At 70.4% G+C, this 224,061-nt stretch carries 206 protein-coding genes and 3 pseudogenes (2 of these 209 running past the window's edge); 111 read left to right on the top strand and 98 right to left on the bottom strand.

Going from position 1 to position 224,061, the window contains the following annotated elements; all coding sequences use genetic code 11:
- Positions 1 to 663 carry the 3' portion of a YihY/virulence factor BrkB family protein gene (locus tag ACZ6SA_RS09010; RefSeq protein WP_465827319.1) on the top strand. The gene continues 276 nt to the left of window position 1, outside the view, so 663 of the gene's 939 nt are visible here — the last part of the coding sequence; the start codon falls outside the window, past its left edge; it ends in the stop codon at positions 661 to 663.
- On the opposite strand, the gene ACZ6SA_RS09005 is transcribed toward ACZ6SA_RS09010, so the two are convergent.
- Positions 652 to 1,749, bottom strand: coding sequence for a D-alanyl-D-alanine carboxypeptidase family protein (locus ACZ6SA_RS09005; RefSeq protein WP_347646639.1), 1,098 nt, complete (start codon positions 1,747 to 1,749; stop codon positions 652 to 654). The two genes, ACZ6SA_RS09010 and ACZ6SA_RS09005, sit on opposite strands and share 12 nt — an antisense overlap.
- Before the next feature lie 92 nt (positions 1,750 to 1,841).
- Between ACZ6SA_RS09005 and ACZ6SA_RS09000 the strand changes: the two genes are divergently transcribed.
- Complete coding sequence (locus ACZ6SA_RS09000; protein ID WP_347646640.1) at positions 1,842 to 2,081, top strand: SCO4848 family membrane protein; 240 nt, start codon at positions 1,842 to 1,844, stop codon at positions 2,079 to 2,081.
- Here the strand turns inward: ACZ6SA_RS09000 and ACZ6SA_RS08995 are convergent.
- Complete coding sequence (locus ACZ6SA_RS08995) at positions 2,053 to 3,405, bottom strand: peptide ligase PGM1-related protein (RefSeq protein WP_347646641.1); 1,353 nt, start codon at positions 3,403 to 3,405, stop codon at positions 2,053 to 2,055. The genes ACZ6SA_RS09000 and ACZ6SA_RS08995 overlap by 29 nt on opposite strands.
- 537 nt (positions 3,406 to 3,942) lie before the next feature.
- On the opposite strand from ACZ6SA_RS08995, the gene ACZ6SA_RS08990 reads away from it, so the two are divergent.
- Positions 3,943 to 5,166, top strand: coding sequence for a M20 family metallopeptidase (locus tag ACZ6SA_RS08990; protein ID WP_347646642.1), 1,224 nt, complete (start codon positions 3,943 to 3,945; stop codon positions 5,164 to 5,166).
- A 31-nt stretch (positions 5,167 to 5,197) separates the two neighbouring features.
- Here ACZ6SA_RS08990 and ACZ6SA_RS08985 read toward each other — a convergent pair whose 3' ends face one another.
- Entirely contained in the window at positions 5,198 to 7,078 is a 1,881-nt protein-coding gene (locus ACZ6SA_RS08985) for a Xaa-Pro dipeptidyl-peptidase (protein ID WP_465827317.1), read from the bottom strand.
- 287 nt (positions 7,079 to 7,365) lie between these two features.
- Between ACZ6SA_RS08985 and ACZ6SA_RS08980 the strand changes: the two genes are divergently transcribed.
- The 6 genes from ACZ6SA_RS08980 (at position 7,366) to ACZ6SA_RS08955 (ending at position 14,235) form a co-directional block, all read left to right on the top strand.
- Entirely contained in the window at positions 7,366 to 8,421 is a 1,056-nt protein-coding gene (locus ACZ6SA_RS08980) for a BMP family lipoprotein (RefSeq protein ID WP_443153034.1), read from the top strand.
- Positions 8,422 to 8,542: 121 nt separating this feature from the next.
- A complete protein-coding gene (locus tag ACZ6SA_RS08975; RefSeq protein WP_465827315.1) occupies positions 8,543 to 10,150 on the top strand; it encodes an ABC transporter ATP-binding protein in 1,608 nt (535 codons plus the stop codon).
- Positions 10,150 to 11,292: an ABC transporter permease gene (locus tag ACZ6SA_RS08970; RefSeq protein ID WP_465827314.1), complete on the top strand. Its 1,143-nt coding sequence runs from the start codon at positions 10,150 to 10,152 to the stop codon at positions 11,290 to 11,292. Before ACZ6SA_RS08975 ends, ACZ6SA_RS08970 begins: the two co-directional genes overlap by 1 nt.
- A complete protein-coding gene (locus ACZ6SA_RS08965) occupies positions 11,289 to 12,566 on the top strand; it encodes an ABC transporter permease (protein ID WP_465827313.1) in 1,278 nt (425 codons plus the stop codon). The genes ACZ6SA_RS08970 and ACZ6SA_RS08965 overlap by 4 nt, the downstream gene beginning before the upstream one ends.
- Positions 12,563 to 12,958 carry a cytidine deaminase gene (locus ACZ6SA_RS08960; protein ID WP_347616626.1) on the top strand — a complete coding sequence of 132 codons (396 nt, stop codon included), beginning with the start codon at positions 12,563 to 12,565 and terminating at the stop codon, positions 12,956 to 12,958. The genes ACZ6SA_RS08965 and ACZ6SA_RS08960 overlap by 4 nt, the downstream gene beginning before the upstream one ends.
- Entirely contained in the window at positions 12,958 to 14,235 is a 1,278-nt protein-coding gene (locus tag ACZ6SA_RS08955) for a thymidine phosphorylase (protein WP_465827311.1), read from the top strand. Before ACZ6SA_RS08960 ends, ACZ6SA_RS08955 begins: the two co-directional genes overlap by 1 nt.
- Here the strand turns inward: ACZ6SA_RS08955 and ACZ6SA_RS08950 are convergent.
- Complete coding sequence (locus ACZ6SA_RS08950) at positions 14,222 to 14,626, bottom strand: MarR family winged helix-turn-helix transcriptional regulator (protein ID WP_443153029.1); 405 nt, start codon at positions 14,624 to 14,626, stop codon at positions 14,222 to 14,224. The two genes, ACZ6SA_RS08955 and ACZ6SA_RS08950, sit on opposite strands and share 14 nt — an antisense overlap.
- 283 nt (positions 14,627 to 14,909) lie before the next feature.
- On the opposite strand from ACZ6SA_RS08950, the gene ACZ6SA_RS08945 reads away from it, so the two are divergent.
- Positions 14,910 to 15,512 (top strand): AMIN-like domain-containing (lipo)protein, encoded by a 603-nt coding sequence (locus ACZ6SA_RS08945; protein WP_465827310.1) that lies wholly within the window; start codon positions 14,910 to 14,912, stop codon positions 15,510 to 15,512.
- Positions 15,513 to 15,637: 125 nt separating this feature from the next.
- Here the strand turns inward: ACZ6SA_RS08945 and ACZ6SA_RS08940 are convergent, their stop codons facing one another.
- Positions 15,638 to 16,312 carry a hypothetical protein gene (locus ACZ6SA_RS08940; protein WP_465827308.1) on the bottom strand — a complete coding sequence of 225 codons (675 nt, stop codon included), beginning with the start codon at positions 16,310 to 16,312 and terminating at the stop codon, positions 15,638 to 15,640.
- Between the two features lie 471 nt (positions 16,313 to 16,783).
- Between ACZ6SA_RS08940 and ACZ6SA_RS08935 the strand changes: the two genes are divergently transcribed.
- From ACZ6SA_RS08935 to ACZ6SA_RS08925, 3 genes are read left to right on the top strand one after another with little or no spacing between them, the layout of a single operon-like run.
- A complete protein-coding gene (locus ACZ6SA_RS08935; protein ID WP_465827307.1) occupies positions 16,784 to 17,131 on the top strand; it encodes a cupin domain-containing protein in 348 nt (115 codons plus the stop codon).
- A 42-nt stretch (positions 17,132 to 17,173) separates the two neighbouring features.
- A complete protein-coding gene (locus tag ACZ6SA_RS08930) occupies positions 17,174 to 18,247 on the top strand; it encodes an adenosine deaminase (RefSeq protein ID WP_465827305.1) in 1,074 nt (357 codons plus the stop codon).
- Positions 18,244 to 18,855: a hypothetical protein gene (locus tag ACZ6SA_RS08925; protein ID WP_465827303.1), complete on the top strand. Its 612-nt coding sequence runs from the start codon at positions 18,244 to 18,246 to the stop codon at positions 18,853 to 18,855. The genes ACZ6SA_RS08930 and ACZ6SA_RS08925 overlap by 4 nt, the downstream gene beginning before the upstream one ends.
- A gap of 48 nt (positions 18,856 to 18,903) precedes the next feature.
- Here the strand turns inward: ACZ6SA_RS08925 and ACZ6SA_RS08920 are convergent, their stop codons facing one another.
- The 3 genes from ACZ6SA_RS08920 to ACZ6SA_RS08910 are packed head-to-tail and all read right to left on the bottom strand — an operon-like array spanning position 18,904 to position 21,789.
- Positions 18,904 to 19,659: an enoyl-CoA hydratase/isomerase family protein gene (locus ACZ6SA_RS08920; RefSeq protein WP_347646655.1), complete on the bottom strand. Its 756-nt coding sequence runs from the start codon at positions 19,657 to 19,659 to the stop codon at positions 18,904 to 18,906.
- Positions 19,656 to 21,131, bottom strand: coding sequence for a class I adenylate-forming enzyme family protein (locus tag ACZ6SA_RS08915; RefSeq protein WP_465827300.1), 1,476 nt, complete (start codon positions 21,129 to 21,131; stop codon positions 19,656 to 19,658). The genes ACZ6SA_RS08920 and ACZ6SA_RS08915 overlap by 4 nt, the downstream gene beginning before the upstream one ends.
- A complete protein-coding gene (locus ACZ6SA_RS08910; RefSeq protein WP_347646657.1) occupies positions 21,091 to 21,789 on the bottom strand; it encodes a TetR/AcrR family transcriptional regulator in 699 nt (232 codons plus the stop codon). Before ACZ6SA_RS08910 ends, ACZ6SA_RS08915 begins: the two co-directional genes overlap by 41 nt.
- Before the next feature lie 101 nt (positions 21,790 to 21,890).
- On the opposite strand from ACZ6SA_RS08910, the gene ACZ6SA_RS08905 reads away from it, so the two are divergent.
- The 3 genes from ACZ6SA_RS08905 to ACZ6SA_RS08895 are packed head-to-tail and all read left to right on the top strand — an operon-like array spanning position 21,891 to position 24,138.
- On the top strand, positions 21,891 to 22,709 hold the full coding sequence (locus ACZ6SA_RS08905; RefSeq protein ID WP_465827298.1) for a MerR family transcriptional regulator: 819 nt from the start codon (positions 21,891 to 21,893) through the stop codon (positions 22,707 to 22,709).
- Entirely contained in the window at positions 22,706 to 23,635 is a 930-nt protein-coding gene (locus tag ACZ6SA_RS08900; protein ID WP_347646659.1) for a sigma-70 family RNA polymerase sigma factor, read from the top strand. Before ACZ6SA_RS08905 ends, ACZ6SA_RS08900 begins: the two co-directional genes overlap by 4 nt.
- A gap of 17 nt (positions 23,636 to 23,652) precedes the next feature.
- Positions 23,653 to 24,138 carry a GyrI-like domain-containing protein gene (locus tag ACZ6SA_RS08895; protein WP_465827296.1) on the top strand — a complete coding sequence of 162 codons (486 nt, stop codon included), beginning with the start codon at positions 23,653 to 23,655 and terminating at the stop codon, positions 24,136 to 24,138.
- Between the two features lie 99 nt (positions 24,139 to 24,237).
- On the opposite strand, the gene ACZ6SA_RS08890 is transcribed toward ACZ6SA_RS08895, so the two are convergent.
- The 6 genes from ACZ6SA_RS08890 to ACZ6SA_RS08865 form a co-directional block, all read right to left on the bottom strand.
- The gene (locus tag ACZ6SA_RS08890) at positions 24,238 to 25,641 is read right to left on the bottom strand and encodes an ATP-binding protein (protein WP_465827294.1); all 1,404 of its coding nucleotides are present in this window, start codon (positions 25,639 to 25,641) and stop codon (positions 24,238 to 24,240) included.
- Positions 25,642 to 25,771: 130 nt separating this feature from the next.
- Positions 25,772 to 26,134 (bottom strand): hypothetical protein, encoded by a 363-nt coding sequence (locus tag ACZ6SA_RS08885; protein ID WP_465827292.1) that lies wholly within the window; start codon positions 26,132 to 26,134, stop codon positions 25,772 to 25,774.
- A gap of 889 nt (positions 26,135 to 27,023) precedes the next feature.
- On the bottom strand, positions 27,024 to 28,655 hold the full coding sequence (locus tag ACZ6SA_RS08880; protein ID WP_465827291.1) for a phospho-sugar mutase: 1,632 nt from the start codon (positions 28,653 to 28,655) through the stop codon (positions 27,024 to 27,026).
- Positions 28,652 to 29,455: a purine-nucleoside phosphorylase gene (locus tag ACZ6SA_RS08875; RefSeq protein ID WP_443153016.1), complete on the bottom strand. Its 804-nt coding sequence runs from the start codon at positions 29,453 to 29,455 to the stop codon at positions 28,652 to 28,654. Before ACZ6SA_RS08875 ends, ACZ6SA_RS08880 begins: the two co-directional genes overlap by 4 nt.
- 3 nt (positions 29,456 to 29,458) lie before the next feature.
- The gene (locus ACZ6SA_RS08870) at positions 29,459 to 30,763 is read right to left on the bottom strand and encodes a M20/M25/M40 family metallo-hydrolase (protein WP_347646665.1); all 1,305 of its coding nucleotides are present in this window, start codon (positions 30,761 to 30,763) and stop codon (positions 29,459 to 29,461) included.
- Positions 30,760 to 31,752, bottom strand: coding sequence for an Lrp/AsnC family transcriptional regulator (locus ACZ6SA_RS08865; protein ID WP_443153014.1), 993 nt, complete (start codon positions 31,750 to 31,752; stop codon positions 30,760 to 30,762). The genes ACZ6SA_RS08870 and ACZ6SA_RS08865 overlap by 4 nt, the downstream gene beginning before the upstream one ends.
- Before the next feature lie 110 nt (positions 31,753 to 31,862).
- Between ACZ6SA_RS08865 and ACZ6SA_RS08860 the strand changes: the two genes are divergently transcribed.
- Positions 31,863 to 33,167, top strand: a complete 1,305-nt coding sequence (locus ACZ6SA_RS08860; RefSeq protein ID WP_465827288.1) for an MFS transporter — start codon at positions 31,863 to 31,865, stop codon at positions 33,165 to 33,167.
- On the opposite strand, the gene ACZ6SA_RS08855 is transcribed toward ACZ6SA_RS08860, so the two are convergent.
- A complete protein-coding gene (locus ACZ6SA_RS08855; RefSeq protein ID WP_347646668.1) occupies positions 33,164 to 33,655 on the bottom strand; it encodes a gamma-glutamylcyclotransferase family protein in 492 nt (163 codons plus the stop codon). The genes ACZ6SA_RS08860 and ACZ6SA_RS08855 overlap by 4 nt on opposite strands.
- A gap of 142 nt (positions 33,656 to 33,797) precedes the next feature.
- Here ACZ6SA_RS08855 and ACZ6SA_RS08850 point away from each other — a divergent pair, with 142 nt between their 5' ends.
- From ACZ6SA_RS08850 to ACZ6SA_RS08810, 9 genes are all read left to right on the top strand, one after another.
- Entirely contained in the window at positions 33,798 to 35,186 is a 1,389-nt protein-coding gene (locus ACZ6SA_RS08850; protein ID WP_347646669.1) for an NAD(P)H-quinone dehydrogenase, read from the top strand.
- A 151-nt stretch (positions 35,187 to 35,337) separates the two neighbouring features.
- Positions 35,338 to 36,165: an alpha/beta fold hydrolase gene (locus ACZ6SA_RS08845; protein ID WP_347646670.1), complete on the top strand. Its 828-nt coding sequence runs from the start codon at positions 35,338 to 35,340 to the stop codon at positions 36,163 to 36,165.
- Between the two features lie 175 nt (positions 36,166 to 36,340).
- A complete protein-coding gene (locus ACZ6SA_RS08840; RefSeq protein WP_465827286.1) occupies positions 36,341 to 38,626 on the top strand; it encodes a TIM-barrel domain-containing protein in 2,286 nt (761 codons plus the stop codon).
- A 17-nt stretch (positions 38,627 to 38,643) separates the two neighbouring features.
- Entirely contained in the window at positions 38,644 to 39,948 is a 1,305-nt protein-coding gene (locus ACZ6SA_RS08835; RefSeq protein WP_347646672.1) for an ABC transporter substrate-binding protein, read from the top strand.
- Positions 39,949 to 40,812, top strand: a complete 864-nt coding sequence (locus ACZ6SA_RS08830; protein ID WP_465827283.1) for a carbohydrate ABC transporter permease — start codon at positions 39,949 to 39,951, stop codon at positions 40,810 to 40,812.
- A complete protein-coding gene (locus tag ACZ6SA_RS08825) occupies positions 40,809 to 41,630 on the top strand; it encodes a carbohydrate ABC transporter permease (RefSeq protein ID WP_465827281.1) in 822 nt (273 codons plus the stop codon). The genes ACZ6SA_RS08830 and ACZ6SA_RS08825 overlap by 4 nt, the downstream gene beginning before the upstream one ends.
- Positions 41,631 to 41,642: 12 nt before the next feature.
- Positions 41,643 to 44,519 (top strand): glycoside hydrolase family 3 protein, encoded by a 2,877-nt coding sequence (locus ACZ6SA_RS08820; RefSeq protein WP_465827279.1) that lies wholly within the window; start codon positions 41,643 to 41,645, stop codon positions 44,517 to 44,519.
- 70 nt (positions 44,520 to 44,589) lie between these two features.
- Positions 44,590 to 45,126: a DoxX family protein gene (locus ACZ6SA_RS08815; protein WP_465827277.1), complete on the top strand. Its 537-nt coding sequence runs from the start codon at positions 44,590 to 44,592 to the stop codon at positions 45,124 to 45,126.
- A gap of 171 nt (positions 45,127 to 45,297) precedes the next feature.
- Positions 45,298 to 47,955: a cellulose binding domain-containing protein gene (locus tag ACZ6SA_RS08810; protein WP_465827275.1), complete on the top strand. Its 2,658-nt coding sequence runs from the start codon at positions 45,298 to 45,300 to the stop codon at positions 47,953 to 47,955.
- Between the two features lie 57 nt (positions 47,956 to 48,012).
- On the opposite strand, the gene ACZ6SA_RS08805 is transcribed toward ACZ6SA_RS08810, so the two are convergent.
- From ACZ6SA_RS08805 to ACZ6SA_RS08795, 3 genes are all read right to left on the bottom strand, one after another.
- Positions 48,013 to 49,119, bottom strand: a complete 1,107-nt coding sequence (locus ACZ6SA_RS08805; RefSeq protein WP_347646678.1) for an NAD(P)/FAD-dependent oxidoreductase — start codon at positions 49,117 to 49,119, stop codon at positions 48,013 to 48,015.
- 73 nt (positions 49,120 to 49,192) lie between these two features.
- Complete coding sequence (sigJ, locus tag ACZ6SA_RS08800) at positions 49,193 to 50,098, bottom strand: RNA polymerase sigma factor SigJ (protein WP_347646679.1); 906 nt, start codon at positions 50,096 to 50,098, stop codon at positions 49,193 to 49,195.
- 63 nt (positions 50,099 to 50,161) lie between these two features.
- Positions 50,162 to 50,641 carry a GNAT family N-acetyltransferase gene (locus ACZ6SA_RS08795; protein ID WP_465827274.1) on the bottom strand — a complete coding sequence of 160 codons (480 nt, stop codon included), beginning with the start codon at positions 50,639 to 50,641 and terminating at the stop codon, positions 50,162 to 50,164.
- Positions 50,642 to 50,877: 236 nt separating this feature from the next.
- Between ACZ6SA_RS08795 and ACZ6SA_RS08790 the strand changes: the two genes are divergently transcribed.
- Entirely contained in the window at positions 50,878 to 51,453 is a 576-nt protein-coding gene (locus tag ACZ6SA_RS08790) for a DUF6506 family protein (RefSeq protein ID WP_465827272.1), read from the top strand.
- A 12-nt stretch (positions 51,454 to 51,465) separates the two neighbouring features.
- Here the strand turns inward: ACZ6SA_RS08790 and ACZ6SA_RS08785 are convergent, their stop codons facing one another.
- The 3 genes from ACZ6SA_RS08785 to ACZ6SA_RS08775 form a co-directional block, all read right to left on the bottom strand.
- Complete coding sequence (locus ACZ6SA_RS08785; RefSeq protein WP_347646682.1) at positions 51,466 to 52,470, bottom strand: LacI family DNA-binding transcriptional regulator; 1,005 nt, start codon at positions 52,468 to 52,470, stop codon at positions 51,466 to 51,468.
- On the bottom strand, positions 52,467 to 55,277 hold the full coding sequence (locus ACZ6SA_RS08780) for a glycoside hydrolase family 3 C-terminal domain-containing protein (protein WP_465827438.1): 2,811 nt from the start codon (positions 55,275 to 55,277) through the stop codon (positions 52,467 to 52,469). Before ACZ6SA_RS08780 ends, ACZ6SA_RS08785 begins: the two co-directional genes overlap by 4 nt.
- 104 nt (positions 55,278 to 55,381) lie before the next feature.
- A complete protein-coding gene (locus tag ACZ6SA_RS08775; RefSeq protein ID WP_465827271.1) occupies positions 55,382 to 56,593 on the bottom strand; it encodes an ROK family protein in 1,212 nt (403 codons plus the stop codon).
- A 223-nt stretch (positions 56,594 to 56,816) separates the two neighbouring features.
- Here ACZ6SA_RS08775 and ACZ6SA_RS08770 point away from each other — a divergent pair, with 223 nt between their 5' ends.
- The 4 genes from ACZ6SA_RS08770 to ACZ6SA_RS08755 are packed head-to-tail and all read left to right on the top strand — an operon-like array spanning position 56,817 to position 60,863.
- Positions 56,817 to 58,457, top strand: coding sequence for an extracellular solute-binding protein (locus ACZ6SA_RS08770; RefSeq protein ID WP_465827269.1), 1,641 nt, complete (start codon positions 56,817 to 56,819; stop codon positions 58,455 to 58,457).
- 25 nt (positions 58,458 to 58,482) lie between these two features.
- Complete coding sequence (locus ACZ6SA_RS08765; protein WP_347646685.1) at positions 58,483 to 59,469, top strand: ABC transporter permease; 987 nt, start codon at positions 58,483 to 58,485, stop codon at positions 59,467 to 59,469.
- A complete protein-coding gene (locus tag ACZ6SA_RS08760; protein WP_347646686.1) occupies positions 59,466 to 60,389 on the top strand; it encodes a carbohydrate ABC transporter permease in 924 nt (307 codons plus the stop codon). Before ACZ6SA_RS08765 ends, ACZ6SA_RS08760 begins: the two co-directional genes overlap by 4 nt.
- Before the next feature lie 21 nt (positions 60,390 to 60,410).
- A complete protein-coding gene (locus tag ACZ6SA_RS08755; RefSeq protein ID WP_347646687.1) occupies positions 60,411 to 60,863 on the top strand; it encodes a hypothetical protein in 453 nt (150 codons plus the stop codon).
- Here the strand turns inward: ACZ6SA_RS08755 and ACZ6SA_RS08750 are convergent.
- The 6 genes from ACZ6SA_RS08750 to ACZ6SA_RS08725 all read right to left on the bottom strand — a co-directional run bounded on the left by ACZ6SA_RS08750 (position 60,833) and on the right by ACZ6SA_RS08725 (position 66,937).
- On the bottom strand, positions 60,833 to 61,396 hold the full coding sequence (locus ACZ6SA_RS08750) for a GNAT family N-acetyltransferase (protein WP_347646688.1): 564 nt from the start codon (positions 61,394 to 61,396) through the stop codon (positions 60,833 to 60,835). The two genes, ACZ6SA_RS08755 and ACZ6SA_RS08750, sit on opposite strands and share 31 nt — an antisense overlap.
- An 81-nt stretch (positions 61,397 to 61,477) precedes the next feature.
- A complete protein-coding gene (locus ACZ6SA_RS08745) occupies positions 61,478 to 62,080 on the bottom strand; it encodes a histidine phosphatase family protein (protein ID WP_443152994.1) in 603 nt (200 codons plus the stop codon).
- A 45-nt stretch (positions 62,081 to 62,125) separates the two neighbouring features.
- Positions 62,126 to 62,635: a P-loop nucleotide/nucleoside kinase family protein gene (locus ACZ6SA_RS08740; protein WP_465827267.1), complete on the bottom strand. Its 510-nt coding sequence runs from the start codon at positions 62,633 to 62,635 to the stop codon at positions 62,126 to 62,128.
- Between the two features lie 253 nt (positions 62,636 to 62,888).
- Positions 62,889 to 64,142, bottom strand: coding sequence for a hypothetical protein (locus ACZ6SA_RS08735; RefSeq protein ID WP_465827266.1), 1,254 nt, complete (start codon positions 64,140 to 64,142; stop codon positions 62,889 to 62,891).
- Positions 64,143 to 64,431: 289 nt separating this feature from the next.
- Positions 64,432 to 66,183 carry an acetyl/propionyl/methylcrotonyl-CoA carboxylase subunit alpha gene (locus ACZ6SA_RS08730; protein ID WP_465827265.1) on the bottom strand — a complete coding sequence of 584 codons (1,752 nt, stop codon included), beginning with the start codon at positions 66,181 to 66,183 and terminating at the stop codon, positions 64,432 to 64,434.
- Between the two features lie 34 nt (positions 66,184 to 66,217).
- The gene (locus tag ACZ6SA_RS08725) at positions 66,218 to 66,937 is read right to left on the bottom strand and encodes an SDR family NAD(P)-dependent oxidoreductase (RefSeq protein ID WP_347646693.1); all 720 of its coding nucleotides are present in this window, start codon (positions 66,935 to 66,937) and stop codon (positions 66,218 to 66,220) included.
- Positions 66,938 to 67,066: 129 nt separating this feature from the next.
- On the opposite strand from ACZ6SA_RS08725, the gene ACZ6SA_RS08720 reads away from it, so the two are divergent.
- From ACZ6SA_RS08720 to ACZ6SA_RS08710, 3 genes are all read left to right on the top strand, one after another.
- Entirely contained in the window at positions 67,067 to 67,339 is a 273-nt protein-coding gene (locus ACZ6SA_RS08720) for a WXG100 family type VII secretion target (protein WP_165960088.1), read from the top strand.
- A gap of 163 nt (positions 67,340 to 67,502) precedes the next feature.
- A complete protein-coding gene (gene mycP, locus ACZ6SA_RS08715; protein WP_347646694.1) occupies positions 67,503 to 68,648 on the top strand; it encodes a type VII secretion-associated serine protease mycosin in 1,146 nt (381 codons plus the stop codon).
- Positions 68,649 to 68,743: 95 nt separating this feature from the next.
- Positions 68,744 to 70,891: a serine/threonine protein kinase gene (locus tag ACZ6SA_RS08710; protein ID WP_465827263.1), complete on the top strand. Its 2,148-nt coding sequence runs from the start codon at positions 68,744 to 68,746 to the stop codon at positions 70,889 to 70,891.
- Positions 70,892 to 70,933: 42 nt separating this feature from the next.
- Here the strand turns inward: ACZ6SA_RS08710 and ACZ6SA_RS08705 are convergent, their stop codons facing one another.
- Genes ACZ6SA_RS08705 through eccCa form a run of 3 tightly spaced genes read right to left on the bottom strand, consistent with a single transcriptional unit; the run spans position 70,934 to position 76,279 of the window.
- On the bottom strand, positions 70,934 to 72,010 hold the full coding sequence (locus ACZ6SA_RS08705) for a transglycosylase SLT domain-containing protein (protein WP_347646696.1): 1,077 nt from the start codon (positions 72,008 to 72,010) through the stop codon (positions 70,934 to 70,936).
- Entirely contained in the window at positions 72,007 to 72,291 is a 285-nt protein-coding gene (locus ACZ6SA_RS08700; RefSeq protein WP_347646697.1) for a hypothetical protein, read from the bottom strand. Before ACZ6SA_RS08700 ends, ACZ6SA_RS08705 begins: the two co-directional genes overlap by 4 nt.
- Position 72,292: 1 nt before the next feature.
- Positions 72,293 to 76,279 (bottom strand): type VII secretion protein EccCa, encoded by a 3,987-nt coding sequence (gene eccCa / locus ACZ6SA_RS08695; protein ID WP_465827261.1) that lies wholly within the window; start codon positions 76,277 to 76,279, stop codon positions 72,293 to 72,295.
- A gap of 103 nt (positions 76,280 to 76,382) precedes the next feature.
- Here eccCa and eccD point away from each other — a divergent pair, with 103 nt between their 5' ends.
- The 10 genes from eccD (at position 76,383) to ACZ6SA_RS08645 (ending at position 84,427) form a co-directional block, all read left to right on the top strand.
- Complete coding sequence (eccD, locus tag ACZ6SA_RS08690; RefSeq protein WP_465827259.1) at positions 76,383 to 77,819, top strand: type VII secretion integral membrane protein EccD; 1,437 nt, start codon at positions 76,383 to 76,385, stop codon at positions 77,817 to 77,819.
- A gap of 65 nt (positions 77,820 to 77,884) precedes the next feature.
- Positions 77,885 to 78,328 carry a YbaB/EbfC family nucleoid-associated protein gene (locus ACZ6SA_RS08685; RefSeq protein ID WP_465827257.1) on the top strand — a complete coding sequence of 148 codons (444 nt, stop codon included), beginning with the start codon at positions 77,885 to 77,887 and terminating at the stop codon, positions 78,326 to 78,328.
- Between the two features lie 110 nt (positions 78,329 to 78,438).
- Complete coding sequence (locus ACZ6SA_RS08680) at positions 78,439 to 78,765, top strand: WXG100 family type VII secretion target (protein ID WP_465827255.1); 327 nt, start codon at positions 78,439 to 78,441, stop codon at positions 78,763 to 78,765.
- Positions 78,766 to 78,769: 4 nt separating this feature from the next.
- Positions 78,770 to 79,084 carry a WXG100 family type VII secretion target gene (locus ACZ6SA_RS08675; protein ID WP_347646702.1) on the top strand — a complete coding sequence of 105 codons (315 nt, stop codon included), beginning with the start codon at positions 78,770 to 78,772 and terminating at the stop codon, positions 79,082 to 79,084.
- A gap of 65 nt (positions 79,085 to 79,149) precedes the next feature.
- The gene (locus ACZ6SA_RS08670) at positions 79,150 to 79,557 is read left to right on the top strand and encodes a hypothetical protein (RefSeq protein WP_465827253.1); all 408 of its coding nucleotides are present in this window, start codon (positions 79,150 to 79,152) and stop codon (positions 79,555 to 79,557) included.
- A 5-nt stretch (positions 79,558 to 79,562) separates the two neighbouring features.
- Positions 79,563 to 80,774 carry a WXG100 family type VII secretion target gene (locus tag ACZ6SA_RS08665; RefSeq protein WP_465827252.1) on the top strand — a complete coding sequence of 404 codons (1,212 nt, stop codon included), beginning with the start codon at positions 79,563 to 79,565 and terminating at the stop codon, positions 80,772 to 80,774.
- A 10-nt stretch (positions 80,775 to 80,784) separates the two neighbouring features.
- Positions 80,785 to 81,258 (top strand): hypothetical protein, encoded by a 474-nt coding sequence (locus ACZ6SA_RS08660; protein ID WP_465827251.1) that lies wholly within the window; start codon positions 80,785 to 80,787, stop codon positions 81,256 to 81,258.
- 15 nt (positions 81,259 to 81,273) lie between these two features.
- Positions 81,274 to 82,527 (top strand): hypothetical protein, encoded by a 1,254-nt coding sequence (locus tag ACZ6SA_RS08655; protein WP_465827250.1) that lies wholly within the window; start codon positions 81,274 to 81,276, stop codon positions 82,525 to 82,527.
- An 85-nt stretch (positions 82,528 to 82,612) separates the two neighbouring features.
- Entirely contained in the window at positions 82,613 to 83,620 is a 1,008-nt protein-coding gene (locus ACZ6SA_RS08650) for a hypothetical protein (RefSeq protein ID WP_465827248.1), read from the top strand.
- 18 nt (positions 83,621 to 83,638) lie between these two features.
- Positions 83,639 to 84,427, top strand: coding sequence for a hypothetical protein (locus ACZ6SA_RS08645; protein WP_465827247.1), 789 nt, complete (start codon positions 83,639 to 83,641; stop codon positions 84,425 to 84,427).
- Positions 84,428 to 84,436: 9 nt separating this feature from the next.
- On the opposite strand, the gene eccB is transcribed toward ACZ6SA_RS08645, so the two are convergent.
- Together eccB and ACZ6SA_RS08635 are read right to left on the bottom strand one after the other, a co-directional pair.
- Entirely contained in the window at positions 84,437 to 85,843 is a 1,407-nt protein-coding gene (gene eccB, locus ACZ6SA_RS08640; RefSeq protein WP_465827245.1) for a type VII secretion protein EccB, read from the bottom strand.
- Between the two features lie 445 nt (positions 85,844 to 86,288).
- Positions 86,289 to 86,507 (bottom strand): helix-turn-helix domain-containing protein, encoded by a 219-nt coding sequence (locus ACZ6SA_RS08635; RefSeq protein ID WP_465827244.1) that lies wholly within the window; start codon positions 86,505 to 86,507, stop codon positions 86,289 to 86,291.
- A gap of 407 nt (positions 86,508 to 86,914) precedes the next feature.
- On the opposite strand from ACZ6SA_RS08635, the gene ACZ6SA_RS08630 reads away from it, so the two are divergent.
- Entirely contained in the window at positions 86,915 to 87,538 is a 624-nt protein-coding gene (locus tag ACZ6SA_RS08630; RefSeq protein WP_465827243.1) for a hypothetical protein, read from the top strand.
- 331 nt (positions 87,539 to 87,869) lie between these two features.
- On the opposite strand, the gene ACZ6SA_RS08625 is transcribed toward ACZ6SA_RS08630, so the two are convergent.
- Positions 87,870 to 92,579, bottom strand: coding sequence for an FtsK/SpoIIIE domain-containing protein (locus ACZ6SA_RS08625; RefSeq protein ID WP_465827241.1), 4,710 nt, complete (start codon positions 92,577 to 92,579; stop codon positions 87,870 to 87,872).
- A gap of 335 nt (positions 92,580 to 92,914) precedes the next feature.
- Here ACZ6SA_RS08625 and ACZ6SA_RS08620 point away from each other — a divergent pair, with 335 nt between their 5' ends.
- The 10 genes from ACZ6SA_RS08620 (at position 92,915) to ACZ6SA_RS08575 (ending at position 101,672) form a co-directional block, all read left to right on the top strand.
- On the top strand, positions 92,915 to 93,583 hold the full coding sequence (locus tag ACZ6SA_RS08620) for an SAF domain-containing protein (protein WP_347646713.1): 669 nt from the start codon (positions 92,915 to 92,917) through the stop codon (positions 93,581 to 93,583).
- Between the two features lies 1 nt (position 93,584).
- Entirely contained in the window at positions 93,585 to 94,301 is a 717-nt protein-coding gene (locus tag ACZ6SA_RS08615; protein WP_443152973.1) for a CpaE/TadZ family protein, read from the top strand.
- The gene (locus tag ACZ6SA_RS08610) at positions 94,298 to 95,593 is read left to right on the top strand and encodes a CpaF family protein (RefSeq protein WP_465827239.1); all 1,296 of its coding nucleotides are present in this window, start codon (positions 94,298 to 94,300) and stop codon (positions 95,591 to 95,593) included. Before ACZ6SA_RS08615 ends, ACZ6SA_RS08610 begins: the two co-directional genes overlap by 4 nt.
- Before the next feature lie 2 nt (positions 95,594 to 95,595).
- Positions 95,596 to 96,447 carry a type II secretion system F family protein gene (locus tag ACZ6SA_RS08605; RefSeq protein ID WP_347646734.1) on the top strand — a complete coding sequence of 284 codons (852 nt, stop codon included), beginning with the start codon at positions 95,596 to 95,598 and terminating at the stop codon, positions 96,445 to 96,447.
- Entirely contained in the window at positions 96,440 to 97,360 is a 921-nt protein-coding gene (locus ACZ6SA_RS08600; RefSeq protein ID WP_465827238.1) for a type II secretion system F family protein, read from the top strand. Before ACZ6SA_RS08605 ends, ACZ6SA_RS08600 begins: the two co-directional genes overlap by 8 nt.
- Positions 97,357 to 97,593 (top strand): hypothetical protein, encoded by a 237-nt coding sequence (locus ACZ6SA_RS08595; protein WP_246083657.1) that lies wholly within the window; start codon positions 97,357 to 97,359, stop codon positions 97,591 to 97,593. The genes ACZ6SA_RS08600 and ACZ6SA_RS08595 overlap by 4 nt, the downstream gene beginning before the upstream one ends.
- Entirely contained in the window at positions 97,574 to 98,011 is a 438-nt protein-coding gene (locus ACZ6SA_RS08590; protein WP_347646717.1) for a TadE family protein, read from the top strand. Before ACZ6SA_RS08595 ends, ACZ6SA_RS08590 begins: the two co-directional genes overlap by 20 nt.
- Positions 98,008 to 98,400, top strand: coding sequence for a TadE/TadG family type IV pilus assembly protein (locus ACZ6SA_RS08585; RefSeq protein WP_443152969.1), 393 nt, complete (start codon positions 98,008 to 98,010; stop codon positions 98,398 to 98,400). Before ACZ6SA_RS08590 ends, ACZ6SA_RS08585 begins: the two co-directional genes overlap by 4 nt.
- Positions 98,397 to 98,813 (top strand): TadE/TadG family type IV pilus assembly protein, encoded by a 417-nt coding sequence (locus tag ACZ6SA_RS08580; RefSeq protein WP_347646719.1) that lies wholly within the window; start codon positions 98,397 to 98,399, stop codon positions 98,811 to 98,813. The genes ACZ6SA_RS08585 and ACZ6SA_RS08580 overlap by 4 nt, the downstream gene beginning before the upstream one ends.
- A 120-nt stretch (positions 98,814 to 98,933) precedes the next feature.
- Positions 98,934 to 101,672 (top strand): BTAD domain-containing putative transcriptional regulator, encoded by a 2,739-nt coding sequence (locus ACZ6SA_RS08575; RefSeq protein WP_465827236.1) that lies wholly within the window; start codon positions 98,934 to 98,936, stop codon positions 101,670 to 101,672.
- Between the two features lie 173 nt (positions 101,673 to 101,845).
- On the opposite strand, the pseudogene ACZ6SA_RS08570 reads toward ACZ6SA_RS08575, so the two are convergent.
- Positions 101,846 to 102,259 (bottom strand): annotated as a pseudogene (locus ACZ6SA_RS08570) (RNA-guided endonuclease InsQ/TnpB family protein); the annotation flags it as partial.
- Between the two features lie 116 nt (positions 102,260 to 102,375).
- Here ACZ6SA_RS08570 and ACZ6SA_RS08565 point away from each other — a divergent pair.
- Together ACZ6SA_RS08565 and ACZ6SA_RS08560 are read left to right on the top strand one after the other, a co-directional pair.
- Complete coding sequence (locus tag ACZ6SA_RS08565) at positions 102,376 to 103,011, top strand: hypothetical protein (protein ID WP_465827235.1); 636 nt, start codon at positions 102,376 to 102,378, stop codon at positions 103,009 to 103,011.
- Positions 103,008 to 103,949, top strand: a complete 942-nt coding sequence (locus ACZ6SA_RS08560) for a hypothetical protein (protein WP_465827234.1) — start codon at positions 103,008 to 103,010, stop codon at positions 103,947 to 103,949. The genes ACZ6SA_RS08565 and ACZ6SA_RS08560 overlap by 4 nt, the downstream gene beginning before the upstream one ends.
- Before the next feature lie 64 nt (positions 103,950 to 104,013).
- Here the strand turns inward: ACZ6SA_RS08560 and ACZ6SA_RS08555 are convergent, their stop codons facing one another.
- From ACZ6SA_RS08555 to ACZ6SA_RS08525, 7 genes are all read right to left on the bottom strand, one after another.
- Positions 104,014 to 104,241: a hypothetical protein gene (locus ACZ6SA_RS08555; RefSeq protein WP_465827232.1), complete on the bottom strand. Its 228-nt coding sequence runs from the start codon at positions 104,239 to 104,241 to the stop codon at positions 104,014 to 104,016.
- Positions 104,242 to 104,369: 128 nt separating this feature from the next.
- Positions 104,370 to 104,882: a methylated-DNA--[protein]-cysteine S-methyltransferase gene (locus tag ACZ6SA_RS08550; RefSeq protein ID WP_465827231.1), complete on the bottom strand. Its 513-nt coding sequence runs from the start codon at positions 104,880 to 104,882 to the stop codon at positions 104,370 to 104,372.
- On the bottom strand, positions 104,879 to 106,285 hold the full coding sequence (locus ACZ6SA_RS08545; protein ID WP_347646725.1) for an AlkA N-terminal domain-containing protein: 1,407 nt from the start codon (positions 106,283 to 106,285) through the stop codon (positions 104,879 to 104,881). The genes ACZ6SA_RS08550 and ACZ6SA_RS08545 overlap by 4 nt, the downstream gene beginning before the upstream one ends.
- Before the next feature lie 146 nt (positions 106,286 to 106,431).
- Positions 106,432 to 106,686 carry a hypothetical protein gene (locus ACZ6SA_RS08540; RefSeq protein WP_347646726.1) on the bottom strand — a complete coding sequence of 85 codons (255 nt, stop codon included), beginning with the start codon at positions 106,684 to 106,686 and terminating at the stop codon, positions 106,432 to 106,434.
- Between the two features lie 101 nt (positions 106,687 to 106,787).
- On the bottom strand, positions 106,788 to 107,732 hold the full coding sequence (locus ACZ6SA_RS08535; RefSeq protein ID WP_132591039.1) for an NYN domain-containing protein: 945 nt from the start codon (positions 107,730 to 107,732) through the stop codon (positions 106,788 to 106,790).
- Positions 107,733 to 107,840: 108 nt separating this feature from the next.
- Positions 107,841 to 108,041, bottom strand: a complete 201-nt coding sequence (locus tag ACZ6SA_RS08530; RefSeq protein WP_347646727.1) for an acyl-CoA carboxylase subunit epsilon — start codon at positions 108,039 to 108,041, stop codon at positions 107,841 to 107,843.
- Positions 108,038 to 109,627, bottom strand: coding sequence for an acyl-CoA carboxylase subunit beta (locus ACZ6SA_RS08525; protein WP_347646728.1), 1,590 nt, complete (start codon positions 109,625 to 109,627; stop codon positions 108,038 to 108,040). Before ACZ6SA_RS08525 ends, ACZ6SA_RS08530 begins: the two co-directional genes overlap by 4 nt.
- A 198-nt stretch (positions 109,628 to 109,825) precedes the next feature.
- Between ACZ6SA_RS08525 and ACZ6SA_RS08520 the strand changes: the two genes are divergently transcribed.
- The 3 genes from ACZ6SA_RS08520 (at position 109,826) to ACZ6SA_RS08510 (ending at position 113,464) form a co-directional block, all read left to right on the top strand.
- Positions 109,826 to 110,428 carry an RNA-guided endonuclease InsQ/TnpB family protein gene (locus ACZ6SA_RS08520; protein ID WP_465827228.1) on the top strand — a complete coding sequence of 201 codons (603 nt, stop codon included), beginning with the start codon at positions 109,826 to 109,828 and terminating at the stop codon, positions 110,426 to 110,428.
- Positions 110,429 to 110,523: 95 nt separating this feature from the next.
- On the top strand, positions 110,524 to 110,739 hold the full coding sequence (locus tag ACZ6SA_RS08515; protein WP_465827226.1) for a hypothetical protein: 216 nt from the start codon (positions 110,524 to 110,526) through the stop codon (positions 110,737 to 110,739).
- 79 nt (positions 110,740 to 110,818) lie between these two features.
- The gene (locus ACZ6SA_RS08510) at positions 110,819 to 113,464 is read left to right on the top strand and encodes a phosphoenolpyruvate carboxylase (protein WP_465827224.1); all 2,646 of its coding nucleotides are present in this window, start codon (positions 110,819 to 110,821) and stop codon (positions 113,462 to 113,464) included.
- On the opposite strand, the gene ACZ6SA_RS08505 is transcribed toward ACZ6SA_RS08510, so the two are convergent.
- Complete coding sequence (locus ACZ6SA_RS08505; RefSeq protein WP_465827222.1) at positions 113,427 to 114,545, bottom strand: epoxide hydrolase family protein; 1,119 nt, start codon at positions 114,543 to 114,545, stop codon at positions 113,427 to 113,429. The genes ACZ6SA_RS08510 and ACZ6SA_RS08505 overlap by 38 nt on opposite strands.
- A gap of 113 nt (positions 114,546 to 114,658) precedes the next feature.
- Between ACZ6SA_RS08505 and ACZ6SA_RS08500 the strand changes: the two genes are divergently transcribed.
- From ACZ6SA_RS08500 to bfr, 6 genes are all read left to right on the top strand, one after another.
- Positions 114,659 to 115,477 carry a biotin--[acetyl-CoA-carboxylase] ligase gene (locus ACZ6SA_RS08500; RefSeq protein ID WP_347643152.1) on the top strand — a complete coding sequence of 273 codons (819 nt, stop codon included), beginning with the start codon at positions 114,659 to 114,661 and terminating at the stop codon, positions 115,475 to 115,477.
- A gap of 68 nt (positions 115,478 to 115,545) precedes the next feature.
- A complete protein-coding gene (locus ACZ6SA_RS08495) occupies positions 115,546 to 116,058 on the top strand; it encodes a PH domain-containing protein (RefSeq protein WP_347643153.1) in 513 nt (170 codons plus the stop codon).
- A gap of 101 nt (positions 116,059 to 116,159) precedes the next feature.
- Positions 116,160 to 117,245 (top strand): S-(hydroxymethyl)mycothiol dehydrogenase, encoded by a 1,086-nt coding sequence (locus ACZ6SA_RS08490; RefSeq protein ID WP_347643154.1) that lies wholly within the window; start codon positions 116,160 to 116,162, stop codon positions 117,243 to 117,245.
- On the top strand, positions 117,245 to 117,865 hold the full coding sequence (locus ACZ6SA_RS08485; RefSeq protein ID WP_465827220.1) for an MBL fold metallo-hydrolase: 621 nt from the start codon (positions 117,245 to 117,247) through the stop codon (positions 117,863 to 117,865). The genes ACZ6SA_RS08490 and ACZ6SA_RS08485 overlap by 1 nt, the downstream gene beginning before the upstream one ends.
- Positions 117,866 to 117,998: 133 nt before the next feature.
- Positions 117,999 to 118,175, top strand: coding sequence for a (2Fe-2S)-binding protein (locus ACZ6SA_RS08480; RefSeq protein WP_132618226.1), 177 nt, complete (start codon positions 117,999 to 118,001; stop codon positions 118,173 to 118,175).
- Positions 118,176 to 118,199: 24 nt separating this feature from the next.
- A complete protein-coding gene (bfr, locus tag ACZ6SA_RS08475) occupies positions 118,200 to 118,682 on the top strand; it encodes a bacterioferritin (protein WP_132591014.1) in 483 nt (160 codons plus the stop codon).
- Here bfr and ACZ6SA_RS08470 read toward each other — a convergent pair.
- Both ACZ6SA_RS08470 and ACZ6SA_RS08465 read right to left on the bottom strand, forming a co-directional pair.
- Positions 118,655 to 121,000, bottom strand: a complete 2,346-nt coding sequence (locus ACZ6SA_RS08470) for a glycoside hydrolase family 95 protein (protein ID WP_465827218.1) — start codon at positions 120,998 to 121,000, stop codon at positions 118,655 to 118,657. The two genes, bfr and ACZ6SA_RS08470, sit on opposite strands and share 28 nt — an antisense overlap.
- Before the next feature lie 47 nt (positions 121,001 to 121,047).
- Positions 121,048 to 122,103 (bottom strand): SAM-dependent methyltransferase, encoded by a 1,056-nt coding sequence (locus ACZ6SA_RS08465; RefSeq protein ID WP_465827217.1) that lies wholly within the window; start codon positions 122,101 to 122,103, stop codon positions 121,048 to 121,050.
- Positions 122,104 to 122,433: 330 nt separating this feature from the next.
- Here ACZ6SA_RS08465 and ACZ6SA_RS08460 point away from each other — a divergent pair, with 330 nt between their 5' ends.
- Complete coding sequence (locus ACZ6SA_RS08460) at positions 122,434 to 123,102, top strand: response regulator transcription factor (protein ID WP_043620820.1); 669 nt, start codon at positions 122,434 to 122,436, stop codon at positions 123,100 to 123,102.
- 4 nt (positions 123,103 to 123,106) lie between these two features.
- Complete coding sequence (locus ACZ6SA_RS08455) at positions 123,107 to 124,384, top strand: ATP-binding protein (RefSeq protein ID WP_347616536.1); 1,278 nt, start codon at positions 123,107 to 123,109, stop codon at positions 124,382 to 124,384.
- On the opposite strand, the gene ACZ6SA_RS08450 is transcribed toward ACZ6SA_RS08455, so the two are convergent.
- Complete coding sequence (locus ACZ6SA_RS08450; protein ID WP_347643159.1) at positions 124,368 to 124,850, bottom strand: GtrA family protein; 483 nt, start codon at positions 124,848 to 124,850, stop codon at positions 124,368 to 124,370. The genes ACZ6SA_RS08455 and ACZ6SA_RS08450 overlap by 17 nt on opposite strands.
- A gap of 206 nt (positions 124,851 to 125,056) precedes the next feature.
- On the opposite strand from ACZ6SA_RS08450, the gene ACZ6SA_RS08445 reads away from it, so the two are divergent.
- From ACZ6SA_RS08445 to ACZ6SA_RS08435, 3 genes are all read left to right on the top strand, one after another.
- Complete coding sequence (locus ACZ6SA_RS08445) at positions 125,057 to 126,205, top strand: 5-(carboxyamino)imidazole ribonucleotide synthase (protein WP_465827215.1); 1,149 nt, start codon at positions 125,057 to 125,059, stop codon at positions 126,203 to 126,205.
- Entirely contained in the window at positions 126,202 to 126,711 is a 510-nt protein-coding gene (gene purE, locus ACZ6SA_RS08440) for a 5-(carboxyamino)imidazole ribonucleotide mutase (protein ID WP_465827214.1), read from the top strand. Before ACZ6SA_RS08445 ends, purE begins: the two co-directional genes overlap by 4 nt.
- 63 nt (positions 126,712 to 126,774) lie before the next feature.
- A complete protein-coding gene (locus ACZ6SA_RS08435) occupies positions 126,775 to 127,731 on the top strand; it encodes a GNAT family N-acetyltransferase (protein WP_465827212.1) in 957 nt (318 codons plus the stop codon).
- Between the two features lies 1 nt (position 127,732).
- Here the strand turns inward: ACZ6SA_RS08435 and ACZ6SA_RS08430 are convergent, their stop codons facing one another.
- Positions 127,733 to 129,046: a UDP-glucose dehydrogenase family protein gene (locus ACZ6SA_RS08430; protein ID WP_347643163.1), complete on the bottom strand. Its 1,314-nt coding sequence runs from the start codon at positions 129,044 to 129,046 to the stop codon at positions 127,733 to 127,735.
- A 125-nt stretch (positions 129,047 to 129,171) separates the two neighbouring features.
- On the opposite strand from ACZ6SA_RS08430, the gene ACZ6SA_RS08425 reads away from it, so the two are divergent.
- Entirely contained in the window at positions 129,172 to 130,335 is a 1,164-nt protein-coding gene (locus ACZ6SA_RS08425; RefSeq protein WP_443152949.1) for an acyl-CoA dehydrogenase family protein, read from the top strand.
- Between the two features lie 76 nt (positions 130,336 to 130,411).
- On the opposite strand, the gene ACZ6SA_RS08420 is transcribed toward ACZ6SA_RS08425, so the two are convergent.
- The 9 genes from ACZ6SA_RS08420 to ACZ6SA_RS08380 all read right to left on the bottom strand — a co-directional run bounded on the left by ACZ6SA_RS08420 (position 130,412) and on the right by ACZ6SA_RS08380 (position 136,295).
- Complete coding sequence (locus tag ACZ6SA_RS08420) at positions 130,412 to 131,671, bottom strand: tyrosine-type recombinase/integrase (RefSeq protein ID WP_465827211.1); 1,260 nt, start codon at positions 131,669 to 131,671, stop codon at positions 130,412 to 130,414.
- A gap of 3 nt (positions 131,672 to 131,674) precedes the next feature.
- On the bottom strand, positions 131,675 to 131,851 hold the full coding sequence (locus ACZ6SA_RS08415) for a helix-turn-helix transcriptional regulator (RefSeq protein WP_465827209.1): 177 nt from the start codon (positions 131,849 to 131,851) through the stop codon (positions 131,675 to 131,677).
- The gene (locus ACZ6SA_RS08410) at positions 131,848 to 133,167 is read right to left on the bottom strand and encodes a replication initiator (protein ID WP_465827436.1); all 1,320 of its coding nucleotides are present in this window, start codon (positions 133,165 to 133,167) and stop codon (positions 131,848 to 131,850) included. Before ACZ6SA_RS08410 ends, ACZ6SA_RS08415 begins: the two co-directional genes overlap by 4 nt.
- Before the next feature lie 133 nt (positions 133,168 to 133,300).
- Entirely contained in the window at positions 133,301 to 133,423 is a 123-nt protein-coding gene (locus tag ACZ6SA_RS08405; RefSeq protein ID WP_465827208.1) for a hypothetical protein, read from the bottom strand.
- Positions 133,424 to 133,426: 3 nt separating this feature from the next.
- Entirely contained in the window at positions 133,427 to 133,588 is a 162-nt protein-coding gene (locus ACZ6SA_RS08400) for a hypothetical protein (RefSeq protein ID WP_465827207.1), read from the bottom strand.
- A 15-nt stretch (positions 133,589 to 133,603) separates the two neighbouring features.
- Positions 133,604 to 133,945 carry a hypothetical protein gene (locus ACZ6SA_RS08395; protein WP_465827205.1) on the bottom strand — a complete coding sequence of 114 codons (342 nt, stop codon included), beginning with the start codon at positions 133,943 to 133,945 and terminating at the stop codon, positions 133,604 to 133,606.
- Positions 133,946 to 133,963: 18 nt separating this feature from the next.
- On the bottom strand, positions 133,964 to 134,626 hold the full coding sequence (locus ACZ6SA_RS08390; RefSeq protein ID WP_465827204.1) for a DUF2637 domain-containing protein: 663 nt from the start codon (positions 134,624 to 134,626) through the stop codon (positions 133,964 to 133,966).
- Between the two features lie 18 nt (positions 134,627 to 134,644).
- A complete protein-coding gene (locus ACZ6SA_RS08385; protein WP_465827203.1) occupies positions 134,645 to 135,973 on the bottom strand; it encodes an FtsK/SpoIIIE domain-containing protein in 1,329 nt (442 codons plus the stop codon).
- Positions 135,966 to 136,295, bottom strand: a complete 330-nt coding sequence (locus tag ACZ6SA_RS08380; protein ID WP_465827201.1) for an SCO3933 family regulatory protein — start codon at positions 136,293 to 136,295, stop codon at positions 135,966 to 135,968. The genes ACZ6SA_RS08385 and ACZ6SA_RS08380 overlap by 8 nt, the downstream gene beginning before the upstream one ends.
- 110 nt (positions 136,296 to 136,405) lie before the next feature.
- Here ACZ6SA_RS08380 and ACZ6SA_RS08375 point away from each other — a divergent pair, with 110 nt between their 5' ends.
- A complete protein-coding gene (locus ACZ6SA_RS08375) occupies positions 136,406 to 136,783 on the top strand; it encodes a GntR family transcriptional regulator (protein ID WP_465827200.1) in 378 nt (125 codons plus the stop codon).
- Here the strand turns inward: ACZ6SA_RS08375 and ACZ6SA_RS08370 are convergent.
- Both ACZ6SA_RS08370 and ACZ6SA_RS08365 read right to left on the bottom strand, forming a co-directional pair.
- Positions 136,743 to 136,934: a hypothetical protein gene (locus ACZ6SA_RS08370; protein ID WP_465827199.1), complete on the bottom strand. Its 192-nt coding sequence runs from the start codon at positions 136,932 to 136,934 to the stop codon at positions 136,743 to 136,745. The genes ACZ6SA_RS08375 and ACZ6SA_RS08370 overlap by 41 nt on opposite strands.
- Positions 136,931 to 137,146 carry a hypothetical protein gene (locus ACZ6SA_RS08365; protein ID WP_465827197.1) on the bottom strand — a complete coding sequence of 72 codons (216 nt, stop codon included), beginning with the start codon at positions 137,144 to 137,146 and terminating at the stop codon, positions 136,931 to 136,933. Before ACZ6SA_RS08365 ends, ACZ6SA_RS08370 begins: the two co-directional genes overlap by 4 nt.
- A 152-nt stretch (positions 137,147 to 137,298) precedes the next feature.
- Here ACZ6SA_RS08365 and ACZ6SA_RS08360 point away from each other — a divergent pair, with 152 nt between their 5' ends.
- Together ACZ6SA_RS08360 and ACZ6SA_RS08355 are read left to right on the top strand one after the other, a co-directional pair.
- Positions 137,299 to 138,039 (top strand): XRE family transcriptional regulator, encoded by a 741-nt coding sequence (locus ACZ6SA_RS08360; protein WP_465827196.1) that lies wholly within the window; start codon positions 137,299 to 137,301, stop codon positions 138,037 to 138,039.
- 3 nt (positions 138,040 to 138,042) lie between these two features.
- Entirely contained in the window at positions 138,043 to 138,519 is a 477-nt protein-coding gene (locus ACZ6SA_RS08355) for an NUDIX hydrolase (RefSeq protein WP_465827194.1), read from the top strand.
- Here ACZ6SA_RS08355 and ACZ6SA_RS08350 read toward each other — a convergent pair.
- The 3 genes from ACZ6SA_RS08350 to ACZ6SA_RS08340 form a co-directional block, all read right to left on the bottom strand.
- Entirely contained in the window at positions 138,487 to 139,053 is a 567-nt protein-coding gene (locus ACZ6SA_RS08350) for an HD domain-containing protein (RefSeq protein ID WP_465827193.1), read from the bottom strand. The two genes, ACZ6SA_RS08355 and ACZ6SA_RS08350, sit on opposite strands and share 33 nt — an antisense overlap.
- An 84-nt stretch (positions 139,054 to 139,137) precedes the next feature.
- The gene (locus ACZ6SA_RS08345) at positions 139,138 to 139,608 is read right to left on the bottom strand and encodes a GntR family transcriptional regulator (RefSeq protein WP_465827191.1); all 471 of its coding nucleotides are present in this window, start codon (positions 139,606 to 139,608) and stop codon (positions 139,138 to 139,140) included.
- Entirely contained in the window at positions 139,592 to 139,945 is a 354-nt protein-coding gene (locus ACZ6SA_RS08340; protein WP_465827190.1) for a hypothetical protein, read from the bottom strand. The genes ACZ6SA_RS08345 and ACZ6SA_RS08340 overlap by 17 nt, the downstream gene beginning before the upstream one ends.
- A 152-nt stretch (positions 139,946 to 140,097) precedes the next feature.
- On the opposite strand from ACZ6SA_RS08340, the gene ACZ6SA_RS08335 reads away from it, so the two are divergent.
- Positions 140,098 to 140,826, top strand: a complete 729-nt coding sequence (locus ACZ6SA_RS08335; RefSeq protein ID WP_465827188.1) for an XRE family transcriptional regulator — start codon at positions 140,098 to 140,100, stop codon at positions 140,824 to 140,826.
- 180 nt (positions 140,827 to 141,006) lie between these two features.
- On the opposite strand, the gene ACZ6SA_RS08330 is transcribed toward ACZ6SA_RS08335, so the two are convergent.
- From ACZ6SA_RS08330 to ACZ6SA_RS08310, 5 genes are all read right to left on the bottom strand, one after another.
- A complete protein-coding gene (locus tag ACZ6SA_RS08330) occupies positions 141,007 to 142,494 on the bottom strand; it encodes a DNA methyltransferase (RefSeq protein WP_465827187.1) in 1,488 nt (495 codons plus the stop codon).
- A complete protein-coding gene (locus ACZ6SA_RS08325; protein ID WP_465827186.1) occupies positions 142,487 to 143,716 on the bottom strand; it encodes a DNA methyltransferase in 1,230 nt (409 codons plus the stop codon). The genes ACZ6SA_RS08330 and ACZ6SA_RS08325 overlap by 8 nt, the downstream gene beginning before the upstream one ends.
- A 38-nt stretch (positions 143,717 to 143,754) precedes the next feature.
- Entirely contained in the window at positions 143,755 to 146,847 is a 3,093-nt protein-coding gene (locus ACZ6SA_RS08320) for a BPTD_3080 family restriction endonuclease (RefSeq protein WP_465827184.1), read from the bottom strand.
- Positions 146,840 to 147,997: a hypothetical protein gene (locus tag ACZ6SA_RS08315; protein ID WP_465827183.1), complete on the bottom strand. Its 1,158-nt coding sequence runs from the start codon at positions 147,995 to 147,997 to the stop codon at positions 146,840 to 146,842. Before ACZ6SA_RS08315 ends, ACZ6SA_RS08320 begins: the two co-directional genes overlap by 8 nt.
- A 690-nt stretch (positions 147,998 to 148,687) precedes the next feature.
- On the bottom strand, positions 148,688 to 149,632 hold the full coding sequence (locus ACZ6SA_RS08310; RefSeq protein ID WP_465827182.1) for an ADP-ribosylglycohydrolase family protein: 945 nt from the start codon (positions 149,630 to 149,632) through the stop codon (positions 148,688 to 148,690).
- Positions 149,633 to 150,113: 481 nt separating this feature from the next.
- Between ACZ6SA_RS08310 and ACZ6SA_RS08305 the strand changes: the two genes are divergently transcribed.
- A complete protein-coding gene (locus tag ACZ6SA_RS08305) occupies positions 150,114 to 150,968 on the top strand; it encodes a helix-turn-helix domain-containing protein (protein ID WP_465827180.1) in 855 nt (284 codons plus the stop codon).
- Between the two features lie 236 nt (positions 150,969 to 151,204).
- On the opposite strand, the gene ACZ6SA_RS08300 is transcribed toward ACZ6SA_RS08305, so the two are convergent.
- Positions 151,205 to 152,074 carry a sigma-70 family RNA polymerase sigma factor gene (locus ACZ6SA_RS08300; protein WP_465827179.1) on the bottom strand — a complete coding sequence of 290 codons (870 nt, stop codon included), beginning with the start codon at positions 152,072 to 152,074 and terminating at the stop codon, positions 151,205 to 151,207.
- Between the two features lie 396 nt (positions 152,075 to 152,470).
- Here ACZ6SA_RS08300 and ACZ6SA_RS08295 point away from each other — a divergent pair, with 396 nt between their 5' ends.
- A complete protein-coding gene (locus tag ACZ6SA_RS08295) occupies positions 152,471 to 152,863 on the top strand; it encodes a VOC family protein (protein ID WP_347643191.1) in 393 nt (130 codons plus the stop codon).
- An 11-nt stretch (positions 152,864 to 152,874) separates the two neighbouring features.
- Here ACZ6SA_RS08295 and ACZ6SA_RS08290 read toward each other — a convergent pair whose 3' ends face one another.
- The 9 genes from ACZ6SA_RS08290 to ACZ6SA_RS08250 all read right to left on the bottom strand — a co-directional run bounded on the left by ACZ6SA_RS08290 (position 152,875) and on the right by ACZ6SA_RS08250 (position 161,559).
- On the bottom strand, positions 152,875 to 153,414 hold the full coding sequence (locus ACZ6SA_RS08290; protein ID WP_347643192.1) for a flavin reductase family protein: 540 nt from the start codon (positions 153,412 to 153,414) through the stop codon (positions 152,875 to 152,877).
- Between the two features lies 1 nt (position 153,415).
- Positions 153,416 to 154,048: a DUF5825 family protein gene (locus tag ACZ6SA_RS08285; RefSeq protein WP_347643193.1), complete on the bottom strand. Its 633-nt coding sequence runs from the start codon at positions 154,046 to 154,048 to the stop codon at positions 153,416 to 153,418.
- Positions 154,045 to 155,880: a RiPP maturation radical SAM C-methyltransferase gene (locus ACZ6SA_RS08280; RefSeq protein WP_347643194.1), complete on the bottom strand. Its 1,836-nt coding sequence runs from the start codon at positions 155,878 to 155,880 to the stop codon at positions 154,045 to 154,047. Before ACZ6SA_RS08280 ends, ACZ6SA_RS08285 begins: the two co-directional genes overlap by 4 nt.
- Positions 155,881 to 155,891: 11 nt before the next feature.
- The gene (locus tag ACZ6SA_RS08275; protein WP_347643195.1) at positions 155,892 to 156,509 is read right to left on the bottom strand and encodes a hypothetical protein; all 618 of its coding nucleotides are present in this window, start codon (positions 156,507 to 156,509) and stop codon (positions 155,892 to 155,894) included.
- Positions 156,502 to 157,299, bottom strand: a complete 798-nt coding sequence (locus ACZ6SA_RS08270; protein ID WP_347643196.1) for a multinuclear nonheme iron-dependent oxidase — start codon at positions 157,297 to 157,299, stop codon at positions 156,502 to 156,504. Before ACZ6SA_RS08270 ends, ACZ6SA_RS08275 begins: the two co-directional genes overlap by 8 nt.
- The gene (locus ACZ6SA_RS08265; protein WP_347643197.1) at positions 157,296 to 158,522 is read right to left on the bottom strand and encodes an MFS transporter; all 1,227 of its coding nucleotides are present in this window, start codon (positions 158,520 to 158,522) and stop codon (positions 157,296 to 157,298) included. The genes ACZ6SA_RS08270 and ACZ6SA_RS08265 overlap by 4 nt, the downstream gene beginning before the upstream one ends.
- Positions 158,519 to 159,637: a hypothetical protein gene (locus tag ACZ6SA_RS08260; RefSeq protein WP_465827177.1), complete on the bottom strand. Its 1,119-nt coding sequence runs from the start codon at positions 159,635 to 159,637 to the stop codon at positions 158,519 to 158,521. The genes ACZ6SA_RS08265 and ACZ6SA_RS08260 overlap by 4 nt, the downstream gene beginning before the upstream one ends.
- Before the next feature lie 258 nt (positions 159,638 to 159,895).
- Entirely contained in the window at positions 159,896 to 160,702 is an 807-nt protein-coding gene (locus tag ACZ6SA_RS08255) for a PDZ domain-containing protein (RefSeq protein ID WP_347643199.1), read from the bottom strand.
- 239 nt (positions 160,703 to 160,941) lie between these two features.
- On the bottom strand, positions 160,942 to 161,559 hold the full coding sequence (locus tag ACZ6SA_RS08250) for a hypothetical protein (RefSeq protein WP_465827176.1): 618 nt from the start codon (positions 161,557 to 161,559) through the stop codon (positions 160,942 to 160,944).
- 202 nt (positions 161,560 to 161,761) lie between these two features.
- Between ACZ6SA_RS08250 and ACZ6SA_RS08245 the strand changes: the two genes are divergently transcribed.
- Positions 161,762 to 163,345 carry a nitrilase-related carbon-nitrogen hydrolase gene (locus ACZ6SA_RS08245; RefSeq protein ID WP_465827174.1) on the top strand — a complete coding sequence of 528 codons (1,584 nt, stop codon included), beginning with the start codon at positions 161,762 to 161,764 and terminating at the stop codon, positions 163,343 to 163,345.
- Here the strand turns inward: ACZ6SA_RS08245 and ACZ6SA_RS08240 are convergent.
- A complete protein-coding gene (locus tag ACZ6SA_RS08240; RefSeq protein WP_465827173.1) occupies positions 163,290 to 164,276 on the bottom strand; it encodes an AraC family transcriptional regulator in 987 nt (328 codons plus the stop codon). The genes ACZ6SA_RS08245 and ACZ6SA_RS08240 overlap by 56 nt on opposite strands.
- 178 nt (positions 164,277 to 164,454) lie before the next feature.
- Between ACZ6SA_RS08240 and ACZ6SA_RS08235 the strand changes: the two genes are divergently transcribed.
- From ACZ6SA_RS08235 to ACZ6SA_RS08220, 4 genes are all read left to right on the top strand, one after another.
- Positions 164,455 to 165,138: a C39 family peptidase gene (locus ACZ6SA_RS08235; RefSeq protein ID WP_465827171.1), complete on the top strand. Its 684-nt coding sequence runs from the start codon at positions 164,455 to 164,457 to the stop codon at positions 165,136 to 165,138.
- Positions 165,139 to 165,406: 268 nt separating this feature from the next.
- Positions 165,407 to 165,799 (top strand): VOC family protein, encoded by a 393-nt coding sequence (locus tag ACZ6SA_RS08230; protein ID WP_347643204.1) that lies wholly within the window; start codon positions 165,407 to 165,409, stop codon positions 165,797 to 165,799.
- A gap of 109 nt (positions 165,800 to 165,908) precedes the next feature.
- Positions 165,909 to 167,048, top strand: a complete 1,140-nt coding sequence (locus tag ACZ6SA_RS08225; RefSeq protein WP_347643205.1) for a hypothetical protein — start codon at positions 165,909 to 165,911, stop codon at positions 167,046 to 167,048.
- A 155-nt stretch (positions 167,049 to 167,203) separates the two neighbouring features.
- Positions 167,204 to 168,025, top strand: a complete 822-nt coding sequence (locus tag ACZ6SA_RS08220) for a hypothetical protein (RefSeq protein WP_347643206.1) — start codon at positions 167,204 to 167,206, stop codon at positions 168,023 to 168,025.
- A 7-nt stretch (positions 168,026 to 168,032) separates the two neighbouring features.
- Here ACZ6SA_RS08220 and ACZ6SA_RS08215 read toward each other — a convergent pair whose 3' ends face one another.
- From ACZ6SA_RS08215 to ACZ6SA_RS08195, 5 genes are all read right to left on the bottom strand, one after another.
- Entirely contained in the window at positions 168,033 to 168,764 is a 732-nt protein-coding gene (locus tag ACZ6SA_RS08215) for a DUF4097 family beta strand repeat-containing protein (protein ID WP_347643207.1), read from the bottom strand.
- A 127-nt stretch (positions 168,765 to 168,891) separates the two neighbouring features.
- Positions 168,892 to 169,731: an LLM class flavin-dependent oxidoreductase gene (locus ACZ6SA_RS08210; RefSeq protein WP_347643208.1), complete on the bottom strand. Its 840-nt coding sequence runs from the start codon at positions 169,729 to 169,731 to the stop codon at positions 168,892 to 168,894.
- Positions 169,728 to 170,573, bottom strand: a complete 846-nt coding sequence (locus ACZ6SA_RS08205; RefSeq protein WP_347643209.1) for a GNAT family N-acetyltransferase — start codon at positions 170,571 to 170,573, stop codon at positions 169,728 to 169,730. The genes ACZ6SA_RS08210 and ACZ6SA_RS08205 overlap by 4 nt, the downstream gene beginning before the upstream one ends.
- An 82-nt stretch (positions 170,574 to 170,655) precedes the next feature.
- Positions 170,656 to 171,003, bottom strand: a complete 348-nt coding sequence (locus ACZ6SA_RS08200; protein ID WP_347643210.1) for an STAS domain-containing protein — start codon at positions 171,001 to 171,003, stop codon at positions 170,656 to 170,658.
- 35 nt (positions 171,004 to 171,038) lie between these two features.
- Positions 171,039 to 172,472: an LCP family protein gene (locus ACZ6SA_RS08195; RefSeq protein ID WP_347643211.1), complete on the bottom strand. Its 1,434-nt coding sequence runs from the start codon at positions 172,470 to 172,472 to the stop codon at positions 171,039 to 171,041.
- A gap of 82 nt (positions 172,473 to 172,554) precedes the next feature.
- Between ACZ6SA_RS08195 and ACZ6SA_RS08190 the strand changes: the two genes are divergently transcribed.
- Entirely contained in the window at positions 172,555 to 173,571 is a 1,017-nt protein-coding gene (locus ACZ6SA_RS08190) for a glycosyltransferase family 2 protein (RefSeq protein WP_465827169.1), read from the top strand.
- Positions 173,572 to 173,577: 6 nt separating this feature from the next.
- On the opposite strand, the gene ACZ6SA_RS08185 is transcribed toward ACZ6SA_RS08190, so the two are convergent.
- Together ACZ6SA_RS08185 and ACZ6SA_RS08180 are read right to left on the bottom strand one after the other, a co-directional pair.
- Entirely contained in the window at positions 173,578 to 175,311 is a 1,734-nt protein-coding gene (locus ACZ6SA_RS08185; protein WP_465827168.1) for a CDP-glycerol glycerophosphotransferase family protein, read from the bottom strand.
- Positions 175,312 to 175,337: 26 nt separating this feature from the next.
- Positions 175,338 to 176,612, bottom strand: coding sequence for an SDR family oxidoreductase (locus ACZ6SA_RS08180; RefSeq protein ID WP_465827166.1), 1,275 nt, complete (start codon positions 176,610 to 176,612; stop codon positions 175,338 to 175,340).
- A gap of 112 nt (positions 176,613 to 176,724) precedes the next feature.
- Here ACZ6SA_RS08180 and ACZ6SA_RS08175 point away from each other — a divergent pair, with 112 nt between their 5' ends.
- From ACZ6SA_RS08175 to ACZ6SA_RS08150, 6 genes are all read left to right on the top strand, one after another.
- Entirely contained in the window at positions 176,725 to 178,149 is a 1,425-nt protein-coding gene (locus tag ACZ6SA_RS08175) for a CDP-alcohol phosphatidyltransferase family protein (protein WP_347643215.1), read from the top strand.
- 11 nt (positions 178,150 to 178,160) lie between these two features.
- Complete coding sequence (locus ACZ6SA_RS08170) at positions 178,161 to 178,769, top strand: DUF5941 domain-containing protein (RefSeq protein ID WP_465827164.1); 609 nt, start codon at positions 178,161 to 178,163, stop codon at positions 178,767 to 178,769.
- Between the two features lie 128 nt (positions 178,770 to 178,897).
- A complete protein-coding gene (locus tag ACZ6SA_RS08165) occupies positions 178,898 to 179,632 on the top strand; it encodes a phosphocholine cytidylyltransferase family protein (RefSeq protein ID WP_347643217.1) in 735 nt (244 codons plus the stop codon).
- 27 nt (positions 179,633 to 179,659) lie between these two features.
- Positions 179,660 to 180,700 (top strand): iron-containing alcohol dehydrogenase family protein, encoded by a 1,041-nt coding sequence (locus ACZ6SA_RS08160; protein WP_347643825.1) that lies wholly within the window; start codon positions 179,660 to 179,662, stop codon positions 180,698 to 180,700.
- Positions 180,678 to 181,445: a CDP-alcohol phosphatidyltransferase family protein gene (locus ACZ6SA_RS08155; RefSeq protein WP_347643218.1), complete on the top strand. Its 768-nt coding sequence runs from the start codon at positions 180,678 to 180,680 to the stop codon at positions 181,443 to 181,445. Before ACZ6SA_RS08160 ends, ACZ6SA_RS08155 begins: the two co-directional genes overlap by 23 nt.
- Before the next feature lie 187 nt (positions 181,446 to 181,632).
- Positions 181,633 to 182,517 carry a glycosyltransferase family 2 protein gene (locus ACZ6SA_RS08150; RefSeq protein WP_347643219.1) on the top strand — a complete coding sequence of 295 codons (885 nt, stop codon included), beginning with the start codon at positions 181,633 to 181,635 and terminating at the stop codon, positions 182,515 to 182,517.
- A 2-nt stretch (positions 182,518 to 182,519) separates the two neighbouring features.
- Here the strand turns inward: ACZ6SA_RS08150 and ACZ6SA_RS08145 are convergent, their stop codons facing one another.
- From ACZ6SA_RS08145 to ACZ6SA_RS08120, 6 genes are all read right to left on the bottom strand, one after another.
- Complete coding sequence (locus ACZ6SA_RS08145; RefSeq protein WP_347643220.1) at positions 182,520 to 183,233, bottom strand: acetoacetate decarboxylase family protein; 714 nt, start codon at positions 183,231 to 183,233, stop codon at positions 182,520 to 182,522.
- 160 nt (positions 183,234 to 183,393) lie between these two features.
- Positions 183,394 to 184,158: a dienelactone hydrolase family protein gene (locus ACZ6SA_RS08140; RefSeq protein ID WP_465827163.1), complete on the bottom strand. Its 765-nt coding sequence runs from the start codon at positions 184,156 to 184,158 to the stop codon at positions 183,394 to 183,396.
- A 174-nt stretch (positions 184,159 to 184,332) separates the two neighbouring features.
- A complete protein-coding gene (locus tag ACZ6SA_RS08135) occupies positions 184,333 to 185,322 on the bottom strand; it encodes a glycosyltransferase (protein WP_465827161.1) in 990 nt (329 codons plus the stop codon).
- 56 nt (positions 185,323 to 185,378) lie between these two features.
- Entirely contained in the window at positions 185,379 to 186,632 is a 1,254-nt protein-coding gene (locus ACZ6SA_RS08130; RefSeq protein ID WP_465827160.1) for an acyltransferase family protein, read from the bottom strand.
- A gap of 174 nt (positions 186,633 to 186,806) precedes the next feature.
- Positions 186,807 to 188,399, bottom strand: a complete 1,593-nt coding sequence (locus ACZ6SA_RS08125) for an LCP family protein (RefSeq protein ID WP_465827159.1) — start codon at positions 188,397 to 188,399, stop codon at positions 186,807 to 186,809.
- A 264-nt stretch (positions 188,400 to 188,663) separates the two neighbouring features.
- Positions 188,664 to 190,166: a hypothetical protein gene (locus tag ACZ6SA_RS08120; protein WP_465827157.1), complete on the bottom strand. Its 1,503-nt coding sequence runs from the start codon at positions 190,164 to 190,166 to the stop codon at positions 188,664 to 188,666.
- 189 nt (positions 190,167 to 190,355) lie between these two features.
- On the opposite strand from ACZ6SA_RS08120, the gene ACZ6SA_RS08115 reads away from it, so the two are divergent.
- From ACZ6SA_RS08115 to ACZ6SA_RS08105, 3 genes are all read left to right on the top strand, one after another.
- Positions 190,356 to 192,356: a glycosyltransferase family 39 protein gene (locus tag ACZ6SA_RS08115; RefSeq protein WP_465827156.1), complete on the top strand. Its 2,001-nt coding sequence runs from the start codon at positions 190,356 to 190,358 to the stop codon at positions 192,354 to 192,356.
- Positions 192,357 to 192,447: 91 nt separating this feature from the next.
- Positions 192,448 to 193,341 carry a glycosyltransferase family 2 protein gene (locus ACZ6SA_RS08110; RefSeq protein WP_465827155.1) on the top strand — a complete coding sequence of 298 codons (894 nt, stop codon included), beginning with the start codon at positions 192,448 to 192,450 and terminating at the stop codon, positions 193,339 to 193,341.
- A 3-nt stretch (positions 193,342 to 193,344) separates the two neighbouring features.
- Entirely contained in the window at positions 193,345 to 194,406 is a 1,062-nt protein-coding gene (locus ACZ6SA_RS08105) for a glycosyltransferase family 4 protein (RefSeq protein WP_465827153.1), read from the top strand.
- Here the strand turns inward: ACZ6SA_RS08105 and ACZ6SA_RS08100 are convergent.
- The 3 genes from ACZ6SA_RS08100 to ACZ6SA_RS08090 form a co-directional block, all read right to left on the bottom strand.
- Positions 194,307 to 195,266, bottom strand: a complete 960-nt coding sequence (locus ACZ6SA_RS08100; RefSeq protein ID WP_465827152.1) for a lysylphosphatidylglycerol synthase transmembrane domain-containing protein — start codon at positions 195,264 to 195,266, stop codon at positions 194,307 to 194,309. The two genes, ACZ6SA_RS08105 and ACZ6SA_RS08100, sit on opposite strands and share 100 nt — an antisense overlap.
- Positions 195,267 to 195,275: 9 nt before the next feature.
- Positions 195,276 to 196,349 carry a TFIIB-type zinc ribbon-containing protein gene (locus ACZ6SA_RS08095; RefSeq protein ID WP_465827150.1) on the bottom strand — a complete coding sequence of 358 codons (1,074 nt, stop codon included), beginning with the start codon at positions 196,347 to 196,349 and terminating at the stop codon, positions 195,276 to 195,278.
- A gap of 87 nt (positions 196,350 to 196,436) precedes the next feature.
- Positions 196,437 to 197,513: an SPFH domain-containing protein gene (locus tag ACZ6SA_RS08090; RefSeq protein ID WP_465827148.1), complete on the bottom strand. Its 1,077-nt coding sequence runs from the start codon at positions 197,511 to 197,513 to the stop codon at positions 196,437 to 196,439.
- Positions 197,514 to 197,605: 92 nt separating this feature from the next.
- On the opposite strand from ACZ6SA_RS08090, the gene ACZ6SA_RS08085 reads away from it, so the two are divergent.
- The 7 genes from ACZ6SA_RS08085 (at position 197,606) to ACZ6SA_RS08055 (ending at position 207,091) form a co-directional block, all read left to right on the top strand.
- On the top strand, positions 197,606 to 198,433 hold the full coding sequence (locus tag ACZ6SA_RS08085; protein ID WP_465827146.1) for a class I SAM-dependent methyltransferase: 828 nt from the start codon (positions 197,606 to 197,608) through the stop codon (positions 198,431 to 198,433).
- A gap of 38 nt (positions 198,434 to 198,471) precedes the next feature.
- Entirely contained in the window at positions 198,472 to 199,395 is a 924-nt protein-coding gene (locus ACZ6SA_RS08080; RefSeq protein WP_465827145.1) for a lysylphosphatidylglycerol synthase domain-containing protein, read from the top strand.
- A gap of 95 nt (positions 199,396 to 199,490) precedes the next feature.
- A complete protein-coding gene (locus ACZ6SA_RS08075; protein WP_347643234.1) occupies positions 199,491 to 200,606 on the top strand; it encodes a glycosyltransferase family 4 protein in 1,116 nt (371 codons plus the stop codon).
- A 17-nt stretch (positions 200,607 to 200,623) separates the two neighbouring features.
- Positions 200,624 to 201,718, top strand: coding sequence for a mannose-1-phosphate guanylyltransferase (manB, locus tag ACZ6SA_RS08070; RefSeq protein ID WP_465827143.1), 1,095 nt, complete (start codon positions 200,624 to 200,626; stop codon positions 201,716 to 201,718).
- A gap of 30 nt (positions 201,719 to 201,748) precedes the next feature.
- Complete coding sequence (locus ACZ6SA_RS08065; RefSeq protein ID WP_347643236.1) at positions 201,749 to 202,645, top strand: DNA-3-methyladenine glycosylase family protein; 897 nt, start codon at positions 201,749 to 201,751, stop codon at positions 202,643 to 202,645.
- A 48-nt stretch (positions 202,646 to 202,693) separates the two neighbouring features.
- Complete coding sequence (locus ACZ6SA_RS08060) at positions 202,694 to 205,267, top strand: bifunctional FO biosynthesis protein CofGH (protein WP_465827142.1); 2,574 nt, start codon at positions 202,694 to 202,696, stop codon at positions 205,265 to 205,267.
- A gap of 75 nt (positions 205,268 to 205,342) precedes the next feature.
- Positions 205,343 to 207,091 carry a substrate-binding domain-containing protein gene (locus tag ACZ6SA_RS08055; RefSeq protein WP_465827140.1) on the top strand — a complete coding sequence of 583 codons (1,749 nt, stop codon included), beginning with the start codon at positions 205,343 to 205,345 and terminating at the stop codon, positions 207,089 to 207,091.
- 41 nt (positions 207,092 to 207,132) lie between these two features.
- Here the strand turns inward: ACZ6SA_RS08055 and ACZ6SA_RS08050 are convergent, their stop codons facing one another.
- From ACZ6SA_RS08050 to cofD, 4 genes and pseudogenes are all read right to left on the bottom strand, one after another.
- Positions 207,133 to 207,861: a lytic polysaccharide monooxygenase gene (locus ACZ6SA_RS08050; protein WP_465827139.1), complete on the bottom strand. Its 729-nt coding sequence runs from the start codon at positions 207,859 to 207,861 to the stop codon at positions 207,133 to 207,135.
- 91 nt (positions 207,862 to 207,952) lie between these two features.
- A pseudogene (locus tag ACZ6SA_RS08045) lies at positions 207,953 to 208,441 on the bottom strand (nitroreductase family protein); the annotation flags it as partial.
- A 195-nt stretch (positions 208,442 to 208,636) separates the two neighbouring features.
- Positions 208,637 to 209,495 (bottom strand): annotated as a pseudogene (locus tag ACZ6SA_RS08040) (coenzyme F420-0:L-glutamate ligase); the annotation flags it as partial.
- Complete coding sequence (gene cofD / locus ACZ6SA_RS08035; RefSeq protein ID WP_347643241.1) at positions 209,492 to 210,430, bottom strand: 2-phospho-L-lactate transferase; 939 nt, start codon at positions 210,428 to 210,430, stop codon at positions 209,492 to 209,494. The pseudogene ACZ6SA_RS08040 and the gene cofD, both read right to left, overlap by 4 nt.
- A gap of 181 nt (positions 210,431 to 210,611) precedes the next feature.
- Between cofD and ACZ6SA_RS08030 the strand changes: the two genes are divergently transcribed.
- The 4 genes from ACZ6SA_RS08030 (at position 210,612) to ACZ6SA_RS08015 (ending at position 217,212) form a co-directional block, all read left to right on the top strand.
- Entirely contained in the window at positions 210,612 to 212,429 is a 1,818-nt protein-coding gene (locus ACZ6SA_RS08030; protein WP_465827137.1) for a hypothetical protein, read from the top strand.
- A gap of 319 nt (positions 212,430 to 212,748) precedes the next feature.
- Positions 212,749 to 213,009, top strand: a complete 261-nt coding sequence (locus ACZ6SA_RS08025) for a WhiB family transcriptional regulator (RefSeq protein WP_020546325.1) — start codon at positions 212,749 to 212,751, stop codon at positions 213,007 to 213,009.
- A 112-nt stretch (positions 213,010 to 213,121) separates the two neighbouring features.
- Positions 213,122 to 215,914 carry a glycosyltransferase gene (locus ACZ6SA_RS08020; protein ID WP_465827136.1) on the top strand — a complete coding sequence of 931 codons (2,793 nt, stop codon included), beginning with the start codon at positions 213,122 to 213,124 and terminating at the stop codon, positions 215,912 to 215,914.
- Complete coding sequence (locus ACZ6SA_RS08015) at positions 215,914 to 217,212, top strand: DUF5719 family protein (protein WP_347643244.1); 1,299 nt, start codon at positions 215,914 to 215,916, stop codon at positions 217,210 to 217,212. Before ACZ6SA_RS08020 ends, ACZ6SA_RS08015 begins: the two co-directional genes overlap by 1 nt.
- 24 nt (positions 217,213 to 217,236) lie before the next feature.
- Here ACZ6SA_RS08015 and ACZ6SA_RS08010 read toward each other — a convergent pair whose 3' ends face one another.
- Entirely contained in the window at positions 217,237 to 217,677 is a 441-nt protein-coding gene (locus tag ACZ6SA_RS08010; RefSeq protein ID WP_132605991.1) for a metallopeptidase family protein, read from the bottom strand.
- A gap of 224 nt (positions 217,678 to 217,901) precedes the next feature.
- On the opposite strand from ACZ6SA_RS08010, the gene ACZ6SA_RS08005 reads away from it, so the two are divergent.
- Genes ACZ6SA_RS08005 through ACZ6SA_RS07985 form a run of 5 tightly spaced genes read left to right on the top strand, consistent with a single transcriptional unit; the run spans position 217,902 to position 221,904 of the window.
- On the top strand, positions 217,902 to 218,270 hold the full coding sequence (locus tag ACZ6SA_RS08005; protein WP_106236645.1) for a DUF3499 domain-containing protein: 369 nt from the start codon (positions 217,902 to 217,904) through the stop codon (positions 218,268 to 218,270).
- A gap of 42 nt (positions 218,271 to 218,312) precedes the next feature.
- Positions 218,313 to 219,662 (top strand): phosphomannomutase/phosphoglucomutase, encoded by a 1,350-nt coding sequence (locus ACZ6SA_RS08000; RefSeq protein WP_465827134.1) that lies wholly within the window; start codon positions 218,313 to 218,315, stop codon positions 219,660 to 219,662.
- Positions 219,659 to 219,826 (top strand): Trm112 family protein, encoded by a 168-nt coding sequence (locus ACZ6SA_RS07995; RefSeq protein ID WP_347643246.1) that lies wholly within the window; start codon positions 219,659 to 219,661, stop codon positions 219,824 to 219,826. The genes ACZ6SA_RS08000 and ACZ6SA_RS07995 overlap by 4 nt, the downstream gene beginning before the upstream one ends.
- A complete protein-coding gene (locus ACZ6SA_RS07990) occupies positions 219,823 to 220,929 on the top strand; it encodes an SIS domain-containing protein (protein WP_443152899.1) in 1,107 nt (368 codons plus the stop codon). Before ACZ6SA_RS07995 ends, ACZ6SA_RS07990 begins: the two co-directional genes overlap by 4 nt.
- A gap of 48 nt (positions 220,930 to 220,977) precedes the next feature.
- Positions 220,978 to 221,904, top strand: a complete 927-nt coding sequence (locus tag ACZ6SA_RS07985) for a cation diffusion facilitator family transporter (protein WP_443152898.1) — start codon at positions 220,978 to 220,980, stop codon at positions 221,902 to 221,904.
- Here the strand turns inward: ACZ6SA_RS07985 and ACZ6SA_RS07980 are convergent.
- Positions 221,859 to 222,242 (bottom strand): MerR family transcriptional regulator, encoded by a 384-nt coding sequence (locus ACZ6SA_RS07980; protein ID WP_443152897.1) that lies wholly within the window; start codon positions 222,240 to 222,242, stop codon positions 221,859 to 221,861. The genes ACZ6SA_RS07985 and ACZ6SA_RS07980 overlap by 46 nt on opposite strands.
- Before the next feature lie 103 nt (positions 222,243 to 222,345).
- Between ACZ6SA_RS07980 and ahcY the strand changes: the two genes are divergently transcribed.
- Both ahcY and ACZ6SA_RS07970 read left to right on the top strand, forming a co-directional pair.
- Positions 222,346 to 223,773: an adenosylhomocysteinase gene (gene ahcY / locus ACZ6SA_RS07975; RefSeq protein ID WP_347643250.1), complete on the top strand. Its 1,428-nt coding sequence runs from the start codon at positions 222,346 to 222,348 to the stop codon at positions 223,771 to 223,773.
- A 241-nt stretch (positions 223,774 to 224,014) separates the two neighbouring features.
- Positions 224,015 to 224,061: the 5' end (the start) of an adenosylhomocysteinase gene (locus ACZ6SA_RS07970; RefSeq protein WP_443152896.1), read on the top strand. The gene runs 1,189 nt beyond the window's last position; the window shows 47 of its 1,236 coding nt (coding positions 1-47); the start codon lies at positions 224,015 to 224,017; the stop codon falls past the right edge of the window.

Below are 224,061 nucleotides of genomic sequence, written 5' to 3'. Positions count from 1 at the left end.
CCCGGTCTCGCCCCCCAGCTCGACCTCGAGGGCATCGCCCAGGCCAGGGAAACCGCCGGGATCATCGGCCTGCTCGGTCTCCTCTACGCCGGGCTCGGCGCTCTCGACGCGCTGCGCGAGGCGTTGCGCGAGATGTCGATGACGACCGCGCCGCCGCTCGGCTTCGTCGCCGGCAAGCTGCGCGACCTCGCCTCGCTCGTCATCGTCGGGGCGACGATGATCCTGTCCGTGCTGGTGGCCGGGTTCGCCACCACGGCCACGGACAAGGTGCTGCACGCGCTCTTCGGCGGCTCGTCCATGCTGGTGACGCTCGGGCTCAGGATCGCCGGAGTGGTGGCGAGCGTGGGCGCCGACTGGCTGCTGTTCGTGATCCTGCTCGGGTGGGTGGCCAAGGCCGGGCTGCCGTTCCGGGTGATCGCCAAGGGCGCGCTGCTCGGCGCCCTCGTGTTCGGGGTGCTCAAGCAGGCGGCGACCCTGCTGCTCGGGCACACGCTGAGCAACCCCGTCTACGGCGCGTTCGCGGTCATCGTCGGCCTGCTGGTCTGGATCAACATCTCGGCCAGGCTCGTGCTCTTCGTCGCCGCGTGGACGTCGACGGCGGGGTTCAGCCCGCCGCCGTCCCCGTCGCCGGTGCCCGCGCCGGGGACGTCGTCAGAGCCGTGACCTGCCGCGCTTGCGGCGGATCCCGTACGCGAGCCAGATCAGGCCGAACAGCAGCCCGCCGCCGATCACGAGCGCACCCACGGTCTTGGTGGAGTCGGTCTGCTTCGAGGCGGCCCTGTCCAGCAGCGCCGGCTGGGCGGCGGGCGTGACGGACGTGGAGGCCTCCGGCTTGGGCGCGGCGGCCCGCGGGTCGGGGAGCGGGTCGACGAGCTTCCCGACCGGTGTCGCCTTGCCGCGCACCGAGAAGCCCCAGTCGAGCAGCTTGGCGACCTCGTCCCAGAAGAAGCCCTCGTGCCGCATGATGCTCACCACGATCGTGTGGCCGCCACGGGTGGCCGCGCCGACGAAGCTGGCCCTCGCCTTCGAGGTCCAGCCGTTCTTGACGCCGATCATGCCCTTGTACCGCCAGAGCAGCTTGTTGTGGTTGCTGATCTGGTAGTGCTTGCCCTTGGGTGCGGGGAAGTTCGCGGTCTTCGTGCTGATGTAGCGCTTGAAGTCGGGGTTGGCCAGTCCGGCGCGGGCGATCAGCGCCAGGTCGTAGGCCGAGCTGCTCTGCCCCGGCTTGTCCAGGCCGCTGGGCGTCTTGGCCACCGTGTCGTTCGCCTGCAGCCGCTTGGCCTCGGCGTTCATGTCACGCATGGTCTTGTCCAGGCCGCCGTTCGTCTCGGCCAGGGCCATGGCGGCGTCGTTGCCCGACGACATCATCAGGCCCCTGAACAGGTCCTCGACCTTGTACTTCGCCTTGACGGACAGGCCGACCGCGCTGCCCTCCTGGTTGCAGGCGTTGCGGCTCGGCCGGATCTCGCGGTTCTTGTCGAGCTTGGGGATGAGCGTGAGCGCCGTCAGCGCCTTGAGTGTGCTGGCCGGCAGGTAACGTCCATGGGCGTCCTTCGCCGCGAGCACGTTCCCCGTGGTGAGGTCCGCGATGACGTACGACGTAGCCTTGCTCTTGGGAGGCTTCTTGACGCCGTCGGGCGACACCAGGCCACGGCGGCCCAGCGCCTCGCCGCCGACCGGTGTCGTCGGTGCGGCGTAGGCGGTCCCGCCGGTGAGCGAGACTGAGGCGATAAATGCCGCAATTGGCATGATTTTCGTCCACATGGCGGTCTCAGCGTAGCTCCGTGTGAATGCCCATGTGGCGACACATCCCCCGGAGATCCAGCTTCGATACTAGAGAGATGGGCATGTCGCGAAAGATCGCCGGATTCCTCATCATCCTCGGCGGATTCATGATCTTCGAGTGGATCAACCTGGGGTTTAACTTGGCCGACGGCCATCCGACCAGCTTCTACGTGGTGCACGGCATCCTCGTCGTGGTGAACGTCGTGCTCGCCGTCATCCTGGCGGTCATCGGCTGGCGCGGGCTGCGCGGCACGGGCCGTGGTTCCGTCACGGGCCGCAGTAGAGACGCCGGGTGAGCGCGTGCAGCTCGTCGGCCTCCTCCCGCGAGTTCCCGATCGAGGTGAAACCCAGCTTGCCGTGCTCGGGCACGGCACCGAGCAGGTGGAAGACGTTCCCGGTGCGCCGCTCGGGGTCGAACCCGACCCCGAGCCGCTCGGCGGTCCTGACGATCTCGCCGGGAGTGCGCCCGCGCAGGCAGACCGAAGCGCAATTGTCGGTCGCGGTGTAGAACTTCGGCTGACTTCCGGCCATGAGGAGACCGGTGGCCGCATCGTACGTGGCCCCGGTCGTCAGCATGGCGGCGCCGAACGGATGCGTGGTGCCGCCGATCCGCAGGTTGATCTCGCACAGCAGCGCCGCGTACCCGGCGTCGGCCTTGAGCGCGAAGAAGTCCATCCCGAACACGCCCACCACGCCCCGCTCGGCCAGCGCACGGGCGATCCCGCCGGCCGACGCGCCCACTTCGGAGCGGTACTCCTCCGCCGCCGGGAACGTGCAGCCCTGGTAGACCTGGCCGCTGTCGCCGCCGAGGATCTGGTCGTGCGTGGCCAGCACGCGCGCGTCCCCGCCCGGCGTGATGCAGGCCAGCGCGCTCGGGTAGTAGAGCGGCCGGTGCTCGATGTACTCCTCGACCACCGCGCCGCGCTCCTGGATCTTGGCGGTGTAGCTGGCCCAGGTCTCTCCCGCCGCGGAGAAGCGGGTCAGCGACCGGTCGGCCTTGTCGACGATCACGTTGCCGAGCCCGGAGTAACCGTCGTTCAGCTTGACGATCACCCGCTCGCCCGGCACCGCCTCCATCGCCTCCTCGATCTCGACCTCGGTCCGCAGGTCGCCGAAGCCGCGCGGCATCGGCACGCCCGCCTCGTGTCCCACCTCGCGGGCGCCGCTCTTGGAGCCGTAATAGGAAAGGGACGTGGCCGGACCGTAGAGGGGCACGTTGAGTGACGAGGCGAGCTCCTCCTCCAGCTCGCTCAGGACGAACGGCACCAGCCAGGCGTCGCCGTCGATCGCCGATCGCAGTTGCTCCATCACGTCGGGACGGGAGAGCAGGCTCCTGGTCAACGGCTGAGACCAGGGGTCGTCGAGGGTGATCAGCGTGAGGCGCTTGGCGGCGTCGTCAGGGTCGGGGAGGAAACTGAAGTAATAGTCGATGATGTCGGGATCGATGGGGGCGGAGGAGAGATAGATCACCTTGACCCCGGGCTCCCGCAGCGTGAGCAGCAGGAAGAGCAGGCGCTCCTCGTACGACCTGACTCCCGTGATGCGGCGGAGCTCGTCCTGCGGAAGCGAGAGCGAGGGCACGACCACCAGGGTCCCCTCGACCGGCTCGAAGATGCTCAACCCAGCATACTTCTCCCCGAACGGGATATTAGTGATCATATAGCGAGTGAAGCACGCATTCTTCCCAGAGGCAGCCATCGTCGAAGTGTGATGACCATGACGGAAGGTGACAGGATTCGGAATCGCTGACCACGTTTGGAACTGGCGACAACGGGTCACCATCTACTGATCCCTTGTGACTATTTCGGGATCACGCAACCCCTGACGCTGCGTGACCCACCCCAGGTTACGGGCATGCCATCGGCTAACTTTTGGTGTATCTGTCGCCGGGAAGCCGCGCGGGGACGATAAAGTCGAAGCATCGCCATCGGGCTCACGGCCGACCGCTGTGCTCCCGGGCCGCGGCGGCACTCGCGACCGACGAACGCAAGCCCGTGCTGACGATCTCGCGCACCTGACACCAGTGGGTGTGTTCTTGCGTCGCCGAGCGGTCGCCCGATCCGGGCGCCCCGCGGGGATGGACGAGTTTTCACAGCGCATCAGCCGCGTTGCCCGAGACGTTCGGGGCAGTGCGGCATTGGGACGGGACGGTGACATATGCGGGGACGTGAGCTTCGGGGAGAACTCGACGCGTTCCTGGCGGAGAGCGAGCAGGATCTCGTGGCGTTCCGCCGCGACCTCCACATGCACCCTGAGCTGGCCTTCGCCGAATACCGCACGACACAGCGCATCGCCGAACGGCTCACGGCCGCCGGCCTGGCCCCTTCGGTGCTGCCCCGCGGCACCGGCCTGATCTGCGACGTGGGCAGCGGCGACGGCCCGACCATCGCGCTGCGCGCCGACATCGACGCGCTGCCGCTGCAGGACGAGAAGGACGTCTCCTACCACTCGACCGTGGCCGGGGTCTGCCACGCCTGCGGCCACGACGTGCACACGACGATCCTGCTCGGCACCTCGCTCTTCCTCGCCCAGCAGGCCGCCGCCGGCCTGCTGCCCGGCCGCGTACGCCTGATCTTCCAGCCCGCCGAGGAGCTGCCGGGCGGCGCGCTCGAGGTCATGGCCCACGGCGGCATCAGCGGCGTCGACCGCATCTTCGGCCTCCACTGCGACCCGCGCGTCGACGTCGGCCAGCTCGGGCTCAGGAACGGCCCGATCACCTCCGCCTGCGACAAGCTGGCCATCAGGGTCTCGGGCCCCGGCGGCCACACCGCCCGCCCCCACCTGACCGCCGACCTCGTCTTCGCGCTGGCCAAGATCCTCACCGAGCTGCCCGCCGCGCTGTCGCGCCGCGTCGACCCGCGCTCGTCCCTCAGCCTGGTCTGGGGCAAGGTCGAGGCCGGCTCGGCCGCCAACGCGATCCCCGACGACGGCGTCGCCGAGGGCACGGTCCGCTGCCTCGACGAGAACGCCTGGCACGCCGCCCCCGACCTGATCAAGTCGCTGCTGGAGTCGGTGGCCGGCGCCTACGGCGTCGAGGCCACGATGGACTACACGCGCGGCGTGCCGCCGGTGGTCAACGACGAGGTCAGCGTCGAGATGCTGACCGAGGCCGCCGAGCGCGCGCTCGGCGCGGGCGCGGTCGTCCCGACGCAGCAGTCGCTCGGCGGCGAGGACTTCGCCTGGTATCTCGAGTCGATCCCCGGCGCGTTCGCCCGCCTCGGCACGCGCTCGCCCGACGGCTTCACCTACGACATCCACCAGGGCACGTTCGACGTCGACGAGAAGGCGATCTCGATGGGCGTGCGGGTGATGGCCACCACCGCGCTGACCGCGCTGTGGGAGGTCGGCCCGCTCGACTCGATCACCTCCGCCCTGGCGTGACGGCCCGCCGCGCGCGCGGCGGGCCTCCCCATCACGTCAGCCGGCCCCACACCACGGGCAGCCGCAGGGACGAGTGCCCCGGCGCGACCGTGATCCTGGTGCCCGGCGGATAGCGCAGGGTGTAGTCGACGTCGGTCGACATGATCACCAGGCCCAGCCGGTGTCCCTTCTTGAACACGTAGTCGGTCGGCTGGAAGTCCCAGGTGAAGCCATATTCCTTGCCGGGCCGCAGCGGCTCGGTCCGGTCCGGGCGGTGCCGGTTGCGCACGTCCAGCCAGCCCCGGGTGACGATCTTGTAGGGGGTTACGGCGGTGCCGAGCCTCCTCAGCGTCGTGCAGCCGGAGTCGTCGGGGACGCTCTCGCCATAGCAGTAGCTCTGGCCGGTCGAGACGAGGGTGCCGTTCGGGCGCTCGTCCGTGCCGTAGTCCACCAGCAACGCCGTCAGGTACGGCGACGCGCCGTCCTTCAGCGAGGCCCGCACCGAGATCGTGGGCGTGCCGGAGATGCGCACGTCGGTGGGGAGCGTGCCGGTCGTGTACGCCAGCCGGTTCGGATCGGACCCCGAGGCCTCCACGAGCTGCTCGGCCGTCCTGGACTTCTGGTCGGTGAACGACTCCTTGCGCGACAGCGGGCGCGGCAGCAGGCTCAGCTTCGCGCCCGAGCCCAGCCAGAGCGGCACCGTGGCCGTCCCCGGCAGCGGCCACGAGGCGTGCTGGGCCCACTGGCCGGCCGCGCTCTCCACGTCCGCCTGCGGCTCGCGCATGATGCCGGAGTCGATGCCGTGCAGCCAGTGGTCGAACCAGCCGTGCAGCTGCCGCAGCCACTCGGCGGTACGCAGGTTGAAGGGGCTCATGTGGGTGCCCTGGTGCAGCCAGATCTTGCGCGGCACGTCCCGCCTGGCCAGGGCGTACCACCACTGCGCGAACTGCTTGGTCTTGACGTTCCAGTCGTTGAGCCCGTGCACCAGGAAGACGCTCGCCCTGACCTTGCCGACGTCGTTCATGTAGTTGCGGGCGTCCCAGAGCGGGCTGTAGTCGCCGGTGATCCGGTCCTGCTCGGCGGTGAGCCGGTCCATCAGCCCACCGCAGAGCTCCTGGCCGTTCTCCCTGGTCAGCACGTATTTCGCGAGCACGTCCAGGTCCTCGCCCTGGAATCCGCCCGGCGCCAGGACGCCGCCGTTGGCGCGGTAGTAGTCGTACCAGCTGGAGATCGCGGCGATCGGGACGATCGTCTCCAGCCCCTTGACCCCGGTCGCGGCGACCGCGTTCGGCAGCGTGCCGTTGTACGAGACGCCGATCATGCCGACCTTGCCCGTGGACCAGGTGGCCTCGACGGGCTCGCCGCCGGCGTCGAAGCCCTTGGCGCGGCCGTTCAGCCAGTCGATCGCGGCCTTGGGTCCGGCCGTCTCGTTGCGGTCTCCGGAGGTCGGGCAGCCGGTGGCGCGTCCGCTGCCGAGGTTCTCCACCAGGGCGATGGCGTAGCCGCGGGGGACGAAGTAGTTGTCGTAGTAGCCGTCGAAGGGCTGGGGCACCGTCTTGGCCGCGTCGGCGCGCAGGCCGGGCAGCGGGTTGCCGTTCTCGTCGACGTCCACGGGGTGGTTGGAGACGTCGTTGCCGCCGGCGTAGTAGGGGCTGGCCTCCATGATCACGGGGACTTTGAGGCCCTCGTCGGTCTCCTTGGGCCGCAGGATGTCCACGGCGACGCGGTCCGGCTTGCCGTCGTTGTCGCTGTCGGTCCCCTCGACCTCGACGTACACGGTCTGCGCGATGGCGTCCGCCCTGGAGAAGATCGGCTGTGTGGCGCTGCCCTCGATCTTGATGGCGGGGGTGTCGGCTGTGGCGGGCGGGATGCCGGTCAAGGTCGCGACGAGTAACGCGACCAGGGGCACGGACAGGGCCTTGCAAGGATGCATACGGTGCTCCGATAGGAAATTTCCGCCGTCGCTGGGAATGTCCGCCATGATCTGCTCGGGGGCAAGGGCGATCGAGACCCAAACTTTGAGCAGAACTTTTCTCGAGCCTGACGCCCGCTTCAGGTCACGGACGCGCTTGATGTCGATAACGGAGCGGTTGCGACACTGTGTGCTGGTTTGGTCTGCCCTGGTCAACCAACTATCTTCCGTGCAGGTGCCGTACGCTCCTTGGCGCGCGCGACGAACTCGCAGCGGAGGAAGACGGCGGGGAAATGGAAGGAGTCGCCTTGCTCGGCAAGCGATTCAGCAGGATGGCGGTCGGCACGGTGGCCGGCGTCATGCTCATGGCAGCGGCCGCCTGCGGCGGCGACACTGGTGGGGGCACCACCGCGAGCGAGGCGCCGGCCGGCGAGTCCGAGGGCGCGCTCAAGGTCGGTCTCGCCTTCGACATCGGCGGGCGCGGCGACAAGTCGTTCAACGACGCGGCGTACGCGGGCCTGGAGAAGGCCAAGACGGAGCTCGGCGCCGAGATCAAGGAGCTGAGCCCGGCCTCCGACGGCTCCAACCGCGGCGACCTGCTGCGCCAGCTGGCCGACGCCGGCTACAACCCCATCATCGGAGTCGGCTTCGCCTACGGCGAGGACATCAAGAAGACCGCGGAGGAATACCCCGACATCCAGTTCGCGGTCGTCGACTCCGCCTCCAACGCGCCCAACGTGACCGGCCTGCTGTTCGCCGAGGAGCAGGGCTCCTACCTGGCGGGTGTCGCCGCCGCGACCAAGGCGGAAAGCGGCCACGTCGGCTTCGTCGGCGGCGTCGAGAACGACCTGATCAAGAAATTCGAGGCGGGCTTCGAGGCCGGCGTGAAGTCGGTCAAGTCGGACGCCAAGATCGACGTGAAGTACCTGACCCCTGACGGCGACTTCTCCGGGTTCAAGGCCCCCGACAAGGGCAAGGTCGCGGCCGAGAAGATGTTCCAGGACGGCGCCGACATCGTCTACCACGCCGCCGGCGACTCCGGCCTCGGCGTGTTCCAGGCGGCCGCCGCGGCCAAGAAGAAGGCCATCGGCGTCGACTCCGACCAGCGCCAGACGGTCAAGGAGAGCGACCTGCAGTCGGTCATCATGACCTCGATGCTCAAGCGCGTCGACGTCGGCGTGTTCGAGTTCGTCAAGGCCTTCCAGGGCGGCGCCAAGGGCGGCTCCAACATCACCTACGACCTCAAGGTCGACGGCGTCGGTCTGGCCACCACGGGCGGCGAGATCGACGACATCAAGGACAAGCTCGACGCGGCCAAGAAGGACATCGTCGAGGGCAAGATCACGGTCCCGGCCAAGCCGTAATCAGGCACATGACCACGCGAGGGCCCGGAGTCCGCAACTTCGGGCCTTCGCCCATGCCGCCCTGCCGCTAGGAGAGGCGAAGTGAGCCAGCACCGACCGACGACCTGGGAGCGGTGAGCACATGAGCTCGGACACCCTCGACACGGCGAGACCCGCCGTCGAGCTCGAGGGCATCACCAAGCGCTTCCCCGGCGTCGTCGCCAACCATGACATCCACATCTCCGTCCGGCAGGGCACGGTGCACGCGATCGTCGGGGAGAACGGCGCCGGCAAGTCGACGTTGATGAAGATCCTCTACGGAATGCAGAAGCCGGACGAGGGGACGATCAAGGTCGGCGGCCAGGACGTCAGCTTCCGCTCGCCGAGCGACGCCATCGGCGCCGGCATCGGCATGGTCCACCAGCACTTCATGCTGGCCGACAACTTCACCGTGCTGGAGAACATCATCCTCGGCGCCGAGCCGACGAAGGCCGGCAGGCTCGACGTCGGCGCGGCCACGAAGCGCATCACCGAGCTGGCCGCCACCCACGGTCTGCGCGTCGATCCCGGCAGGCTGGTGGAGGACCTCGGCGTCGGCGACCGCCAGCGCGTGGAGATCCTCAAGGTCCTCTACCGCGGCGCCCGCATCCTCATCCTCGACGAGCCGACCGCCGTGCTCGTCCCGCAGGAGGTCGACGAGCTCTTCCAGAACCTGCGCGAGCTCACGGCCGAAGGCCTGACGGTCATCTTCATCTCCCACAAGCTCGACGAGGTGCTCGACATCGCCGACGAGATCACCGTGATCCGGCGCGGCACCACCGTCGCGAGCGTCGATCCCCACGAGGTGACCGCCCGGCAGCTCGCCGAGCTGATGGTGGGAAGCGAGCTGCCCACGCCCGAGACGCGCGAGTCCACGGTGACCGACACGGTGATGCTGAAGGTGTCGCACCTCACCATGGAGGCCGACGGCCACCGCGCCGTGCCCAAGGGCATGCCGGTCGAGCGCTACGTCGACCTGCTGCGCGAGGAGGGCAGCCGGCTGCTGCTCGACGACGTGTCCTTCGAGATCCACAAGGGCGAGATCCTCGGCCTGGCCGGCGTCGAAGGCAACGGCCAGAGCGAGCTGATCGAGGCGATCATGGGCATCCGCCCGGCGCACGGCGGCATCGCGCTGGGCGAGCAGGACCTCAGCGGCTGGTCCACGCTGAGACGCCGGGAGGCCGGCATCGGCTACATCCCGGAAGACCGCCACCGCCAGGGCCTGCTGCTGGAGGCGTCGCTGTGGGAGAACCGCGTGCTCGGCCACCAGACCAGGAAACCCGCGCGCAGCGGCATCTGGATCAACCGGGGAGCCGCCAAGGCCGACACCTGGCGCATCGTCGAGGGCTACGACGTACGCACGCCCGGCGTCGACACGCTGGCCCTGGCGCTGTCCGGCGGCAACCAGCAGAAGCTGATCGTGGGCCGCGAGATGAGCGGCGAGCCCCGGTTCCTCATCGCCGCCCACCCCACCCGGGGCGTGGACGTCGGCGCCCAGGCCGCGATCTGGGACCACCTGCGCGAGGCCAGGGCGGCCGGTCTGGCCGTGCTGCTCATCTCCGCCGACCTCGACGAGCTGATCGGCCTGTCCGACTGCATCCAGGTGATCTACCGCGGCCGCCTCGTGGCCGCGCTCGACCCGTCCGACATCACGCCCGAGCGGCTGGGCGGCTACATGACCGGCGCCATCGCCGGCACTGAGGAGTCGTGATGCCCGCGGGGCTCAACCGGGCGCTGTTCACCGTCGTCGGCGCCGCCGTCGCCATCGTCCTGGCGATCGCGATCTGCAGTGTCGCCATCGTCGCCGCGGGCGCCGACCCGCTCGCCGCGTTCGCCGCCTTCTTCGACTTCGGCGCGAGCGCCCGGTCGCAGTCGAACGGCATCGCGGCCTTCCTCAACCGCGCGGTGCCGCTGTTCATCGCCGGTCTCGCGGTGGCCGTGGGCTTCCGCATGAACCTCTTCAACATCGGCGTGGAGGGCCAGTATCGCCTGGCGGCCATCTGCGCGGCCTACGTGGGCTCGACGTTCACGGCGCCCAAGCCGATCCAGATCGCGGTGATCATCCTGGTCGCCGCGGTCGTCGGCGGCCTCTACGCGCTGATCCCCGCGGTGATGAAGGTGACCAGGGGCGTGAACGAGGTCATCTCCACGATCATGCTGAACTACATCGCGCTCAGCCTGACCTCCTACCTCGTACGCGGCCCGTTCACGGGGGAGCGGGCCGAGGGCGAACTCACCACGACGACGCCGGACCTCCCCGAGTCGGCCATGTTCCCCAACCTGAACTTCTTCTTCGACTGGTTCGGCATGCTCCCGCCCACCCGGGGCGGCGGCGTGTGGGGATTCCTGCTCGTGGCGGTCGTGCTCGGCCTGGTGGTCTGGGTGGTGCTGGAGCGCACCCGGTTCGGCTTCGACGTCAAGGCCAGCGGGCTCAACGGCCCGGCGGCGCTCGCCTCCGGCGTCAACCCCAAGACGATGGTGATCGCGGCGATGGTGATGTCCGGCGCGATCGCCGGGCTCATCGGCCTGCCCGAGATCCTCGGCGACCGGGGCGCCTTCAACTCCAACTTCACCCCCGGGCTCGGCTTCCTCGGCATCGCGGTGGCCCTGCTCGGCAGGAACAAGCCCGTGGGCATCGCGATCGCCGCGCTGCTGTTCGCGTTCCTCGACCGGGCGCAGGGCGCGCTGCAGATCGCGGACGTGCCGCCGTCCGTCATCACGATCATGCAGGGCGTGATCGTGCTGCTGGTCGTCGTGGCCAACGAGGTGACCAACCGCCTCGCGCTCAGAGTCGAAGAACGCCGGGCCGCCCGGCAGCTCGGCGGGAACTCTCCGGTTGAGGTGGGAGCATGACCAGGGTCGGGAAATACCACGTGGCGCTCCTCGGCGTCGCCGTGCTCCTCCTGCTGCTGTCGCTGGTCCGGGTCGTGTCGGGCCACACCGACATCACCTCGTCCGGCACGTTCGCATCCGCGCTGCTGTTCGCGGTGCCGATCGGCCTGGCCGGCCTCGGCGGGTTGTGGGCCGAGCGGGCCGGCGTGGTCAACATCGGCCTCGAGGGCATGATGGTGCTCGGCACCTGGTTCGCCGGCTGGGCCGGATACCAGTGGGGCGCCGTGGCCGCGCTGGTCGCGGGCCTGCTCGGTGGCGCGCTCGGCGGGCTGCTGCACGCGATCGCCACCGTGTCGTTCGGCGTCGACCACATCATCAGCGGCGTCGCGATCAACCTGCTCGGCCCCGGCGTCACCCGCTTCCTGTCGGAGGTGCTCTACAAGGAGGGCACCCAGGCGGCGGACGCGGGCGCGGGCATCACCACCTCGCCCGCGATCACCTTGCCGCCGCGGGTCAGCCTGCCGGTGCTGTCGGACGGGCCCGACCTGCTCGGGAAGCTGGAGAGCACCCACTGGTTCCTGCTGTCCGACCTCGCCGGCATCCTGCGCGGGCTCACCCACGACGTCAACGTGCTGGCGGTCCTGGCCGTCCTCATGCTGCCGCTGACGTTCTTCGTGCTCTGGCGCACGGCCTTCGGCCTGCGGTTGCGCTCGGCGGGCGAGAACCCGTGGGCGGCCGAGTCGCTCGGCGTGAACGTCTACCTGATCAAGTACGTCGCCGTCGTCATCTCCGGCGCGTTCGCCGGGCTCGGCGGCGTGTTCCTCGTCTTCGTCTCCACGAAATACGTGGAGGGGCAGACGCTGGGTCGCGGCTTCATCGGCCTGGCCGCCATGATCTTCGGCAACTGGCGTCCCGGCGGGCTCGCCGGCGGCGCCGCGTTGTTCGGCTACGCCGACGGCCTGCAGCTGCGCAGCTCGGGGGCGGTCACCTCGTTCTTCCTGTTCGGCGCGGTGTTGCTGCTGATCTACCTCGGCCAGCAGGTACGCCGCCGGCTGGCGTCGGGCGAACCGGCCGAGATGGTGACCAGAGGCGCCAAGGAGTACACGATGATGGCCGCCGCCGCCGCGGGTATGGTCGTGCTGTTCTGGCTCTGGCTGACCGTCGACCAGCTGCCGAACGAGTTCGTCTACATCACGCCGCACGTGCTCACGCTGATCGTGCTGCTGGTCGCCTCGCAGCGGCTGCGCATGCCCAAGGCCGACGGCGTGAGCTACCGCAGGGGGGATCAACATTGAGCATCGACTGGGAGAGCCTGCGCGCCAGGGCCGCCGAGGCCATGCGCAACGCGTACGCGCCCTACTCCAAGTTCCCCGTGGGGGCGGCGGCGCTGGTCGACGACGGCCGGGTGGTCACCGGCTGCAACGTCGAGAACGCCTCCTACGGCGTCGGCCTGTGCGCCGAGTGCGGCCTGGTGTCGGCGCTGCACCAGTCGGGCGGCGGCCGGCTGGTGGCCTTCACCTGCGTCGACGGCCACGGCGAGCTGCTGATGCCGTGCGGGCGCTGCCGCCAGCTCCTCTACGAGTTCGGCGGTGACGACCTGCTGGTCGAGACCGTGGACGGGCCGAAGCCGATGCGTGAGATCCTGCCGTACGCGTTCGGCCCGCAGGACCTCAGCCGGAGCTCGTGATGGACGCGATCGAGGTCATCCGCGCCAAGCGCGACGGCGGCGAGCTGACCACCGCCCAGATCGACTGGGTGATCGACGCCTACACCGGCGGCGGCGTGGCCGACGAGCAGATGTCCGCGCTGGCCATGGCGATCCTGCTGAACGGAATGGACCGGCGCGAGATCGCCGCCTGGACCCAGGCGATGATCCGTTCGGGCGAGCGTATGGACTGGTCCGCGCTCGACCGCCCCACCGCCGACAAACACTCGACCGGCGGGGTCGGCGACAAGATCACGCTGCCGCTGGCGCCGCTCGTGGCGGCGTGCGGGGCGTACGTGCCGCAGCTGTCCGGCCGCGGCCTCGGCCACACCGGCGGCACGCTCGACAAGCTCGAGTCGATTCCCGGCTGGCGCGCCTCGCTCTCCAACGACGAGATGCTGCACGTCCTGCGCGAGGCCGGGGCGGTCGTCTGCGCCGCCGGTTCGGGCCTCGCGCCCGCAGACAAGAAGCTGTACGCCCTGCGCGACGTCACCGGCACCGTGGAGTCCATCCCGCTGATCGCCTCCTCGATCATGTCGAAGAAGATCGCCGAGGGCACCGGCTCGCTCGTCCTCGACGTGAAGGTCGGCTCGGGGGCGTTCATGAAGACCCCGGAGACGGCGAGGGAACTGGCCGAGACCATGGTCGCGCTCGGCACGGACGCGGGCGTGCGCACGGTCGCGCTGCTGACGGCCATGGACCGGCCGCTCGGGCGGGCCGTGGGCAACGCCCTGGAGGTCGAGGAGGCCGTCGAGGTCCTGGCCGGCGGAGGGCCCGCCGACGTGGTGGAGCTGACCGTACGCCTGGCGCGGGAGATGCTGGCCGCCGCCGGGGTGTCCGGCAAGGACCCGGCGAAGGCGCTGGCCGACGGCTCGGCGATGGACTCCTGGCGCCGCATGATCGCCGCCCAGGGCGGTGACCCCGGAGCCCCGCTGCCCAGGGCGGCCGAGACCACCACGGTGCGGGCGCCGGCGTCGGGCGTGCTGACCCGGCTCGACGCGTACGCCGTCGGGCTGGCCGCCTGGCGGCTCGGCGCGGGCCGGGCGCGCAAGGAGGACCCGGTCTCCGCGGGGGCGGGCATCACGCTGCACGCCAAGCCCGGTGACCCGGTGCGCGAGGGGCAGCCGCTGCTGACCCTCCACGCCGACGAGACGGCCCGCTTCGAGCGGGCGCTGGAGGCGCTGGACGGCGGCTACGCGGTGGGCCCCGCGGACGTGGCACGACCGCCACTGATCATCGAACGCGTCACCGCCCCGTGACCACGACCCCGCTCGGGGCGGGGGCGCCGGCGAAGATCTGGAGCAGGACGGCGCGCTGCGTGGGGAGGGCCTCGGCGTGCCGGGCCCGTCCCGCGTCGGTGATGGACACGTAGACGCCCCGCCGGTCGGCGTCGCACACGCCGCGCGAGACCAGCTCGCCCTTCTCCAGCCGCGCCACCACCCGTGACAGGGCGCTCTGGCTCAGGTGGACCTCGTCGCAGAGCTCCTGGATGCGCAGCTTCCTGTCGTGGTGGACGATCCGGTCGAGCACCTCGAACTCGCTGGGACCCAGGCCGTGCCTGTCGCCCAGCTCGCGCTCCAGGGCGCACATGGCCTTGGCGTGCTTGGCCAGGACGTAGTGCCAGGTGCCGACCACGAACTCCTCGTCCATGTCGCGGAGGGTACCACCTCGGTGAATGCAATTGCATACGTTCTTCCAGGACGGTTGGCTCGCCCGGCTCCGTCCCGGACGTGTCCGGGCCGGTACGGCGGGCGCCATGCACTGGACGGCCCGGCCTGGGCCCTTTCACGATGCCGTTCGCACGTTTCGCCCGGCCATGGGCCCCGCGCGATGCGGGACCGTTTGCGTGTTTCGCCCGGCTACCGGCCCGAAAGAGCGGCGCGATCTGCGGAAACGCGGCTTGCGGCGAGGCGGGGCGGGGCATCTACCGGGCATGCGCTCGCCATCCCCGCCCGGCCGCCGGTCGTCGCGCTCGCGCGCCCTGGCCTCGCTGGCCTGTCTCGCCGCGCTCACCGCCTGCGGCCCGGCCCAGCAGGCCGCCCTGCCCGGATCGCCCGGACCGACCAGGTCATCCGCCACGGCCCGCGACACTCCCGGCCGCAACGTCCCGACGAGCACCGCCGAGGTGGACGTCCGGCGCGACGGCATCGAGCCCGCCATCGTGACGGGCGTGCGGTACGCCGGGCACAGGACGTACGACCGCGTGGTCATCGACCTCGACGGCGAGATACCCGGCTACAACGTGCGATGGGTGGACGAGTTCGTGGAGGACGGCTCCGGCCGGCCGATCGACATCCGCGGCGGCGCGTACCTCCTCGTCACGCTCTTCCCCTCCCAGGCCCACGACGAGGACGGCACGCCCACGTGGGAGGGCGGCCCGATCTACCACGCCAAACTGCGCAACCTCGCCGACGTCGTCAGGACCGGCGACTTCGAGGGCCGCGTCGGCATCGGTCTGGTGCTCAAGCGGCGGGCCGCCTTCCAGATCCAGGAACAGGACGCGCCCAGCCGGCTGGTCATCGACGTGGCCCACTGAGCCCCTGCCCCTGAGCACCGGTTACTGGGCTTGGACGCGTGATGACGAGCAGTTCGCCCAGCCGGAGCGGGAGCGTGCCTTCTTCGGGGAGGTCGCACGGGCGGGTGTGTGACAGGCCAGGCCGTTCACTGGATCAGGTCGGTGTGTGGATGCTCGGGAGAGGCCGGGCAGACGTAGAGCTGCATGTTGTCCGTGCTGCCCACTTCGACCTTCGTCGGCTGCCTCTGGTCCTGGCCGGGGACGTGACCGGCAGCGTAGGCGGCTTGGTCTTCGTACGGCGCCCAGCCGCGCTGCCCACCGTCCCATTCGTAGGAGGCGATGGTCAGCAGCGGGGCCATCTGAGCGTCGCAGACAGTGCAGCGCCGGTAGTAGGGGTCGGTGCGGCCCCATGGCGGCCAGCCCCCGACCTTCCATCCGGGAGCGCCGGCCAGATTGCCGTCATAGAACTCCTCAGGAAAGTCCGCGTACGCACTGTCCACGCCCACGTCGGCCGTCTGCCACCTGCTCCAGTCGCCCACCGCCAGCCTCATCTCCGGGCTCAGCTCAAGGCTGTTGGGGTATTCGGTGATCGCTTCCGGTGCCAGCAGACAGGGCTCCGGCACATAGCCTGAGCTGTTCGCCTCATACGGTTCCGGTGGCGTGGCGAGGACATCGACGACCGAGGCGGCGGACCGCCAGAACACTGCGGTCGCGGGCTTCCAGTCCGGATCATGGTCGTAGGGACACCAGAGGACCTGGAGCAGATCGGCCTCTCCGGGCGGCCGTAACAGGGGGATGTCGCGCAGATAGAGCTGAGCCACGGGCACCATGGGGACCGGGCACTCCGCAGGCCAGGGAGGGCCCGCGTCGAGCCGCTTCGCGAGCCTCGCGGCATTCTGCTCCTTGGTCGCCTCCTCCTCGGTCGTGAACTCGGGACCGTGGGGATCAAGGTGGAGCCGGGCCAGCCTGCGCCTCTCCAGCCGTACCTCTGCCGGGGACTCGCGGAACCCGCTGTCCGGGTGCGCGCTTACGCAGTGTGGCCACGGCTCCTCAGCCGGCCACAGCAACGGCCCCCCGACCGAGCTTTCCCTCACGGAAGGGGACCCGGGACGAGGATGCAGCCGGATCGCAGGACGCGCCAGCGGGGCCAGCTCAGGAAAGATCGCGGTCACCTCGACGGGCCGCGGCGGAGTCGTACGTACGGAAACCATGCCGGTGATCCTGTCACCAGCCACCGACAGTTTCCTGCCGCCAAAGGCTTGCGCCACCTGACGTCCCAGTAGCCTGGGGTGGTGAGGAAGATCGAGGGGGCCGCACGCATTCCGGTGCCTGGCGGCAAGATCATTGACGAGCACGTGGGCCGGGTCGGCAGCGGCGACGAGACGATCTCCATCGCCCGCATGGTCGCGCCGGCCGGCTGGAGCGAGCCCGCCCAGACGCCGTCGTTCACCGAGTACACCGTGGTCCTGCGCGGCACGGTGATCGTGGAGCACGCGGAGGGCACGACCGAGGTCGAGGCGGGGCAGTCGGTGGTGACCTCGCCGGGGGAGAAGGTCAGATACAGCGCCGGTCCCGAAGGGGCCGAGTACATCGCCGTGTGCCTGCCCGCGTTCAGCCCGGAGTCGGCCGGTCGCGACTGAGCCGTAACCCGGAAAACCGGGCGGTGCTCATATCATGGCGAGATGAGCCCCACGCTTGACCAGATCCGGCGGGCTCCCAAGGTGTTGCTGCACGATCACCTCGACGGCGGGCTCCGCGCCGAGACGATCGTCGAGCTGGCCCGGGAGACCGACTACGGCCGGCTGCCCACCCACGACCCCGACAACCTGCGCCAGTGGTTCGAGGAGGCATCCGACTCGGGCTCGCTCGAGCGCTACCTCGAGACGTTCGACCACACGGTCGGGGTCATGCAGACGCGCGAGTCCCTGGTGCGCGTCGCCTCCGAGTGCGCCCAGGACCTGGCCGCCGACGGGGTGGTCTACGCCGAAGTGCGCTTCGCGCCGGAGCAGCACACCTCCAGAGGGCTGAGCCTCGACCAGGTGGTCGAGGCCGTGCTCGAGGGGTTCAGGCAGGGGTCGGAAGGGCGTGACATCCACGTCGGCACGCTGCTGACGGCCATGCGGCACCAGGCACGCTCCAGGGAGATCGCCGAGCTCTCCGTGCGCTACCGCGACGTGGGCGTCGTCGGCTTCGACATCGCGGGCGCCGAGGCGGGCTACCCGCCCACGCGGCACCTCGACGCGTTCGAATACCTGCAGCGGGAGAACGCCCACTTCACCATCCACGCGGGCGAGGCGTTCGGGCTGCCGTCGATCTGGCAGGCCATCCAGTGGTGCGGCGCCGACCGGCTCGGCCACGGCGTGCGCATCATCGACGACATCACCGTGGCCGGCGACGAGCCCGCCAAGCTGGGGCGCCTTGCCGCCTACGTGCGCGACAAGCGCATCCCGCTGGAGATGTGCCCGACCTCCAACCTGCAGACCGGCGCCGCCGCGTCGATCGCCGAGCACCCCATCGGGCTGCTGCGGCGGCTGCACTTCCGGGTCACGGTCAACACCGACAACCGGCTGATGAGCTCGACGAGCGTGTCGCGGGAGTTCCACAAGCTGGTCGAGGCGTTCGGCTACGGCTGGGACGACCTGCAGTGGTTCACGGTCAACGCGATGAAGTCGGCGTTCATCCCGTTCGACGAGCGGCTGGCGTTGATCAACGGCGTGATCAAGCCCGGGTTCGCGCAGATCAAGTGGCAGTCGTGAAAGAGTCCTACCGTTCCAAGACCGCGTTCGCGCTGGCGTGGGTGTGGCTGGCCTTCGTCGCGTTCAACGTGTGGGACCTCATCGCCCACTACACCGGCAAGTCGTCGCTGGTGGCGCTGGCCGTGCTGGGGGCGCTGACGGCGCTGGTCTACTCCATCGCGCTCAGGCCCGCCACCGTGTTCACGCAGGAGGGCCTGGTGGGGCGCAACCCGTTCCGCACGACGTTCCTGTCGTGGGCCTCCATCGACGACGTCACGGTCTCCCACTCCATCAACGTCCACCACGGCGACGAGCGGGTGCTGCGGTTGTGGACGCCGATGAGCAGCGCCAGAGAGCGGGCCAAGGCGCAGCGGCGCGGCGCCCCCAGGCGGCAACGCGGGCGTTTCACGACGGAGCCGACGCTCTCCAGGTCGGAGCAGGCGGCGGTCGAGGCGTTCGCGGGCAAGACCCACGCCGACTGGGTGGGCGACCAGATCCGCGAGCGCGCCGAGGCGGCCAGGCGCCGCGACGAGCAGGCGGCGCCGCCCCGGGTCACCTGGTCCTACGACTCCATCGCCGTGCTGGTGGCCGCGATCGCCCTGGTGGTCGCCGCGATCGTCGTCGCCTGACCACCACCGCGATGGCCGCCGGCCCGTCAGGAGCTCCGTGGCCGTTCCTCAGCCGGGAGAGTCCTGGCCAGGCCGGCGCCTGCGGTCGATGAACCTCGTCATGCCCGCCTGGGCGATGCCCGCCTCCTCCACGAGCCTGGCCGCCTCCGTCTCCGCCTCGAAGGCCCGCTCGACCTCGTGTGCCGGCGGCCGCAGCAGCCCGAGGTGCACGGCGGTGGCCGTGCCGGGCGCGGTCCAGTGGTGCACCCGGGCGATCGCCGCGTCGAGCAGCGCCTCCGGGGCGACGATCTCGTCCAGCAGGCCCGCGGCCAGGGCGTCCTGCGCGCTCATGCGGGTCGAGTCGAGTACCAGCCGCAGCGCCCGCGCGCCCGCCAGGCGGGGAAGCAGGTAGCTCGCGGCGTTCGAGATCGACAGGCCGATGTGGTTCTCGGGGAGGAAATACTCGGCCGACGGGGTGCCGATGCGCGTGTCGAAGCAGAGCGTCCACTCGGCGGCCCCGCCGACGGCCAGGCCGTTGACCGCCGCCACGACCGGCACGCGCGTCTCCAGCACGGCCCTGGTCATGTCGTGGAACGACGCCACCTCGTCGACCAGCGAACGGCCGGCGGCCTGGTGGATGTCCTCCCCGGCGGAGAACGCCCGGCCCGTGCCGGTGACCACGATGCCCCTGGCGCCCTTGCCGTCGCCGTGGTCGCGTACGGCCGCCGCGAGGTCCCCGCGCATGCCGGTGGTGAGGGCGTTGAGCTTGGCGGGTCGGGCGAGGGTGATCAGCGCCACCTCGTCGCGTTCGGTCACTTCGATCATGGTCTCTCCTTGCCGACGGGGATGGCGGGAGCGGCGCGCTGGTCGCGTTCGGGATGGAGCAGGTGGCGTTTCTCGATACGGGCCGACGGGGTGAGCGTGAACGACTCGACGAACTCCACGTACGCCGGGATCTTGAAGCGGGCCAGCCGGCCTCTGGCGTGCTCGATGACGTCCATGGCGGTACGCGCGTCGGCGGCGTGACCGGGGCGGAGCTGGAGGAACGCCTTGGGCAGCTCGCCCCACAGGTCGTCGGGGACGGGCACCAGGGCCGCCTGCAGGACCGCCGGGTGCTGGGCGAGCACGCGTTCGACCTCGGCGCAGGAGATGTTCTCGCCGCCCCTGCGCACCATGTCCTTCAGCCGCCCGGCGTGGTGGAGGTAGCCGTGGCCGTCGCGGACGCCCAGGTCGCCCGTGTGGTACCAGCCGCCTCTGAAGGCGTGCGCGGTCGCGTCGGGGTGGTTCCAGTAGCCCTTCATCATGGGCACGCCCCTGACCAGGATCTCGCCGTTGCCGTCGAGCTCGACCTCCTTGCCCGGGGGCGCGACGCCCATGGCGCCGGTGCCGACCGTGTCGTCCGCGTCGACGGCTGCCACCAGGTCGGGGCCGCTCTCCGTGGAGCCGTAGAGCTCGCGCCAGGGCGCGCCCCAGCGCTGCTCGAACGTGCGGTGCAGCTCGGGCGGGATGCCCGAGCAGAGCACGAGCCGCATGCGGTTGTCGCGGTCACGCGGGTGGGGCGGCTGCTTGTGCAGCAGCAGGGGCATGGTGCCGAGCACGTACGTGAGCGTCGCGCCGTGCTCCCTGGCCGAGTTCCAGAAGCCGGAGGCGGAGAAGCGGGGGAGCACCACGAGGGGGATGCCGCCGGCGAGGCAGAGCACGGTGACCCATTGGGGGTCCATGTACGAGTACGCCTGGGCGATGATCATGACGTCGTCGTCGCGTAGGCGTGCCTGGTCGGCGACGATCTGGGCGGTCCTGAGCCAGTAGTCGTGGGTGAGCATGCAGGCTTTGGGGAAGCCCGTGGTGCCCGACGTGTACTGGAAATTGGCAACATCGTCGGCTTCGACGGGGACCTGCGGGCTCCGGTCGCCCGCCTGCCGGATCAGGGTCCGCGGGTCGTGGCACGGACCCGGGTTGATCGCGGCCAGGCCGTCCGTGGTCAGTGTCAGCACCGCGCCCGAGTCGTCGAGGACGTGAGCCAGGTCGGCCGCCTGGTAGCGCACGTTCACCGGGACGGCGATCGCCCCGGCCTTCAGGACCGCGAGCCAGCTCAGCGGCCATTCGGGCACGTTGTCCAGCATGATCGCCACCCGGTCGCCCTGGCGCACGCCCTGGTCGGTCAGGGCGGCGGCCAGGCGGTCCGACCGGGCGTCCGCGGCGTCGAAGGTCAGCGAGGTGTCGGGGAAGCGGAGGAACTCGCGCGTGCCGTACGTTCTAGCGGCGTGCCTCATCAGGTCGGGGATCGTTGTGTGCATCCGGCGGCTCCCACGGAAAGTCGGGCAGCAGGGAGAAGTCAGGACTTGTCGTGACCTGGACGGGGGCGCGTACGGCGGCCAGGCCGATCGTGACGAACTCGGCGCACACCTGCTCCAGCGTGGAGTCCCCGTCGGGGCGGTACCACTCGCTGGTGCCGGTGCACATCGACATCAGGGCGAGGCGGGTGAGCTTCTGGTCGGCGACGCGGAAGGCGCCCCCGGCGACGCCGTCGGCCAGCGTGCGCTTCCAGTGGGCCTCGTACGCGTCGCGCAGGGCGATGATCTCGTCGTGGGCGGCCGAGCCCGGCGTCAGGGAGCGCAGCTCGCCGTCCATGACGCGGGTGGTCAGGGGGTTGAGGGCGTGGACGGCGGTGAGCGAGCCGATCAGCAGGGCCAGCCGATCGGCCGGGCCGCCGGCCGTGGCCAGCATGCCTTCCGTGGCGTCGTTCAGGCCCTGCTGGGCGACGCGCATGAGGTCGGCGAGCAGGGCCTCCTTGCTCGCCACGTGGTGATAGATCCCGGCGTTGGTCATGTTGACGGCCCGGCCGAGGTCCCTGATGCTCGTCGCGGCGTAGCCCTGCCGGGCGAACAGCAGCACCGCGGCCGTCCTGATCCGCTCGTGCGCATCGGTGTCAGGGTCCGTCAGGTTGACGATCATGGCTCCTACCGAACGTTCGGTCGCCTCGCAAACTACCCCAACTCACGAAAAATCTCCATAGTTGACTCTGACACCGTGTGAGGCCCTAGACCGGAGACGTCATGTTCACCATCGGAGAGTTCGCCAGGCTGGGGCTGGTGTCCGTACGCATGTTGCGGCACTACGACGCGATCGGGCTGCTGCGCCCCGCGCACGTGGACCAGGTCAACGGCTACCGCTCCTACCAGGCCGCGCAACTGTCCCGGCCCAACCGCATCGTCGCGATCAAGGACCTCGGCTTCACGCTGGAGCAGGTCAGGGCCATCCTCGACGAGAAGGTCAGCACGGAGGAGCTGCACGGCATGGTACGCATGCGCCGCGCCCAGCTCGAAGCCCGGATCAGCGCCGACCTGGCGAGGTTGCGCAGCGTCGAGGCACGCCTGCGGACGATCGAAACGGAGGGCCACATGGAGAGTGCGGAGGTCGTGCTGAAGCGCGTCGCCCCGGTCAGGGTCGCCGAGCTCAGCGCCAGAGCGGCCAGCTACGAAGGAGAGGACATCGGCCCGGTCATCCAGCCCCTCTTCGCCGAGCTCTGCCGCCGCGTGGAGGAGGCCGCGGTCAAGGTCGTGGGCCCGGGGGTCGCCTACTACGAGGAGGAGGACGACGGCTCGATCATGGTCCACGCCTGCCTGCCGGTGTCCGTGGCGCCCGGCGACCACGACCTCCAGGTGACCGACCTGCCCGCCATCGAGACGGCGGCCACGATCATCCACCACGGGTCGATGGAGGAGGTGGGGAAGACGTTCCAGACCCTGGCCCACTGGATCGAGGAGCACGGCTACCGTTCGCTCGCCCTGGCCAGGGAGGTCTCCCTGCACTGCCCGGATAACCTGGACGAATGGGTGACCGAGCTCCAGATCGCGGTGGTTCCGGCCGGATGACAGCCGTCGAGGAGGAGCTCGAACACCACCGGGTGGCGCTGACCGGCTACTGCTACCGCATGCTCGGCTCGGGCTTCGAAGCCGAGGACGCGGTGCAGGAGACGTTCGTCAGAGCCTGGCGGACGTACGACGCCGCTCGGGGCGGGCTGCGCGCGTGGCTGTTCCACCTGGCCACGAACGTCTGCTTCGACATGCTCAGGGGCCCGCAGCGCCGCGCCCGCGCCATGGACCTGGGGCCCGCCGCCACCCCAGGCGACGCCCTGGGCGCGCCGCTCCCGGAGAGCCGCTGGATCCAGCCCGTCCCGGACGTCCGGGTGCTCGACCCGGCCGAGCTCGCCGTCACGCGGGAGACGATCCGGCTGGCGTTCGTGGCGGCACTCCAGCACCTGCCGCCACGGCAGCGCGCCGTGCTCATCCTCCGCGACGTCCTCAGGTGGTCGGCCGCCGAGACGGCCGCCCTGCTGTCCACCACCGTCCCGTCGGTCAACAGCGCGCTCCAGCGCGCCCGCGCCAAGCTCCCCCCGGCCGAGGAGGCCGACGCGACGGTGGACGAGGGCCTGCTCGCCCGCTACGTGTCGGCGTTCGAACGGTACGACGTGGCCGCGCTGGTGTCGCTGCTGCACGAGGACGCGACGTCGTCGATGCCGCCGTTCGCGTGGTGGTTGCGCGGGCGCGAGCACATCCACACGGTCCTGACCGCGGCCGCCGCGAGCGGCCGGGCCCCGTGCGAGGGCTCCCGCCTGCTGCCGGTCAGGGCGAACGGCTCACCGGCCTTCGGCCAGTACCTGAACGGCGAGCCGTTCGCCCTGGTCGTCCTCGACGTCGCCGGTGGCCGCATCGCGGGCGAGACCACCTACCTCGATCCCGGTCTGTTCCCGTTCTTCGGCCTGCCGATGAGTTTCGCGGCGCCGCTCCGTACAGGTTGATGAAGGAGGAACAGAACATGCCACAGATCGTCGAATTCTCCGAGCGGCCGTACGTCGGGGTGCGCGGGACCATCACCATGACCACCTTCGGCCTCGTCGCCGACCGGATCGGTGAGATCATCGGCTGGCTCGCCCAACGCGGCCACGCCCCCGCCGGAGCGCCCTTCCTCAGGTACGACGCCATCAACATGCCGCAGGACCGGTTGGTGGTGCAGGCGGGCGTCCCGGTGGCCGGGCCGGTGGAGGGCGAGGGCGACATCTTCGCCGCCACCCTGCCCGCCGGCCGCTACGCCGTCACGTCCCACCACGGACACCCCGACCAGCTCTTCGGCGTCATCGAGGCGCTGCTGAAGTGGGGCGCTGAGCAGGGGCTGGCCTGGGACATGGCGGAGAAGGACGGGACGGAGCACTGGGGCTGCCGGCTGGAGCTCTTCCAGACCGATCCCAGGAGCGAGCCCGACATGCACAACTGGGACACCGACCTGCAGTTCCGCATCGCCTGAGTAGGTCTCATGGTTGAGACCAACACGCGCTGTTGGTCTCAACCCCGGTCTCCAGCGGACCTGATTTCGTGTTGGTCTCATCGCTGAGACCATCCGTGCTCATCGCCAGGCGTCGACCAGGTGCTCAGGGGTGATGTGCGTGACGCCCTCGACCTCGCAGCCGCTGCGGGAGACGGTGTAGAGCGGCGTGGAGGAGTCGGCTCCTGGCATCTTGGACCGGTGCACGATGAGCTCGCTCAGGTCATGATGATCGAACGGGCGGTTCTCCAGCCATTTGACGGACCCGACCATCGTGATCTGCTTCGCGACCGGCTCCCGGTCGGCGCCGACGATGTCGATCTCCGGATCGTTGGTCCTGGTCCAGAAGCCCCCGATCGCTCCCGTCGCCTCGGGCAGACCGTCCATACGGCGAAGCGACTCGCGGATCAAGGGCTCGACGGCGACTCCGCGCCAGGCCGTCCATGAACGTTCTATCTGTTTCAGCACGAGGTCGCCGCGGGCACGATCGATCTGCGGCAGGCCGGGTTCGATGAAGGACAGCCAGAAACGCAGGTGCGTGTCCGCGATGTGGTAGCGGCGTTCTTTCGACGGGCGCACGGAAAGCGGAACCTCCGCCGTGACCATGCGCTTCTCCTGCAGGATCTGCAGACCGCGCTGGACCGACGAGCCGGGCACTCCTCCGGAGGCCTTGGAGAGCGACGAGTAGGTGCGTTGTCCGGATCCGATGGCCCTCAGCAGGGTTCTCGGCTGTGCTTCGGGTGGGAACTCCGCCGCCATGGCTCGCACGCCGCTCACGGTCAGAGCCGAGGTCGGGTCCGGGACGACGGTGCGCAGAAAGTCACGAGCCGTGGCCCCGGCCGGCCATTCGTCGAGGATCATGGGCATGCCACCGGTGATCAGGTGTGCGTCGACGGCCTCCGTGGCGGGCAGGTCGAGCTTGTCCGCCACGTCGGCGACGGTGAGCGGATTGACCACCATTTCCGATGCCCGCATATAGAACGGGCGGTCGTACTGGTTGATCGCTTCCATGATGGACATGTCGGAACCGATGAGGATGAGGAGCATCGGGCGGCGCGAGAGATGGCGGTCGAAGACGTACTGCAGCTTCCCTTCGAGATGAGGGTCTTGATGGATCATGTAGGGGAGCTCGTCGATGACGACGATGCTCGGCGCGTCCTGGGGGACGGCCTGTGCCAGCAGCACGAGCAGGCGGTCCCAGGAAGTGGGCGTGACCTGCTCGAAGAGCGACGCCTCAGGCAGGTCTGAGGCGCCCGCGCTTGCGATGAAGTTCTCGAACTGGTCAGTCAGCGGTTGCTGGGCCGCCGTGTAGAAGAGGCTGGGCACGCCGTTCCGGCGGATGAACTCCTCCGCGAGGCGCGACTTCCCCACCCGACGCCTCCCTCGCATGAGGATGGCTCGGCCTGGCCGATCTCCGGTGCCCACCCGGTTGAAGTAGCGGCCGAGAGCGTCGAGTTCCCGCTTGCGCCCGATGAAGTGGGCCATAGCGAAGCCTCCAGGGACGAAGCATCCAGCGATGGTTCAACCATAGCTGGGACAACCATGTTTGGTTGCTTCCTTCTCTGAGGGCCGCCCTGGTGGTCCCACGATGAGACCACCAACGTCAGGAAACGGGCTACGGCGCTCCGTCTGGAGGGTCGTTGTCCTGGGGGCGCGGTGTGACGGCGGCCCGGATGACCAACGTCGCCACCCGCGCGAGGAACGAAGGGGTGAATACGGCGCCGGCCGCGCCCTGGCGGGCCGGGCCGAACGCCATCATCCGCGTGGCCCGGCCCGCGCCCAGGCAGGCCGCGGACGCTACGGCCACGGCCGCCCACAGGCTGTAGCCCTGGGGAAGCAGCATGTCGACGAAGATCGGGTAGGTGACCAGCGCGCTCATGAACGCGATCACCCAGGACACGGGCCTGCCGGACGGCTGAACGGGTGCGGGGGCCTGCGGGCGCCGGCTCCTGCCGGAACGTGCGGGCGATGTCGCCATCGGTGATCTCCTCTTGTCCGGGAACATCGGTGTTCGGTTCGACTCCAGGTGGGTGCGTCGAAGCGCGGCACGGAATGAGGCCGCTTTTCGGCGCCGGTCTATGGGGGGCTCGTGTTTCTCGTCTCCTGGGCAAACAGGAGAGCGGGAGCTCCTCGTAGTGCGGCAAGCATGGCATGACGACTCGCGCTCACGCTAGGTGACCGTGCCGGGAATGCGATTCGTGCTTTCGTGGCGGCGTGTGGCTGAGAAAAGTGAAGAGGTCTCCCGTTTGCCCGGGAGACCTCTTCTGCCAACGGTTTTCCGGCGCCCACCTGGAGTCAGCGGACAATCATCCGGAATCAGAGGAGGGGACAGGGAACGCTCGCCTCGACGTGCCTTCCCCTGCCCCTTCTCGGCCTTGCGTCCACGCGATCGGACTCAAGGTCATCGTTGTAATTGTACAGGTGGGAAGGGCTGATGTCCTTGCTTCCGCAGTCCGGCCGAGGGGTGCTTTGCCCGGAATGTGTGGCGTGTGGGGTGGGTTTGCGCGTGAACTGAGAATACTTGATGGCTTCGGGTTGGATGGCGTGTTATGGGGCGGTATGAGGTGACTTTCTGGCCCGCGGTTCGGAAGACGATCTTTAGCTTCGGTGTGGCGAACCATCGGTGGCGGATAGAAATCCCCGGCCTTTGCAGAATCGCCTTCCGGTCGCAACTCGATGCATTTGACCAGCGCGGCGGAAACGCATTAATAAGTACGGCGGAAAGACGAGTTCTTTCTGGCGAACCGGCTGATCGGCAGGGGTTACGGGAGGCTTGAGTAAAATTTATGACGTGGGCGTGTCGGGCCGCGCGCGGGCCTCCCGGATATCACCGTACGTCTCTCTTGAATAACGCAGAGTAACGACCGCTACGAGAGGTCGAGCAGGGCGGCGAGTTCTCTCCGCAGGAGGTCGAGCTCACGGGCCGCCACGGCCCGTGCCTCGGTGACCTCGCCCGCCACCGGCACGACCGCCTCCAGATAGCACTTGAGCTTGGGCTCCGTGCCCGAGGGGCGCACCACCACGCGGGCGTCCCCCTCCAGCGCGTAGCGCAGCCCGTCGGTCGGCGGCAGGCCTCCGTCGCCGCCGGCCAGGTCGTCGGCCCGCAACACCGCCCGCCCGCCGAGCGTCGCGGGCGGGGCCGCGCGCAGCCGTGACATGGCGCCGGCGATCAGCGACAGGTCGGACACCCGGATGGAGAGTTGCTCCGTGGCGTGCAGCCCGTAGCGCCGGGCCTGGTCGTCGAGCAGGTCCAGCAGCGTGCGCCCGGCACGTTTCGCGTCCGCCGCGATGCCCGCCACCACCAGCGCCGCACCGATGCCGTCCTTGTCACGGACCGGGAGGCCGGCGTCGGTGCCGACGCTGTAGCCGATGGCCTCCTCGTAGCCGAAGACCAGCCCCGGCCCCGCCTTGATGATCCATTTGAAGCCGGTCAGCGTCTCGCCGTAGCGCACGCCGTGCGCCTGCGCGATCTTGCCGAGCAACGTCGAGGAGACGATGGTGGTGGCCACCATCCGGTCGCCGGAGGTGTGCGCGATGACGTGCTCGGCCAGCAGGCCGCCGACCTCGTCGCCGGTCAGCATGCGGCAGCCGCCGCCGGGCAGCGGCACCCCCACCGAGCACCGGTCGGCGTCGGGGTCGTTGGCGATGACCAGGTCCGCGCCGGCCCTGGCGGCCAGCGCCACGGCCAGATCCATCGCGCCCGGCTCCTCCGGGTTGGGGAAGGGCACCGTCGGGAAGCGGGGATCGGGTTCGCGCTGCTCCTCGACCGCCAGCGGCGACGGGAACCCGGCGGCCAGGAACGCGCCCGTCAGCGTGGCGGCGCCCACCCCGTGCAGCGGCGTGTAGGCCACCTTCAGGTCGCGGGCGTCGCCCAGCGGGAGCGACGTCACGGCGGCGACGTAGTCGTCGACGATGCCCTCGCCGAGCTCCGTCAGCGTGCCGGGGCCGTCGATCAGCAGCAGGTCGACGCGGCCGACGGCGTCGATGGCGGCCGAGATCTCACGGTCGACCGGCGGGGCGATCTGGGAGCCGTCGTCCCAGTAGACCTTGTAGCCGCTGTCACGCGGCGGGTTGTGGCTGGCGGTGACCGCCACGCCCGCGTCCGCGCCGAGGCGGCGTACGGCGAAGGCCAGCACGGGCGTGGGCAGCGGGCCGGGCAGGAGCGAGGCGTGCACCCCGGCGCCCGTCAGCACGGCGGCGGTGTCGCGGGCGAACACGTCGGACTTGTGCCGCGCGTCGTAGCCGATCACCACGTGCTTGCCGGGCCCGAGCACCGCGGCCAGGCCGGCGGCGGCGCGCATGACGGTGACGCGGTTCATCCGGTTGGGGCCGGCGCCGAGCTCGCCGCGCAGGCCCGCCGTGCCGAACTCGAGCCTGGCGCCGAAGCGCTCTTCGAGCGCGGCCAGGTCTTCCCCCTCGAGCAGTCGGGAGAGCTCGGCGCGGGTGTCGGGGTCGGGATCCTGGGACAGCCACTCGCGCGCCTGCCGCAGAACGCTCAAAGCCGGTCCACCACCTTGGCCAGCAGCACGCCCATGCGGGCCGCCGTGGCCCGGCCGACCTCCAGGACCTCCTCGTGGTCGAGCGGCTCGCCGGACAGGCCCGCCCCCGGGTTGGTGACCAGGGAGACGCCGAGCACCTCAAGCCCGGCCTCGCGGGCGGCGACGGCCTCCAGCACGGTGGACATGCCGATCATGTCGCCGCCCAGCGTGCGGCACATGCGGATCTCGGCGGGCGTCTCGTACGTGGGCCCGCGGAAGGCGATGTAGACGCCTTCGGCCAGCGTCGGGTCGATCTCGCGGGCCAGCTCGCGCAGGCGGCGGGAGTAGACCTCGGTGAGGTCGAGGAACGTGGTGCCGGTGATCGCGTTGGACCCGGTCAGGTTGATGTGGTCGCTGATCAGTACGGGATCGCCGACGTTCTGCGTCTCCGGACGCAGGCCGCCGGCCGCGTTGGTCAGGACGAGCGTGCGGACCCCGGCCGCGGCCGCCGTACGCACGCCGTGCACCACGGCGTCGACCCCGAGCCCTTCGTAGAGGTGCGTACGCCCGAGGAACACCAGCGCGTGCCGCCCCGCGGAGGTGCGGACCACGCGGATCCTGCCTCCGTGGCCCGCCACGGCGGGGGCGCGGAACCCCGGCAGGCCGGTGAACGGGATCTCGCTCACCGTCTCGCCGATCGCGTCGGCGGCGGGCACCCACCCCGACCCCATGACGAGCGCCACGTCGAAGGTGTCGAGGCCGGTGGCGGCACGCAGCGCCGTGGCGGCCTCGGAGGCCAGGGTGTACGGGTCTTCACTCACGTTTCAGTAGTTTAGGAGGAACCGGTCCAGAACCCGCACGCCGAAGTGCAGCGCGTCCACCGGCACCCGCTCGTCCACGCCGTGGAACATCGCCGCGAAGTCCATGTCCGCCGGCAGCCGCAGCGGCACGAAACCGAAGCCGCGCACGCCCAGGTCGGCGAAGAAGGTCTTGTTGTCGGTGCCGCCCGACATGCAGTACGGGATCGCCCGCGCCGCCGGGTCCTCGGCCTTCAGCGCCGCGATCATCGACTCGACCAGCGCGCCGTCGAACGAGGTCTCCAGCGCGATGTCGTGGTGCACGAAGTCGCGCCGCACCTTGGGCCCGAGCAGCGAGTCGACGGTCTTGAAGAACTCCTCCTCGAACCCCGGCAGGAAGCGCCCGTCGACCACGGCCGTGGCCTGGCCGGGGATCACGTTCGACTTGTAGCCGGCGCCGAGCTGGGTGGGGTTGGTGGTGTGCCTCAGCGTCGCCCCGACGAAGCGCACCAGCGGCCCGATCCTGTCCAGGATCGGCTGCGGGTCGTTCTCGTCGAACGGGATGCCGTAGGCGGAGGCGACCTCGGTGAGGAACCGGCGGACCGTGGGCGTGTAGGTGAGCGGCCAGTCGTGTTCGCCGATCCTGGCGACCGCCCTGGCGACCTCGGTGACGGCGTTGTCGTCGTTGAGCATGGAGCCGTGGCCCGCGGTGCCGTCGGCGGTCAGCTTCATCCAGGCCAGGCCCTTCTGGGCGGTCTCGATGAGGTAGAGCCGCAACGACGGGTCGACCTCCAGGGAGTAGCCGCCGACCTCGCTGATCGACTCGGTGACCCCTTCGAAGAGCTCGGGGTGGTTGGCCGTGAGGTATTTGGCGCCGTACACGCCGCCGGCCTCCTCGTCGGCCAGCCAGGCGAAGACGATGTCGCGGCGCGGCCTGCGCCCTTCGCGCTTCATCTGGCGCAGCACCGCCAGCATCATCGCGTCCATGTCCTTCATGTCCACCGCGCCGCGGCCCCAGATGTAGCCGTCGCGCACCTCGCCGGCGAACGGGTCGACCGTCCAGTCGGCGGCGTTGGCGGGCACGACGTCCAGGTGCCCGTGCACGAGCAGGGCGGGCAGGGCCGGGTCCTCGCCCTCGACGCGGGTGACGACGTTGCCGCGGCCCGGCTCGCTCTCGACGTACGTGGACTCGATCCCGACCTCGGCCAGCCTGGCCATGACGACCTCGGCCGCGGCGCGCTCGCCGGGCCCGCTGCCGTCCCCGTAGTTGCTGCTGTCGACGCGGATCAGCTCCGCGCAGAGGTCGGCGACTTCCTTCTCGGCAGGTGTCATGGCGTTTTCTCCCAACGGTGATCCAGCGTGAGCAGTCCGGACTTGAGCAGGTGGCCGCGCTTGTGCGCGCGGGTGATGAGGGTGAGGTCGATGTCGGTGATCTCGTCGTGCCGGCCGACGACGCCGGTCAGGAAACGGTAGAGGTCGGCCTCGTGGGCCGCCACCACCTGCACGATGAGGGAGTGGGTGCCCGTGGTGGCGGCGCAGTAACGGACGTTCCGGTGCGCGGCCAGCCGCCGGCCCACCAGGTCGAGCCCGTGCGGGCGGACCTTCAACCAGAGCATGGCCTCGACCTCCAGGCCGAGCAGCGCGGGTTCGACCTCCGCGCGGGGCAGCAGCAGCCGCCGTTCGAGCAGCGAGGTGACGCGCCGGCGCGCGGTCGGCACGGAGATGTCGAGCCGCTCGGCGACCGCGGTGAAGGCGATCCTGCCGTCGTGGGCGAGCAGTTGGGCGATCTCCTCCTCCAGCGGCGACAGGCCGTCCTCGTCGGGCAGGCACTCCGGCGGCGGCGGGGGCCGGAGCTCGGCCACCTCCTGCTCGGTGAGGTAGGGCGCGTGCCATTCCGCGACGGTCCTGAACGTGTGGAGGACGACCTGGGTCTGCGTCTGCACGACGCCGTCGATCTCGCTGATCTGCGCGGAGACGATGTGGTGCAGGTCCTCGCGGGACGGGGAGACGAGCTCGCTGCCGAGGTCGGCGGCGCCGGTCAGCGAGTAGACCGAGCGCGTGTCAGGCCGGTCGGCCAGCGCCTGCGCGACCTTGCCCGCGGTGCCGGGACGCACCTGGACGTGCAGGTGGACGGGGCGGCCGTGCCCGGTGCGCAGGTCGTCGTAGATGGCCGTGACCCGCACGATCCCTTCGGTGATGAGCCGCTGGAGCCGCCGGGCGACGGTGCGTTCGTGCTCGCCCACGGCCCGGCCGAGCTCGCCCCACGAGGCGCGAGGGCTGACTTGCAACGCGGCGACCAGTCGCCGGTCGAGAACATCCACCTACAACCATCTCAATGTCGGGTATGTAAATAAATTCCCAGGTAATTGACTGTTTCGGTCGTCCCATGCACAGTAGGCCATCACCGCACTGTTCAGCAAAGGAGCCATCCGTGGCGACCTCCCCCACCACGCAGTCACCACTCGGCATCCCCAAGAGCCGTGTCCGCCAGCTCACGGCGGCCAGCATCGGCAACGTCGTCGAGTGGTACGACTGGTACGCCTACAGCTTCCTCGCGATCTACTTCTCCAGCCAGATCTTCCCCGAGAGCGCGGGCAACAGCCTGGTCCCGCTGCTGAGCTCGTTCGCGGTGTTCGCCGTCGGGTTCTTCATGCGCCCGCTGGGCGGCCTGCTGGTCGGCGCGTTCGCCGACAGGTACGGCCGCAAGCTCGCGATGACGGGCACGATCGTGCTGATGGGCGTGGGCTCGCTGCTCGTCGGCCTGACCCCCACCTATGAGGCCGTGGGCGTGCTGGCGCCGATCATCCTCGTCGTGGCCAGGCTCATCCAGGGCCTGTCGGTGGGCGGCGAGTTCGCCGCCGCGACCACGTTCCTCGTGGAGTCGGCCCCGCCCGGCCGCCGCGGCCTGTTCTCCAGCTTCCAGTACGTCAGCACCACCATCGGCCAGCTGCTGGCGTCGGGGCTCGCGGCGGTGCTGGCCACCATGCTCATCCAGGCCGACATGGACGCGTGGGGCTGGCGCATCCCGTTCTTCGTGGGCGCCGTGCTCAGCCTCGTGGGCCTGTGGATCCGCAAGGGCGCCGACGAGACCTCGGCCGTGGCGGAGGAGGTCCGGCAGGGCAGGGCCGAACGGCAGAGGATGTTCGAGTTCCTCAGGCTCCACCCGAGGTCGGCCGCCACCATCGTGGGCATCACCATCGCCGGCACCGTCGCCTACTACACGTGGACCACGTTCCTGCCGACGTACGCGCAGATCACCGTGGACTTCGACAAGGCCGACTCGCTCCAGATCGGCACGATCTCGCTGGTCTTCTTCATGGTCCTGCAGCCGCTGCTCGGCATGCTGTCGGACCGGATCGGGCGCAGGCCGATGCTGATCGCCTTCGGGCTCGGGTTCGTCCTGCTGCCCGTGCCGCTGCTGGGCCTGCTGACCGACGCGTACGGCAGCCTGCTGACCGTGCAGCTCATCGGCATGGTCTTCCTGGGAGGCTTCACCTCGATCTCGGCGGCGGTGAACTCGGAGCTCTTCCCGACCAGGGTGCGGGCGGCCGGCGCGGGCTTCCCCTATTCGCTGACCGTGGCGCTCTTCGGCGGCACCGCCCCGCTGATCGGCACCGCGATGCAGGAGATGGGCAACCCCGGCCTCTTCCCGTGGTACATGTCGGGACTGGCGCTGATCTCGACGCTGGTCTACATCTTCGTGTTGCCGGAGACCAAGGACCAGCCGCTGCGCTAACCGCCGACCGAGGTGCAGGGGCGCTCCCGCAGCTCCTTGACGTAGTCGTCGGGGGCGCCCGCCCGCTCGGCCGCCTCGGCCAGGCTGCCGAGGTAGCGGGCCGAGGGCAGGCCGCCCTCGTAGCCGTCGAGCACGTAGACCCAGGCCACGACCTCGCCATCGAGGGTCTGCACCCGCAGCCGCACCTTGTGGTAGCGCCCGCGGACCGCGCCCTCCCACTGGTCGAGGGAGGTCTCCTCCCACTCGGGCACGTCGTAGAGCACGACGAACACGTGCTCGTCGGGGTCTTCGACGATCGTGGCGACGGCGCCCTCCCAGGCGAGGTCCATCCCGCCGAACGTCAGGCGCCAGCCGGGCAGCCAGCCGACCCCCCAGATGGGGGAGTGGGGGGCACGCATGGCCATCTGCTCCGGGTCCATGTTGGTGCCGTAGGCGGCATAGAGCCTGAGGTCATTGGACTTGCCCGAAGGATTCGAAAGCCACGCCACGATCCACCCCTCTCGCCGGGTGCTGCTTCGTCATCCAGCTACCGCGCCATCCTGCCACGCCACCCGCCGGAGTCGATCCATCCGGATCAGGTGGCGTGGCCCGGTTGCCGCCGGCCCCACCGCGTACGGGACAATGGGATGCGTGACGAGGATCGCGATCATCGGTGGCGGACCAGGCGGCTACGAAGCAGCACTCGTGGCCGCACAGCTAGACGCGCAGGTCACCCTGGTCGAGCAGGACGGTCCTGGCGGAGCGTGCGTGCTGACCGACTGCGTGCCGTCCAAGACGCTGATCGCGACCTCGGTCCGCAAGCAGGCCCTGCTCGACGCCCCTTCGCTGGGGGTGTCGTTCTCCGGCGGCCCCGACGGTGACGCGGGCGCGGTCGGCGTCGACCTGCCGCTGGTCAACCAGCGCGTCAAGGAGCTGGCCCAGGCGCAGTCCGCCGACATCGCCACGCGGGTGGAGGCCGAGGGCGTCGAGATCATCAAGGCGCGCGGGCGGCTGGTCGACCCGCAGGTGGTGCGCGCGGGCGACCGTACGATCAGGGCCGACGTCGTGCTCGTGGCCACCGGGGCGACCCCGCGCGTGCTGCCGGGCGCCGAGCCCGACGGCGAGCGCATCCTCACCTGGCGCCAGCTCTACGACCTGGAGGAGCTGCCCGAGCACCTGATCGTGATCGGCTCCGGCGTGACGGGCGCCGAGTTCGCCGGCGCCTACCGCTCGCTCGGGGCGGAGGTCACGCTGGTCTCCAGCCGCGACCGGATGATGCCCAACGAGGACGCCGACGGCGCCGAGGTGCTGGAGGAGGTCTACCGGCGGCGCGGCATGAACGTCATGGGCCGCTCGCGCGCCGCCTCCGTCAAGCGCACCCACGACGGCGTGGTGGTGACGCTGGAGGACGGCCGCACGGCCGAGGGCTCGCACGCGCTGATGACCGTCGGCATGGTGCCCAACACCTCGGGCATCGGGCTGGAGGAGGCCGGGGTCCAGCTCGACGAGGGCGGTTTCGTCAAGGTCGACAAGGTTTCCCGCACGTCCGCGCCGGGCGTCTACGCGGCCGGCGACTGCACGGGCGTGCTCATGCTGGCCTCGGTCGCCGCCATGCAGGGGCGCATCGCGGTCTGGCACGCGCTCGGCGAGGCCGTGCAGCCGTTGCGGTTGTCGACCGTGGCCTCCAACATCTTCACCGATCCGGAGATCGCGGCGGTCGGGGTCGCGCAGCGCGCGATCGAGGCCGGCGAGGTCGAGGCCAACGTGGTGAAGCTGCCGCTCGCGACCAACGCGCGGGCCAAGATGCAGGGCTTCAACGACGGGTTCGTCAAGGTGTTCTGCCGCCCGCACACCGCGATCGTGCTGGGCGGCGTGGTGGTGGCGCCGGGCGCCTCCGAGCTGATCCTGGCCGTGTCGGTGGCCGTGCAGCAGCGGCTCACCGTCGACCAGCTCGCGCACACGTTCGCGGTCTACCCCTCGATGTCGGGCTCCATCACCGAGGCCGCCCGCCGCCTCATGCAGCCGGGCGTCGCCATCTAGGCGGCTTCTCTCCGGCAAAGACCCGTTGGTCCGGGCTTGGCCTTACCCGACGGCGAACTGCGGTATGGCTCGTTCGCGGGTGAGGTGCTCCCGTGTGCGGGGTGCACGCGCACCCGCATTCCATCGACACGACCATCGACGGGGGAGCACCATGCCTTACGTAGCCACGCGCGACGGCACGCAGATCTTCTTCTACGACTGGGGCAGCGGCCCGCCGGTCGTCTTCTGTCACGGGTGGCCGCTCAACGCCGACGCCTGGCACGACCAGATGAAGCTGGTGGCCGACAACGGCTTCCGGGCGATCGCGCACGACCGGCGCGGCCACGGCCGCTCCAGCCAGCCGTGGGACGGCTACGACTTCGACACCTTCGCCGACGACCTGAACGACCTCATCACCGCGCTCGACCTCAACGACATCACGCTGGTGGCCCACTCGATGGGCGGCGGCGAGCTGGCCCGTTACGTCGGCAGGCACGGGACGTCCCGCCTGCGCAAGGCGGTGCTGCTGTCGGCGATCCCGCCGCTGATGCTCAAGACGGACGCCAACCCCGAGGGGACGCCGCAGGAGGTGTTCGACGATCTCAAGGCCGGCATCCTCGCCGAGCGCTCGCAGTTCTGGCGTGACAGCGCGGAGGCCTTCTTCAGCGCCAACCGCCCGGGCAACAAGGTGACGCAGGGCAACAAGGACGCCTTCTGGCTGATGGGCATGGCCGAGAACATCCAGGCGGGGGTGCGCTGCGTGGACGCGTTCTCCGCCACCGACTTCACCGAGGACCTCAAGAAGTTCGACATCCCGACCCTGATCGTCCACGGAGACGACGACCAGATCGTGCCGATCGCGGCGGCCGGCGACAAGTCCTCACAGATCATCAAGAACTGCTCGTACAAGGTCTACGAAGGCGGCTCCCACGGCATCGCTCTCGTCCCGGGCCAGAAGGAGCGCTTCAACGGCGACCTGCTGGAGTTCCTGCGCGGCTGACCGGCCCTGAGATCGGCCCTGCGTTCGGCCCTGCGATCCGCGCCCGGTCGATCAAGCTCTCCGGCATGGAGGCGCCCCCGCGCGCACGGGGTGCCAGGGCCGCTGACCGTTGACGTTTGTTGGTATGGACAGCAAACTAACTCACGAGTTGGCGCAGCCGTTCGAAGGAGCCTCCATGCCCTACCGCCCCCCGCTGGTCGCCCACGAGTACTTCGTGGCGGACCCGCCCGAGCTGCCGGTCCGCACGCGAGGTGAGGGCGGGCTGTCGGCGCTGACCGCCGCCGAGCTGGTCGCGGCCGACGGCGCCGAGGTGATGCTGAAGGCGGTCACCTCGGCGGAGGAGACCCTGGTCGTCCAGGTGGGCGTGGCAGGGGAGGGCGTCATCCGGGTGCGGCTGTCGGAGGACGCGACCGCCAGGCCCCGCTCGGAGAGGGCGATCTCCCTGGTGAGGCCCGGCAGGTATCCGGAGGCCAGGGCCGAGGTGGCGCCGGACGAGCCCATCGTGATCGACGCGGGCTCCCTGCGCGCGGAGATCAGCCTCGCGCCGTGGCACCTGCGCTTCACCGACGCCTCCGGCGCCACGCTGGCCGAGCAGGACCGCGGGCACATCGACATCAGCGGCAGGCTCCGTACGCTGCCGTTCGGCCGGTCCTCGACCGGCGGCACCCCCGTGGCCTACCACGAGAGCTTCGCCGCCGCGCCCGACGAGGTGTTCGCCGGGTTCGGCGAGTCGTTCACCCGGCTGGACAAGCGCGGCCAGCGGCCGGTCATGTGGAACTTCGACGCCTTCGGCGCCGAGTCGCAGCGGGCGTACAAGAACGTCCCCCTCTACCTGTCGAGCAGGGGGTACGCCGTGCTCGTCGACAGCGGGGCGCCCGTGGAGTTCGACGTGTGCCAGTCGACGCACAGCGTCGTGCAGATCCTGGTGCCCGACGACGTGATGGACTACTACGTGATCGCCGGGCCGGGGCCCGCCGACGTGCTGGACCGTTACGACCGGCTGACCTGCCGGCCGGCGCTTCCGCCGAAATGGGCGTTCGGCACCTGGATCTCCTCCGGGTTCCGCGTGGACAGCCAGGAGCGCGTGCTGGCCAGGGGGCGCACGATCAGGGAGCGCGGCATCCCGTGCGACGTGCTGCACCTCGACACGTACTGGCAGGCCGACGGGCACTGGTCGGACCTGCGGTGGGATCCGGTGAACTTCCCCGACCCGGAGGGGATGCTGGCCGAGCTGGACGGGATGGGGTTCAAGGTCTGTCTGTGGATGAACCCGTACGTCTCCCATCTGAGCCCTGCCTTCGAGGAGGCCGCTGCGGCCGGATATTTCCTGAAGAATCGGGAGGGCGAGGTCTACGTCGCCGACTGCTGGCACGGCTCCTTCCCGCCCTGCGGCATCGTCGACTTCACCAGCCCCGCGGCCGTCGAGTGGTTCACCGGCCTGCTGCGCGGGCTGCTGCGCCAGGGTGTCGCGGCATTCAAGACCGACTTCGCCGAGGGCGTGCCCAGCGACGCGGTCGCCGCCAACGGGATGACCGGCACCGACCTGCACAACGTCTACACCCTGCTGTTCAACGACGCGGTCGCCGCCGTCACCCGCGAGGTCCACGGCCACGACCTGGTGTGGGCGCGCTCGTCGTACCTCGGGGGGCAGCGCCACAGCGCCCAGTGGAGCGGCGACACCTACACCAGCTACGCCGCCATGGGCAGCACGATCAGGGGCGGGCTCGCGCACGGCCTGTCGGGCGTGCCGTTCTGGAGCCACGACGCCGGCGGCTTCACCGGCCGCCCGTCCGACGACCTGTACGTGCGCTGGACCCAGTTCGGCGCGCTCTCCCCGCTGCTGCGCCTGCACGGCACCACCACCCGCGAGCCCTGGGAGTTCCCCGACGTCGAGGAGGAGGCGGTGGCGGCGCTGAGGCTGCGCTACCGGCTGATGCCCTACCTCTATTCGGCGGCCGTCGAGGCCGCGCGCACGGGGGCGCCGATGATGCGGGCGTTGTGCGTGGACCATCCGGACGATCCGGTGGCCTGGCAGGCCGACCTGGAATACCTGTTCGGCCGTGACCTCCTGGTCGCCCCCATGACCGCGCCCGAGGGCGTCCGGCAGGTCTACCTGCCGCGCGGCACGTGGGTCGACTACTGGACGGGCGACGTGCTGGAGGGCCCCGGCCACGTCCGGGTGCACAAGCCGCTGGACCAGATCCCCCTGTTCGCCCGCCACGGAGCGCTCATCCCGGTCGCCGAGCCGCAGGAGACGATCGGCGTGCCGGCGGAGATCACCCTTCTCGCCTTCGGGGGCGTCGACGGGACCGCCGAGATCCACGACACCGACGGCGTGACGGTCGCCGTCGCCACCAGGGACGGCGACGAGCTGCGCGTCTCCGTCACCGGCCCGAAGCGGGTCACCGGCGTCGAGATCGTCCCGGTGCCCGGAGCTCCCGCGCGAACCGTCATCGTGTGACACCCCCTGGAGGGATCATGGTCAAGTTGAGAGGCGCCGCGGCGCTGGCCGCCGTGGTGCTCGCGCTGTCGGCCTGCGGCTCGGGCTCCGGCAGCCCGTCGCCCGCGGACAGCGGCCAGCCACGCGTGCTGAGACTGTGGCACTACGAGTCGGCCGAGAGCGCCATGGGCAAGGCGTGGGCCGAGGCGATCAGGAAGTTCGAGGCGTCCCACCCGAACGTGACCGTCGAGTTCGAGGAGAAGAGCTTCGAGCAGATCCAGAAGACGGCGAGCATGGTGCTCAACTCCGACGAGGCGCCCGACCTCATGGAGTACAACAAGGGCAACGCCACCGCGGGCCTGCTGTCCAAGCAGGGCCTGCTCGCCGACCTGACGGAGGAGACCACCGAACGCGGCTGGGACAAGCTGCTGACCGGTGGGCTGCGGACCACCGCGATGTACGACGACCGCGGCGTGATGGGCTCCGGCCAGTGGTACGGCATCCCCAACTACGGCGAGTTCGTGATGGTCTATTACAACAAGGACCTCTTCGCCAAGCACAAGGTCGACGTACCGGCGACGTTCGAGGAGTTCACGGCCGCGCTCGACACGTTCGTCAAGGCAGGCGTGACGCCCGTCGCGAACGCCGGCGCCGAATACCCGGCCCAGCAGATCCTCTACCAGCTCGCGCTCACCAAGGCGCAGAAGCCGTGGCTGGCGGCGTTCCAGTCGTACCAGGGCAAGGTCGACTTCCACGGGCCCGAGTTCACCTACGGCGCCGACACGTTCGCCGACTGGGTGAAGAAGGGCTACATCGCCAAGAACTCCTCCGGGCTCAAGGCCGAGGACATGGGCGTGGCGTTCATGAACGGCGAGTTCCCCATCATGATCAGCGGCAGCTGGTGGTACGGCCGCCTCGCCTCGGAGATCAAGGACTTCGCGTGGGGCCACTTCCTCTTCCCCGGCGCCACCATGTCGCCCGGTTCGAGCGGAAACCTGTGGGTCGTGCCGGAGAAGTCGGAGAACAAGGACCTGGCTTACGACTTCATCGACATCACCATGAGCAAGGAGATCCAGAACCTGCTCGGCAACTCCGGCGGCGTGCCCGTGGCCGCGGACCCGGCCGCCATCACCGACGAGAAGAGCAAGGAGCTCATCGAGTCCTTCAACAAGCTGACCGCCGCCGACGGCCTGGCCTTCTACCCCGACTGGCCCGCGCCCGGCTACTACGACGTGCTGGTGGCCGGCGTCCAGAACCTCATCACCGGCAGCAAGACCACCTCCGAGGTGCTGGACGAGATCGCCGGGCCGTACGAGGACAACCTCGCCGACCTTGGTTTCTAGATGAGGGAGCGCACGAGGGGATACTGGCTATACCTGGTCCCCAGCCTGCTGCTGTTCCTCGCCGTCATCGTCGTGCCGTTCCTGATGAACGTGGGCGCGAGCTTCACCCGCTGGTCGGGGGTGGGCACGCCGCGGTGGATCGGCCTCGGCAACTACACCAGGCTGCTCGGCGACGAGCGGTTCTGGGAGTCGTTCCAGCACAACGTGGGGCTGATCGTGGCGATGGCCGTCGTCCCGACCGCGATCGGCCTCGTGCTGGCGGCCGCGCTGTTCGACTACATCGGCCGGCGTTTCGGCACGCGGACGGCCTCGGCGCTGCGGGCGACGTACTACCTGCCGCAGGTGCTGCCGGTGGCCATCGCCGGCGTGGTGTGGGGCTGGATGTTGCACCCGTCGTACGGCGCGGTCAACCAGATCTTCGGGCTGGAGCTCGACTGGCTCGGCGATCCCGACCTGGCCCTGGCCACCGTCATGGCGGTCATGGTCTGGTTCCAGCTCGGCTATCCGGTGGTGATCTTCATGGCCGGGTTGCAGCGCGTGGACCCGTCCTACCACGAGGCGGCCGAGATCGACGGGGCCTCGTGGTGGCGCAGGTTCTGGCACGTCACGGTCCCGCAGATCCGGCCGGAGATCTTCGTGGTGCTGCTGACGTGCACGATCGCCGCGCTCAAGGTGTTCGGGCCGATCTTCGTGCTGACCCGCGGCGGGCCCGGCAACGCCACCATGGTCCCGTCGTACTTCTCGTACCTGAACTTCTTCCAGAAGAGCAACGTCGGGTACGGCTCCGCGATCGCCACGGTGCTGGCCCTGATCATCGTCGTGGTGACGTTCCTCTTCCTGCGCGTGCAGGAGCGTGAGCCGTGAGGGGCCCGGGGCGCTGGGCGGTGTTGTTGGCGCTCGTCGTGCTGGCCGTGGTGATGATCTTCCCGTTCGTCATCGTGGCGGTGAACGCGGTCAAGTCGCCGGCGGAGTACAGCTCGCAGGGGCCGCTGAGCCTGCCCGACGGGCTCTACCTCCAGGGCATCGTGGACTTCTGGAACCGGGTGGAGTTCGGCACCAAGCTCTGGAACAGCCTCGTCATCAGCGCGTCGGTGTCGGTGCTGGCCGTCGTGCTGTCGGTGCTCAACGCGTACGCGCTGGGCATCGGCAGGGTGCGGGGCCGGCTGTGGATCCTCGTGCTCTTCCTGGTGGCCAACACGCTGCCGCAGGAGTCGCTGGCCTACCCGCTCTACTACCTGGCCAAGGCGGCGGGCCTGTACGACACCCGGCTGTCGGTCATCATCGTCATGACGGCGATCCAGGCGGCGTTCGGCACCTACCTGCTGAGCGCGGTGCTGGGCCGGTTCCCGAAGGAGATCCTGGAGGCGGCGGCGATCGACGGCGCCGGCCGGCTGCGGGCGCTGGTGCGGATCGTGGTGCCGATCAGCCGGCCCACGCTCAGCGTGCTGCTGATCTTCTTCTTCATCTGGACCTGGAACGAGTTCTTCCTGCCGCTGATCCTGCTGATCTCGAACGACACCCAGACGGTGCCCGTCGCGCTGGGTGTCCTGCAGGGCGAGCGCTACATGGACGCGACGATGTCCAGCGCCTCGGCCCTGCTCGGCGTCGTCCCGGCGATCGCCTTCTTCCTGATCTTCCAGCGCACGCTGACCCGAGGTGTGACGGTCGGCGCCATCAAGTGACGGAGACCCCCCATGCGAATCCCGTTAGTGGCCGCCCTCGCCGTGGCGGCCTCGATGCTCGCCGTTCCGCCCGCCCAGGCGGCCGGCCATCCGTTCCAGGATCCCGGCCTGCCGCTGGAGCAGCGGGTCGAGGACCTGCTCGGCCGGCTCACGCTGCGGGAGAAGCTCGGCCTGCTGCACCAGTCGCAGCCGGCGATCCCGCGGCTCGGCATCGGCTATCACAAGAACGGCACGGAGGCGCTGCACGGCGTCGCCTGGTCCAACCACCGCGACGACGGCTGGAACCAGAAGTTCGCCGCCGGGACGGTCTTCCCGCAGGCGGTCGGGCTGGCCAGCACCTGGGATCCGGAGCTGGTCAGAAGGGTCGGCTCGGCGGTCGGTGACGAGGTACGCGGCCACAACGCCGCCGATCCGGTGCTGTGGGGTCTGCAGGTCTGGGCGCCCGTGGTCGACCTGCTGCGCGACCCGCGCTCCGGCCGGAACGAGGAGGGCTATTCCGAGGACCCGCTGCTGACCGGCGCCATCTCCACCGCCTACGGCAAGGGCCTGCAGGGCGACGACCCCTTCTACCTGAAGACCGCGCCCGTGCTGAAGCACTACCTGGCCTACAACAACGAGACCGACCGGAGCCTCACCTCCTCCAACCTGACGCCGAAGCTCAAGCACGAGTACTACGAGCCGGCGTTCAGGGCCGCCGTCTCGGCCGACGCCGCGACCGGCGTGATGGCGTCGTACAACCTGGTCAACGGGCGGCCCAACCACGTCAACCCCGACCTGAACGCGGTGGTCAGGTCGTGGACGGACAGGACGCTCTACAACGTGAGCGACGCCTGGGGGCCGCACGCGCTCACGGACCTGGAGCACTACTACGACACCAAGCCCGAGGCGTTCGCCGCGGTGCTCAAGGCCGGGATCGACAGCTACACGATCGACGGCGGCGACGGCGGGCCGCTGGCCCAGCACCTCACGGCGGCGCTCGACCAGGGCCTCGTCACCGAGGCCGACGTGGACAGGGCGGTGCGGAACGTCCTGTCGATCCGGACCCGGCTGGGGCACTTCGACCCGGACGGCGGGCCGTACAAGAAGATCACCGAGGAGGTGATCGACAGCGCCGCCCACCGCGAGCTCAACCGCGAGACCGCGGGCAGGGCCGCGGTGCTGCTGCGGAACTCCGGCGTGTTGCCGCTGGCGGCCCCGAAGTCGGCGGCCGTGGTGGGGCCGCTGGCCGGGCGGGTGTACAGGGACTGGTACTCCGGGCAGGCGCCCTACCAGGTGACGCCGCTCGACGGGATCAAGGAGCGGGTCGGGGACGTCACGACCAGCCAGGGTCTTGAGCGCGTCGCGCTCAAGCACCTCGCATCCGGCCGATACGTCACCGCCACCGGCACGGGCCCCGACGACAACGCGGCGCTCGCCGACACCGCGCCCACGGCCGCCTCGCAGTGGGACCTGACCGACTGGACGGATGGCGTGTCCACGCTGCGCAACGCGGGCAACGGCAGGCTGCTCGGCGGCGACTGGCGCTCCCTCGACACCGACGACGCCGACCCCGACGGCTGGTACGTCTCCCAGCAGTTCGCGCTGGAGCGGCAGCCCGACGGCGCCTACCTGATCAGGTACGCCGGCTTCGAGGCAGTCGAGAGCTGGTACGCGCTGCCCGACCCGTACGTGAGCGTCGCCGCCGACGGCACGCTCGGCCTGGCTCCCAAGGAGCAGGCGGCGAAGTTCGGCAAGGAGGTCGTCTCCGACGGCGTCGCCGAGGCCGCCGCGCGGGCGGCGGAGGCCGAGGTGGCGGTGGTGGTGGTCGGCAGCCACCCGTTCGTGGCGGGGCGCGAGTTCCGCGACCGCGACGGCCTGCGGCTCGGCGAGGGGCAGCGGCGGCTGATCGAGGCCGTGAGCGAGGCCAACCCGAGGACGGTCGTCGTGCTGGAGACCAGCTATCCCGTCATCGTGGACGCGCCGACCCTGCTGTGGACCACGCACGCGGGTTCGGAGACCGGCCATGCCGTCGCCGACGTGCTGTTCGGCGACGTCAACCCGGCCGGCCGGCTCACCCAGACCTGGCCGGCGTCGGACGACCTGCCGGACATCCTGGACTATGACCTGATCAAGACCGGCATGACGTACCTCTACGGCAAGGACAGGCCGCTCTACGCCTTCGGGCACGGGCTGAGCTACACGTCGTTCGGTTACCGGGGCCTCAAGGTGCGCGGCGACCAGGTGAGCGTCACGGTCACCAACACCGGGGACGTCAGGGGCGACGAAGTGGTCCAGCTCTACACCCACCAGCGCCGCTCCCGCTTCGCGCAGCCGGTCAAGCAGTTGCGCGGCTTCCAGCGGGTCACGCTGGACCCGGGGGAGTCGCGTACGGTGACCTTCACGCTGAAGCGGTCGGACCTGGCCGTCTGGGACCACACCCGCTCCAGGTGGGCCGTGGAGGAGGCCACCCATGACGTGCTCGTCGGCTCCTCGTCCGACCGGATCCGCGGGCGCGCGACCCTGCGCGTGCGGGGCGAGACCATTCCCGTGCGCGACCTGGCGAGGACCACGCGGGCGATGGACTTCGACGACTACCGGGGCGTGACGTTCGCGGACGAGACGAGGGCGGCCGGTGAGGCCGTGGCGGGTTCGGAGGGCGGCTGGATCTCCTTCACCCGCGCGGCGTACGGGTCCCGGTTCACCGCGGGGGTCGCGTCGGTGAGCGGCGGGGCCGTCGAGGTGCGGTCGGGTTCGCCGAAGGGCCGGCTGCTCGCGACCGCGCAGGTGCCCGCCACGGGCGGGATCTACCAGTGGGGTACGGCGAGCGCCTCGCTCAGGGCGGGCAAGGGCGACCTCTATCTCGTGTTCAGGGGTGACCTGCGGATCAGCGACTTCGCGTTCACCGGGTAGGCGACCGCCTTGTTGGATAGCGCTATTATCCATTCTATGGGATAGTGGTGCTATCCAAAGGAGGACGCATATGACTGTGATCGTGTTGCTGGTCGCCACGCCGGCGTTCCGGCTGCTGGGAGCACTGGGGGTGCGGCGCTTCGCCACGTGGCGGGTCAGTGCGGCCCACGGCCTGGCCGTCATGCTGGTCATGACCGCCAGCGCGCACTTCGTACCGGCCGGAGTGACCGTCATGCCGAACCACGCCGACCTGCTGGCCATGGTGCCGCCGTTCGTGCCGTTCCCCGCGCTGATGGTCTACCTGACCGGCGTGCTGGAGCTGGCCGGGGCCGCCGGCCTCGTGCTGGCCGGCACCCGCGAGGCCGCGGGAGTCTGCCTGGCGCTGCTCTTCGTGGCGATGCTGCCGGCCAACATCCACGCGGCCCTCGCCGACGTGCCGTTCGCCGGCGGGGAGGCCTCGCCGTTGTGGCAGCGGATCCCGGAGCAGGTGCTCTACATCGGGATCGCGCTCTGGGCCGCGCAGCGCCCGGCGGTTCTGCGCAGGCTCGCCGCTCGGCCGCGGGCGGGCAGCGTACAGCCGGTGACCAGGGGTGCCGGGCGGCTTTAATTCGTTGTCTATCCAAACTATTGACCATCGGCTCGGGCGTGTGTGAGCCTTCTGGTGAGCTCATGCGCGAAGGCGCGGCGACGGTCAGGGTCCTGCACTCTGCTCGTGCATGGCGGGTCATCTGAAGCCCTCGGGGCGCCTGCCGGCGTGCCCGGAAAGGAAGAGCCGCGCATGCGAAGAAGACTGTTCGTCATGCTCGCGACCGCCGCCGTCCTGCTCGTGGCGGCGGTCGTGCGGATGTCACCGGTGTCGGCCGTCGCCTCCGATCCGTACGCGTACAAGAACGTCAGGATCGACGGCGGCGGCTTCGTCCCCGGCATCATCTTCAACCCGTCGGAGCGGAACCTCATCTACGCCCGCACCGACATCGGCGGGGCCTACCGCTGGAACCAGTCCACCAGGTCGTGGACCCCCTTGCTCGACTGGGTGGGCTGGGACAAGTGGGGCTACAACGGCGTGATCAGCCTGGCCACCGACCCCGTCGACACCGACCGCGTGTACGCCGCCGTCGGCATGTACACCAACAGCTGGGATCCCAACAACGGAGCCATCCTGCGCTCGGCCGACAGGGGCGACAGCTGGCAGGTCACGCCGCTGCCGTTCAAGCTCGGCGGCAACATGCCCGGCCGCGGCATGGGCGAGGCGCTGTCCGTCGACCCCAACGACAACAGCGTGCTCTACTTCGGCGCCCCCAACGGCAACGGGTTGTGGCGCAGCACCGACCACGGCGCGACCTGGTCGGAGGTGACGAGCTTCCCCAACCCCGGCAACTACGCCCAGGATCCGAACGACCCCAACGGCTACCTCAGCCACGAGCCCGGCGTGCTCTGGGTGACCTACGACCCGCGCTCGTCAGCCGAGGGCAGCGCCACCAGGACCATCTACATCGGCGTCGCCGACAAGGACAACAGCGTCTACCGCACCACGGACGCGGGCGCCACCTGGCAGCGCGTGGCCGGCCAGCCCACCGGCTACCTGCCGCACAAGGGCGTGCTCGACACGGAGAACGGCTACCTGTACATCGCCACGAGCGACACCGGCGGGCCGTACGACGGGGCCAAGGGCGACGTGTGGCGGTACGCCACCGAGACGGGCGCCTGGACGCAGATCAGCCCCATCCCGTCCTCCAGCGAGGACGACTACTTCGGCTACAGCGGGCTGACCATCGACCGGCAGAACCCGTCCACGATCATGGTGGCCACCCAGATCTCCTGGTGGCCGGACGTGATCTTCTTCCGGTCCACGGACTCCGGCGCCACCTGGACGCGCGTGTGGGACTGGTCATCGTACCCGAACCGCACCTTCCGCTACACGATGGACATCTCGGAGAACCCGTGGCTGACGTTCGGCGGTAACCCGCAGCCCCCCGAGACCGCGCCGAAGCTCGGCTGGATGACCGAGTCGCTGGAGATCGACCCGTTCGACTCCGACAGGATGATGTACGGCACCGGCGCCACCATCTACGGCACCGAGAACCTCACCCGCTGGGACACCGGCGGGCAGTTCACCATCGAACCCGTGGCCAGGGGCCTGGAGGAGACGGCCGTCCTCGACCTCATCAGCCCGCCGAGCGGCGCGCCCCTGATCAGCGGTCTCGGCGACATCGCCGGCTTCCGCCACACCGACCTCGACGCCGTGCCGCCGATGATGTTCACCTCGCCGACGTTCACCTCCACCACCAGCCTCGACTACGCCGAGCGGAACCCGTCGGTCATGGTGCGGGCCGGCAACTTCACCGACGCCGACCGGCCGAACGACAGCCACGTGGCCTTCTCCACGGACGGCGGCGCCAACTGGTTCCAGGGCACCGAGCCGGGCGGCGTCAACGAGGGCGGCACGGTCGCTGCGGCGGCCGACGGCTCCCGCTTCGTCTGGGCGCCCAAGGGCGTGGCGCCGGTCTACTCGGCCGGCTACGGCAACTCCTGGCAGTCCGCCTCAGGCCTGCCCACGGACGCCGTCGTCGAGTCCGACCGGGTCGACCCGATGACGTTCTACGGCCTGAGCGGCGGCCGCCTCTACCGCAGCACCGACGGCGGCGCCACGTTCGCCGCCACCGCCGCGACCGGCCTGCCGGCCGGCGGCAAGTTCAAGGCGGTGCCCGGCCGCCAGGGCGACCTGTGGCTGGCCGGCGACGGCGGCCTGTGGCACTCCACGGACGGCGGGGCGTCCTTCTCCAAGGTGCCCGGCATCACCAGGTCGGTGAACGTCGGCTTCGGCAAGGCCGCGCCCGGCGGGACGTACATGGCGGTCTTCGCCGTGGCCACCCTCGACGGCGTCACCGGCCTGTACCGCTCGGACGACGCCGGAGCGAGCTGGCTCAGGATCAACGACGACGAGCACCAGTGGGGCAACATGGGCGAGGCCCTCACCGGCGACCCGCGCGTCTACGGCCGCGTCTACCTCGGGACCAACGGCCGCGGCATCATCTACGGCGACCGCACGGGCCCGCCCGTCACCGTCACCCCGACCGTCACGCCCACGGTCACGCCCACGGTGACGCCGACCGTCACGCCCACGGCGAGCGGGGGCTGCACGGCCACGTACAAGGCGGGCAACCAGTGGCCGGGCGGCTTCCAGGCGGAGGTGGCGGTCAAGAACACCGGCGCGTCCGCGATCAACGGCTGGACGGTCACCTGGACGTGGGCGGGTGACGAGAAGATCACCCAGCTCTGGAACGGCACCGTCACCCAGACGGGCGCCGGCGTGAGCGTCGGGAACGCCGGCTACAACGGCAACCTCTCCCCGAACGGGACCGCGTCGTTCGGCTTCAACGGCAGCTCCGGCGCCACCCACACCCCACCCGCCACCCTCACCTGCACGCCGGCGTGACCCGCGAGGCGCCCGCTCCCCGCGGAGGGGCGGGTGCCTCGCCGGCCGTCCGGGCCGTCAGAGCCAGGGGCCGGGATGGCGCATGGCCGAGACGGTGCCGCGGATGATGCTCTCCTTGAACGCGGCGGAGGCACGGCCGGTGAGCACGACGTCCAGCGGGCTGTCGTCGGCGCGGGTCACCTGGGTGACGCCGTCGCGGCGGCCCAGGCTGACGTTGCGCCAGACGTGGCGGAACCTGGCCGGCCCCGGCTCCCGCCCGGCCACCAGGCCGGCCACGGCGTCGCCCGTGCACAGGCCCATGGGCAGCCCGGTCTGGCACGACATCCGCGACCGCTCGCCGGGCGGCGCCGCAGCGTCGCCGACGCCGAACACCTCGGGATGCGACACCGAGCGCAGCGACCGGTCGACGACCATGCGGCCCTCCCCGTCGGTGCGCAGCCCCGAAGCGGCGGCCAGCGGGGAGACGCGGAACCCGCCCGCCCACACCACCGTCCGCGCGGGCACCTCGTCGCCGCTCTCCAGCAGGACGCCGTCGGGGCCGACCTTGGCGACGGGTTCGTGCTCGCGGACCGCGACGCCCAGGCGGGCGAAGGCCCGATGGACGTGGCGGCGGGCCCGTACGGACAGGCCCGGCGCGACGGGGCCGGCGCAGAGCAGCTCGACCCGCAGCTCCGGGCGGGTCTCGGCGAGCTCCGCCGCCGTCTCGATCCCGGTGAGCCCGCCACCCACCACGGTCACCGCTCCCGGCCCTGCCAGCCGTGCCCGCAGCCGTACGGCGTCGCCCTCCGTCGCGATCGGGCACGCGTGCTCGCGCACCCCTGGCACGGTGTCCAGGTCGGCGGCGCTGCCGAGGGCGTAGACCAGCACGTCGTAGCTCAGCGTGTACGGCGACCCGTCCAGCTGGACCGTCCGCGCCCGAAGGTCGAGGCCCGTCACCTGGGCCACCACCAGCTCGACGCCGGTGCCGTCGAGCAGGCCGGCCAGCGGCAGGTCGGGCAGCCGCTGCCCGGCCGCGAGCTGGTGCAGCCGCACCCGCTCGACGAACCGGTCGGCCGCGTTGACCAGCGTCACCCGTACGCCCGTCGAGCGCAGGCGGCGGGCGGCGCGCTTGGCCGCCCCCAGCCCGGCGTAACCGGCTCCCAGCACCACGATGTGGTTCGTCATGGTTCCTCCGATCGAGTCCCCACCTGAACCGGCGAGCCGGGCCGTTCGTGACACCGCTGGCCTGTGACGGTGCTCACATGAGCTGCGTGGCGGCGAAGGCGAGCTTGGCCGGGCTCACGATGGTCCTGACCGCGGAGACCCGCCCGTCCGCGACCTCCACGGCGAAGACCGCGAGCAGGCCGCCGCCGGCGTCACGCACGACCACGGCGGGCTCGGCGTTGACGTCCACGATGTCCCACGCGATCCCGGCCGCCTCCGGCCGGTCGGCGAGCCCGCGCAGGTAACGCAGCACCCTCGCCCGCCCGTACACAGGGCGGCGGGCGGCGGTCGCGGTGCCGCCGCCGTCGGCCCAGGCCACCACGTCGTCGGCGAGCAGCTGCTCCAGCGCCGCCACGTCGCCGCCGAGCGTCGCCCGCAGGAACCCCCGCACGATCCGGCGATGGTGCTCGCGGTCGCTCTCGAACCGTTTGCGCGGCTCGCCGACGTGCGCCCTGGCCCGGCGGTGCAGCTGGCGGGAGTGCTCCTCGGTGATGCCGAGGATGCCGGCGACCTCGGCGTGGGCGTACCCGAACGCCTCCCTCAGCACGAACACCGCCCGCTCCACCGGCGTCAGCCGCTCCAGCAGGATGAGCACGCCCAGCGACACCGACTCGCGCTGCTCGACGGTCTCCAGCGGACCGAGGGCCCCGTCGCCGGTCAGCACCGGCTCGGGCAGCCAGGGCCCCGCGTAGCTCTCCCGCCGCCGCCGAGCCGAGGTGAGCTGGCTCAGGCACAGGTTGGTGACCACCCTGGTCAGCCAGGCCGCCGGCACCTCGACCGGCCCGGCCTGGCTCCAGCGCATGTACGCCTCCTGGACCATGTCCTCGGCCTCGGCGGCCGAGCCGAGCAGGCGGTAGGCCAGCGCGAACAGCCGCGGCCGCTGCTCCTCGAACACGGCCACGGGCGCCGGGCGCCGCTCCTCCGCGCCGGGAACCTCCACGCACCCGATGCTAGGACGTCGCCCGGTCGCCGTCCCGAGCGGGAGAGCCGGTGGGGCCGGTCGTCAGGCGGTGCGGTAGCGCACGGTCTCGGCGTCGGCGCTCCACCGCCGCAGCCCCGCCTTCTCCAGCACGCGGATGGAGGCGGGGTTGGACAGCTCGGCGGTGGCGTGCACGGCGTGCACCTCCGGCGCGGTCAGCGCGTGCGCGACGAGGGCCCGGGTGGCCTCCGGCGCGTAACCGCGGCCGCGCCGGGAGGGCACGACGCCGTACCCGATCTCGATGGCGCCTTCGGCGGGCGGCCAGAACAGGCCGATGGAGCCGACCACCCGGCCGCTCTCGCGTTCGACGATCACGCGATGGCCGTGGTCGCCGAGCAGTTCGGGTTGTCCGTCGAGGATGCCGGCGATCACGCGGTCGCCCTCGGCGGGGAAGTCGTCCGCCCAGTGCTCGAGCCGCTCGCCGCCGAGGACGGCGGCGATCTCGCCGGTGGCCCATGGGCGCAGCACGAGCCGGTCAGTGGTCAGAATGGTGTTGGAAGACACGCGACACTCCTGGTCGTCGGTGGGACGACCGGGCCGCGGGCGCTACGCTCGCGCGACCCGGTCAAGGGCATGCTGACGAAGGCCGTGGCGGGCCATATTCATCAACCTCCCCGTCCGGGTGCCGACCGTTCGCGAGCCAGGTTACCCGGTGTGGCGGATCAAGTTGTCGGCGGGGGTTGACCTGAACTTCGGTTGAGGTAGCAGAGTGGAGGGACCTAAAGAAAGGGAGCAGTGCCATGCCGAAGGACACAGTGGTCATTTACGAGGAGACCGGCGCCGACCCGGAAACCGACGTGCTGGTGATCCGGAACGCGAGCGGACGCACCCGCGTACGCGCCGTCGGGGACCCCGCCCAGATGGCGGAGCTGGTGACCGGTCTGGTGGCGGAGGGAGTGGACCAGGTCGAGCTCTGCGGCGGCTTCGGCGCCCTCTGGCACGCGGAGGCCGTCAGAGCCTCCGGCGGGAGGGTGCCGGTGGGGGCGATCTACTACGGGTTCGAGTCGCTGGCCGGCGTGGCGTCCTTCAAGGACAGGTACGAGGCCGGAGAGGCGTTGTCCGAGGCGTTCATCATCGTGCACGAAGGGGCGGACCCCGAGGCCGACCGGGTCGTGTTCGCCAAGGACGGCGGCGGCAGCACCACCGTGGTCGGGGTGCCGGACACCGCGGCCGCCGCAGAACTGGCCGGGAAGATGGCGGCCGACCTGCAGCTGATCGAGCTCTTCGGAACGCCGGGGCCGTACGCGGCCGAGCCGGTCATCCGCGCCGTGGACCCCGACGCGCTCCCCGTAGGCGTCATCGCCCACCGCCGCTGACAGGACGCGGGCTCAGGTGCTGGCGCGGACGGCGAGTAGCGGGGTGAGCAGGGTGGAGTCGGGCACCGCGCGGCCCTCCAGCTTGTCCATGACCAGGCGGACGGCCTCCCTGCCCACCTCCTCCGCCGGGATCAGCACCGAGGTCAGCGGCGGGCTGGCGCGCTCGGCCACGTCGTCGGGGCAGATCGCCACCACGGCCACGTCGTGCGGCACCCGCCGGTCCAGCTGGCGCAGCGCGGCGAGCACGTGCCCGACCGCGGCCTCGTTGTGCACGACCAGCCCCGACAGACCGGGCTGGTCGAGGAGCAGGTCGCGGACGGTCTCGTACACCTCGTCGAACGTCTCCTCGCAGGCCAGCGCCACCCCCTTGAGCCCGTGGGCGTCCACCGCCTCCACGAACCCCTCCCGGGTGCGCCGGGCGAAGCCGGTGCCCCGCTCGTAGACCACGGACGGCGCCCCCAGCAGGGCGATCTCGTCGTGGCCGCGCTCGGCCAGGTGCTCGACGCAGCGCGCCCCGGCCGCGGCGAAGTCGAGGTCCACGCACGTCAGCCCGGCGGGTTCGGCGGGAAAACCGATGAGCACGCTCGGCTCGGCCAGCTCGCGCAGCAGCGGCACCCGGCGGTCGTCCAGCTCGACGTCCATGAGGACGAGCGCGTCCACCAGCGCGCTGGCCGCCACCCGCCGGATGCCGGCCGTGCCCTCGTCGGCGGTCAGCAGCAGCACGTCGTGGTCGAAGCGGCGGGCGGCGGTGACGACCGCGCTGGCGAAGCGCATGAGGACGGGCACGTGCATGCCGGCCCGCAGCGGCAGCACCAGCGCGATCACGTTGGAGCGCCTGCTGGCCAGGGCGCGGGCGCCGGCGTTCGGGTGGTAGCCGAGGGCGTTGATGCTGTCGAGCACCCGCCGCCTGGTGTCGGCCGAGATCGTCCGCTTGCCGCTGAGCACGTAGGAGACCGTGCTGACGGCCACGCCCGCGTGCTTGGCGACCTCGGAGATCGTGACCGCGCGCCCGCTCAAGCCCCGGCTCCGAAGTCGAGCCGGGACAGCCGCACCCCGTCGTTCTCGAACACGACATAAAGATCGTGCACGCCGTCCGCGTCCGCAAGGGGAGCCGTGACGGCGTGGTAGGTGTAGCGGCCGGTCCGCGGCACGGGAAGCGTGGCCAGGGCGGAGCCGTAGAGCGGGTCGTCGCGGCGGATGGTGATCATGCCGCCTTCCGCGCTGCCCGCCGTCGCCACGCAGGACACGCTGCCGGTCAGATCGACCTGCCGGAACAGGATCCAGGCGCCCTCCGCGTCGGACCGCACGGCGTCGCCGTCCTCCTTCGTCTCGTCCACGAACGTGATCGCGTCGTACTCGTCGTGGCAGGCCGCGCGCAGCGGCCCCGACTGGGGCGGGATGGTCTCGCCCTCGACCTCGAAGGGGGCGCTCAGGCGCAGGTCGGTGGCGCTGCGGCCGACCATGAGCCGGTGCGGCGCGTGCTCCACGACGAACCTGCTCCTGGTCACGTCCCAGAAGGCCAGCTCGGAGACGGGCAGCGCCAGGCCGACCGTACGGCTCTCGCCGGGCGCGAGGTGCGCCTTCTCGAAGCCGCGCAGGCGGCGCAGCGGCTGCTTGACGCGGGAGCGCTGCTGGTGGGTGTAGAACTGCACGACCTCGACGCCGGGCCGCGTGCCCGTGTTGGTGACCGTGACCTCGGCGCGCAGCACGTCACCGTCGAGGCGCACGCGCAGGTCGGCGTAGCCGAACGTGGTGTAGCTGAGGCCGTGGCCGAACGGGTGCAGCGGCACCCCGCGGAAATACTGGTAGGTGGCGTCGGAGGCGATGATGTCGTAGTCGAGCAGGTCGGGCAGCTCCTGCTCCGAGCGGTACCACGTCTGGGTGAGGCGGCCCTCCGGGTCGGCGTCGCCGAAGAGCACGTCGGCCAGGGCGTGTCCGTACTCCTGGCCGCCGTGGGCCGACCACACCACGGCGGGCACGTCCCCGTCGGTCCAGGTGAGCGGGTAGCCGCTGGTGATGACCATGACGGTGCGGGGGTTCGCCGCGCGCACGGCCCGCACCACGGCGTCCTGGGCGGGGGCGAGCGCCAGCGTCATGCGGTCCTCGGTCTCCCTGCCGTTGACGAGGGGATGGTCGCCGACCACGACGACGGCGACGTCCGCGCCCGCGGCGAGCCTCGCGGCCTCCTCCGCGCCGCTCCTGACGACGTCCATGGCCAGCCAGACGGCCTGGTCGGCGTCGTCGACCAGGCGCAGCACGCCGTCGGCTCCCGCGCCGACGTAGCAGCCGGTCGAGATGTGGCGCAGGGCGAGGGTGCCGCGCGGGCGCTCCTCCATGCGGAACGTCTGGCGCACCTCCCACCCGTTCGGCCCCGGCTGGTCGTTGACCAGCGTCTGGCCGTCCACCGACACGAACCGCCCGGTCGCCACGGCCCGCAGCGCGTAGGCTCCGCCACCCCAGTCGAACAGGTCGAACCGGCCCGCGTCCACCTCCCTCGGCACCCCCGTCGGCACCCCCGTCGGCGCCACCGTCGCCGCGCCGCCCACGCTGAGCGGCCCGCCGGCGGGGTCGGCGGCCACGGGCCCGGCCTCGGCGGTCAGCGTCACCCGGTCCACGGCCTCGCAGAACACCGTCCGGCAGCGCTCGGCCAGCCCGGCGCGCGCGGTGACGGCGTAGGGCAGGGTGCCGCTGTACCAGTCCTCCATGAGCGCGTCGCCGAGCTGGCCGATCACCGCGACCGTGCCGGTCCCGTCCAGCGGGAGCAGGCCGTCGTTGCGCAGCAGCACGAACGAGCGCCGCGCCGCCTCCCTGGCCAGCGCCTGGTGCCCGGGGCAGTTGACCACGTTGTCGGTGATGCCGTCGTACGGCGTCGCGGGGTCGAACTCGCCGAGCCGGAACCGGATGGACAGCGCGTGGCGTGCGGCGCCGTCGACGTCCTCCTCCGTGAGCAGGCCGAGCCGCAGCGCCTCGCGCAGGTGCCCGAGCGTGGCTTCCGCGCGGTCGTCGTCCTGGGTGAAGCTGTCGATCCCGGCCTTGACCGCGTGTGCGTACGCCTCGGGCGGCGTGTCGTGGTAGCCCTGCAGCGCGGTGAGGTTGCCCGGCGCGTACGCGTCGCTGACCACCAGCAGGTCGCCGGGCGCCCAGGCGCGCAGCACCTGCCCGATCAGCGGGCTGAGATGCGCGGGACGCCCGTTGACCAGGTTGTACGACGGCATGACGGCCACCGCGGCGCCCTGCTCGATGGCGGGCCTGAAGGCGGGCAGCTCGTACTCGCGCAGCACCCGGGGCGGCAGGCTGCTGGAGGTGGTGCAGCGGTCGGTCTCGTTGTTGTAGGCGAGGAAGTGCTTGAGGGTGGGGGCGGTCTTCAGCGTTTCGGGAGCGCTCCCACGCAGCCCGAGCGCGAACGCCGTGGCCGTGACGCCGGTCAGCCACGGGTCCTCGGAGTAGCCCTCCTCGTTCCGCCCCCACCGGGGGTCGCGCAGCGGGTTGACCACGGGGGCCCACACGTTGAGCCCCGCGCCGGCCGGATCCTTGTGGTGGAAGGCCAGCACCTCGTCGCCGACGGCCTCGCCCACCCTGCGGACGAGGTCGAGGTCCCAGGTCGAGGCCAGCCCGACGGCCTGGGGGAACACGGTGGCCGGGCCGAGCCAGGCCAGGCCGTGGAGCGCCTCGGTGCCGGTGCGGAACGCCCCGACGCCCAGCCGTTCGACCGGGGCCTGGTACTGGTGGAGCAGGCCCGTCTTCTCCTCGAGGGTGAGCCTGCGCATCAGGTCGTCGATCCGGGCGGAGAGGGGGAGCGCTGGGTCGCGGAAGGGTTGGTGCATGGTCATCCCTCGGAGAGTGTCGAAGCGCTTCGACGACCGGCCTGGCGAAGTTACGCGGACATTTCGGTGGGTTGACTGAAGGGTGCACGTCCCCGTGACCAAGGTCAAGGGATTCGCGACAATCCTCCGGGCAATCTTCCCGAATCGATGGAGTCGAGCACCCGCGCCGCGCCCCCGAGCGCCGCCGCGTCGTGACCCAGCGTCGAGGCCACGACCTGGCATCCGCCGCCCTCGACCGCGATGACGCGCTCGCCCATCTCGCCGTGCACCGCCGGCAGCAGCCAGGGCGCCAGCGGCACGTAGTAACCTCCCAGAACCACCACCTCGGGGTTGAGGAGGTTCGCCAGGATGGACACGCCCTTGCCGAGGTTCCTGCCCACCGCGTCGAGCGTGGCCAGGGTGCCGGGGTCGCCGGCGCTGGCGAGCCGCACCGCCTCCTCGATCTCCATCTGCACCTCGGCGGGAGACACGTCCTTGCGCAGCACGGCGCCGATGCCCGCCATGACCTCCAGGCAACCGCGCCGCCCGCAGGGGCACGCGGGACCGTCGGGATCGAGTTGCACGTGGCCGATCTCGCCGCTGTAGCCGAGGCGCCCCCTGCGCAGCCGCCCGTCGAGGATGATGCCCGCCCCCACGCCGATCTCGCCGGTGAGACAGACCAGGTCGGAGGCTCCGGCATGCGCGCCGAAGCGCTGCTCGGCCAGCGCCGCGAGGTTGGCGTCGTTGTCGACCTGGATGGGAAAGCCGGGGTCGCGCAGCACCTTGGCCAGGTCGCCGCCGATGTCGGCGTCACGCCAGCCCAGGTTGGGCGCGATGCGGACGGTGCCCTGCACGTCGACCAGGCCCGGCACGGCCACGGCCAGGCCCAGCACCTGGCGTTCCTCCTTGACCATGCGGCCGACCACGCGCCTGATGATTGCTCCGACGCCGGCCATGCCCTGGATGACCGAGCCGCCTCCGGCGAACCCGCGCCGCCATGTCAGCAGCCGCTCGCCCGCCAGGCCGGTGGCCACGGCCGACACGTGGTCGACGTTGATCTCGACGCCGATGGCGGCGTACGGGGAGCCGTCGAGCACGAGCATCGTGGCCGGCCTGCCGACCCGGTTCTCCGTCAGGCCCGTCTCGCGTACGAGCCGCCGGTCGATGAGGTCGGCGACGAGGCTCGACACCGTCGCCTTGTTCAACCCGGTGGAGGCCGCGATGTCGGCCCGCGAGCACGGCGCGTGCTCGCGGACGAAACGCAGCACGACCGCGAGGTTGGTGGCGCGCACGTCGGCGAAGTCGGCCGGCTGCGGGCCGGTCGTAGAAGTGATCAATATCAGCCCCGTTCCCAGATGACCCCAGCATGCCGCATCGCGGGCTCCCTTCCCTAACGAGGAACCCGCGCGCGGGAGGCGCCGCCGCGTAGCACGTTTCCCATCAGTGCCAACCTGTGACCGTCCCGATCCTTGTGGCCTATGCTGACAGTCTACTAATTTGTTTGGCTGAAATACCAACTAATTCTGAGGCCCATCCCTCACTCGGAGAAGGGAGCGAGCCATGCCAACCACCACAACGCGCCGCGGGTTTCTCGGCCTGGTCGGAGCGAGTGTTCTGGTAGCGGGCTGCGCCGAGAAGAAAGCGACCTCCAAAGGCACCGCCGTGGCGGCCGACAAGCTCAAGAGCCTGGTGCCGACCCGCGTGCCGTTCGAGATCCCCGGGCTCAAGCCCGACCTGCCCGGCAGCGAGTTCGTCGCGCCCGGCTTCCTGACCCGCCCCGCCACCATGGTCCAGGCCGTCACCGCCAAGCCGCTGACCAGCGGCAAGGAGGTGACCGCGATGACGCCGCTCTGGGGCACGGTGCCGCCCGGCCTGGGCGACAACTCCTACTACGACGCCGTCAACGAACGCCTCGGCGGGACCGTGCGCTTCAACATCTCCGACGGCAACACCTACGGGCAGAAGGTCAGCACCCTGCTGGCCAGCGGCGACGTGCCGGAGATGATCCAGATCCCCGGCTGGGAGATCATCACGATCGCGCGGTTCACGGAAGCGGCCAACAAGCTCTTCGCCGACCTGTCCCCCTACCTGGCCGGCGACAAGGCCAGGGAGTTCCCGCTGCTGGCCAACTACGACACCGCGGCCTGGCAGTACGGCGTCTTCGGCGGCGTGCTGCAGGGCATCCCCTGGCAGAACGAGCCCTTCCCGTTCGCCACCTTCGTGCGCCAGGACATCCTGGAGGAGCTGGGCCTGGAGCAGCCCAGGAGCGGCGACGACCTGGTCACGCTCGGCAAGGCCATCACCGACGCCAAGAAGAAGCGCTGGGCGTTCGGCGGCGGCATGGAGCAGGAGATGCAGCGGGCCTTCGGCGCGCCGCGCGAGTGGCGCAAGAAGAGCGACGGCACGCTCGAGTACAAGTACGAGACCGCCGAGTTCGCCGCGTCGGTCGAGTTCATGGTCAAGCTCTTCGAGGCCGGCTACGTGCACCCCGACATCGTCGCGAACAAGGACGCCGACAACAAAGGCATCTTCGGCAGCGGGCAGATGATCATCTATCGCGACGGGCCAGGCGCCTGGCACGAGAGCCTCGGCCGGTTCCTGCCCGACAACCCCACGTTCGACATGCAGGCCGTCGACCCCTACCCGGCCAAGCCCGGCGGCAAGGCGATCATGTGGCGCAACGAGCCGGCCGGCATGTTCTGCTTCATCAGGAAGGGCCTCGGCGACGCCCGCACCCGCGAGCTGCTCGCGCTGGCCAACTGGTGCTCGGGGCCGTTCGGCACGCAGGAGTACGAGCTGGTCAACAACGGCGTCGAGGGCGAGCACTACGACGTCGAGGACGGCAAGGTCAAGCAGACCGCGCTCGGGCGCAAGGAGATCGCGCCCACGTACATGTTCCTGTCGGGCCGCCCGCCGGCCAACTCCATGAGCCAGTACGACGGCCTGGTCCAGGCCCAGCACGACTGGCAGACGAAGGCCGCCGCGATCCTCGACAACGACCCGTTCGTGGGGATCCGGGTGGAGACCCCCTCCAAGATGGCGGGCCTGGCGACGCCCACCGAGGACAAGATGAACGAGGTCTTCCGCGGCAAGCGGCCGCTCTCCGAATGGCCCAAGATCGTCAAGGAGTGGCAGGACCAGGGTGGCAACGAGGCGCGCGAGTTCTACATGAAGGTCGCCCGCGAGAACGGCAGGCTGTGACATTCATGGGCGCTAAGGACCTCCCATGGGGGCCATGACGGCCAAGCGGCCCGTCCGGCGCGGCGCCCGGAGACCGGGGCACGCCGCACCGCCGCACCCGCTGTCCTGGCGGGCCAAGGCGCGCAGGGACTGGCCGCTGCTGGTGATGAACCTGCCGATGTTGCTGGTCGTCCTGGCCTTCTGGTGGATCCCCGCGCTCGGCAACGTCATCGCGTTCCAGGACTACAACCCCTACACCGGCGGCATCACCGGCAGCCCGATCATCGGCTTCACCAACTTCGCGCTGCTCTTCCAGGACCCGCAGTTCCTGCGTGCCATCCTGAACACCCTGTCGATCACCGCCTTCCAGCTCGTCTTCTACTTCCCCGTGCCGATCATGCTGGCGCTGCTGCTCAACAGCATCGTCTCGGCCCGGCTGAGGGCGTTCGTGCAGGGCGTGGTCTACATGCCGTACTTCTTCTCCTGGGTGCTGGTCGTCGCCATCTTCCAGCAGATGTTCGGCGGCGCCGGGCTGCTGGCGCAGATCCTGCGGGACAACGGGCGCGAGGCCGTCGACTGGATGACCGACTCCGACACGTTCATCCTGCTCATCACCTCGCAGACGATCTGGAAGGACGCCGGCTGGGGCGCGATCATCTTCCTGGCCGCGCTCAGCACCATCGATCCCAACCTGTACGAGGCCGCCGCCGTGGACGGCGCCCGCCGGTGGCGGCGCATGTGGCACATCACCCTGCCAGGACTGCGGCCGGTCATCGTGCTGCTGCTCATCCTGCGGCTGGGCGACGCGCTCAACGTCGGATTCGAGCAGTTCATGCTGCAGCGCAGCGCCGTCGGCAGCGAGGCGTCCGAAGTGTTCGACACGTTCGTCTACTGGTCGGGCCTGCGCACCGGCGACCTCGGGTACGGCGCCGCGGCCGGGCTGTTCAAGGGCCTGGTGGGCCTGCTGCTCATCCTGGCGGCCAACCGGGTGGCGCACGCGCTCGGCGAGCGAGGAGTGTATTCACGATCATGACAGTGCTGACGTCCAGACGCCGCAGGGGCGCGCCCGCCAGGCTGGCGCCCTGGGAGGAGCGGCCCTCGCCGGCCGCCCGGCTCGGCAAGGGCACGCTGGTGACCCTGATCGTCCTGGCCGTGCTCGGCCCGCTCTACACGATCGTGCTGACCAGCCTCAGCTCGTCGGCCACCGTCAACCGGGTCGGCGGGCTCGTGCTGGTGCCCGACGGCATCACGTTCGAGGCGTACCGGCAGATCTTCTCCGACACCGTGGTCAGCAGGGCCGTGCTCGTCAGCACCGGCGTGACCGTCGCCGGCACGCTGATCAGCACCGGGGTGAGCGTGCTGGGGGCGTACTCGCTCTCGCGGCCCGGCTCGTTCCTGCACCGGCCGTTGCTGTTCAGCGTGCTGCTGATGTTCGTGTTCTTCCCCGGCATCATCCCCGTCTACCTGATGGTGAGCGGGCTCGGGCTGAAGGACAGCTACTGGTCGCTGATCCTGCCGACGGCCGTCTCGGCGTTCAACGTGGTCGTGCTCCGCTCGTTCTTCATGAACATCCCCGGCGAGATCCTCGACAGCGCGCGCATCGACGGGGCGGGCGAGTTCCGCATCCTGTGGCGGATCGTCCTGCCCATGTCCAGGGCGGTCACGGCGGTCGTCGCGATGTTCTACGCGGTCGGCTACTGGAACGCCTGGTTCAACGCGATGCTCTACATCGACGACACCCGCAAGTGGCCGCTCGCGCTCATCCTGCGGCAGTACGTCGTCGACTCCAACCCGCTGCCCAGCGCCACGGCGGGAGTGACGGGCGACGCCCCGCCGACACTGGCGATCAAGATGGCCATCGTGGTGATCGCCGTGGTGCCCGCCCTGATCATCTACCCGCTGGTGCAGCGCCACTTCACCAAGGGCGTCATCGTGGGGGCCATCAAGGGCTGAGCCAGGGGTAGCACACCGTTCATGCACACCATCGTGAAGAGCCTGGTCGCGGGCGCCGCCGGGACCAGCGCGCTCAACGTCGCCACCTACCTCGACATGGCGATCAGGGCGCGAGCCGCCAGCACCACGCCGCAGCAGACCGTCGAACGGCTGGCCGGTCTCGCGGACGTCGACCTCGGGCAGGACGAGCGCGCCGAGCACCGCAAGGAGGCGCTCGGCGCGCTCACCGGCTACGTGACCGGCGCGGGGGCGGCCCTCTGCTACGGGCTGCTCTCGTCGCGGCGCCGGCCCTCCTGGACGGCCGGAGTGGGCGCGCTCACGGCACTCGCCATGGCCGGCTCCAACGTGCCGATGACGGTGCTGGGCGTCACCGACCCGCGCGAATGGCCGGCGTCGTCCTGGATCTCGGACGTCGTCCCGCATCTCGCGTACGGGATCGCCGCCTACGTGGCGTACGAGCTGCTGCGGTCCTGACCCGCCGTCTCCGCGGTGATGGCCCAGCGCTCGTGGTCCCTCCACGCCCCGTCGATGAACTGGAACTTCGGCGAGAACCCCTCGCGCTCGAACCCCAGACGCCTGATCAGCCGCAGGGAGGGCGCGTTCGACGGCTGGATGTTCGCCTCCAGCCGGTGCAACTCCATCTCGCCGAACGCGTACCCGACGAGCAGGCCCAGACCCTCCGTCATGTAACCGCGGCCGGTCGTGGACGCGTAGGCGGAGTAGCCGATCATCCCGGACTGGTGGGTGCCCCGGACGATGTTGTTGATGTTGACGCGGCCGACGATCGCGCCCGTGTCGCGCAGGCAGATCAGGAACCCCTCGTACGCCGGCTGGTCGAAGCGGGCGACGTAGGACTCGAAGGACGCGTACGACGCGGTGACCGGGCGGCCGGGCATCCACGGGGCGAGCATGTCCGCGCTCTCCTGGTGCAGCACGGCCAGCTCATCGAAGTCCTGCAGGCCGATGAAACGGAGGGCCACGCGCGGGCCCCGGACAAGATAGATCACACCGGACATTCTGCATGCGAGTTCAGCTCTGCTCGCGGGCTCAGCCCGGCCAGATGTCGCACGTCCGTTGTGCCTGCGGGTTCAACCCGGCCACGCCTCGCACCGCCACGACCGCCCGTCCCACTCCACGAGGAACGGCACCGCGTGCGGCAGCGGCGCCCCCCACACCCGCGCGCCCAGCCCGCACAGAGCGTTGAGCCCGGCCGTCAGGCTCGCGACATGGCCCACCACGGCCACCGTCCCGCCGGGGTGGCCCGCGGCGATCGACGTGAGGGCGGCGACGGTCCTCGCCGTGACCGCGTGCCCGTCCTCGCCGTCGCCCGCCGCCGCGTCCAGGTCGCCGTCCACGATCCACGAACGCAGCGTCTCGAGCACGCGCACGCGGACCGCCGGGTCGGCGGAGCCCTCCAGCCGGCCGGCGTGCATCTCGGTCAGGCCCTCCAGGGGCACGACGCCGTCGAGGCCGAGCGCGTGCCCGATGATCCCGGCGGTCTGCCGGGCGCGGACGGCGGTGCTGGCGTACACGTGCGTGATGCCCTCGCCGGCCAGCCGTCGCGCCGCCTCCGCCGCCTGCTCATGTCCCCTCGGCGTCAGGCGGGCGTGGGGGAGGGCGCCGGCGGCTCGGGCGGTCACGTTCTCCGACTCCGCGTGGCGCATGCAGAGCAGGCGCACGTGATCGCTCATGGCCGGGAGCCTAACCGAACGTCGCGCCGGGTCCCGCGGGGTGCGTCACGGGCCGTCCTGGTCGAGGCGGTGGACGAGGGTGGTGAGGGACTCCTCCGGCGTCCGGCCGGCAGTGTCGAGAACGATGCGCTCCCGGTGCCACGGCTCGTACTCGCGCTCCACCACCTCCTGCCACTCGGGCAGCCGCAGGTCGGAGATGTCGACCGCGCGGGAGATCACGCGGTCGCGGTGCTCGGCGTGGTCGGAGCAGACCACCTCCACCTCGGCGACCGGTACGCCCGCCGCGACCCCGACCGCGCGCCAGGCGTCACGGGTGACGAGGAGCGGGTTGACCGACTCCGCGATCACGGTCAGCCCCTGGCCGAGATGCTCCTCGGCCAGGGCGTAGCCGACGAAGTAGCCGACGGGCCCGAGCGGCGGGCGGGCCAGGCCCGAGCGCACGATCGCCTGCTCGATCGTGTCGATACGCAGGTGAACCGCGCCCATGCGACGGGCCAGGAGGCGGGCGAGCGTCGTCTTCCCGGTCGCGGGCAGGCCGCCCATGACGATGAGCATGCCCCTCATGCTGCCCGACGGGACCACTCTTCACGCCGCCGCCCGCACGCCTGCCCACGGCCTCCGCGCCCATGCGCCGGGGTCACCGCCGGCGTCCGGGTGCCCGGCGGCCGCGGAGCGGAGCGTCCGCGCCGGGTGTCGGGCGGTCGCGGGTTCTGCGGGAAAAGCGGAGCGCTCCCCCGCGGGAGCCCGTGTGCCGGGCCTCGCGGGGGAGCGCTCCTCCTGCCGAACTAGAACTGTCGGTGGTGTGGCGTCACCAGTCTCCGCCGCCGAAATCTCCGCCGCCGAAGTCGCCGCCGCCACCGAAGTCGCCCCAGCCGCCGCCGGCGTCGCCGCCACCGAAGTCGCCGCCGAGGTCACCGCCGGCGCTGTCGTAGCCGCCGCCCCAGCCGCCGAAGCCGAAGCCGCCGCTGAGCATGCTGCCCATCATGGTGCCGATGAACATGCCGGTCATGATGTCGCCGAAGCCGCCGTAGTAGCCGTAGGCGTACGGCTGGTAGGCCGGGCCCGCGTCGTAGTAGGGGCGGCGCTGGCCGTCGACCATGACCTCGCGCATCTGCGGGTCGAAGCCGCGCTCCACGGCCTCGGCGTCCATCTTGCAGGCGGGCACGTCGCGCACCGCGCCGCCGGGCGGGGCCCAGCGCACGTCACGGGCCGACGGGCCGTGTTGCGGGTTGAAGAAGCAGGGCGCGCGCCGCTCGGGCACGGGGTCGTTGTTGACCTTGGCCTTCACCACGGCCAGCGCGTAGCGGCCGTCCTCGAGGGTCTGGGTGACCTCGCGGACCTGGTCGGCGCGCTCCACGGCGGCGAGCTGGGTCTTGGCCTTCTCGTAGGAGTCGAGCGCCGTCTGCCACTCGTCGATGTGCTTGCCGCTCTCGCCGGACAGCGTCACGTCGGTGTCGAGAGCGGTGATCTCCTCGCCCAGCTTGGTGACGTCCTCGTCGACGGTCTGCTTGACCGCGGCGAGGTCCTTCGCGTCCTGGATGGCCTTCTTCTTCCTCTTGTTGCTGGAGTAGAGGAAGTAGCCACCGCCACCGACGACCACGAGCGTGCCCAGGGCGATCAGCGCGGCGGTGCCGCCGGCGCCGGGGTTGGCCTGGCTGCCGGAGTCGAGCGCGGAGCGCTTGCCCTGCGCGGCCAGGTCGACGCGGTTGGCGAAGTCCTTCATGCCGTCGACGACGTTGCCCTCGTTGGAGCTGACCGCGCGGTTGGCCAGCTCGCCCGCCAGGCCAGGCTGGCGCAGGGCGCTGGAGGCGGCGAACAGCGTCATGCCGTCGAGCACCGCGAAGGTGGCCCTCGGCCGGCCCGCCGCGGTCAGCGAGGAGTTGAGCTGGGTCATGTAGGTCTTGATGGAGGAGTCGTCGACCGTGCCGTCGGGGAGCGCCACAGCGTAGATCTTGGTGTCGGCCCCCTTCAGCGCGTCACGGATCTCACTCTGCTGGTCAGAGGTCAGGGGCGAGCCCGACTCGACGTAAAGCGGGTCCTGCTTGTCCTTCCAGAAGGACACAACTGACTGTGCGTCAGGGGGATCGGCCGCCGCGTGAGCGGCAGGGGACAGCGCAAGAACGACGATTAGACCGGCGATCAGAGCCGCGATCGCGGCCCCTGCTCGGCGCAGCGAATGGGTCATTGGCAGCAAGCCTCCTTCGCCCATGAGGACGAACGGGCGGTCGGCAAAGTTCCTCACTCGAACGTTACCCGTCCAAGAGTGCGCGGGTGCACAACGCGGGCGAAGATCCTGGACGGCAGATGCCGTTCTGCTGACCCGCGAGTGAGGGACGCGGGGCAGCAGCCCGTCACGAATCCTTGATCACGCAGATGGTGGCGCCCGAGGTGACCGTCTGCCCCACGTCCGCGGAGAGCCCGGTGATCGTCCCCGCCTTGTGCGCGGTGAGCGGCTGCTCCATCTTCATGGCCTCCAGCACCACGACCGTGTCGCCCTCGGCGACGACGGCGCCGTCACCGGCCACGATCTTGACGATGGTGCCCTGCATGGGGCTGACGAGCGCGTCGCCGCCCGCCGCCGCCTTCCTGGCGCCCCCGCCGCCGCGCCTCGGCGCCTTGCTCGCGCCGGTGGAGGTCGTGGCGGAGGCCACGCCCAGGCCCGCGGGCAGCACCACCTCGAGGCGCTTGCCACCGACCTCGACGGTCACCGACTCGCGCTCGGGAGCCTCGCCGGAGGCGATCTCACCCGAGTACGGGGCGATCGTGTTGTCCCACTCGGTCTCGATCCAGCGGGTGTGCACGGTGAACGGGGAGGAGACGAAGGCCGGGTCGCTGACGACGGCCTCGTGGAACGGCAGCACGGTCGGCATGCCCTCGATCGCGAAGTCGGCCAGCGCCCGCCGCGACCGCTCCAGCGCCTCCTGGCGCGTGCGCCCGGTCACGATCAGCTTGGCCACCAGCGAGTCGAACGTCTGCGGGACCGTCATCCCCGCTTCGTAGCCGGCGTCGAGCCGGACACCCGGCCCCGACGGCGGGCGCATGACGGTCAGCGTGCCGGGCGCGGGCAGGAAGTTGCGCCCCGCGTCCTCGGCGTTGATCCGGAACTCGATCGAGTGCCCGCGCAGCACCGGGTCGTCGTAGCCGAGCGGCTCGCCGTCGGCGATCCTGAACATCTCGCGCACCAGGTCGATGCCGGAGACCTCCTCGGTGACCGGGTGCTCGACCTGCAGGCGCGTGTTGACCTCGAGGAAGGAGATCGTGCCGTCCTGGCCGACGAGGAACTCGCACGTGCCCGCCCCGACGTAGCCGGCCTCTTTCAGGATGGCCTTGGAGCTTGAATAGAGGACGTCGAGCTGCTCCTCCGACAGGAAGGGCGCCGGCGCCTCCTCCACCAGCTTCTGGTGGCGGCGCTGGAGCGAGCAGTCGCGGGTGCTGACCACGACCACGTTGCCCTGCCGGTCGGCCAGGCACTGCGTCTCGACGTGGCGGGGCCGGTCGAGATAGCGCTCGACGAAGCACTCGCCGCGGCCGAACGCCGCGACCGCCTCGCGCACCGCCGACTCGTACAGCTCGGCGACCTCCTCCAGCCGGCGCGCCACCTTGATGCCGCGCCCGCCGCCGCCGTACGCGGCCTTGATCGCGATCGGCAGCCCGTGCTCCTCGGCGAACGCCACCACCTCGGCGGCCCCGGAGACCGGGTCCTTCGTGCCCGCGACCAGCGGCGCGCCGACCTTCTGGGCGATGTGCCTGGCCTGCACCTTGTCGCCGAGCGCGGCGATCGCGGCCGGCGGCGGGCCGATCCAGATCAGCCCCGCGTCGATGACGGCCTGCGCGAAGGCGGCGTTCTCGGCCAGGAAACCGTAGCCGGGATGCACGGCGTCCGCTCCCGAGCGCCGCGCGACGTCGAGCAGCTTGGCGAAGTCGAGGTAGGTTTCCGCCGGCGACTGCCCGCCCAGCGCGTACGCCTCGTCCGCCACCCTGACGTGCAGGGCGTCGAGGTCCTGGTCGGCGTATACCGCCACGCTGCCGATCCCGGCGTCCTTGCACGCACGGGCCACGCGTACGGCGATCTCGCCGCGGTTGGTGATCAGAACCTTCCGCACCGACGTAAGTCCTTCCTGCTGCCCGAGTTGCGGCTCAGCGGCCCAGGTATGCGCCGCCGTTCACGTGAATCACTTGCCCCGTCACGTGCCTGGCACCCGCTGACGCCAGGAAGAGAACGGTATCGGCCACATCGGCCGGATTTCCAGGGCGGCCGTTACGCGTGTTCTCCACGCGGGCCCTGATGCCGTCTTCGGTCAGCCGGCCGCGGAAGAACTCGGTGTCCACGACGAGACCGGGCGAGACGACGTTCGCGGTGATGCCTCTGGGGCCGAGCTCGGCGGCCAGGTCGGCGGTCCAGGACTCCAGGGCGGCCTTCGCGGCGCCGTACGAGCCCGAGCCGGTGCCGCGTGCGGCGATGGAGCCGATCGAGACGACCCGGCCGTCTCCGGCGATGCGCGGCGCGAGCGCGGTGGTGACGAGCACGGCGGACATGAGGTTGGCGTTGAGGTTGGCCCACCAGGCCTGCGCGACCTCCGCCGGCTCGCCCGGCTGGCCCCGGTCGAGGTTGGTGTTGCCGCCGGCGTTGTTGACCAGCACGTCGACGTGCGCGGGCAGGTCGGCGAGGGCTTCGTTCACGGCGGCGGGGTCGGTGGCGTCGAAGGGCACGCAGGAGGCGCCCAGGCGCTCCGCGGCCTCCTTGAGCACGCCCTCGCGGCGCCCGGTGATCGTGACGCGGTCACCGAGCGAGACGAACGCCGCCGCGACGGCGTATCCGATGCCGGTGCCGCCACCGGTGACCACGATCTCGCGCATGGAAGTCTCCGCTTCCGATGAAGATGAACGATCCTCCGCTAGACCATAGCCGCTCGGCATAACAGGGGCGACGGGAGATGGGCCACCTTAGCCTGAGGGCGCTTTCACAGGTTCCCCCAGGAGGTGTGCATGAGTCAGAGCATGCTCGGCGGCGACCCCGCGGAAATGCAGCAGATGTCCACCCAGTTCACCCAGCAGTCCGAGGCGGTCCGCACCACGATGACCGCGCTCGACCGCGAGGCCGCCAAGGTCGGCACCGCGTGGACGGGGCCGGGCGCCCAGCGTTTCCAGCAGGCGTGGCAGAACTACCGCACGGCGTTCCAGCGCATGACCGAGGAGCTTCAGGAGGCTTCGCGGGTCATCGGCACCTACCGCCAGAACATCGAATCCGCCACGAAATGATCACCGGCAGGGGCCCTGGCGAGGGTGCCGGGGCTTCTTCCGTCGAGCGCCCGGATTTCAGGGGGCCCTTGGCGTGATGGGTGCCGGCCCCTGAAAAAAAACTTCCGTACCGCTATGCCGGTTCGCATAGGCCCCTGAAACGGGCAGGCTACGCTTTTTGCCCATGATTGGTCGCGCCCTGGTGGCGAGCGTGCTCGCCCTGCACCTGTCGGCGGTGCCGGCGCTCGCCCAGGCGCCGGAGAAGTGCGCCCCGCCGAAGGCCAGCCCCGCCATCGCGGAGAGCTGGGCCCAGCGGCGCCTCGACGTCAAACGGGTGTGGCCGCTGACCATGGGCCAGGGCGTCACCGTGGCCGTCATCGACAGCGGCGTCGACGAGCGCCACCCGCAGATCCGCCTGGCGGGCAAGGCCGACCTGACCAGCGCCAAGGCCGACCACCGCGACTGCGTCGGCCACGGCACGGCGGTCGCGGGCATCATCGCCGGCCAGCCCCGGCCCGACGTCCCCTTCTACGGCGTGGCCCCCGGGGTGCGGCTGCTGTCGTTCAAGCAGTCCGACGAGACGAACGGTGAACTCGCCACGCTGGTCAAGGCCATCACGACGGCCGCCGACGAGAACGCCGACGTCATCAACATCTCCATCGAGACGCAGGACGCGCCCGAGTTGAAGGCGGCCGTCGACTACGCGCTCGGCAAGGACGTCGTGATCGTCGCCGCCGCGGGCAACACCAGGAAGGACGACGGCACGCCCGCTCCCTCCTATCCGGCCGCCTACGACGGCGTGCTGGCGGTGGGCTCGGCCACGCAGAACGGCGGGCGGTCGGAGTTCTCCAACCCCAACGCGGTCGACGTGCTCGGCCCCGGCCAGGACGTCAGCTCGACGTGGACGGGCGGTGGCTACCAGAGCAAGCTGGACGGCACGAGCTACGCGGCGCCGTACGTGACGGGGGTCGCCGCGCTCGTCCGCGCCCGCCATCCTCACCTCGACCAGCTCCGGGTCCGGCGGCGGGTCATGCTGACCGCGGACGGAGCCGCGGGCAAGGGCACCGGCGTCGGCATGGTCAACCCGCTGCTGGCGGTGACCATGGTGCTGCCGTCGGAGGAGGTGGCGGTCGCGCCGCCGGTGCCGTCGCCGCTGCCGGCCTCGGTGGTGAGCAAGGCCGTGCCGCCCGACCAGCGGGCCATGGAGGTGGCGACGGCGGTGGCCGCCGGCGGCCTGATGTTGTCGGGCGTCGTGATCGCCTTCTACGTGCTGGTGCCCATGGGACGCCGGCGCGGCTGGCGGCCGGGGTCGCGGGCCGGTGTGGATTGACCACTGTTGTCAGGGTGTGACCGAAACTACTGATGCTGCTGGTGCCTATTTGGTTAAATGTCCCTCGTTCATGACGCATTCCCGGAAGGACGGTCATGGCGGAGAAGGACTCGCCTCAGCCTGAGCGCATCGGCTCCCACGAGATCGTGGGGCAGGTCGGCACGGGCCCCCGCGGCGTCGTCCACCTGGGACGGGAGTCGGACGACTCCGACCAGGTGGCCGTCAAGACGCTGGCCGTCGACCCGGCCGCCGATCCCGACTTCGTCGCCAGGCTCAAACGGGTCACGCGGGTCTCCAACTCGAACATCGCCCGCACCATCGACGCGGGTGTCCACGAGGGCCGGCTGTACGTCGTCCGCGCGCACGTCGAGGGCCGCTCGCTGGCCGACACCGTCGCCGAGGACGGCCCGCTGACCGGCGACGCGCTGGAACGGGTCGCGGTGGGCATGCTGACCGCGCTGACCGCCGTCCACCTCGCCGGGTTCGCGCACCGCGGCCTCACCCCGTCCAACGTGATCCTCACCGGCGAGGCGCTGCGCGTCACCGACATCGAGATCGGCGACCCCGCCGGCGAGATCGGCTACCGCGCGCCCGAGCAGATCAACGGGCTGCAGTACGGCCCGTACGCCGACGTGTTCGCCTGGGCCGCGACCGTGGTGTTCGCCGCGACCGGCGCCGCGCCGTTCGGCCACGATGCCCAGGCCGTGCTGAACGGCGCCCCCGAGGTCGGCGACCTGCCCGAGCCGCTGCGGCAGGTGGTGCTCGCCGCGCTGACCAAGGACCCCGGGGCCAGGCCGACCACGTCCACCGCCATGCTGCGCCTGCTCGGGGACGCCAACGCGCCCATGCCCGCGCCGCCGATCGACGGTGTCCCGGTGCCGCCGCCCGCGCCCGTTGACAGCCCGCCGGCCCAGGAGCCGCCCGCGATCCAGCCCATCCAGCTGTCGATCGAGGGCGTGCGAGGCCCCATGGGCGGCCCCACGCCTCCGCCGCCACCGATGAACCTCGGCCCGGTGCCGCCTCCCGGCATGGGCCCGGTCCAGCACGGCCCCGTACCGCCGGGCGCGATGCAGCAGGGACCGATGGGCCCCGCCCCGCTGCAGGGTCCCGCGCAGCCCGGCCACATGGAGCACGGCTCCCCGCAGGGCCAGGTACCGCCGCCCGCGCCGCCCGCGTGGGGCCCGCCCCCCGGCCAGCAGCCCCCGGCGCAGGACGCGCAGCAGACCTGGCAGCCGCCCACCGTGCCCCGTCAGGCAGGCAACCAGCAGCGCAGGCCGTTCCCCATCGGCCTGGTGGCCAGCGTGACCGCCGTCGTGCTGCTCTCGGGTCTCGGCCTGTGGGGCGCGAGCCACTACTCCAACAACGTCTCGTTCTCCCCGATCGCCGCGGCGAGCGACGAGCCGGCGCCGGGCGAGGTGTCGAGGTCCGCGGGGTCCGTGGGCGTCGTGCCCACCCAGCCGCAGGCCGAGGTGACCGCGCCCTGGGCCACCGCGACGCCGAGCCCTGACGAGAACGGGGTGGGCCCGATGACCCTCCCGACCGATGCCACGACGGCGTCGCCGGAGGTGCCCGTGCTCACCAGCGTGCCGACGCCGCCGCAGGTCACCACGCAGCCGGTGCCCATCCCCACGGTCACGACGACCGCCGCCCCGACGACCGCCGCGCCGACGGCCACCACGCCCAAGAAGACGCCCAAGCCGACGGCGACCGTGACCAGGACCGTCGAGCCGAGCCGCACGCCCACGCCGACCCCCAGCCAGACCCCGACGAAGAAGCCGACGCCGACCAAGGAACCCACCAAGGAACCCACCAAGGAACCCACGCGGGAACCGGAGCCGACCCCGACGAAGGCCCCGACCACCAAGGCTCCGGAGCAGCCGAAGCCCACGAAGTCGAGCGCCAAGCCGGCGCCCAAGAAGAACCCCTACAGCGCCACCCAGGTGTGCGGCAGCGGGTTCGTGGTGCAGCGCAGCAGCTCGTTCGAGGGCGGCACGACGTACCAGCTGTGGAGCAACAGCGCCGGGCAGAACTGCGTGGTCACCCTCAAGTCCGGCGCCGACGTCGGCAAGGCCACGAAGGTCAGCGCCACGCTGGAGGTGAAGGGCGGCAGCAGCAAGACCGACTCGGGCAACTTCGAGTATTACGCGGGCCCGGTCAAGCTCTCCGCCAAGGGCAAGTGCGTGCGCTACTCCGGTAGCACCTCCCAGGGAAGCACCAGCGCGGACTGGGCCAACTGCGGCTAGCGGCTGGTGATCCGGCCGCCCGCACGCGCGGGCGGCCGGATCTCAGTAGCCGCGGTAGCCGTCGCCGGTCTTCACCCCGACGACCCCCGGGACCGCGGACACCGAGCCGTACTGCTCGATCGCGTAGCGCACGCCCGCGATGATGTTGTCCACCGGGTTGTAGATGTCCTTGTGCCCGGGCAGCGAGTGGGAGTCGAAGGTCGGGTCGATGGTCTGCATCAGGCCCTTCGACGGGATGCCTGCGGCGGCGTTGGAGTCCCACAGGTTGATCGCGTTCGGGTTGCCGCCCGACTCGTGCTGGATGATCATATAGATGTCGTTGGGGTTCATCTTGTCGACCGGATAGCCGTGCTCGCGCAGGATCGCGATGGCCTGCTCGATCCACTCCTTGACCCGGCCCGTCGGAGCCGGGCCGCCGCCCGCGGGAGGCAGGCCGCTGGGGCCGTACCCGCCGGGTGTCATGGGGCTGCCGCCGGGCCCGCCGTTGGCGCTCTGCGCCGTATAGCTCTCGGTGCGCTGCCAGTCGAGTTCGTGTCCCGGCCCGGGCGTGAACTCCTGCTCCCCTGCCGCCTTGATCTTCGCGAACGTGTTCGTGCGGTCGCCCAGATACCTGGCGATGTCGTCCTTGGCCCCGGTGACCGCCTCCTTGGCCTCGCGCACCGGCGTGCGCGCGTCCTCGATCGCCTCGGTGACCATCGCGCCGATCTCCCGGTCGAGGTCCGCCTGCTCGGCGTCCGGGTGGTTGTCCCGGTACGTGTTCGCGCGCGTCAGCAGCCGGTCGCAGATGCCGTTCACCCTGCGCTTGGACGACTCCAGCACGTTGGCGGCGTTGTCCAGCGACGACGCGCAGTCGACCAGCGCGTCGTTCAGGTCCTGCCCCGCCTTGCCGTAGTCGCGCATGTAGGTCACGAACGCGTCCGCCGAGCCGCCCTCCCAGGCCAGGTCGACCGTGGCCACGGCGGCCCCGAGCGAGCCCGTGTTGCCGAGCACCTTGCCGGCGGCCGAGCGCCAGCGCCTGGCGATGCCGCGGATCGACTCCGGGTCGCCGCTCACCTGGTCGGCCATGTTCGCCAGCCGGCTTCCGTTGGGCAGGTCGCGGATTCCTTCGGGGGCACTCATCCGGGGTTGTTCGCTCTCCGTACGTTGTCCTGAACCAGGTCGAGCGCCCGCTCGACGCCACTCACCAGGCTCCTGGCCTTGCCGAACTCGCTGTCGGCGGCCAGCTCCACGTCGCGCACGGCGTCCGCCAGCGCCGACGAGTCGCCCAACCGGCCGAAGATCGTCGAGTCCGGCCGGTCGTGCGGGTAGCTCTCCGCCAGGTCGAGGAACTTGCCCGCGACCGTCCTGGCCGACGTGCGGCAGTCGTCGAGAGCGTCGAAATGGATGTCCAGCCCTGCCATGTCAGTCCTCCGCCGGTGGCCAGATCGCCGTCTGCGTCAGCCGCGCGCCCAGCCGTCTGTCCACGAACAGGCCACGTCCTGGCGGCTGCGGCTGCGCCCGGACGTTGCCGAACAGGAACCCCTCGTCCTTGCTGCCGGAAAGCACCACCGCGGGGCTGGCCAGGTCCTTGATCCGCTGGATGATGGGGTCGAACATGGCCCGGCCGAGGCCGCCCATCGCCCGCGCGAGGATCAGGTGCAGGCCGATGTCGCGGGCCTGCGGCAGCAGCTCGGCGAGCGGCGCCAGCGGGTTGCTCGACGTGGCCACCAGCTCGTAGTCGTCGACCACGATGTAGAGGTCGGAGCCCTTCCACCAGTCGCGCGCCCGCAGCTGCTCGGGCGTCAGGTTCGCCGGCGGCAGCCGCTTGAGCAGCGCGTTGCGGGCGTCGTCGATCAGCTCCTTCGCGGCCGAGGCGGAGGCGGCGTAGCCGATGCGGTTCTCGCTGACGGCGGTGTCGAGCAGCGACCTGCGGTAGTCGATCACGAGCAGCATGGCCTCGCGCGGCGTGTTCCTGGCCACGACGTTCTCGGCGATCAGTTTCAGCAGGTTCGACTTGCCGCTCTCGGTGTCGCCCACGACGGCGAAGTGCGGGTCGGCCTCGAAGTCGAGCAGCACGGGGGAGAGCGTGGCCTCGTCGACGCCGATGGCGATGCGGTTCTTGCCGGTCTCCTCGACCCCGGGCAGCGACGCGGCGGGCAACATCGAGGGAAGCAGCCTGACCCGCCTCGCGGGCTGGCCGTGCCAGGACTCCCTGACCGCGCGGACCAGGCCCTCCACCCCGGAGGCGACGTCCTCGGCGTCCTGCACGCCGTCGATCCGCGGCAGCGCGCCGAGGAAGTGCAGCCCGTCCCTGGTCAGCCCGCGTCCCGGCACGCCCTCGGGAACGGCCAGCGACTTCTTCCTGTTGATCTCGGACTCGTACGCGTCGCCCAGCTTCAGCTCGATCCGGGTGCCGAACAGGTCGCGGATGCCGGGCCGGAACTCCGACCACTTGTTGGTCCCGGCGATCACGTGGATGCCGTAGCCCAGGCCGCGCGCCGCCAGGTCGGTGATCATGGGCTCGAGCGCCTCGAAGTCCTGCCTGATCGTCAGCCAGCCGTCCACCACGAGGAAGATGTCGCCCCAGCCGTCGGGCTGCACGGAGCCCTCGGCCAGCCGCCTGCGGTAGGTCGCCATGGAGTCGATGCCGTTCGCGGTGAACTCCCGCTCCCGCTGCTGCAGCACCGACACGATCTCGGCCACCGTACGCCGCACCCGCTCGCCGTCGAGCCTGCTGGCCACGCCGCCGACGTGCGGCAGCCCCTCCAGCGTCGCCAGGGCGCCGCCGCCGAAGTCGAGGCAGTAGAACTGCACCTCGGCGGGCGTGTGCGTGAGGGCCATGCTGGCGATCAGCGTGCGCAGCGCCGTGCTCTTGCCGCTCTGCGGCCCGCCGGCCACGCCCACGTGCCCCGCTGCGCCGGACAGATCCAGCCAGTACGGGTCCCGCCGCTGCTCGAACGGCCGGTCGATGATCCCCACCACGGCCTGCAACCGGCCCCGGCCCGGCCAGCCGGGCGTCGTCAGCCCCAGCTCGGGAGTGATCGACAGCGGCGGCAGCAGGTGCGCGAGCGTGGGCGGCTCGTCCAGCGGCGGCAGCCAGATGCGGTGTGCGGGAGGACCGTGCCCGGCCAGGCGGTCCACGACGATGTCGAGCAGGGTCTCCTGCGAGGAGTTGTCCTCCTCGGGGGCGGGCTCGGTCTCCTCCGGCTCGTCGACGAGGGGGACGGGCACGAACTCGGTGCTGTACTCGACGACCTCCCTGATGGGGATCGTGCCGTCGGGCGAGGCCACCTGCCGGCGGTCGGCCTGGTACGCGCCGGACACGTACGCGGCCTTGAACCGCGTCATCCCGGTCGTGTCGAACTTCAGGTAGCCGTTGCCCGGCGCCGACGGCAGCTCGTAGGCGTCGGCCACCCCCAGCACCACCCGGCTCTCCATGGCGGAGAACGTTCGCAGGCCGATCCGGTACGACAGGTGCGTGTCGAGCCCGCGCAGGCGTCCCTCCTCCAGCCGCTGCGAGGCCAGCAGCAGGTGCACGCCCAGCGACCGGCCCAGCCGGCCGATCATCACGAACAGGTCGATGAACTCGGGCTTGGCCGTCAGCAGCTCGCTGAACTCGTCGAGGACCACGAAGAGCGTGGGCATCGGCTGCAGGTTGGCGCCCTGCTCGCGGGCGCGTTCGTAGTCGCGCAAGGAGGCGTAGTTGCCGGCCGCGCGCAGCAGCTCCTGCCTGCGGACCATCTCACCGTGGAGCGCGTCGTGCATGCGGTCGACGAGCGGCAGCTCGTCCTCCAGGTTGGTGATGACCGCGGAGACGTGCGAGAGGCCGTCGAGGCCGAGGAAGGTCGCGCCGCCCTTGAAGTCGACGAGCACGAAGTTGAGGATCTCCGAGGAGTGCGTGACGGCCAGGCCGAGCACCAGCGTGCGCAGCAGCTCGGACTTGCCGGAGCCGGTCGCGCCGATGACCAGGCCGTGCGGGCCCATGCCGCCCTGTGCCGACTCCTTGATGTCCAGTTCGACCAGCCGCCCGTCGGCGCCGAGCCCGATCGGGACGCGCAGCCGGTTCCTGCCGGCGCGCGGCCGCCAGCTGTGCGCGGGGTCGAGCGTGGTGGGGTCGCCGACGCCCAGCAGGTCGGTCAGCGTCGTGTTGGTCGCCAGCACGTCCTGCGCCTCGCCGCCGCCGGCGGTGGAGGCCCGCAGCGGGGCCAGCTGGCGGGCCAGCCCTTCAACCCTCAGATAGTCGAGCGCGTCGGGGTCGCCGAGCCGGTTGGTGCTCTCCTTGCCCGCATGGTCGATCTTGACCATGTGGAAGCCCTCATGGTTGATCCGCAACCGCAACGTGCTGCGCTCCTCGACCACGCCGGCCGAGTCGGACAGGTCGATGACGGTGACGCCGTCGATGGCGTCCGCGCCGAGCTGCGAGTCCTGCGGCACGTGCCCGCCGTCCAGGATGAGCACGTGGTACGGCAGCGCGTCCGACGGGGCCCCGGGCCGGAACCTGGCCCGCTCCTTCAGCTCGCCGCCCACCAGCTGGTCGAGCTGGGCCAGGTTCTCGGCCATGAGCCTGACCTGGCCCGCGCCGTCGGTCTCGTCGGGGTGCAGCGCGTGCGGGAGCCACTTGACCCACTCCCAGTGGCTCATCCACTGGCTGCTCGCGCACACCATGATCCGCATGTCGTCCGGTGAGTGGAACACCACCATCTGCGCCACCATCGCCCTGACCAGGTCGCGGACCATCGGGAGGTCGCCGTCGAGCTTGATCCTGGCGAACGAGTGCAGCGCCACGGCCACGGGCAGCTGCGAGACCGTCGAATGCGTGCGGATGAACCTGCGCAGGGCCCCGGCGGTCAGCGCGTCCAGGTCCTCGACCGGTTTGGAGTCCGGCGGGATGAGCTGGACGGCGAGCTTCTGGATGCCGGTGCCCAGGCGTACGGTGCTGAAGTCGTCGTCTCGGGGGCGGCGCTCCCACAGCCGGGGGCCCATGGCGGTCCACCAGAGCGTGTCGGGGGCCGGCCCGCTCCATTCGAGGGCCTCGCGCTGCTGGATGGCGGCCCTGCGCACCTTCTTGCGGATCTGGGCGAGGTAGCGGAAATAGTCGCGGCGGGCGCCGTTGAGGCGGTTCTTGCGCTCGCCCGCCTGGCGGCCCATCTGCCCGATCGTCATGCCGACCATGGAGAAGGCGAACAGGCCGCTGGCGACGTACATGATGGGGTTGGCACGGGTGCCGCCCGCGGTGAACATCAGGCCCATCGCCGCCGCGCCGGCCACCATCGGCAGCCAGGTCAGCACGGCCATCATGCCTTGCGACTGGACCTCGGGAATCTCCGGCGGCGGCTCCAGCAGGATCTCGCCACGCGGAGGCTTCGGGCTTGGGCGGCGCTCAGGGCGCCGGACGACGACGATGCTCACCCTTGGTACAGGCCCTTCTGCTGCTCCGGATGTCCCTTCTTACCAGATGTGACAAACGTCCGAGTTGGGGTCGGAGTTAACTCAGGCTGGATATGTTGGTGTTGTGACATCTCTGGCGGAAATCCCGTTCGCGCAACAGGGCGGTCTGCACCAGATGCCCGCTCCACTGCCTCCGTTGTGCCACGTCACCGTGGTCGGGCCGCGCAAGAGGGCCGACCTGGCGCTGCCCGCCGACATCCCGCTGCCGCACGTCCTGCCGGGACTCCTGCGGGCCATGGGAGAGCTGGGGGGCGAAGCCGTCTCCGGACCGGGCTGGACGCTGCAGCGGCTGGGCGGCGCGCCCTTCGACCTCGGGCGGAGCCTCGGCCAGCTGGGCGTGCTCGACGGGGAGATCCTCTACCTGCGGCCGCGCGAGGTGGCGCTGCCGCCCGCGCGCTTCGACGACGTCGCCGACGTGGTGGCCACCGGAGTGCGCGAGGGCAAGGGCAAGTGGGACGGCGCCCACACGCGCATGATGGGCGGCGGTGCCGCCTGCGGGCTGCTCGCCGCGGGGGCGGCGGCGCTGGCGTTCGGCGGGCTGAACCCGCTGCTCACCGCGATCGTGGCGGGCGCGCTGGCGCTGCTGCTCGTCGGGGTGGGCGTGGCCGTGTCGAGGGCGGTCGGCGACTCCGGGGCCGGCGCGCTCGTCGGTTACGCCGCGTTGCCGTACGCGTTCCTGGCCGGGCTGCTCGCCCCCTCGGCGGGCGGGGGGATGCCGGCGCTCGGTTCGCCCCAGATACTCGGCGCGCTCGCCTGCACCGCGCTAGTCGCCACGATCGCCGGCACCGCCGTCGCCGACGGCGTGGCCGGCTTCCTCGGTACGGCCATCGCCTCCATGGTGGGCGCCGTGGGCTCGGCCGTGGTGATGGTGACGGGCGCGCCCGCCGCCGGGGTCGCCGCGGCCTGCGCGGCCGTGGTGATGGCGTTCAGCCCGTTGATCCCCGTGCTCTCCTTCAGGATCGCCCGGGTGCCGCTGCCGGCGATGCCCACCAACGCCGAGGAACTGCGCAGCGACAACCAGAACCTCGACAGCGCCTCCGTGCTGGAGCGCACGGGAGCGGCGCGGCGGTACGCGACCGGCATGGTCGTCGGGATCACGCTGGTCGGGGCGGGCGCGCACGCGCTGCTGGTCATGGAGGGCCGGTGGATCGCCGTGGCCATGTCCGTGTGCCTGGCGCTGACGCAGCTCCTGCGGGCGCGCGTGTTCCAGGGCGTCGGCCAGCGGCTCTGGCTGATGCTCACGGGTTTCGCCGGGATCGCGGCCGTCGCGGTCGAGATCGGCGTGGTCATCGGCGGGGTGGCCGCGGTGGCCGTGGTGCTCGCGCTGCTGTGGACCGCGATGATCGTGGTCGGCATGGGCGTGTGGTTGCCCAACGGGCGGCTCTCGCCCTTCTGGGGCCGCGCGGGCGACATCGTGGACTGGCTGTTCATCGTGTCGCTGGTGCCGCTGGCGCTCGGCGTCCTCGACGTCTATACGTGGATACGCGGCCTGGCGGGCTGAGATCGGCGCACGGTTTGTGCGGATCTGCATGCCGCAATTGGTGCGTATGAGGCAGGATGACGCCTGTGACGGATTTCGGGGACTTCGGCAACATCGACATCGACAAGCTCCTGCACAGCCTGGAGGACCAGGTCAGCAAGTCGGAACAGGTGCAGAAGTCGATGGGCCGGCTGGTCGGCCGGGGCGAGGACGACGACGGCCTGGTGGTGGTGGAGTACGCGCACGACGGGCTGCGTACGCTCGACATCCGCCCGAAGGCGATGCGCCTGAGCTCGGGCGAGCTGTCGGAGCGGATCAAGGCCGTCCTGCAGGACGCCATCGAGGACCTGCAGCGCCAGATCGACGAGTTCATGACCGAGCTCTACGGCGACCAGGTCAACCCGATGCGCATGATCGAGAATCCGGTCGCGATGCTGAAGGAGACGAGGCGCGCCGAGGCCAGTTTCGATCGGGCTTTCGAGAACGTCATGGGCGAGCTGGCTCGCATCCGCCGCGAACTCGACCTCTAGCTTGACGGCAAAGGTTGCGGATCTGTTACATGTTCTTTTTGGGACATCTGTTAACACAGTGGCTTTTGGTGCTTGTATGAGTGCTAAAGCCGAAATACCTGGAGGTGTCAGTGGTTGACTTCTACGGCGCGAGCCCTGGCCAGATCTCGAAGGCGTCCGGACACGTCGTCGACACGGCACAGTACATCGAGGGTCTGCGTACGGCTACCGAGACGACCGCCAACGGTCTGCTCAGCACCGGCTGGCTGGGACCGGCGGCGGCGAAGTTCAGGATCGCCATGACCAACTGGGACGCGTCCATGCGGGCGGTGCGGACCGACCTCGAGGGCATCGCCGACAAGATGGGCGTCAACTCGGTCGTCTACAGCGCCACCGACCAGGACGTGCAGGCCGGTGTCGGCCGTGTCGAGTCCCTGATCAACGTCGACATCAAGTAGGGGGATGAAGATGGGCGCCGAGCTCGACTTCACCAAGGTCAACTTCGGGCAGATGGATCTCGCCCAGGGTGACTTCGTCAAGATCCTGGGTTCCTTCGAGAGAGCCACCGAAGAGCTTCTGGCCAAGCTGAGGACCGAACTGGCCGGCCACTGGGAAGGTGGTGCCGAGGAGTTCTTCAGGCAGCACGAGCAGAAGTGGAATCAGGCCGAGGCTCAGATGCGGCTGCAGCTGGACGAGCTGCAGCGTGCCGTCCAGATCGCCAACGAGAACTACCGGGCCGCGGAGGCCCGTAACAAGTCCATCTGGTACGACGGCTGAAACCTGAGACCACATAATTCCCCCGGCCACCGCACGCGGTGGCCGGATCATGTGAAGGGGGGCACATGGGCGAGTCGTGGCCGGGGCTCGACGACACCGACGACGAGCTCTACTACAACGTGAGCAAGATGCGGGCCGTCGCCGACGACCTCGAGGGCGCCCTGGCCGCCACACAGGGTCCGGGAGGCACGAGGGAGGGCGTGACAGGCTCCGTCGAGTCTCTCACCCGGTATTTCTCGCTCGACGAGAGCCACATCGGCAGCTGGCCCGCGGCAAGCGCGTTCGCGGCGAGCGTGAGCAGCATCGTCCCTGACACGAGCACCTACGGCCCGTACTTCATGGGGCGCGGGTACGGCCTCGCCTCTCTCTACGAGGCGTACGTGGAGTGCTGCCAGGAGGTCATCCAGGCGATCAGGGAGAGCGCCGACGTCTACGAGAGAACCAACCCCCCGCAGGCTGACGCTGGAGAGTGAGCTGAGTGGCAGAGCGGAGCGTCGAAGTCCGCCATCCGTCCGTCAGGCCGGCGGAAGTCTGCATCGCCGCGAAACGCGAGCAGATCCTCGCCTGGCTGGAGAACACCTCGCCGCTGGAAGTCCACGACAGGGGCATGACGTACGGCAAGGTGGCCGAGACCATCAGGTCGGTGGCCGACGCGATCCCCGACGTCGGCACCGCGCTCAACGGCGCATGGAGGTCCGGCAGCGCCGCGAAGACGCAGCAGGCTTTGCGCAAGCTCCAGGCCAGCGGCAGCCGGCTGGCGACGGCCATGCAGGACATGTCCGAGGCCCTCACCCTCTACGGGCGCGACTACCTGCCGCAGGCCATCGAGGAGGCGCGCAAGGACGCCTCCGGCGACCAGGGCGACGACGGCCCCGCCCGGCTGGCGCTGGAGAAGCTCAACCGCCGCATCATCAGCCTGTACGAGAACAAGCTCCCGCAGACCGTGAGCGTCGACCTGCCGGAGGTCTCCCCGGCCGGAGACACCGGCGGCACACGGCGCATGCCGCTCGACACGCAGGCGACCTACCGGCAGGGCGACTACTGGAACGGCGGCTCGGGTTCGTCGGGCGGCTCGACCGGTTCGAGTCCGTTCGGCGGCACCGGCTCGCACAGCGGCACCGGCACCCCGGGGAGCGGACCCGGCTCCGACAACGGTTCGGACAGCGGCAGGGACACCGGTTCGGACACCGGTTCGGACGGCGGCACGGGCGACGACCCGGCGGCGGAGTCCCCGGCGTCCCCCGGCGACCAGACCGGCTCCACCGGCGATCAGAACGGCCAGTCGCCGACGGAGCAGAACCCCGGCGACGGCACCGCGCCTGCCGTGATCGACAACAACGCCACCGACACGCCTGGCGACACGAGGGATCCCGGCAGCACCGAGTCGGCCAACGCGCCCGTGCATAATCCCCCCACCGCCCACACGCCGGTGACCCAGCAGCCCGTCGGCTCCCAGCCTCCGGGCACGCCGGCGGTGATCGGCGGCGGCGGCTCGTACACACAAGCGGGCACCCCGGGCGCCGTGTCGGCGCGGCCGGGGGTGGGCGGCATGGGCATGCCGTTCCTCCCGATGGGAGGCATGGCGGGCGGCGAGCAGTCGCAGGACCAGGAGCGCTCGACCTACCTGACCGAGGACCGCGACATGTGGCATCCGGATGAGCGATCGACCTCGCCGGTGATCGGAACCTGAAGGAGACGGGATGGTACTCGAACGCGATCCGGACTGGCCCGGTGCGTCGGACAAGGACGAGACGGAAGACCCCTACACCAACCGTACCGAGGTACGGCGCATCGCCGGGGAAATGAACGAGCTGCTCAAGAAGATCAAAGACTTCTCCGGCATCGCGGTGACGGAGCACGCGCAGGAGGTGGGAGGTCCGGCTTTCCACCCGGAACTTCCCGCGGGGGCCGGCTCCTTGGCCGACCTTCAGCGATACTGCGCGGTCAGCGAGCACCAGATGGGCCAGTGGCCGGCGGCCATGCAGTACGGTTTCTCGGCACAGATGGCCTACAGCACGTTGGTCGGGGAGCCGGGCGCCAACAGCAGCGGCCTCTACGCGCAACTGGTCGCCAGCGCGGAGGCGGCCTTCGACGAGGGGCTGATGGAGACAGCCGCGACGTCGGAGAGAGCCGAGTCCGCGACTGAAGAGGCTGCCACGCAGCGGCACGTCTGATAGGAAAACGCGAACATGCCCGAGCCTGAGACGACCACCACCCCCCTCCACCTCAACGACACGAGGCTGGACACCTCGACGCCCGACGCCTCGTGGATGAAGAGCACCGTCGCCAGCATCGGTTTGACGGACAGCACGATCGACGAGGTCAAGAGGTACATCGACGAGACGGACCCCGGGTCCGTGAAGCTGGCCGGGCTCTACTACGAGGCGGCCGAGCCCCTGCTCAACAGCTTCGCCGCCGACCTGAAGACGAAGGCGGCCGACCTGGCGGAGCACTATCAGGGCCCGGCGGCCTACCAGACCCAGTTGCAGTTGCAGGGGCTGGCTGCCAGCGCCCGTGAGCTGGCCACGAAGCTCGGCGCCATGGGAAGGTCGCTGAAGGGATACGGCGAGACGCTGCGGTGGGCCCAGATGAACGTCGTCGAGTCGGCCTACCGCGACTCACGTTCCGACCAGGACATCGACTACGCCGCCGTGCTCAATCCGTTCAACAGCGCGAACCGCGGTGACCACCGGGCGGCCGACCACATGAAGGCCGTCAACGAGCGGATCGTCGGGCACTACGAGCAGCTGCCCAGCGAGGTGCAGCAGGCGCTCCCGATCGTCGTAACACCTGAGATGCCGGACTTTCAGAACGGTCCGCGCCTGCCCGGCGGCCTGCCGGTGGGCGACCACACGAACCTCGGCGGTTACGACCCCAGCTCGTTCGGTCCCGGCTCGGTCAGGGGCGTTCCGGCGGTGGCGGGGCCGGGTGACGGCGCCTACCCGGGTGCGAACTACCCCGGCGGCGACCGTCCCGGGTCAGGCGACCTGCCCGGCGGAGACGGCCCCGGAGACGGCCCCGGAGACGGCTCCGTGGGCAACGTTCCGTCGGGCCAGACCGGCATGCCCGACGGCGCGAACCCCGGAGACCCCGGATCCGTCGCCGGCCCCACCGCGGCCGGACCGAACTCGGGCGGCACCGACCTGGCGGGCTACGACCCCTCGCTCGGGAACACCACGCCCGGCGGGACCCAGACCACGACCGGAGGCCCCGGCACGGGCACCGGCGTCCCCGGCGGCGGGAGCGCGGGCAACGGCGGCGCGGCCCTCGCGGGCGCGGGGCGTACGGGAGCGGGCGGTATGGGCTTCCCCATGATGCCCATGATGGGCGGCGGTGCGGGCGGTCGCGACCAGGAGAACGACAGGGAGAGCACGACGTGGCTCGCCGAGGATGACGACGTGTGGGGCGGCCCCGAGGGCACCACACAGTCCACGATCGCCTGACCCCGTAGTTCGGGCGTGGTGTACGGCTCCGGACCTACAGCGAGAAAGGGCGACCATGGGCGCAGGAGAAACCTTCCCAGCCGGTATGCCGAATGCCGGAGCCTTCGGCAACGTCGAGATCAAGTGGGAACACGGCGCGATCGAGCAGACCGGCAAAGACATCGGTGAGCAGGCGCCGCACATGGGCAGGATCGCCCAGCAGACCGGCGGGATCCGCGTGGAGCCTCCCGCGTTCGGCGTGATCGGGATCGGCCTCAACTACGCGCACGACCAGACGAAGGACAGCGCGGCCGAGGCGATAGCCACGGCCAGGAGCGTGCTGGCCGACTACGAAACCGCCCTCGCGTCTTTGGAGAACAACTACCGCAGGGCCGACAAGGACAGCGACGGAGTCATCAAGATCGGTCCTGATGATCCCGGAGGCGGGCCCGACCCGTTCGGCGGCGGTCTGCCGGATGGCGGCCTGCCTGACGGCGGTCTCCCGGACGGTGGCCTGCCTGACGGCGGCCTGCCTGACGGCGGTCTCCCGGACGGTGGCTTGCCTGACGGCGGCCTGCCATCGGACAAGTTGCCCGGTGCCGACATGCCGTCGCCGGAGATGCCTGACACCGACGTGCCGAAGCCGGAGATGCCGGACACCAACGTGCCGTCGCCGGACATGCCGGAGATGCCGGACACCAACGTGCCGCAGGCCAACGTCCCCTCCCTCGAGGACCAGCTCAACCGGGAGGTCCCCGAGCTCGACCCGAACGCGCTCAACCCCAACGGCACCGACCTGGCGGGCTACAACCCCTCGGTGCCGAACCCTTCGGTGCCGAACCCCTCCACGTCCCTCGGCCCTGGGTCCGGGCCTGGCATGGGCACCGCCCCGCCGTCGGGCGGCGCCACCTCCGGCGTCCAGCCCGGCGCGGCAGGCGCCCGTGGCGCCGGCATGAACGGGATGGGCGGCATGCCGTTCATGCCGATGATGCCGGGAGCCGGTGGCGGACAGCAGGAACGCGAACGGGAGAACCCCGAGTACGTGCGCGGCGACGAGGCCGACTGGCTCGACGACATAGACATCGCGCCGCAGGTGATCGGCGGGGAAGAGTAGGAATGGGGACAGCGCCGGATGCCACTTGATTACACGGGATATTCGAGCGACCGATGGCAGCTCATCGTCGCGGCCGGAATGGCGACCACGGCGTCTGCGATCCTCTACGAGTATCCGGTGGCCAAGCAGATCGCGCTGGGGATCGGCATTCTGGTTTCCAACCCCGGCGGTATGAAGGAGGCCGCCGGGCAGTGGCAGGCCCCCTCGACCGGCGACGGAGAGACCGACTTCGCCGGCATCAAGGAGACGTTGGCCACCATCAAATCCAAGGTCGAGGACCTGTGGCACGGGCCGGCCGAGGAGGCCTTCAGCCAGGCGGTGGACAGCCTGATCGACCAGATGGCCGTGGCGGAGCAGCACTTCAAGGGCGTCGGCGGCAGCATGGATTTCGTCGCTCAGCTCTATCACTACGCCGCGGAAGTGGCCATGGCCGTGGCCACGGTGCTCATGGCCGTGGCCGCCATCTGGCTGGCGATCAAACTTCAGCCGTTCAAATTGGCCTACGTACTCTACGTGGCCATCCACGAGACCATCACCCCGCTGGCGGTCGTGGTGAGAGGGCTGGGCGTCAAGCTGGGCAAGACGCTGATGGTGACGACCGGCATCGTCGCGATGGCCAACTTCATGTGCGCCTCGATGACCGGGACGCTGACGCAGAATCGTCCCAAGCCCGACTACACCCCGACCGGGGTGGAGTACACGCCTCCGGAGGAGGAGGACGGCGTGGGCACCCTGGAGCCAACGAACGGTGGGATGCCCAGCATGCCCAACATGGGCGGCGGCGGAATGATGGGCGGCATCATCTGAGGCTCGCGCCTAAGAGGCCGTCACCTGCAACGGCGACCGGGCGTCCTCGGGATCCAGCGTCGGGCCCTCGGGCAGCAGGTGCACGAGGTTGCCCGGCATCGGCGCCACGTCCTCCGCTCCGTACCCCAGCTTGTTGATCTGGTCGGCGGACGTGAGCGGATATTTGCGTCCCTGGTCGGAGAGCAGGAAGTAGGTCTGGACTGAGCCCTTCTGCCCGTCTCCGGGCAGGAGGCCGCCCAGCGCCGCCGCCCCCGCAGGCATCAGCACCTGGTCGAAGTGCTCCTGGTCGCCCCGCGAGCTCGGCGGCGGGATGCTCATGGTGCCGCCGACGGTCACCTTGGCGCGGGCCGAGCCGTTCTGCGTGTCCGCGTACACCGAGCAGAGCGGGCTCGACGAGGGCACGACCTTCGGCAAGGTGGTGGGCAACCCCGACACGGCGAGGTTCTGGCGGGAGGTCCTGGCGTTCGCCGTGGCGGCGTCGATCTCCAGCGGCTTGGCGACCTGCCTGCCGTAGGCGCGCTTGATGGCGGGGTCTTCGAGCAGCAGGGTGGCCTGGGTGAGGGTGATGGGCGCGAGCCCGTCTTCGAGAAGGACGTACCACCGGGCAGCGGCCCCGCTCACGCCCTGCACGGTGTACACCTGGCCGATGGCGGCCCGGCCACCGCTCGGCCCGCGTACTTTCCGGCCCAGGTTCGCGATCTTCGGCGGCAGGAAGTCGGGTCCGGGAGGAATGGCGTTGATCCAGGTCGGGGGCACCTTCTTGGGCCGGGCGTTGAGCGCGCGGACGCCGCTGTCGTTCACCTTCATCCGGGTGTCGTTCCAGATGACCCACGACTGCTTGCCGTCCGTGACGACCAGCGCGCCGGCGCCGACATGCGCGCCGCCGACGTTCGTGCCGCCCACCAGCGTGACGTACGGCACCGGCGTCCCCGAGGCGTCGGGCGCCTCGGTCACGCACACCGACCAGGGCCCCTTGACCAGCTTGTCCTTCTCGGGCAGCGAGTCCGGCGCCCCGGCGATGCCCACCAGGGGCCCGCGCGGATACTTGGCCAAGGAGGCGGCGGAGACGCTTCTGACCTCGAAGTTCGACGTGTCGAGCAGCAGCAGGGCGGAGACGTAGTTGGCGACCGGCAGCAGCCGCCGCTGCTCCTGGCTGTAGACGTATTTGGCGCCGGTCTCCTCCTCGACGAGCAACCTGCCGGGCTCTTCGAGCTTCGTCGCGTTGCCTGGGCTGAGCAGCCCCCAGATGCCGAACGCGGCCATGATCAGCACCGCGACGATGATGCCGCAGAACGTGGCGACGTTGTGCCGCCGCATCGGCGTCTCGGGCACGTCGGGCTCGGCCTGCAGCAGCGCCAGGCCCAGGCGCTGCTGCATGAGCCGATGCGCCTGATAGAGGTCCTTCTGGGTCTGCATCTCACCTCTCCCGAGTCCCAGGAATCAGCATAGAGCGCTCAGGTGTCATGATTTCCGGTGAATCGGCCAGGAGCCGCTCAGAGCTCCTGGTCCCGCTACGGCAGCGCCAAGCCCCAGTACAGAGCCCACGGCAGGAACACCGCACCGCCGGCGACCAGCACGCCCAGCCGGACCCTCTCGCCGCCCCGCCGACGACGGCTGATGGGAGCTACACCTATGTCGTGTCAAGCGACTGCTAGAAGATCGTTTCCGTGAGTTGTCGGGCTGGTCAGGGCCTTGTAGAACTCGCGGGCGACGTAGCGCTTCAGGCAGCGGATGATTCAGCCGGTCGGGGTTATCGCCGCAGGCGGACAGCAGCCGGGCGGCGATCTCGGCGGTGAGCGAGCGGTAACGAATGGCCAGGCGACGCAGCGCGACGTTGACCCCCTGGGCCGGGTCGGCCAGATCACCGGCAGGCCGCAACCAGGTGCGAACATTGGCGAGCTTGACCGCTGATCGGGTGGGCAGCTGCTCGCGCAGCTCGGCGGGAGCGGGCCGTCTGGATGATGAACGCGATGTCCTCATCACTGATCAGGCGGGGACGGCCTCCCGCCCACCGAGGGTCCAGCGCGGCCAGCCCCCGCTCGTTGAAGGCATGGATCACATCCCGGGACGGTGTCCTCATGCGCCGCGACCAGCCGCGCGATCGCCGGAGCGGGAGTCCCCGACGCCGACGCCATAATGATCAACGCCCGCCGCACCCGGATCGACTCGTGTCTGCCCCGGCGCACGATCTGCTGCAACCGGCGGCCTTCGTCTTCGCTCAACCGTCGTGCCCTGACCGGCTCTGCCACCCACGCACCTCACCCTCGACGACAACCTGCTGCCATCGAGAGCGACCGATCAGCCCGCCACCGCGCACCCCTGGATCGGTGCGTCACCCGACCCGGCGAACCTCCGTGGTCACCCCACTGGTCGGTCACGACTTCGTCGTCGGCCCTACCAGCTCAGCCCGAACGGCGCTCATGCGCGCAGGCACCCAAAGTAGCCACCTGTAGGTGGGCTGCAACCGATCCGTTGGATGGTCGTCGCGTGAAGATCCTGTTCGCTATTGCCGTGCCCGCTGTCGCTCTGCTGACGATCAAACTGATCACAGTGTGGACGAGGATGAGCTGGCGGAGTGCGTCGTTGCTCGTCGGCGGCTCATTAGCGATCCTGGCGGTCACCGTCTTCTTCGTCGTCGACCACGATGTCAAGCGTGGACGCGAAATGGACGCGCTCGTGGCAGGCCATTGGGGGAGCGATTTCATCAGCACGCCCAAGCACGGCGTAGGCCCGTCCGTCCCGGTGCCGCTGAAGGGATACCTCGTCATCGACCACGAGCGTGGGCTGCCTGCGTACCTATGGGAGGACGGCACCCTGCACGAAGCCACTCCTCCGGCTGCCGCTGACACACTGGTGGTGGGCGTCTCGGACAGTTGCGCCACCCACCCGGTCACCGCCCAGGAGACACCCACACGTGTGGTGCTCTCGGTGACCGGCCAGCGCGCTGGAGACACGGACAGCTATCTCGTCTCCGACGTGGACACGCTGAAGGAGACCTGCGCCGTGGACACAGGCGTAGTCCTGAGTTATGCCCGGCTGTCGAGCCCTCTGGGCGACCGCGAGATCATCGACGCGGCGACGGGTCAGCCGGTTCGGAGAGTCGGTGGTTGACCGGCGGGCGTTCCAGACTGCCCAGGCCCGTGCAATGGCGCATGAGCCAACTCGGCTCGCACCCCAGCCCCGCAGTCAGCACCACCGGGAGGGCCACCTGCAGAAGGAGCCGCCCGGTGGGGTGCAGGACGAGCCGCAAGCCGACCAGGACGCCCACCGGCGAGCCAGTGGATCGAAGGGCGGACGCCCGCCCGCCTTCGACCCGGAGCTGTGGCTCAGGCCTTATGAAAGACGGCCTAGAACACACACTCGCTACGGCCAGGCAACCGCTTGGCCGCACCGACAAAACGATCTCGCTGCTTGACATCCCGGCTCCAGGGATGTCTGACCTCTAAGGGCCGCCGGGGAGCGCCACCTGGACGGGGGTGAAGGTGCCGGTCGTCACCAGGAAGCCACGCCCCGGCGGGCCCCCGGCCGCGCCGCGCGGCAGGCGGATGGAGAACAGGTCGCCGTCGGCCTGGCTCTGCACGGCCAGCAGCAGCCCCGTACGCGACTTGCGCGTCTCCGCCACGAACCCGCGGTAGGCGACGGCCAGGTCTCCGGTCACGCCGGCGATGAGCAGCCCGTGGTCGCCGTCCCTGCCCGACCTGAGCACCTCCTCCAGGGCGGCGCCCAGCGGGCCGTCCGCGTTGACCAGCTCGGCGTCGTCCACCACCACGACGTAGCCGTGCAGGTCCGCGACGATCTCCGGCAGGTCGGTGGCGTTGCCGTCGAGTACCGCCACGGCTCCGTCCAGATCCTTCAGCGGGCTGCGCCTCGGGGCGACGGCGACGATGGGGGTGCCGCGGGCGATCAGCGAGCGGGCGGCTGTCAGCAGCGCCGACGACCGGCCGGAACGCGCCGGCCCCGCGATCACGGCGCCGGGGCCGTGGGCCAGCAGGTCGAGCCCGAGCGGGGCCAGGGCGTCGCCGCCCGCGCCGGCCAGCGCCCACAGCGGCGACGGCGGGCTGAAGGCAGGGTCGAGGGCGAGCGTCTGGGCCGCCGTGATGCGCATCGGGAGCGCGTCCACCCGCAGCGGCGGATCCCCCTCCCAGCGCCAGACACCCCTGCCGGCCTCGTGCGCCGGGCCCGGCTTCGCACCCGGGGCCGTGCCGGTTTCGCGCGCCGGGCCCGGCTTCGGGTCTGGGGCCGTGCCGGTTCGGCCCGCGGCGGCGCGGGCCAGGGACTGCAGCGCGGCGACCTGCGCGGGTCCGGCCGGGTCCGCGTCCAGGAGGGCGATGTGGTGCTCCACGATGCCGTGCTCGCCCAGCGAGAGCGCCCGGCCCGGCGGCACCGACGAGGGCAGGCCCTTGAGCGGGAACCCCGCCAGGCCGTAGTCGGACGAGTCGGACAACCGCAGCAGCAGCCGGTCGTCGAAGACCGTCGAGACCTGCCCGAGCAGGCCGGAGCGGTCACTGGTGACCACCGCCCGCAGGCCCACCGCCGGGCCCTCGCGCAGGAGCTGGAGCAGCCCTTCGATCATGCGGCCGTAGTCGTAACCCTCGAAGGCGGCGACGAAGCCCTCCCAGCGGTCGAGCATGAGCACCAGCCAGGGCAGCCGGTGGCCCGCCTGCCGGTACTCGGCCAGCGACGCGTGCCCGGCCTCGGCCAGCAGCTGCTGGCGGCGGCCCACCTCCGCCTTGAGGCGGGTCAGCAGGCGCTCCACCCGGTCGAGCTGGTCGCGGGTCACCACGGCGCCGCAGTGCGGCATCGCCACCAGCGGCAGCAGCGCGCCCGAGCCGCAGTCGATCGCGTGCACGTGCACGTCCGACGGGGAGGCGTGGGCCGCGACGGAGCCCGCGATCGTGCGCAGGGCCGTCGACCGGCCGCTGCGGGCCGCGCCCGCGATGAGGAGGTGACCGCCCTGCGCCACGTCGAGCGCCAGCGCATGCCGGTCCTGGGCCCACGGCCGGTCGGTGACGCCGAACGGCAACGGCGCCACCTCGACGAACGCCTCCCCGTACGCGGCGGTGTCGGGGATCGGGGCGGCCAGGACGGGACGCCCGGCGGAAGGCAGGTCGAGCACGAGGCCGGCGGGCAGCGGCTCCAGCCAGGGACTGGGCTGGGCGGGGACGCCCGCCAGGCGGGCGGCCTCGATGAGGGCGTCGGCGACGAGCCCGAGGTCCGTGCCGGTCGCGTCCTCCTCCGGCTCCGGCGGCGGCGGGAGCGGACGCCCCAGCGAGCGCCAGCCGACCTCCAGCACCCGCACGTTCCCCGCGCGCGCCGGCCCGCCGGCGGCAGGGCTGCGGCCGCCGACCCTGGCCGTCTGCACGGCGGTCGCCGTCCCCACGCCCGAGCGCACGTAACAGCGGCCGGGCGTCGACTTGGAGATGTGGGCCGCGTCGGGCAGGTCGATGACGTCGGACGACTCCGCGGGCTCGGTCACCCGCAGCGCGATCCGCAGCGAGGTGTTGGCCTGGATGTCGGCGGTGACCACGCCCGCGGGCCGCTGCGTGGCCAGGATCAGGTGGATGCCCAGCGACCGGCCCCTGCGGGCGATGTCGACCAGCCCGGTGACGAAGTCGGGCAGCTCGGCCACCAGCGCCGCGAACTCGTCGATGATCAGTACCAGGCGGGGGAGCGGGGGGCCGGTGTAGTCGTCGATGTCCTTGGCCCCGGCCGCCAGCAGCAGGCGCTCCCTGCGGCGGATCTCGGCCGCCAGCGAGTCGAGGGCGCGCTGGGTCAGGTGGCCGTCGAGGTCGCTGACCATGCCGACGGTGTGCGGCAGGCGTACACACTCCTTGAAGGCGGCGCCGCCCTTGTAGTCGATGAGCACGAACGTGAGCTGGTCGGGCCGGTTGGCCACCGCGAGCGAGCAGATGAGCGTCTGGAGCAGCTCCGACTTGCCCGCGCCCGTGGTGCCGGCGATGAGCCCGTGAGGGCCGTCGAGCTTGAGGTCGACCGAGAAGGGGCCGTCGGGGCCGACGCCGATCAGCGCCTCGGTGGTGCCGCGTTCCCGCCAGCGGGCGGCCAGCTCCTCGCCGGAGGGGTCGGGCAGGCCCATCAGGTCGAGCAGGCGCACCGCGCCGGGCAGGTTGCCCGCGGGGTCGTCCCTGCTGACGTCGCGGATCGGGGCGAGGGCTCTGGCCAGCCGGTCGCACCAGCCGGGTGAGACGAGGTCGGCCAGGACCGGCCCGATGACGTCGAGGCCGCCGCCGCGCAGCTGCGCGAGGCCGTCGTCGCCGCACGCGGCCACCGTCTGGCACTCCTCGGGCAGCAGGCGCTGGTCCTCGTCGAGGGCGAGGGTGTACACGCCGCAGCGCGGCCCCTGGCGCAGCACCTGCGGCATCCCGGGCAGCCCGCGCAGCACCTGGGCGCCGTCCAGCACCACCAGCACGTCGTACGGGCGCACGTCGTAGGAGGAGAACGTGGGCTTCTCTGGCCCGCCGAGGTCGTCCCACCCGGTGGGGATCTTGCCCAGCTCGGGGATCGCGGTGTTCTGGCGTTCGTCGATGAGCTGGGCGAGCTCGGAGACGCGCCGGGCGGCCGACTCGGGATCGGTGCCGGCCAGCGTCACGCATTCCTGCCCCGACTGCGGCGAGCAGTGCGGCAACCAGCGCATCCAGCCCCAGCGCTGCTCGCCGTCGGCGTGCGCGGACACGATCACGACGGCCAGGTCGCGCGGGCTGTGCAGGGTCGCGGCCTGGGCGATCAGCCAGGCGGCCAGGCCGGTCGCGGCCTCGCGGGAGCCGGTGACGCCGGCCACGCCCAGCCGGCGCATGGGCAGCGCCACCGGCACGGAACGGCAGACGGGCGGTTCGATGCGCCCGCCCTGCTCCTCCGACAGCTCCAGGTCGGCCGGCAGGTCGGCCAGCCCCACCCGCAGCCTGAGCGCGTCGTCGTCGTGGCTCCTGCGCTCCCACAACCTCCTGCGCGGGCCGGTGGCCGTCAGCAGCACCTGGGCCGGGTCGGGCGCGTTGGATCTGCGGACCGCCTCGTCGGCCACCCTGGCCCGCTCCACGGCCTCGTCGTACGCCTGGAGCCGCTCCTTGTGCTCCTTGACGGCCTTCTTGTGCTGCTTCTTGCCGTGGCGCCGGTCGCTCCACCACTGGCCGATCATGATGACCGGCGTCATGAGGGCGACGAGCAGGTAGTACCACTGCTGCAGCGCGATCGCCAGGGTGAAGCCGAGCACGGCCGGGAGGAAGGCGGCGAGCAGCTGGAGGCGCATGCCCTCGTTCCTGGCGGGCTCCTTCGGCCTGACGAACGTGCGCTCGGGCTCCGGGCGCCGGAGCCTCGGCGGGCGGTTGTAGGCCACGCCGCCCTCGCTCCTCGGGGCCAGGTGGGCGTCCTTCGGCTCGATCGAGGTCAGCACGAACACCGACGAGCCGCAGGTCAGCACGGCCTGGTCGGGCCAGTCGACGGGTTCGGTGAGCGGCCGGCCGTCGAGCTCGGGGGTCTCGCCGTAGCCGGCCGTGAGCTCGGCGGCCTCGCGTTCCGCGACCCGCGCCGTGAGCTCGGCGACCTCGTCGGCCCACCGCCCCTTGAGCTTGAGCCTGGGCGCATCCTCAGGCTCCCGCCACGCCCGCTCCACGGTGATCGCGTCGGGTGTCACGCGTACGGCCACCGCCTCGGGAGCCAGGGCGGGATCGTCGACGGCCATCGCGCACATCGGGTCGGAGCCGATGACGTGCACGCCGAGCCCCAGCCGGTGCACCGTGCCCGCGCGGGGGCCGCCGACCACCCGCACCTCGGCGACCCCGCCCGGCTCCTCGACCACGGTGGCGCGGGCGAGGCGGGCGTCGAGCGTGACCTTGTCGCCGTCGCGCAGCACGGCGGCGGCCGGCGCGCGCGGGTCGAGCGGGCGGCCGTCGCGCCAGAGCGCGGGCGCGTGGCCGGCCGGCCCGCGGGTGTCCCGCTGCGGCCTGCGCGGCTGGGGGATGTGAGGGCTGTCGGCGGACAGCCCGTAGGGGGCTCGGGCTCTGGGCAGCCGGACGACGTCGGCCAGCGGCCCCTGATCGCTGAGCGCCTCGCTCACCCTCGCCACCGTGGCGCCGTCGTCTCCGTCGATCACGACGTCACGGTCGCCCTGCCCGCCGAGCACGGTGAGCATGATCCGCATGGTGCCGTCTCCTCGGTCGACCTCGGGCGCCAAAGGTAACGCCCGGAGCGGGAACAGGCGCGTGAGTTGACGGCAATGGCATGGGGAATCTGCAGCGACTTGGACCGATATGTTGCCATAAAGGTGTGAAAAAAGTGGCTGCTGTGATCAAAGTGGCGACTAGCCGGAAAAATCAATACCCGTCAACTCGTTAGAAACAATAGGCATCGATTATTTCGAGTTGACATCCCGCCACCTGCGAAACGAGCATTGGTCCTCGCATTCCGCCCCCGTCACCACGTCAAGCCCCACATAATGGCGTGAATTCCGCAATTCACTTCGGGAGCCCCCCACCCATGAGGACCAGTGAAAAGCCTGCCGCCGACGCGGCGGCGGGGTTGTCCGGCCCGGCCTCGCGCAAGCTCCCCGTGCCACCCCGCGAACGCAAGCCGGCCCTCGCCGCGCTGGCCGTCCTGCTCATCCTGGGCGGCGCGCTGGCCACGACGCTGCTCGTCCTGCGCAGCGGCGACCGCGTCTCCGCCATCCGCGTCACCCAGCAGATCGGCGCAGGCCAGAAGTTCACCGCGCAGGCGCTCGAAGAGGTCAAGATCGCCGCTGAGGGCGTCGACTACGTCAGCTGGTCGCAGCTCGACCAGGTCGTCGGCAGTTTCGCGGCCGTCACCATCCTGCCCGGCACCCTGCTGACCAACCAGATGGGCGCCAAGGCCAGCAGCGAGCTCGGCGAGGGAAAGGCCACCGTCGGGCTGGCGCTCAAGCCGGGTCAAATGCCCGCGGGCCTGAAAGAAGGCGACCGCGTTCAGCTGGTGCACGTTCCGAGCCGGGCGAGCCAAGGAGAAAGCCGGGTCCTGGCCGCGAGCGCGCTCGTCTTCTCCGTCGGCGACAAGTCCCGCACGGGAAATTCCGGCCAGATCACGGTGGTCGTCGATTCCTCGGCGTCGCCGGAAATCGTGGCATTCGCCTCCGGCGGGGAGATCGCGGTGGCCGAGCTCCCGGGGGCACGCTGACGTGGCGCTCATCGTCCTGGCCGCCGACAAGGGCGCGCCGGGTGTGACGACTGCGGCCACCGCCCTCGCGGCGGTCTGGCCGCGGCCCGTGCTGCTGGCCGAATGCGACCCCGCGGGCGGCGACCTCGCCTACCGGCTGCCCGCCGCCGACGGCGGCGTGCTCAACCCAGGCAAGGGCCTGCTCACGCTCGGCGCCACCGCCCGGCGCGGCCTCGAGCCCGCGCAGATCCACCAGCACACGCAGAAGATCGTCGGCGGGCTCGACGTGCTGGCCGGGCTCACGCACGGCGAGCAGGCCGCCGGGCTCACCTGGTTGTGGGGCCCGCTGGGCCGGGCGCTCGCGGCCGTCCCCAACGCCGACGTGATCGCCGACTGCGGCCGGCTCGGCGCCCATCCCCAGCTCGGTGACCTGATGGCCGAGGCCGAGCAGGTCGTGCTGCTCACCCGGGCCACTCTCGACCACGTCGCCCACCTGCGCGAGCGGCTGCAGATCACCAAGGCGCACGGCGTCGCCGTGATCGCCGACCCGCGCAACTACCGCGCCTCGATCGACGACGTGCGCCGGATCGTCGGCAACAGCGTCCCCCACGTCTACGGCCTCGCCCACGACCCCAAGGGCGCCGAACTCCTGCGCGGGCAGTGGGGCGGCCGGCTCGACCGCTCCCTCCTGATCCGTACGGCACGCGACCTCGCGGGAAGGCTGGTGAGCCACCGATGATCGACCATTCGCTCGTCAAGCGCTTCCGCCAGGAGGTCGGCGACCGGCTGGCCCACCAGCGCCGGCTCGACCAGGCCAACGGCCTGCCCGCGATGACCGGCGAGGACGAGCGCCAGTTCGCCAGGGCGCTGATCTCCCAGGTGCTGGAAGAGCACGCCCGCGGCGAGATCGGGCTCGGCCGCACCCCGCCCACGGTCGAGGAGGAGGAGGCGCTCGCGGCCGGCATCCACGCGGCCCTGTTCGGCGTGGGCCGCCTCCAGCCGCTGCTCGACGACGCCCAGGTCGAGAACATCGACATCAACGGCTGCGACCGGGTCTTCGTCAGCTACGCCGACGGCCAGGAGCTCATGCACGACCCGGTCGCCGACTCCGACGACGAGCTGATCGAGCTGATCCAGATCCTGGCGGCCTACTCCGGGCTGTCCAGCAGGCCGTTCGACACCGCCAACCCGCAGCTCGACCTGCGGCTGCCCGACGGGTCCCGGCTGAGCGCCGTCATGGACGTCACGGTCAGGCCGGCCGTGTCGATCCGCCGCGCCCGCCTGGGCAAGGTCTTCCTGTCCGACCTGACCGGCAACGGCACGATCAGTCCCGACGTCGCGAGGTTCCTGACGGCCGCCGTGGCCGCCCGCAAGAACGTCATGATCGCGGGTTCCACCAACGCCGGCAAGACCACCCTGCTCAGAGCGCTGGCCAACGAGATCCCGGCCGGCGAGCGCCTCATCACCGTCGAACGCGCCCTCGAGCTCGGCCTCGACCAGTTCCCCGAGCTCCACCCCAACGTCGTCGCCTTCGAGCAGCGCCTGCCCAACTCCGAGGGGCAGGGCGAGATCTCCATGGCCGAGCTGGTCAGGCGCTCCCTGCGCATGAATCCCAGCCGCGTCATCGTCGGCGAGGTGCTCGGCGACGAGATCGTCACCATGCTCAACGCGATGACCCAGGGCAACGACGGCTCCCTGTCGACCATCCACGCCAACTCCAGCATGGAGGTCTTCAACCGCATCTCCACCTACGCCCTGCAGGCCGGCGAGCGGCTGCCCATCGACGCCACCCACATGCTCATCGCGGGCGCCATCGACTTCGTCGTCTTCGTCGAGAAGCGCAACGACTACCACGTCGGCGGCACGCTGCGCCGCTACGTCTCCAGCATCCGCGAGGTCAACGGCTGCGACGGCCGCGTCCTGTCGAGCGAGGTGTTCGCGCCGGGCCCCGACGGCGCCGCCGTCCCGCACGCCCCGATCTCCTGCATGGAGGAGCTCGCCGCCCACGGCTACACCCTGGGGGGCTGGTGAGCATGGGCGCGTTCACGTTCGACCCGCTGGCGCTGCTCGCCGGCGCCGTGGCGGGCGGCGGCCTCTTCCTGTTCTGCATCGCCCTGTACGGCCTGCGCCCCCGCCCGCCCCGGCCGAGGCGCCACCTGGTCAAGATGCTGACCACCCGCGCCGCGATCGCCGCCGTGGCCGCCGCCCTGGTCCTGATCGTCACCGGCTGGCCGGTCGTGGCGGTGGGCACGGTGCTGCTCGTGTTCGCGTGGCGCGGGTTGTCGGGCGGCGCGGCCGAGGAGCGCGCCGCCATGCGCCGCCTCGAAGGGCTCGCCGCCTGGACCGAGTCGCTGCGCGACACGATCGCCGGGGCGGCCGGGCTCGAACAGGCCATCCCGTCGTCCATCAGGGCCGCCGCGCCCACGCTCAGGCCCCACCTAAGGTCCATGATCGACCGGCTGCACACCAGGATGGCGCTGCCGCAGGCGCTCGCGCTCTTCGCCGACGAGCTCGACGACCCCTCGGCCGACCTGGTGGTGGCCGCGCTCATCCTCAACTCCCGGCTGCGCGGTCCCGGCCTGCGCGACGTGCTCGGCGCGCTGGCCGTCTCGGCCCGTGAGGAGCTCGACATGCGCCGCCGCGTCGAGGCCGAGCGCCGCGCCACCCGGCGCAGCGTGCAGATCGTGGTGATCACCGCTCTGGCCTTCGCCGGGATCCTCGTCGTGTTCAACCCCTCCTACGTCGAGGAGTACGACGGCCCTCTCGGCCAGGCCGTGCTCGTGGTCGTGGCGGGGCTGTTCGGGGCCGGGTTCGCCTGGATGCGGCGGCTGGCCAGGTTCGACAAGCCGACGCGGCTGCTCATGGGAGGAGGCGGCGATGGTTGAGGGCGCACTGGCCGGCGCCGTGATCGGGCTCGGCCTGCTCATACTGTTCAGGGCGCTCTTCCCCGCCCGTCCCGGGCTGGTGGCGCGGCTGCTGGCGCTCGACGCCGTACGCGAGGACGCGGGCGCGCCGCGCATCCAGCTCCTGCTGCCCGACGAGGAGGTCAGCGCGTTCCGCCGCGGCCTCGGCGTGCGGCTGGCCCGCCTGTACAGCGCCCGCGGCTGGGAGGTCAGGTCGGTCCGATCGGACCTGGCGCTGGTCGGCCGCTCCTTCGAGGCGTTCCTGGCCACGAAGGTGCTGCTCGCGGCCGGCGGCCTGCTGGCCTTCCCGCTGCTGCTCGGCTGGCTGGTGCTCATGGAGTGGGGCACCTCGCTCGCCATCCCGTTCTGGTCCGCCGTGCTCGTCGCGGTCGTGTTCTTCTTCCTGCCCGACCTGCAGGTGAAGAAGGACGCGGCGGCCAAGCGGCGCGACTTCCGGCACGTCGTGGGCGCGTTCCTCGACCTCGTCTCGATGAACCTGGCCGGCGGCCGCGGCGTCCCCGAGGCGCTGATGATGGCCGTCTCGGTCAGCGGCGAGCAGCCCAACTGGGCCATGGGCCGCATCCGCGACGCGCTGGCCGGCGCGAGGATCGTCGGCATCACTCCGTGGCAGGCGCTCGGCCAGCTCGGCGAGGAGATCAACGTCGACGAGCTGCGCGACCTGTCGGCCGCGCTCGGCCTGGTGGCCGACGACGGCGCCAAAGTACGCGCCTCGCTGACGGCCAGGGCGGCCACGCTGCGCCGCCGCGAGCTGGCCGAGATCGAGGGCAGGGCGGGCGAGCGGTCACAGTCGATGCTCGTGGCCCAGCTCCTGCTCTGCGCCGGTTTTGTGATCTTTCTCAGTTATCCCGCCGCTATGAAGATGTTGGGGGCATGATGAACCATCCCTGGATCATCTATCTGACCGCGTACCTCGGCGTGCGCATCCACCGTGCCAGGACCGCGCCCACCCGCGGGGCGTCCGCCGTCGAATGGGTGATCATCACCGCCATCATCGCCGGCGTCGCGCTCGGCCTGGCCACGCTCATCAAGACCCTGGTCGAGCAGAAGCAGAGCGAGATCCAGGGCACCTTCGGCGGCGGTGGCGGCGATGGCGGCGGAGGCGAATAAGCCGGAGGGCGAGCGCGGCGCCACGGTGATCGAGCTGGCCATGCTGATGCCGGTCATCCTCGCCGTCGTGCTGCTCATCGTGCAGGTCGCGCTCTGGTTCCACGGCCGGCAGGTCGCGGAGGCGGCCGCCAGGGAGGGCGCCCGCGTGGCCAGGTCCGCCCCGTTCGACTCCGGCGACTGGGAGGGCGCGGCCACCGCGAAGGCCACCGACATCGTGCGTGCCATCGGCCCCCAGCTGCTCGGCAACGCCACCGCAACGACGTCCGAGAAGGAGCCCGACGAGCGCTTCGTCACGGTGACCGGCAACGCCGTACAGGTCATCCCGCTGCTGCCCGAGCTCTCGTTCACGATCACCGCCACCGCGGGCGGGCCCGTCGAGTGCTTCCGCCCCGACGACGGCGGCGAGGACTGCGGATGAGACGGGCCGAACGCGGCTCCATGGCGGTGGAGACCGTGATGCTGGCCCCGGTCTTCCTGCTGTTCCTGCTCTTCCTGGCCGGAGCAGGAGTGCTGGTCGAGGCGCAGGGACGGGTCAACGGAGCCGCCCGCGACGCCGCCCGCGCGGCGTCCGTGCAGCGCACGCTCGACGACGCCGGCTCCGCGGCCGAGGCCATCACCACGAGCGTGCTCGACGGCCGCTGCCAGTCCTCGTCGGTCTCGCTCGACGGGTCCGAGTGGGAGCAGGGCGGCCACGTCGAGGCCGAGGTGACGTGCGAGCTCGACCTGGCCTTCCTCGGGTTCGGCGGCACCAAGCAGCTGACCGGCACCGCGGTGGTGCCACTTGAGCAGTTCAGGAGGATCGAATGAGGGCCGGCGAGCGGGGCTCCATGTCGGTGTTCACCGTGCTGTTCTCCGTGGTCGTGTTCCTGCTGGCCGGGCTGCTGGTGGACGGCGGGGCGGCGATCAACGCCCGGCTGCGCGCGACCGACGTGGCCGAGCAGGCCGCCAGGGCCGGCGCCGACCAGGTCGACGTCGACCACCTCCGCACGACGGGCGAGACCCGGCTGCTCGGCGATGCCGAGGTGTGCGGCAGGGCCGACGAGATCGTGCAGGCGCACGGCGGCGGCGACGTGACCCGCGGCGAGTGCGCCGTCGAACAGGGGCAGGCCCAGGTCACGGTCACCGTGACGGTGCGGTGGAAGGCCTTCTTCCTCAGCGCGATCGGGTTCCCCGGCTCGGAGATGACCGGCGAGGCCAGCGCCGCCCCGGAAGCGAGATAGACCGAAACCGACCACTCGATGGATGCGGAACGCACGAGACACGACGCTGGAACAGAGGAGGGAGAGGCGATGCCGCCGCGAGAGCAGACGCGAGTGCCCGCGCGTCCACCAGGACGTCACGTGCCTGTGCGCGTACCGGCCAGGCGCAGCGCCGGCGACGTGCTCGCCGGGCTCGGCGCGCTGGTCGTGCTGGTCGCGCTCGTGGGCGGGGTGCCGTACGCGCTGCTCACCTTCGTCGGCCCGCCGATCGCGCCCGAGCTGCTCGATCTCGGCGTGCTCACCAGCCGGGTCGGGCCGAGCACGATCGTGGCCGTGCTGGTGCTGCTGGTGTGGCTGGCCTGGTTCCAGCTGTTCGTGTGCGTGCTGGTCGAGGTGTACGCCGGGGTGCGCAGGGTCGGCATGCCCGCCCGCGTGCCGCTCTCCGGAGGCATGCAGGTGCTGGCCAACAAGCTGGTCTCGGCCGTGCTGCTGCTGTTCACGGCCGGGGCGATGGTCGCGCCGGTCGCGCAGCTGACGCCGACCCCGGCAGCGCCGCCCGTGACCGCGGTCGCCTACTCCGCGCCGATCGTCGAGCAGGAGCTGGAGACGCGCGAGACCAGGAAGGTGTACGTCGTGCAGCCGCCGCACGGCCGCCACCACGAGAGCCTGTGGGAGATCGCCGAGAAGTGCCTGGGGGACGGCCGCCGTTATCCCGAGATCTACCGGCTCAACCAGGCGAAAGAGCAGCCCGACGGTACCCGGCTGCGCATGGCCGACCTGATCAGGCCCGGCTGGGTGCTCGACATGCCGGACGACGCGAGAAACGTGCACGTCGTCCCCGCCGACCAGCCGCGCGAGCAGACGTTGCGCGAGCACCCGGGCAGGGCCGACCCGGGCCCCGGACGCGGGGAGAGGGCGGCCGAGCGCGACGACCGCGCGGACCGCGAGGAGCGGCGGGAGCGCCAGGAGCGCGAGGAGCGCGAGGAGCGCGGGACGCCCGGGCACGAGGGCAAACACCGCCAGACCGAGCCGGGCGCGCAGGACGGCCGGCAGCCGGTCATCCAGGAGCGCCAGGGCGAGCTGACCGACTACCTCGCCGCCGCCTCGCTGGCCGCGGCCGGGCTGCTGTTCGTGCTGGCCAGGCGGCGCAGGGAGCAGCTGTGGCGGCGCCTTTCCGGCCGCAGGATCGCCCGCCCGCGCGACGACGCCGCCGAGGCCGAGGTGGCGCTCAGGCTCGGCGGCGACGCCCCCGGCGCCCGCATCCTGGACGTCGGGCTGCGGCTGCTCGGCGCCGAGCTGGCCGCGCAGCACCGCACCCCGCCCACCGTGTACGGCGCGCACCTGTCGCCACGCACGCTCGACCTGTGGATCCATCCGCCGGACAACGACCCGCCCGCGCCCTGGACGGCCCAGGACGGCGGCCAGGTCTGGCGGCTCCCGGCGCACGAGGGGCGGCTGCTGCCGGACCGCAGGAGTGACCTCCACGGCGGCCAGGAGCAGGCGGGCGGGGCGCCGTACCCGGGGCTGGTCTCCATCGGCACGGACGCCGGCGGGCGGGTGCTCATCGACCTGGAGGCCGCCCAGGGCCTGATCAACGTGCGCGGACCGCAGACCACCGCGGCGCTCGCGGCGCTCGCCGTCGAGCTGGCCACCAACCGGTGGTCCGACCGCATGCGCATCACGCTCGTCGGCTTCGGCCAGGAGCTCACCGCGATCGCCCCCGAACGGATCAGAGCGGTCGGCGGGCTGGCCGAGGTGCTGCCCGAGCTGGAGGCGAACGCGGCCCCGCGCAGAGAGGTGCTGACCGGGCGTATCAGCGGCGGCCACAACGTCGCCCACTACCTGCTGTCCGCGGTGGCGCCCACGCACGAGGAGGCCAGGCGGCTGGCGCTGCTGGCCCGCCGCGACACCGCCGGTTACGTGGTGGCCGGCGACGTCCCGCACGCCACGTGGACGATGGAGATCGGCGACGACGGCAGGGCCAGGATCGCAGAGCTGGGCTTCGAGGTGGAGGCCCAGCTGCTGCCGCGCCGCCACTACCGCGCGCTGGTCGACCTCTTCCGTACGGCCGACCGGCTCGACGGCGAGGCCATCCCCGAGGCCGAACCGCTGGCGGGGCTGCACCCGCCCGCGGTCGAGATCAGGGTGCTCGGCCCGCTCGAGATCGCCGGCCTGAGCCCTTTGGAGGAAGGCCGGATGGAGCTGGCGGCCGAGCTGCTGGTGTACCTGGCCACGCATCCGGGCGGCGTGCACCCCGCGGTGCTCGGCGGCGTACTGTGGCCGCGCGGCGTGCAGACCACGGTCAGGGACGCCACGATCTCCAGGGTCGCCGCATGGCTGGGCCCCGACCACCTGCTCACCGACGAGTCCGGCCGGCTGCGGCTGGGGCCCGAGGTGCGTACGGACTGGGCGCTGTTCCGCGAGCTCGTACGCCGCGCGCACGGCGACCCGACGGCCATGGCCGTGCTGCTGGAGAAGGCGCTCGGCCTGGTGAGAGGCCCGCTGCTGGCCGGCAGGCCGCCCGGCAGGTACGCCTGGCTGGCGGCGGAGGACCTGGAGTACGACGTGACCGCCGGGGTGGCCGACGCGGCCCACCAGCTCTGCGAGCTCAGGCTCGCCCACGGCCGGCCGGACGCCGCGGTGGCCGCCGTACGCGCGGGCCTGTTGCTGGCGGCCGACGACGAGGGGCTCTGGCGCGACCTGCTGCGGGCCACGCACGCCACCGAGGACATCGTGCGCCTGCGCGCCGTCGCCGAGGGCCTGGCCCGCAGGGCGGCCTCCCACCCGTACGGCGGCGGGATGGCGCCGGAGACCGAGGCCTTGATCGAGGAGCTGCTGCCCACGTGGCGCATGCATGTGGTGAGGGAGTCGTCGGCTTGACTTCCTCACCACGGCTGAAGCCGGGGGATTCCAACCGTCGCCGGTTGGTCTTCCTGCTTCACCGCCAGCCGCCCGCCGGGCTTGCGCCCTTGAGGTCTTACACCGGCTCCACAGGCGTTTCAGCTCTCCGCCAGCCCGGCGGCGAGCACGTTCTTGGCCGCGTTCACGTCCCGGAGCGGCGCGTCCATCTTCGCCAGCGTCAACTGCCCGTCGCGCCACCGGAACGCCGACCGCGTGTACTCAGCCGACGCCCGCGCCTTCTTCTTGCTCTTGAAGGTCGGATACCGGGCCCGTTTGGCGAAGAAATGCGCGAATGCCGCCTGAAGGTGGCGCAGCGCCTGCTGCAACGGCACGGACGACACCTCGAACAGGAAGCCGTGGTCGCCGCTGCGTTTCCACTCGGTCAGCTTCGCCGACGACTCCACGTAGGAGAGGCGGCGGCCTTCCATGGTGTAGGCGCGGGTGCGTTGTTCGAGGGCTTTGTTGTAGACGAGGCGGACGCAGCCGAACGTCCGGGCAAGCTCTTCGGCTTGGCCGGGGGTCGGGTGGAAGCGGTATTTGCAGGCCCGCTTCGCGATCTGCACCACGCGTCACCATGTACCACGCGATCGGTTAAGCATCGTTCGTGTGTTCGGTATGCGGCGCTGTGCCGCGTTTCCTCCCCAAGGCTGAAGCCCGGGGTCTCCACGCTTAAGGAGATTCGATGAGACGAGTCATGGCGGTGCTGGGTTTCCTCGGGCTGGGCGCCGGCGTTCTGGCGGGATGCGGGCCGGCCGAGCGGCCGTACACGCCCCAGGAGGCCGCGTCGCCCGCGAGCGGGCAGCCGGCCCCGAGCCCGTCGAAGAGCGAGAGCGGCGCCGCTCCCGCCTCAGGGCCGGAAACCCTGAAGATCGGCGGCGACAAGCTGCGGGTGCGGATCGAGTGGCCCGACGACCCCGACCCGTTGCTGAAGCTCGTCACCGGCTACTACGTCGCCTCCAGGAAGGCGCTCGTCTCCGGAAGCGATCGATACCTGAAGGATCTGGATCTCGAACTCACGGCGGTCCGCGAAGCGTACGACTGGGTGCACGGATACACCGAGGAGGACATGACCGTGAGAGGCGAAGCCCGGCTCTACAACCTGCGCGTCGCCGCGCTGGTGGGCAAGGGCGCGCAGGTCAACGCCTGCGTGGACGAGTCGGAGGTGCGCGTGCTGTCGGCGCGCACGGGGGAGGCCGTCGAGCCTCAGCCCGCCTTCGTGCGCGAGCCGTACCTCCAGTCCGTGCTCGCGCACCGCGGCGATGACGGGGTGTGGCGGATCAGATCGTTCGGTTATGGCGAGGAAGGGTGCACGCGATGAACCCCATGAGCTCGATCGCCGTCGCCGCGCTGCTGGTGCTGGCGGGCGCGACGAATCCCAAGGATGATGGACGGACCGTGGGCACCCCCGTCCAGGAGGGCCTCACGAGGGGCATCAACCTCGCCCACTCGAAGATCGTCGTGTCCGGCGACGGGACCAGGGGCGGTAAGAGCGACGGTTACGTGCTCAAGCGACCATGCTGGTACGAGCCCGGCCTGGACGCGAACGAGATGCTCAAGTCGCAGGAAAGCCTGCGGGCCTACTGGTTCAGGTTCACGGAGAACCCCACCGAGGAGAAGTGGCAGGCGTTCCTCAAACAGTTCGAGGACAAGATCGGAAAGGACGGGCGCTGGTGGGGGCCCGCGTACAACGCCGCCGACCCGAAGGGGCAGGCCTGTTTCGCCAGTCTCGACCCGTTCATCTTCGTGCCACCCGGCACCACACCGCCATCCGGCATCACGATCCGGGAACTTGCCGAGATCGCCAGAGCCGCGCTGACCGTGCCCGAGCCCACGGTCAAGCTGAACCCTGACGCCAGGAGCTACGTGAACCTGCCCACCTGGGTGTGGCTGGAGGGCATCGGCGAGCCGCGCAGGTCGGTGACCGCGACGATCCCCGGTGTCATGAGCGCGACCGTGGTCGCCACGCTCGAGAGCATCACGATCGACCCGGGCACCACGAAGGACCGCGCCGAGGTGCACGAGGAGGGGTGCGGGCCGGCCGGCAAGCCGTACACCAAGGGGGGCACGTTCTCGTGCGGCGTGCGCTATCTGCGCTCGTCGATCGACCAGCCGCGCGAGAAGTACACGCTGACGGTCTCCACCGTCTGGCCGGTCGAGGTGGTCGACGACGTGGTGCCGGTGCAGTTCGCGCCCGTCGAGGTCGGCGCCACCCGCGACGCGCCGGTGGGGGAGATCCAGAGCAACGTCAAGCCCTGAGCCGGCGTTCGCCCGATCACGTGCACGGCCGGCACGAGGTCGTCCCGGCCGTGCACGGGTTGTCCTAGCGGAACAGGTCGTCGGCGCTCTTAGCGGTGGCGGCCTTGCGCACCCAGGACTCCAAGGTGTGCAGGTCGGTGCAGGCGAGGATGCGGGCCCGTGCTTCGTCGGGGAGCGAGATGCCCCGCGCCTCCAGGATCAGCAGGACGGCATTCGCCTCGCCCTCCGCCTTGCCTTCGGCGAGCCACGCGCGCACCACTGCGCTTCTGGGGTTGTCGGTTGCCATGGCCATCCTGAGCTCCCTGATCACTTTGTCGAGCATGAGGTCGGGCAGACACGAAAGGACGAGGTCAGAGCTCGATCAGGTATTCGTGTTCCTGTGTCGGCATGCCGAACACATTACCGAATGTTGTCGAGTCATTACTCAGAGTTAGAAATTCCTCCGGATTCGTGGTTGAGGAGCCACTCTTTGACCGGTACGCCGTAGTAGTAGCCGCCGTACCCCCCGCCGCTGGGCAGCACCCGGTGGCACGGCACGAAAGGCGCGATCAGGTTCTGGGCGCAGGCCGAGCCCGCCGCCCTGGCGGCCGTCCGTGGCAGCCCCGCCCGCGCGGCGAGTTCCGCGTACGTGACCGTGGTGCCCGGCTTGACCTCGCGCAACGCGGCGTGGAGCCGCTTGCGGGTGGGCGTGCCGGGCTGCGAGACCGGGATGGCGTCGAGGGCCTCCAGGTCGCCCGCCAGGTAGGCGAGCACGGCTTCCCCGGCAGGGCCGGGACCGTCCGCGACCTCCAGGCCCTCCGACTGAAGGGCGGGGGTGAGGCGGGCGTACATCTCCTTGGGTTCGGCGGTGAAGCCGGCCGCGACCAGCACCGTCTCGCGGGACAGCAGGGACAGCGGGCCCATGGGCGTGGGAACGAGCCGAGCAGTGATCATGATGAGCTCCAGAGGTGCAGGGCGGCGTACGCCCGCCACGGGCGCCACCGCTCGATGTGGTCGTGCGGAATGCCCAGGGCGGCCATGCGCTTGTCGAGCACGAGGTCGCCCACGGGCCAGGCGTCGGGGTCGCGCAGCGCACGCAGCGCGACGTAGCTCGCCGTCCACGGGCCGATGCCGGGGACGGCGAGCAGTCCGGCCACCGCGTCGGAGGGGTCCTGGCCGCCGTCGAGGTCGATGCTCCCGTCGGCCAGGCGGGCCGACAGGTCCTTGAGGGTGGCGATCCTGCGGTTCGTCAACCCGAGGCCGGTGAGGTCGGTGTCCAGGAGCCGGGCGGCCGTGGGGAAGAGCCCGCCGGGCGCGGCGGCTCTGGCGACGATGCGGCCGAGCAGGGTGCGGGCGCCGGCCACGGAGATCTGCTGGCCGACGACCGCGCGTACGGCCAGCTCGAACCCGTCGAACGTGCCCGGCACCCGCAGCCCGGGCCGCGCCGCGACGAGCGGGGCGAGCGAGCCCTGGCCGAGGGCCTCCGCGATGGCGCCGGGGTCGGCGTCGAGGTCGAGCAGGCGGCGGCAGCGGCCCACGAGCCGGGTGAGCTGCCGCGTGTCGTCCACCGCCACGTCGAGGGCGATGTGGTCGTGCTGGGCGGTGAGCGTGATCGTGCCGCCGGGCACGGTCCTCGCGTACGACGTGCGGTCCGCCACCTCGAGTCCGGGGATGGCACGTGAGGCCAGGAAGCCGAACACGCCGTCCGCGTCGTACGGCTCGCGCCGGTGCAGCCGCAGCCGGAGCGTGACGGGCCCGGCGGCGTCGGCGGCCCTGGCCGCCACCCGGCCGGCCGTGGCCCGCAGCTCGCTGGGCGTGAAGCCGTACGTCTCCCGCATCGTCGCGTTGAACTGCCGGACGCTGCCGAACCCCGCCGCGAACGCCACTTCCGTGACCGGCAGGTCCGTCTCGGTCAGCAACTGTTTGGCGAGCAGCAGCCGTTTGGTCCGCGCCACTGCCAGCGGCCCGACGCCCAGCTCGGCCACGAACAGCCGGTGCAGGTGGCGTTCGGTGATGTGCAGCCGTCTGGCCAGTCCGGCGACGCCCTGCTCGTCGGCGGCGCCGTCGTCGATGAGCCGCAGCGCCCTGCCGATGAGGTCGCCGCGGATGTCCCAGCCGGGGTCGCCGGGGGAGAGCTCGGGACGGCAGCGCTTGCACGGGCGGAACCCGGCCGCCTCCGCCGAGGCCGCGTGCCGGTAGAACCGCACGTTGCGGAACGACGGCGTACGGGCCGGGCAGATCGGGCGGCAGTAGATCCGCGTCGTCGTCACCGCGGTGTAGAAGCGCCCGTCGAACCGGGCGTCCCTGGCGGAGACCGCCCGGTAGCAGGAGTCGAAGTCGAGCTCAAGTGGTGACATGTCTCCGACGCTACGCGCTCGCCGGCCGCGCCTACCAGCGGAAATCAGACCTCACCGTCAAACCGCAGGTCAGCAGGTGGAAGCGGGTGACCAGCGGGAATCGGACCTCGCGGTCAACGGGTTCGCGCGAGGGCCCGGCGCGACGGTCACGGCTGGTGGCGGAGCGGCGAGAACAGGAAGGGCACCCAGCTCAGCGCCATGATCGAGGCGCCCAGCCAGAGCGCCGAGCGCACCCCCCACAGCTCGCCCATCGCGCCGGCGAGCAGCCCGCCGAGCCCCACGGCGCCCATCAGCAGCAGCCGCATCGTGGCCGTCATCCGGCCGAGCAGGTCGTCGGGCGTGACCCGCTGCCGGAGGCTGACGAGCAGCACGTTGTTGAGCCCCGTGCGGAACGTCAGCACGAACCACGCCCCCGCGGCCGCCCATATCCACGGCCCGTGCCCGAGGAACGGGAGGACGCGCGTACGGCCACCGCCGAGGCACTCCTCGAACGAGGCGAGCGCTACTTGGACGAGACGCCCACGCCCAGGTCGAACTCGCGGTAGACCCGCGCCCAGAACCCGTCGCGCAACCACACCCGCGCCTCGGGGTAGGGCCGCAGCGAGTGGCCGAGCTCCTTCTCCGCCTCGATGAGCAGCTCGGTGTCGATCACGGTCGGCAGGATCGGGCCCGGCAGCAGGTCGCGGATGTTGTCACGGCCGCGGGTGAGGATCCACTTCTGGGCCACGTGCTCGCCGACGTCCTCGACGCGGGGCCGGCTCGGGCCGAGCTTGGCCACCTGGCCGGGCTTGGCGTGCGGCTTGACCGGGGCGCGCCCGGCGAACACCTGTGCGGGGGAGGGAGCGGCGGCGGCCGGCGGGGTGACCGGGACGGGCTGGGGAGCACGGCTGAAAAAGGGCCTCAGGAAATCAGCGGTGATCACTTCAACGGTGTCGGACTCCCACACCAGGCGCTCTGCCTGGTTGGTGCCGTAAGGCGGTTCGACCCCCCACAGATGGATGCGCACGCCGTAGGCCTGCGCCGCCTCGACCGCCGGAACCATGTCCTCATCGCCTGCCAGCAGGATCGTGTCGGTGACCGCATGATGTCGGGCCAGGGCCTCCAGATCGCTCCTGATCTGCGCGTCCACCCCCTTCTGCTGGCCGCGGGCGTTCAGGTTGCCAAGCCGCACCTTGACCCAGGGGAGCTGGGCGATGACCCGCTGGTCGACGGTGGGCACACGGTCACGGGCTGCGTCATACCAATAGATCCGCAGGAGTTCGCCAGAAATACGTTCCTCTGCATGTTTCTGTAGGCTCTGGATGAGCTCATCGGCGGCCACCCGATATTCCTTGCGCTCCTTCGCGCCGAGCAGCACCTCACCTGCCGCAGCGTACAGATAACCGACATCCACTAGGACGGCGTACTTGGCTGCCACAGGATGCGGCATGAGGTCTGGGATGGCCATGTCGTCCTCCAGGCCGCGGGTGTTAGTTGATCGGCTGACTATATACGCCTACTTTCTCTAGATAGTCCCAACTCCCGGGGAACTTGACACCCGATTCACAGGATCTATCTAGGGTAGAGCGCTCATCCGCCATGCCGACTTCCCTGGGACGACAGGCTTACGCATACCTCTGACGGGGTTTCGCCACGTTTGCCGTCGGCGGGCGGGAGGCGGCTGTGGTGCGGCGTGTCGGGCGGCGAGTACCGCCACCAACGCGGCGATCTCCTCGGGCGCGGCGTCGCCACGAACAATGCGCAGATGGCTCGTCATAGCGGGATGTTCCCATGCTTCTTGGGCGGCAGCGTCGCCCGCTTGTTCCGTAGCATCCGCAGCGCCCTGATGACCTGTGCCCGGGTCTCGGCCGGCCGGATCACCGCGTCCACGTAGCCGCGCTCCGCCGCGATGTACGGATTGGTCAGCGTGTCCTCGTATTCGGTGACGCGCTCGGCCCGCACGGCGTCGGGGTCGTCGGAGGCGGCCAGCTCGCGCCGGTAGAGGATGTTGACCGCGCCCTGCGCGCCCATGACCGCGATCTGGGCCGTGGGCCAGGCCAGGTTGACGTCGGCGCCCAGGTGCTTGGAGCCCATGACGTCGTACGCGCCGCCGTACGCCTTGCGCGTGATCACCGTGATCAGCGGCACGGTGGCCTCGGCGTAGGCGTAGAGGAGCTTGGCCCCGCGGCGGATGATTCCGTTCCATTCCTGATCGGCTCCGGGGAGGAAACCCGGCACATCAACAAAAGTCAGGATTGGAATATTAAAGGCATCACATGTTCGAATAAATCTTGCGGCCTTCTCGGAGGCGTCGATATCCAGGCACCCGGCGAAATGCATCGGCTGGTTGGCCACGACCCCCACGGGCTGGCCGTCGACGCGGCCGTAGCCGACCACGATGTTCTGGGCGAACAGCGCGTGGACCTCCAGGAACTCCCCGTCGTCCAGCACGTGCTCGATCACCCGGCGCATGTCGTACGGCTGGTTGGCCGAGTCGGGGATCAGCACGTCGAGCTCGGGGTCGGGCTCCAGGTCGGCGGCCGGCTCGAAGACCGGCGCCTCGTCCAGGTTGTTGGACGGCAGGTAGGACAGCAGCGCCTTGACGTAGTCGAGGGCGTCGTCCTCGTCGTCGGCCTGGTAGTGGGCCACCCCGGACTTGGTGTTGTGCGTGTGGGCCCCGCCGAGCTCCTCGAACGTGACCTCCTCGCCCGTCACCGTCTTGATCACGTCGGGTCCCGTGATGAACATCTGCGACGTCTGGTCCACCATGACGACGAAGTCGGTCAGCGCGGGCGAGTAGACGTGGCCGCCGGCCGCGGCGCCCATGATGAGCGAGATCTGCGGGATCACGCCGGAGGCGTGCACGTTACGCTTGAAGATCTCCGCGTAGAGCCCGAGCGCGACCACGCCCTCCTGGATGCGCGCGCCGCCGCCCTCGTTGATGCCGATGATCGGGCAGCCGGTCTTGATCGCCAGATCGAGCACTTTGACGATCTTCTCGCCGTACACCTCGCCAAGTGAGCCGCCGAAGACCGTCACGTCCTGCGAGAACACGCACACCTGCCGGCCGTCGACAGTGCCGTGGCCGGAAATGACGCCGTCGCCGTAAGGCCGCCGCTCCTCCAGCCCGAACATCGTGGACCGGTGCCGGGCGAACTCGTCGAACTCCACGAACGAGCCTTCGTCCAGCAGCGCCAGCACCCGCTCTCTGGCGGTCATCTTGCCCTTGGCGTGCTGCTTGGCCACCGCGGCCGCCGACCCCGCGTGGACGGCCTCGTCGAGCCGTCGCTCCAGGTCAGCGATTTTTCCAGCAGTGGTATGGATGTCCAGATTTTCCGGTAGGTCGTCAGCCGCTGCAGTCATGCGCGCAAATCTAGTCCGTCCGTCAGAGTGGATCCATAAGAGTCTCCCTAGGGGACCGTCGCCTTGAAGCGACGAGGGAATCGGGAGTGGGAGGGCCGTCAAGGCGAGCGTGCCCTGACTTGTCGGGGCCGCACATCACGGATGTCCTTCCTGGTTTTGTCGGCACCAGCCGATATCGTGGCGTTGTCGTTACCCAGCGTGACGGCGTCCCTCGTCACGACCAGCGACGGACAGCATCTGAGCAACCCCCGTCACCTGGCCGCCACCGCTGACCGGCTGGCCGCCGCGCAGCGGGCTCTGGCGCGCAAGAAGCGGGGTTCCAAGCGGCGGCGTAAGGCGGTGGCCCGCGTGGCCGCGTTGCACGCCAGGGTGCGCAGGCAACGTCTGGACGGCGCGCACAAGGCCGCGCTCGCTCTGGTCCGGGCCTATGACGTGATCGTGCACGAGGACCTGCGGATCGCGAACATGACCCGCTCGGCGTCCGGCACGACCGAAGCTCCCGGCCGCAACGTCGCGGCCAAGTCCGGCCTCAACCGGAGCATCCTGGACGCGGGCTGGGGGGTGTTCCTGACGATCCTCGCGTACAAGGCTGAAAGCGCCGGTCGAGAGCTGATCGCGGTGAACCCCGTCGGCACCTCCCGCACCTGCGCCCGCTGCGGGCACAGCGCGAAGGAGAACCGCGTCACCCAGGCCGCGTTCGCCTGCACGGCGTGCGGGCATGCCGCGCACGCTGACGTGAATGCGGCGGTCAACATCTTGAGGGCAGGGCTTGCCCTTCGCCAGGCTGCGCAAGCGGCTTAGCGAGAAGCCGCTCCCTTCAGGGAGCGGAGGAGTCACGACGGATGCCGTTCGTACTACCTCGGCGGGGTTGGCGCGAGCCGGTATGCCGTGACGGCATGTCGTTGAAGTATTCGGCGAACGCGTTTTCCACGTCCCCGCCGACTGCGGCCAAGGACTTCGCCACCAAGAAGGTGAAGGTGACCGAGGACGGTCAGCCGGTCATGGTGGTGAGGCTGCTGGCGATGGACGGCAGCGACTCCACCATGATCAAGTTCAACCTGGCGGGCGAACAGCATCACCTGGTGCTCGCGGCGGTGTCGAAACCCACCTGACCTGCCTGGCTCCAGTGGTCTAGTCCATTTGATGAGACCGGTCTACGGTCGTTCGTGGCGACTCGCTACCCTTCGAAACATGATTGACCAGGGGCTCGAACATCGCAGCGCCGCCGTGACCGAGATGCCGGACGAGCTGCGCCACGATGTGCGGCTGCTCGGCAAGCTGCTCGGCCAGGTGCTGGCCGAACAGGGCGGCGAAGACCTGCTGGCCGACGTCGAACGGCTGCGCAAGGCGGTCATCGCCGCGCGCAGGGGCGAGATCTCGGCCGACGAGATCACCGCCATGATCGCGGGATGGGAGATCGAGCGGGCAGTCGAGGTGGCCCGGGCGTTCACCTGCTACTTCCACCTGGCCAACCTGGCCGAGGAGCACTACCGCATCCGCACGCTGCGCGAACGCGACGCCGAGGGCAGGGTGCAGCGCGAGTCGCTCGCCCAGGCCGTGCGCGAGCTGGGCCACGAGCGCGTCACCGAGCTGGTGGAGGGCCTCGAGCTGCACCCGGTGCTCACCGCGCACCCCACCGAGGCGCGCAGGCGCGCGGTCGTCACCGCGATCCAGCGGGTCAGCGGCCAGCTCACCGAGTACAACTCCCCTGGCCGCGGCGCCTCCGAGCGGGCGGAGAGCAAGCGGCGCATGCTGGAGGAGATCGACCTGCTGTGGCGCACGGCCCAGCTCCGCTCCACCAAGCTCGACCCGCTCGACGAGGTGCGCACCGCCATGGCCGCCTTCGACGAGACGCTGTTCCGTACGGTGCCGCAGGTCTACCGCGCCCTCGACGCGGCGCTCGGCGCGGCGGCCGACCCTGCCCGCGACGGAGGCACCGGCGCCCGCCCGCCCCGGGCCAGGCCGTTCATCCGCTACGGCAGCTGGATCGGCGGCGACCGCGACGGCAACCCCAACGTCACGGCCAGGGTCACGCGTGAGACCGTCCAGATCCAGTCCGAGCACGTGCTGACGGCCCTCGAGACCGCCTGCTCGCGCATCGGCCGCACGCTGACGGCCTCCGCGCAGTTCGCCCCCTGCTCGCCCGAGCTCAAGACGGCGCTGGCCACGGCCGTGGACGCCTACCCCGAGGTCGTCTCCGAGCTGGCCACCCGCTCGCCGCGCGAGCCGCACCGGCAGTGGCTGCTCTTCGTGGCCGCGCGCATCGCCGCCACCCACCGCCGCGACCTCGACCTGGCCTACCGCTCGCCCGACGAGCTGCTGGCCGACCTGCGCCTGGCGCAGGAGTCGCTGGCTGCGAGCGCGCCGCGGCAGGCGTACGGCGAGTTGCAGCACCTCATCTGGCAGGTCCAGACGTTCGGCTTCCATCTGGCCGAGCTGGAGGTGCGCCAGCACTCCCAGGTGCACGCCGCCGCACTGGAGGAGCTGCGGGCGGGCGGCGAGCCGTCGGAGCGCACCGAGGAGGTCCTGGCCACGATCCGGGTGATCGCCTGGATCCAGGAGCGGTTCGGGGTCAGCGCCTGCTCCCGCTACGTGGTGTCCTTCACCCGCTCGGCCGACGACGTCGCGGCCGTCTACGAGCTGGCCGGGCACGCGCTCGGCGACCGCGCGCCCGTGCTCGACGTCGTGCCGCTGTTCGAGTCGGGCGAGGACCTCGCCAACTCGCCGCGCGTGCTCACCGGGATGCTCGACATCCCGCAGGTGCGGCAGCGCCTGGCCGACACCGGCCGGCGCATGGAGATCATGCTGGGCTACTCCGACTCGGCCAAGGAGCTCGGCCCCGCCGCGGCCACCCTGCGGCTCTACGAGGCGCAGGAGGAGCTGACCCGCTGGGCCGCCGAGCACGACGTGAAGCTGCGCATGTTCCACGGCCGCGGCGGCGCGCTCGGCCGCGGCGGCGGCCCGGCCAACCGCGCCGTGCTGGCCCAGGCCCCCGGCTCGGTGGCGGGCCGGTTCAAGGTCACCGAGCAGGGCGAGGTCATCTTCGCCCGCTACGGCCACATCGCGATCGCCCGCCGCCACCTGGAGCAGGTGGCCAACGCCGTGCTGCTGGCCTCCTCGCCGACGATCGGGTCGCGCACCGCGGCCGCCGCCGAACGGTTCCGCGGCCTGGCCGAGCAGGTCGCCACGGCGTCCGAGCGGGCCTACAGGTCGCTGACCGAGGCGGCGGGCTTCCCCGAGTGGTTCGGCCTGGTCAGCCCGCTCGAGGAGATCGGCACGCTGCGTCTCGGCTCGCGTCCGGCCCGCCGCGGCCTGGGCGCGCCGCGCTCGCTCGACGACCTGCGGGCGATCCCGTGGGTGTTCGCGTGGGCGCAGACCCGGGTCAACCTGCCCGGCTGGTACGGCCTCGGCACCGGCCTGGCGGCCGTCGGCGACATCGAGGAGCTGCGGGCGGCGTACACCGAGTGGCCGCTGTTCAACGCGATGCTCGACAACGCCGAGATGTCGCTGGCCAAGACCGACCGCTCGATCGCCAAGCGCTATCTGGCGCTGGGCGGCAGGGAGGACTTCGCCCGGCAGGTGCTGGAGGAGTACGACAGGACCCGCGAGCTGGTGCTCAGGGTCACGGGGCACAGGCGGCTGCTGGAGAACCGCAAGGTGCTCTCGCGGGCGGTCCAGCTGCGCGACCCGTACGTCGACGCGCTGTCGCACCTGCAGTTGCGGGCCCTGCGCGCGCTGCGCACCGGCAACCCGTCGGAGCGGGAGCGCGACCGGCTGTCCACGCTCCTGCTCCTGTCGGTCAACGGTGTCGCGGCGGGGCTGCAGAACACCGGCTGAGCCGGCGGAGAGCGTCGAAGAAGGCCCGGATGTCGGAGGCGAGCACGTCCGTGGCGCTGTGCGCGGTGTAGTGGCCACGCGCCGGGGCGGGCAGCGTCTTCCAGGAGACGATGTTCGCGTGGTCGCGTTCGGCGAAACGGCGGATCGACCGGAAGTCGCCCTCGGCCATGGCCAGCGCCGTCGGCACGGTCGTGGGCTCCTTCGGCTGCTCCGTGCGGGCGTTCTCCCAGTAGAGCCGCAGCGCGGAGCCCGCGGTGCCGGTGAACCAGTGGACGGCGGCGTTGGCCAGCACGAAGTCGTCGTCGAGGTCCTCGTCGAAGAGCTGGGCGAGCCAGCCCACGAGCCCGGCGGGGGAGTCGGCGAGGGCGTGCGCGAGCGTCTGCGGCTGTTGTGACTGCAGCACGTTGAAGGCGCCCTTCTCCTTCCAGAACCAGTCGAGCACGGCCAGCCCCGCCTGGTCGTCCTCGCTCAGGTCGGCGAACTCCGCGGGGTCGCCGGACGGGAACGAGAAGAGCTGCGTGACGTGCACGCCGACGACGTGCTCGGGGTCGATCCTGCCGACCTCGGGCGAGATCATCGACCCGGCGTCGTTGCCCGCGGCGCCGTAGCGCTCGTAGCCGAGCTCGGCCATGAGCGCGGCCCACGCCCTGGCGATGCGCTGGTTGTTCCAGCCCGGCTCGCGCGTCGGCCCCGAGAAGCCGTAGCCGGGCAGCGACGGGACGACCAGGTGGAAGTGGCGCGACAGCGGCTCGATGGCGTCGAGATATTCGACGACGGAGCCGGGCCAGCCGTGGGTGAGGATCAGCGGCAGGGCCTCGGGGTTGTCGGAGCGCACGTGGAAGAAGTGCACGTTCTGCCCGTCGATCTCGGTGGTGAACTGCGGGTACGCGTTGAGCCTGGCCTCCAGCGCCCGCCAGTCGAACCCGTCGCGCCAGCGGCCGACCAGGCGCTTGACCCGCTCGACGCTCACTCCCTGGTCGGCGCCGTCGATCTCGTCGGTGAAGCGGGTCAGGGCGAGGCGGGCCCGCAGGTCGTCGAGGTCGGCCTGCGGGACGGCGATGCGGAAGGGGGTGATGCTCATGACGATCCTCTCGGGAACGGTTCGTTCTGTTCCGATACTAGCAGAACGGAATGCTTCATTCCAATAGGTCTCCCGCCGTCGGCGAACCCACCGCCATCGGCCAAGATGGGGAGATGGCCAACTCGCGCTACTCCGACCTCGACCGCCCGCCACTGAACGCGGCGGCGCTCAACCGCGCGCTGGTCCGCCCAGGCTCGTTGTGGACGGGCGTCACGGTCGTCGAGAGCACCGGCTCGACCAACGCCGACCTGGCCGGCGCCGCCAAGGAGGGGGCGCGGGAGGGGTCCGTGCTGGTGGCGGAGGCGCAGGCCGCGGGCCGCGGGCGGCTGGGCCGCTCCTGGTCGGCTCCACCCCGCTCGGGCCTGACGTTCTCGATCCTGCTCCGGCCGCACGTCCCCCTCGCCTCCCAGGGCTGGCTGACCCTCTTGTACGGCGTCGCCGCCGCATCGGCGGTGCGCCGCCTGGCCGAGGTCGACGTGCGCCTGAAGTGGCCCAACGACCTGCTGGTCGGCGAGCGCAAGCTGGCCGGCGTGCTCGCCGAGCGCGCCGACGACGCCGTCGTCATCGGCATGGGGCTGAACGTGTCGCTCAAACCCGACGAACTGCCCGTCGAGACCGCCACGTCGCTGGGCATCGAGCAGGCGGCCTGCCTCGACCGCGATCCGCTGCTGCGGGCCGTGTTGCGCGAGGTCGAGAGCCACTACCACGACTGGGTCGACGCCAAGGGCGACGCGGAGGCGTCCGGGCTGCGCTCGGCCTACCTCGCGACCAGCGCCACGGTCGGGAGGCAGGTCAGGGTGGAGCTGCCGGGCGATCAGGCGCTGACCGGCCGGGCGTCCGGCATCGACCAGTGGGGGCACCTCCAGGTGGAGTCCGGCGGCGAGCACTACACGCTGAGCGCGGGCGACGTCGTCCACGTGCGCATGGCCTGAGATGCGGAGGGTGCGCGCCGCACCACCGCGATAGCCGCCGGGGCCGCGAGGATGGCACCATTCTTCGCATGACCCTTCCCGACCATCATCTGACGCAGGGTGAGCGGCGCGTCAGGTCCTTCCACCCGCACTGGAAGCGGCTCGTCGGCCCCTTCGTCGCGCTGGTGCTCATCGCGGCGGCCGCCGGCGCGGCTCTCTACTTCATCCCGGCCGACTGGGAGTTCGCCTTCCACGCCAGGATCGCCACCGGCGTCATCGGCCTCATCCTGCTGACGATCTGGTCGTTCGTCCCCTACCTGCAGTGGAAGAACACCGGCTACGTGCTCACCACCCACCGCTTCACGATCAGCACCGGCGTGCTCAACAAGTCGACCGACGAGATCCCGATCGCCAAGGTCAACACGGTCAGCTCCGACCAGACGTTCCCCGAGCGGCTGCTCGGCTGCGGCACGCTGACGGTCGAGTCCGCCTCCGACAGGGGCGAGATCGTGCTGCGCGACATCCCGAGGATCCAGGACGTCCGCACCGAGCTGTTCCGGCTCGTCGAGGACGCCTCCGACGGGACGATCGACGGCCGCTGACGCCCGCTCCCGCGAGCGGGAGAATCGTTCCGGCCGGACGGCCCGGCGTGGTGCGGCCCTATGTCTTGCGGAGATCATCCTCCTGACACAAGATGGCTGGCATGCCGTACGAAGTGCAGGGCGTGATCGCCAGGGGCAAGGGTCAGGAAGTTTCGCTCGAGACGGTCGTGGTTCCCGATCCGGGGCCGGGCGAGGCGGTCGTCAACGTGCAGGCCTGCGGGGTCTGCCATACCGACCTGCACTATCGGGAGGGCGGGATCGGCGACGACTTCCCCTACCTGCTCGGCCATGAGGCGGCGGGCACCGTCGAGGCGGTGGGCGAGGGGGTCACGGGGCTGGAGCCGGGCGACTTCGTCATCCTCAACTGGCGGGCCGTGTGCGGCCAGTGCCGGGCCTGCCTGCGCGGCCGGCCGTGGTACTGCTTCAACACCCACAACGCCCGCCAGAAGATGACGCTCGCCGACGGCACGGAGCTGTCGCCCGCGCTGGGCATCGGCGCGTTCCAGGCCAGGACGCTCGTCGCCGCCGGCCAGTGCACCAAGGTCTCCGCCGAGGCGCCGGCCCAGGTGGCGGGGCTGCTCGGCTGCGGTGTCATGGCCGGCATCGGCGCGGCGATCAACACCGGCGGGGTGACGCGCGGCGACAGCGTGGCGGTCATCGGCTGCGGCGGCGTCGGCGACGCGGCCGTGCTGGGCTCGTCGCTGGCCGGCGCCGCGAAGATCATCGCGGTCGACGTGGACGACCGCAAACTCGAGTGGGCCCGCGGCTTCGGCGCCACCCACACGGTCAACTCCCGCGACAACGACCCGGTCGAGGCCATCCGCGACCTCACCGGCGGCTTCGGCGCCGACGTGGTCATCGAGGCGGTGGGGCGGCCCGAGACGTACGAGCAGGCGTTCTATGCCCGTGACCTGGCCGGCACGGTCGTGCTGGTCGGCGTGCCGACCCCCGAGATGCGGCTGCAGCTGCCGCTGCTCGACGTGTTCGGGCGCGGTGGCTCGCTCAAGTCCTCCTGGTACGGCGACTGCCTGCCCTCGCGCGACTTCCCCATGCTGATCGACCTGTTCCTGCAGAACCGCCTGCCGCTCGACCGGTTCGTCACGGAGACGATCCAGCTCGGCCAGGTCGAGGAGGCGTTCGGCAAGATGCACCGCGGCGAGGTGCTGCGCTCGGTGGTGGTCCTCTGATGATCGACCGGGTCATCACCTCGGGCACGTTCTCGCTGGACGGCGGCACGTGGGAGGTCGACAACAACGTCTGGCTGGTGGGCGACGCCCGCGAGGTGGTCGTCATCGACGCCGCCCACGACGCCACGCCCATCGCCGAGCGGGTGGGCGGGCGCGCGGTCAGGGCCATCGTCTGCACCCACGCCCACAACGACCACATCAACGCGGCAGTGCCTCTCGCCGGCCTGACGGGGGCGCCGATCCGGCTGCACCCCGCCGACCAGGTGTTGTGGGAGCAGCAGTACGCCGACTCGCTGTCGTACGAACCGCTGGCCGACGGCGAGAAGATCGCGGTCGGCGGCATCACGCTGCAGATCCTGCACACGCCCGGTCACGCGCCGGGAGCGGTCTGCGTGTACGCGCCCGAGCTGGGCGCGCTGTTCAGCGGCGACACGCTGTTCAAGGGCGGGCCCGGTGCGACCGGGCGTTCCTACAGCTCGTTCGACACGATCATCGACTCGATCAGAGAGCGCCTGCTGGCGTTGCCCGCGGAGACCGTCGTGCACACCGGGCACGGCGACTCGACCTCCATCGGCGCGGAGGCGCCGCACCTTGAGGAGTGGATCGCCCGGGGTCACTGAGAGGAGTGGCTCGCACGCGTACGGGTACATCACTGTGGCGTACCTAACGTAGGCAAGCCTTACCAAAGTGGGCTACCTTAGGTGTGCCTTACCTAATGGTGTTCCCCCTTTGGCTCGAGAGGTTTGTCCCCGGATGTACGTGTGCGTGTGCCGTGCGGTGACCGAGAACGAGGTGCACGACTGCATTGCCGCCGGGGCTACCAGCGCGAAGCAGATCCGTGACACCACCGGGGCTGGTGGTGACTGTGCCCGATGTGTGCGGAAAATCTGTGCGATCCTGAAACGGTCTGAAGAACTGACGACCGCGTAGCCGGATAGCAGCAAGGGGCCTGCCATGCAGGGCGACAAGCAGATCATCGAGCTGCTCAACGAGCAGTTGACCGCCGAACTGACCGCGATCAACCAGTATTTCCTCCACGCCAAGATGCAGGAGAACTGGGGATACACCAAGCTTGCCGAGCACACCCGCGCTGAGTCGATCGACGAGATGCGCCACGCCGAACGCCTGACCGACCGCATCCTGTTCCTCGAAGGGCTGCCCAACTACCAGCGCCTGGGCACCCTGCACATCGGCCAGACCGTCGAGGAGCAGCTCAGGGCCGACCTGGAGGTGGAGCTGTCGGTGGTGCAGCGGCTGCGGCCGGCCATCCAGCTCATGCGGGAGAAGGGCGACGTCACCTCCGCCCGCATCTTCGAGGAGATCCTCGAGGACGAGGAGGTGCACATCGACTACCTGGAGACGGAGCTCGACCTGATCCGCAGCCTCGGTGAGCAGCTCTACCTCGCCCGCTACGCCGAGCCGCCCTCGGCCGACTGACCGCTCCCCGTCACGACCGCGTACGCCGCCCCCGCGGCGGCGTTCCAGGCCAGGGTGTCGCCGGAGCGGCGCGCGCCCACGTGGTCGCCCCGCCCGTCCAGCACCCGGCTGGCGGCCGTGATGGCCGCCGAACGTAACGTGATCGGGCCGCCGCGCCCCGTGCGCAGCGTGATCCGCTCGGCGGCGCCGTCACGCCAGGAGGCGTCCACCGTCACGTCGCCCCTGGCCCGCAGCCCGCGCACCGACCCCGCAGGCCAGGCGGACGGCAGCGCGGGCAGCACGTGGATCTCGCCGGGCCGGCTCTGCACCAGCATCTCCGCGATGCCCGCGGTGGCCCCGAAGTTGCCGTCGATCTGGAACGGCGGGTGCGTGTCCCACAGATTGTCCAGCGTGGAGTGCCTGAGCTGCTCGCGCAGCATCGTGTGCGCGTGGTCGCCGTCGAGCAGCCGCGCCCAGAAACTGATCTTCCACGCCTTGCTCCAGCCGGTGCCGCCGTCACCCCTGGCCGCCAGCGCGACCCCGGCCGCCCCGCCCTCGCGGCTCTCCGCCGTGATCTGGCGCCCGGGGTACAGCGCGTACAGGTGGGACACGTGCCGGTGCGTGTTGCCGGGGTCGTCCCAGTCGGCCTTCCACTCCTGGAGCTGCCCCCAGGATCCGATCCTGAGCCCGGGATCGAGCCGGGCCAGCGCCTCCCGCACCCGCGCGCGGAACGCGGCGTCGGCGTCCAGCACGCCGGCGGCCTCGGCCACGTTCGTGAGCAGGTCCCAGACGATCTGCTGCGCCATCGACGCCCCGGCCGAGAAGTCGCCCTGCTCGGGCGAGTAGCTCGGCGAGACGACGAGGCCGCCGTCGCGGGGGTCGGTGTGCAGCGTGTCCAGCCAGAACCGCGCGGCCCCCTTCATCACCGGGTAGGCGGTCTCGCGCAGGTAGCGGATGTCGCCGCTGAACAGGTAGTGCTCGTACATCTGCCGGGTCAACCAGGCGGCCGCCTCCGGGAACCAGAACGCGGTGGCCCAGTCGTGCACGCCGGTGAACCCGAACGGGTTCGTCTCGTTGTGCACCACCCACCCGCCGGCCCCGAACATCTCCCGCGCCGTCACCTCGCCCGGCGCCACCAGCGCCGTGACGAAGTCGTCGTACGGCCGCGCCGTCTCGGCCAGGTTCGTCACCTCGGCGGGCCAGTAGTTCATCTGCAGGTTGATGTTGGTGTGGTAATCGCCGGACCAGGGCGGGCTGGTGGAGTCGTTCCAGACGCCCTGCAGGTTCGCGGGCAACGACCCGGGCCGCGACGAGGCGATCAGCAGGTAGCGGCCGTAGGCGAAGAACAGCGCCTCCAGCGCGCGGTCGTCCGCCCCCTGGCCGCCGGTGTAGGCGGCCCGCAGCCGGTCCGTGGGGACGGCCGGCGTCCGCTGCCCGAGGTCCAGCACCACCCGGTCGAACAACGCCCGGTGATCGTCCTGGTGGGCCCGCCTCAGCGCGTCGTAACCCAGCGCCACGGCCCGGTCCACGGCGGCGGTGACGGCGGCGTGCGGGTCGTCGCCGCGGTAGGCCGGGTACGTCCCGGCGTAGTCGGTGCCCGCCGACATCACGAAGAACGCGCTGTCGGCTCCGGTGACCGTGATCAGGCCGTCCCCGTCGGTGCGGGTGCCGCCCTCCGCGACCACGTGCACCTGGGCCACGTACCTCAGCCCGTTGTCCGCCAGCGCTCCCCTGAGCGTCAGCCGCCCGTTGGCGACGCCGGCCTGCTCGGGCGGCAGGTGCGGCGAGGTGGCGCGGAGCGTGAACGACACCGCGCCCGCCCGGTCGGCCGAGAGCCGCCCCGCGATCACGTTCGCCGGATGGCAGGCGAAGTATTCGCGCGCGTGGCGTACGCCGCCCGCGGTGTAGCCGACCCTGACCACTGCCTCCCGAAGGCGTAACTCCCGCCGGTAGCCGCCGGCTGTGCCGTGCTCCGCCATCTCCAGCCACAGGTCGCCGAACGCCTGGTACGCCCCGAATCCCGACTTCGGCTGCCCCAACTCGGCCGCGACCTCCTCGGGCGACATCCGCGGGTCGCGGTCGAGCCGCCGCCTGACCCCCGCCAGGGCGTCCGGCCGGGGCGAGGTCCAGTTGCCGAAGTCGTAGCCCTGTGCCGACCCTGGACCGCCGGTCCACAACGTCTTCTCGTTGAACTGGAGCCGCTCGGTGCGGGTGCCGCCGAAGACCATCGCCCCGAGGGCGCCGTTGCCGATGGGCAGTGCCTGGGTCTCCCAGTCGGTGGCCGGTTCGTCGTACCAGAGCGTCAGATCATCGGGTGTATCTCCCGGGAGGTCCGCCATGCGGCCCCAGGGTACCAGGGCAGCACGGAGAGACATCCGACCTCTGCTCAGGGAATGAGCCGGTAGAAACGCCAGAAGCCGAAGTCCTTGATGGGCAGGATCTCGACGTCGGAGAAGCCGGCCTCGCGGGCGTAGCGGCGCAGCGTGCCCGGTCGCAGCACGGTGCCGGTGGCGGCCGAGGGCTGCTCGTTCATCGCGTCGGGCAGGCAGATGAGCAGGCTGAAGCCGTACATCAGCCGCTCGACGTCGTCCGCGGGGGCCGTGAAGGAGTCGCCGACGGCCTCGTCCATGATCACGACGGCGCCGTCCGGGCTCGTCGCCCGCCGTGCCGCCGCCAGCGTCTCCACCGGCCGCGGCATGTCGTGCACGCACTCGAAGGCGAAGACGGCGTCGTAGCGGCTCTCGTGCAGCAGGGCAGCGTCGCCGCGGCGGAAGGTCACCCGGTCCCCGAGACCCGCGCCGGCCGCGTTGCGGGTGGCCAGTTCGACGGACGGGCCGTCGATGTCGACGCCCTCCACGGTCGCTCCGGGGTAGGCCCTGGCCAGCGCGATGGCCGACCATCCACCGCCGCAGCCCACGTCGGCGACGCGGGCGCCGGGGCGGCGCAACACGGCGTCCAGCTCGGGCACGCCCGCGAGCGCGTCCGGCAGTGCGTGCTCGAACCAGGGCCGGTTCATGTCGGCCTGCGACTCCCGCATGTCGGCCCCGAACGCCGCCCAGGGCACCCCGCCGCCGTCGCGGTAGGCGACCAGGAGCGCGGGCAACTGGACGGACGCGCCGGCCAGCATCCGGGCCAGCGGGGCGAGGTAGGCCAGGCTGGACTCGTCGGTCAGCACCTCCGCCGCGCCGCCGGGCAGGGCGAAGCGGCCGTCCTCCGCGGCCTCCAGGATCCCGGTGGCGGCCTGCTGCTCCAGCCACTCCCTGGCGTACCGCTCGTGGCCGCGGGAACGGGCGACCAGTTCGGCGGCGTCGGCCGGGCCGTGCGCGGCCAGCGCGCGATACCAGCCCATCCGGTCGCCGATGTGCATGGAGAGCAGGTCGATGGTGCCGAGTGCCGATCCCAGCAGGCGGTCGGCGAACGCGTCGGTGCTCGTGGTCATCATGATCATCTCCTTCTTCCGGCCGGGCCCCGATCGAGGATCGGCGCCACGCGGCACCTGGAAAAGGTCTTTCGCCACACAATCGGTTCCGCCGTGACGCGTCCCCTACCCGGGCGCTCGGCCGGGGAAAGTGATCGGCGGAAAGTGCTGAGCGGAATTTTCACTCTGGCGCGTCGTGCACGGGCCGCCAAGTTTCGCGTCGATAATCACGGTAATTTAATCCTGACTAAGTGATATTTAGCCGAGTTTGCCCAGGTCAATGGATAGGTCAACTACGAGTCAAACCGCGCGCTGTGCCCGGGAAACGATCGCCTAAGGTCCTACGATCGCTTCATGACCTGCGTACTTCTAGCCGAGGATGACACCTCGATTTCTGAGCCGCTCGCGCGTGCGCTACGCCGCGAGGGTTATCAGGTCGAGGTGAGCCCCGATGGCCCGCAGGCCCTGGAAAGGGCCCTGTCGGGCGGCATAGACCTCATCGTTCTCGACCTTGGCCTGCCCGAAATGGACGGTCTGGAGGTGGCCCGCCGGATCCGCGCCGAAGGGCACGGCACTCCGGTTCTGATACTCACCGCACGCGTGGACGAGGTCGACACGGTCGTCGGGCTCGACGCGGGCGCCGACGACTACGTGACGAAACCGTTCCGGCTGGCCGAACTGCTCGCCAGGGTCCGCGCCCTGCTGCGGCGCGGCACCTCGGAGACCCCGGTCGTCCAGGGGGTGCGCATCGACGCCGACTCGCGCCGGGCCTGGATGGGGGAGAAGGAGCTCCACCTGACGACCAAGGAGTTCGACCTGCTGCGCGTGCTCGTGCGCGACGCCGGCAAGGTCGTCACCCGCGAGCAGATCATGCGGGAGGTCTGGGACACGAACTGGTGGGGTTCGACCAAGACCCTCGACATGCACATCTCCTGGCTGCGCCGCAAGCTCGGCGACGATGCCGCCAAGCCCCGCTACATCACGACCGTCCGGGGAGTCGGCTTCCGGTTCGAACGCGAGTAGGCGGATGCGCCGCCGACTGCTCACCTCCACCCTGGTCGTCGCGGTCATCGCGGTCCTGTTGCTGGGGGTCCCCCTGGGCGTCGTGGTGAGTCGCCTGATCGTCGACGAAGCGGCCCAGGAGCTTGGGTCCGAAGCCAAGCGTCTCGTGGGAGAGGTGGAATACGCCCGTGTCCAGGAGACGCCACTCGACCCCCAGCAACTGGAGCAGAAATACCCGGGAAGATACATCCAGATCTGGGAGCACGGAACCCCCCTCCGGGTGACCGTGGTCGGCTCGCCCCCGCCGTCCGGCCACCTCATGACGGAGGACGCCCAGACCAACACCGGCGTCTACGTCCGGATCAGTCGCGACCGCGACCAGGTCGAACAGGACGTGGCCGCCCGCCTGCTGCTCATCGTGGCCCTGGCCGTGGCCGCTCTGGCGGTGGCCGTGAGCCTGGCCGTGGTCCAGTCACGCCGGCTGACGCTCCCCCTGCAGGACCTGGCGAAGATCGCCGACCGGCTCGGCTCGGGCGACGCGCGGCCGAGCAAGCACCGCTACGGCATCCCCGAGCTCGACCGGGTGGCCCAGGTGCTCGACCGCAGCGCCACCCGCATCTCCGACCTGCTCACCCGCGAGCGAGAGTTCGCCACCGACGCCTCCCACCAGCTCCGCACGCCGCTGACCGGCCTGACCATGCGGCTGGAGGAGATCGTCGCCTCCTCCGACGAGCCGGAGGTCGTCCGCGAGGAGGGCGAGGCGGCGATCGTCCAGGCGGAGCGGCTCACCGCCGTGATCGACGAGTTGCTGGCCGCGGCCCGCCGCCAGCGCCACGCCCAGGCACATCCGGTCGCCATCGACGAGATCCTCGGTCAGCAGATCATCGAATGGGAGCCGGTCTTCCGCGACGCGGGCCGCGAGATCCGGCTCGACGGCACCCGCGGGATGAAGGCGATGGCCACCACCGGCGGCTTCGGCCAGGTGATCGCCTCCCTGCTGGAGAACTCCCTGCGCCACGGCGGCGGCGCCGTCACCGTGACGTCCACCTGCGGCGACAACTACGTGGTGATCGAGGTCGCGGACGAGGGCCAGGGCATCGCCGACGAGATCGCCCCGAGGATCTTCGAGCGGAACGTCAGCGGCGGCGGAGGCACCGGACTCGGCCTGACGCTGGCCCGCGCGCTGGCCGCCGCCGACGGCGGCAGACTGGAGCTGGTGCGCCGGCGCCCGGCCACGTTCGCCGTCTTCCTGCGCCCCGCGGAGGAGAACGGCGGCAACCGCGTGGTCAGCGGTCCTGCTTGACCCCGGCTTCCGGCAGCTCGACCGGGATGGGCTCGGTGGCCTCCAGGAACACCCACTTCTTGTACGACCAGAAGCGGAACAGCGTGCCGAGCCCGACGCCGATGATGTTGGCGATGTTGGCGCTGAGGGCGTCGTCGAGGTGGAGCGTGTAGGTGGTGAAACCGATCACCAGCAGCCCGAACAGCAGGGCGATGCCGTTGAGCAGGAAGAACAGGAAATATTCGCGCCCGAGCCCGCTCTGCTCCCGGTGCCGGAACGTCCAGTAGCGGTTGCCCAGATAGGCGAACGTCGCCGAGATCGTGGTCGCGAAAACCTTGGAGGTGAGCGGCCCCAGGCCGACCCCCAGCAGGAAGAGGTTGTAGGCGCCGGTGTCGATCAGGAACGCGATGGCCCCGATGCTGCCGAATTTGGCCAGCTCGTGCAGCAGGGAGGCGAACCGCTCGTAGAGGCGTTTGGCGAAGTCCACGTCTCTGCTCGGTCCCTTCCTTCGTCGAGCCTGACCAACTCAGCGTACCGGCCACCGTGTAGGCCCGGTGTCAGACAGATGAACATACCGCGCAAAGGAACGTTCATCGTGAAAACGTCCTAACCCCCGCCAAGCCCGCTAACCTGCCATGATCTGGAAGGGTCGCCCGTCAGGGAAGTCGTTCCGTCCCGGTAAGCTCACCTGGCGTGAGTTCCTACAGCCCTATCGGACCGGTCGTGGGCATCGTCGGCGCCGGCCAGCTCGCCCGGATGACGCAGCCGCCCGCCATCGCGCTCGGCGTCGAACTGCGGGTGCTGGCCGCGGCCCCCGACGAGAGCGCCGCCCGGGTGATCCCCGACACGCGGGTCGGAGACTATCGCGATCTCGGCGACCTCCGCGCGTTCGCCAAGGGCTGCGCCGCGATCACGTTCGACCACGAGCACGTGCCCACCGAGCACATCAGGGCCCTGGTCGCCGACGGCCACACCGTGCACCCGGGGGCCGACGCCCTCGTGCACGCCCAGGACAAAGCGGTCATGCGCGAGCGGCTGACCGCGATCGGCGTGCCCTGCCCGGCCTGGGCCAGGGTCGGCACGGCCGCCGACGCCGAGCGCTTCGCCGGCGAGCACGGCTGGCCGATGGTGCTGAAGGCCGTGCGCGGCGGCTACGACGGCCGCGGCGTGTGGGTGTGCAGGTCTGCCGCGGACGTCGCGGAGGCCCTCGCGTCCGGCGTCGAGCTGATGGCCGAGGCGTTCGTGCCGTTCGAGCGGGAGCTGGCGGTGCTGGTGGCCCGCTCGCCGCACGGGCAGGGCGTCAGCTACCCGGTCGTGGAGACCGTGCAGGAGGACGGCATCTGCGTCGAGGTGCTGGCCCCCGCGCCCGGGCTCGACCCCGAAGACGCCGCCCAGGCCCAGCGCATCGGCCTGAAGATCGCCCACGAGCTGGGGGTGACGGGGCTGCTGGCGGTGGAGCTGTTCGAGACCGCGCAGGGGCTGGTGGTCAACGAGCTGGCCATGCGACCGCACAACAGCGGCCACTGGACGATCGAGGGCGCCAGGACCTCGCAGTTCGAGCAGCACCTGAGGGCGGTGCTCGACCTGCCGCTCGGCTCGCCCACGATGACCGCGCCCGTCGTCGTCATGGCCAACCTGCTCGGCGGCGACGACCCCGGCCTGTTCAAGCGCTACGAGCACGTGCTCGCCCACGATCCGGGCATCAAGCTGCACTTCTACGGCAAGGAGGTGCGTCCGGGCCGCAAGATCGGCCACGTGACGGCCCTCGGCTCCAACCTCGACCAGGTGCGCGCCCGCGCCCGCCACGCCGCCGTCTACCTCACCACCGGGGAGTACACATGACTTCGCCCGCGGCGCGCGTCGGCATCGTCATGGGCAGCGACTCCGACTGGCCCGTCATGAAGGCCGCCGCCGAAGCGGTCGCCGAGTTCGGGGTGACGTTCGAGGCCGACGTGGTGTCGGCCCACCGCATGCCGGTCGAGATGATCGACTACGGCCGCCAGGCCGCCTCCCGCGGCCTCCAGGTGATCATCGCCGGCGCAGGCGGTGCCGCCCACCTGCCCGGCATGCTGGCCTCCGTGACGCCGCTGCCGGTGATCGGGGTGCCGGTGCCGCTCAAACACCTCGACGGGCTCGACTCCCTGCTGTCGATCGTCCAGATGCCGGCCGGGGTGCCGGTGGCCACCGTGGCCGTCGGCGGCGCCCGCAACGCGGGGCTGCTGGCCGTACGCGTTCTCGCCGCCTCCGACGCCGGGCTGCGGGCGCGCATGGAGGAGTTCCAGGCGCGGCTGAAGGAGCAGGCGTACGCCAAGGGCGAGCGGTTGCGGGCCGAGGCCGCCGAGCTCTGACCCAGGCGCGGACGCCCTGGAAAGCGCTCCCACGGGCCTGGCCGTACGGCTAGGGTGCCGTGGATGGACAACGTGATCAGGGGCCATGCCGCCCGGGTGCGGGCGGCCGACCCGCTGGTCGCAGGCCACGACGAGCTGCCCGGCGCGGGCGGGGTGCGGCTCGAGACCCGCGACGCCGCGGGTCTGGCCTCCGTCGACCGCATCAACCCGGACGACCTGCGGGCCTCCTGGTCACCGCTGGTCGTCCACCGGCTCCAGGCCCGCGTCGGCGGCCCCGACCCCGAGGCCGCGCTGGGCGGGCTGCTCGACCGGTGGATGGCGGGGTTACCCGATCCCGGCCCCGGGCAGGCGCTGGCCGTGTCGTGGCCGAGCAGGGACACCGCGCCGGTCAGGGCTCTGGCCGTGCGGGGGTTCGCGCCCATCTCCGTGGCCGCCGTCCGCCGGCTCGGCGAGCGCTCGGCGAACACGCCCGCTGCCAGGCCGCCCGGCGAGCGCTCGGCGAACACGCTCGCCGTCCGCCCGCCCGGCGAGCGCGGGGTGGGCGCGCCCGCCGTCCACCGGGCCACCGCGGATGACGCGGAGGCCATCGTGCGGATGTACGAGCGGCTGGTGGCCTACGACGCGCAGTTCGGCTGGGTGGCCCTGCGCGGCTCGACGACGGCACGGATCAAGGAACTCGTGGCGGCGGAGGTGCTGCCGCTGGAGTGGTGCTGGGTCGCCGCGACGGGCGGCCGGCCGCTGGGCTGCGTCATCGTCCAGCCGCCGGACCGCTCCCGCTGGATCGGCAAGGACGTGCGTGACTCGCCCGTGGCTTACCTCGGGGTCATGTACGTCGAGCCGGCCTGGCGGAGTCACGGCGTGGGCGCGGCGCTCGTCGACGTGGCCCATCGCCATGCGTCGGCGCGCGGAGTGGCGTCCATGATGCTCCACCACGCGCTGCCCAACCCGCTGTCCACGCCGTTCTGGGCGCGCCGCGGTTATCGCCCGCTGACCACCCAGTGGGTGCTCCACCTGCGATGACTCACGGGCGGCCCAGGGCGCGGTAGTGCCAGCCGGCCGAGCGCCACGACTCGGGGTTGAGGCAGTTGCGGCCGTCGACGATGCGCCGGGTGGCGACCACCGCCCCCAGCTGCTCGGGGTCGAGCTCCAGGAACTCCTGCCACTCCGTGAGCAGCAGGACCACGTGCGCCCCGCGCACCGCCTCGACGGCGGAATCGCCGTAGTTGAGCTCGGGATGAGCCTTACGAGCGTTGTCGAGCGCGATCGGGTCGTAGATGGTGACCCGTCCGCCCTGCTGGCCGATGGTCACGGCGACGTTGAGCGCGGGGGAGTCGCGGATGTCGTCGGAGTTGGGCTTGAACGCGGCGCCCAGCACGCCCACGGTGCAGCCGTGGAACGAGCCGCCCGCCAGCTCCCTTGCCAGGTCGACCATGCGGGCCCGCCGGCGCATGTTGATGTCGTCCACCTCGCGCAGGAACGTCAGCGCCTGGTCCGCGCCCAGCTCGCCGGCCCGCGCCATGAAGGCCCTGATGTCCTTGGGCAGGCAGCCGCCGCCGAAGCCGAGCCCGGCGTTGAGATAGCGCCCGCCGATCCTGTCGTCGTACGACAGCGCCTCGGACAACTGCTTGACGTCGGCGTGGGCGGCCTCGCAGACCTCGGCCATGGCGTTGATGAAGGAGATCTTGGTGGCGAGGAAGGCGTTCGCGGCCGTCTTGACCAGCTCGGACGTCGCGTAGTCCGTCACCACGAACGGGATCTCGCCGAGCGGTTCGTACACCTCGCGCAGCACCTTCTCCGCCCGCTCGCTGCGCACGCCGAGCACGATGCGGTCGGGGTGGAGCGTGTCCTTGACCGCGAAACCCTCCCGCAGAAACTCGGGGTTCCAGGCCAGCTCGGCCTCGGTGCCCGCGGGGGCGAGCCGGGTGAGCTTGTCGGCCAGCCGCTCGGCGGTGCCGACGGGCACGGTGGACTTGCCCACCACCAGGCATTCCCGGTCAAGGAGCGGGGCCAGGGACTCGATGGCGCTGTCCGCGTAGGAGACGTCCGCGGCGTACTCGCCGCGCTTCTGCGGGGTGCCGACGCAGAGGAAGTGCACGTCGCCGAAGGCGGCGACCTCTTCGAAGGAGGAGGTGAAGCGCAGGCGGCCGGACTCGAGCCCGCGGTGGAGCACCTCTTCGAGCCCGGGTTCGTGGATGGGGAGCTGCCCGTTGCTGAGCCGGTTGATCTTGTCGGCGTCGATGTCGAGGCCCAGGACGTCGTATCCGAGATCGGCCATGCACGCCGCATGGGTGATCCCCAGGTATCCAGTCCCGATCACCGTGAGGCGATATGGCACGAGAGAGCTCCTTTCGATCGCTGAGGCATGTTACCGGCCCGCGCTATCTCCTTCGTGCCACCTCCTCCCTTTTGCAAACCGTACCCGCTGGTAACAAGATGGTCGGACGTCCTAGTATTCGTCGCATGAGCTTCCCTCTTTACGCGCCCGCCGAGGAACACGACATGCTCAGGGAGACCGTCCGCGCCCTGGCCGACGAGAAGATCGCTCCGCACGCCGCCGAGGCCGACGAGACCGAGGAGTTCTCCTGGGACGTCTACAAGGCGCTCGTCGCGGCCGACCTGCACGCCGTTCACGTCCCCGAACAGTACGGCGGCGCGGGGGCGGACGCGCTGGCCACGGTGATCGTCATCGAGGAGGTCGCCCGCGCGTGCGCGTCGTCCTCCCTGATCCCCGCGGTCAACAAGCTGGGCACCGTCCCGCTGCTGCTCTCGGCGTCCGAGGAGCTGAAATCCCGCTACCTGGCGCCCGTCGCCCGGGGGGAGGCCATGTTCTCGTACGCGCTTTCGGAGCCGGAGGCGGGCTCGGACGCGGCCGCCATGAAGACCCGCGCGGTCGCGGACGGCGACGCGTACGTGCTCAACGGCACCAAGATGTGGATCACGAACGCCGGCGTCTCCGAGTACTACACGGTCATGGCGGTCACCGACCCGTCCGCAGGGGCGCGCGGCATCTCCGCCTTCGTGGTCGAAAAGTCCGACGAAGGCGTCTCCTTCGGGCCCAAGGAGAAGAAACTCGGCATCAAGGGCTCACCCACCCGCCAGGTGATCCTGGACGACGTACGCATTCCGGCCAGCCGCATGATCGGAGACCCAGGCACCGGCTTCAAAACCGCCCTCGCCACCCTCGACCACACCCGCATCACCATCGCCGCCCAGGCCCTCGGCATCGCCCAGGGAGCCCTCGACTACGCGATCGGCTACGTCAAGGAACGCAAGCAGTTCGGCCGGCCCGTGGCCGACTTCCAGGGCCTGCAGTTCATGATCGCCGACATGGCCATGAAACTTGAGGCGGCCCGGCAGCTCACGTACCACGCGGCGGCGAAGTCGGAGCGGGCCATGCACGGCGAACCCCAGAAAGACCTCACCTTCCTGTCGAGCGCCGCCAAGTGCGCCGCCTCGGACGCCGCCATGGAGATCACGACGGACGCGGTGCAACTGCTGGGCGGGTACGGCTACACGAAGGACTTCCCGGTGGAGCGCATGATGCGCGACGCCAAGATCACCCAGATCTACGAGGGCACCAACCAGATCCAGCGCATGGTGATGGCCCGGCAGCTCTTGAAGTAGTCCCTGCACATGCGAAAATCCCGCCTCTCGGTTTGCGGAGGCGGGGCGCGTCGTGTTGCGGTCGAGGGCTAGACGATCACTGTTCCGTGCCTGTTCCGTGAGAGATGCCGCGCGGACGGAACAGGCGGTCGTCGATCGCCCTGCGGGCACGGTCGTGGGAGCCGGGCATCATGTGGGCGTACACGCGGAGGGTGAAGCCCGGGTCCGCGTGGCCCAGGTACTCGGCGAGCTCCTTGACCGACACACCGTCGGCCAGCATGACGCTCGCGTAGTAGTGCCGGAGTTGGTGGAGCCCTTCCTTGCGAGAGGTGGCGTAGCGGCTCCGTTGCCGAGGGTCCTTGTCCGGTGCCGGGATCACGCCCGCGGCCACGAGAGCGGGCTTCCAGACGGTTTCGCTGTAGCTTCTGGCCTTGATGAAGCGATCGTCCGTCCAGCGGAACAGCAGGTGGTGCGTACGGAGCTTGCCGTCCAGCTTCTCCCAGGGCAGAGAGCAGGCCAGCGGGGGATAGGTCGAGACGTGGCGCTTGATGGCCTCGGCCCCCCAGTCGGGCAGCGGTACGACGCGCTCACGGTCGTTCTTCGGCAGAGCGAAGACGTGGTCGGCTCCAAGTTTCTTGATCTGCCGCCGCACGCGGAGAATGCGCTCCTCGAAGTCGATGTCTTCGAGGGCCAGGCCGAAGAGTTCGCCCTGTCGCAATCCGCATGCGGCCCCGAGCATGGGGAGCAGGCGGAAAAGGGCAGGGTGAGCGTCGATGAGGGAGTGAACCCGTTCGTCCGACCACGCCGTGATCTCTGCGGCGGTGCGCTTCGGCACCTGGACGATCGGCGACTTGGCGGGACTGCGCTTGATCGCCTCGTCGGCCACAGCCAGGTCGAGGATGCCCTGAAGGACCAGAAAGGCCGTCTGTACGGTCGAGGTCTCGAAGCGGCTGCTCAGGTCACTGATCCAGGACTGGATCTGGGACGGCTTGATGCTCTTCACCTGGCGTTTGGCGAAGGCCGGCGCGACGTGAAGGCGGTGGATGTACTCGTATCGGATCTTGGTCGACGGGTCGACGAGACGGGAGGCAAGCCAGCGTTCGGCGAAGTCTGCGAAAAGCACCTTGCCGGCGTTCGGGTCGATGTAGTCGCCTCGGGCGATGTCAGCGCCCATGGTGGCGATCTTGCGCTCGGCGTCGGCCTTGCGGTCGTACGCGGCCGAGCGCTCGTTGCCGTCAGGATCCACCCAGACGGCGAGCCAGCGCTTGCCCTTGCCATGGCGCGCGGTCTTGACCTTGCGGGGCTTGCCGTCGGGGGTGCGGACCGTCTTTGTCCACAGGTCCTTAACGAAGGCCATGCGCTACTCCTGGTCCTGAACCCAGGACATGACGTCCTCAGGCACGTAGCGCAGGTGTCGGCCGATTCTGTGGCCTCTGGGGCCGGTGCGGTGGTGTCGCCATTGGTAGAGCGTCGCGACCGGAACACCGAGGAAGGTGGCAACGTCCTCCACGGTCCAGAGCTTGGCGAGGGTGTTCATAGACACCCTCCGGCGATGGCAGTGGCGAGGAGGTGGTCGCCGAGAGAGTGGCCCTTGCCTGCGTACTCCCATGTGCTGATGACGAGGACGGTGTCTTCGTCGAAGAGAGGGAGACGGCCGGTGGTGATGTCGGTGTCGCGGGCGTGGTGTTCTCGTGCTGCTCGGATGTCGCCGAGGGTGGTGGAGTAGTGGCGGGAGCGGGTGGAGAAGTGGCCGCGGAAACCGAGCATGTGCGCCCAGTCGGCGAGGCGGAGTTCCGCCAGCTCGGGTTGGGTGCCGAGGTGTAGGCAGGTGGTGATGAGGCGGCGGGCGTGGTCGCGCAGGTTGTAAGCGATCAGGTCTTCGAGGGGGTTGATGCGGCGGTCGAGGGTGCCGACGCATTCGGCTGCTTTGGTGGCGTACTTGGCGATGTAGCCGGCGACGGCTTGTTCGGTGAGGTCGCCGTTCAGGGTGATGGGGCGGATGTCGAGCTGGTCGCCCCAGCGTAGGACGCGTTCGGGCTGGCCCTCGTGGGCGGGTGCGGTGGCGGAGATGGCTTGGGCGGCGTGGTGGATGGCTTGGGTCAGGGTGTCGGTGGTGGCCCAGGCCGGTGGTGGTGCGGTGGGTCCGCCGGGGCCGTCGAGGCGGATGACGGCGTGGAAGTGGACGACGCCGCGCCGTTGGTATTCGGCGACCTTGGCGAAGGAGAGGGTCAGGTGGTGGCGCAGCTCCTTGAGGGGCAGGCCGCCGAGTTTGGCGAGGTGGCGGCGTAGGGAGTCGGCGAAGCGTTTCCACAGCAGCGGCGCGAGTGCGTTAAACAGGACGCTGCTGGTGTAGTCGTAGCAGTCCGGGCAGAGCGGTTCGCCGAGGCGCGGGTCGTCCTTGCTGTGGCGTTCGGTACAGGACAGGATGCGGCCGTGCGGGCAGGCGGTGGCGTTGCGGCGGGCATGGCAGGGCTGCACCTTGCCGCCGTGCTCGCGGCGGGTGTGGACCGCGCCGAAGGACGGGGCGGTCAGGGTGACGAACAGCGTCGGGTGGCTGGTCACGGTCTCGGGTACGCCTTTGCCGCCGATGAGGCCGGCGCGGATGAGGTGGTAGGTGTCGGCGCGGTAGGTCTCGGCACAGGCGGGGCAGCGGGTGGCGCGGCGGGTCTTGCACGGGACGCGTAGGACGCCGTCGGGTTCGCTGCGGGTGGTGTAGCGGTGCAGGAGTCTGCCGGTGGCTTGGTCGTAGTGGTCGACCTTGCCACGGAGGTGGATGGGCTGGCGGCAGCCGCCGGTGTGGCGGACCTGGCTGGCCCAGCGGTCGTAGTCGTGCCGGTTGAGGCGCTTGATCATGCCGGTGATGGCGTGCGCGTTGGTGTGGGTTGCAGGCAAGATGGAGACCTCCTTTCACTCGTTCGGGTGATGGGGATGGCCCCCGACCTGGCGTTCGTCTTGGCGGATGTGCGGCCAGGCCGGGGGCGCTGCGCTATGCGCCGTGGTTGTCGATGCCGGTGCCGTCGCAGTCGGCGCAGCGGGCGTTGTCCGGGGCGATGCCGGTGCCGCCGCAGGTGCAGCAGCGGTAGTGGATCACCGGCAGGGTTTCGGGCACGGGTTAGCTCCTTTCTCGTGTGCGGGTGGTGAGGTAGACGCGCCAGTGGTGGGGGTGGGCGCGGTCGGGGTAGGCGCGTGAGACGGCCTGGATGGTGAAGTGCAGGCGTAGGCGGAACAGGGCGTCGATGATTTCGGCTCGGGTGCCGTCGATGCGGATGCGCATGGGTCGTTCTCCTGGTCAGGTGGCGGGCGTCGGGTCGGGTTGGATGCAGCCGCGGTAGCTGGTTTCGGCGTCGTAGCGGGCGCGGGCGGCGGCCAGGATGGCGACGGCGCGGTATTCGATCGGGCCGAACATGCGTGAGGTGGCGTAGTGGTCGCGTGAGGCGTCTTCCTGGTTGGTGTTCGTGCCGAGGAGGGCGGCGAGTTGGTCGATCTCGGCGCGCTGGTCGTCGTCGCTGTCCTGGCGGGGGAAGTGGTGGACGGTGACGCTGGGCGGGACGGGTAGGTCGGGGTGGGTTTCGAGGAAGGCGACCAGGTCGAGCAGGCCGTTGATGAGGGCGGTGCGGTGGTCGTGGGTCATCGGTCGGGTTCTCCCTTCTCAGGCGGTGCGCAGGGTGCGCAGGAGGTCGGAGGCGAGTTGGTTGGACACGCCGAGGTGGGCGCGTAGGGCGTCGCGGGTGATGGGGCGGCCGTGTTTGGTGTGGTGGTCGTCGGCGACGCGGCGGGCGTAGTCGACGAGGGCGGGTGCGAGGTCGCCGTCCCGTTCGTCTTGGGCGTCGTCCTCGTCCTGGGCGTGGTGCGGGACGAGTTGCGGGGCCGGGGACGGGGTCAGGACGGTCGAGGACGAGGCGGCCGGGACGGTAGAGGGCTCGGGCTGGGCGTGGGTGGTGCGGCGTTCGAGCATGGATATGGCGATGAGGAAGGCGGCGGCCGGGGTGGCGGCGGTGATCCAGCCCCAGACGGTCGGTGTGGCTTGGGCGAGGTTGGCGGCCAGGGACAGGGCGATGCCGCCGGTCAGGACGAGGACGGGCCAGGAGACGGGGCCGCGCCGGGTGCGGTGGTGCTTCTTGTCGCGTTGGCGTTCGCGGGCGGCCATGACGCAGGTGAGGTCGATGCAGACGGCGACGGCCCAGGACATCCAGCCGGTCTGGCCGTGCTGGGTGGCGGTGTCGCGGATATGGGTGAACGATCCGGCACCCGCGATGACGGCCAGGACCAGGACCGGGCCGGTGTCGAGCGGTCGGCAGGCGAAGCGTCGCATCGTTCCTCCCTTCATGGTTCAGGCGTTGACGGGCTCGGTGACGTGGGCAGTGATCTCGTCCCAGGACGGGGTGAGGTGGGCGTGGGTGCGGGCGGCGTGTTCGGCGGTGGCTTCGGTGACGTAGAAGGAGCGGGCCCGGTACCACTGGCCGTCCTGTCCGGCGACGATCGCCACTCCCGGTGTCTCAGCGGCGATGGCCCGCGCGGAGACCAGGGCGGCGGGGTCGAGGTCGCCGAGCGTCATGGTCGCGGTTTCGGGGTCGTTGACGCGGTGGCAGATCCGGCCCGAGCACTGCGCGCGCAGGGCGGTGACGCCGGGCCCGAGGTCGGAACCGATGCGCTGTCCGCAGCAGAACAGGTAGATGCCGAACGCCCGCCCGAGTTGGGCGACCCGCAGGAGTGCGGTGGAGGTTTTGGCGATCTCTTCTTTCTCGGACTTGTCGGCCATCAGGTACAGCTCTGCGAGCTCGTCGACCAGGACGACGACTGGGACGGGGCGGATGGCGGGCGGGAGTTGCCAGATGTTGCGGGCGGCGGCCTGGCGACACAAGCCCATGCGGTCGATCATCAGGTCGACCAGGTCGGACAGCAGGTCGACGGACTCCGTCCGCGAGGTGGCCAGCGCTGACAGCCGGGGCGCGTATGGGGTGAACTCGACTCCGCCTTTGAGGTCGAAGCCGACCAGCGCCACGGGCTGTGGAGCGAGGCCGACGATGAGGGCGTTGGCGAGGTTGGACTTGCCGGACTGGGTGGCTCCGGCGTTGAGCCAGTGCGGCACGGTGCGGAAGTCGATCACCCACGGCTGTCCGGTTTCCAGCCGTCCAACGGTGACCTTGAGCAGGTCAGGTGAGGGCGGGAGGTGGTCGACTTTGATGAGCGGGTCGCGCATGGTGGCCATGAGCACGACGCGGCCGGGCCGGGGTGAGGAGACGCGTACGGCGTGCACGCCCCAGGAGTGGGCCAGGCGTTCGGCGGCGTCGGCGTAGTCGCCGGGGGTCTGGCCTTCGAGGGTGTGCAGGGTGACGCGCCAGCCGTGCCGGGTCGGCAGGGGCAGCCACATGAACGGTTTGGTGTCGACAGCGACCCGCTGGAAGCGGCGGCGTACTTTGACCAGGCCGGTGGAGGCGATCGCGCCGGGGACGGTGGTGAACCACCAGCGTTGCCGCTTCTTGGTCAGCCCGCACCCCAGCGCTACCCTCCGCCACGAGGTTCGTACGGACAGGGCGATGAGCGGGAAGCCGACCGCGAGCCAGAACGAGCGGTAGTGGTAGCGGCGCCAGGCCCACAGCCCGGCCGCGAGGGCGGCCAGGACTGCGAGGACTGCGAGCGCGTCCAGCGCGTCACGCATCGGTGGCCTCCCGTACCGGGAGCAGGGCGTTGGCGCGGTAGGCGATGCCCCATCGGCCGGCGATCTCCCAGACGTAGCCGAGCAGGCCGACGGCGTTGACCTGGTCGCCGACGGTGATGGGTGGTTCGCCGGTGATGCCGATCTTGACGAGTTCGATGCGGCCGAACTCGTCCTCGACCGAGACGGTGACTTCGTAGACGGTGTTGCCGTTCTTGTCGGTCTTGATCTCGCCGGTGTCGCGGTTGAGCACGCGCGGACGCGGGGCTTTGACGCAGGTGATGGCGAGTTTGCTGACATCCACGGGGATCGGGACGGAACGCATGGGCGGTGACCTCCTCTTTCGTCGTGAGCAACATAGTTAACCTAGTTGGCTCGGTTGTCAATGTTCCCTCGGTTGGCCAGGTCGAACATTCGTGGTGAGATAGAGGGGCGATGGTCAAGAACACCGGACGCCCCGGCTACCTCCAGATCGCCGACGACCTGCGCGCGCAGATCCGCGGCGGGTCCCTGGCGCCCGGCGCGCCGCTGCCGTCCACCACCCGGCTCGCCGAGCAGTACGACGCGTCCCTGTCGGTGGTGAAGCTCGCCGTCGGCGTCCTGCGCACCGAGGGCCTGGTGATCGGCCAGCAGGGCAAGGGCGTGTTCGTCCGCGACACCACCGAGCAACCCCCACCGGCCGGCGGCGGCGCCACCGCCGGCGAGGTGGCCGAGCTGCGCGCCACTGTCCAGGACCTGTCGGCCCGGCTGGCCAAGGTGGAGGAGCAGTTGGCTACGTCCACGACACGCCGCCCCGGGCGTAGCAGCCGGTGACCTTGCGGGCCAGCGACGCCGCCGCCCCGTCCGGCGCCTGACGCAGACTGAGGCGCCTGTCCTCCCGGCGGATGCCGACTAGCACCGCCACGTACCCTGCCAGCAGGGCGACGCCGAGCACCCCGGCGACGATCAGCGGAATCGCGGTCATGACCACGTCACCCCCGCCTGCGCCAGCCCGCGAGGATCGCGCGGAGGACGCCGGTTATCGTTGCGACGCCGGTTACGCCGGTTGCGGGCCCGCTCCTTGCGCGCCCACCGGCTGCGGGCCAGGCACTTGGAGCATCGGACCTGGCCGTGTCCCAGGGCGTTGCCGCACTCGCACGAGGGCGTCTCGCCCGGGATGGTGATCTCGTTGTTCATGGCTGCATCCCCTCCTTCGGTTGGTGCCGTTGTGGCGTTGTGCAAACGAGAATGCGACGCAACGTCAGGACGAGATCACTACACGACGGGACATGTTCAAGACGTCCGGCCTACGATGGCCAGGTCCCCGGACGTCCTTGGGAGCAGGTGGAATGGCGAACGAACGGCTACGCGCAGCCCTGCTGCAGAAAGGCGTGAGCGTCGCGGACCTGGCCGAGGCGATCGAGGTCGACCCCAAAACCGTCGAACGCTGGATCACCAAAGGCCGCGAGCCGTACCGTAAACACCGCTTCGCCACCGCTTCCTACCTGGGCGTGGACGAGACCTACCTGTGGCCGCAGGCCCTCTCCCGCGAACAGGTCGTCGCCGCCTCCGAGAGCGAAGTCCTGGCGATCTACCCGCACCGCTGGGCCGTGCCCCGGGACGCGTGGGGACGTCTGTTCACCGCCGCGTCCGACGACATCGGCGTCCTGGTCTACAGCGGCCTGTTCCTCGCCGACGACGCCGCCATGGTCCGCCTACTGGGAGAGAAGGCGCGGGCGGGGGTACGGGTGCGGATCCTGCTGGGCGACCCCGACTGCGCCCAAGTCGCCCAGCGCGGAGCCGACGAAGGCGTCGGGGACAGCATGGCCGCGCAGATCCGCAGCGTCTTGGTCTTCTACCGGCCGCTGCTCGGGCTGGACAACTTCGAGATCCGGCTGCACCAGACGATCCTGTACAACTCGATTTACCAGGCCGACGACGACTATCTGGTCAACATGCACGTGTTCGGCACCCGCGCCGGCAACGCCCCCGTCCTACATCTGCGCAGAGTGGCCGGCGGGGAGATGGTCACCACCTACGCCGACAGCTTCGAGAAGATCTGGGCTGGGGCCGTCCCGGTGGAGGCGTGACCGGTGGCCAAGCGGATCGACTTCTACGACGACCTCGACGCACCCGCCCCGAACAGCCTGGTCCCGTCCGTCAACGTCATCGTCACCAACCCGGCTGGCGACCTGCTGATGATCCGCCGGACCGACAACGACAACTGGGCCGTGCCCGGAGGCGCGATCGACCTGGGAGAGTCCATCCCGGAGGCGGCCGTCCGCGAGACGTTGGAGGAGACCGGGATCACGTGTGAGATCACCGGCCTGGTCGGTACCTACAGCGACCCCCGCCACGTCATCCTCTACACCAGCAACGGCGAGGCCCGCCAAGAGTTCTCCATCGTCCTGACCGCCAGCGCCACCGGCGGCCAGCCGACCCCGAGCGAGGAGTCCCGAGAAGTCCACTGGGTGCCCCGCCAAGAGGTCACGTCGCTGCCGATGGACCGGTCGATGCGGATGCGGATCGAGCACTACCTAGCCGGCGTCGGCCTGCCGCACATCGGATAGCAAGGCCTCCACCGACCGCACCGACGACACGATGCACGGCGTCGCGTCCGTGATCGACCGGCTCACCACATGTTCAGGCCCGTACCGGGAATGGATCTCGGCCAGCCGGTCCAGCACATCCAGGTGCCGGCCGTCCGGGCCGGTGGTCATGTCGCAGTACGTCAGAGCCCGCGCCAGGTCCGGCCGTTCCTGCTCGAACTCCTTGACCAGCACGTCGAACAGCTCCCGCTGCCGAGCCTCGTTGTCCGCACACGAGTGGTAGGCCACCAGTCGGCACAACCGCTCATCCGCCCCGGCCACGTCACGCAGGTAACGGGCGCCGTCGAGCTGATGCATCCCAGTGTCGACCAGGTCCGGCGCGTAGCCGATGTCATGCAGCAGACAAGCCGCCAGCAACGTGTCAGCATCCGCCCCCAGGACCGAGGCCAGAGATTCGGCCCGCTCGGCAACCCCCTGAGTGTGTGCCCATCGCCGGGGCAACGTCGTCTCCAGCAGGTCCTTGGCCAGGCCATATGCCCATTCGCTATGTCCCACGGGGCTCACGATAGGCATCGGGGACATAAGCGGAGCAGGGGGCAAGGTTAGACGTCTTGGGACGTCCTTGTTCACCGGCGTTCCCTACCGGACGAACCGCCCCCGGCCATGCTCCACCACCACCAGCCCTTCGACCTCCAGCACGGCCAGCGCCTGCCGCACGGTGGTCCGCGACACCCCGAACTGCCGCTGCAACTCCGTCTCACTGGGCAGCGCCGCACCGGGCGCGAGATCCCCGCACTCGATCTGCTCACGCAACCGAGCAGCGATCACCTGATACCGGTACGAGGCGGCCGGGCCGTCCCCGACCACCACCCGCCCCTTGGACGGGACCGTGACCAGCAAGCCCTCCTCCTCCAGGAGGGCCAGGCCACGCCGTACCGTGTTCCGCGCCACCCCGAACACCCGGCACAGCTCCGCCTCCGACGGCAGCACCCCGCCCGGCGCGAACTCGCCCGCCCGGATCCGCTCCCGCAGCCGATCAGCGACCTGGGTATAGACCCGCCCGCCGGTCAGCCACCGCCCCGTCGCAACCGGATCAGCCGCGGTAGGCATCAAGCATCTTGTTCAAGTCGACGCTCAGGTCACCCTGCTCGCCCTCACGCCACCCCTTGCGTGCGGCCTGCTCGATCCGGTCCACCGCAGGGGCCATCTGCAGGAACGACACGCGCTCGTCGTGCTGGTCACCCCAGTAGAACCAGCAGAACGGCAGGTGCACGAACACCCGCCGCATCCGGCACCGGCTGTCAGTCACGTCCAAGGCCGGCCGCCCATCCTGCGTGATCACCAACACATGCGTGACACCCCGCACGGCCAACTGCTCGCCCAACGCGACCAGCAGCCGCTCCGCGTAGACCCGTTGCTGCTCTCTGATGGACTTGCTCGTCTGCACCCTCTGCCTCCCTGACGTCCCGTGTGGTTCCTCGTGTGCGTCGAGGTTCGCCCCGCAGCCGGGGGCGGGAACACCACAACTTAGGGACGTCTAGGGACGTCTGATGCTAACGTCGCAGAGCAGGGTCGTTCTGCGAGAGGAACAGACCGGTCATGAACAACAACCTCCGCTACGCACTGGCCGCCGCCCGGCTCAACACCACCGACGTCGCCGCCGCCCTCGCCGTCGACCCCAAAACCGTCACCCGATGGCTCAACGGCCGCACCCCCTACCCCCGCCACCGCTGGGCCGTCGCCGACCTCCTCGACGTCGACGAGGCCGACCTCTGGCCCGAAGCCGCCCCACGCCACCAGGCCCTCGCCAACGGCATACAGGCGATCTACCCCCACCGCTGGGCCGTCCCCCAGACCGTGTGGCGCAACCACTTCGACGATGCGTGCGAGGAGATCGACATCCTCGCCTACAGCGCCCTGTTTCTGGCCGAAGACTCAGCAATCCTCAACACCCTCACCAAGAGAGCCGAGGCCGGCGTCAAGGTTCGCCTCCTTCTGGGCGACCCCGACGGGCCGGAAGTCGCCGTACGGGGGACTGACGAGGGGATCGGTGCCGGGGTGATGGCAGCCAGGATCAAAAACGCGCTCACGTTGTACCAGCCGCTTGTGAACGTCCACGGCGTCGAGGCTCGGCTACATCGCACAGTCCTCTACAACTCCATGTACCGTGCCGACGACGAACTGCTCGTCAACGCTCACGCCTACGGCACGCCAGCAGCCAACGCCCCCGTCATGCACCTCACCCGCACTGACGACCTAGGGCCAGCAACCACCTACATCACCAGCTTCAACCACATCTGGAACAGCGCCCAGCCTCACGGCAAGTAGCTCAAACCACCAGACACAGCTACGGTCCGATCAGAAAGCAACTTCTCTCCACTTTATCAAGGGCGGTTCGCCTGCGGCGATCCGCCGCACGTTCGGCGGTTGCTGGCCGCGCTGCGGCTCTCCGGCCGGTCGCGGCCAGTACCGCCGACGCGCCCAACCGCCATGGCAGCCTGAACGAGTTCAAGCCTCATAGACTTGGATGACCTCGTCCCCGTAGTGGTTGATGACTTTCACTGCGATCCTGCCCGACTCCGGCTCAGGGAACGGGCGGGAACGGGTCGAGTACAGCGAAGCCCAGGTATCGGCGTCGATTTCGGCACGGAGTGAACGTCTCAGCCTCTTGTACGGATCTTGGCCACCGGTGAAGTAGCAGTGCCGAACGAAGAAGGCCTCACCGGTGTAATCGGTGTCAATCATCCATAGCGCGATGTCGTCCGTGCCACTGGCCTTCACCTCGCCTGTCGAGGGGTTGTAAACGTCCATGCCCCGGATCTCAACGACGAGCCGATCGCCGCCGATTTTCTCGACCTCGATGTCCGGCTCGCCGAAGACCATGAAGAGGTTGGCGTTCTTACTCTTCTTGAGCAGCACATCGCCCATAACCAGGTCGGAGTTCATGCGCACGAACTGGATCGGCAGCTTGCCAAGCCTGCGCTCGGCAGCAACTGATGCGAAGTCATCTGGCTTACTCGGCTCGAACTCTTTGGCGGCTGGCACTGCCTGCGGATCGAACGCGAACGCACACACAAGCAGCATCTGCGCACCGGCGCCCTTCAACGCCTCGCGGGCCGCAGCCTTTACCCACTCCGCATCCACAGTCCCGTATTGAGGGCCGATACTCACCGCTATCCGTTCAGGTCCGAGCTTCTCAGTTTCCTTCGGCTCACCAAACGCTTGGATGTACCGACCGGCATGCGACTCCAGAAAAGCAAACAGCAGCCGTTCGTTCTTCAGTCCATTCTGCACACCCGAAGTTCGCAGGTTGTCGATGATTGTCTGCTCAAACGATGGGTTGTCCGTCGACTCGTCGCCCGCTTTCTCGGTGGCGGAGCTTTGCGCACCCATAGCGATATTTCGATGAGGTGAGAGGCTTTCCACTGTGAAGCGGCCTGCCACTCGCACCTTATTCTTATCCTCGTAAGGCCGGTCGTAAAGAATTTCAAACTCAGCGCTTCGGCTTACGGCAGCGCTTATTTCTTCTCTAGACATCCCTTCCCTCAGGTCGGGGTTATTTGCAATGGACTTCAATGTAATGTGGGGGATTCGCTGATAGACGAAACCCTTGCGTATATCACGACGTGCTGAGTCGTTGTTCTGTTCCGCTTTGCCGGTGAGCTCCCGCTCCTTTTTACGTCCTTCTGGAGAGTCTGCAAGTAAGTATGACGGGTACTGGGAGCTCATGACTCGCTGACGTGCAAGTGCGAGCGCAACGCGCGAGGTGTCAATCGTAATCCAGCGGCGTCCCCACTGCTCTGCCACGTATGCCGTTGTTCCAGATCCACATGTTGGATCGAGCACCAAGTCGCCGGGGTCTGTCGTCATTAAAACGCAGCGTTCAATGATCCTGTTCGCGGTCTGAACAACATACAGCTTTTCCCCTCTGAATTGATTTTGCCCCATTGTATCTGTCCACATGTTGACGATCGGAAAAGCTGGGAAGTCATCCATGTACCGTAGGTATCCTTGCCGAGCTTCCGGCCCGAACAACCCGCCCTGCGAGCATTAAGCGAGCCATGCCTTCGCGGTTGGTCTTCCAGCCTCCCTTAAGGGGAAAGACCTGCAAGCCGTCTTGCAGCATCACGGGGAATACTGTGGTTTGCCCCACGCGAGTGGTTTGGCTGGTGAGATTATCGACGCCACACAGCCGAGAATCTGGTGGAATGATTCCAGACGCCTTCTCATGAGCCGTGAGTGGACGACGTTCTCCAGTTGGGAGTTCCACATGTGTGTAGAGGCTTGAACCAGCTCCACCCATGGATTTCATGTGAAACAATTGGCGGTATTTAACCTGTTGAAGATTTACCGCATACCAGAGTATGTAGTCGTTTACGGCTGCGAGTACATTCGTTCCGCCAGCAAAACTTCCCGCCCCACTTGATTTTTGAACTGTAATCATCGAAACGAAGTTCTCCGAACCGAAAATTTCGTCAACCAGGGCCCGGACGACGTGGACGTTCTCATCTCCAATCTGAACGAAGACTGAACCGGACTCTGTCAACAGGTCGTGTGCGACCGTGAGGCGATCCCGTAGGTACGAAAGGTACGAGTGGATACCCAGCTCCCACGTATCGCGGAACGCTTTGATCTGTTCGACCTCGCGGGTGGTGTCCTCAAGCTTGCCGTCGGATACCTTGTTACTGCGTGTGGAGACCTGCCAGTTGGAACCGAACTTGATCCCGTACGGCGGATCAAAGTAGATCATCTGGACCTTGCCGCGCAGGTCCTCCTTCTCGGCCAGGGAACCCATGACCTGGAGCGAGTCTCCCAGGATCATGCGATTAGACCAGTTGGCCGGGTGCTCGTAGTACTCGACAGAGTCATAGCCGCTGAGTCCGTCGAACTCTTCGGTATTGAAGACTGTTAGCTCCTCTGTCTCATCCTGCCGAGTGGGGGCACGACGGAGGTTGTCAACCAGCACCCTAGGGTCGATCTTCTCCTGGATGTAGATGGGCGGCGCATCGACGATTAGGTCGTCCACATCGGTTTTGTCCTTGCCCCGCCACACAAGCTGTGGGTCCAGGGAGGGGTCGCGTGGCCATCGGAGTGACGTGGTTTGCGCCTTCTCTTGGTCAACCAGTTCGCCGGCCTCGGCTGGAGGGATGTTGAGCCGCTTGTCATCGTGTTCGATCGCCTCGACGGGCTTCGGACCGGTGCTCTTGTTCGGCGCCATCGCCTGAGGTCCTTCCTCTCTGGCGGAACGATCGATAGTCACGCAGCAGGGCCGGATGCTTGGCGTTCCTCGGGGGATACGCGGGCGGGCGGGCGGGGGAGGCGTTGTCCGGGTGCGCGATCGTGGAGTGCTGTAAGTACGGCGGTGAGCTGCGTCTCCACCGTGCTCGGCTCATGGAGTTCGCAGTAGTCCCACAGACCATGTGCACCGTGGTTATTGATGGCAGGCACCCACAGGTTGGCTGCAGCCGAGGCTTTCGCGAGAGTCTCCCCGGCGTTCTTGCGTCCGCCTGACATCTCAACGATCAAGGTCCGCGGTACACCGTCATCCCGGTCTGTCAGGCGCACCAGGAAATCAGGCACGTACTGTCGGTTGACTCCGTGGAATGAGTAGGGGATGGAGAAGCCGAGGTGATCGTTCTTCACGTAGGCCGCGACCTGAGGCAGGCGTTCGAGGGCCTCGGCGACGGTTTGCTCCCAGGTGTTGCCGTCTGGCCCATCGAGGACGACGAAGTTGACGTGGCATTTGTCCTCGGCAGTAGCCCAGATGTGCTTAGTGGTGAAGAAGTCGACTTCCGTGGTCGAACCAACCGGATCGAAGGGGCGGAAGATCGGTACCACCCACGGTTCGGGTCGGTCGGAAAGCCCTTGCTGGCGCATGATTGCGTTCCAGATGCGTTCCACCGCGTCCTCGGCGTTCTGTGCCAGCGTCAACAGCCCCGGGAACGTCTCGTCGCGATAGGTGACGCACTCCTTCAGCCACTCCTTCACGCAACGCAGCGCCTGTGGAAAATACCAGGGCTTTGGGTTGTCGGTGTCTGAGAGCTTGGTCTCCACCACTCGCTTGGCCAGCCGGAAAGCGACCTGCTGGAAACGCATGCGTTCCAAGTCCTCCAGCGTGTGCTCGTCGCTCTGGCCCACCACACCGGCTGTCTCAGTGCGGGTTGGCACATGGCGCTTGTCCACCACGTAACGGGCCTCCTGTCCGAAGGACCAGACCAGTGGCGCGTCGGGGAGCTCGATGCGGTAGCCGATCAGCCTCGGATAGGCGATCTTTGCGCTCTCCCGTTCCCGCTCGGAGTGGACACGGGTGGACGGTTTGCGAGTGAGGTCTTGGGTCGGAGAGACCGTGGGGATGAATTGGAAGGGGACCCCGTATACGTCGGCGTATTCAGGTGTGAAGAGACCACGTTCGTCGGTGGCGTACGAACGACGTCGCAACCCGCGCCCAACCACCTGCTCACACAACAGCTGCGTACCGAAGGCGCGCACCCCCAGAATGTGAGTGACGGTATTGGCGTCCCAGCCCTCGCTCAGCATGGAGACACTGACCACGCACCGGATATGCTCCCCGAGCTTGCCCTTCTTGCCGACAGTGTTCATGACCTCGCGCAAAATGGTCGCATCATCGATGTCATCGACAGCACGGCCGGGATAGCGGGCACCGTATTCGGCCTTGAAATCCTCGATCTCGTGCTTCGCTGCCTTCTTGAACTCCGCGGGCAGCGGTTCACCGGATTCCAGAACCTCCGAGTCGACCAGAATCGAGTACGGTATGTCGCGCCACTGACTGTTCTCCACGTTCGAGAAGAGCTCCAGCTTGCCGGGCACTAAGACCGACGTGTCGTTAATCTGCTTCTCCCAGCCGGAGATCCAGTCGTAGACCATCTTGGAAGTGGTCGTGTTGTTGCATACGACGATAAAGACCGGCGGGGGCTCTCCGTGGGCAGCGGCCTCGGAGCTGTTCCACCTGGTGAACGCCCTGCTATAGGAATCGTACAGACTGTGCAAAGCCCCTTCCAAGGCTATCGGCATATGGTCTGGAGACATTCCCCCCTGCGCCTTGCGTCCGCGTTTGCTCAGTCCGTCCTTGATCTCCGACCAGAGGTTAAGGTAGGTGACAGTTGGCGAGCGGCGGTCGTCGTCCACCGGTAGCCGCGGAATCTTGACGATTCCTGCTTCGATCGCGTCGATAAGCGAGAAGTCGCTGGCCACCCACGGGAAGAGGGTGCCCTCTTGGTAGCCCGAACCCGCGAGGAAGAATGGGGTTGCCGATAAGTCATACACCGTCTTGACGCCAAGCTTTTTCTGAATAGCGCGTAACCCTCGGAACCAGATCCGCGCCTGCCGGTTGCGGTTCTCTGCTTCCTTCTTGGCCTCGCCTTTCAGACTCCACTCGGTCTGCGCGTCGCGTTCGGGAGCGTGCTGTTTGCCTCGATAGCAGTGGTGAGCCTCGTCGTTCAGCACCACGATGCCGGACGTGCCGCCAAGTTCTCGGCACACACGGCTGACCACCTGGCTCCAACTCTCCTGGAAGGGACTAGGGCGTCCAGCACCGCCGGCTGCCACTTCTTTCGTGATCTTCGACGCTTCCCGGCCCTGTCTGGTCTCGCGTGGCTGGAAAGCGTGGAAATTGGTGATGACGATTCTTGCCTGCCGCAGTGCGTTCCACAGATCGGCAGGAACCAGATCACGCTGCTTGTAGTAGTTATCGTCGCTCTCCGGAAGCAGCACGCGAAGGCGATCTTTGATCGTGATACCCGGCGTCACCACCAAGAACCGGCGAGCGTACTGCCCGCGTTTCTCTCCGGCCGCGTAGTTCAACGTCTGCCAGGCGATCAGCATCGCCATCACCACGGTCTTGCCCGAGCCTGTCGCCATCTTCAGCGCGACCCGAGGAAGTCCGTCGTTGTGCTCAAAGTTCTGGTCGTTGAGATAGTTGCGAATCCAGGTCTGACCATCCTTGACTGCGGCCTCAGCGATGTAAATCGCAGTCTCGGCAGCCTCCCGCTGACAGAAGAGGATGGGATTGTCACGACCTGGGTTCGTCCAGTACTCCAGCAGCTTGCGAGTGGTCGCGGTGACATTGGGATAGCCGCGTCTCCGCCACACCTCGACACGAGTGCGGATCTCGTTGACCTGGGTGTTTGGCTCGATTCGGTCGGCGGACAGCTCCGGGATCTCCATCTGCTGTCCGTTCTTGCGCGACCTGGGGACAGGCATGAAGTACGAACTGGGGCGCCGACGTTCGATGATCTCGTTGGTGATTCCGTCGTTTCCGAACCGAAAGTGCCGCGTGGGCTCGTTGTAGGGAGAGTTGAGGATCGGGTCCTCGAGGATCACATCACTCATTAGAGAACTCCCGCTCGTCCTTACGGCCACCAGGAATCTGTTCCACGAACCAGATAAGCGCATCCCACAGGCGGGCCACTCCCTGTCCTCGCAGCGCACTGATCGGGAAAGCTGCCCGACGTTCCAAACCGTCTTCGGGCAATGCCACTCCGGGGATCCGGTTCAGCCGGTCGAGTAGCCCTGTGCGTAGGTCTTCGTCGTCGAACGGGGGCTGTTGGGCGAGGCGGTCGAAGGTCACGAAGATGCCTGTGACCGGATAGATCGCGATTGCCCAGTGATCGGTGTCCGCACCGCTGAAGACTGGGACACAGGAAGTCTCCTCGTGTGCACCGTAGGCGATCCATCCGCCGAGTCCTGTCCAGTCTTTGAGTAGCAACAGCACCGAGGATGCCTCGGCCTGGTGTTGGGAGAGCAGACTCTCGAAGCGGTGCGCGCGATCCTGTTGCTCGATCTTGACGAAGGTGCTGCGTCGGCCTCCCTTCGGCAGTACGGAACGATCGACGTCACCGATCGCCAATAGCATCGCCCGCACCAGCAGTTCGACGCGCTCAATCACATGTTCAACACGATCTGCGGAGATCGGGGTCTTGTCTCTAGGATTGTCGGGATCACGGTCGGCTTCGTGAGAGATCCGATTGCGACGACGGACAATCTCGGAGAGTTCATCTTTCACGTCCCGAGCTGAAAGCCGCTCGCCGTTCGAATTCACGCTGGTGAGGGTGGCAGCTACCGCGTCCCAAAGCTCGACATCGCTGATTAGCGCCAGCGCCGGCTTGATCTTGTCGGGACTCTGAAATGCTTGCCACCCTAGCTTCTTCTTGAGATGTTCCCGGAAGACTTGCTCGGCGGACTCAGTACCGAGACTGAGTGCGTCGTGCACCTCCATGGGGATCTCGAAGTCGCGGAATCGGCGCGGCTTGGCCGCCTCATGAACCTGAGCGAAGTACACGGCTCGGTCGTAGATCTCCTCGTGCACCCAACGGTCCACGGCGGACACCGCCTGGACCCAGACGGCCCGGTAAATGTCCTCGACATCGAAGGAGCCGACCTCCAGTCCCGCCATGTACCGGCCACTCTTCACCATCTGGCGAGCGAACTCGAGGTTACGCAAGAACTCTGCAAAGGCGCCTGTCGGGGAGATGGAGAGCACCAACTGCCCTTTCGGAGCTAAGGAGGATACTTGCGAGCATTATCGTCAGCCAGCGTCGCATCTGTGTAGAGGTTCCACACCACTAAAGCATTTCATTCAGATAACACGATTTATGACACAATCAATTTATCTGTTTATTTCAGACCGAAATGCAGACCGACAAGGGCCTAGCAGAGGAGAATCCGCCAGAAAGCGTCACAAACGTCTATGGGGCCATCGGCTTCCCTGGGCGGTTCCATGCCGATAGACCACCGCGGAAGAGCCTTCAGCCTGGCGGATCTTGCTAGCGCAGCTGCTAACAACGCCCCTGGACACCGGTGCACATCCCTGGAGGACGATCATCCCGGAAGGGCCGCTGAGCAGGCGGTTCTGACAGCAGTGGATACCCGTGGACGATCTCGAACTGGCTACGGATCAGAAGGCGGCACGGTGGCTGAGGCCGTGACGATCGCGAACTTCGGTGGCCGCCGTACGGGCTGGGGCGATCGCCGGCAAGGCCCTCCTCCGTCGGGCCTTGCCACCGGGTGACCATGGCTGAGGTGACAGCAGCACTGACAGCAACGTCCACGCCCACCGACGCACCCACGCCGCCGCCCATACGCACCTGACCACGGCCTCCGTCACCCGAGCAGGGTGATTGCTCCGCCTGAAAGCGGAAGGTCTTGATGCTCTGGCAGACGGGCTCCGCCGTCAGTCTTTACTTGGACGCTCGGCGAGGTCACGAGCAAGATCGAGCAGGTGAGGCAGGCGCAGGGTTCGGCCGCCGCTTCCGGGTAGCGGAACGTGTAAGAGCTCGGTCCAGTTGGCTGGAACTGCTGCTGGTCCGTATACGGCTCCGGCCAGGCCGCCGGTGACCGCGGCAACGGTGTCTGTGTCGCCGCCCAGGTCGATCGCGGCCCGGATGGCATCCTCATAGCTGCGGGTGGTGCGCAGCGCCCAGATGGCTGAGCCGAGACAGGGCCAGACGGCGCCGTTGAACTCGGTGGCCTGGTCGGGATGCCAGTCGGTCGCGAGGACGGCGGCGTAGCGCTGACGATGGTCAGGTTGGACGGCAGTGAGGATTTGTGAGAGCTCGTCCAAGGGGTCCGCACCGTCCAGGGCGACACGTATCAGGTCGTGAAAGATCGCGGTGCCTTCCCATGCCGCCGGGTCGCCGTGGGTGAGGGCGGCGATGTGTCGAGCGGCGTCCATGGTGGCCTGCCGGCCGTCGCGGGCGAAGTACACCGCCGACGGGGTGGCCCGCATGAGCGCGCCGTTGCCTGCAGCTCGGTGGCTGCTTCGGTAGTGGGCGGCGGCGGCCTGGTCCCAGGGCAGTCCGCGGGTCAGTACGTCTTCGGTCTGTAGTCCGATGTCTTTGGGATCATCGGCTGCCCACCGCTGGAAACGGGCGAAGATATCTGGCAGGTCCAGCCCGTCATGCTCTATCAGCGACTCGGCTATGTGAACGGCCATCTGCGTATCGTCCGTGGCCTCGCCCGCGTCCCAGCCGCCGCCTCCACTCATCTCATTGCCGGCACTTGGTACCGGGAAGCGGGAGGAGAACGCTCCCGCCGGGCCGAACTCGAATGGAGCACCTAGTGCGTCGCCCACAGCCGAGCCGACGACCGCGCCAACGGCACGCTGCACAAGATTCACTCCAGCAGGCTACCGAGCTGATCGACGGAGAGGGCGGACGTCGGGATCAAGACGGTCAGGTCGACAGGCAGAGCGCTGGTTACGGTTGCCCGTTCCGTCGCTGTTCCGTGGGGCCACCGAAACTAACGAGAGATGACGAGAACGAGCCACACCCGTCATGCCTGCTCAGCCTCCTGATCGATGAGCTTCCCCAAGTAGCTGGGGTGGGCATCGGAGATCACCCAGATCTACGAGGGCACCAACCAGATCCAGCGCATGGTGATGGCCCGCCAACTCCTGAAGTAGGCGTTGACGAACGGAAACCCGGTACATCGCACGTGTCGAAGTCCAAGGCCATCAAGCCGGTCTGAAACGGTTGCGAGGCCCGGTCGACCGAGGTCGGCGCCGGCTCTCACATCGGGCCAGCGCTGTATACCGGCTGACCAGGGCCGCGCCGCACAAACGGTTGACAGATATGACCGGTTTTGGTGAACCTACGTCGGTGTCCGTTCTCGATCATCACGTCGACCTCGGGATCGCGCGGGTCGGCAGGAAGTCAATGCACGCGCTTCGACTGGACGCCTGCTCCATCCCCCTGGCCGGCCAGGAGGTGGTGCAGGTCGTGGTGCCGTTACGCGGAGCCGTACGGGCCGTCTGGCACGACCGGGGCTTCGCGGCGAGCTGTGACGACCTGGTCGCTCACGACCTTTCCCGGGTGCACGAGGTCGAGTTCCAGGCAGCCGACGGCCAGGACACCTTCGAGATGGCCACGGTGGAGATCCCCAGGCCGTTGCTGCCGTTCTCGGATCGGCAACTGGACGACGTCCTGGGAGTCGTCCAGCAGGCGTCGGGCGGGGTGCCGAGCCTGCTGAAGGGGTTCGTCCGCGATCTGACCCTGGAGAAGCAGTCCTTGAGGCCGGCGGACGGGGCACGACTGGGGATGGTCGCGTTGGACCTGATCTCCGCCTCCTTCGCCGCCGCCATCGAGGAGCGCGCGGAGCCGTCTCCGGAGTCCCACAGGAATGTCCTGACCCTGCGTATCCAAACATTCATTCAGCAGAACCTGCGCGATCCCGAGCTCACCCCGCGCAAGATCGCCGCCGCGCACCACATCTCGCTCAGTTACCTGTACCAGCTGTTCCAGGCGCAGGGCGCCACGGTCGCCGGCTGGCTGCGGGTCCACCGCCTGCGCCGCATCCGCCGCGATCTCGCCGATCCCGCGCTGACGAGCAGGCCGATCCATGAGATCGCCTCGCGGTGGGGATTCGTCCGCGCCGCTGACTTCAGCCGCGCCTTTCGTCACGCGTACGGCGTCACGCCGAGCGACTTCAGGAAGGCGATGACCGATCCCGATTAGAGGGCTGGAGACTGCGCCGCGGGCGGGCGTCCTCTCCACGGCTCTGCCGCAGATGGCCGCGCATGCGCCCCGGTGAGCGCGGGCCGGCTCGTGCGGCGTGCGCATGTCGGTGAAGCGTTCAGAGGTGGGGCCGCGCGGGAAGCGGAGCTGCTGGGTGCGGTTCTGGAAACTCTGCGGGCGTCGGGATACGACCGGATGACCGTGGCGGATCCGGCCGGATCGATCGGGGGTTACGGTTACGGCTCGTCGCGGCCCTTGTCGCCGGCTCGGAGAAAGACGATGTCGAGGTCGTGGAGCTGGTCCGGGTCGGTGTCGATGGCGATGCTGGTGATCTTGCCGTCGGCGATGGTGAACGTGAAGACGGCCTTCGGCCGGCCGTGGTGCGACCAGACGGCCGACGGAACGCCGTCGACCAGTGCCGGGCGGGCGGCCTGGGCGCGTCCGGAGAAGAAGGCCGCCACCGCGTGGCCGCCGCGCATCTCGCCGACCACGACGTCCGGATCGAGCAGGTCGAGCAGGGCGCCGAAGTCTCCGTTCCGGGAGGCGGCCAGGAAGGCGTCGACGATCTCCCGCTGCTGGGATCGCGTGGCGTCGGACGCCCCGGTCGCTCCCCGCACCCGGCGCCGGGCCCGGCTGGCGAGTTGCCGGGCGGCCGCCGGGGAGCGGTCGACGATGGCGCCGATCTCGCCGAACGGCACCGCGAAGATGTCGTGCAGGACGAACGCGAGCCGCTCGGCGGGAGTCAGCGTGTCCAGCACCACCATCAGCGCGATACCGACCGAATCGGCCAGCAGCGCCTCGTCCTCGGGGCCGGCCTGGCCGCTCGGGTGGATGCCCGCGGCCGGCTCGGGCGGCAGCGCGCCGGCGGGCTCCTCACGCCGGGACCGGCGGGCCTCGAGCATGGTCAGGCAGACCCGCGCGACGACCGTGGTCAGCCATCCGGCCGGATTCTCCACTTGACCGGTGTCCGCGCGACTGACCCGCAGCCACGCCTCCTGCACCGCGTCCTCGGCCTCGCCGGGTGAGCCGAGCATCCGGTACGCCACCGCCCGCAGGCGGTCCTGATGCTCGGCGAACCGCTCGCTCAGCCAGTCATGGTCAACCATCGGTCACATTCCTCCGTCGCGGCCTGTCATACCGATTGACCGGCGAACCCACGCCGATGTGACATCCGGGCCCGGCCGGCATGTGCCGCCTGCCGTTCCAGGCGGCACATGCACTTCGCTCACAAGGGGGACGGGGTATGAAAGCGCACGTCAGCTCGATCCTCCTCGGCGTCCGGGACCTGGACGCAGCCAAGCGGCTCTACACGGAGGGGCTCGGCTGGAGCATCCAGGACGACTACGGGGTCGTCGTGTTCATGGAATCGGACGGAGGCTCGCGAGTCGGCTTCCACGGCCGCGAAGGCCTGGCCGAGCAGGTGGGGGGAACGGACCAGCCCTACGCGGAGTGGTCGCCGAGAACGCCTCTGACCAACCCTTCGAAACCATCAGGAGAGAACCGTGTCACCACAGGTGAGTGCCATCATGCTCGGGGTCAAGGACCTGGCCCGCGCCAAGAAGTTCTACGCCGAAGGCCTGGGCTGCGAGATCGACAAGGACACCCGAGGATTCGTTCTGCTCAGCCTGGGCGAGGGATCCCCGCAGCTGGCTCTCTACGAATGGGAGGCGGCGGCACAGGACGCCGGTGTCTCTCCGGAGGGATCCGGATTCCGCGGCGCCTCCTTCCACATCAACCCCGACTCCAGAAAGGTGGTGGACGAGATGATGCGCAACGCGGTGGCGGCGGGCGGGAGCGTGGTCAGGGAGGCGGCTCCCGCCGAGTGGGGCGGATATTTCGGCTACTTCAGCGACCCGGACGGCTATCTGTGGAAGGTCACCACGTACGGTTCCTGACCTAAGCCGGCTCACGTAGGCGGTCGGAGGGACGTGTCCCCGCCCGCGTCCACGGCCACCGGCAGCCGTACGTATCCTCCGGACCAGAAGACCAGCGGCGGCCGGCGCGAGAAGCCCAGGTCGAGGACCGAGCCGATGAAGATGGAGTGGTCTCCGACGGCGTGGGTGCCGATGAGCTCGCACTCCACCCAGGCGGCCGTCCCGTCGAGCACCGGTGCGCCGGTGCTCGGGCCCGCTCGGTGCGGCACACCGGCGAACTGCGCACGGCCGCGCGGCCGTGCGCGGTCCGCGAAGGCGCGCGCGTACCGCTCCTGGTCTCCCGCGAGCACGGAGACCCCGAAGCAGCCGGCCGTCATGAGCCGGGCGTGCATCGACGCGTTGCGACCGACGCATACGAGGATCGTCGGGGGGTGCAGGGACACGGAGGTGATCGAGTTGGCGGTCATGCCGTGGGGTTCCGGGCCGCCGACGGTCACGACGGCGACGCCGGTGGCGAAGCAGCCCATCGTACGGCGGAAGTCGGCGTCCGCGGGCGCGAGGTCGGCGGTCATGTCAAGGCGCCATCAGCTGCGAGGGGTTGGACCATCGCCGGACGCGTCCGGCCAGCCAGACGTGATCGTCGTCGAGGCGCAGCATGAGGCCCGCGTCGTGGAACACCTCGATCTCCTCGCCGGCGTACCACGCCACGTCGGGACGGAACACGCCGCTGCCCGATGCCCGCTCGACGAAGTCGAGATGCACGTGATCGGTGAGGGTCAGCACCACGCCGGCGTCGCACCGCTGGTCGTGGATCTTGATGAAGCCCGGTCCCTTGAACCAGCGCAGCCGGCCGAAGCGATACATGGCGCGCCACTCGGCCTGGGTGCCGGCGTCCAGGCCCGACTCGGGGGCCGGCAGGTGGGTCAGCAGCGTCCAGTCGGGGACCCGGTCGAGCAGCGTCGCCGGCGCGGCCCAGCGGATCCGGAACCCCGCGGACTCGAGGTCGCGGAGCGATGCCAGAAGGCGGCAGAGATCGGCCGCTGCGGCGCCATCGCGGCCGTCGACGAACACCGCGCGGTAGCCCGCCTTCCACAGAGCCGCCACGTCGGGGACGTCCTGCGGGACGGTGTTCGGAGGTGGCAGCCCCAGGTCCTGGCCGTCCGCCGTCAGCTGCTCCGGCCGCACCGCGTAGGTCGCACTGATCATGAGGGCACCTCGACTCGGCTGTTGGCCGGATCGACGCCCGCGGTCGAGAGCCGGACGATCAGACCGCTGTCGTCGGTGAAGCAGAGCCCTCGTTCGGTCCAGTCGGAGAGCAGGCTCTCGACCTCGGTCTCGGACGCTCCGACGCGCCTGGCGATCTCCCGGCGGCGGCGTGGCGCGTCCAGCGCCGCGTACAGCGCCTTCTCCACAGGATCCGTCAGGATGTGCGTGCTCCACGCGAAGTTCGGTCTGCTGTTGGCGATCAGGTAGGAGCCGTCGATCCTCGAATAGTGCACGAGGGAGGATTCGGGGAACACCTTCCGCCAGTACTCGGCGAAGCCGGATACGCGCCCGGCGACATCCGGTTGCGCGGCGATGCCCTGCGCCTGCGATCGGAAGACGTACGCGAGATCGTCGAGCTCTGCGAGCGGCAGGTCATAGGAGATGCGATAGCGGGAGTGCGGCCCGCGATTCGGCAGTCCCAACGCCGGATCGTTGAAGTAAGGGCTGAAGCGTTCCAGCAGGATCCGCCCGACATATCCGGGAGGGGGCAGGTGAACCAGGGACTCGGCCGACTCCAGCACGTCGGTGTAGTCGCGATCCTGCTCCCCGGGGAAGCCGTAGAGATAGTTCCACAGCACCGTCATCCCCAGCTCGTCCGCGTCGCGCAGGAAGCGTACGCACTGCGCGCCCGACACGCCCTTGTCCATCAGGCGCAACACGCGGGAGGAGAGGTTCTCGATGCCGGGTTGCACGCAGACCACGCCGGCGTCCTTGAGCGTCCGCAGGTCATCGCGCCGGAGGTTCGCCTTGACCTCGAACATCACGTGCAGGTCCAGATCGCGAGCGGCCAGATCGGTCATCGCGGTGCCGATGTAGGCCTGGTCGAGGATGTTGTCCACGGCGTAGACATTCAGGCACTGGTGTCGCTCCGCCAGCTCCACCAGTTCGTCGACGAAGGATTCGGGAGACTTGCTGCGGAAGGTCATCATCGAGCCGTTGAGGCCGCAGAAGGTGCAGTGGTGCCGCTCGCCCCACCAGCAGCCCCGGCTGGCCTCGAGCACGAGTTTCGGCGAGTGGTGTTCGGCGACCCGGCTGCCGGCGAAGCGCTCGAAGAAGGCGTCGAAGTCCGGCCTCGGTATCCGCCCCGGCGGCACGAACCCCGATCGCATCGGATTGGCGAACAGCTCGCCGCCGTGCCGGCCGACCAGGCCGGGAACGGCGCTCACCGCGGACGGATCCGAGCGGTGCAGGCCCTCCAGGAGCCGCGGAAGGGCTTCCTCACCCTCGCCCCGGACGACATAGTCCACGAAGTCGAAGTTCCTGGCCACCGCCTCGCCCATGACGCCGTCGCAGTTCGCCCCGCCGAACACGGTGATCAGATCCGGCTTAAGCCGCTTGAGTGCCCTGGCGAGAGCCAGGCTCGCGATGTTCTGCTGGAAGACGCTCGAGACTCCGACCACGTCCGGGCAGGTACGCGCGATCCGCTCGGCGAGCAGGTCGATGAACTCCGGCGCCAGGCGATGCAGCGTGACGCATTCGTCGACGTCGAGACCCCAGCTCTCGGCATAGGCCGCGAAATCCGGCGTGTTCCAGTCCACGCCGTTGAGCGCCGAGGAGAAGATCCAGTCACCCGCGCCCGAGAAGTAGGAGTGCAGCGAATGGACCTCGTACCGGTCCGGGGCGTACTCCAGCCGTTCGGCGAGGAACTCGTACCAGGCGAGGTTCGCGTATTCGACGTCCACTCGCTCGACGCAGGCGGTCCTCTCGCAGACGGACGTGAGGACGCCGAGCGCCAGAGAGGGCAGGTCCAGTTGTGCCCATGGCATGGACACCAGACACACCTTCATCGTGGGGCACCTCCTTCGGGTCGCGCGGTGTTCAGTGACAGGGGGAGCCGGGCCGTCAGGCCGTAGCCGAAGGTCCGCCAGCCGTCGGGCGAGTGGGGGACCTCCGGGGTGGCCGAGGTGCCCGTGGCCATCGCGAACCGAGCCGGCCAGACGTGTTCGTACGGTGCGGTGTAGATGTCGTTGTCGTCGGCGAGCCCGCCGCGCCGGAGCCCCATGCACAGTTCGGCCCCGGCGTCGCGGCAGGAGAGCATCATCCAGCGCTGGTACGGATCGCCCATCGTGAACCACCGCAGCGTCGCGCAGGAGGCCGCCTCCGCCCACACCGCCGGATCTTCCAGGCGCAGGTAGCCGCAGAGCTCCAGCGGCAGTCGCCAGCCGAGGTCCATCCCCTCGGCCAGCGCCGCGTCCAGGAACCTGCCGAAGTCCCGTTCCCACCCCGCGCCACGGACCCGGGGCAGGTTCGGCATCGCGAGTTCGACGTCACGGCGCAGGCTCCGGTGCGTCAGTGCCGCGATCACCCGGGCGCGTCGCCGGTCGGACGGCGTGCCGGTGCCGGGAACGCCGCCCCAGAACGTACGGAACAGGGGATCGGTAACGGATCGGGGCTCAGGCATAGAGCTCACCGACCCAGCGCACGTCCGCCAGCCAGGATGCGGCATCGAGCACGCTCTCCCGCTCGACCACCATCGTGGGCGGCAACCAGCCCTGCTGCCTCATCATTCGCACATGCGAGCGTGAGCGTTCGTCCAGCGGGCAGTCGTGGGTGTCGACCAGCATGGCCGGGTCGAGGTCGGAGGGCCTGAATCCGCTGACATGTCCGGCCGCCACGAACGCGCGCACATCGGGCTCGCCCCAAAGGTCCCAACGGTCACCGCCGTTCTGCTCGGCGATCAACGCGTTGCTCGCGTCGAAGAGGATCCGGATGCCGTGCTGCTCGCAGAGCTCCCGGAAGTACGGCACCTGCCCGTCCCCGCGCGGAGACTCCGAGGCGAAGTTCTCCAGCAGCAGGGTCGTGCCGAGCAGGTCCTGCCAGCGGGCCGCGCGGCCGGCGACGGACGGGTCGGCGTAGTCGATCTCGCGCACGATCGGCAGCCTGCGCCCGTGCTCGTCGGCGGTGACCAGAAGGTGATCGGAGACGTAGAGCACCTCGAAGCTCGCGCACCAGTCCCGGACGCGGGCGGCGAGATCGGCGAGCCCGCGCGGATCGCGGTTGGCCCAGCCTGAGTTCATGATGTGGATGCTGATCGGTATGTCGCCGATCTCGGCCCGGACGTCGCGTGGTTCGAGATGGAGGAAGTTGTCCAGCAGGAGTTCGTAGAATCCGACGGCCGGTCGCAGCGTGAGGCCGGCGCCATGGGCGATCTTCCAGCTCTCCGGGCAGGTCACGTTCATGCCGACGGTCATGGCCGTTCTCCCTTCGGGGTGTCGACGACCTGCAGGACGAACAGCGTCGTCAGAGCCACTGCACAGCTCAGGGTGTAGCCGAAGGTGCCGATGAGGTCGACACCGCGTTCCATGACGAAGGGGGCGATGACCATCGATGCCCCCAGCATGCCGCGGTAGGTCGCCATCACCTGCAACCGGTTCGCCGCGCCGAACTCCTCGGTCATCATCGATTGGCGGGCGACCCGGCCGAAGCCCTGCGGGAGCGAGAAGAGGAAAAGGCACAGCCAGGCCGGATATCCGTCGGCGGCGAACGCGAACAGCAGCAACATGATCGCCCGGAAGAGGGGTTCCAGGCGAAGTGCCGTGGCATAGAGGCGGTGGCTCGGCGCCACGGTGGCGAGAAGCGAACCAGCGATGGTTCCGGACATCAGGGCGGCCATGCCGATCGCGACCCAGGAGGGCGGCCAAGCCTCCTGGACGGCTCGGACCGGCAGGCTGTAGATCACGCCGAAGACGATGAGATTGGTCGAGACCTGAACGAGAACCGGACCGCGGGCCCGTCGCGAGCGCACGATGTCGCGGACACCGCCGAACCTGTCAGGCCGGTCGGCGCCGGTCGTCTCCGGCTGGTCCGCGGGCGAGAGCGCGCCGATCGCGACGGCCATGGCGATGCCCCCGGCCGCGCTGGTCGACGCGTACAGCAGGCACAGGCCGCTCAGATCGAGAAAGCCGAAGGACAGGCCGGCGATGGCCGGACCGGCCGCGGCGCCGGCGGACGTCACGGTCGCGGTGATTCCGATCGTCCTGCGCCGGCGCGTGAGGTCAGGGAGGATCTCCGGCAGGCTGCTCATCCACGTCGCGTTGACGATGATGTTCGCGATGGTCACCACGACGAGTGGGGCGTACACGAGGAACGGGCGAGCGCCGGCGTCGGCGAGCCCGGTGGCCAGTGCCACGCCCGCCAGCGCGCCGAGCGCGGAGCCCAGCAAGATGGCCGCGCGCGGGCTGAGCCGCGCCAGCAGGAGCAGCCGCCCGATCCCGCCGGCGAGCAGGAACGGGATCCCGGCGGCGAGGCCTGTAATGCTCAGGCTGATCGCCGATCCGGGCACCGCCGCCGCCATCAGGACGGCCGCGTCCGTGATCCGCCCGCCCACCGTGATGGCCGCCAGCATCGCCACGCAGGTGCCGATCCGGACCACCCGAGGGCCGGCGACGTGGGTCGGCGTGTCGGTCTCCGTCATGGCAACAGGGCGAGCGCCGCCCGGTCGAGCGTCTCGTCAAAGGAGGGAGGCGTGCTGACGACCGCAGCCGTCGTCTCGCGCAGTCGCCCGGTCAGCCGCTCGATGCCGTGCCCGCCCATCGCGGCGAACAGCAGCGTCACCCGTCCCGCGGCCGCGGTCGCACCGATCAAGATCAACGACTCGCCCACGTGACGCCACGTCATGACATCGAGGGGATCGACTCTGATCAGTTCGGTGGCCCAGTGGTACAGATCGTCCGCATCCCGCAGGATTCCCGCGAGCTTCATCTGCGACTCACAGACGATCTTGTAGTTCTCAGCCGCCAGCAAGCCCGAATAAGACGACATTTCCGCCGACAGCGTGGTCGCGACGTCCGCGGCCCGCACGCAGTCCGCCATGGTCGAAAGGGCCGGCCCCGGCTCACCCACCCGGATCTGCAGCAGCGCCCTGACGCGGTGGAACCGGGACTCCAGCAGCGCGTTGAGGAACGGCGTGTCCGAGCCCAGGCTCGCCAGCGCCTTCTCCGCGCCTTCCAGCGACCAGCGGGCACGGTCGGCATCCCGGGCGACCCGCAGGTAGGTGGAGGTCAGCTGGATGAGCGAGTTGAGGCCGACGTCGGGGGTGGACTCCAGGCCGACCCGGACGAGCCGGTCCTCGACGAACTCGTCGTATCCGCCGAGTTGCCGCAGGCCGCGCGTGGCCTGGTACCACATCGTGCCGCCGTCGCGGTCGGTGTGGCCGTCCGGCAGCCGCTCGATGATGTCCGGCAGCAGGCGCTGCTCGGAAAGGCAGTTGAGGGTGGCGATCACGGCCGCGATCCGGGACGGAGGAAGCTCGTCGAGACGGTCGAGGTCGGACTGCAGTGTCCGCAAGGGCGCCGCGTCGAACTCGGCGGCGCAGGCGCCGAAATCCGGGTCGAGGCCGAACGACCGGCAGGCGTTGTAGCGTACGTTCGCCGGATACATGATCGAGGACCAGGGCAACCGGTGTTCACCGAGATCGCCCGAGGCCAGGTGGATCGCATGCTGGAGATGAACAGGCGCGTCCCGGCCCGGCGCAGGCGCTATCAGCGGCAGCCAGCGTCGGAGGGCGTAGGCGCCGCCGACATCGGTCATCGGAAAGTGTCCTTCGGTGCGTTCGGATGAGCACCCGGCGCCGCCGGGAACGCAGGCGCCGGGTGCCCGGGAATCAGTAACTGGTCATGCAACCCGCGATGGCGAGGTTCTTCGCGGCCCCCACCGACTTCTTGGTGAAGATGACCGGCTTAGGCTGAATCGTCTTCGCCTCGGTCGACTTGTTCATGGTGCACCTCCTCTCGGAATTCGCTATGTCGAGCGATGGGTCTCGCTCTTTCCATCGAGCCCCGTCCGCCGTCACCGTCGGGCCGGAACCCAATCCTCATCCGCCCGCAGCAGGAATCGCCGGCGCGCGGTTTCGTAGTCTTCGGTGGCCAGTCGCACCGTACGGTCCTGGAGCCGGACCTCGCCGACGTCGCCCGGTTCGCATTCGTCGATCCAGTCATGGAAATCGTCCAGGGCGTTCATCCGGATCCCGTTGACACTGACCAGGACGTCGCCCTCGCGAATGCCGGCGACATCCGCCGGTGAACCCTTGATCGCCTGCGAAACCAGCAGGCCGATGCCGGTGGCGCCGCCGACGAACTGCAGGCCCGACAGGCAGGAGGGCCTCGGCAAGGGCGGGCGCCCCTCGACGTCCACCGCGAGATCGAGCACACGCTGGCGCCAGTGCCGGTGGTGACCGTCGAACTCGAAAAGGCCCAGTCCCTCGTGCGGAAAACCGGAATGGGTCAACCAGAGATCGCACTCGACCGGATAGTCCTGGTGGAAAACCGGATAGGAGGGCCGGAGCTGGAAGCTCAGGTCCGTCCAGACGCCGCTCGCGGGCAGGGGATACTCAAGGGCCAGCAGCCACCCGGGGACGGCCTCTTTGACCCGGCCCACGATCTCGTGGCTCGCCGCCACGTCAGCCCGCCCTTGGGTGTGCAACGCGAAGCGGAACGCACCGCCTTCTTTCAGTTCGAGCTCGACCTCTGACATCCGTAGCCAGGATTTGATGCCGGCTGGGGTCGACAGCCGTTCCCAGATCTCATCCTGGGAAGCGCGTATACTTCTGATGAAGTCGATCGTCCGGCCGCGACGATCCCATGGATGCAGGTCCATGAAGCCCGTCCCTCTCCGTTGCGTACGATGCTTGCCGACAGCGTTGTGGTGGTTCGGTCGCCCGGTGCTCAACCGATATGGCTGGCACGCTAGAAGTCATCGCTTTAATGACGATTTACTTGTTCTTCAGGACCCATTAATTCCGGCGCCGGAAATCACATTCGCGCACGTCGGACGGCACGCTGGTGCGTTGGCAGCGCCTTGACGAAGGCGCCTGGCCGCGACCCCGGCGGTGAGTCTCAGTCGTAGACCGGCCCCTGCCAGACGGTGACGTCGAGGGTCATGTAGTGGGCGTCCTCGTCCGAGTCGCTCCAGCCGGTCACCTTGACGAGCGTGATCAGCCCGCTGTCCGTGTCGGTGACGCAGAGCGCCGCACCCTCCGGCAGCTTCGAGCCGGGAATGCCGGGGATGGCGACGTGCTGGTAGTAACGGGTGTCGTCGCGGCAGGTGCGGTATTCACGTGGTTGCCCGGGTTTCAGGAGGACCACCTGCCGTCCACCGCGCACCGACACGTAACCGTCATGCCTCATGCCCATCGTCCCGTTCTCCTGGTTCGGGCGAATGGGCCTGTCGGAGAAGGAGATCGTGTAGCCCTTCGAAAGGTTGATGCCTTTCTGCCGGTAAATGGGCGGCGGATCGTCGCCTATGGGCGTCTCGGACGGAGGGCTGCTCGGCTGGGCGGTTTCCGCCGGCGGAGCGCTGGGTGATCCTGCTCCGGTAGAGGGAGACGGCTGCTCGTTCCCGAACCAGTCGTAGAGGTTGCCGGTAGGGCCGTTGACGAGTGCGATGATGATCGCCACCGCTACTGGGGCCAAGACGATCCAGAGGAACTTCTGGCTCGGCCGCTCGCGCTCCACCCGCTCAGTATCTTCTCGGACTCCCCTTTTAGCGAGGCATTCCTGGCCGGGCGAGGAGCGGTTCGGTCATGAATGAAGAGAGGCCGGGTCACAGCCCTCAGGAGGGTGCCGCGGTTAGCGTCGGTCCGCGACCGGATCGGCCGTCGCGCAAGGCACTGGTCGAACCCTCCGGGCGGAGGCTTCGACGGCGGGGAAGGATCACATGCGGGCAGAGCAGATCGAGCGGCGGAGCGAGGCCGCGCCGCCGGTCCCTGGCGGACGTCGGTGGCGGTGGGCCTGGCTGGGAGCGGGGACGCTGCTGTGGCTCTTCGCGGTTCACGGCCGTTTCGACATCGCCGTGGCGGCGTGGTTGTCCCCGGTCTTCCTGCTGAGGTTCGTACGGACCGGCCCGGCACTCGGCGGGCTCGCGGCAGTGTGGGCGGCCTCGGCGCTGGCCGGCGTGTTCTGGCTGGTCGAGACCGCCGTGCCGATGACCGTGATCGTGGTGGTGGGCATCATCGGGCTGGGCACCCTGACGGTCGTGCCGTACGTCGTGGACCGGCTCGTCTCCCCGAGGGCGGGTACGGTCACGTCCCTGCTGCTGTTCCCGGCGGCGCTGGCGGCCTGCGAGTTCCTGATGACGCTGCTCAGCCCGTTCGGCACCGCGTTCGGCGTGCCGGCCGCCACCCAGCACGACGACCTGGCGCTGCTGCAGGTCGTGTCGGTGACCGGCCCGTACGGCGTGGGGTTCCTCATCGGCTGGTTCGCGACGACGGCGAACCACCTCTGGGAGCACCGCCTGCGGGCGAACGCCGTCCGTGGCGCGGCCGCGTACGTCGTCGTGCTCCTGATCGCCTTTCTCGCCGGCGGGGCGAGGCTCGCGTTCCTCCCGCCGGACGGCGGCACCGTGCGGGTCGCCGGCATCAGCCCGGACACCTCGGTCACCCGCGAACTGCGCGCCACGCTCAGCGCGGACCTCACCCCGCAGCAGGTGGCGGGACAGGATCAGGCGACCGTACGGACGGCCTTCGGCAAGGTCAACGCCAACCTGCTGGCCAGGACGCGGGAGGCGGGGCAGGCGGGCGCGAAAATCGTGATGTGGTCCGAGCAGGCCGCCGGCGTCCTGGCCGCCGACGAGCGGGCGTTCCTCGGCCAGGTGGCGGCCGTGGCGCGGGAGAGCGGGATCTACCTGCAGGCCGCCGTGTCCGTCGTCCTGCCGCAGGCGCCCTACGCGGCGAACCGCACCTACCTGTACGACCCGGCAGGCACGCGGGTCTGGGTCTACAACAAGGCCCATCCCATTCCCGGCCTGGAGTTCTACCCGCCGGGCGACGGCGTGGTGCCGGTCGCGCGGACGCCGTACGGGCGGCTGGCCACGGTGATCTGCTTCGACGCCGACTTTCCCGAGCTGATGCGCGTGGACGCCGACATCGTGCTCGTGCCCGCACGCGACTGGGCGGAGATCGGGCCGGTGCACAGCCAGAAGGCGAGCCTGCGCTCGATCGAGAACGGGTACGCGATGGTCCGGCAGGCCGAGTTCGGAGTGTCGGGGGCGTTCGACCCGCAGGGCAGGGTGCTGGCCGCGCACGACTACGCGGGCGGCGACCGGCACGTGGTCTTCTCCGACGTGCCCGTGCGCGGCACCACCACCGTCTACCGGGTGATCGCCGACGCCTTCGCCTGGGTGTGCCTGGCCGGGACGGCCGTCGCGATCGGCCTGGCGGTCCGCCGCCGCACCCGACAGCCCCGGGTCAGACGGTGTGCCGGGCGCGGTAGGCGCCCGGCGGGCTGCCGACCCAGCGCGTGAAGGCCCGTCGGAACGCGCTGGGCTCGGAGAAGCCGAGCCGCGAGGAGATCTCCTCGATCGACTCCCTGCCGCGCTCCAGGCTCGCGACGGCCAGGTCCCGCAGCACCTCCTCCCGGATTCGCTGGAACGACGTGCCCTCCTGCCGTAGGAGCCGGCGCATGTGCTGAGGGCTGATCGACAGCCTGGCGGCCACGTCGTCGGCGCGCGTCCATTCGGTGGTGTCGCCGCGTTCGAGGACGTTGCGTACGCGGGCGGCGGTCGTCGTGCCGTAGTCGCGGTGCAGGATCAGGTCGGCCGGCCAGCGGCGGAGGTAGCGCAGCAGGTCGGCTTCCCCGCGCACGACGGGGGCCGTGAGGTGCCGGGCGTCGAAGCTGATCGACACCGCCGGAGCGTCGAAGACCGGCATCCGGCCGAAGACCGGCACGTATGCGTCGCTGTACCCGGGCTCGGGGAAGGGCAGCTCCAGCCGGGACGGCACGATGTGCTTCCCGGCGAGCCAGGCCGGGAAGCGGTGCACGAGGGCGAGCATGATCTCGGCGGCGAGCGGCGGGATGCGGGTGCCGGGCTCGGCGGCGATCTCGATCCGGCAGGTGGCGCCGTCGACGACGAGACGGCTGCGGGTGTAGCCCGTGGTGATCGACGCGAACTCGGTCAGGCGCTCGAGCGCGGCCCGCAGGTCGGGCGCGTGGATCAGCCCCAGCGAGATCATCCGGAAGGTGCCGGGCGGGATCGGCCGCGGCCCGAGCCTGAGCAGCTCGTCGTCGCTGTGCCGCCACAGGGTCCGCATCGCCTCGACCGTCTGGGCGCAGCTGACGTGGGTGGCGCCGGGCCGCGTCAGCGCGGGCAGGGCGCGCCCGATGTCGAGATCGGGCGTCTCCGCGGAGGCGACGGCCGCGCGTACGAACTGGATCGCCACGCCGCCCGCCGACATGTGCACCACCCTCTCGCTGCACGAATGACGCTAACAGACGACCTGCCGGACATCAGGGGACACATCGGCTCTTCAGGCTCATCGTAACCTTCCGTAACCGTTTGCACTCTTTTAACAACTCAACTACGGTCCTTGACCACTGTCAGTCGTTTGTGTGCACACATGGAGCGATCAAGTGATGAACCGCAGGACAGGGACCGCCGTCGGCCTCACCGTGACCATCGGCGCTCTGTGCTTCACCTCTCTGACTCCGGCTCACGCCTCTCCCTCGACCCCCACGCCCGCCCCGGCTCCCACCTCCACCCCCACCCCGACCGCCAGCACCAAGGGCCTGCTCAGCCCGCTGAAGTACAAGGTCAGCCTCAAAGGGCAGTACCAGCAGACCAACTACTACTGCGTGCCCGCCTCGTCGTCGATGAGCCTGTCGACCTTCGGCGTCAAGGTCAGCCAGAAGACCCTGGCCAAGAAGATGAAGACCACCGCCTCCGGCGGCACCAAGGGCAAGTACGCCATTCCGGTGATCAACACCTACCTCAAGTCGAAGGGGTACAAGGTCACGAGCACGACCGACGCCGACGGCAACGCGCTGGTGCTCATGGACCGGGTCTCCACCCAGGTGGGCGAGCTGCACAAGGCGCCGGTGCTCGCGGTGTGGATGGAGCAGCTGCCCTGGAACAAGGGCAAGGTCAAGGGCTCGAAGGTCGGCCACGCGATCATCGCGTACGGCTACGACAAGCTGGCGAACACCATCACCGTCTACGACCCCTGGAAGCCCACCGGCGGCTCCCACACCATCAAGGCGTCCACCCTGGCCAAGGTCCTGCAGTCGGGCGGCAACATGTACTCCATCTCGAAGAGCTGACCTATATCCCACGGTTTCGGCCCATATTTCACGGTGGTCCCTGATCATCTTCCGGCGGCGCACTACGGTCCCTGCTCGTCGTCCGTACGAACACCTGGAGCCGTCAAGTGACGAACCGCAGGACAGGGACCGCCGTCGGCCTCACCGTGAGCATCGGCGCCCTGTGCCGACCGGCGGCTCCCACACCGTCAACGCCTCGACACTGGCCAAGACCCTGCAGCCGGGCTGGAACATGTACTTCGTCGAGAAACTCTGATCTACTGCCCGGATGCTGCATCACGTCGAGCTGTGGGTGCCCGACCTGGGGCGCGCCACCGAGAGCTGGCAGTGGCTGCTGCGGGCCCTCGGCTACAGCCCCTACCAGGAGTGGAGCGACGGCCGTAGCTGGCGGTCGGGGCTGACGTACGTGGTGCTGGAGCAGTCGCCGGCGCTCATCGCCGACCGGCACGACCGCTGCCGTCCCGGCCTGAACCATCTGGCCTTCCACGTGGACGGGCGGGCCCGGCTGGACGAGCTGGTGGGGGAGGCGCCGGCGTACGGCTGGACGCTGCTGTTCCCCGACCGCCACCCCCATGCCGGCGGTGACGAGCACTACGCCGCCTACCTGGAGGACCGCGACGGCTTTGAGGTCGAGCTGGTCGCCTCCCGCCTCGACGGTTAACGGTTTGTCCGGGCTTCACGGCGTGTTGGGGTAAATGTCAGATATTGGCACCATGTCGGTATACCTTCTGGTTTCGGGCTGATCCTTAATCGGAAACGGGTACTGCAACATGCGCAAGGTCCTGACCTTCACCCTCGCCGCCACCGCCACTCTCGGCCTGCTCTCCACCGCGGTCTCCGCCACCCCCGCCGACCGCCCCCGGGACCTCCCGAAGGAGATCTACGGTGGCGCCTGGACCGCCGGCCACGTCCAGGGCATCGCCATCGACCAGCGCAAGGGGTACATGTACTTCTCCTTCACCAACCTGCTCGTCAAGACCGACCTCAAGGGCAACCCGGTCGGCTCGGTGACGGGCTTCACGGGGCATCTCGGCGACCTCGACTTCAACGCCAGGGACGGGCGGGTGTACGGCTCCCTGGAGTACAAGGAGCAGGAGTCGTTCTACATCGCCATCTTCGACGCCGACCGCATCACCAGCATGAACATGGACGCGCAGACCACCGACGTGGTCAGGACCGTGTACCTCAAGGAGGTCGTCGACGACTACGTCGCCGACATGAACGGCGACGGCAAGTTCGACGGCAACATCGCTGACACCCCCGACCACAGGTACGGCTGCAGCGGCATCGACGGCGTGTCGTTCGGGCCGGAGTTCGGCAAGAAGCACGGCAAGGAGCGGCTGACCGTCGCGTACGGCGTCTACTCCCACGTCGGCAGGGAGGACAACGACCACCAGGTCCTCCTCCAGTACGACATCAGCCGGTGGAAGAAGTACGAGAAGCCGCTCACCGAGAGCGACCCGCACACCAGCGGCCCCGAGCAGGTGGACGGGAAATACTTCGTCTACACCGGCAACACCACCTACGGCGTGCAGAACCTGGAGTACGACGACCACACGGGCAACTGGATGATGGCCGTGTACAAGGGGAAGAAGCCGCAGTTCCCCAACTACCCCTTCTTCATGGTGAAGGGCGACGAGCAGCCCAGGAAGGGCGAGATCGTCGGCCAGCCGGAGCCCGAGCAGGGCAACCTGCTCACCCTGGCGCCGGGCGGGCTGGAGCACGAGGAGTCGGGCGTGCGTGGGTGGGAGTTCACCGGCGAGTACGGCCTGATCTCGCTCGGCCGGGGCCGCTACTATGCCTCCAGAGCCGGCACGATCACGGAGGACGGCGAGACCAAGCACACCGGGCACGCCGAGCTCCACCGCTGGACGGGCCAGGTGCCGACGCCCTTCGCGAAGGTCGGTTGACCCTGCGGCTCTCTTGACCGAGGACGAACCGGCGCTTAACCCGGCGTCCACGCTTGTCGCGGCTCACACCACTCGCCAGCGGTCAGCATGTATCCCCTGTTATGGTCTTACCTTGTCTTAAAAACCTGGTAAAAAAATCCTGTCCGGGGAGGGTCATGCAGACCAAGAGGAAGATCGCAGTCGTCGCATCCGTGGTTGCCGGGCTCGCCGCTCCGGCCGTGGCCGTAGCCCCCGCGGCCGGAGCCCAGGCGGCGCCGGCGTGGCAGGCGTACCACAACGCGACCCCGGCGCAGAGCGTGATGCACGTGAAGACGCTCAAGAGCCGCGGCTACCGGCCGATCACGGTGAACATCTCCGACGGAGAGCGCTACGCGGCCGTGTGGATCAAGGGCAGTTCGTCGGGATGGGGCATCTGGCAGGGCATGTCGTCCCGCGAGTTCCAGCACCAGTTCGACGCGGGCATGCGGGAAGGCGCGCAGCCCGTCTCCGTCTCGGCGACCGGGCCGGCCGACGCACCCCTCTTCACCGCCATCTGGGAGCGCAAGAGCACAAAGTTCCTCACCAAGCACGGCCTCACGCCCGCACAGTTCGGCGCCTACAACAAGGAGGCCGCGGCGCAGGGGCTGGCGCTCTCCTCCGTCGACGCCTACGGCACCCCCGGCGACATCCGCTACGTGGGCGTGTGGACCCCCAACCCCGGCGGAACCTGGAAGTACACCTACGGCATGTCGCGCGAGCGCCACAAGGAGGAGTTCTACGCGAAGAAGAGTCAGGGCTACCGGCCGGTCAAGGTGGCGGTGGCGCCCGACGGCACGTACGCGGCCGTGTGGCGCAAGGACGGGCGCAAGTCCTGGGCCCACTACATCGACATGTCCGCGGCCGGCTACCAGAAGCGGTTCAACGCCCTCAAGAAGCGAGGGCTGCACCCCGTCCAGGTGAACGCCGAGAACGGCAGGTACACCGCCATCTGGGAGTAGGGCACGCTCACCTGGCGAGGACGCGGACGTCCCCCGACCCGCTGCGGGCGACGATGGTGCGGGAACTCCCGGCGTCGCGCGTGACCGTGGTGCGTTCGCGGCCCTCCTTGCTCGTGACCGTGACCGCGTACGAGCCGGAAGGCACGTTCGCGGTCACCCTGCCCTCGCGTGAGAGCAGGTCGAGGTCGGCGGGCGGGCGGTCGAACGCCACGTCGATCTGCCCGTCGACCGTCCGGCACCTGACCGCGTCCGACGTCAGGCCCTCAGCCGTGATCGAGCCCTCGCTGCGCAGCCGCAACCGTCCGGAGGCGCCCGACACCTGGATGCGGTCGCGGCTCACCACGTCCACGTCCTGGGCGAGGCCCTTGAGGATGACGCCGTCGGCCGCTTCGACCGACAGCCGTACGCCGGGCGGGACGCGGACGTGGTAGCGGGCGCCGCAGTCGCCCACGATCATGTTGCAGTCGGCGCTCAGGCGGAGCGTGCCGTCGCGCAGCGACCAGGTGGCGTTGCCCTCGTCAGCGGCCTTGCCGCGCACCCACCGCTCCACCTCGACCCGCCCTCCGGCTCCTTGGAGCACGCGCACGCCGCCCAGCGACGACCGGATTCCCAACTCGGGGCCCGTGAAGACGAACGACTCCGTGGCGCGCACCTCCGCGGCGTCGAGCTCCACGCCGCAGCCCGTCGCGGCCAGGGCCATGGCCGCCGCGCAGGCCGCCGCTACTGTGATGTGCCTCATGCGGACGATGGTGGCCGAACGCCGCTCGCCCGCCATCGGCCGGAGGACCGACCGCCTCCTGTAGCCCATCGGCCATTCGGCCGAAGGCGCTCCCCGGCCGCGTCGAACGGCCGGCTGAAGGATCGCGTCAGAGAGCCGACAGCAGCGCGTTGACGTGGCGCAGCGGGTCCGCCCCCAGCGGGCGCACCGCGACCGTGTCGGCGCCCGCCGCCCACATGCTCTTGACCTGCGCCGCCGCCTCGTCGGGTGTCCCGGTCGCCATCACCACGTCCGCGGGCGAGACCCCCAGGAACTCCGCCTGCCCGGCCACCGTCTCCTCCACCGCCTCGGCGGCGCCGGCCCCCGTGTGCAGGTAGGTGAAGACCACGAGCTCGTGATCCGCGCCGCCGCCGATCTGCGACCGCACGCCGGGCAGCTGCGCGGGACCGATGCCTTCGGGCACGATCGTGCCCTGCGCGACCCGTCCCGACAACGCCAGAGAGCGCGGTCCCTTCACCCCGGCGAGCACGGGCGGCGGCTCGGCCGGCGGGTGCACCAGCGACACGCCGTCGAGGTGCACGGACCGGCCGTGCAGGGTGACCGTCTCGCCGCGCAGCAGCGCGCGTACGGACGTGATCGTCTCCTCCAGGAGGGACAGCGGCGAGGCAACGGCGGCGCCGGCCTGGCGCATCCAGGCGGGCACGCCGTGACCGATGCCGGCGGCCAGCCGGCCGGGATGCATGCGGGCCAGATTGGCCAGCTCCATCGCCAGCAGCATCGGATTGCGCAGGGGAGCGGGGGTGATGCCGATGCCGACGCGCAGCCGGGACGTGACGGCGAGTGCGGTGGCCGCCGCCGAGACGCCGCCCGTCCAGCCGAGGTCCTCCACCACCCACAGGTCGTCGACGGCGGTGCCGTCGAGCTCTCCGGCGAACGGGATCAGCTGCTCGGGCGGCAGGTCCCGGTCGAACATGACGCCAAGTCTCATGATGCTCTCCAGTAGTAGCGAAAGAGCCGGCCGACCTCCGCGTATCCGGCGCGCAGGAACGCGCCGGCCGACGGGACGTTGGCGGCGTCGGTGGCCGCGACGATGCGCGGCACGCCGGCCTCGGCGAGCGTGCGGGTGCCCCTGGCCAGCAGGTCGTTGACGTAGCCGTGGCCGCGGTGCTCGGGCAGCACCCCGATGTAGGCGATGGAGTGGTCGTCGGGAACCACCAGCCCGACGGGGGCGTCGCCCAGACAGCCGATGACGAACCAGTCGGGCTTGGCCTTGCGGTTGATCAGGTCGTCGTACATCCACCGGGCCTCGCGCTCGGCTCCCACGGTGGCCACCTCGACCTGGGTGTCGTGGTCGAGCGAGCCCTCGGACACGCGGATGAGGATGTCGAGCACGTATGACGGGTCCATGCGGCGCGCGGGGCGGTAGGTCAGCCGGCCGGGGTCGTCGGGCAGGTCGGTGCCCGCCGCCCATTCGAGCATGAGCCGCTCGACCTCCATGGTGAAGCCGGCCAGGGTCAGGGCCTCGTGCTCGACGGCGCGGTCGACGACAGGGGAGAGCCCGGGTCTGAGGGGGATGTCGTGGATCATCTTGCTCAGCCCCATCTCCGCCAGGCTGCGGCGCACCAGGCCGGCGGCGGCGACGGGGTCGGGCCCGGGGTCGAACTGCCAGGTGATCACTGGTCCGGAGCCGGGAAAGGGCGCCCAGTAGGCGAGGCGGGCCTGCCCTTCCGTGAAGCACCACTCGGGCCGCGTCCTGCCCTCCTCGAAGGCGGACACCAGCTGGGAGCGGGCAGGCTCGGGGAACTGGTCGAACAACGTGAAGGCCTCCATGCGCGCGAAGGGGGGCTCCCGCTGGGCGTGCCCACGATGACATCTTCTCGCACGCCTGCCGCGGATCAAGACCGCCCGCGGGTCAGGCGGCGTCGTCGAGGGCCGTGCGCGCCTCGCCGAGCGATTCGGTGGTCTCGAAATGGTGGTCCAGGTTGGTGATCGTCAGCAGGTGGCGGATCATGCCGGGGCCGACCACGAGGATCAGGCGGCCGTGCCGCTGGTGGACCTGGTTGTACGTGGAAACCAGCACGCCCAGGCCGACGGAGTCGCAGAAGGGGGCCCCGGTCAGGTCGATGACGAGTTGGAGCGGCTCGGCGGCGGCCATCGCCTGCTCCAGCTCGGCCTGCAGCCTCGGAGCCCCTGCCACGTCAAGGTCGCCTGCGATGTGGACGACCGTGCAGCGGTCCTCCCGCCACTGTCTGACCACCATGGGCCTCACCTGTCCCGACCTGCAGAAAGATATGTCTATTTCTTACATATGTTCTGCATTGCCGTTTTGGTGGAGGGTGTAACGCTCGGCTTCGCGGTCGGCATGGATTTCGACCCCTTCTGCCGGACCTTCGGCTGGTCGCTGCCGAGAATCAGCTCGATGCCGTTGATGTCCACCTCGCGCAGCTCGGACCCGGGGATGGCGTCGGCCACCACCCGCGCGGCCTCCTCCTGGCCCTTGCCGTGGCGCACGACGGTCTTCTCGTAGTCGTGCTGCCTGGTGTTGCCCGGCTGCCCGGGCACCTTGAACCCGTACGCGACCAGCGCCTCCTTGGTGCGGGCGCCGAGACCGTTGATCAGCGTGCCGTTCTTGATCCTGAGCGAGACGCTCTCCGGCGGGATGGGCGACGGCTTGGCCGAGGGAGTGGCCGACGGGGTGGGCGCGGCCAGGTCGCGGTCGGCGTCGATCCTGGAGAACATGTCGCGGGCCGCCGCCTTGTCCCACAACACCGCGGACTCTCCTGTGGGCGTCTTGTAGTCGACGTCGGCCAGCGGCACCTCCGCGAACTTCACGTCCTCCAGCGAGACGTCCCTGAGCTGGGTGGCCAGGCCGATCAGCCCGTCGTCGGGGTCGACCTTGACCGTGCTCAGCGTCGAGTTGACGAACGAGGCCAGCGTGCCGGGGTTGGCCAGCGTGCCCGCGCTCAGCGCCCGGTTGAGCAATGCGGAGATGACCTGCTGCTGCCGGTCGATGCGGTCGAGGTCGGAACGGGCGGTGGCGCGGGTGCGGGCGTAGCCGAGCGCCTGGACGCCGTCGAGCTTGTGGGTGCCGGCGGGCAGGTCGAGCGCGATCCGCTGGTCCTTGATCGGCACCGGCGTGCAGACGGTGACCCCGCCGAGGGAGTCGACGACGTCGATGAAGCCGAGGATGTTGACCTCGATGTAGCGGTTGATCTGCAGCCCGGTGACGGACTCGACGGTCTGCCTGGCGAGCTTGGGCCCGCCGAACTGGTAGGCCGAGTTGATCTTGTGGTCGCCCTTGCCGGGGACCGTCGCCCAGGTGTCGCGCGGCAGGCTCACCACCGTGACCGTGCGGTGGTCCTCGGACAGGTGGATGACCATCATGGTGTCGGTGCGCTGCCCGGACTCGCGGCCCAGCTTGAGCCGGTTCTGCTGCTGGCGGGTCAGGTCGTCGCGCTTGTCGACCCCCACCAGCAGGATGTTCTCGGCGCCGCGGGAGGAGGACGCGGTCACGCCCGCGTCGACCGTGCCGATCTGGCGCGGGGTCGCCCACACCACGCCGGTCGTGACCAGCACGCACGTGGACAGGAAACCCGCGATCAGCACGTTGCGACGGCGGGCCCTGGCGCTTTTCAGCGGCCTGCGGGTGCGGCCGGGTGCGAGCTTGACACCGCCATAGGCGTCTCCGCCCACGAGCACACCGGCGTCCTCCTCGCCCGGCTCGCGCATGCACGTCCCCCTCTGTTCACGCCGGAGGATCGGGCTTTCGATTGCCCTCCTCCCCTGCTCGTACAGTAGCGTGAGCCCCGCCATGAAGCAGTTCCCCGACTCGCCGCACGCTCCCGCGGAGACGCGTGCCTGGCCCTCCATCTCCGTCGTCATGCCGGTCCTCAACGAGGAGCGGCATCTCCGCGAGGCCGTCGACCAGGTCCTCGCCCAGAGCTACCCCGGTGAGATCGAGGTCGTCCTCGCCGTGGGTCCCTCCCAAGACCGCACCCAGGAGGTCGCCGAGGCCATCGCGGCGGCCGATCCACGGGTGACCGTCGTGCCCAACCCCACGGGCCGCACTCCCAACGCGCTCAACGCCGCCATCGCCGCGTCACGCAACGGCATCATCGCCAGAGTCGACGGGCACGCCATGCTGCCCTCCGACTACCTGCGCGTGGCGGTCGAGACGCTGGCGGAGACCGGCGCCGACAACGTCGGCGGCGTGATGGCGGCCGAGGGCGTCACGCCGTTCGAGCAGGCCGTGGCCTGCGCCATGACCTCCAAGATCGGCGTGGGCGCCGCCGCCTTCCACGTGGGCGGCACGGCGGGCCCGGCCGACACCGTCTACCTCGGCGTGTTCCGGCGCTCGGCGCTCGACCGGGTGGGCGGCTACGACGAGCACTTCCAGCGCGCCCAGGACTGGGAGATGAACCACCGCATCCGCCAGAGCGGCGGCCTGGTGTGGTTCCAGCCGCGCATGCGGGTCTCCTACCGGCCGCGGCCCAACGTCAAGGCGCTGGCCCGGCAGTATTTCCACTACGGCCGCTGGCGGCGCGTGGTCGCGCGCACCCACGAGGGCACGATCAACCTGCGCTACCTCGCGCCGCCCGCCGCGGTGCTGGCCATGCTCCTCGCGCTGGTCGCCTCGCCGGTCCTCCCGCTCGCGCTGGTCGTCCCCGGGGGCTACGCGCTGGCCATCGTGGCCGGCTCGGCGCTGACGGGCAGCGGTCTGCCGGCCGCCGCGAAGCTGCGCCTGCCGATCGTGTACGCCACCATGCACTGCTCCTGGGGCTGGGGCTTCCTCACCAGCCCGAAGAAGCTGGCCAGGCCGCCGCGGTGACGCCACTCAGCCCGCGAGCACCCGCTCGATGGCGGCGTTGAAGCGGGCCAGCGCGTCGGGATATTCCGGCCCGAGCAGATAGCTCCTGAGCTTGACCCTGGCCCGGGCCAGCGTGTCCTTCCCGTTGAGGAAGTCCGCCAGCCCGGCCAGGTCCTGCCCGAGCAGCTCGCCCGCCTCGGTGCTCGGGTAACGCTCGTGGAAGGCCTGCTCCGGCAGGCCCGCCACGTTCGTCACCGCGTACGGCTTCTCGCTGGCCAGGAAGTCGGCCACGACGCTGGAGATGTCGGTGACGAGCATGTCGCACTCGTTGAAGCAGTCATAGAGATGCGGCTCGGAGCCGGTGACGATCAGATGCCTGATCGCCGGCGCCTCGCCGGCCGCCGCCGACGGGTGCCTGGCCTTCGACGTGGCCAGCTCGCTCTCCTCGATCATGGCGACGATTTTTCTGTGCGCCCGGAGGGCGCTCTTGTCGCGGTGACCGGTCAGCGGGTGCGGCTTGTAGATCACGCGCAGGCGCGGACGGTGGTCGAGCAGGGCCCGCACGAGGCGCGGGCCCATGCTGATCAGCGACGTGTGCAGCAGGTCGTCGCTCCAGCCCTCCCAGGTGGGGGCATAGAGCACGGTCCGGTACGGCAGCCCCGGCCCCTCCGTCGAGATGCCCTCGAGTTGCGGCCTGCCGACCTCGTGGATGTTCTCGTCCCTGACCCCGACCCTGGCACGCCGGTAACGGTCGCGGCCCGCCGGCCCGGCCACCCACACCTCGTCGTAGACCCGGGAGAACGGGTTGAACGACGCCTCCTTGTCGCTGTCGCCGTGGTTCAGGAACGCGCTGCGCAGGGTCGGGATGCGCAGCATGTGGACGTTGCGGCCGGCGTTGGAGACGTACAGGCACAGTTTGGCGGCGGTCAGGGCGCGGAAGCTCATCAGGTCGGCCGACGACGGGAAGCACAACATCGGCAGGGTGGTTGGCTCCAGATGGGCGGCCATGCCGCGCTCGCGGAGCACGACGATGGCGCGCCTGTCGATGCGTTCGAGCACGGGCAGCCACATCCTGGCCTGGTAGGCGGCCGCGGGGGCGCCGGAGAAGTACAGGATGACCTCGGGGCGGTACTTCTCGACCTGCCTGCCCACGACCTCCATGACCTTCGCCCTGTCGGTGAGCGGGGCGGCGCGCCGTACGTACGGGATGAGCGCGAGCGTGCCGGCGGCGCCGAGCGCGACGGCCAGGCCCGCGCCCAGGGCCGCCGTCCTGGCGTCGAACGCCGCCCCGAGCACCGGCAGCGCGTCGAGATAGAGGAAGCGCACGCTGCGGTCGTCGCGCAGGAAGCGGGGCGGCAGCTTGGGGATGCGCAGCGCGGAGACGTCGAGGTTGCGGGTCGTCACCGGCATCCGGCTGAGCATCTGCCTGAGCCGCAGGGCCAGCCCGGCGTGCCCGGCCCGTACGACGTGGATCGCGAACACGCCGGCCGCCATCCCCAGGAACCAGGGCGAGTCGGGCCCGGCCGTCCGCGCCACCAGCAGCAGCGCCATGGTCTCCCTGGCCGCGAAGCGCAGCGTGAGCCCGAGGTGCACCTTGCACAGCAGGTCGGGCAGCGGCCTGCCGGCCCGCGGAGCCACCCGCTCCACTAGGTAGGAGGCCGCGGCGACGGCCCCGAACAAGACCGGCGCCGGCCACAGGGCCGACGCCAGCAGGACGGGGTAGCAGCCGAGCAGTGCCGCGATCACGATGAGTCTCCTCATGTGATCGCACGGTAACAAGCTTCAGGTCAAGCGCCGTCCACGCCTGCCTCTATGACTTGCCCTGATAGGTCGGAGATGAGGATGTCCAGCGAGGTCTGCGCGATCAGGTGCGGAGAAGTGCCGGTATTGACGCAGTTGACCCGGATGCCGTCAGTGGCCCATTCGTGGGCCAGTGCCCGGGTGAGCCCGGCCACCGCGGCCCGTGAGGCCGCGTGCAGCGCCCCGGAACCGGGCGGGCTGTGCAGCAGCAGGCTGCCGCGCAGATGCGGGCGGGCGGCTCGGGCCACGGTGAGCGCGCCCAGATGGTTGACGCTGACCGCGTCGGCGACGCTCTCGACGGTGGCCTCGGCGAGCCCGCCCGCGTGGCCGGCGACCGCCGCGTTCACCACGTGGTCGACCTCTCCCACGCCGTCGAGAGCCTTGGCCACCGCACCGGCGTCGTCGACGCGCACCCCGTCAGCCTCGGAGAAGGCGTGCACCCGGGCGCCGCGGGCGGCGGCCAGCTCCGCGATCTCCGCGGAGCCGAAGACCACCACGCTCCGCCCGTCCAGCCCTCCGGGATCGCCCGCCGGCACCCTGGCGGCGAGCTGGAAGAGCCGCTCGGCGATGTGCAGGTCGGCCGGATGGGTGACCTTGATGTTGTGCTCGCTGCCCGGCACCAGGTGGATCGGAACGTCGGGCAGGTAGCGCAGCACCACGCCGCAGTCGTCGGTGGCGGGCCGCTCGCCGAAACCGGGATCGGCCATCGCCCGCTCGTAGGCCTCGCGGATCAGCGAGAGCCGGAAGCACTGAGGCGTCTGGCTGCGCCGCAGCCGCGCCCGGTCCAGCACCTCGCCGATCACCTCGCCGCCGGGCGCCGGCTCGGCCACCAGGACCGTGTCGGAGCTCGGGATCGCCACATTGACGGCGGGATGCTCGCGCAGCGCCCTGACGCACTCGGCGATGATGCGCGGCTCCACCAGCGGGCGCACGGCGTCGTGCAGCAGCACGTTGCACTCCTGCGTGCCCAGCGCCCGCAGCGCCCGCCACGTGCTCTCGGTGCGGCTCGCGCCGCCGTCGACGACCTGGCTGACCTTGCCGTAGCCGCCCCGCGCGACGATCTCGCGCACCCGGTCGGCGTGCCCCGGCGTCATCAGCACCACGATCTCGTCGATCTCGGGGGCGCGCTCGAACGCCGCCAGCGAGTGCTCGATGATCGTCCGCCCGGCCACCTCGACGAGCTGTTTGGGCGTGTCATGCCCGAACCGCTGCCCCACGCCGCCCGCGAGGAGCACCCCAACCGACCGCAGCCGTGACGTCATACCGCGAGCCTAACGGTCCTGGTCCGTGATATCGCGTTGACCTCTCGCTACGCTGTGCCTACGCACTCGCGTGCCCACGCACTCCCGACCCGACCGGGAGGAGACCTGTGCCTTGCCCGACTCAATGACGCGAGGTGGCACGACCAGCCCTCATGCCGCGGCCGTGGTCCTCGCCACGACGCCGGCATGCGGGCTCTCGTGCGCCGACGGCACACTGCTCGACCGGCTCAGCGACCAGCTCGCCACGCTGCCGGTGCGCGAGGTGCAGGTGGTGACCCCCAGCGGCGGCCTCGGCGCCGACCTGCGAGGAGTGGCCAAGATCGCCCGCACCGCCACCGGCGCCGTCGCCGTGCTGCCCGGCGACCTCGTGATCCACACCGAGGCGCTGGCGCTGCTGCTCGAACACCCGGCCCACGACACCGGCGCGCTGGTCTGCCGGGAGACGGCCGCGGCCCCGCTCCGGCCGCCCGTACGCGTCGAAGGCGGCAAGGTCGTCGCCGCGGGCAGCTCGTTCCACCTGGTCCCCGAGGCGAACGCCACGTTCAGGGGAGTGCTCCAGGCGGCCGAGGCCGACCTCGGCGTGCTGGCCGACATCGCCGAAGAGCTGGCCGAGCTGGCCGACACCGGCCGCCTCGGCCCCGTCACCCCGGTCGAGGCCGTCGACCTGCTGCTCGTCGGGCTGGTCCGATCGGGTGTGGCCGTACGCGCGGCGACGCTCGGGCCGCTGCACGCCGACCGGGTGACCGGCCAGATCTCCGCGGACACCGCCCTGGCCAAGCTGGCCGAGGTCGACGAGGCCAAGGTCAAGGTCGAGACCGCCGTCAAGCACGACGACGGCTTCTTCGCCACCTACTTCGTCTCCACCTGGACCCGCCACCTGATCAGGCCGGCCGCCACGCTCAGGCTGACGCCCAACACCGTCACCGGCGTCTCCGTCGGCCTGGCGCTGCTGTCGGCCGTCTGGTTCTCCGCCGGCACCCCGGCCGCGCGGCTGGCCGGGGCGGTGCTGCTCTACCTGTCGTTCGCGCTCGACTGCCTCGACGGGCAGCTCGCCCGCTACACCCGCACGTTCTCCCCGCTCGGCGCGTGGGCCGACGGCATGGCCGACCGGCTCAAGGAATACGTCGTCTACATCGGCCTGGCCGCAGGGTACGCCGGACCCCGCATCTGGTACCTCGCGGTGGCCGCGATGATCCTGCAGATCGTCCGGCACGCCGTCGACTACACGTACGCGGGGGCCGTGGCCGACGCCGCCCGCGTCGGCGCCGCCTGGGGCCGGCCCGCCCGCTCCCTGCTGGAGTCGGAGGACGCCCGCCGCGCCAGGGGCGTGCTCGGCCTCGCCCAGCGGCTCGAACGCGACACCGCGGCGCGCTGGCTCAAGAAGATCATCGTGCTGCCCATCGGCGAGCGCACCGCCCTGATCGCCATCACCGCCGCCGGCTGGAACGCCAAGGTCACGTTCCTGTCGCTGCTGTGCTGGGGCGGCGTGGCGGCCCTCTACCAGCTCTGCGGACGGATCGCGAGGTCGGCACGGTGACATCGGTTCACATGGCACCCGTCCCCAGCAGCACGGTCGTGGCCTACCGCGACGACGGCCCGCTCGCGCGGGCCATGGGCCTGCTCGTGGCCGGGCAGCTCCCGCCGCTGCCCCCGGTGATCGCGGGCACGTTCGTCACCGGGGTGCTGCTGGTGCTCGGCGTGGCCGGGTCCGACGGGCTCGCCGTGTTCGCGCCCGCCGTGACGCTGCTGCTGGCCGGGCCGGGCAGCAGCCACGCGCACGACGGCCGGCTCGACTGGCTCGTGCCGCCGATCCTGCGGGTCATCGAATACACCTTCATCGCGGCGTGCGGGTTCGCCCACGGGGTGCACCCCGTGGTGATCACGTTGCTGCTCGGCGCGCTGGCCTTCCACCACTACGACCTGGTCCACCGGCTGCGCCAGCGCGTCTACGCGCCGGCCTGGCTGTCCACGTTCGGCCTCGGCTGGGACGGGCGGATGATGGTGGTCTCGCTGGTCGCCCTCACGGGCTGGCTGACCGGCGGCTACGTGCTGTTCGCGCTCTACCTGTGGGCGTTGTTCGGCTGGGAGAGCCTCACCTGCTGGCTGGCCGCACCCCAGGCGGGGGCGGAAGCGGCGGAAACGGGAACACAAGACTGATGCCAGATTGCCCACCGTAGGCCGAAAGGGAACTAACCTTTGGGCCTACGGTGGCGCGTCCAACGACCCGCCCCCAAACGCGGGTCGCGTCCAGTGCCCCGCCGCACGTTACGACTGAGGAGTGCACGTTGCTGGGAATGGTTCTGGCCGCCGGGGCCGGACGACGCCTGCGGCCGTACACCGACACGCTGCCCAAGGCGCTCGTGCCGGTCGACGGCGAGACCACGATCATGGACATCTCGCTGCGCAACCTTGCCGAGGTGGACCTGCGGGAGGTCGTGGTCGTCGTCGGTTACGCGGCGCAGGCCGTCCACGACCGCAAGGAGGAGCTGGAGGACAGGCACGGCGTCAAGCTCACCCTCGTGCACAACGACAAGGCCGAGGAGTGGAACAACGCCTACTCCCTGTGGTGCGCGCGCGACTACTTCGCCCAGGGCGCGCTGCTGGTCAACGGCGACACCGTGCACCCGGTCTCGGTCGAGAAGACGCTGCTGTCGGCGCCCGGGACGAGCGACATCCTGCTGGCCGTCGACAACGTGAAAAAGCTCGCTGACGAGGAGATGAAGGTCACCCTCTCGCCGGAGGGCGCGCTGCGCCGCATCACCAAGCTCATGGATCCGGCCGAGGCCTACGGCGAGTACATCGGCGCCACCCTCATCCGGCCGGGCGCGGCCGAGCGGCTGGCCGACGCGCTCAAGGCGACGTTCGAGCGCGACCCGCAGCTCTACTACGAGGACGGTTACCAGGAGATGGTCGGGCGCGGCGAGCTGATCCACGCCGCGCCCATCGGGGAGGTCGACTGGGTCGAGGTGGACAACCACGACGACCTGGCGAAGGCCCGCACCATAGCCGTGCGCTACTGAGGGGGCGCGATGCCGCTTCTAGCGAGAATGCTGCCGACGCCGCTGACCATGCAGGTCAGGCGCGGCGCGGTGGCGGAGCTCGGCGCGCTGCTGGCCGACAGCCGCGTGGCCACCTCCGGCAGGGTCGCCGTGGCCGTCGGGCCGGGCCAGGGCGACCACATCGAAAGCCTGATAGCGCCCACGCTGGGTGAGGCCGAGATCTTCAGGGTGGCCGCCGGCACGGTCGAGGCGGCCGTCTCGCTCGGCGCCGACCTGCGCAAGGGCGCCTACGAAGTCGTGGTCGGCGTCGGGGGCGGCAAGACGATCGACGCGACGAAATACGCCGCGTCGCTCGCCGGCATCCCGATGGTGGCCGTGGCCACCAACCTCGCCCACGACGGCATCTGCTCGCCCACCGCCTCCCTGGTCTACGACGGCGGCAAGGGCACGTTCGGGGTGCCGATGCCGCTGGCGATCCTCGTCGACCTCGACTTCGTGCACAACGCGCCGAAGCAGCTCGTCCGGGCGGGCGTGGGCGACGTGGTGAGCAACCTGTCGGCGATCGAGGACTGGCAGCTGGGCAACGTCGAGCGCGGCGAGCCGATCGACGGGCTGGCCTGCTCCATGGCCCGCACGGCCGCGGAGGCGCTGATCGGGCGGGCCGACTCCATCGAGTCCGACGCGTTCCTCACCGTGCTGGCCGAATCGCTGATCCTGTCGGGCATGTCGATGGTGATCGCGGGCTCGTCCCGGCCCGCGAGCGGTGGCGACCATGAGATCCTTCATGCCGTGGATCAGCTCTTCCCCGGCACCTCCAACCACGGCGAGCTCGCCGGCATCGGTGCCGCCTTCTGCTTCTTCCTCAGGCAGGACGACGCTCGCGTGGCGCAGGTGACCGACTGCCTGCGCCGGCACGAGCTGCCGATCGTCCCCGCCGACATCGGGCTGTCCAGCCAGCAGTTCGCCGAGGCCGTCGCGCTGGCGCCGGCCACCCGTCCCGGCCGCTACACGATCCTGGAGCACCTGCGCATGCAGGACTCCGAGATCCACGATCGGGTGGAGGACTATGTCCGGGCCTTCGGTCGCTGAGCTGCGGCGGGTCGCCCAGCCCGAGGGCCACCTCCAGCGCAAGAACGGCGAGCACTGGGCGGGCGTCCTCTACATGCGCAGGATGTCCATCTACGTCACGTGGCTGATGGCCAAGACGTCGGTCACGCCCAACCAGCTCACGTGGGTGATGACGCTGGCCGGCATCGTGGCCGGCGTCGTGCTGGCCCTGCCAGGGCTCTGGGCGGCCCTGTTCGCCGCGCTGCTCATCCAGGTCTACCTCCTGCTCGACTGCTCCGACGGCGAGCTGGCCCGCTGGACGGGGAAGACCTCGCTGGTCGGCGTCTATCTCGACCGCGTCGGCGCCTACTTCACCGAGGCGGCGCTGCTGGCCGGGCTGGGCTGGCGGGCCTCGGCCGTCCTGCCCGACTGGTACACCGTGCTGGGGGTCGGCGCCGCGCTGGGCGCGATCCTCATCAAGGCCGAGACCGACCTCGTGGACGTGGCGCGGGCCAAGGGCGGGCTGACGGCCGCGACCGAGGCGTCCGTGGGCCAGTTCCGCTCCGGGCTGCTGGGGCTGGGCAGGCGGGTGCTGTCGGCGACGAAGTTCCACCGCATCGTGCAGCCGGTGGAGCTGTCGCTGCTCGCGCTGGCGACCGCGGTGATCGATCTGGCGATCGGCGATCTCACTCCCACCAGGGTGTTGCTCGTCGCCTGTTTCGTCGCCGCCTGCCTACAGGTTGTCCTGCATTTGGTCAGCATCCTGGCATCGAGGCGACTTGCGTGATCTCATGTCGGAACCGGAAGGGCCCCTCGTCCGTCGTATTGATCGGACGTCCGCCGTTCGGTGGGGGTTCACTGACGGTTCCGATACGCTTAGCTCCACCCATATCCCAAACGATGCAGACCAGCAGACTCGGTGATCATGAAAGAATGCTCCGCCCGTGCTCTCAACGCGTCAGGACGATGATTCGTTGAAGATCTCGTGCGTCATCCTCACCATGGGCAACCGGGTCGCGGAGCTGAACCGGGCGGTCGAGTCCGCGCTCAACCAGGTCGACGGCGACGTCGAGGTGGTGATCGTAGGCAATGGCGCCGACGTGCCCGAGGTGTCGGCGACGCCACCCGAGGGGTCGTCCGCGATCGTGAAAGCGATCCGGCTCGACCAGAACACCGGCATTCCCGCAGGGCGAAACCGCGGCGTGGAGGAGTGCTCGGGCGACGTCGTGCTGTTCCTCGACGACGACGGCTGGTATGCCAGCCAGAAAGTGGTCGCCCACGTACGCGACCGTTTCGCCACCGAGCCCGACCTCGCGGTGATCTCCTTCCGGGTGATGGACCCCGACGGCGGCATCGGGCAGCGGCGTCACGTCCCCCGCCTGCGCGCGGGCGATCCGCAGCGCTCGTCGCCCGTCACGACGTTCCTCGGCGGCGCCTCGGCCATCAGGCGCTCGGCCTTCCTGCAGGTGGGCGGCCTGCCCGAGCGGTTCTTCTACGCGCACGAGGAGACCGACCTGGCATGGCGGCTGCTCGGCGAGGGCTACCGCATCGAATATGACGCCGAGACCGTGATGTACCACCCGCAGGTGCCGCCGACACGGCACACCGAGTTCTACCGGCTCAACGCCCGCAACCGGGTCTGGCTGGCCCGGCGCAACCTGCCGTGGCCGCTGGCGTTCCTCTACCTCACCAACTGGGTCGTCCTCACCATCGTGCGCGAGCGCGGCTCGGGCGGCGCGCTCAAAGCCTGGTTCGCCGGCTTCTTCGAAGGCCTGCGCACCTCCGCCGGCGAGCGCCGTCCCATGGCCTGGCGTACGGCCTGGCGCATGGTCAAGCTGGGCCGCCCGCCGATCGTCTGAGCTCAGGCCTGCTGGGCCGCGCCGAAGACCATCTCGGCACGCGAGACGTTCATGCTGAACAACGCCCGCTTCGGCAGGCCCAGCTCGCTCAGCTCCTTGGCGACGGGATGGTTGCCCAGGCGGATCAGCGCCCCGGCGGGGCGGACCCTGGCGCCGCGCGCCCGCACCGACCAGGGCACGCGCCGCGTCACGCCCTCCCGGTGCGTGTACGCGTCCAGCGGCGCCACGACGGTGGCGCCCGGCACCGGCACGCCCGGCTTGACCAGCATGTCGAGCACGAGCCTGCCGTCCTTGCGCAGCACACACCGTTTGTACGGCGAGCCGAGCCGCAACTCGATGTCGGCCAGCTCCTTCGGGAACCCCCACAGCGTGCGCCCGGCTTCCAGCGTGAAGTGCTGGTCGACCGGCAGCCAGTGCACGAACATCCCGGCCTTCGACAGGTCGGCCGCTCTCATGGGCCCCGACGCGCCCGGCGGGCGCACCAGGAACGCCATGCCGAACTCGTGGTAGGCGTCGAGGTCGCCGTCTCGGTAGTCGACGAACAGCAGCACGCAGAGAGCCTTGCCCGGCAGGACCTCGGCGACGTCGAGCCCGGAGTAGGCGATGACCGCCCTGGCGGCGTCGGCGCGCACCGGGTAGAAGGCGCCGCAGATCTCCGCGTCCCGCACCCGCACCGGCATGCCGACCGTCCGGCCGTGGATCAGATGCGTTGCCATGTCTCCAGTACATCAACCGGCAGGCCGTGTGACCATTCCCGTTCGGGTGCCGTCCGGTGCTGTGACCGGAAACGATCGCCCGGTAGGCGTGACGGCGGGCGGCGGCGGAAGCGCGCGTGGCACTGGCGACCGACCGCGCGTCGGCGTGGCGCCGGTGGTGTCAGGAACTGCTCGCGGGGCCGGGGCTGCCCAGGTGCCGGGCGAAGAAGCGGATCGAGCTGTCGATCTCGAAGGACGGGACTCGGAAGTGGCCGCCGGGGTTGGCGTGCAGGGTCTTCTCGGCGGAGCCGAGCGCGTCGAACAGCTTCATGACGGAGTCCCGCGGGTTGCCTTCATCGTCCCACTGCAGCGCGAACTCGACCGGGATCGTGATCCGCGCCGCGGTGTCGATGAGCCACTCGCTTCCGACGAGGCCGAGGACGGCAGCTGTGATCCGGGGTTCGGCCGCGACGAGGCGGATGCCCATCTCACCGCCCTGGGACAGGCCGTAGTACCCGACGGGCTGGCCGTCGCCGACGGAGTCCAGTTTCCGGAGCGCGTCCAGGGTGGTCTGCCAGTCGGGTACGAGCTGCGCCGCCACGGTCTCGTTGAGGGCGGGCCACTCCGGGCCGGACCGGAAGGGCTCGCCCGCGGCCTCTCGTTCCTGGATGAGCGCGACGAGCCGCCGGATCTCCGGGTGCTCCGGCCTGTCGCCGGTGCCTGGAGCGTCGATCGCGGCGACCGCGAAGCCGCAGGAGGTGACGTAGGGGAAGGCCCGGGAGACGACCTCCCATCCCTTCTTGTGCTGGCCGCCGCCGTGCCCGATCAAGACCAGCGGACGGGGACCGGAGCCCTCGGCGGGCGTCCAGAGCACCCCGGGGATGTCTCCGATGGTGAAGAGCTGTTCGCGGATGCCGTCAGCGACGGTTTCTGAGGCGATGCGCATGGCAGGATTACATCGGCATTCGCACTGACGATGCGAGTCAATTATCCGGGCGGTCGGGCAGCCGCCGGTTGGTCTCCCGCCGCCCGGCACGTTCGGCCGTGCCGCCCGGCTTTCCATGGTCACGCCCGCGGAGCGCCCTACGCGCCAACGCGCTGATCGTTTCGGGTCGCGGCACTAGGTGTGATGTGAGTGTCCCACCGGCACGGGGGCGGGCGCGTGCGCGGTCAGGCCGGCCCACGACTCGGCGCGGCGCACGAAGTCCTGCGCGTGGTCCGGCCAGTGGTGGCGCAGGCGCGCCTCGGCGTGGCCCAGCGCGCCCAGCTTGAGCCGGCGTGCCGGGTCCTCCTTGAGGTCCAGGACGGCGTTGAGGACGGCGTCCACGTCGAGGGGCACCACGAGGCCGCAGCCGGCCCGCTCGACCAGCGCGGCGCCCTGCGGGGTGGTGATCACGGGCAGCCCTCGCCCCATGTAGTCCATGATCTTGGTGGGCGGCGCCGGCACCGTGCCGGCGGCCAGCGACAGGCCCGCCAGCGCGCCCCCGGCCATGCGCAGGGCGTGCCGGTTGGGCACGTAGCCGTACCAGTCGAGCAGGCCGACGCGCTGGGCGTCGCGCAGCAGCGGCCGCACGTCGCGGGCCGCCGAGCCGATCAGGTCGAGCCTGATCCCGTGCGGGACGAGGCGTTCGGCCAGCCCGATCAGCTCCGTCACGCCGCGCTCGGCCGACAGGCGGCCGATGTGCACGACCCTGGTGTCGCCGGGTGGAGGTGGTCCGGCCGGCACCTGGGTCGCCTCGGGGACCACCGCGGGGGTGATCACCCGGTGCCGGCGTCCCGCCCGGGCGAGCAGCGCCGGGGCCACCTGCTCGCGTACGTCCCAGACGACAGGGGGGCGCCGGTGGGGCAGCGTGCGCAGCAGCCGGTGCTCGTGGACGAGCAGGAGGTCCGCGTCCTGCACGCCGCGCCTGAGCGCCGCGCGGGCCCGGCCCGACGACGCGTGGTACGCCACGTCGACAGCCGCGAGCCCCATGGCCGGCGTCACGTTGAAGTAGGTGAACGGCGCGACGTAGGTCACCTCGTGGCCCGCGTCGAGCAGCGCCCGGATCTGCCGGTGCATGATCCGGGCGTCCTCGGGATGATGGACGGTCGTGGCGACACATGCGCGCATGTGTCGATGCTCGGCGCTAACCAGGTCAAAGGCGTTAATGCGGGCCGAACGGCTGCTTAACTTCGGGATGGCCGCCGGTAGAGCCAGGTCAGGCGGGGCTCAAGCACCCACTTGAAGACCGTGCGGGTCTCCGGCAGGCACAACACGATCGCCAGGGCGAAGGAGCTGAAGGTGATCGCCAGCACGCCGAGCGGCCCGTACAGCCACGGGAAGTCCAGCCAGCCCTGGTCCTTGGCGATGAGGACGGGGATGCCGTGCAGCAGGTAGCAGTAGAGCGTGCGGGTGCCGAGGTCGGTGTACCAGGTCTCCTTCCTGGGCACCAGCGCCAGCACGGCGAAGCACAGGGCCAGCGCGCACACCAGCAGGCCGACGCGCAGGCCGAGCCCCATGTACCAGGACAGGTCGAGGTCCTGGTAGCTGTTCTTGTAGTAGAAGGGGCCGAGCGGGGCCTTGGGCGCGATGTAGATGGCCACCGCCGCCGCGCCGAGCACCGTGACCGCCGAGACGATCTTGATCCAGCGCCGGTTGAGCAGTTCGAAGTGCTCCGGCTGCATCACGAGGCCGATGACGAAGAACGGCAGGAGGCCGAAGAAGCGGTCCATGCTGAAGTCGCCCGAGATCTGCGAGAACCCGGCGAACAGGTAGATCGCGATCGACACGGGGACGGGGTATTTCATGCGCTTCCACACCGGCGTGGACAGGCGCCAGAACAGCAGCGCCAGGAGATACCAGTTGAGCCACGCCGGGTCGATGATCGTCAGGCTCCACTTCTGGCCCAGCGTGAAGCGGAGCGCGGCGTAGCCGACCTCGACGATCACGTAGGGGACGAGGAACGTGTCGACCAGCTTGTTGGTCTTCGCGTTGGAGTTCCAGAAATTTCTGGACAGGTAGCCGCTGATCAGCACGAACAGCGGCATGTGGAACGTGTAGATGAAGATGTACAGCGACCTGGAGGAGTCAGCCGACAGGGTCGGAACCAGCGAGTGGCCCAACGGCACGAGCGCGATCAGGATGAACTTGACGTTGTCGAGAAACGGATCGCGCTTGCGCTTGGGCGGCTGCTCGGCCTGCTGCTTGGGCTGCGGTTGCGCCTGGGGCTGCGCGGCGGGCGCCGTGACCACGGGACGATCGGCCCGCACCGCCGGCTGCGGCGCGGTGCGCTCGCCGGGGGGCACGCCGTGCGGGTCGGTGGCCTCGCTCCAGAAGGTCTCCTCCGGCAGCGGCCATCGGGCTCCCGTGTCGGCGGGCCCGTCCTCGCCGTCGGGGCTCCGCGGGGTCGTGACGGGTGGGGACCATCTGGTGTCAGACACTGGGGGAGTCGCTCAGCTTCGCTCGGGGCCGGGGAACACGACGGCAGCACGACGCGGACGGCCTTGCGGCCCCGTGTCGCGCTGCGTCGCCGACCCGCAACACACTATCCCGCTCTCAAGGGTGCTGTCCCTCACGCGGGAGATATGACCCGATTACACAGGCAACTTGGAGCGTCAGGTGCACACGTTCTTCTGCTCGGACGCGTTGATCGAGCTCTGCTCGACGCTGTCGGGCAGCTTGCTGACCTTGACCGAGTCGAAGTCCTCGCCGATGACGAACTGGATCACCGGCGTGCCCTTGAGCTTGGCCCCGCCGGTGCTGGTCGTCGTCGACGTGTACGGCTGCGCTCCGGTCGCCTTGACCTTGCCCGACGCCGGCGAGGGCTTGGGCACGACGGCCTTGGCCAGCACGCCGGCGTAGTCGGGCGCCGTCTCGATCGACTTGGCGTAGTGGACCTCGCTCTTGGCCAGGCTGGCGCCGCCCGGGGCCTCGTAGTTGCCCACCTCGACCACCTTGAAGCCCTGCTCGGCCAGCTGGGCGGCGACCTCGCCGGCCTTGCCCTGGGTTTTGGTGCCGTTGAGCACCTGGACCCGCACCTGCTCCGGCTTGGGCGTGACCTTGGGCTTGGAGCTGGAGCTGGAGCTGGAGCTGGCGCTGGCGGACGGCGACGGCTCGGTGACCTCGGTGTCCGTCTTGATCGCGGTGAACAGCTTCTCGGCGTCGGGCTGCCTCCAGATCACGCGGGCCTCGGGGTTCTCCGGGTCGGGCAACACCGGGACCGTGGTGAGCTCGACCCCCTTCGCCGTCAGCTGCTTCGTGCTCATGGCGATGGAGATGAGCTTCTCGGTGTCGTTGGCGAGCGCGGGGTCCATGGTGACCGAGCCGGCGGCGGCCGCGATGAAGTTTCTGAGCTTGCCGACGTCGGTCATGAGCTCGCTGCTGGTGGCCTTGGCGATGACCTTGCTCAGGAAGATCTGCTGCCGTTTGATGCGCTGGAGGTCGCTGCCGTCGCCGTATTTGCGCAGGCGTACGTAGCCCAGGGCCTTCTCGCCGTTGAGCAGGCTCTTGCCGGGCGGCAGCACCAGCTTGGAAGATTTGTCGTTGACGCCGGACTTCAGGCAGATCTCGATGCCGCCCAGGGCGTCGACGATGTTCTTGAAGCCGCTGAAGTCGACCTCGACGAAGTGGTTGACGCGGATGCCGGTGAGGGTCTCGAGCGTGGAGATCGTGCACGCGACGCCGCCCGAGTTGTACGCCGAGTTGATCATGTCACGGCGCGGCGGCATCTCCTGCTTGGTGGTCTCGTTCTTGCACTTCGGGATCTGCACCATCGAGTCGCGCGGGAAGCTGATCAGCCGGGCCTGGTCGCGGTCGGGGGAGATGTGCAGCAGGATGATCGTGTCGGTGCGCTTGCCGCCGCCGTCGGCCTGCCTGGCCGTCTCGGCGCCGTATTTCGCGTTGCCGTCGCCCGCACGGGTGTCGGAGCCCACGAGCAGCACGTTGAGCGCGCCGGTGTCGACGGGACGCGGGTTGATGATGTCGTCGTTGATGCTCTTCTGCTTGATGTTGCCGAAGGCGTCGCGGTAGACGACGTAGCCGGTCAGCGCGCCCGCGACCATGAGCGAGGTGACGCCGATGCTGACCCAGGCCAGCACGCGCATCCTGCCGCCCTGACCGCCGCCGCCACCGCGGTGGCCGCGGGGTGGCCGGTCGTCGTCAGGAGGCGGGGGAGGAGGCGGCGCGGAGCCCGCCGCTCTGCGGGCCATCCTGCTGCCCGGCGGGGAGTGAGCGCCTCGACGCTCGTGCGGAAAATCGGCTACTGGCGCGCCCCTGTAGTCGCTCATACGCCCCCCAGCCTCACTTCTTGCGCCTGACGCGCCGGCTTGGTCGCTCCGGGCAACGAGAGTAGGACACGTGCGGCGTGCCCGTGGCCATGATCGTAGGCGACGGTCGTGACCCGGGTGTGACGTTTTCGCGGCAAAGCATACTCAGAGCCGGACATTGGGTGGAATATCATCGCCAAACTCTTTTCACCCTCCGGGTTCTCGTCGCAGCGAATCAGGCTTGAGACTGAGGGCCGCCGCCAGGCAGGCCAGAGGCACGGCCGGCAGAACGTAGCGATAGTCGAACTCGGCGGCCGCGGCCGGTGTGACCAGCAGCACGACGGCCGCCGACCACGGCACCAGCCAGGCCGGAGCTCCCGCGCGAGGCCGGCCCCGCCGCCTGCGCCGGAACCCGGCGACGGCCGCCACCGGCGGCACCAGCAGCACCCCCAGAAGCACCGGGCCGGGCAGCCGCGCTGCGCTCTGGTAGGCCCTCAGCCATCCGGCGTAAGGCTCGACGATCTTCGTGCCGATCGCACCCTGCTCGTAGAGCTTGGCATATTCGGCGCCGACCTGTGCGGGATAACGGCCAGGCGGGCCTGGCTCGCTGACCGGGAACTCGTAGTAGCCGTAAATCTCGGCGTCAGGATAGACCGGGCGGCCCCAGACGAACGTGCGGCCCAGCTCGCCCAGCACGGAGGCGGCGTAGTCGAGCGGCTGGGCGGTGATCGCCAGCGCCGCGAACCTGGCCGCGAGCTCGTCGTTCTCCTGGGTGAAGGTGATCCCCGGCTGCAGGACGAGGGGGGCGTCCTTGGCCCAGATGTACTCCTGGGAGGGCGGTCGCCGCTCCGGCGGGCGCGGGTCGCACAGGACCTTCAGATCGGGCGGCGGGTCCATCCTGTCGCAGTCGGCGAACGACATCGTGCGGGCGTAGAGGAAGGCGCCGTTCGCGCCCACCAGGCCGACCCGCTGGTAGGTGGCGTAGAACCAGGCGCCGTACGCGACGAGCGGCACCAGGGCGGCGGCGAGCAGCACCCCGGCAGGACGGATGCGCCCGCGCAACACGAACCAGCCGGCCAGCACGACGATCAGCGGCTGGCCGACCGTCCTGGTGAGCACGGCGGCGGCCAGCAGCAGGCCGATGGCGGCGACCGTGGCGGGCCGCCGCGTCATGCTGAGCGAGACGGCCGCCACGACCAGGAACATGAAGAGCGTGTCGGCGACCAGCAGGTGCTCGAGCTCGATCTGGTACGCGTCCAGCAGCACGGGGACGGTGGCCAACGTCGCCGCCCACCGGGGCGCCCGGTGGGCGGCGCGGCGCGCCGCAGCCAGGTACACGAGCACGCCGGTGGCCAGCCCGAGCAGGTGTTGCACGGCGGCGACGGCGGCGAAGGAGTGCAGCGGCTCGAGCAGCTTGATGAACATCGAGTAGCCCGCCGGCCGCACCAGGTCGGGGCGCGGGTGGAAGACGGTGACGATGTAGGTGTAGGTGTCGGGGAACCACAGGGCGGGCCGGTAACCCGCCATCGCCAGGACGCGCAGGGCCGTGCCGAGGCCGAGCACGGCCAGGAACCATCCGTGCCGCCGTGTCAACCGCTGGACCCGGCGGCGGGTGTCGCGCGGGAGACGCCGCCTGCCCCGGCGGGCCGGCGCGGGCGCCTCCGCACGAGCCTCCGACATCACCCGTACGTCCTCCCGAATCTCCGGCACGCCGCAGAGGTGCGCGATCCGACACCCGGCCGACACCCGGCCGACACCCGGCCGACACCCGGCCGCCACCCCCGGGCGGTCTGCCACCGTACGGTACCGGCGATCGCGCGGAACCCGTGCCACCGGTGGCGCGCCACACCCCTGTCACCGGCGTGCCCGGTGCCCGCGGTTGGATACGCTCGCTCACCGATGGGACACGATCGACCAGGCCGGTTGCTCGCCGCGCTCACGGTGCTGCCCGCGCTCGCCGTGGCGGGATGGCTGCTGGCCGGGCTGCCGCTGCTGCTGCTCGGCCACTTCGCGCCGCTGCCCGCCGCGCTGCTCGGGCTGCCCGCCGCCGCGCTGCTGTGCCGGGCGGGCACGCGGCGGCTCGGCAAGCTGGTCGAGGCCACGCCCTGGCAGGTCGCGGGGGTCATGGCGGTGGCCGTGGCCTCGGGCGTGTTCAACACGCTGCTGCACAGCGAGCAGATCGCCGTCAGGCGCGATCCGGCGACCTACGCGCTCTACGCGGCCTGGATCGCGGACCACGGCTCGCTGCCCATCCCCCGGCAGGCCGAGGCGTTCGGCGGGTCCGACCCCTGGTTGATCTTCGCCGGCGTCGGCTTCTTCGACGTGCCCGGCGGGGTGGTGCCGCAGTTCATGCCGGGGGCGCCGCTGCTGTTCGCGGTGGGCAACTGGTTCGGGGCGCCGTTCGCCATGCCCGCCGTGCTGGGCGCGCTGGCCGTGCTCACGCTGGCCGGGCTGGTGGCGCGGCTGGCCGGCGCGCGGTGGGCGGTGGTCGCGGCGGTGGCGCTCGCGGTGAGCCTGCCGATCCTCTACACCTCCCGCACCACGTTCAGCGAGATCCCGTCGTTGATCCTGCTGTTCGGCGGCCTGTCGCTGACCTGCGACGCGCTCGCCAGGCCGGGGTGGTGGCGCGGGGTGCTGGCGGGGCTGGTGTTCGGGCTGGCCGTGCTGGTCAGGATCGACGGGCTGCGCGACGTGCTGCCGGTGCTGGCGTTCGCGGGGCTGCTGATCGCGATGCGGCGTTCGGCAAGGAACAGGGGTGCTCTGGGCCCGGGGCTGCTGGCCGGTCTGGTCGCGGGCGGCGGGCTGGGGATGCTCGCCGGATACGCGCTGGCCCGGCCGTACCTGGGCTATCTGGCGGGCTCGATCCGGCCGCTGCTGCTCATCTGCGCGGGCGTGCTCGTGCTCACCGCGGCCGGCACGGCCGCCGCGCCGCTCCTGGCGCGGTGGCGGCCGCCGGGCTGGCTGCCGGTGGCGGGCGCCGGGCTGACCGTGCTCCTCATGGCCGGCCTCTACGCGCGGCCGTGGGTGCAGACGGTCACCCGGGTGCCCGCGCACGAGAGCGACCAGCGCACGTTCACGATGATCGAGGCGATCCAGCGGGCCAACGGCATGGCCCCCGACGGCACCCGGCTCTACTTCGAATACTCGCTGCACTGGGCGGTCTGGTACGTCGGCCTGCCCGCGGTCGTGCTGGCCACGGTCGCCGCGGCCCTGCTCGTCCGCCGGCTGCTGCGCGACGGCACGCCCTTGGAGTGGCTGCTGCCGCTGGCGGTCGTCGGCTGGACGACCGTCACCACGCTGCTGCGGCCCGAGATCACCCCCGACCATCCGTGGGCCGCCCGCCGCCTGGTCCCCGTCGTCATCCCCGGGCTCGTCCTGCTGGCCGCGTACGCGCTGGCCTGGCTGCGCGACCAGGCGGGCCGGCGCGGCACGCGCTTCCGGCGCTGGGGCACGGCGCTGGCGGTGGTGCTGGTGCTCGTGCCCCCGGCCGTGACCTCGATCGGCACGGCGTTCACGCCGATCGAGCGGGGCGAGGCGGCGGCGGTCGAGGCGATGTGCGGCAAGATCCCGCGGAACGCGTCGGTGTTGTTCGTGGAGCGGGTCACCGGCGACAGGTTCATGCAGGCGGTGCGGGGCACGTGCGGGCGGCCCGCGGCCGCGGTCAGGCGCGTGCTCACCGACGTCGCGCCGGAGGACCAGGTCCGCCGCCTGATCGAACGGGTGCGGGGCACGGGGCGCGTGCCGGTCGTGCTGGCCGCCGACGAGGGCCAGGTCTCGCCGTACGGGCGGGCGACACAGATCATGGGGCTGGTGGCGCGCCAGGACGAGCGCTCGCTGATCGAGGCCCCGAACGGCACCTGGACCCTGCGGATGAACGTCTGGATGGCCGTGTCGGAATGAGTTGATCTTGTAGGGTAGACTCTGTGCTCCTCCGGGCAGAGTAACCTCGATCCTCGTGAGCACGCTTGACGCCTCCAAGAGTGGACCTGCCGTGGATGAAGCGCCATACGTCACGATCGTCCTTCCCTGCTACAACGAGCAGGATCACGTCATCGACGAGGTCGAGCGCATCACCAGGGCGATGGACTCGAGCGGCTACACCTACGAGCTCGTGGCCGTCGACGACTGCTCCAGTGACGAGACGCTGGCCAGGCTGAAGGAGGCCGCGCCCGGCTATCCCCACCTGCGCATCCGCGCCTTCCACCGCAACGGCGGCGCCGGCACCGTGCGGCGCATCGGCTCGCAGGAGGCCAAGGGCGAGATCGTCGTGTGGACCGACGCCGACATGACCTACCCCAACGAGCGCATCCCCGAGCTGGTGCAGATCCTGGAGAAGGATCCCACGATCGACATGGTGGTCGGCGCGCGCACCAGCGAGGAGGGCTCGCACAAGCTGCTGCGGGTGCCCGCCAAGTGGGTGATCCGCAAGGTGGCCGAGAAGCTGGCCGGGCAGAAGATCCCCGACCTCAACTCCGGGCTGCGGGCCTTCCGCAGGCCGGTGGCCAAGCCCTATCTCCGGCTGCTGCCTCCCGGATTCTCCTGCGTCACGACGATCACGCTGTCGTTCCTGTCCAACCAGCACGACGTCTACTACCTGCCGATCGGCTACGCCAAGCGGGCCGGCAAGTCGAAGTTCAGCTTCGTCTCCGACGCCTACCGCTACATCCTGCAGGTGCTGCGGATGATCATGTACTTCAACCCGCTCAAGGTGCTGATGCCGCCCGCGCTGTGGCTGGTGGGCATCGGGCTCGTGAAGGGCATCTGGGACATGATCGAGCAGCCGTTCTACTTCCCGGCCAACACCGTCATGATCTTCCTGTCCGGGTTGCTGATCGGGTCCGTGGCGCTGCTCGCGGACCTGATCGTGCGCTCGCGCGGGAACTGACCGGTGCGCATCGCGATCGTCGGCCCGACCTACCCGTACAAAGGGGGCGGGGCCCAGCACACCACCGAGCTGGCACACCGGCTCGCGGCGCTGGGGCACGACGTGGTGATCGAGTCGTGGTGGGCCCAATATCCGTCGTTCCTCTATCCCGGCCGGCAGACGATCTCCGCGCCCGAGGGCAGCCCCTATCCGAAGACCGCGCGCAGGCTCGACTGGCGCCGGCCCGACGGATGGGTCGCCGCGGGGCGGCGGCTGCGCTCGGCGGACCTGGTCGTGCTGGCGGTGCTCAGCCCGGTGCAGGTCCCGGCCTACCTGGGGATCCTGCTCGGCCTGGGGCGCAGGGCCAAGGCCGTCGCCCTGTGCCACAACGTGCTGCCGCACGAGCGCAAACCCTACGACCAGCCGCTGATGAGGGCGCTGCTCAAGCGGGTCGACGCCGTGCTGACCCACTCCGAGCAGCAGGCCGCGCTGGCCAGAGGGCTGACCGGCACGCCCGTGAGCGTGGCCGGGCTGCCGCCGCACCTGCCCTCGACCACCGCCGCGAGATCCACCGCCGTGCACCGCCGGCTGCTCTTCTTCGGCATCGTCCGGCCGTACAAGGGGCTCGACCTGCTGCTGCGGGCGCTGCCCGACGGCGTCGCGCTGACGGTGGCGGGCGAGTTCTGGGGCGGGCTCGACGAGACCAGGGCGCTGATCGCCGAGCTGGGCCTCGGCGACCGCGTCGAGCTGCGCCCCGGCTACGTGGCGGCCGAGGACGTGCCTTCGTTGTTCGCCGCCGCCGACGCGCTCGTGCTGCCCTACCGCACCGCGACCGCCAGCCAGAACGTCTGGCTCGGCCACGAGCACGGCGTGCCCGTGATCGCCACCCGCGTCGGGGCGCTGGCCGACCACGTCACCGACGGCGTCGACGGGCTCCTGGTCGAGCCGGGCGACGCCGGCGCGCTCCGCGAGACGATCGAGCGGTTCTACGTCTCCGGCGAGCCCGAGAGGTTGCGGTCGGGGGTCAAGGCGGTCGATCCCGAGCCGTTCTGGTCCGCGTACACGGGGGTGTTGCTCGGCGCCTGACGGCCCAGCAGCCACGACACCCCCGCGGCCGTCGCGTCGGACAGGGTGAACGCCAGCCGCGACACGATCGCGACCGCGAGCGCGGCGGGGGTGCCGACGATCGGCCCGAGCACCAGCACCAGCGCGCCCTCCCTGATGCCGACGCCCGCGGGCACGACGACGGTGAGAATGCCGGTCGCCCACGCGAACGCGTAGGCGCCGGTGGCCACGATGTACAGGTCGGTGACGCCGGCCAGCAGCCAGATGTGCACGCCGTACACGAGCCAGCCGAGCGCCGTCCACGCCACGGCGACGACGACCGTGCGGCCGGGCAGCACGCTCTCCAGCGGTTCCTTGCGGGCGACGCGCAGCGCGAGGTTGAGACCCCAGGTGAGCACCTTGGGGTGCAGGCAGACGATGATCACTGGTACGAGCAGCACGAGATACCAGGCCTGCCGCACCACCTCCTGCGAGCCCAGCGTGGCGGCGGCGATCGAGATCGCGACGCCGATGTTGATCACCAGGCCCAGCGAGATCGTCGCGAACGTGCGCCGCGGCGGGCTGCCGTGGTCACGGCCGAGGTCCATCATCGCGGCGTACGCCCACACCGCGCCCGGGATGTATTTCCCGAGCTGGCCCACGAACATGATCCGCCCGGCCACCCGCAGCGGCACCCGCGTGCCGAGCCCCGCCAGGATCTCGCGCCAGGCCACGAGCATGAAGAACTGGCCGAGCAGCACCGCGGCGAACGCCCCCAGCACCGCCCACGGCGACATGGCGGCCACGGCGGCCGTGGTCTCCTCCCAGTTCGCGGTCAGGCCGTAGCCCAGGAAACCGAGCGCGACCAGGGCGAGGACGACGCGCAGCAGGCGGCGGAGCATTCGGCCAGGCTACGCGTTCCTTCCCCAGACGAGCCAGACCATCGCCGCGAGCACGACCAGCGCGGCGAGCACCGCCAGCGTGATCTTGACCGCGCTGTACGGCCGGTCGCCCTGGACCTCCCCGCTCACCCCGTTGATCATCACCTGGTACGTCCTGCCGCCGAACAGGTAGTTGCCCACCCACACCGGCAGCAGCACCAGCTTGAACGTGACGTTCGCGTAGGCGGTGTTCACGGAGTGCACGCGCTGCGCGTCACCGCCGATGTGCCGGCGGCAGTCGCCCACGATGACCTCATGCATGACGCCCTTGGCCAGCTCCAGGCCGGCCTGCGGCTCGGTGTCGTACCGGAGGCTGTGGTGCCCTGCCACGTAGCCGGGCTGGAACGCGACCGCCCGCTCCAGGGGCCAGGGCTGCAGCGCGTCGAGCCGGTCCTGGGGAAGCCGTCTCGTGGCGGGGACCAGGACGTCGTCGAAGCCGCGCGCGACCCGTCCGGCGGCCGGATACCAGCGGGTCCTGCGGACCCGCCGGGTCTTTCGCCGGCCGTTGGACGTGTACGACTGGGTGACCCAGTAGTGCTTGCCGCGCTGGCCGGTGTAGTCGGAGACCGTGGCCGCGTCGAACGTCCAGTGCGGCAGGTACGTGCTCTTCATGGTCTCCGCCTCGCTGACCTTCCTGAGGCGGTTGGGGGCGAACCAGCGGGTCCGCACCCAGCCGCGCAGCGAGTTCCTGGCGCCGCCCCGGTCGAGGGCGAACGGCAGCACGGCCTCGGGGGCGATCTGGGCGTCGTTCGCCGTGTCGGCCACGAGGGCGGTGCCGCAGAACTGGCAGGCCCTGGACAGGGCGTCGCTCTCCGTGCGGGCGCCGCAGCCGGGGCAGGTGAACTGGTGCCTGGCCAGGGTGTGGACGCGGGGCTTGGCGAGGAACGCGTCGAAGGAGTGCTCGCGTACCTGCCGCGCGGGCGGGGCGATCTGCTGGTCGAGCCCGCAGTAAGGGCAGCGCAGGATGGTCGTGCCCGGCGCGAAGGCCACGCTCGCGCCGCAGCCCGCGCACGGCTGGGCGGGGGTCTGGGTGGGGGAGCTCACGGGAGGTCCTCTCGGGCCCGGGGCCCCCGGGCCAGGAACGGGGGTCGGGCGGCGGGCTCGGGCGGCGGAGCCAGGCGGGTGTCGGGGTCAGGAGGGTGGCAGCGGGGGCGGCGTGTCGCGGAGCAGGGGCGCGAGGTCCGGCACGTCGCGGGCCGGGGTCCACTGCGGCATCCCGGCCCGCCACACCAGCGCGCCGGGGGTGAGCCCGGCGGCGGCCAGGCCGGCCGCGTCGAACGGTCCGCGCTGCTCGCCGTCCACTCCGAGGTACCAGGGGCCGGCGCCGGGCAGCGGGGGCGGCCCCTGCCGGGTGTCCGGACGGCTCTGGGGGGCGAGCGCCGCGGCCATCTGCCGGCCTGCGGCGATGCCCATGCCCAGCCCCATGCCCTCGCCCGCCCCGCCCGCGTTCTCCAGCGCTTCGGCCGCCTGGAGCCTCGCGTACTGCCCGAGGTCGCCCACGATCCCCATCTGCGAGCGTTTGTCCATCGCCCGCTCCACCTCGGGCGGCAGCGAGATGTTCTCGATGGTGAAGGTCGGGATGGCGATGCCCACGCCCGCGAGGTCGGCGGTCAGCGCCTCCGCCAGCCGCTGCCCCATCTCGTGCTGCCTGGCGGCCAGGTCGAGCAGCGGCACGCCGGCGGTGGCCAGCGCGTGGGCGAGCCGGCCCACGACCATCTGCCGCAGGTAGCCCTCCACCTCCTCCGTGCGGAACTGCGGGTCCGTCCCCGCCAGCTCGCGCAGGAGGGCGCGGGCGTCGATCACTCTGGCCGCGTACGCGCCGAACGCCCGCAGCCGCACCGGCCCGAACTCCGCGTCCCGCACCATGATCGGGTTCTGCGTGCCCCACTTGAAGTCCGCGAACCGGCGGGTGCTGGCGAAGTAGACCTCGGCCTTGAACGGGGAGTGGAAACCGTACTTCCAGCCCTTGAGCGTGGACAGGATGGGCAGGTTGCGGGTCTCCAGCGTGTACGTCCCCGGCGCGAACGCGTCGGCGATCTGGCCCTCGTTGACGAAGACGGCGACCTGCGACTCGCGGACGACGAGCTGGGCGCCCATCTTGATCTCGTTCTCGTGACGGGGGAATCGCCAGACCAGGGTGTCGCGGCTGTCGTCGAGCCATTCGACGATGTCGATGAACTCGCCCCTGATCTTGTCGAAGAACGTCACTTCGCCCCCGTTCGTCGGTTTTGAGCCAGGTCGGCCACCGTACCAAAGCGGCTTGACATCGGATTGGCGTCGCGGTCGGTACTGTGGCCACCGTGGTGAAGCAACGGGTCGCGCAGCTCGAATACAGCGAGTTCCAGTCCGCCATGCTCGACGAGGAGAAGCGGAGGCGGAAGGCCGCGAAGATCATCGCGGTGCTGGAGCACTTCCACGGCCCGCTGGGCGGGCTGACCGTGGGCGACGTGGGCTGCTCGGCCGGGTTCATCGCCGACGAGCTCGCGCAGGCCGGGGCCAAGCACACCATGGGCATCGACATCGACGTGCCGGGCCTGCGCAGGGCGGCCGACCGGTTCGGCGAGCGGGTGGCGTTCGTGTGCGGCGACGGCACGGCGCTCCCGTTCCCCGACGGGTCGGTCGACGTGCTGGTGTTCAACCACATCTACGAGCACGTGGTCGACCCCGACGCCGTGGTGGCCGAGATGCACCGGGTGTTGTCGGACGAGGGGGTGCTCTACCTCGGGCTCGGCAACCGGCTCGGCGTCATGGAGCCCCACTACAAGCTGCCGTTCCTGTCCTATCTTCCGCCGGCGGCCGCCGACCGCTACGTGCGGGCGTTCGGCCGGGCCGACCACTACTACGAACGTTTCCGCACCCGGCGCGGGCTGCGCAGGATGTTGCGCGCCTTCCACGTGTGGGACTACACGTTCCCCGTGCTGGCCACGCCCACCCGGTTCGCCGGGTCCGAGCTGTTCCCGGGGGCGCTGGGCAGGGTGGTGAAGGCGGTGCTGTCCAGGGTGCCGCGCGGGGTGCTGCGGCTGCTGCTGCCGGTCGTGCCGACCTACCTGTGGGTGGCGACCAAGAGCCCGCGGCGGCCCGCGGGCGCCGCGCTGCCGCAGCCGCCCGAGCCGGTCCGCCCGCTGTGAGCACGGGCGGATCGGGCGCGGGTGGCCCGGGACCGGGCGTGACCGGCGTGAGCGACGGCTCGGCCGGCGCGGGCGAGGAGGCGGCCCGCCCGGGGCGGTCCGTGGCCCGGGCCGCGATCAGGTACGGGTTCCTGCTGATCGCGCTCGGGTTCGGCGGATGGGCCGTGGCCGGGCAGTGGGACGACGTGGTGGCCGGATTCGCCGGCCTGACGTGGCCCGCGCTGGCCGGATCGCTGGTCGCGGTGGTCGCCGCGCTGCTCGGGGCCATGCTCATCTGGCGTACCCTGCTGTCCGACCTCGGCTCCCCGCTGCCTCTCAGAGCGGCAGCCAAGGTCTTCTTCGTCGGCCAGCTCGGCAAATACATCCCCGGCACCATCTGGCCCGTGCTGGCGCAGATGGAGATGGGCCGCGACCTCGGCGTGCCGCGCTCGCGCAGCGCGGCGGCGTTCTTCCTGATGATGCCGATCCAGCTGGCCACCGGCCTGCTCGTCACGCTGGTCACGCTCGGCTGGGACCGTTACGGCTGGCTGCTGCTGTTCCTGCCCCTGGTGCTGGTGCTGCTCGAACCCAAGGTCGTCAACGGCGTGATCGGCTACGCCCTGCGCCGGCTCAAGCGGGAGCCGCTCGAACGCCCGCTCACCCGCCGCGGCATGCTCGCCGCGCTCGGCTGGGCGCTGGCCGGCTGGACCGCGTACGGCGTGCACTTCTTCTTCATCGCACCCGAGAGCGGGCTGCTCTTCGCCATCGGCGCGTTCGCGCTGTCCTGGTGCCTGGGCATCATGACCTTCGTCGTGCCGGCCGGCGCGGGGGTGCGGGAGGCCGCCATGGTCGGGGTGCTGGCCCCTCATCTGGCCGCCGGTCCCGCGATCGCGGTGGCGCTCACCTCCCGTGTCGTCATCATCCTGGGGGACCTGATCTGCGCCGGGCTGGCGGGAATCGCTGCACGTCGCGACAAGGTGTGATTTGGGCCACGATTGAGGGGACGCTGGCCATAGGCTGAAGTCCAGAGGGGGACCTGCCGGGTCCCGCGTGGATCTTGAGGGGAGAAGATCTTCGTATGCCTCGAGTGCTCGTTGACGCGGCGGCGGTCCCCGCGGACCGCGGCGCGTTGATCAGATACGTGGACGGGCTGGTTGCCGGGCTCCACCGGGCCGGCGCGGACGTGGCGGTGGTCTGCCAGCGGTCCGAGGCCGAGCGATACCGGCGCCTCGCGCCCTCGGCGCAGGTCATCGCCGGGCCCGTCGCGATCACCAACAGGGCGGCCAGGCTCGCCTGGGAGCAGACGGGCCTGCCGCTGCTGGCCCGCCAGGCGGGCGCGGACGTGATCCACGCCCCCTACTACTCCATCCCGCTCGCCTCAGGGCTGCCGACGGTCGTGACGGTGCACGACGCCACCTGGTTCACCGAGCCTGACCGGCACCGGCCGCGGGCGTCGTTCTTCCGCTCCGCCACCCGTACGGCCGTGCGACGCGCCCGGCGGATCATCGTGCCCTCGAAGGCGACCAGGGACGAGCTGGTGCGCGTGCTCGCCGCCGACCCCACCCGCATCGACGTCGCCTACCACGGCGTCGACCTGGCGCAGTTCCACCCGCCGTCGGAGGAGGAGATCCGCCGGGCGGCCATGCGTTGCGGGCTGCACGGCCAGCCCTACGTGGCGTTCCTGGGCGCGCTCGACCCCCGCAAGAACGTTCCCAACCTGATCCGCGGCTTCGCCGCCGCCGTCGCGGCGCTGGAGCGGGCCCCCGCGCTGGTGCTCGGCGGCGGCGTGCACGACGACGAGGTGGACGCCGCCTGCCGCGAGGTCGAGGCCACCGTGAAGGTCGTACGGCCCGGCTACCTGGGCGCGTCCGATCTGCCGGGGTTCCTGGGCGGGGCGCTCGTGGTGGCCTTCCCCTCGCGGGGAGAGGGCTTCGGGCTTCCGGTGCTGGAGGCCATGGCCTGCGGCGCGCCCGTGCTGACCACCCAGCGCTCGTCGCTGCCCGAGGTGGGTGGCGACGCGGTCGCCTACACCGAGCCCGACGCCGGCAGCATCGGAACGGCGCTCGGACAGCTGCTCGCCGCGCCCGAGCGCAGGCGGCAGCTGCGGGATGCGGGGCTGGCCCGCGCCCGCGAATTCACCTGGGACGCCTCGGCCGAGGCGCATCTCAGCTCCTATCAACGCGCGATCGAATAGTTCGGTAACCTCGCGGAATGATGACGAGCTCATTGCCAGACCTCGAGGCGATCCTCCTGGTCGGGGGGCAGGGCACGCGCCTGCGCCCGCTGACACTGGGCACGCCGAAGCCGCTGCTCCCGACCGCCGGCGTGCCGTTCCTGGCCCACCAGCTCGCGCGAGCACGATCGTTCGGCGTGCGCCGGATCGTGTTCGCGACGTCCTACAAGGCGGCGATGTTCGAGCCCGCGTTCGGCGACGGGGCGGCGTTCGGGCTCTCACTCGAATACATGACGGAGGAGACGCCCCTCGGCACGGGCGGCGCGATCCGCAACGCCGCGGAGGCGCTCACCTCGGACCCCTCCGACCCCGTGCTCATCCTCAACGGCGACATCCTGTCCGGGCACGACATCGGCGATCAGGTGCGCACACACCTCGCACGGCGGGCCGCTGTAACGCTCCATTTGACAGAAGTGGACGACCCCACCCGATTCGGATGCGTGCCGACCGACGACTCCGGGCGGGTGACCGCGTTCCTGGAGAAGACCCCCAACCCCGTGACCAACCGCATCAACGCCGGCTGCTACGTCTTCACCCGGTCGATGATCGACTCGATCCCGCGCGACGAGGTCGTGTCGGTGGAGCGGGAGACGTTCCCCGGGCTGATCGAGTCGGGGGAGCTCGTGCTCGGCTACGCCGACCGCAGCTACTGGCTCGACGTCGGCACGCCCGCCGCGTTCGTCCGCGGGTCGCGCGACCTGGTGCTGGGCCGGCTCGCCTCGCCCGCGCTGCCCGGTCCCACAGGCGAATACCTGGCGCTCGACGGGGCGCGGGTCTCGGCCGAGGCCAAGGTGCAGGGCGGCACGGCCGTGGGCGCGCGGGTCGTGGTGGGCGCCGGAGCCTCCGTCGCCGGGTCGGTGCTGCTCGACGACTGCGTCATCGAGCCCGGCGCCGTCGTGACCGACTCCGTGGTGGGCACGGGGGCGCGGGTCTGCGCGGGCGCGGCGGTGCACGACGCGGTGATCGGCGACCGGGCCGTCGTCGGACCGGGCAACGAACTGCAGCACGGCGCGCGGGTCTGGCCCGACATCGCGCTGCCCGAACGCGCGGTGCGCTATTCCAGCGACGTCTGAGACGCCGCACGATCGCGGCACACTGTAAGGGTGAAGGAGCGCAGGTGGGGGCCCCGCGGGCCGCTTGACGTGGGGCTGGCGCTGCAGCCGCACCGGCGGGGTGGCGGCGACCCCACCTGGCGCCGCGGCGGTGACGGCGCCGTGTGGCGCACGTCCAGGACGCCCGACGGGCCCTGCACGCTGCGGGTGAGCGTCGAGGGCGGGTCCGTGCACGGGCGGGCGTGGGGGCCGGGCGCGGAGTGGGCGCTGGAGACGCTGCCGGCGCTGCTGGGGGCCGACGACGATGTTTCGGGCTTCAGCGTCAGGCACGAGGTCCTGGCGGAGGCCGTACGCAGAAATCCGGGGTTGCGGATCGGCAGGACCGGCCGCGTCATGGAGGCGCTCGTCCCCGCCGTGCTGGAGCAGAAGGTCGTCGGGCAGGAGGCGTGGCGGGCCTGGCGCTGGCTGCTCACCCGCTACGGCGAGCCCGCGCCGGGGCCCGCTCCCGAAGGCATGCGGGTCGTTCCCGAGACCGCGGTGTGGCGGCAGATCCCGAGCTGGCACTGGCACCGCGCGGGCGCCGAGGCCGTGCGCGCCAGGACCATCGCGAACGCCGCCTGGCACGCCGCCAAGCTGGAGGCCGCCGCCACCACGGAAGAGCTCGACCGGCTGCTGCGGGCGCTGCCGGGGATCGGGGTGTGGACGTCGGCCGAGGTGCGCCAGCGCGCGTTCGGCGACCCCGACGCGGTGAGCGTGGGCGACTTCCACCTGGCCAAGCTCGTGGGCTACGCGCTGACGGGGGAGAAGACCGACGACCAGGGGATGTTGCGGCTGCTTGAGCCGTACGAAGGGCATCGGCACCGCGCCGCGGTGCTGGTCTGGCTCACCGGGCTGCGCCCGCCCGCCCGCGGGCCGCGGATGCCCGCGCGCGACTACCGGGCGTTCTGAGCCGCCCTGGGTGCGAGCGGCGAACCCAGCTCCACGTACTGTGCCCTTATGAGTCCCGTCAGCGATTCCGCGCTCCGCCGTGCTCTCGCCCGTGCCCGCGACGGCAAGGCCATCGACGTCGCCGAGGCGACCGTCCTGCTGCACGCCCGGGGCGAGCAGCTTGACGCCTCGCTCGACCACGCCTCCCGCGTACGCGACGCCGGGCTGGCGGCCGCCGGCCGCGAGGGCGTCATCACCTACAGCAGGAAGGTGTTCATCCCGCTGACCCGGCTCTGCCGGGACCGGTGTGGCTACTGCACGTTCGCGACCGCGCCGCACAGGCTGGAGTCGCCGTTCCTGAGCCCCGACGAGGTGCTGGAGATCGCCCGGCAGGGGGCGGCGATGGGGTGCAAGGAGGCGCTGTTCACGCTGGGCGACCGGCCGGAGGACCGCTGGCGCCAGGCCCGCGAGTGGCTCGACGCGCACGGCTACGACGACACGCTCTCCTACGTGCGGGCCATGGCGATCAGGGTGCTGGAGGAGACCGGGTTGTTGCCGCATCTCAACCCGGGGGTGCTGAGCTGGCGCGACCTGCAGCGGCTCAAGCCCGTCGCGCCGTCCATGGGGATGATGCTGGAGACGACGTCGCGGCGGTTGTTCGAGGAGAAGGGGCAGCCCCACCACGGATCGCCGGACAAGGACCCGGCCGTGCGGCTGCGGGTGCTGGAGGACGCCGGCCGCAGCGGCGTGCCCTTCACGACCGGGATCCTCATCGGCATCGGCGAGACGGTGGAGGACCGGGCTGAGTCGATCTTCGCGATCCGGCGGGTGGCCCGCGAGTACGGCGGCATCCAGGAGGTCATCGTCCAGAACTTCCGCGCCAAGCCGGACACCGCCATGCGCGGGCTGCCCGACGCCGACCTGCAGGAGCTGGCGGCCACCATCGCCGTCGCCCGCCTCGTCCTCGGCCCCCGCGTCCGCCTCCAGGCGCCGCCGAACCTGGTGGACGCCGAGTACGCGCTCATGATCCGGGCGGGCATCGACGACTGGGGCGGGGTGTCGCCGCTCACGCCCGACCACGTGAACCCGGAGCGGCCCTGGCCGCAGATCGAGGACCTCGCGGCCCGTACCGCCGAGGAGGGCTTCCAGCTGCGGGAGCGGCTGACGATGTATCCCGAGTACGTGCTGGCGGGAGAGCCGTGGCTCGACCCGCGGCTGCTCGGGCACGTGGCCGCCCTGGCGGACCCCGCCACGGGCCTGGCCAGGCAGGACGCCGTCCTGCGCGGGTCGCCCTGGCAGGAGCCCGACGGGGGGTTCGCCGCGTCGGGCCGGGTCGACCTGCACGTCGAGGTCGACACGACCGGGCGGACCAGCGACCGGCGCGACGACTTCGACCAGGTCTACGGCGACTGGACCGCACTCCGCGACCGCCTCGCCCCGGATCCCGCCACGCCGGCCGGCGGCGGGGGCGCGACGCCCGGCGAGGTGCGGGCGGCGCTCAGGCGGGCCGAGGCGGATCCCGCGGGCCTGACGGACGCCGAGGCGGTCGCGCTGCTCGGGGCGGAGGGCGAGGCGCTGGACGAGCTGGCGGCGATCGCCGACGGGCTGCGCAGGGAGGCGGCGGGGGATGACGTGACCTACGTCGTCAACAGGAACATCAACTTCACGAACGTCTGTTACACCGGCTGCCGCTTCTGCGCGTTCGCCCAGCGCAGGACCGACGCCGACGCGTACACGCTGAGCCTCGACCAGGTGGCCGACCGGGCGCAGGAGGCGTGGGAGGCGGGGGCGACCGAGGTGTGCATGCAGGGAGGCATCCACCCCGACCTGCCCGGCACGGCGTACTTCGACATCGCGAGGGCGGTGAAGGCCAGGACGCCGGGCATGCACGTGCACGCGTTCTCCCCGATGGAGGTCATCAACGGCGCGAGCCGGACGAACATGTCCGTCCGCGCCTGGCTGGAGGCCGCCAAGGAGGCGGGCGTCGACTCGTTGCCCGGGACGGCGGCCGAGATCCTCGACGACGACGTGCGGTGGGTGCTGACCAAGGGCAAGCTGCCGGCCGCCGAATGGGTCGACGTGATCACCACGGCGCACGACGTGGGCATCCCCACGACGTCCACCATGATGTACGGGCACGTCGACAACCACCTGCACTGGGTCAGGCACATCAAGCTGATCCGGCGGCTCCAGGAGAGGACCGGCGGGTTCTCGGAGTTCGTGCTGCTGCCGTTCGTGCACACCAGCGCCCCCATCTACCTGGCCGGCCTGGCCAGGCCGGGCCCCACGGCGCAGGAGAACAGAGCCGTGCACGCCCTGGCCAGGATCCTCCTGCACGGCGCGATCAGGAACATCCAGTGCTCCTGGGTCAAGCTCCGCGACGACCTGTGCCGCCAGGTGCTCCAGGGCGGCGTGAACGACCTCGGCGGCACGCTCATGGAGGAGACCATCAGCCGGATGGCCGGCTCGGAGAACGGCTCCTACAAGACCATCAGCGAGCTGCGGGAGATGGTCGAGGCCACGGGCCGCCCGGCCAGGCAGCGCACCACCGAGTACGCGACTCCGGCGGCGGAGCGGCTGCGGGCCTCGCAGGCGAGTGACGGGGTGTGCCAGAGCGTCAGGAGGGCCCTCCCGATCGCCTAGTTATAACATGTTCTAACAAGGCGCCCGCCACGGGAGGCGCTGGAAGAATCGTCACTCCCCGGAGAGAGGTTCACCGTGCGGTTGGGTCGGCACCGTGCCGCGCTACCCCCTGAGCGGCGGCGCAGGAAGGCGTTCCGGCGGGGCATGCTGGCGACGCTCGCGGCCGTGGCGATCGTCGCGGCGGGCGCCGTCGCGGTGCTCGGCGGCGGGGGCGTGCTGTGCAGCGCACGAGAGCCTGTTCTCGTGAGCGTGGCGGCGGCCGTCGACGTGGCGCCCGCGGCGATGGAGGCCGCGGGGCGGTTCAACGAGACCAAGACGGCGGTCGGCGGCAGGTGCGTGCTGGTCCAGGTGACCGAGCACCCGCCCGCCACCGTCCTGCGCACGCTGATCGGCGACCGGGCGGGCGTGCTGCGCGAGCGGCCCGACGGCTGGATCGCCGACTCCTCCGCGTGGATCAGGCTGGCCCGCCAGCAAGGGGCGAGCGCGCTGCCCGCGGGCGAGAGCGTGGTGGCCACGTCGCCCCTCGTGTTCGCGACCCGCCAGTCGCTGGCCGAGCGGTTCTCCGTCGGCAAGACCGAGATGAACTGGCGGATGGTCTTCCCCTCGACCGTGCGCGGGCGGCTGACGCCCACCGAGGACGAGCCCGACATCGTCCGCGTGCCCGACCCGTCCCTCGCCGGGGCGGGCATCGCCACGGTGGCCGCCGCCAGGGACGTCGTCGGCACGGGCCCGGAGGCCGACAAGGCGCTGACCGCGTTCGTACGGTGGGCGCAGGCCGGTTCGGCGCCCGACTACCGCAGCATGCTGGACGCGGTCGACGACCGCGCGTTCTGGAAACGACCGGTCGTGATCGTCCCCGAGCAGTCGGTGCGGCAGCACAACCTGCGCCCGTCGGACGACCCGGTGGTGGCGCTGCACCCGCGCGAGGGCACGATCAACCTCGACTACCCGTACGTGGTCACCGCCACCGACCCGGCGGTGGCGGAGGCGTCCGCGGCCTTCGCTGGCTGGCTGGAGGGGCCGCAGGCCCAGGAGATCGTACGGCGGGCCGGGTTCAGGTCGGGAGACGGGCGGCAGGGGCCGATCTCTCCCGGGCCGCAGGTCCCCTCGGCGGCCCCGAAGACGAGGCCGTCGGTGTCGCCGCAGGACATCGACGCGGCGCTGGCCGCCTGGAGCAGGCTGGCACCGCCGACGAACATCCTGGTGCTGACCGACGCCTCCAAGCACATGGCGGAGAAGCTGAACGGCAGGACCAGGATCAGGGTGGCGCTGGACGCGGCCAAGATCGGGCTGCGGTTGTTCCCCGACTCCACGCGCATGGGTTTCTGGGAGTTCGCCGACCGGCTCGGCGGCATCAAGGGCTACCGGGAGCGGGTCACGCTCGGGCCGATCAACGAACCCGAGTCGGGCCAGGTGATCCGGCGCAGCCGGCTGGACGAGCTGACCAGCACGATGACCGCCCACCCGAAGACGGACAGCTCGCTCTACGACTCGATACTCAGCGGCTTCCGCAAGGTCACCGGCGACTACCGCGACGACATGAACAACGCCCTCCTGGTGATCACCGGTGGCCGCGACGACGGCCAGGGCACCGACCTCGCGGGGCTTGTCCAGGCCTTGCGGGACGGGTGGAACCCGGACCGGCCCGTCCAGATCATCATCATCGCGTTCGGCAAGGACGTGGACCGGTCGAGCCTGTCGCAGATCGCGGCCGCCACGAACGGCTCGCTGCACGCGGCGAAGGAGCCGGAGGAGATCATCGACGTCTTCCTCGCCGCGCTGGCCCGCCGGCTCTGCCACCCCACCTGCAAGCCGACGACGTGAGGGCCGCGTGAAGGGGGCGCGGGACGCCCCCTTCAGCGGTGCTAGGCGCGCTGCCAGAGGGCGGGAACGTTGGGCGGTTCCCACCCGGCGATGGCGGTGTGCGCCTGGACGCACCGGTAGGTGGCGCCGTTGTAGGTGACCGTGCTGCCGGTCGTGTACGCCGTGCCGGCCTTCCAGGTGCCCGAGGGAGTCGTCGGGGTGCTGGTCGGGGTCGGGGTCGGGGTGGGCGTCGGCGTGACGGTCGGGTCCGGGTTGCTCCCGCCCCCGATGCGTACGTCGATGCACGAGTAGAAGGCGTTGGCCGTGTCGGCGATGTTCCAGATCGCCAGGATCTTCTGCCGCCCGGAGAACCCGGAGAGGTCGACCGTGTGCGAGACCGTGGGAGGCGGCTGCCTGCCGCCGCCGTCGAAGACGGCCACCCGCGTGCCGCCGATGTAGTACTCGAAGTCGCGCGTGGCGTGCTGGACGGTGAACGTCCAGGTGAAGGTCGTGGTGCCGCCCACCGAGGCGACGGGCCACGGCTTGCTCTCGTCGCTGAGCTGGGCGAACTGCGGGAGGTTGGCGTGGCAGCTGCGCAGGCCCTTCGGTCCCTCCACGCTCTGCGGCTCGTAGATGATGTTGCCGCAGTCGGGCACCTTGCCCTGGGCGCAGTTGGCCTGGCGGCTCGGCGGCGAGTTCACGTAGCCGTGGGCGAACGCGGGTGCGGTGTTGAACACCGTGGTGGCGAACGCGACCACCACCACGGCGAGTAAGGTCAGCGTTCTTCTCATTCGGCGGCTCCTTCACATGGGGGGATGAGCCGAATGTAAAGGAAACTTTCCTAACGGTAAATGCCCGGATGACTGGAGTTCCGTCACCCGGTCAACGCGTGACGATGAAGTCGTCAGGATCGCGCGGCGCCCGCTCGCGCGGCGGCGCGGCCGCGTGCCCGACGGCCACGCAGCCCATCGGATCCCACGACCCGGGCAGGCCGAGCACCTCGCGCACGACCGGCCGGCAGAACATCGTGGACGACACCCACGCCGACCCGAGCCCCTCGACGGCGAGCTGGATCAGGAAGTTCTCCACCCCGGCGCCCGTCGCCACGACGAACATCTCCCGCTCGGAGGCGTTGCGCCGCTCGTCGCGGTAGGTGTGGGAGCCCTCCATCACCAGGCACGGCACCACCAGACAGGGCGCGTTGCGAAGCACGTCACCACGCTTGATCCGCTTGGCGATCGACTGCTCGGTGAACCCGTCGCCGCGCAGATCGCGAATCCACGCCTCGCGCATCGCGTCGAGCAGTTTCGTCCTGGTCTCGGGCGACTCGACCAGCACGAACCGCCACGGGGTCGTGTGGTGGGGGGGGGGGGGGGGGGGGGGGGGGGTGTGGGGGGGGGGGGGAGGGGGGGGGGGGAGGGGGTAGCGGGGGGGCGCCGCGTGGTTGTCGTGGGAGGCAGATCTGCAGACCACACCCCAGGCGGGGAAGGGGGGCGGGTGTGGTGGGGTTGGGGGGGCAGGAGAAAAGAAGGGGGGGGGGGGGGGGGGTGTGCCCCCCCCCCCCCCCCCCGATGCCCGCCGCCACCGCCCTGCGCACGGCCGCGGAGTCGACGGGCCGGTCGGCGAACTCCCTGATCGTCCTGCGGGCGAACACCACGTCACGCGACCCGTAGCGGAACAGGTCTTCGTCGGCCGCCCGCACGAGAGGCCTGACGCCCGGCCCGTCGTCGTCGGTGACCAGGTGGGACAGCCCGCGCACGATCGCCACGGGAACCCCGCCGAGCTTGCCCTTGACCAGCTCGGCCGCGCCCGCGATCTCGTCGGCCAGCGCCGTGACCGTCGCGCCCAGCTCGTTGCCGTAGCCGTCGGACGTGCCCCGGAAGTCGTCGAGCGGCCGCACGCCCGCCGCCCCGATGGCCACGTCGGTGAGGCCGTTGCGCCACGGCCGGCCGAACGTGTCGGAGACGATCACTCCGGCGCGCACGCTCAGGCCGGCCCTGATGCGCCTGGCCGACGCGTCGGGATCGGCGGGCAGGAGCAGCACGGTGCCGGGCTCGGTGTTGGAGGCGTCGACGCCGGCGGCGGCCATGACGAAGCCGTGGCGGGTCTGCGAGATCACGGTGTCGCCGCGCCGGGCCACCACGCGCTCGGTCTCGTCCTCGATCGCCTGGGCGCGGTCGGGCGCCTGCCGTACCCTGCCCTCCGCCTTGCTCACGATCTTCGAAGTGACGACCACGACGTCGCCGTCACGCAGCCCCGCGTCCTTGAGCAGGGTCGCCACGTCGTCGCCCGGCCGCACCTCGCCGATGCCCGTGACCGCGATCACCTCGATCCGCCGCGCGGGGCCCGCGGGCTCGGGAGCCCGCGACCGGTGGGAGGCGGTCCCGGGCGACGGGTGGGGCGACGGGTGCTGGGAGGCGGTCATCGGGCGAGCTCCAGGGCGAGGTCGAGTGCGGTGCGGGCGATGCCGGCGGCGGCGTCGGAGTCATGCATGAGGATCGGCCTGGCGACCACCCTGACGCCGTCGAGGGCGACCGCGTGATCCTCCTCCGCCACCAGCCAGCCGTCGACGAGATCGGAGCCGTACAGCTCCAGGACGGCCTGCGCGGTCGTCTCCACCCCGATGGCCGTCAGGCAGGCGTCGGCCATGCCCCTGACGGGCGCGCCGCCGATGATCGGCGAGACGCCGACCACGGTCTTGGGCAGCAGGGCCTCGCGGATGCCCGGGACCTGCAGGATCGTGCCGATGCTCACCACCGGGTTGGACGGCGGCAGGATGACCACGTCGGCCTGCTCGACGGCCTCGAGCACGCCGGGCGCGGGCTTCGCGGTGTCGGCCCCCACCAGCGCGAACGACTGGGCGGGCACCGAGGCGCGCAGGCGTACCCACCACTCCTGGAAGTGCACGGCGCGCTTGCCGCGGTCGTCCTCGATCACGACGTGGGTCTCGCAGCGGTCGTCGGTCATCGGCAGCAGCCGCACGCCGGGTTGCCAGCGCGCGCACAGCGCCTGCGTGATCTGCGAGAGCGGATAGCCCGCCTCCAGCATCTGCGAGCGCACGATGTGGGTGGCGAAGTCGCGGTCGCCCAGCCCGAACCACTGCGGCTCGACGCCGTAGGCGGCCAGCTCCTCCTTGACGACGTGGGTCTCCTTGGCCCGGCCCCAGCCCTGTTCCTCGTCGATGCCGCCGCCCAGGGTGTACATCACGGTGTCGAGGTCGGGGCAGACCCGCAGGCCGAACAGGGTGATGTCGTCACCCGTGTTGCCGATGACGGTGATCGAGGCGTCTGGCTCGGTGGCGCGCAGGCCGCGCAGGAAACGGGCGCCGCCGATGCCGCCGGCGAGGGACACGATGTGCATGCGGCCCAGTCTTCCACCGGGCTCTGGCAGGCCCGCCCCGGGACCGGTTTTGGCCGTGCCGAAACCCCTGTACATGGGGATATTTGTAGAATTGGGATGGAAGAGGTTTCTGGGACTCCCGCGAGCCTCGTCAGTGATGTGGCAAACTCCCTTCGGGCTAAAGGGTCCGATGGGGGTAGTTGTGAGTAGATTTGACGTCGCCCGGCTGAGGGAGCCGGCCGCGTGGGCCATGGTCGTCCTAGGACTGATGTACGTCCTGGTGAGGTTCGGTCGCGTCCTGGTCGGTGACCCCGACACGACCATCATGGAACGTGCTTCCTGGAACACCCTCGACATCACGAGCCCGTACGTGGTGGCGTTGCTCGTGGGGTCCGTGCTGCTCCTCACCAAGGTCGGCGAGCCGTCGCCCAAGGCCAAGCCCGTCGCGTACGCCGCGGTGGCCGGGCTGGCGATGGCCGCGGTGGGCGGCATGCTCTCGCTCGTCCTCGGCGTGTTCACCGGAGACGGCGCCCGGTCCGCGATCGAGCTCGTGCTGCTGGGCGCGCCCGCGCTCGCGCTGACCGCCATCGCGCTCGTCTACCTGCTGCCGCAGGTCGTCCCCGACCGGCCGGCCGCGCAGGTCTACCAGCCCCAGTTCGGCCAGCAGCCCCCCTACTACGGCCAGCAGCAGCCCGCCCCCGGCTACGGCCAGCCCGGACAGCCCGGCCCGGGTCAGCCCGGTCAGCCCGGTTTCGGGCAGCAGGAGCAGCCGGCCGCGTTCGGCCAGCAGCCCGGTTACGGCCAGGAGCAGCCCTCCGGCGCGTACGGCCAGCAGGAGCCCGGTTTCGGCCAGCAGCCCCCGTCCGGCCAGCCCGGTTACGGTCCGCAACCCCCGTCGGGCCAGCAGCCCGGTTTCGGCCAGCAGCCCCCGTCCGGCCAGCCCGGTTACGCCCCGCAACCCCCGTCGGGCCAGCAGCCGGGATACGGCCAGCAGCCCCCGTCCGGCCAGCAGCCCGACTACGGCCAGCAGCCCGGCCACGGCGGACAGCCCGAGCAGTCCGGCTACGCGCCCCCGGCCGACAACCAGCAGTACGGCCATGACCCCCAGCAGGCCGCGCCCCAGCCGCAGATCAGAGGCGCGCTGCCCGCCGCCCCTTCGGACCAGCAGCAGCCGGACCAGGCCTTCGCGCCGCAGAGCTTCGGCCAGTCGGCCTACGCACCCGCCGACACGGCCCCCGCGGGCCAGGAGTACGCCGCTCCGCCCGCCGAGTACCAGCCGGCTCCGTACGTCCCCGCGGACAGCCAGCCCAACATCCACAACCAGCCCAGCCAGAACCCGTACGCCCCTCCGGCCGACCAGCAGAACCCCTACGCCCCACCCGCTGACCAGCAGAACCCCTACGCTCCCTCCCCGGACCAGCGGAATCCCTACGCGCCGCCGGACGCCGCACCCAGCGCCTTCGCCCCCGCCGAGCAGGCCTACCCCCCGGGTGACACGAGCCCGAACGTCCCGCCCGCCGGGGTGGACGGCCAGCAGCCGTACTTCGGCCAGAGCGCGTTCGACCCGCAGCAGCCGGACCAGCAGCAGGGCGGCCAGCCGTTCACGGGATTCTCCGGCCAGGAGTACGCCACCCCCCAGGCGTACCAGGAGCCGCCCGCCGACCCCCGTTCCCAGCAGCTCATGGACGCCTACCAGCAGGCGGAGACCTACCAGCACTCCTTGCCGGGGACCCAGCCCGAGGTGCGCGTGCCCGATTACACGGGCCAGCCGCCCCAGCAGTACGACGACCCGTTCGGCCACCCCCAGCAGCCTTATCAGCAGCCCCATCAACAGCAGGGCGGCGGGTACGAGCCGCAGCAGGGTCAGTACCAGCCCTCTCACCAGGTCCCGGCCGGGGACGCGACGATGCGGCTCGACCCGTCGTCGGGGCCGGACGCCTTCGGCGGCGACCAGCGCCGTCCTGGGGACGACCCGATCGACCCGACAGCCATATACACCCCCAATGAGCCACGCAGGTAACGGACCGGCAATGAACGGCTAGAGAGAAGGTGGGCCACGGGCGGCCGTCTATCCCGCCCTGGTACGGTTCGGACCGCTGACAGCGTTGAACAAGCCTGGTTGACGCCGCGCGCACATGGGTGTCGGCCGGGTGCGAACATCACATGCCAAGCACACCGGGGCGAGGTCTGGTCTTTCCCCGGATACCTGCATGCCGCTTGACGCCACGTGCGGCACGCGCGTGTAATTACAACCATGTTGTTACGCCTTCCAGTGGGTGGGTAATAAGGAAGGCGTCCATGGGGGGCTCCATTGCGGGCGGGCGGCAGGGAGGTGTGCAGTGACCGATCCGGTCATCGCACAGGATCAGCTTGACGCTGAAGAACTCGGATGGCAGGAGCGCGCCTTGTGCGCGCAGACTGATCCGGAGGCGTTCTTCCCGGAGAAGGGCGGCTCCACCCGAGAGGCCAAGAAGGTCTGCCGATCGTGCGAGGTCCGTGCAGAGTGCCTGGAATACGCACTCGAGCACGATGAGCGGTTCGGCATCTGGGGTGGGCTGTCCGAGCGGGAGCGCAGACGGATCAAACGCCAGGCCGTTTGAGAGATATGGGCGAGAGGGTCACGCGGCTGCCGTGTGGCCCTTTTTCGCATCTCTTGAAGGGGTTCGCCGGTAAGGTGGGCGCGCCTGATCAACTCCCAGGAGTCACCCGCCCATGGCACGTCCCTGCGTCACCGCGATCGTCGTCGCTCACGACGGCGGGCGCTGGCTTGGGGAGACGCTGCGGGCTCTGGCCGGCCAGAGCCGCAGACCCGACCGCGTGGCGGGCGTCGACAACGGCAGCAGGGACGGCTCCGTCGATCTGCTCGCCCGGACGCTCGGCCGCGGCAACCTGATCTCCCTGCCCCGCTCCACCGGTTTCGGCGAGTCCGTGGCGGCGGCGCTGGAGAGGCTGCCCTCCGCCGGTCCCGATGAGTGGATCTGGCTGCTCCACGACGACTGCGCCCCCGACCGGCGGGCGCTCGAGGCGCTGCTCGCCGCCGCGGAGCAGCATCCCAAGGCGGCCGTGCTCGGACCGAAGCTGCGCGACTGGCTCGACCGCAGGCTGCTGCTCGAAGTGGGCGTGAGGGTGGGCCGCACCGGGCGCAGGGACACCGGGCTCGAACCACGGGAGTTCGACCAGGGGCAGCACGACGGGACGCACGACGTGATGGCGGTGTCCACGGCCGGGATGCTGATCCGCCGCGACGTGTGGGAGCAGGTGGGCGGGCTCGACCCGTTCCTCCCGCTGTTCCGCGACGATCTCGATCTGTGCTGGCGGGTGCGCAACGCCGGGCACCGGGTGCTGAACGTCACCTCCGCCGTGGCCTGGCACGCCGAGGCGGCGGCCCGCAGGCGACGGCGCATCACGGTCAGCGGGGACCATCCGCGCAGGCTGGACAGGCGTAACGCCATCTTCGTGGTGATGGCCAACCTGCCGTTCGGCGCGATGCTCTGGGCGCTGCTGCGGAACGTGGTCGGCTCGGCCTTCCGCACGCTGCTGTTCATCGTCAGCAAGCAGCCCGCGAACGCGCTGGACGAGATGGTGGCCATGGGTTCGGTCCTGGTGCACCCGTTCCGGCTGCTCAGGGCGCGCCGTGCCCGCCGTAACGGCCGCAAGAAGGGATATAACCGCACAAAGCGGTTGATGACCCCTCGGGGAGCGGCCTGGCGGCGGCTCACCGACATGATCCAGAGCTTTCTCGCCGGCGAGGCCCCCGTCGACTCCGCCGGCCGCCACCACCACTCGTCCGCCGAGGAGGAGGACGAGTTCCCACCCCCCGACACCGGCGCGGTCAAACGGTTCCTCAGCCGCCCCGGCGTCGTCCTCCTGCTCGCGCTGACCGCCGTCTCGCTGGTCGCCGAGCGTTCCCTGCTCGGCGGGGAGCGGCTCGGAGGCGGCGCGCTGGTCCCCGTCACGGGCGGCGCGAGCGACCTGTGGGCGTTCTACACCGAGGGCTTCCACGACGTCGGGCTCGGCTCGGACGCCTGGGCGCCCCCGTACGTCGCCGTGCTCGCCGTCCTGTCCACGCTCGCGCTCGGCAAGACGTGGCTGGCCGTCTCGGTGCTGCTGCTCGGCTCCGTGCCGCTGGCCGGCGCCTCGGCGTACCTGGCCACCCGGCACATCATCCCGGCGGTGCCCGCACGGGCCTGGGCTGCGGGAACGTACGCGCTGCTGCCCGTCGCGACCGGCGCGATCGCGGCCGGGCGGCTGGGCACGGCCGTGGTGTTCGTGCTCCTGCCCCTCTACACGTCGTTCGGCACGGTGCTGCTGTCCGGCGAGCGCCGCCGGGCCCGCCGCGCCGCCTGGGGACTCGGGCTGCTGCTCGCCGTGGGCACGGCATTCGTCCCGCTGGTCTACCCGCTCTTCGCGGTTCTCGGCGTGCTCGCGGCGGTCGCCTTCGGCGGTGTGCGGCGCGGCGTCGTGACCTCGATGGTCATCGCACTCGCGGTGCCGGTGGCGCTGTTGTTCCCCTGGCTGGCGACCCTGGCGGCCGACCCGGGCAAGATCCTCCTGGAGGCCGGGCTGCACGATCCCGCCCTGACCGACCCCGTGCTCGCTCCCGAGTCGCTGCTCGCGCTCAGCCCGGGCGGACCGGGGCTGCCGCCGTTCTGGGTGACGGCCGGCCTGATCACGGCCGCGCTCGCCGCACTCCTCATGCGCCGCCAGCGCATGATCGTCGCGATCGGCTGGGGCGTCGCCCTGTACGGGATGCTGGCCGCCATCCTGGTCAGCCGCGTCACCGTCGAAGGAGCGCGGGCCTGGCCGGGGGTCCCGCTGGCGTTCGCGGGCACCGGGCTGCTGGTCCTCGTGGGACTGACCGCCCACCGGCTGGCCGAACTGCGCGCCGGAGGCGGGCTGCGCAAGCTGGGCGCGACGGCGGTGGCGGCGGTCGCGTTCAGCACGCCGCTGCTGGCCGCGGGCTTCTGGGTGGCGGGCGGCGTCCGCGGGCCGCTCGTGGGCGACGCGCCCGACGTGCTGCCCGCGCTGGCCACGACCTACTCAAGGAACGGCGAACGCACCCTCGTCATCGAGGGCAACGCGTTCACGGTGCTGCACGCCCGCACCCCGCTGATCGGCGAGGCGGAACTGCCCGTCGCGTCCGGCGGCCGCACCCAGGTGCGGGCGGCCGCCGAGGGACTGGCCGGCGGGCGCGGCGGCGACGCGGCCACGCTCGCCCGGCACGGCATCGCCATGGTCGCGGTGGCGCCCCCCGTCTCCCCTGAACTGGCCAGAAGGCTCGACTCCCAGCCGTCGCTGCAGCGCATGAGCCTGTCGGACGCGGGCGGGCTGTGGCGCCTGACCGAGCCGGTCACCCGCGTGCCCGCCCGGCCGGACAGCGCCCTGCACACGCCGTGGTTGTGGGCACAAGCGGCGCTGGTGCTGGTGGCGGTGGTCATGGCCGCGCCGGGGCGGCGCCCGCCCGAAGGCGTCGAGTCGCCGTCCGTGGCGCTGGCGGGTGCGTGATGAAGGCCTTCGTGGAGAACAGGTTCGGCCTGCTTGCACTGGTCGTCGTCGCCCTCGCCGCCATGTACGGCGTCGCGTACGTCACCAGGCCCGCACCCCTGCCGCCCCCGCCCGAGGGCCCGCGGAAGGTGGCCGTCGAGTCGGTCACCGCCGTCTGCCCCGGCACGAAGGGCGAGCACGTCAACGTCTACCTGCCCGACACGCTCAACCGGGAGAAGATGGACGCCGAGCCGTACGTGACGAAGGGCCCCGGCGCGCTGGAGGCCGGCTACCTCACCCGCGTCACCAAGGGCGGCGGGCGGGGACTGGCCGGAGTGCGCTGCACCGAGCCAGGCCAGGAGACCTGGCTGGTCGGCCCCGGGCCCGCCGACGCCGACGTGCGCCTCCGTCTCGCCAACGCCGACAAGGCGCCCGCGCTCACCGACGTCCAGGTCCATGCCGCGGAAGGGCTCGTCTCCGGCGACAAGGGGATCGGGCTGGAGATCGCGCCCGGCGAGCACAAGGAGATCGACCTCAAGACGCTCGCCCCCTCGGCCGACATCATGGCCGTGAGCGTCACCACCGTCTTCGGCCGCGTCGCCGTCGCCGCCAGGACCACCCTCGACAGCGGCGGCGTCGACTGGCTCCCCGCCGCCGCGCCTCCCGCGACGCGCGTGGTCGTCCCCGGCATCCCCGGCGGCGGCGGGCGCAGGGAGCTCCTCGTCGCCGCCCCCGGCGAGACCGATGCCGTGGTGCGGCTCAAGGCGGTGAGCGAGGACGCGGAGTACGCGATGAAGGGCCGCGAAACCCTCGACGTGCCGGCCGGCGGCGTGGTCGCCCTCGACGTCACCACCGGGCTCGGCGGTTCCTCGGGCGCCCTCGTGCTCACCTCGACCGCGCCGGTCGTGGCCGGGCTCGTCGCCACGGGCACCGGCGGCCGCTCCGACGTCGCCTTCACCGCGGGCACGTCCTCACTGGACCTGGGCAGCGCGGTGGCCGGCAACCGCGCGGGCTCCCGCCTGGTCCTCACGGCGCTCGGCGGGCCCGGCAAGGTGCGGGTGCGGACCGTGCCCGAGGGCAAGGCGTTCGACGTGGAGGTGCCGGCGGGGCGGACGAAGAACGTCAAGCTCAAGGCGGAGGGGAACTTCGCCGTGGTGGTCACGCCCGTGTCGGGGGAGGTCTACGGGGGACGCGTGGTGGAGGAACGCCTGAAGAGCGGGGTGCTGCTCACGGCCCAGCCGCTGTCTCCCGCCCGCATGTGGACGCTCCTTCCGCCCCTCACCGACACCTCCCGCGTGGTGGTGCCCGGGGCCTCGTGAGCCCTTCGGCCCGGAGCCCGCGCCTCAGCCGCGGTCGTCGTAGCCCGGGTCGACGGTCTCGGGGGCCAGGCCGAGCAGGGTGGCCACCTGCTCCACGACCGTGTCGTGCACCATGGCCCCCAGCGTGTCGCGGTCGCGGGCCCGTGCCTCCAGCGGACGCCGGTAGACCACGATCGAGGCGGGGTTGGGGCCGGCGGCCGCGTCGGCGCGGCCGAACGGGATCGGGTCGGAGCTCAGCTGCGGGCCGTCGCCCAGCTCGCTCAGCGGCGGCACCTCCTCCACCGCGAACTCCACCGCCGACAGCTGGCGCTCCCACCGGGGCCTGAGGCGGTCGACCGCGTCGAGCACGAGGTCGTCGAAGCGCTCGCTGCGGGACTTGGCCATGGGGACGTGGGAGGGGGCGAGCGGGCCGCGGAGACCGCGACCGTGGCGATCGCGCCGCCTGGGACCGCGCCTGTGAGTCACGGGATCAAGTGTACGGGGGCGTACGGGCGCTTCCGGGGAGCGGCGTCACCTCTTCACGTCGGACTGTTCTGCCCGGGAACGCGGGAAATATTCGGGCTCGAAGACCGGGTCCCTGGCGGGGAAATCGGTGGAAAGGCTGCGACAGGTGTCCGAATTGTGGCGACACGCTCGTTAAGAGTGCTCAGATAGTGGCGCCTCGCACTCTTACCAGATACGGTCCCTCCGTGAGCCCCGTCCGCCGCTGTTCCCGCACCGCCTGCAGCCAGCCTGCCGTCTTCACGCTCACGTACGTATACGCCGACTCGACCGCTGTTCTCGGCCCTCTGGCGACGTACGCGGAGCCACATTGTTATGACCTGTGCGCCGAACACGCCGAGCGGCTGACCGCCCCCCGCGGCTGGGAGGTGGTGCGGCTGCCGACGGACGGCGCCTCGCCCAGTTCCGACGATCTGGAGGCGCTGGCCAACGCGGTCAGGGAGGCGGCGCGGCCCACGCCGTCCGGCGGGGGCGAGCCGGTCGGCCAGGGAGTCGAGGTCGGCAGGCGCGGGCACCTGCGCGTTCTGCGGTCGGCCCAGCAGCACCGCGACCGGTAGGCTCGTTTCAACGGAGGAAACGACCAAGGGCGGAGCTGCGGAGTGGGCGATTTCGCCAAGATCTTTAAAGCGTACGACGTTCGCGGGGTGTTTCCCGACGAGTTCGACGAGCAGACCGCCGAGGCCGTGGGGGCGGCATTCGTCGAGGTGACGGGCGCCGGGTCGGTCGTGGTCGCCCATGACATGCGCGAGTCGTCCGTGCCGCTGGCCGCGGCCTTCATCCGCGGCGCGCGCTCGCGCCGGGCCGACGTGGTGCACGCCGGGCTCGGCTCCACCGACCTGCTCTACTACGCCAGCGGCAGCCTCGGGCTGCCGGGCGTCATGTTCACCGCCAGCCACAATCCCGCCCGCTACAACGGCATGAAGATGTGCCGGTCCGGCGCGGTGCCGATCGGCGGCGACACGGGGTTGACGGAGATCCGCGACCGCGCGGCGGAGCTGGTCGGCGTGACGGACACGCCGACGGGGTCGCTGATCGAGAAGGACCTGCTTCCCGGCTACGCCCATCACCTGCGCACGCTGGTCGACCTGGCGGGCGTCAGGCCGCTCAAGGTGGTCGTCGACGCGGGCAACGGCATGGGCGGGCACACCGTTCCCGCCGTGTTCGAGGGGCTGCCGATCGAGCTGGTCCCGCTCTACTTCGAGCTGGACGGCGACTTCCCCAACCACGAGGCCAACCCGCTGGAGCCACAGAACCTCGTCGACCTGCAGCGGGCGGTCGTCGAGAGCAGCGCGGACCTCGGGCTGGCCTTCGACGGCGACGCCGACCGGTGCTGGGTGATCGACGAGCGGGGAGAGTCCGTCTCGCCGTCGGCCGTGACCGCGCTGGTCGCGGTGCGCGAGCTGGCCAAGGCTCCGGGCGCGACGATCATCCACAATCTGATCACGTCGCACGGCGTGCCCGAGATCGTCCGCGAACACGGCGGGGTTCCGGTGCGGACGCGGGTGGGGCATTCGTTCATCAAGGCCGAGATGGCCCGCACGGGCGCGGTGTTCGGCGGCGAGCACTCGGCCCACTACTACTTCCGCGACTTCTGGTTCGCCGACTCGGGCATGCTGGCCGCGATGCACGTGCTGGCCGCGCTCGGCGAGCAGGAGCGGGCGCTGTCCGAGCTGGTGGCGGCCTACGCGCGCTATCACGCCTCCGGCGAGGTCAACAGCGCGGTCGACGACCAGGACGAGGCGCTGCGGCGGGTGCGGGAGGCGTTCGCGGGCCGGGGCGAGTTCGACGAGCTCGACGGGCTGACCGTGACGGGATCCGGCTGGTGGTTCAACCTGCGGCCCTCCAACACCGAGCCGCTGCTCCGGCTGAACGCCGAGGCGGCCGACGAGACCGAGATGACGGCGATCAGGGACGAGGTCCTCGCCATTGTGGGAAAGGTGTCAGAGTGAAGATCGACGACTGGTTGCTGGAGATCCTGGCCTGCCCGGCGTGCAAGGCGCCCCTGCGTGCCGAGGCCGAGGCCGAAGAGCTGGCCTGCACCGGTTGCGGCCTCATCTACCCGGTCCGGGATGACATCCCCGTTCTGCTGGTCGACGAGGCCAGGAAGCCGTGACCTGGGAGCCGGGGCGGCTCGACGACCAGGGGCATCTCAGCGACGGTGATCCCGGGGGCATGTTGCCGGCGGTCGCCGCCGCGGCGGCCCACGTACGCACCGGCTACCGCACCGCCGTCGAGTCCCGTGTCGACCGCCTGGCCGAGATGGGGCGCCCGCGCGCCATCGTGGTCGCGGGCATGGGCGGCTCCGGCATCGCGGGTGACATCATGGCGGCGGCCGTCGGCAACGGCGCGCCGCTGCCGATCATCACCCTGCGCTCCTACCAGCTTCCCGGCTGGGTCGGCGCCACCGACCTGGTCATCGCCGTCTCCGGCTCGGGCGACACCGAGGAGACGCTGGCCGTCGCCACCCAGGCCGTGCGGCGCGGGTGCACGCTGCTGGGCGTGGGCGCGCCCGGCTCGCCGCTGGAGGCGATCGCCACCCAGGCGTCGGCGCTCTACGTGCCGGTGCCGGCGAGCGGGCAGTCCAGGGTCAACGTCTGGCTGCTGGCCGTGCCGCTGATCGTGGCGGCCGCCGCGCTGCGGCTGGTTCCGGCCGACGCGGACCTGTTCGAACGGGTGGCCACGGCGCTGGAGGAGATGGCGCACCGGTGCCGGCCGGCCAGCGAGTCGTTCGTCAATCCGGGCAAGTCGCTCGCGCTCGACCTGGCCGAGAGCCTTCCGTTGATCTGGGGTTCGTCGGCCGCGGCGTCGGTGGCGGCGTACCGGCTGGCCTGCCAGCTCAACACCAATGCGAAATATCCCGCCATCTTCGGAGAGCTGCCCGAGGCGGGCCATGGCCAGATCGCGACCTTCGACGGGCCGATGGCCGAGCGCGACATCTTCGCCGACGCTCCCGCGCACACGCTCAGGCTGGTCGTGCTGCGCGACGTCGAGGAGCATCCCCAGCTGACGCGCCAGCGCGAGGCGTCGCTGCGCCTGGCGCGTGAGCGCGACGTGCCGGTGACCGAGGTGGCGGCGGAGGGCGTGCACCCGCTGGAGCGGATGGCCTCGATGATCCTGCTCGGCGATTACGCGAGCACCTATCTGGCGCTGGGATACGCCGTCGATCCGAGCTCGGTCTCGGCGATCAGTGAGCTGAAGGCCAGGATTTCGCAATAGGATCCCCTTCCAGGCCTTTGTGATTGACCTTATGAGTGGAGAAGACCGGTGAGCGCGAGCGGCGGAACAAAAGCGATCATTGCGGCGTTGGTCGCAAACTTGTCCATTGCCGTAGCCAAGTTCGTGGCGGCGTTCTTCACCGGGTCGTCGTCGATGCTGGCCGAGGGCATCCACTCGGTCGCCGACTCGGGCAACCAGGTGCTTCTCCTGGTCGGCGGCAAGCGTGCGGCCCGCGCCAGCACCAAGGAACACCCGTTCGGCTACGGCCGCGAGCGCTATTTCTACGCGTTCGTGGTGGCCGTGGTGCTGTTCGCGATCGGCGCGCTCTTCTCGCTGTACGAGGGCTACCACAAACTGACCCACGCAGAGGCACTCACGTCTCCCGCCTGGGCGTTCGGCGTGCTGATATTCGCGATCATCGCTGAGATCTTCTCGTTCCGCACGGCCATCAAGGAGGCCAACCTGGTGCGCGGCCGTCAGGGGTGGGTCGCGTTCATCCGCAGGTCCAAGTCGCCGGAGCTGCCGGTCATCCTGCTGGAGGACCTCGGCGCGCTGCTCGGCCTGATCTTCGCGCTGTTCGGCGTGACGATGGCCGTGGTGACGGGCAACCCCGTCTGGGACGCCATCGGAACATTGATGATCGGCACCCTGCTCGCAGTCATCTCGGTCGTGCTGGCCGTGGAGACCAAGTCGCTGCTGGTCGGCGAGGGCGCCTCGCCGGAGGTGGAGGTCCAGATCCGCCGCGCGCTGGAGAGCGCGCCCGAGGTCGACCGGATCATCCACATGCGCACGCTGCACCTCGGCCCGGAGGAACTGCTCGTGGGCGCCAAGATCGCGGTCTCGCACGACGAGACGGCCGGCGAGGTGGCGCGCGGCATCGACGAGGCCGAGCAGCGCATCCGCGCGGCCGTGCCGATCGCCAGGGTCATCTACCTCGAGCCCGACCTCGACCGGTCCCGCACGCCCGCCTCCTGAGCGCCGCCGGACGTACGCAGCAGCCGCAGGGCCTTCTCCTTCTCGAAGTCGAGGGCCCTGCGGGGCACCGGGATGCGCCCGATCCGCACCCCGAGGTCGCGCACGGCCGCCGCCACCGCCGGCTCGCTCAGCACCCGCAGCGCGAACGCCAGCTCGGCCGGCGACACGTCGAACCGTTTCTCCAGCTCGACGCCCTGTGCCACGGCGGCCAGCTCCTCGGGGCCGAACCGCCGGTGCGCCCCCTGCTCCCGCACGGGGGGCAGCAGGCCGAGTGCCTCCCGGTAGCGGAGCATCCGCGGGGACATGCCGAGCCGCTTGGCGGCTTCCGTGATGCGCATCCTTACATTCTTACGTCAGTTTCACCCCTCCCGGCGTGCGTCGTCGTGCGAACGGTGCCTAGACTCGTCGGCGACAACCATCAGTGACGCGAGGGGAAACCCGATGGACTTCAAGGTCGCAGACCTTTCACTTGCCGACTTCGGTCGTAAGGAGATCCGGCTCGCCGAGCACGAGATGCCCGGCCTCATGGCCGTGCGCCGCGACTACTCGGACACGCGACCTTTGGCGGGCGCGAAGATCATGGGCTCCCTGCACATGACGATCCAGACCGCCGTCCTCATCGAGACGCTGGTGGCGCTCGGAGCCGAGGTCCGCTGGGTCAGCTGCAACATCTTCTCCACGCAGGACCACGCCGCCGCCGCCGTGGTCGTCGGGCCCGACGGCACCGTCGACGACCCGAAGGGCGTGCCGGTCTTCGCCTGGAAGGGCGAGACCCTGGAGGAATACTGGTGGTGCACCGAGCAGGCGCTGACCTGGCCTGACGGCGGCGCCCCCAACATGATCCTCGACGACGGCGGCGACGCCACGCTGCTGGTGCACAAGGGCGCCGAATACGAGAAGGCCGGCGCCGTGCCCGCCGCCACCGCCGACGACCCCGAAGAGTGGCACGTCATCATCGACCTGCTCAACCGCACGGTCGGCGCCGACAAGAAGTGGACCAGGATCGCCGAGAGCATCAAGGGCGTCACCGAGGAGACCACCACCGGCGTGCACCGCCTCTACGAGATGCACAAGAACGGCCAGCTCCTCTTCCCGGCCATCAACGTCAACGACTCGGTCACCAAGTCGAAGTTCGACAACAAGTACGGCTGCCGCCACTCCGTCATCGACGGCCTCAACCGCGCCACCGACGTGCTCATCGGCGGCAAAGTGGCCGTGGTCTGCGGCTACGGCGACGTCGGCAAGGGCTGCGCCGACGCGCTGCGCGGCCAGGGCGCCCGCGTGATCGTCACCGAGATCGACCCGATCTGCGCGCTCCAGGCGGCCATGGACGGCTACCAGGTGACCACGCTGGACGAGGTCGTCGGCATCGCCGACATCTTCGTCACCGCCACGGGCAACTTCAACATCATCACCGCCGACCACATGGCGCGGATGAAGCACCAGGCGATCGTCTCCAACATCGGCCACTTCGACAACGAGATCGACATGGCCGGCCTCGCCAAGCTGCCCGGCATCCAGCGCAACACCATCAAGCCCCAGGTCGACGAGTGGGTCTTCGCCGACGGCCACACGATCCTCGTGCTCGCCGAGGGCCGCCTGATGAACCTCGGCTGCGCGACCGGCCACCCGAGCTTCGTCATGTCCAACTCGTTCACCAACCAGGTGATCGCCCAGATCGAGCTGTTCACCAAGACGGCCGACTACCCGATCGGCGTCTACACGCTGCCCAAGCACCTCGACGAGAAGGTCGCCCGCCTGCACCTCGACGCCCTCGGCGTCAAGCTCACCGAGCTCACCAAGGAGCAGGCGGCCTACATCGGCGTCCACGTCGAGGGCCCGTACAAGTCCGACCACTATCGCTACTGATCCTTCGGGGGCTCCTCCGCTGTCGTCGGGGGCTTCTCCGCTTCACCACCGCTCCGAGAGGGCCCTCCCCTCGGAGCGGTGCGCGCTCCTGCGGAGCGCACCAACCCCATCTTTTACGGCAGGCCAAGTCACCCGCACGCGCCGACGCCGCTTCCGTCCGTCATGGCCGGTCGTGAAGGCTCACGGGAATCTCGCCGTTACGAGCGCGTTCTTGGCCGTCTTCTTCGGTTACAGGTGAGCCATGGACGTCTGGGAAAGCGGTGAGCGGCAGATCTCGTGGGCCGCGCG

The organism is Nonomuraea sp. NPDC049378, assembly GCF_055586745.1.
The sequence above is the reverse complement of the archived record's forward strand: the minus strand, read 5'-3'. Positions and strand labels throughout refer to the sequence as shown.

What these genes read in the sequence shown, in the direction of transcription:
- ACZ6SA_RS09005 (WP_347646639.1), bottom strand. Translation starts at nt 1,749, where the DNA reads ATGCCAATTGCGGCATTTATCGCCTCAGTCTCGCTCACCGGCGGGACC.
- ACZ6SA_RS09000 (WP_347646640.1), top strand. Translation starts at nt 1,842, where the DNA reads ATGGGCATGTCGCGAAAGATCGCCGGATTCCTCATCATCCTCGGCGGA.
- ACZ6SA_RS08990 (WP_347646642.1), top strand. Translation starts at nt 3,943, where the DNA reads ATGCGGGGACGTGAGCTTCGGGGAGAACTCGACGCGTTCCTGGCGGAG.
- ACZ6SA_RS08985 (WP_465827317.1), bottom strand. Translation starts at nt 7,078, where the DNA reads ATGCATCCTTGCAAGGCCCTGTCCGTGCCCCTGGTCGCGTTACTCGTC.
- ACZ6SA_RS08975 (WP_465827315.1), top strand. Translation starts at nt 8,543, where the DNA reads ATGAGCTCGGACACCCTCGACACGGCGAGACCCGCCGTCGAGCTCGAG.
- ACZ6SA_RS08970 (WP_465827314.1), top strand. Translation starts at nt 10,150, where the DNA reads ATGCCCGCGGGGCTCAACCGGGCGCTGTTCACCGTCGTCGGCGCCGCC.
- ACZ6SA_RS08965 (WP_465827313.1), top strand. Translation starts at nt 11,289, where the DNA reads ATGACCAGGGTCGGGAAATACCACGTGGCGCTCCTCGGCGTCGCCGTG.
- ACZ6SA_RS08955 (WP_465827311.1), top strand. Translation starts at nt 12,958, where the DNA reads ATGGACGCGATCGAGGTCATCCGCGCCAAGCGCGACGGCGGCGAGCTG.
- ACZ6SA_RS08950 (WP_443153029.1), bottom strand. Translation starts at nt 14,626, where the DNA reads ATGGACGAGGAGTTCGTGGTCGGCACCTGGCACTACGTCCTGGCCAAG.
- ACZ6SA_RS08945 (WP_465827310.1), top strand. Translation starts at nt 14,910, where the DNA reads ATGCGCTCGCCATCCCCGCCCGGCCGCCGGTCGTCGCGCTCGCGCGCC.
- ACZ6SA_RS08930 (WP_465827305.1), top strand. Translation starts at nt 17,174, where the DNA reads ATGAGCCCCACGCTTGACCAGATCCGGCGGGCTCCCAAGGTGTTGCTG.
- ACZ6SA_RS08920 (WP_347646655.1), bottom strand. Translation starts at nt 19,659, where the DNA reads ATGATCGAAGTGACCGAACGCGACGAGGTGGCGCTGATCACCCTCGCC.
- ACZ6SA_RS08915 (WP_465827300.1), bottom strand. Translation starts at nt 21,131, where the DNA reads ATGCACACAACGATCCCCGACCTGATGAGGCACGCCGCTAGAACGTAC.
- ACZ6SA_RS08910 (WP_347646657.1), bottom strand. Translation starts at nt 21,789, where the DNA reads ATGATCGTCAACCTGACGGACCCTGACACCGATGCGCACGAGCGGATC.
- ACZ6SA_RS08905 (WP_465827298.1), top strand. Translation starts at nt 21,891, where the DNA reads ATGTTCACCATCGGAGAGTTCGCCAGGCTGGGGCTGGTGTCCGTACGC.
- ACZ6SA_RS08900 (WP_347646659.1), top strand. Translation starts at nt 22,706, where the DNA reads ATGACAGCCGTCGAGGAGGAGCTCGAACACCACCGGGTGGCGCTGACC.
- ACZ6SA_RS08895 (WP_465827296.1), top strand. Translation starts at nt 23,653, where the DNA reads ATGCCACAGATCGTCGAATTCTCCGAGCGGCCGTACGTCGGGGTGCGC.
- ACZ6SA_RS08890 (WP_465827294.1), bottom strand. Translation starts at nt 25,641, where the DNA reads ATGGCCCACTTCATCGGGCGCAAGCGGGAACTCGACGCTCTCGGCCGC.
- ACZ6SA_RS08885 (WP_465827292.1), bottom strand. Translation starts at nt 26,134, where the DNA reads ATGGCGACATCGCCCGCACGTTCCGGCAGGAGCCGGCGCCCGCAGGCC.
- ACZ6SA_RS08870 (WP_347646665.1), bottom strand. Translation starts at nt 30,763, where the DNA reads ATGACACCTGCCGAGAAGGAAGTCGCCGACCTCTGCGCGGAGCTGATC.
- ACZ6SA_RS08845 (WP_347646670.1), top strand. Translation starts at nt 35,338, where the DNA reads ATGCCTTACGTAGCCACGCGCGACGGCACGCAGATCTTCTTCTACGAC.
- ACZ6SA_RS08840 (WP_465827286.1), top strand. Translation starts at nt 36,341, where the DNA reads ATGCCCTACCGCCCCCCGCTGGTCGCCCACGAGTACTTCGTGGCGGAC.
- ACZ6SA_RS08835 (WP_347646672.1), top strand. Translation starts at nt 38,644, where the DNA reads ATGGTCAAGTTGAGAGGCGCCGCGGCGCTGGCCGCCGTGGTGCTCGCG.
- ACZ6SA_RS08830 (WP_465827283.1), top strand. Translation starts at nt 39,949, where the DNA reads ATGAGGGAGCGCACGAGGGGATACTGGCTATACCTGGTCCCCAGCCTG.
- ACZ6SA_RS08820 (WP_465827279.1), top strand. Translation starts at nt 41,643, where the DNA reads ATGCGAATCCCGTTAGTGGCCGCCCTCGCCGTGGCGGCCTCGATGCTC.
- ACZ6SA_RS08815 (WP_465827277.1), top strand. Translation starts at nt 44,590, where the DNA reads ATGACTGTGATCGTGTTGCTGGTCGCCACGCCGGCGTTCCGGCTGCTG.
- ACZ6SA_RS08810 (WP_465827275.1), top strand. Translation starts at nt 45,298, where the DNA reads ATGCGAAGAAGACTGTTCGTCATGCTCGCGACCGCCGCCGTCCTGCTC.
- ACZ6SA_RS08805 (WP_347646678.1), bottom strand. Translation starts at nt 49,119, where the DNA reads ATGACGAACCACATCGTGGTGCTGGGAGCCGGTTACGCCGGGCTGGGG.
- ACZ6SA_RS08790 (WP_465827272.1), top strand. Translation starts at nt 50,878, where the DNA reads ATGCCGAAGGACACAGTGGTCATTTACGAGGAGACCGGCGCCGACCCG.
- ACZ6SA_RS08780 (WP_465827438.1), bottom strand. Translation starts at nt 55,277, where the DNA reads ATGCACCAACCCTTCCGCGACCCAGCGCTCCCCCTCTCCGCCCGGATC.
- ACZ6SA_RS08770 (WP_465827269.1), top strand. Translation starts at nt 56,817, where the DNA reads ATGCCAACCACCACAACGCGCCGCGGGTTTCTCGGCCTGGTCGGAGCG.
- ACZ6SA_RS08765 (WP_347646685.1), top strand. Translation starts at nt 58,483, where the DNA reads ATGGGGGCCATGACGGCCAAGCGGCCCGTCCGGCGCGGCGCCCGGAGA.
- ACZ6SA_RS08760 (WP_347646686.1), top strand. Translation starts at nt 59,466, where the DNA reads ATGACAGTGCTGACGTCCAGACGCCGCAGGGGCGCGCCCGCCAGGCTG.
- ACZ6SA_RS08755 (WP_347646687.1), top strand. Translation starts at nt 60,411, where the DNA reads ATGCACACCATCGTGAAGAGCCTGGTCGCGGGCGCCGCCGGGACCAGC.
- ACZ6SA_RS08745 (WP_443152994.1), bottom strand. Translation starts at nt 62,080, where the DNA reads ATGAGCGATCACGTGCGCCTGCTCTGCATGCGCCACGCGGAGTCGGAG.
- ACZ6SA_RS08740 (WP_465827267.1), bottom strand. Translation starts at nt 62,635, where the DNA reads ATGCTCATCGTCATGGGCGGCCTGCCCGCGACCGGGAAGACGACGCTC.
- ACZ6SA_RS08725 (WP_347646693.1), bottom strand. Translation starts at nt 66,937, where the DNA reads ATGCGCGAGATCGTGGTCACCGGTGGCGGCACCGGCATCGGATACGCC.
- ACZ6SA_RS08720 (WP_165960088.1), top strand. Translation starts at nt 67,067, where the DNA reads ATGAGTCAGAGCATGCTCGGCGGCGACCCCGCGGAAATGCAGCAGATG.
- mycP (WP_347646694.1), top strand. Translation starts at nt 67,503, where the DNA reads ATGATTGGTCGCGCCCTGGTGGCGAGCGTGCTCGCCCTGCACCTGTCG.
- ACZ6SA_RS08710 (WP_465827263.1), top strand. Translation starts at nt 68,744, where the DNA reads ATGGCGGAGAAGGACTCGCCTCAGCCTGAGCGCATCGGCTCCCACGAG.
- ACZ6SA_RS08705 (WP_347646696.1), bottom strand. Translation starts at nt 72,010, where the DNA reads ATGAGTGCCCCCGAAGGAATCCGCGACCTGCCCAACGGAAGCCGGCTG.
- ACZ6SA_RS08700 (WP_347646697.1), bottom strand. Translation starts at nt 72,291, where the DNA reads ATGGCAGGGCTGGACATCCATTTCGACGCTCTCGACGACTGCCGCACG.
- ACZ6SA_RS08675 (WP_347646702.1), top strand. Translation starts at nt 78,770, where the DNA reads ATGAAGATGGGCGCCGAGCTCGACTTCACCAAGGTCAACTTCGGGCAG.
- ACZ6SA_RS08670 (WP_465827253.1), top strand. Translation starts at nt 79,150, where the DNA reads ATGGGCGAGTCGTGGCCGGGGCTCGACGACACCGACGACGAGCTCTAC.
- ACZ6SA_RS08660 (WP_465827251.1), top strand. Translation starts at nt 80,785, where the DNA reads ATGGTACTCGAACGCGATCCGGACTGGCCCGGTGCGTCGGACAAGGAC.
- ACZ6SA_RS08655 (WP_465827250.1), top strand. Translation starts at nt 81,274, where the DNA reads ATGCCCGAGCCTGAGACGACCACCACCCCCCTCCACCTCAACGACACG.
- ACZ6SA_RS08650 (WP_465827248.1), top strand. Translation starts at nt 82,613, where the DNA reads ATGCCGAATGCCGGAGCCTTCGGCAACGTCGAGATCAAGTGGGAACAC.
- ACZ6SA_RS08645 (WP_465827247.1), top strand. Translation starts at nt 83,639, where the DNA reads ATGCCACTTGATTACACGGGATATTCGAGCGACCGATGGCAGCTCATC.
- eccB (WP_465827245.1), bottom strand. Translation starts at nt 85,843, where the DNA reads ATGCAGACCCAGAAGGACCTCTATCAGGCGCATCGGCTCATGCAGCAG.
- ACZ6SA_RS08635 (WP_465827244.1), bottom strand. Translation starts at nt 86,507, where the DNA reads ATGAGGACACCGTCCCGGGATGTGATCCATGCCTTCAACGAGCGGGGG.
- ACZ6SA_RS08625 (WP_465827241.1), bottom strand. Translation starts at nt 92,579, where the DNA reads ATGCGGATCATGCTCACCGTGCTCGGCGGGCAGGGCGACCGTGACGTC.
- ACZ6SA_RS08620 (WP_347646713.1), top strand. Translation starts at nt 92,915, where the DNA reads ATGAGGACCAGTGAAAAGCCTGCCGCCGACGCGGCGGCGGGGTTGTCC.
- ACZ6SA_RS08610 (WP_465827239.1), top strand. Translation starts at nt 94,298, where the DNA reads ATGATCGACCATTCGCTCGTCAAGCGCTTCCGCCAGGAGGTCGGCGAC.
- ACZ6SA_RS08605 (WP_347646734.1), top strand. Translation starts at nt 95,596, where the DNA reads ATGGGCGCGTTCACGTTCGACCCGCTGGCGCTGCTCGCCGGCGCCGTG.
- ACZ6SA_RS08600 (WP_465827238.1), top strand. Translation starts at nt 96,440, where the DNA reads ATGGTTGAGGGCGCACTGGCCGGCGCCGTGATCGGGCTCGGCCTGCTC.
- ACZ6SA_RS08595 (WP_246083657.1), top strand. Translation starts at nt 97,357, where the DNA reads ATGATGAACCATCCCTGGATCATCTATCTGACCGCGTACCTCGGCGTG.
- ACZ6SA_RS08590 (WP_347646717.1), top strand. Translation starts at nt 97,574, where the DNA reads ATGGCGGCGGAGGCGAATAAGCCGGAGGGCGAGCGCGGCGCCACGGTG.
- ACZ6SA_RS08585 (WP_443152969.1), top strand. Translation starts at nt 98,008, where the DNA reads ATGAGACGGGCCGAACGCGGCTCCATGGCGGTGGAGACCGTGATGCTG.
- ACZ6SA_RS08580 (WP_347646719.1), top strand. Translation starts at nt 98,397, where the DNA reads ATGAGGGCCGGCGAGCGGGGCTCCATGTCGGTGTTCACCGTGCTGTTC.
- ACZ6SA_RS08565 (WP_465827235.1), top strand. Translation starts at nt 102,376, where the DNA reads ATGAGACGAGTCATGGCGGTGCTGGGTTTCCTCGGGCTGGGCGCCGGC.
- ACZ6SA_RS08560 (WP_465827234.1), top strand. Translation starts at nt 103,008, where the DNA reads ATGAACCCCATGAGCTCGATCGCCGTCGCCGCGCTGCTGGTGCTGGCG.
- ACZ6SA_RS08555 (WP_465827232.1), bottom strand. Translation starts at nt 104,241, where the DNA reads ATGGCCATGGCAACCGACAACCCCAGAAGCGCAGTGGTGCGCGCGTGG.
- ACZ6SA_RS08550 (WP_465827231.1), bottom strand. Translation starts at nt 104,882, where the DNA reads ATGATCACTGCTCGGCTCGTTCCCACGCCCATGGGCCCGCTGTCCCTG.
- ACZ6SA_RS08545 (WP_347646725.1), bottom strand. Translation starts at nt 106,285, where the DNA reads ATGTCACCACTTGAGCTCGACTTCGACTCCTGCTACCGGGCGGTCTCC.
- ACZ6SA_RS08535 (WP_132591039.1), bottom strand. Translation starts at nt 107,732, where the DNA reads ATGGCCATCCCAGACCTCATGCCGCATCCTGTGGCAGCCAAGTACGCC.
- ACZ6SA_RS08530 (WP_347646727.1), bottom strand. Translation starts at nt 108,041, where the DNA reads ATGACGAGCCATCTGCGCATTGTTCGTGGCGACGCCGCGCCCGAGGAG.
- ACZ6SA_RS08525 (WP_347646728.1), bottom strand. Translation starts at nt 109,627, where the DNA reads ATGACTGCAGCGGCTGACGACCTACCGGAAAATCTGGACATCCATACC.
- ACZ6SA_RS08515 (WP_465827226.1), top strand. Translation starts at nt 110,524, where the DNA reads ATGTCGTTGAAGTATTCGGCGAACGCGTTTTCCACGTCCCCGCCGACT.
- ACZ6SA_RS08510 (WP_465827224.1), top strand. Translation starts at nt 110,819, where the DNA reads ATGATTGACCAGGGGCTCGAACATCGCAGCGCCGCCGTGACCGAGATG.
- ACZ6SA_RS08505 (WP_465827222.1), bottom strand. Translation starts at nt 114,545, where the DNA reads ATGAGCATCACCCCCTTCCGCATCGCCGTCCCGCAGGCCGACCTCGAC.
- ACZ6SA_RS08500 (WP_347643152.1), top strand. Translation starts at nt 114,659, where the DNA reads ATGGCCAACTCGCGCTACTCCGACCTCGACCGCCCGCCACTGAACGCG.
- ACZ6SA_RS08495 (WP_347643153.1), top strand. Translation starts at nt 115,546, where the DNA reads ATGACCCTTCCCGACCATCATCTGACGCAGGGTGAGCGGCGCGTCAGG.
- ACZ6SA_RS08490 (WP_347643154.1), top strand. Translation starts at nt 116,160, where the DNA reads ATGCCGTACGAAGTGCAGGGCGTGATCGCCAGGGGCAAGGGTCAGGAA.
- ACZ6SA_RS08485 (WP_465827220.1), top strand. Translation starts at nt 117,245, where the DNA reads ATGATCGACCGGGTCATCACCTCGGGCACGTTCTCGCTGGACGGCGGC.
- ACZ6SA_RS08480 (WP_132618226.1), top strand. Translation starts at nt 117,999, where the DNA reads ATGTACGTGTGCGTGTGCCGTGCGGTGACCGAGAACGAGGTGCACGAC.
- bfr (WP_132591014.1), top strand. Translation starts at nt 118,200, where the DNA reads ATGCAGGGCGACAAGCAGATCATCGAGCTGCTCAACGAGCAGTTGACC.
- ACZ6SA_RS08470 (WP_465827218.1), bottom strand. Translation starts at nt 121,000, where the DNA reads ATGGCGGACCTCCCGGGAGATACACCCGATGATCTGACGCTCTGGTAC.
- ACZ6SA_RS08465 (WP_465827217.1), bottom strand. Translation starts at nt 122,103, where the DNA reads ATGATGACCACGAGCACCGACGCGTTCGCCGACCGCCTGCTGGGATCG.
- ACZ6SA_RS08460 (WP_043620820.1), top strand. Translation starts at nt 122,434, where the DNA reads ATGACCTGCGTACTTCTAGCCGAGGATGACACCTCGATTTCTGAGCCG.
- ACZ6SA_RS08455 (WP_347616536.1), top strand. Translation starts at nt 123,107, where the DNA reads ATGCGCCGCCGACTGCTCACCTCCACCCTGGTCGTCGCGGTCATCGCG.
- purE (WP_465827214.1), top strand. Translation starts at nt 126,202, where the DNA reads ATGACTTCGCCCGCGGCGCGCGTCGGCATCGTCATGGGCAGCGACTCC.
- ACZ6SA_RS08435 (WP_465827212.1), top strand. Translation starts at nt 126,775, where the DNA reads ATGGACAACGTGATCAGGGGCCATGCCGCCCGGGTGCGGGCGGCCGAC.
- ACZ6SA_RS08425 (WP_443152949.1), top strand. Translation starts at nt 129,172, where the DNA reads ATGAGCTTCCCTCTTTACGCGCCCGCCGAGGAACACGACATGCTCAGG.
- ACZ6SA_RS08420 (WP_465827211.1), bottom strand. Translation starts at nt 131,671, where the DNA reads ATGGCCTTCGTTAAGGACCTGTGGACAAAGACGGTCCGCACCCCCGAC.
- ACZ6SA_RS08415 (WP_465827209.1), bottom strand. Translation starts at nt 131,851, where the DNA reads ATGAACACCCTCGCCAAGCTCTGGACCGTGGAGGACGTTGCCACCTTC.
- ACZ6SA_RS08410 (WP_465827436.1), bottom strand. Translation starts at nt 133,167, where the DNA reads ATGATCAAGCGCCTCAACCGGCACGACTACGACCGCTGGGCCAGCCAG.
- ACZ6SA_RS08400 (WP_465827207.1), bottom strand. Translation starts at nt 133,588, where the DNA reads ATGCGCATCCGCATCGACGGCACCCGAGCCGAAATCATCGACGCCCTG.
- ACZ6SA_RS08395 (WP_465827205.1), bottom strand. Translation starts at nt 133,945, where the DNA reads ATGACCCACGACCACCGCACCGCCCTCATCAACGGCCTGCTCGACCTG.
- ACZ6SA_RS08390 (WP_465827204.1), bottom strand. Translation starts at nt 134,626, where the DNA reads ATGCGACGCTTCGCCTGCCGACCGCTCGACACCGGCCCGGTCCTGGTC.
- ACZ6SA_RS08385 (WP_465827203.1), bottom strand. Translation starts at nt 135,973, where the DNA reads ATGCGTGACGCGCTGGACGCGCTCGCAGTCCTCGCAGTCCTGGCCGCC.
- ACZ6SA_RS08380 (WP_465827201.1), bottom strand. Translation starts at nt 136,295, where the DNA reads ATGCGTTCCGTCCCGATCCCCGTGGATGTCAGCAAACTCGCCATCACC.
- ACZ6SA_RS08375 (WP_465827200.1), top strand. Translation starts at nt 136,406, where the DNA reads ATGGTCAAGAACACCGGACGCCCCGGCTACCTCCAGATCGCCGACGAC.
- ACZ6SA_RS08370 (WP_465827199.1), bottom strand. Translation starts at nt 136,934, where the DNA reads ATGACCGCGATTCCGCTGATCGTCGCCGGGGTGCTCGGCGTCGCCCTG.
- ACZ6SA_RS08365 (WP_465827197.1), bottom strand. Translation starts at nt 137,146, where the DNA reads ATGAACAACGAGATCACCATCCCGGGCGAGACGCCCTCGTGCGAGTGC.
- ACZ6SA_RS08360 (WP_465827196.1), top strand. Translation starts at nt 137,299, where the DNA reads ATGGCGAACGAACGGCTACGCGCAGCCCTGCTGCAGAAAGGCGTGAGC.
- ACZ6SA_RS08345 (WP_465827191.1), bottom strand. Translation starts at nt 139,608, where the DNA reads ATGCCTACCGCGGCTGATCCGGTTGCGACGGGGCGGTGGCTGACCGGC.
- ACZ6SA_RS08335 (WP_465827188.1), top strand. Translation starts at nt 140,098, where the DNA reads ATGAACAACAACCTCCGCTACGCACTGGCCGCCGCCCGGCTCAACACC.
- ACZ6SA_RS08330 (WP_465827187.1), bottom strand. Translation starts at nt 142,494, where the DNA reads ATGGATGACTTCCCAGCTTTTCCGATCGTCAACATGTGGACAGATACA.
- ACZ6SA_RS08325 (WP_465827186.1), bottom strand. Translation starts at nt 143,716, where the DNA reads ATGGCGCCGAACAAGAGCACCGGTCCGAAGCCCGTCGAGGCGATCGAA.
- ACZ6SA_RS08320 (WP_465827184.1), bottom strand. Translation starts at nt 146,847, where the DNA reads ATGAGTGATGTGATCCTCGAGGACCCGATCCTCAACTCTCCCTACAAC.
- ACZ6SA_RS08300 (WP_465827179.1), bottom strand. Translation starts at nt 152,074, where the DNA reads ATGGTTGACCATGACTGGCTGAGCGAGCGGTTCGCCGAGCATCAGGAC.
- ACZ6SA_RS08290 (WP_347643192.1), bottom strand. Translation starts at nt 153,414, where the DNA reads ATGACCGCCGACCTCGCGCCCGCGGACGCCGACTTCCGCCGTACGATG.
- ACZ6SA_RS08285 (WP_347643193.1), bottom strand. Translation starts at nt 154,048, where the DNA reads ATGATCAGTGCGACCTACGCGGTGCGGCCGGAGCAGCTGACGGCGGAC.
- ACZ6SA_RS08275 (WP_347643195.1), bottom strand. Translation starts at nt 156,509, where the DNA reads ATGCCTGAGCCCCGATCCGTTACCGATCCCCTGTTCCGTACGTTCTGG.
- ACZ6SA_RS08270 (WP_347643196.1), bottom strand. Translation starts at nt 157,299, where the DNA reads ATGACCGTCGGCATGAACGTGACCTGCCCGGAGAGCTGGAAGATCGCC.
- ACZ6SA_RS08265 (WP_347643197.1), bottom strand. Translation starts at nt 158,522, where the DNA reads ATGACGGAGACCGACACGCCGACCCACGTCGCCGGCCCTCGGGTGGTC.
- ACZ6SA_RS08260 (WP_465827177.1), bottom strand. Translation starts at nt 159,637, where the DNA reads ATGACCGATGTCGGCGGCGCCTACGCCCTCCGACGCTGGCTGCCGCTG.
- ACZ6SA_RS08255 (WP_347643199.1), bottom strand. Translation starts at nt 160,702, where the DNA reads ATGGACCTGCATCCATGGGATCGTCGCGGCCGGACGATCGACTTCATC.
- ACZ6SA_RS08245 (WP_465827174.1), top strand. Translation starts at nt 161,762, where the DNA reads ATGCGGGCAGAGCAGATCGAGCGGCGGAGCGAGGCCGCGCCGCCGGTC.
- ACZ6SA_RS08240 (WP_465827173.1), bottom strand. Translation starts at nt 164,276, where the DNA reads ATGTCGGCGGGCGGCGTGGCGATCCAGTTCGTACGCGCGGCCGTCGCC.
- ACZ6SA_RS08235 (WP_465827171.1), top strand. Translation starts at nt 164,455, where the DNA reads ATGAACCGCAGGACAGGGACCGCCGTCGGCCTCACCGTGACCATCGGC.
- ACZ6SA_RS08230 (WP_347643204.1), top strand. Translation starts at nt 165,407, where the DNA reads ATGCTGCATCACGTCGAGCTGTGGGTGCCCGACCTGGGGCGCGCCACC.
- ACZ6SA_RS08225 (WP_347643205.1), top strand. Translation starts at nt 165,909, where the DNA reads ATGCGCAAGGTCCTGACCTTCACCCTCGCCGCCACCGCCACTCTCGGC.
- ACZ6SA_RS08220 (WP_347643206.1), top strand. Translation starts at nt 167,204, where the DNA reads ATGCAGACCAAGAGGAAGATCGCAGTCGTCGCATCCGTGGTTGCCGGG.
- ACZ6SA_RS08215 (WP_347643207.1), bottom strand. Translation starts at nt 168,764, where the DNA reads ATGAGGCACATCACAGTAGCGGCGGCCTGCGCGGCGGCCATGGCCCTG.
- ACZ6SA_RS08210 (WP_347643208.1), bottom strand. Translation starts at nt 169,731, where the DNA reads ATGAGACTTGGCGTCATGTTCGACCGGGACCTGCCGCCCGAGCAGCTG.
- ACZ6SA_RS08205 (WP_347643209.1), bottom strand. Translation starts at nt 170,573, where the DNA reads ATGGAGGCCTTCACGTTGTTCGACCAGTTCCCCGAGCCTGCCCGCTCC.
- ACZ6SA_RS08200 (WP_347643210.1), bottom strand. Translation starts at nt 171,003, where the DNA reads ATGGTGGTCAGACAGTGGCGGGAGGACCGCTGCACGGTCGTCCACATC.
- ACZ6SA_RS08195 (WP_347643211.1), bottom strand. Translation starts at nt 172,472, where the DNA reads ATGCGCGAGCCGGGCGAGGAGGACGCCGGTGTGCTCGTGGGCGGAGAC.
- ACZ6SA_RS08190 (WP_465827169.1), top strand. Translation starts at nt 172,555, where the DNA reads ATGAAGCAGTTCCCCGACTCGCCGCACGCTCCCGCGGAGACGCGTGCC.
- ACZ6SA_RS08185 (WP_465827168.1), bottom strand. Translation starts at nt 175,311, where the DNA reads ATGAGGAGACTCATCGTGATCGCGGCACTGCTCGGCTGCTACCCCGTC.
- ACZ6SA_RS08180 (WP_465827166.1), bottom strand. Translation starts at nt 176,612, where the DNA reads ATGACGTCACGGCTGCGGTCGGTTGGGGTGCTCCTCGCGGGCGGCGTG.
- ACZ6SA_RS08170 (WP_465827164.1), top strand. Translation starts at nt 178,161, where the DNA reads ATGGCACCCGTCCCCAGCAGCACGGTCGTGGCCTACCGCGACGACGGC.
- ACZ6SA_RS08160 (WP_347643825.1), top strand. Translation starts at nt 179,660, where the DNA reads ATGCTGCCGACGCCGCTGACCATGCAGGTCAGGCGCGGCGCGGTGGCG.
- ACZ6SA_RS08155 (WP_347643218.1), top strand. Translation starts at nt 180,678, where the DNA reads ATGTCCGGGCCTTCGGTCGCTGAGCTGCGGCGGGTCGCCCAGCCCGAG.
- ACZ6SA_RS08145 (WP_347643220.1), bottom strand. Translation starts at nt 183,233, where the DNA reads ATGGCAACGCATCTGATCCACGGCCGGACGGTCGGCATGCCGGTGCGG.
- ACZ6SA_RS08140 (WP_465827163.1), bottom strand. Translation starts at nt 184,158, where the DNA reads ATGCGCATCGCCTCAGAAACCGTCGCTGACGGCATCCGCGAACAGCTC.
- ACZ6SA_RS08135 (WP_465827161.1), bottom strand. Translation starts at nt 185,322, where the DNA reads ATGCGCGCATGTGTCGCCACGACCGTCCATCATCCCGAGGACGCCCGG.
- ACZ6SA_RS08125 (WP_465827159.1), bottom strand. Translation starts at nt 188,399, where the DNA reads ATGGCCCGCAGAGCGGCGGGCTCCGCGCCGCCTCCTCCCCCGCCTCCT.
- ACZ6SA_RS08115 (WP_465827156.1), top strand. Translation starts at nt 190,356, where the DNA reads ATGGGACACGATCGACCAGGCCGGTTGCTCGCCGCGCTCACGGTGCTG.
- ACZ6SA_RS08100 (WP_465827152.1), bottom strand. Translation starts at nt 195,266, where the DNA reads ATGCTCCGCCGCCTGCTGCGCGTCGTCCTCGCCCTGGTCGCGCTCGGT.
- ACZ6SA_RS08075 (WP_347643234.1), top strand. Translation starts at nt 199,491, where the DNA reads ATGCCTCGAGTGCTCGTTGACGCGGCGGCGGTCCCCGCGGACCGCGGC.
- manB (WP_465827143.1), top strand. Translation starts at nt 200,624, where the DNA reads ATGATGACGAGCTCATTGCCAGACCTCGAGGCGATCCTCCTGGTCGGG.
- ACZ6SA_RS08060 (WP_465827142.1), top strand. Translation starts at nt 202,694, where the DNA reads ATGAGTCCCGTCAGCGATTCCGCGCTCCGCCGTGCTCTCGCCCGTGCC.
- ACZ6SA_RS08050 (WP_465827139.1), bottom strand. Translation starts at nt 207,861, where the DNA reads ATGAGAAGAACGCTGACCTTACTCGCCGTGGTGGTGGTCGCGTTCGCC.
- cofD (WP_347643241.1), bottom strand. Translation starts at nt 210,430, where the DNA reads ATGCACATCGTGTCCCTCGCCGGCGGCATCGGCGGCGCCCGTTTCCTG.
- ACZ6SA_RS08020 (WP_465827136.1), top strand. Translation starts at nt 213,122, where the DNA reads ATGGCACGTCCCTGCGTCACCGCGATCGTCGTCGCTCACGACGGCGGG.
- ACZ6SA_RS08015 (WP_347643244.1), top strand. Translation starts at nt 215,914, where the DNA reads ATGAAGGCCTTCGTGGAGAACAGGTTCGGCCTGCTTGCACTGGTCGTC.
- ACZ6SA_RS07980 (WP_443152897.1), bottom strand. Translation starts at nt 222,242, where the DNA reads ATGCGCATCACGGAAGCCGCCAAGCGGCTCGGCATGTCCCCGCGGATG.
- ahcY (WP_347643250.1), top strand. Translation starts at nt 222,346, where the DNA reads ATGGACTTCAAGGTCGCAGACCTTTCACTTGCCGACTTCGGTCGTAAG.